211 protein-coding genes, 7 tRNA genes and 1 pseudogene (1 of these 219 cut by a window edge) are annotated in these 227,464 nt (G+C 60.8%); 123 read left to right on the forward strand and 96 right to left on the reverse strand.

What is annotated here, in order from left to right; translation table 11 throughout:
- Positions 1-771, reverse strand: a 771-nt coding sequence (locus tag ACERJA_RS00005; RefSeq protein ID WP_373606318.1) for a thiolase family protein, incomplete at its 3' end; no start/stop codon positions are given.
- 90 nt (positions 772-861) lie between these two features.
- Complete coding sequence (gene hflX, locus ACERJA_RS00010) at positions 862-2,163, reverse strand: GTPase HflX (RefSeq protein ID WP_373606319.1); 1,302 nt, start codon at positions 2,161-2,163, stop codon at positions 862-864.
- A gap of 290 nt (positions 2,164-2,453) precedes the next feature.
- Between hflX and ACERJA_RS00015 the strand changes: the two genes are divergently transcribed.
- Complete coding sequence (locus ACERJA_RS00015; protein ID WP_373606320.1) at positions 2,454-2,768, forward strand: FUN14 domain-containing protein; 315 nt, start codon at positions 2,454-2,456, stop codon at positions 2,766-2,768.
- A 29-nt stretch (positions 2,769-2,797) separates the two neighbouring features.
- On the opposite strand, the gene ACERJA_RS00020 is transcribed toward ACERJA_RS00015, so the two are convergent.
- The 8 genes from ACERJA_RS00020 to sucC all read right to left on the reverse strand — a co-directional run bounded on the left by ACERJA_RS00020 (position 2,798) and on the right by sucC (position 9,601).
- Positions 2,798-3,523: a ribosome assembly factor SBDS gene (locus ACERJA_RS00020; RefSeq protein WP_136350912.1), complete on the reverse strand. Its 726-nt coding sequence runs from the start codon at positions 3,521-3,523 to the stop codon at positions 2,798-2,800.
- A gap of 107 nt (positions 3,524-3,630) precedes the next feature.
- Positions 3,631-4,389, reverse strand: a complete 759-nt coding sequence (gene psmA, locus ACERJA_RS00025) for an archaeal proteasome endopeptidase complex subunit alpha (protein ID WP_373606321.1) — start codon at positions 4,387-4,389, stop codon at positions 3,631-3,633.
- A gap of 4 nt (positions 4,390-4,393) precedes the next feature.
- Complete coding sequence (locus tag ACERJA_RS00030; RefSeq protein WP_373606322.1) at positions 4,394-4,879, reverse strand: Rpp14/Pop5 family protein; 486 nt, start codon at positions 4,877-4,879, stop codon at positions 4,394-4,396.
- The gene (locus ACERJA_RS00035) at positions 4,876-5,559 is read right to left on the reverse strand and encodes a class I SAM-dependent methyltransferase (protein WP_373606323.1); all 684 of its coding nucleotides are present in this window, start codon (positions 5,557-5,559) and stop codon (positions 4,876-4,878) included. The genes ACERJA_RS00030 and ACERJA_RS00035 overlap by 4 nt, the downstream gene beginning before the upstream one ends.
- A complete protein-coding gene (locus tag ACERJA_RS00040) occupies positions 5,543-6,247 on the reverse strand; it encodes an RNase P subunit p30 family protein (protein WP_006067632.1) in 705 nt (234 codons plus the stop codon). Before ACERJA_RS00040 ends, ACERJA_RS00035 begins: the two co-directional genes overlap by 17 nt.
- Before the next feature lie 136 nt (positions 6,248-6,383).
- Positions 6,384-7,202, reverse strand: coding sequence for a transcriptional regulator TbsP (gene tbsP, locus ACERJA_RS00045; protein WP_373606324.1), 819 nt, complete (start codon positions 7,200-7,202; stop codon positions 6,384-6,386).
- 375 nt (positions 7,203-7,577) lie between these two features.
- Complete coding sequence (sucD, locus tag ACERJA_RS00050) at positions 7,578-8,450, reverse strand: succinate--CoA ligase subunit alpha (RefSeq protein WP_006067634.1); 873 nt, start codon at positions 8,448-8,450, stop codon at positions 7,578-7,580.
- Positions 8,450-9,601, reverse strand: a complete 1,152-nt coding sequence (gene sucC, locus ACERJA_RS00055) for an ADP-forming succinate--CoA ligase subunit beta (protein WP_373606325.1) — start codon at positions 9,599-9,601, stop codon at positions 8,450-8,452. Before sucC ends, sucD begins: the two co-directional genes overlap by 1 nt.
- Before the next feature lie 420 nt (positions 9,602-10,021).
- Here sucC and ACERJA_RS00060 point away from each other — a divergent pair, with 420 nt between their 5' ends.
- Positions 10,022-10,894: a UbiA family prenyltransferase gene (locus ACERJA_RS00060; protein ID WP_373606326.1), complete on the forward strand. Its 873-nt coding sequence runs from the start codon at positions 10,022-10,024 to the stop codon at positions 10,892-10,894.
- Between the two features lie 121 nt (positions 10,895-11,015).
- Here ACERJA_RS00060 and ACERJA_RS00065 read toward each other — a convergent pair whose 3' ends face one another.
- Complete coding sequence (locus ACERJA_RS00065; RefSeq protein WP_373606327.1) at positions 11,016-11,243, reverse strand: DUF5795 family protein; 228 nt, start codon at positions 11,241-11,243, stop codon at positions 11,016-11,018.
- A gap of 174 nt (positions 11,244-11,417) precedes the next feature.
- Between ACERJA_RS00065 and ACERJA_RS00070 the strand changes: the two genes are divergently transcribed.
- Both ACERJA_RS00070 and ACERJA_RS00075 read left to right on the forward strand, forming a co-directional pair.
- Positions 11,418-11,500, forward strand: a tRNA-Leu gene (locus ACERJA_RS00070).
- A gap of 156 nt (positions 11,501-11,656) precedes the next feature.
- Positions 11,657-11,944: an amphi-Trp domain-containing protein gene (locus tag ACERJA_RS00075; protein WP_373606328.1), complete on the forward strand. Its 288-nt coding sequence runs from the start codon at positions 11,657-11,659 to the stop codon at positions 11,942-11,944.
- Positions 11,945-12,234: 290 nt separating this feature from the next.
- Here the strand turns inward: ACERJA_RS00075 and ACERJA_RS00080 are convergent, their stop codons facing one another.
- Complete coding sequence (locus tag ACERJA_RS00080) at positions 12,235-12,672, reverse strand: hypothetical protein (RefSeq protein ID WP_152031257.1); 438 nt, start codon at positions 12,670-12,672, stop codon at positions 12,235-12,237.
- Between the two features lie 257 nt (positions 12,673-12,929).
- Between ACERJA_RS00080 and ACERJA_RS00085 the strand changes: the two genes are divergently transcribed.
- From ACERJA_RS00085 to ACERJA_RS00095, 3 genes are all read left to right on the forward strand, one after another.
- Positions 12,930-13,739, forward strand: coding sequence for an inositol monophosphatase (locus tag ACERJA_RS00085; protein ID WP_373606329.1), 810 nt, complete (start codon positions 12,930-12,932; stop codon positions 13,737-13,739).
- 72 nt (positions 13,740-13,811) lie between these two features.
- A complete protein-coding gene (locus tag ACERJA_RS00090) occupies positions 13,812-14,933 on the forward strand; it encodes a DUF63 family protein (protein WP_373606330.1) in 1,122 nt (373 codons plus the stop codon).
- Between the two features lie 566 nt (positions 14,934-15,499).
- Entirely contained in the window at positions 15,500-17,857 is a 2,358-nt protein-coding gene (locus ACERJA_RS00095; protein WP_373606331.1) for an amino acid permease, read from the forward strand.
- A gap of 107 nt (positions 17,858-17,964) precedes the next feature.
- Here ACERJA_RS00095 and ACERJA_RS00100 read toward each other — a convergent pair whose 3' ends face one another.
- Both ACERJA_RS00100 and trkA read right to left on the reverse strand, forming a co-directional pair.
- Entirely contained in the window at positions 17,965-18,708 is a 744-nt protein-coding gene (locus ACERJA_RS00100; RefSeq protein ID WP_373606332.1) for a winged helix-turn-helix transcriptional regulator, read from the reverse strand.
- 84 nt (positions 18,709-18,792) lie between these two features.
- Entirely contained in the window at positions 18,793-20,127 is a 1,335-nt protein-coding gene (gene trkA, locus ACERJA_RS00105; RefSeq protein WP_373606333.1) for a Trk system potassium transporter TrkA, read from the reverse strand.
- Positions 20,128-20,231: 104 nt separating this feature from the next.
- Here trkA and ACERJA_RS00110 point away from each other — a divergent pair, with 104 nt between their 5' ends.
- The 3 genes from ACERJA_RS00110 to ACERJA_RS00120 all read left to right on the forward strand — a co-directional run bounded on the left by ACERJA_RS00110 (position 20,232) and on the right by ACERJA_RS00120 (position 23,386).
- Positions 20,232-21,101 carry an NOP5/NOP56 family protein gene (locus ACERJA_RS00110; protein ID WP_373606334.1) on the forward strand — a complete coding sequence of 290 codons (870 nt, stop codon included), beginning with the start codon at positions 20,232-20,234 and terminating at the stop codon, positions 21,099-21,101.
- Positions 21,094-21,729, forward strand: a complete 636-nt coding sequence (locus tag ACERJA_RS00115; RefSeq protein ID WP_373606335.1) for a fibrillarin-like rRNA/tRNA 2'-O-methyltransferase — start codon at positions 21,094-21,096, stop codon at positions 21,727-21,729. The genes ACERJA_RS00110 and ACERJA_RS00115 overlap by 8 nt, the downstream gene beginning before the upstream one ends.
- Positions 21,730-21,802: 73 nt before the next feature.
- Positions 21,803-23,386 (forward strand): long-chain-fatty-acid--CoA ligase, encoded by a 1,584-nt coding sequence (locus ACERJA_RS00120; protein ID WP_373606336.1) that lies wholly within the window; start codon positions 21,803-21,805, stop codon positions 23,384-23,386.
- A gap of 90 nt (positions 23,387-23,476) precedes the next feature.
- On the opposite strand, the gene ACERJA_RS00125 is transcribed toward ACERJA_RS00120, so the two are convergent.
- Positions 23,477-24,001: a hypothetical protein gene (locus tag ACERJA_RS00125; protein WP_373606337.1), complete on the reverse strand. Its 525-nt coding sequence runs from the start codon at positions 23,999-24,001 to the stop codon at positions 23,477-23,479.
- Between the two features lie 124 nt (positions 24,002-24,125).
- Here ACERJA_RS00125 and ACERJA_RS00130 point away from each other — a divergent pair, with 124 nt between their 5' ends.
- Together ACERJA_RS00130 and ACERJA_RS00135 are read left to right on the forward strand one after the other, a co-directional pair.
- A complete protein-coding gene (locus tag ACERJA_RS00130; protein ID WP_373606338.1) occupies positions 24,126-25,208 on the forward strand; it encodes a glutamate--cysteine ligase in 1,083 nt (360 codons plus the stop codon).
- A gap of 98 nt (positions 25,209-25,306) precedes the next feature.
- A complete protein-coding gene (locus tag ACERJA_RS00135) occupies positions 25,307-25,900 on the forward strand; it encodes a helix-turn-helix domain-containing protein (RefSeq protein WP_373606339.1) in 594 nt (197 codons plus the stop codon).
- Positions 25,901-26,016: 116 nt separating this feature from the next.
- Here the strand turns inward: ACERJA_RS00135 and ACERJA_RS00140 are convergent, their stop codons facing one another.
- Positions 26,017-27,147 (reverse strand): M24 family metallopeptidase, encoded by a 1,131-nt coding sequence (locus tag ACERJA_RS00140; protein ID WP_373606340.1) that lies wholly within the window; start codon positions 27,145-27,147, stop codon positions 26,017-26,019.
- A gap of 163 nt (positions 27,148-27,310) precedes the next feature.
- Here ACERJA_RS00140 and ACERJA_RS00145 point away from each other — a divergent pair, with 163 nt between their 5' ends.
- Entirely contained in the window at positions 27,311-28,189 is an 879-nt protein-coding gene (locus ACERJA_RS00145; RefSeq protein ID WP_373606342.1) for a cytochrome oxidase assembly protein, read from the forward strand.
- 34 nt (positions 28,190-28,223) lie between these two features.
- On the opposite strand, the gene ACERJA_RS00150 is transcribed toward ACERJA_RS00145, so the two are convergent.
- Positions 28,224-28,715, reverse strand: a complete 492-nt coding sequence (locus ACERJA_RS00150) for a metal-dependent hydrolase (RefSeq protein ID WP_373606344.1) — start codon at positions 28,713-28,715, stop codon at positions 28,224-28,226.
- Between the two features lie 137 nt (positions 28,716-28,852).
- On the opposite strand from ACERJA_RS00150, the gene ACERJA_RS00155 reads away from it, so the two are divergent.
- Together ACERJA_RS00155 and ACERJA_RS00160 are read left to right on the forward strand one after the other, a co-directional pair.
- Positions 28,853-29,254, forward strand: coding sequence for a CopG family ribbon-helix-helix protein (locus tag ACERJA_RS00155; protein WP_373606346.1), 402 nt, complete (start codon positions 28,853-28,855; stop codon positions 29,252-29,254).
- A gap of 41 nt (positions 29,255-29,295) precedes the next feature.
- Entirely contained in the window at positions 29,296-29,436 is a 141-nt protein-coding gene (locus ACERJA_RS00160) for a hypothetical protein (protein WP_373606348.1), read from the forward strand.
- A 66-nt stretch (positions 29,437-29,502) separates the two neighbouring features.
- On the opposite strand, the gene ACERJA_RS00165 is transcribed toward ACERJA_RS00160, so the two are convergent.
- From ACERJA_RS00165 to dinB, 4 genes are all read right to left on the reverse strand, one after another.
- The gene (locus ACERJA_RS00165) at positions 29,503-29,814 is read right to left on the reverse strand and encodes a HalOD1 output domain-containing protein (RefSeq protein WP_373606350.1); all 312 of its coding nucleotides are present in this window, start codon (positions 29,812-29,814) and stop codon (positions 29,503-29,505) included.
- 60 nt (positions 29,815-29,874) lie between these two features.
- A complete protein-coding gene (locus tag ACERJA_RS00170) occupies positions 29,875-30,534 on the reverse strand; it encodes a helix-turn-helix domain-containing protein (protein WP_373606351.1) in 660 nt (219 codons plus the stop codon).
- Positions 30,535-30,585: 51 nt separating this feature from the next.
- Positions 30,586-31,926, reverse strand: coding sequence for a J domain-containing protein (locus ACERJA_RS00175; RefSeq protein WP_373606352.1), 1,341 nt, complete (start codon positions 31,924-31,926; stop codon positions 30,586-30,588).
- A 65-nt stretch (positions 31,927-31,991) separates the two neighbouring features.
- Positions 31,992-33,251, reverse strand: a complete 1,260-nt coding sequence (dinB, locus tag ACERJA_RS00180) for a DNA polymerase IV (protein WP_373606353.1) — start codon at positions 33,249-33,251, stop codon at positions 31,992-31,994.
- A gap of 283 nt (positions 33,252-33,534) precedes the next feature.
- Here dinB and ACERJA_RS00185 point away from each other — a divergent pair, with 283 nt between their 5' ends.
- Positions 33,535-34,818, forward strand: coding sequence for an ATP-grasp domain-containing protein (locus ACERJA_RS00185; RefSeq protein WP_373606354.1), 1,284 nt, complete (start codon positions 33,535-33,537; stop codon positions 34,816-34,818).
- A 114-nt stretch (positions 34,819-34,932) separates the two neighbouring features.
- On the opposite strand, the gene ACERJA_RS00190 is transcribed toward ACERJA_RS00185, so the two are convergent.
- Complete coding sequence (locus ACERJA_RS00190; RefSeq protein WP_373606355.1) at positions 34,933-35,352, reverse strand: high-potential iron-sulfur protein; 420 nt, start codon at positions 35,350-35,352, stop codon at positions 34,933-34,935.
- 234 nt (positions 35,353-35,586) lie between these two features.
- Between ACERJA_RS00190 and ACERJA_RS00195 the strand changes: the two genes are divergently transcribed.
- Positions 35,587-36,939 (forward strand): 4Fe-4S ferredoxin N-terminal domain-containing protein, encoded by a 1,353-nt coding sequence (locus tag ACERJA_RS00195; protein ID WP_373606356.1) that lies wholly within the window; start codon positions 35,587-35,589, stop codon positions 36,937-36,939.
- 48 nt (positions 36,940-36,987) lie between these two features.
- Here the strand turns inward: ACERJA_RS00195 and ACERJA_RS00200 are convergent, their stop codons facing one another.
- Both ACERJA_RS00200 and ACERJA_RS00205 read right to left on the reverse strand, forming a co-directional pair.
- Positions 36,988-37,317, reverse strand: a complete 330-nt coding sequence (locus tag ACERJA_RS00200; RefSeq protein WP_006067660.1) for a transcription factor S — start codon at positions 37,315-37,317, stop codon at positions 36,988-36,990.
- 80 nt (positions 37,318-37,397) lie between these two features.
- Complete coding sequence (locus ACERJA_RS00205; protein ID WP_373606357.1) at positions 37,398-38,375, reverse strand: beta-ribofuranosylaminobenzene 5'-phosphate synthase family protein; 978 nt, start codon at positions 38,373-38,375, stop codon at positions 37,398-37,400.
- A 129-nt stretch (positions 38,376-38,504) separates the two neighbouring features.
- On the opposite strand from ACERJA_RS00205, the gene yqeC reads away from it, so the two are divergent.
- The gene (gene yqeC / locus ACERJA_RS00210) at positions 38,505-39,263 is read left to right on the forward strand and encodes a selenium cofactor biosynthesis protein YqeC (RefSeq protein ID WP_373606358.1); all 759 of its coding nucleotides are present in this window, start codon (positions 38,505-38,507) and stop codon (positions 39,261-39,263) included.
- Positions 39,264-39,312: 49 nt separating this feature from the next.
- The gene (locus ACERJA_RS00215) at positions 39,313-39,945 is read left to right on the forward strand and encodes a molybdenum cofactor guanylyltransferase (RefSeq protein WP_373606359.1); all 633 of its coding nucleotides are present in this window, start codon (positions 39,313-39,315) and stop codon (positions 39,943-39,945) included.
- A 71-nt stretch (positions 39,946-40,016) separates the two neighbouring features.
- Here ACERJA_RS00215 and ilvD read toward each other — a convergent pair whose 3' ends face one another.
- Positions 40,017-41,753, reverse strand: a complete 1,737-nt coding sequence (ilvD, locus tag ACERJA_RS00220) for a dihydroxy-acid dehydratase (protein WP_373606360.1) — start codon at positions 41,751-41,753, stop codon at positions 40,017-40,019.
- Positions 41,754-41,919: 166 nt separating this feature from the next.
- Between ilvD and ACERJA_RS00225 the strand changes: the two genes are divergently transcribed.
- A complete protein-coding gene (locus ACERJA_RS00225; RefSeq protein WP_373606362.1) occupies positions 41,920-42,078 on the forward strand; it encodes a hypothetical protein in 159 nt (52 codons plus the stop codon).
- Here ACERJA_RS00225 and ACERJA_RS00230 read toward each other — a convergent pair.
- The 3 genes from ACERJA_RS00230 to ACERJA_RS00240 all read right to left on the reverse strand — a co-directional run bounded on the left by ACERJA_RS00230 (position 42,075) and on the right by ACERJA_RS00240 (position 44,814).
- Entirely contained in the window at positions 42,075-43,448 is a 1,374-nt protein-coding gene (locus tag ACERJA_RS00230; protein WP_373606363.1) for a YncE family protein, read from the reverse strand. The two genes, ACERJA_RS00225 and ACERJA_RS00230, sit on opposite strands and share 4 nt — an antisense overlap.
- Before the next feature lie 358 nt (positions 43,449-43,806).
- Positions 43,807-44,238, reverse strand: coding sequence for an adenylyltransferase/cytidyltransferase family protein (locus ACERJA_RS00235; protein ID WP_373606364.1), 432 nt, complete (start codon positions 44,236-44,238; stop codon positions 43,807-43,809).
- A 78-nt stretch (positions 44,239-44,316) separates the two neighbouring features.
- Positions 44,317-44,814: a Mov34/MPN/PAD-1 family protein gene (locus ACERJA_RS00240; protein ID WP_049889976.1), complete on the reverse strand. Its 498-nt coding sequence runs from the start codon at positions 44,812-44,814 to the stop codon at positions 44,317-44,319.
- 196 nt (positions 44,815-45,010) lie between these two features.
- Between ACERJA_RS00240 and ACERJA_RS00245 the strand changes: the two genes are divergently transcribed.
- Both ACERJA_RS00245 and ACERJA_RS00250 read left to right on the forward strand, forming a co-directional pair.
- On the forward strand, positions 45,011-47,263 hold the full coding sequence (locus ACERJA_RS00245; RefSeq protein WP_373606365.1) for an NADP-dependent malic enzyme: 2,253 nt from the start codon (positions 45,011-45,013) through the stop codon (positions 47,261-47,263).
- A 79-nt stretch (positions 47,264-47,342) separates the two neighbouring features.
- Positions 47,343-49,247 (forward strand): DHH family phosphoesterase, encoded by a 1,905-nt coding sequence (locus ACERJA_RS00250; RefSeq protein ID WP_373606366.1) that lies wholly within the window; start codon positions 47,343-47,345, stop codon positions 49,245-49,247.
- A gap of 360 nt (positions 49,248-49,607) precedes the next feature.
- On the opposite strand, the gene ACERJA_RS00255 is transcribed toward ACERJA_RS00250, so the two are convergent.
- A complete protein-coding gene (locus tag ACERJA_RS00255; RefSeq protein WP_373606367.1) occupies positions 49,608-49,931 on the reverse strand; it encodes a hypothetical protein in 324 nt (107 codons plus the stop codon).
- 117 nt (positions 49,932-50,048) lie between these two features.
- On the opposite strand from ACERJA_RS00255, the gene ACERJA_RS00260 reads away from it, so the two are divergent.
- Positions 50,049-50,984, forward strand: a complete 936-nt coding sequence (locus tag ACERJA_RS00260) for an A/G-specific adenine glycosylase (RefSeq protein WP_373606368.1) — start codon at positions 50,049-50,051, stop codon at positions 50,982-50,984.
- A 21-nt stretch (positions 50,985-51,005) separates the two neighbouring features.
- Here the strand turns inward: ACERJA_RS00260 and ACERJA_RS00265 are convergent, their stop codons facing one another.
- Positions 51,006-51,995, reverse strand: coding sequence for a nucleoside recognition protein (locus ACERJA_RS00265; protein WP_373607430.1), 990 nt, complete (start codon positions 51,993-51,995; stop codon positions 51,006-51,008).
- 207 nt (positions 51,996-52,202) lie between these two features.
- Here ACERJA_RS00265 and ACERJA_RS00270 point away from each other — a divergent pair, with 207 nt between their 5' ends.
- Complete coding sequence (locus ACERJA_RS00270; RefSeq protein ID WP_373606369.1) at positions 52,203-52,790, forward strand: NADPH-dependent FMN reductase; 588 nt, start codon at positions 52,203-52,205, stop codon at positions 52,788-52,790.
- A 60-nt stretch (positions 52,791-52,850) separates the two neighbouring features.
- Here the strand turns inward: ACERJA_RS00270 and ACERJA_RS00275 are convergent, their stop codons facing one another.
- Entirely contained in the window at positions 52,851-53,507 is a 657-nt protein-coding gene (locus tag ACERJA_RS00275) for a hypothetical protein (protein WP_373606370.1), read from the reverse strand.
- A gap of 458 nt (positions 53,508-53,965) precedes the next feature.
- Between ACERJA_RS00275 and ACERJA_RS00280 the strand changes: the two genes are divergently transcribed.
- Both ACERJA_RS00280 and ACERJA_RS00285 read left to right on the forward strand, forming a co-directional pair.
- On the forward strand, positions 53,966-54,595 hold the full coding sequence (locus ACERJA_RS00280; RefSeq protein ID WP_373606372.1) for a hypothetical protein: 630 nt from the start codon (positions 53,966-53,968) through the stop codon (positions 54,593-54,595).
- A gap of 141 nt (positions 54,596-54,736) precedes the next feature.
- Positions 54,737-55,801 (forward strand): DNA methyltransferase, encoded by a 1,065-nt coding sequence (locus ACERJA_RS00285; RefSeq protein ID WP_373606373.1) that lies wholly within the window; start codon positions 54,737-54,739, stop codon positions 55,799-55,801.
- 76 nt (positions 55,802-55,877) lie between these two features.
- Here ACERJA_RS00285 and ACERJA_RS00290 read toward each other — a convergent pair whose 3' ends face one another.
- A complete protein-coding gene (locus ACERJA_RS00290; protein ID WP_373606374.1) occupies positions 55,878-56,957 on the reverse strand; it encodes a 2,3-butanediol dehydrogenase in 1,080 nt (359 codons plus the stop codon).
- 127 nt (positions 56,958-57,084) lie between these two features.
- On the opposite strand from ACERJA_RS00290, the gene ACERJA_RS00295 reads away from it, so the two are divergent.
- From ACERJA_RS00295 to ACERJA_RS00305, 3 genes are all read left to right on the forward strand, one after another.
- Entirely contained in the window at positions 57,085-57,414 is a 330-nt protein-coding gene (locus ACERJA_RS00295; protein WP_373606375.1) for a cupin domain-containing protein, read from the forward strand.
- Positions 57,415-57,523: 109 nt separating this feature from the next.
- Positions 57,524-60,664, forward strand: coding sequence for a PAS domain S-box protein (locus ACERJA_RS00300; protein WP_373606376.1), 3,141 nt, complete (start codon positions 57,524-57,526; stop codon positions 60,662-60,664).
- Positions 60,665-60,778: 114 nt separating this feature from the next.
- Positions 60,779-61,078 (forward strand): HalOD1 output domain-containing protein, encoded by a 300-nt coding sequence (locus ACERJA_RS00305; protein WP_373606377.1) that lies wholly within the window; start codon positions 60,779-60,781, stop codon positions 61,076-61,078.
- Between the two features lie 458 nt (positions 61,079-61,536).
- On the opposite strand, the gene ACERJA_RS00310 is transcribed toward ACERJA_RS00305, so the two are convergent.
- Positions 61,537-61,690 (reverse strand) — tRNA-Met (locus ACERJA_RS00310).
- Between the two features lie 103 nt (positions 61,691-61,793).
- On the opposite strand from ACERJA_RS00310, the gene ACERJA_RS00315 reads away from it, so the two are divergent.
- A complete protein-coding gene (locus ACERJA_RS00315) occupies positions 61,794-63,095 on the forward strand; it encodes a hypothetical protein (RefSeq protein WP_373606378.1) in 1,302 nt (433 codons plus the stop codon).
- A gap of 41 nt (positions 63,096-63,136) precedes the next feature.
- Here the strand turns inward: ACERJA_RS00315 and ACERJA_RS00320 are convergent, their stop codons facing one another.
- The gene (locus ACERJA_RS00320; protein WP_373606379.1) at positions 63,137-63,535 is read right to left on the reverse strand and encodes a DUF5830 family protein; all 399 of its coding nucleotides are present in this window, start codon (positions 63,533-63,535) and stop codon (positions 63,137-63,139) included.
- 91 nt (positions 63,536-63,626) lie between these two features.
- Between ACERJA_RS00320 and ACERJA_RS00325 the strand changes: the two genes are divergently transcribed.
- The gene (locus tag ACERJA_RS00325) at positions 63,627-64,352 is read left to right on the forward strand and encodes a TVP38/TMEM64 family protein (protein ID WP_373606380.1); all 726 of its coding nucleotides are present in this window, start codon (positions 63,627-63,629) and stop codon (positions 64,350-64,352) included.
- 75 nt (positions 64,353-64,427) lie between these two features.
- On the opposite strand, the gene ACERJA_RS00330 is transcribed toward ACERJA_RS00325, so the two are convergent.
- Positions 64,428-64,565: an HVO_2523 family zinc finger protein gene (locus ACERJA_RS00330; RefSeq protein ID WP_373606381.1), complete on the reverse strand. Its 138-nt coding sequence runs from the start codon at positions 64,563-64,565 to the stop codon at positions 64,428-64,430.
- Positions 64,566-64,936: 371 nt separating this feature from the next.
- Here ACERJA_RS00330 and ACERJA_RS00335 point away from each other — a divergent pair, with 371 nt between their 5' ends.
- Positions 64,937-66,565 (forward strand): BCCT family transporter, encoded by a 1,629-nt coding sequence (locus tag ACERJA_RS00335; RefSeq protein ID WP_373607431.1) that lies wholly within the window; start codon positions 64,937-64,939, stop codon positions 66,563-66,565.
- A 125-nt stretch (positions 66,566-66,690) separates the two neighbouring features.
- Here the strand turns inward: ACERJA_RS00335 and ACERJA_RS00340 are convergent, their stop codons facing one another.
- A complete protein-coding gene (locus ACERJA_RS00340; protein WP_373606382.1) occupies positions 66,691-69,804 on the reverse strand; it encodes an adenosylcobalamin-dependent ribonucleoside-diphosphate reductase in 3,114 nt (1,037 codons plus the stop codon).
- A 440-nt stretch (positions 69,805-70,244) separates the two neighbouring features.
- On the opposite strand from ACERJA_RS00340, the gene ACERJA_RS00345 reads away from it, so the two are divergent.
- Entirely contained in the window at positions 70,245-70,427 is a 183-nt protein-coding gene (locus ACERJA_RS00345) for a hypothetical protein (protein ID WP_006067687.1), read from the forward strand.
- A gap of 43 nt (positions 70,428-70,470) precedes the next feature.
- Here the strand turns inward: ACERJA_RS00345 and trpG are convergent, their stop codons facing one another.
- From trpG to trpD, 4 genes are read right to left on the reverse strand one after another with little or no spacing between them, the layout of a single operon-like run.
- Positions 70,471-71,097, reverse strand: a complete 627-nt coding sequence (trpG, locus tag ACERJA_RS00350) for an anthranilate synthase component II (RefSeq protein ID WP_373606383.1) — start codon at positions 71,095-71,097, stop codon at positions 70,471-70,473.
- Positions 71,094-72,773, reverse strand: a complete 1,680-nt coding sequence (gene trpE / locus ACERJA_RS00355; protein ID WP_373606384.1) for an anthranilate synthase component I — start codon at positions 72,771-72,773, stop codon at positions 71,094-71,096. The genes trpG and trpE overlap by 4 nt, the downstream gene beginning before the upstream one ends.
- Positions 72,770-73,438 (reverse strand): phosphoribosylanthranilate isomerase, encoded by a 669-nt coding sequence (locus ACERJA_RS00360; protein ID WP_373606385.1) that lies wholly within the window; start codon positions 73,436-73,438, stop codon positions 72,770-72,772. Before ACERJA_RS00360 ends, trpE begins: the two co-directional genes overlap by 4 nt.
- A complete protein-coding gene (trpD, locus tag ACERJA_RS00365; protein WP_373606386.1) occupies positions 73,435-74,451 on the reverse strand; it encodes an anthranilate phosphoribosyltransferase in 1,017 nt (338 codons plus the stop codon). Before trpD ends, ACERJA_RS00360 begins: the two co-directional genes overlap by 4 nt.
- A gap of 183 nt (positions 74,452-74,634) precedes the next feature.
- Here trpD and ACERJA_RS00370 point away from each other — a divergent pair.
- Positions 74,635-74,709, forward strand: a tRNA-Val gene (locus ACERJA_RS00370).
- A 253-nt stretch (positions 74,710-74,962) separates the two neighbouring features.
- A complete protein-coding gene (locus ACERJA_RS00375; RefSeq protein WP_373606387.1) occupies positions 74,963-75,871 on the forward strand; it encodes an AEC family transporter in 909 nt (302 codons plus the stop codon).
- 53 nt (positions 75,872-75,924) lie between these two features.
- Here the strand turns inward: ACERJA_RS00375 and ACERJA_RS00380 are convergent, their stop codons facing one another.
- The 4 genes from ACERJA_RS00380 to ACERJA_RS00395 form a co-directional block, all read right to left on the reverse strand.
- Positions 75,925-76,734 (reverse strand): hypothetical protein, encoded by an 810-nt coding sequence (locus tag ACERJA_RS00380; RefSeq protein WP_373606388.1) that lies wholly within the window; start codon positions 76,732-76,734, stop codon positions 75,925-75,927.
- A gap of 105 nt (positions 76,735-76,839) precedes the next feature.
- Positions 76,840-77,631 carry a YihY/virulence factor BrkB family protein gene (locus ACERJA_RS00385; protein WP_373606389.1) on the reverse strand — a complete coding sequence of 264 codons (792 nt, stop codon included), beginning with the start codon at positions 77,629-77,631 and terminating at the stop codon, positions 76,840-76,842.
- 84 nt (positions 77,632-77,715) lie between these two features.
- The gene (locus ACERJA_RS00390) at positions 77,716-78,495 is read right to left on the reverse strand and encodes a CAP domain-containing protein (protein ID WP_373606390.1); all 780 of its coding nucleotides are present in this window, start codon (positions 78,493-78,495) and stop codon (positions 77,716-77,718) included.
- 84 nt (positions 78,496-78,579) lie between these two features.
- Positions 78,580-78,882 (reverse strand): lycopene cyclase domain-containing protein, encoded by a 303-nt coding sequence (locus tag ACERJA_RS00395; protein WP_373606391.1) that lies wholly within the window; start codon positions 78,880-78,882, stop codon positions 78,580-78,582.
- Between the two features lie 103 nt (positions 78,883-78,985).
- Here ACERJA_RS00395 and ACERJA_RS00400 point away from each other — a divergent pair, with 103 nt between their 5' ends.
- Complete coding sequence (locus ACERJA_RS00400; protein WP_373606392.1) at positions 78,986-80,143, forward strand: CBS domain-containing protein; 1,158 nt, start codon at positions 78,986-78,988, stop codon at positions 80,141-80,143.
- Between the two features lie 22 nt (positions 80,144-80,165).
- Here ACERJA_RS00400 and ACERJA_RS00405 read toward each other — a convergent pair whose 3' ends face one another.
- Complete coding sequence (locus tag ACERJA_RS00405) at positions 80,166-82,379, reverse strand: beta-glucosidase (protein ID WP_373606393.1); 2,214 nt, start codon at positions 82,377-82,379, stop codon at positions 80,166-80,168.
- Positions 82,380-82,436: 57 nt separating this feature from the next.
- Positions 82,437-83,144 (reverse strand): DNA repair and recombination protein RadB, encoded by a 708-nt coding sequence (gene radB, locus ACERJA_RS00410; protein ID WP_373606394.1) that lies wholly within the window; start codon positions 83,142-83,144, stop codon positions 82,437-82,439.
- A 120-nt stretch (positions 83,145-83,264) separates the two neighbouring features.
- Here radB and ACERJA_RS00415 point away from each other — a divergent pair, with 120 nt between their 5' ends.
- On the forward strand, positions 83,265-84,011 hold the full coding sequence (locus ACERJA_RS00415; protein WP_373606395.1) for a hypothetical protein: 747 nt from the start codon (positions 83,265-83,267) through the stop codon (positions 84,009-84,011).
- Between the two features lie 49 nt (positions 84,012-84,060).
- Here the strand turns inward: ACERJA_RS00415 and ACERJA_RS00420 are convergent, their stop codons facing one another.
- Positions 84,061-85,896 (reverse strand): PGF-CTERM sorting domain-containing protein, encoded by a 1,836-nt coding sequence (locus ACERJA_RS00420; RefSeq protein WP_373606396.1) that lies wholly within the window; start codon positions 85,894-85,896, stop codon positions 84,061-84,063.
- 524 nt (positions 85,897-86,420) lie between these two features.
- On the opposite strand from ACERJA_RS00420, the gene ACERJA_RS00425 reads away from it, so the two are divergent.
- Together ACERJA_RS00425 and ACERJA_RS00430 are read left to right on the forward strand one after the other, a co-directional pair.
- Complete coding sequence (locus tag ACERJA_RS00425) at positions 86,421-86,972, forward strand: toxin transporter (protein WP_373606397.1); 552 nt, start codon at positions 86,421-86,423, stop codon at positions 86,970-86,972.
- 1,201 nt (positions 86,973-88,173) lie between these two features.
- Entirely contained in the window at positions 88,174-88,626 is a 453-nt protein-coding gene (locus ACERJA_RS00430) for a toxin transporter (protein WP_373606398.1), read from the forward strand.
- A gap of 739 nt (positions 88,627-89,365) precedes the next feature.
- On the opposite strand, the gene ACERJA_RS00435 is transcribed toward ACERJA_RS00430, so the two are convergent.
- Both ACERJA_RS00435 and ACERJA_RS00440 read right to left on the reverse strand, forming a co-directional pair.
- Positions 89,366-90,538 (reverse strand): surface glycoprotein, encoded by a 1,173-nt coding sequence (locus ACERJA_RS00435; protein ID WP_373606399.1) that lies wholly within the window; start codon positions 90,536-90,538, stop codon positions 89,366-89,368.
- Between the two features lie 621 nt (positions 90,539-91,159).
- Positions 91,160-91,367: pseudogene (locus ACERJA_RS00440) on the reverse strand (glutamine--fructose-6-phosphate aminotransferase); the annotation flags it as partial.
- A 163-nt stretch (positions 91,368-91,530) separates the two neighbouring features.
- Between ACERJA_RS00440 and ACERJA_RS00445 the strand changes: the two are divergent.
- Positions 91,531-93,312, forward strand: coding sequence for a hypothetical protein (locus ACERJA_RS00445; RefSeq protein WP_373606400.1), 1,782 nt, complete (start codon positions 91,531-91,533; stop codon positions 93,310-93,312).
- A 293-nt stretch (positions 93,313-93,605) separates the two neighbouring features.
- Here ACERJA_RS00445 and glmS read toward each other — a convergent pair whose 3' ends face one another.
- From glmS to ACERJA_RS00465, 4 genes are all read right to left on the reverse strand, one after another.
- Complete coding sequence (gene glmS, locus ACERJA_RS00450) at positions 93,606-95,399, reverse strand: glutamine--fructose-6-phosphate transaminase (isomerizing) (RefSeq protein ID WP_373606401.1); 1,794 nt, start codon at positions 95,397-95,399, stop codon at positions 93,606-93,608.
- Positions 95,399-96,571 (reverse strand): sugar phosphate nucleotidyltransferase, encoded by a 1,173-nt coding sequence (locus ACERJA_RS00455; protein ID WP_373606402.1) that lies wholly within the window; start codon positions 96,569-96,571, stop codon positions 95,399-95,401. The genes glmS and ACERJA_RS00455 overlap by 1 nt, the downstream gene beginning before the upstream one ends.
- Positions 96,572-96,977: 406 nt before the next feature.
- Positions 96,978-97,664, reverse strand: coding sequence for a hypothetical protein (locus ACERJA_RS00460; protein WP_373606403.1), 687 nt, complete (start codon positions 97,662-97,664; stop codon positions 96,978-96,980).
- Between the two features lie 159 nt (positions 97,665-97,823).
- Entirely contained in the window at positions 97,824-98,855 is a 1,032-nt protein-coding gene (locus tag ACERJA_RS00465; protein WP_373606404.1) for a DUF1616 domain-containing protein, read from the reverse strand.
- Positions 98,856-99,230: 375 nt separating this feature from the next.
- Between ACERJA_RS00465 and ACERJA_RS00470 the strand changes: the two genes are divergently transcribed.
- Both ACERJA_RS00470 and ACERJA_RS00475 read left to right on the forward strand, forming a co-directional pair.
- A complete protein-coding gene (locus ACERJA_RS00470) occupies positions 99,231-100,133 on the forward strand; it encodes a cell division protein ZapB (RefSeq protein WP_373606405.1) in 903 nt (300 codons plus the stop codon).
- A gap of 252 nt (positions 100,134-100,385) precedes the next feature.
- On the forward strand, positions 100,386-101,306 hold the full coding sequence (locus ACERJA_RS00475; RefSeq protein ID WP_373606406.1) for an NAD-dependent epimerase/dehydratase family protein: 921 nt from the start codon (positions 100,386-100,388) through the stop codon (positions 101,304-101,306).
- A gap of 49 nt (positions 101,307-101,355) precedes the next feature.
- Here ACERJA_RS00475 and ACERJA_RS00480 read toward each other — a convergent pair whose 3' ends face one another.
- Positions 101,356-101,634 (reverse strand): hypothetical protein, encoded by a 279-nt coding sequence (locus tag ACERJA_RS00480; protein ID WP_373606407.1) that lies wholly within the window; start codon positions 101,632-101,634, stop codon positions 101,356-101,358.
- A gap of 495 nt (positions 101,635-102,129) precedes the next feature.
- Here ACERJA_RS00480 and ACERJA_RS00485 point away from each other — a divergent pair, with 495 nt between their 5' ends.
- From ACERJA_RS00485 to ACERJA_RS00500, 4 genes are read left to right on the forward strand one after another with little or no spacing between them, the layout of a single operon-like run.
- Positions 102,130-103,557, forward strand: a complete 1,428-nt coding sequence (locus tag ACERJA_RS00485) for a nucleotide sugar dehydrogenase (protein WP_373606408.1) — start codon at positions 102,130-102,132, stop codon at positions 103,555-103,557.
- Positions 103,550-104,506, forward strand: coding sequence for an NAD-dependent epimerase/dehydratase family protein (locus tag ACERJA_RS00490; protein WP_373606409.1), 957 nt, complete (start codon positions 103,550-103,552; stop codon positions 104,504-104,506). Before ACERJA_RS00485 ends, ACERJA_RS00490 begins: the two co-directional genes overlap by 8 nt.
- Complete coding sequence (locus tag ACERJA_RS00495; protein ID WP_373606410.1) at positions 104,503-105,225, forward strand: glycosyltransferase family 2 protein; 723 nt, start codon at positions 104,503-104,505, stop codon at positions 105,223-105,225. Before ACERJA_RS00490 ends, ACERJA_RS00495 begins: the two co-directional genes overlap by 4 nt.
- Positions 105,222-106,154, forward strand: coding sequence for an NAD-dependent epimerase/dehydratase family protein (locus ACERJA_RS00500; protein ID WP_373606411.1), 933 nt, complete (start codon positions 105,222-105,224; stop codon positions 106,152-106,154). The genes ACERJA_RS00495 and ACERJA_RS00500 overlap by 4 nt, the downstream gene beginning before the upstream one ends.
- A 93-nt stretch (positions 106,155-106,247) precedes the next feature.
- Here ACERJA_RS00500 and ACERJA_RS00505 read toward each other — a convergent pair whose 3' ends face one another.
- From ACERJA_RS00505 to wecB, 3 genes are read right to left on the reverse strand one after another with little or no spacing between them, the layout of a single operon-like run.
- A complete protein-coding gene (locus ACERJA_RS00505) occupies positions 106,248-107,507 on the reverse strand; it encodes a glycosyltransferase family 4 protein (protein WP_373606413.1) in 1,260 nt (419 codons plus the stop codon).
- A gap of 11 nt (positions 107,508-107,518) precedes the next feature.
- Positions 107,519-108,811: a nucleotide sugar dehydrogenase gene (locus ACERJA_RS00510; protein WP_373606414.1), complete on the reverse strand. Its 1,293-nt coding sequence runs from the start codon at positions 108,809-108,811 to the stop codon at positions 107,519-107,521.
- A complete protein-coding gene (gene wecB, locus ACERJA_RS00515; RefSeq protein ID WP_373606415.1) occupies positions 108,808-109,920 on the reverse strand; it encodes a non-hydrolyzing UDP-N-acetylglucosamine 2-epimerase in 1,113 nt (370 codons plus the stop codon). The genes ACERJA_RS00510 and wecB overlap by 4 nt, the downstream gene beginning before the upstream one ends.
- 572 nt (positions 109,921-110,492) lie before the next feature.
- Between wecB and ACERJA_RS00520 the strand changes: the two genes are divergently transcribed.
- The 5 genes from ACERJA_RS00520 (at position 110,493) to ACERJA_RS00540 (ending at position 117,486) form a co-directional block, all read left to right on the forward strand.
- Positions 110,493-111,545: a lipid II:glycine glycyltransferase FemX gene (locus ACERJA_RS00520; protein ID WP_373606416.1), complete on the forward strand. Its 1,053-nt coding sequence runs from the start codon at positions 110,493-110,495 to the stop codon at positions 111,543-111,545.
- Between the two features lie 94 nt (positions 111,546-111,639).
- Positions 111,640-112,785, forward strand: a complete 1,146-nt coding sequence (locus tag ACERJA_RS00525) for a glycosyltransferase (protein WP_373606417.1) — start codon at positions 111,640-111,642, stop codon at positions 112,783-112,785.
- 53 nt (positions 112,786-112,838) lie between these two features.
- Positions 112,839-114,329 carry a lipopolysaccharide biosynthesis protein gene (locus tag ACERJA_RS00530; protein ID WP_373606418.1) on the forward strand — a complete coding sequence of 497 codons (1,491 nt, stop codon included), beginning with the start codon at positions 112,839-112,841 and terminating at the stop codon, positions 114,327-114,329.
- Between the two features lie 137 nt (positions 114,330-114,466).
- Positions 114,467-116,257, forward strand: coding sequence for a hypothetical protein (locus ACERJA_RS00535; RefSeq protein WP_373606419.1), 1,791 nt, complete (start codon positions 114,467-114,469; stop codon positions 116,255-116,257).
- A gap of 155 nt (positions 116,258-116,412) precedes the next feature.
- Complete coding sequence (locus tag ACERJA_RS00540) at positions 116,413-117,486, forward strand: hypothetical protein (protein WP_373606420.1); 1,074 nt, start codon at positions 116,413-116,415, stop codon at positions 117,484-117,486.
- A gap of 12 nt (positions 117,487-117,498) precedes the next feature.
- Here the strand turns inward: ACERJA_RS00540 and ACERJA_RS00545 are convergent, their stop codons facing one another.
- Positions 117,499-118,527, reverse strand: a complete 1,029-nt coding sequence (locus tag ACERJA_RS00545; protein ID WP_373606421.1) for a lipid II:glycine glycyltransferase FemX — start codon at positions 118,525-118,527, stop codon at positions 117,499-117,501.
- 286 nt (positions 118,528-118,813) lie between these two features.
- On the opposite strand from ACERJA_RS00545, the gene ACERJA_RS00550 reads away from it, so the two are divergent.
- The 4 genes from ACERJA_RS00550 to ACERJA_RS00565 are packed head-to-tail and all read left to right on the forward strand — an operon-like array spanning position 118,814 to position 123,378.
- A complete protein-coding gene (locus ACERJA_RS00550) occupies positions 118,814-120,139 on the forward strand; it encodes a DegT/DnrJ/EryC1/StrS family aminotransferase (protein WP_373606422.1) in 1,326 nt (441 codons plus the stop codon).
- Positions 120,136-121,110 (forward strand): NAD-dependent epimerase/dehydratase family protein, encoded by a 975-nt coding sequence (locus ACERJA_RS00555; RefSeq protein ID WP_373606423.1) that lies wholly within the window; start codon positions 120,136-120,138, stop codon positions 121,108-121,110. Before ACERJA_RS00550 ends, ACERJA_RS00555 begins: the two co-directional genes overlap by 4 nt.
- The gene (locus tag ACERJA_RS00560; protein WP_373606424.1) at positions 121,098-121,997 is read left to right on the forward strand and encodes an NAD-dependent epimerase/dehydratase family protein; all 900 of its coding nucleotides are present in this window, start codon (positions 121,098-121,100) and stop codon (positions 121,995-121,997) included. The genes ACERJA_RS00555 and ACERJA_RS00560 overlap by 13 nt, the downstream gene beginning before the upstream one ends.
- Entirely contained in the window at positions 121,981-123,378 is a 1,398-nt protein-coding gene (locus ACERJA_RS00565; RefSeq protein ID WP_373606425.1) for a nucleotide sugar dehydrogenase, read from the forward strand. The genes ACERJA_RS00560 and ACERJA_RS00565 overlap by 17 nt, the downstream gene beginning before the upstream one ends.
- Positions 123,379-123,469: 91 nt before the next feature.
- On the opposite strand, the gene ACERJA_RS00570 is transcribed toward ACERJA_RS00565, so the two are convergent.
- Complete coding sequence (locus ACERJA_RS00570) at positions 123,470-124,627, reverse strand: glycosyltransferase (protein WP_373606426.1); 1,158 nt, start codon at positions 124,625-124,627, stop codon at positions 123,470-123,472.
- A 201-nt stretch (positions 124,628-124,828) separates the two neighbouring features.
- A complete protein-coding gene (locus ACERJA_RS00575; RefSeq protein WP_373606427.1) occupies positions 124,829-125,719 on the reverse strand; it encodes a polysaccharide lyase in 891 nt (296 codons plus the stop codon).
- A 261-nt stretch (positions 125,720-125,980) separates the two neighbouring features.
- Between ACERJA_RS00575 and ACERJA_RS00580 the strand changes: the two genes are divergently transcribed.
- Positions 125,981-127,045: a DegT/DnrJ/EryC1/StrS family aminotransferase gene (locus ACERJA_RS00580; RefSeq protein ID WP_373606428.1), complete on the forward strand. Its 1,065-nt coding sequence runs from the start codon at positions 125,981-125,983 to the stop codon at positions 127,043-127,045.
- Between the two features lie 89 nt (positions 127,046-127,134).
- Here ACERJA_RS00580 and ACERJA_RS00585 read toward each other — a convergent pair whose 3' ends face one another.
- Complete coding sequence (locus tag ACERJA_RS00585; protein ID WP_373606429.1) at positions 127,135-128,793, reverse strand: polysaccharide lyase; 1,659 nt, start codon at positions 128,791-128,793, stop codon at positions 127,135-127,137.
- A 562-nt stretch (positions 128,794-129,355) separates the two neighbouring features.
- Here ACERJA_RS00585 and ACERJA_RS00590 point away from each other — a divergent pair.
- From ACERJA_RS00590 to ACERJA_RS00600, 3 genes are all read left to right on the forward strand, one after another.
- A complete protein-coding gene (locus tag ACERJA_RS00590; protein WP_373606430.1) occupies positions 129,356-130,081 on the forward strand; it encodes a polysaccharide lyase in 726 nt (241 codons plus the stop codon).
- A gap of 695 nt (positions 130,082-130,776) precedes the next feature.
- Entirely contained in the window at positions 130,777-133,005 is a 2,229-nt protein-coding gene (locus tag ACERJA_RS00595) for a CDC48 family AAA ATPase (protein ID WP_373606431.1), read from the forward strand.
- A gap of 228 nt (positions 133,006-133,233) precedes the next feature.
- A complete protein-coding gene (locus tag ACERJA_RS00600) occupies positions 133,234-133,524 on the forward strand; it encodes a hypothetical protein (RefSeq protein WP_373606432.1) in 291 nt (96 codons plus the stop codon).
- Positions 133,525-133,552: 28 nt separating this feature from the next.
- Here the strand turns inward: ACERJA_RS00600 and ACERJA_RS00605 are convergent, their stop codons facing one another.
- The 7 genes from ACERJA_RS00605 to ACERJA_RS00635 all read right to left on the reverse strand — a co-directional run bounded on the left by ACERJA_RS00605 (position 133,553) and on the right by ACERJA_RS00635 (position 141,492).
- Positions 133,553-134,479 (reverse strand): DMT family transporter, encoded by a 927-nt coding sequence (locus ACERJA_RS00605; protein ID WP_373606433.1) that lies wholly within the window; start codon positions 134,477-134,479, stop codon positions 133,553-133,555.
- A gap of 138 nt (positions 134,480-134,617) precedes the next feature.
- Positions 134,618-134,983, reverse strand: coding sequence for a hypothetical protein (locus ACERJA_RS00610; RefSeq protein ID WP_373606434.1), 366 nt, complete (start codon positions 134,981-134,983; stop codon positions 134,618-134,620).
- Between the two features lie 246 nt (positions 134,984-135,229).
- Entirely contained in the window at positions 135,230-136,537 is a 1,308-nt protein-coding gene (locus ACERJA_RS00615; protein WP_373606435.1) for an ABC transporter ATP-binding protein, read from the reverse strand.
- Positions 136,534-137,811: an ABC transporter ATP-binding protein gene (locus tag ACERJA_RS00620; protein WP_373606436.1), complete on the reverse strand. Its 1,278-nt coding sequence runs from the start codon at positions 137,809-137,811 to the stop codon at positions 136,534-136,536. The genes ACERJA_RS00615 and ACERJA_RS00620 overlap by 4 nt, the downstream gene beginning before the upstream one ends.
- Position 137,812: 1 nt before the next feature.
- Complete coding sequence (locus tag ACERJA_RS00625; RefSeq protein ID WP_373606437.1) at positions 137,813-138,820, reverse strand: ABC transporter permease; 1,008 nt, start codon at positions 138,818-138,820, stop codon at positions 137,813-137,815.
- Positions 138,817-139,806 carry an ABC transporter permease gene (locus tag ACERJA_RS00630; protein ID WP_373606438.1) on the reverse strand — a complete coding sequence of 330 codons (990 nt, stop codon included), beginning with the start codon at positions 139,804-139,806 and terminating at the stop codon, positions 138,817-138,819. The genes ACERJA_RS00625 and ACERJA_RS00630 overlap by 4 nt, the downstream gene beginning before the upstream one ends.
- A gap of 81 nt (positions 139,807-139,887) precedes the next feature.
- The gene (locus tag ACERJA_RS00635) at positions 139,888-141,492 is read right to left on the reverse strand and encodes an ABC transporter substrate-binding protein (RefSeq protein WP_373606439.1); all 1,605 of its coding nucleotides are present in this window, start codon (positions 141,490-141,492) and stop codon (positions 139,888-139,890) included.
- A gap of 154 nt (positions 141,493-141,646) precedes the next feature.
- Between ACERJA_RS00635 and ACERJA_RS00640 the strand changes: the two genes are divergently transcribed.
- The 3 genes from ACERJA_RS00640 (at position 141,647) to ACERJA_RS00650 (ending at position 143,257) form a co-directional block, all read left to right on the forward strand.
- Complete coding sequence (locus tag ACERJA_RS00640) at positions 141,647-142,291, forward strand: ribonuclease H (RefSeq protein WP_373606440.1); 645 nt, start codon at positions 141,647-141,649, stop codon at positions 142,289-142,291.
- Positions 142,292-142,370: 79 nt separating this feature from the next.
- Entirely contained in the window at positions 142,371-142,838 is a 468-nt protein-coding gene (locus ACERJA_RS00645) for a DUF2240 family protein (RefSeq protein WP_006067732.1), read from the forward strand.
- 23 nt (positions 142,839-142,861) lie between these two features.
- Entirely contained in the window at positions 142,862-143,257 is a 396-nt protein-coding gene (locus ACERJA_RS00650; protein WP_373606441.1) for a hypothetical protein, read from the forward strand.
- A gap of 26 nt (positions 143,258-143,283) precedes the next feature.
- Here ACERJA_RS00650 and ACERJA_RS00655 read toward each other — a convergent pair whose 3' ends face one another.
- The 3 genes from ACERJA_RS00655 to ACERJA_RS00665 all read right to left on the reverse strand — a co-directional run bounded on the left by ACERJA_RS00655 (position 143,284) and on the right by ACERJA_RS00665 (position 145,849).
- Complete coding sequence (locus ACERJA_RS00655; protein WP_373606442.1) at positions 143,284-143,949, reverse strand: HAD family hydrolase; 666 nt, start codon at positions 143,947-143,949, stop codon at positions 143,284-143,286.
- 90 nt (positions 143,950-144,039) lie between these two features.
- Entirely contained in the window at positions 144,040-145,317 is a 1,278-nt protein-coding gene (locus ACERJA_RS00660) for a cation:proton antiporter (RefSeq protein ID WP_373606443.1), read from the reverse strand.
- A 34-nt stretch (positions 145,318-145,351) separates the two neighbouring features.
- Positions 145,352-145,849: a cation:proton antiporter regulatory subunit gene (locus ACERJA_RS00665; protein WP_373606444.1), complete on the reverse strand. Its 498-nt coding sequence runs from the start codon at positions 145,847-145,849 to the stop codon at positions 145,352-145,354.
- Positions 145,850-145,996: 147 nt separating this feature from the next.
- Here ACERJA_RS00665 and ACERJA_RS00670 point away from each other — a divergent pair, with 147 nt between their 5' ends.
- Both ACERJA_RS00670 and ACERJA_RS00675 read left to right on the forward strand, forming a co-directional pair.
- Positions 145,997-147,751, forward strand: coding sequence for a cation:proton antiporter (locus ACERJA_RS00670; RefSeq protein WP_373606445.1), 1,755 nt, complete (start codon positions 145,997-145,999; stop codon positions 147,749-147,751).
- The gene (locus ACERJA_RS00675) at positions 147,744-149,411 is read left to right on the forward strand and encodes a cation:proton antiporter (RefSeq protein ID WP_373606446.1); all 1,668 of its coding nucleotides are present in this window, start codon (positions 147,744-147,746) and stop codon (positions 149,409-149,411) included. Before ACERJA_RS00670 ends, ACERJA_RS00675 begins: the two co-directional genes overlap by 8 nt.
- Before the next feature lie 135 nt (positions 149,412-149,546).
- On the opposite strand, the gene ACERJA_RS00680 is transcribed toward ACERJA_RS00675, so the two are convergent.
- From ACERJA_RS00680 to ACERJA_RS00690, 3 genes are all read right to left on the reverse strand, one after another.
- Complete coding sequence (locus tag ACERJA_RS00680; protein ID WP_373606447.1) at positions 149,547-151,235, reverse strand: cation:proton antiporter; 1,689 nt, start codon at positions 151,233-151,235, stop codon at positions 149,547-149,549.
- On the reverse strand, positions 151,228-152,964 hold the full coding sequence (locus tag ACERJA_RS00685; RefSeq protein ID WP_373606448.1) for a cation:proton antiporter: 1,737 nt from the start codon (positions 152,962-152,964) through the stop codon (positions 151,228-151,230). The genes ACERJA_RS00680 and ACERJA_RS00685 overlap by 8 nt, the downstream gene beginning before the upstream one ends.
- A gap of 173 nt (positions 152,965-153,137) precedes the next feature.
- On the reverse strand, positions 153,138-153,506 hold the full coding sequence (locus ACERJA_RS00690; protein WP_373606449.1) for a methylglyoxal synthase: 369 nt from the start codon (positions 153,504-153,506) through the stop codon (positions 153,138-153,140).
- A gap of 112 nt (positions 153,507-153,618) precedes the next feature.
- On the opposite strand from ACERJA_RS00690, the gene ACERJA_RS00695 reads away from it, so the two are divergent.
- Positions 153,619-154,044: a VOC family protein gene (locus ACERJA_RS00695; protein ID WP_373606450.1), complete on the forward strand. Its 426-nt coding sequence runs from the start codon at positions 153,619-153,621 to the stop codon at positions 154,042-154,044.
- Positions 154,045-154,085: 41 nt separating this feature from the next.
- Here the strand turns inward: ACERJA_RS00695 and ACERJA_RS00700 are convergent, their stop codons facing one another.
- Complete coding sequence (locus tag ACERJA_RS00700; protein WP_373606451.1) at positions 154,086-154,349, reverse strand: hypothetical protein; 264 nt, start codon at positions 154,347-154,349, stop codon at positions 154,086-154,088.
- 275 nt (positions 154,350-154,624) lie between these two features.
- Between ACERJA_RS00700 and pyrF the strand changes: the two genes are divergently transcribed.
- Entirely contained in the window at positions 154,625-155,425 is an 801-nt protein-coding gene (pyrF, locus tag ACERJA_RS00705) for an orotidine-5'-phosphate decarboxylase (protein WP_373606452.1), read from the forward strand.
- Between the two features lie 130 nt (positions 155,426-155,555).
- Here the strand turns inward: pyrF and ACERJA_RS00710 are convergent, their stop codons facing one another.
- The gene (locus ACERJA_RS00710; protein WP_373606453.1) at positions 155,556-155,816 is read right to left on the reverse strand and encodes a hypothetical protein; all 261 of its coding nucleotides are present in this window, start codon (positions 155,814-155,816) and stop codon (positions 155,556-155,558) included.
- A 7-nt stretch (positions 155,817-155,823) separates the two neighbouring features.
- Positions 155,824-156,003 (reverse strand): hypothetical protein, encoded by a 180-nt coding sequence (locus ACERJA_RS00715; RefSeq protein WP_373606454.1) that lies wholly within the window; start codon positions 156,001-156,003, stop codon positions 155,824-155,826.
- 191 nt (positions 156,004-156,194) lie between these two features.
- Between ACERJA_RS00715 and ACERJA_RS00720 the strand changes: the two genes are divergently transcribed.
- The gene (locus tag ACERJA_RS00720; RefSeq protein WP_373606455.1) at positions 156,195-157,796 is read left to right on the forward strand and encodes a GTPBP1 family GTP-binding protein; all 1,602 of its coding nucleotides are present in this window, start codon (positions 156,195-156,197) and stop codon (positions 157,794-157,796) included.
- Positions 157,797-157,838: 42 nt separating this feature from the next.
- On the opposite strand, the gene mch is transcribed toward ACERJA_RS00720, so the two are convergent.
- The 6 genes from mch to ACERJA_RS00750 all read right to left on the reverse strand — a co-directional run bounded on the left by mch (position 157,839) and on the right by ACERJA_RS00750 (position 161,157).
- On the reverse strand, positions 157,839-158,771 hold the full coding sequence (gene mch, locus ACERJA_RS00725) for a methenyltetrahydromethanopterin cyclohydrolase (protein ID WP_373606456.1): 933 nt from the start codon (positions 158,769-158,771) through the stop codon (positions 157,839-157,841).
- A gap of 163 nt (positions 158,772-158,934) precedes the next feature.
- On the reverse strand, positions 158,935-159,144 hold the full coding sequence (locus tag ACERJA_RS00730) for a heavy-metal-associated domain-containing protein (RefSeq protein WP_373606457.1): 210 nt from the start codon (positions 159,142-159,144) through the stop codon (positions 158,935-158,937).
- Positions 159,145-159,247: 103 nt separating this feature from the next.
- Entirely contained in the window at positions 159,248-159,562 is a 315-nt protein-coding gene (locus ACERJA_RS00735; RefSeq protein WP_373606458.1) for an MTH1187 family thiamine-binding protein, read from the reverse strand.
- Between the two features lie 170 nt (positions 159,563-159,732).
- Positions 159,733-160,086: a HalOD1 output domain-containing protein gene (locus ACERJA_RS00740; protein ID WP_006067751.1), complete on the reverse strand. Its 354-nt coding sequence runs from the start codon at positions 160,084-160,086 to the stop codon at positions 159,733-159,735.
- Between the two features lie 518 nt (positions 160,087-160,604).
- Positions 160,605-160,675 (reverse strand) — tRNA-Gly (locus tag ACERJA_RS00745).
- 411 nt (positions 160,676-161,086) lie between these two features.
- Positions 161,087-161,157 (reverse strand) — tRNA-Gly (locus ACERJA_RS00750).
- A gap of 303 nt (positions 161,158-161,460) precedes the next feature.
- On the opposite strand from ACERJA_RS00750, the gene ACERJA_RS00755 reads away from it, so the two are divergent.
- Genes ACERJA_RS00755 through secY form a run of 25 tightly spaced genes read left to right on the forward strand, consistent with a single transcriptional unit; the run spans position 161,461 to position 175,893 of the window.
- Complete coding sequence (locus ACERJA_RS00755; protein WP_006067752.1) at positions 161,461-162,363, forward strand: putative RNA uridine N3 methyltransferase; 903 nt, start codon at positions 161,461-161,463, stop codon at positions 162,361-162,363.
- 4 nt (positions 162,364-162,367) lie between these two features.
- Positions 162,368-163,387, forward strand: coding sequence for a 50S ribosomal protein L3 (locus ACERJA_RS00760; RefSeq protein WP_006067753.1), 1,020 nt, complete (start codon positions 162,368-162,370; stop codon positions 163,385-163,387).
- 3 nt (positions 163,388-163,390) lie between these two features.
- A complete protein-coding gene (gene rpl4p / locus ACERJA_RS00765) occupies positions 163,391-164,143 on the forward strand; it encodes a 50S ribosomal protein L4 (RefSeq protein WP_006067754.1) in 753 nt (250 codons plus the stop codon).
- A complete protein-coding gene (locus ACERJA_RS00770; RefSeq protein WP_006067755.1) occupies positions 164,140-164,394 on the forward strand; it encodes a 50S ribosomal protein L23 in 255 nt (84 codons plus the stop codon). The genes rpl4p and ACERJA_RS00770 overlap by 4 nt, the downstream gene beginning before the upstream one ends.
- A gap of 2 nt (positions 164,395-164,396) precedes the next feature.
- On the forward strand, positions 164,397-165,119 hold the full coding sequence (locus tag ACERJA_RS00775) for a 50S ribosomal protein L2 (protein WP_006067756.1): 723 nt from the start codon (positions 164,397-164,399) through the stop codon (positions 165,117-165,119).
- Entirely contained in the window at positions 165,116-165,538 is a 423-nt protein-coding gene (locus ACERJA_RS00780; RefSeq protein WP_006067757.1) for a 30S ribosomal protein S19, read from the forward strand. The genes ACERJA_RS00775 and ACERJA_RS00780 overlap by 4 nt, the downstream gene beginning before the upstream one ends.
- 7 nt (positions 165,539-165,545) lie before the next feature.
- Positions 165,546-166,022 carry a 50S ribosomal protein L22 gene (locus tag ACERJA_RS00785; protein ID WP_006067758.1) on the forward strand — a complete coding sequence of 159 codons (477 nt, stop codon included), beginning with the start codon at positions 165,546-165,548 and terminating at the stop codon, positions 166,020-166,022.
- Positions 166,022-166,954, forward strand: a complete 933-nt coding sequence (locus ACERJA_RS00790; protein WP_373606459.1) for a 30S ribosomal protein S3 — start codon at positions 166,022-166,024, stop codon at positions 166,952-166,954. The genes ACERJA_RS00785 and ACERJA_RS00790 overlap by 1 nt, the downstream gene beginning before the upstream one ends.
- Entirely contained in the window at positions 166,954-167,166 is a 213-nt protein-coding gene (gene rpmC / locus ACERJA_RS00795; protein WP_006067760.1) for a 50S ribosomal protein L29, read from the forward strand. The genes ACERJA_RS00790 and rpmC overlap by 1 nt, the downstream gene beginning before the upstream one ends.
- 7 nt (positions 167,167-167,173) lie before the next feature.
- Positions 167,174-167,578, forward strand: a complete 405-nt coding sequence (locus tag ACERJA_RS00800; RefSeq protein ID WP_006067761.1) for a ribonuclease P protein component 1 — start codon at positions 167,174-167,176, stop codon at positions 167,576-167,578.
- Positions 167,569-168,003 carry a 30S ribosomal protein S17 gene (locus ACERJA_RS00805; protein ID WP_006067762.1) on the forward strand — a complete coding sequence of 145 codons (435 nt, stop codon included), beginning with the start codon at positions 167,569-167,571 and terminating at the stop codon, positions 168,001-168,003. Before ACERJA_RS00800 ends, ACERJA_RS00805 begins: the two co-directional genes overlap by 10 nt.
- A complete protein-coding gene (locus ACERJA_RS00810; protein WP_006067763.1) occupies positions 168,003-168,401 on the forward strand; it encodes a 50S ribosomal protein L14 in 399 nt (132 codons plus the stop codon). The genes ACERJA_RS00805 and ACERJA_RS00810 overlap by 1 nt, the downstream gene beginning before the upstream one ends.
- Before the next feature lie 3 nt (positions 168,402-168,404).
- A complete protein-coding gene (gene rplX / locus ACERJA_RS00815) occupies positions 168,405-168,761 on the forward strand; it encodes a 50S ribosomal protein L24 (protein WP_373606460.1) in 357 nt (118 codons plus the stop codon).
- A complete protein-coding gene (locus tag ACERJA_RS00820; RefSeq protein WP_006067765.1) occupies positions 168,758-169,459 on the forward strand; it encodes a 30S ribosomal protein S4e in 702 nt (233 codons plus the stop codon). Before rplX ends, ACERJA_RS00820 begins: the two co-directional genes overlap by 4 nt.
- Positions 169,456-169,992 carry a 50S ribosomal protein L5 gene (locus ACERJA_RS00825; protein WP_373606461.1) on the forward strand — a complete coding sequence of 179 codons (537 nt, stop codon included), beginning with the start codon at positions 169,456-169,458 and terminating at the stop codon, positions 169,990-169,992. The genes ACERJA_RS00820 and ACERJA_RS00825 overlap by 4 nt, the downstream gene beginning before the upstream one ends.
- Positions 169,985-170,173, forward strand: coding sequence for a 30S ribosomal protein S14 (locus ACERJA_RS00830; protein ID WP_006067767.1), 189 nt, complete (start codon positions 169,985-169,987; stop codon positions 170,171-170,173). Before ACERJA_RS00825 ends, ACERJA_RS00830 begins: the two co-directional genes overlap by 8 nt.
- A 1-nt stretch (position 170,174) precedes the next feature.
- Positions 170,175-170,567 carry a 30S ribosomal protein S8 gene (locus tag ACERJA_RS00835; RefSeq protein ID WP_006067768.1) on the forward strand — a complete coding sequence of 131 codons (393 nt, stop codon included), beginning with the start codon at positions 170,175-170,177 and terminating at the stop codon, positions 170,565-170,567.
- Between the two features lie 2 nt (positions 170,568-170,569).
- Positions 170,570-171,103 carry a 50S ribosomal protein L6 gene (locus tag ACERJA_RS00840; protein ID WP_006067769.1) on the forward strand — a complete coding sequence of 178 codons (534 nt, stop codon included), beginning with the start codon at positions 170,570-170,572 and terminating at the stop codon, positions 171,101-171,103.
- Positions 171,104-171,106: 3 nt separating this feature from the next.
- The gene (locus tag ACERJA_RS00845; RefSeq protein WP_006067770.1) at positions 171,107-171,832 is read left to right on the forward strand and encodes a 50S ribosomal protein L32e; all 726 of its coding nucleotides are present in this window, start codon (positions 171,107-171,109) and stop codon (positions 171,830-171,832) included.
- Positions 171,825-172,274 (forward strand): 50S ribosomal protein L19e, encoded by a 450-nt coding sequence (locus ACERJA_RS00850; RefSeq protein WP_006067771.1) that lies wholly within the window; start codon positions 171,825-171,827, stop codon positions 172,272-172,274. Before ACERJA_RS00845 ends, ACERJA_RS00850 begins: the two co-directional genes overlap by 8 nt.
- Positions 172,274-172,822, forward strand: coding sequence for a 50S ribosomal protein L18 (locus tag ACERJA_RS00855; RefSeq protein WP_006067772.1), 549 nt, complete (start codon positions 172,274-172,276; stop codon positions 172,820-172,822). The genes ACERJA_RS00850 and ACERJA_RS00855 overlap by 1 nt, the downstream gene beginning before the upstream one ends.
- A complete protein-coding gene (locus ACERJA_RS00860; protein WP_006067773.1) occupies positions 172,819-173,469 on the forward strand; it encodes a 30S ribosomal protein S5 in 651 nt (216 codons plus the stop codon). Before ACERJA_RS00855 ends, ACERJA_RS00860 begins: the two co-directional genes overlap by 4 nt.
- Positions 173,469-173,936: a 50S ribosomal protein L30 gene (locus ACERJA_RS00865; protein ID WP_006067774.1), complete on the forward strand. Its 468-nt coding sequence runs from the start codon at positions 173,469-173,471 to the stop codon at positions 173,934-173,936. The genes ACERJA_RS00860 and ACERJA_RS00865 overlap by 1 nt, the downstream gene beginning before the upstream one ends.
- A gap of 2 nt (positions 173,937-173,938) precedes the next feature.
- Positions 173,939-174,433, forward strand: a complete 495-nt coding sequence (locus tag ACERJA_RS00870) for an uL15m family ribosomal protein (RefSeq protein ID WP_006067775.1) — start codon at positions 173,939-173,941, stop codon at positions 174,431-174,433.
- Positions 174,434-174,435: 2 nt separating this feature from the next.
- Complete coding sequence (secY, locus tag ACERJA_RS00875; RefSeq protein ID WP_373606462.1) at positions 174,436-175,893, forward strand: preprotein translocase subunit SecY; 1,458 nt, start codon at positions 174,436-174,438, stop codon at positions 175,891-175,893.
- Positions 175,894-176,616: 723 nt separating this feature from the next.
- Here secY and ACERJA_RS00880 read toward each other — a convergent pair.
- Positions 176,617-176,877: a cytochrome C oxidase subunit IV family protein gene (locus ACERJA_RS00880; RefSeq protein ID WP_006067778.1), complete on the reverse strand. Its 261-nt coding sequence runs from the start codon at positions 176,875-176,877 to the stop codon at positions 176,617-176,619.
- A gap of 164 nt (positions 176,878-177,041) precedes the next feature.
- Here ACERJA_RS00880 and ACERJA_RS00885 point away from each other — a divergent pair, with 164 nt between their 5' ends.
- Both ACERJA_RS00885 and ACERJA_RS00890 read left to right on the forward strand, forming a co-directional pair.
- Positions 177,042-177,260 (forward strand): hypothetical protein, encoded by a 219-nt coding sequence (locus ACERJA_RS00885; RefSeq protein WP_373606463.1) that lies wholly within the window; start codon positions 177,042-177,044, stop codon positions 177,258-177,260.
- A gap of 448 nt (positions 177,261-177,708) precedes the next feature.
- A complete protein-coding gene (locus ACERJA_RS00890; protein ID WP_373606464.1) occupies positions 177,709-179,376 on the forward strand; it encodes a S8 family serine peptidase in 1,668 nt (555 codons plus the stop codon).
- A 211-nt stretch (positions 179,377-179,587) separates the two neighbouring features.
- On the opposite strand, the gene ACERJA_RS00895 is transcribed toward ACERJA_RS00890, so the two are convergent.
- Positions 179,588-182,068: a cbb3-type cytochrome c oxidase subunit I gene (locus tag ACERJA_RS00895; protein WP_373606465.1), complete on the reverse strand. Its 2,481-nt coding sequence runs from the start codon at positions 182,066-182,068 to the stop codon at positions 179,588-179,590.
- Positions 182,068-183,105: a cytochrome c oxidase subunit II gene (gene coxB / locus ACERJA_RS00900; RefSeq protein WP_006067781.1), complete on the reverse strand. Its 1,038-nt coding sequence runs from the start codon at positions 183,103-183,105 to the stop codon at positions 182,068-182,070. Before coxB ends, ACERJA_RS00895 begins: the two co-directional genes overlap by 1 nt.
- A 438-nt stretch (positions 183,106-183,543) precedes the next feature.
- Here coxB and ACERJA_RS00905 point away from each other — a divergent pair, with 438 nt between their 5' ends.
- Positions 183,544-183,834, forward strand: coding sequence for an amphi-Trp domain-containing protein (locus tag ACERJA_RS00905; RefSeq protein ID WP_006067782.1), 291 nt, complete (start codon positions 183,544-183,546; stop codon positions 183,832-183,834).
- Positions 183,835-183,954: 120 nt separating this feature from the next.
- Here ACERJA_RS00905 and ACERJA_RS00910 read toward each other — a convergent pair whose 3' ends face one another.
- Positions 183,955-184,371, reverse strand: a complete 417-nt coding sequence (locus ACERJA_RS00910) for a hypothetical protein (protein ID WP_373606466.1) — start codon at positions 184,369-184,371, stop codon at positions 183,955-183,957.
- A gap of 97 nt (positions 184,372-184,468) precedes the next feature.
- Between ACERJA_RS00910 and ACERJA_RS00915 the strand changes: the two genes are divergently transcribed.
- On the forward strand, positions 184,469-185,104 hold the full coding sequence (locus ACERJA_RS00915) for an adenylate kinase (RefSeq protein WP_373606467.1): 636 nt from the start codon (positions 184,469-184,471) through the stop codon (positions 185,102-185,104).
- A 129-nt stretch (positions 185,105-185,233) separates the two neighbouring features.
- On the opposite strand, the gene ACERJA_RS00920 is transcribed toward ACERJA_RS00915, so the two are convergent.
- The gene (locus tag ACERJA_RS00920) at positions 185,234-186,709 is read right to left on the reverse strand and encodes a hypothetical protein (RefSeq protein WP_373606468.1); all 1,476 of its coding nucleotides are present in this window, start codon (positions 186,707-186,709) and stop codon (positions 185,234-185,236) included.
- Positions 186,710-186,939: 230 nt separating this feature from the next.
- Between ACERJA_RS00920 and ACERJA_RS00925 the strand changes: the two genes are divergently transcribed.
- The 6 genes from ACERJA_RS00925 to ACERJA_RS00950 all read left to right on the forward strand — a co-directional run bounded on the left by ACERJA_RS00925 (position 186,940) and on the right by ACERJA_RS00950 (position 191,586).
- Positions 186,940-187,893, forward strand: a complete 954-nt coding sequence (locus ACERJA_RS00925; protein WP_373606469.1) for a DUF106 domain-containing protein — start codon at positions 186,940-186,942, stop codon at positions 187,891-187,893.
- Positions 187,894-188,046: 153 nt separating this feature from the next.
- The gene (gene cmk, locus ACERJA_RS00930) at positions 188,047-188,622 is read left to right on the forward strand and encodes a (d)CMP kinase (protein WP_373606470.1); all 576 of its coding nucleotides are present in this window, start codon (positions 188,047-188,049) and stop codon (positions 188,620-188,622) included.
- A gap of 5 nt (positions 188,623-188,627) precedes the next feature.
- Positions 188,628-189,548: an RNA-guided pseudouridylation complex pseudouridine synthase subunit Cbf5 gene (locus tag ACERJA_RS00935; protein ID WP_373606471.1), complete on the forward strand. Its 921-nt coding sequence runs from the start codon at positions 188,628-188,630 to the stop codon at positions 189,546-189,548.
- A gap of 171 nt (positions 189,549-189,719) precedes the next feature.
- Positions 189,720-189,790 (forward strand) — tRNA-Pro (locus ACERJA_RS00940).
- A 343-nt stretch (positions 189,791-190,133) separates the two neighbouring features.
- Positions 190,134-190,949 carry a hypothetical protein gene (locus ACERJA_RS00945; protein ID WP_373606472.1) on the forward strand — a complete coding sequence of 272 codons (816 nt, stop codon included), beginning with the start codon at positions 190,134-190,136 and terminating at the stop codon, positions 190,947-190,949.
- Between the two features lie 103 nt (positions 190,950-191,052).
- Positions 191,053-191,586 carry a DapH/DapD/GlmU-related protein gene (locus ACERJA_RS00950; RefSeq protein WP_373606473.1) on the forward strand — a complete coding sequence of 178 codons (534 nt, stop codon included), beginning with the start codon at positions 191,053-191,055 and terminating at the stop codon, positions 191,584-191,586.
- Between the two features lie 151 nt (positions 191,587-191,737).
- Here ACERJA_RS00950 and ACERJA_RS00955 read toward each other — a convergent pair whose 3' ends face one another.
- Entirely contained in the window at positions 191,738-192,892 is a 1,155-nt protein-coding gene (locus ACERJA_RS00955; RefSeq protein WP_373606474.1) for an NAD(P)/FAD-dependent oxidoreductase, read from the reverse strand.
- 116 nt (positions 192,893-193,008) lie between these two features.
- Positions 193,009-193,929 carry an arginase gene (rocF, locus tag ACERJA_RS00960; RefSeq protein ID WP_373606475.1) on the reverse strand — a complete coding sequence of 307 codons (921 nt, stop codon included), beginning with the start codon at positions 193,927-193,929 and terminating at the stop codon, positions 193,009-193,011.
- An 86-nt stretch (positions 193,930-194,015) separates the two neighbouring features.
- On the opposite strand from rocF, the gene ACERJA_RS00965 reads away from it, so the two are divergent.
- The 3 genes from ACERJA_RS00965 to ACERJA_RS00975 all read left to right on the forward strand — a co-directional run bounded on the left by ACERJA_RS00965 (position 194,016) and on the right by ACERJA_RS00975 (position 196,541).
- On the forward strand, positions 194,016-194,696 hold the full coding sequence (locus ACERJA_RS00965) for a metal-dependent transcriptional regulator (protein WP_373606476.1): 681 nt from the start codon (positions 194,016-194,018) through the stop codon (positions 194,694-194,696).
- A gap of 153 nt (positions 194,697-194,849) precedes the next feature.
- Positions 194,850-195,782 (forward strand): ZIP family metal transporter, encoded by a 933-nt coding sequence (locus tag ACERJA_RS00970; RefSeq protein ID WP_373606477.1) that lies wholly within the window; start codon positions 194,850-194,852, stop codon positions 195,780-195,782.
- 225 nt (positions 195,783-196,007) lie between these two features.
- Positions 196,008-196,541 (forward strand): Rrf2 family transcriptional regulator, encoded by a 534-nt coding sequence (locus ACERJA_RS00975; protein WP_373606478.1) that lies wholly within the window; start codon positions 196,008-196,010, stop codon positions 196,539-196,541.
- Positions 196,542-196,824: 283 nt separating this feature from the next.
- Here ACERJA_RS00975 and gyrA read toward each other — a convergent pair whose 3' ends face one another.
- Together gyrA and gyrB are read right to left on the reverse strand one after the other, a co-directional pair.
- Positions 196,825-199,299 (reverse strand): DNA gyrase subunit A, encoded by a 2,475-nt coding sequence (gene gyrA, locus ACERJA_RS00980; RefSeq protein ID WP_373606479.1) that lies wholly within the window; start codon positions 199,297-199,299, stop codon positions 196,825-196,827.
- A gap of 17 nt (positions 199,300-199,316) precedes the next feature.
- Positions 199,317-201,239: a DNA topoisomerase (ATP-hydrolyzing) subunit B gene (gene gyrB / locus ACERJA_RS00985; RefSeq protein ID WP_373606480.1), complete on the reverse strand. Its 1,923-nt coding sequence runs from the start codon at positions 201,237-201,239 to the stop codon at positions 199,317-199,319.
- Between the two features lie 287 nt (positions 201,240-201,526).
- On the opposite strand from gyrB, the gene ACERJA_RS00990 reads away from it, so the two are divergent.
- The 3 genes from ACERJA_RS00990 (at position 201,527) to ACERJA_RS01000 (ending at position 206,299) form a co-directional block, all read left to right on the forward strand.
- Complete coding sequence (locus ACERJA_RS00990) at positions 201,527-202,528, forward strand: potassium channel family protein (protein ID WP_373607432.1); 1,002 nt, start codon at positions 201,527-201,529, stop codon at positions 202,526-202,528.
- A gap of 167 nt (positions 202,529-202,695) precedes the next feature.
- Positions 202,696-205,158 (forward strand): DNA topoisomerase VI subunit B, encoded by a 2,463-nt coding sequence (locus tag ACERJA_RS00995; RefSeq protein WP_373606481.1) that lies wholly within the window; start codon positions 202,696-202,698, stop codon positions 205,156-205,158.
- A 49-nt stretch (positions 205,159-205,207) separates the two neighbouring features.
- Entirely contained in the window at positions 205,208-206,299 is a 1,092-nt protein-coding gene (locus ACERJA_RS01000; protein ID WP_373606482.1) for a DNA topoisomerase IV subunit A, read from the forward strand.
- A 261-nt stretch (positions 206,300-206,560) separates the two neighbouring features.
- Here the strand turns inward: ACERJA_RS01000 and ACERJA_RS01005 are convergent, their stop codons facing one another.
- The 3 genes from ACERJA_RS01005 to ACERJA_RS01015 all read right to left on the reverse strand — a co-directional run bounded on the left by ACERJA_RS01005 (position 206,561) and on the right by ACERJA_RS01015 (position 209,657).
- On the reverse strand, positions 206,561-207,931 hold the full coding sequence (locus ACERJA_RS01005) for an Nramp family divalent metal transporter (RefSeq protein WP_373606483.1): 1,371 nt from the start codon (positions 207,929-207,931) through the stop codon (positions 206,561-206,563).
- 225 nt (positions 207,932-208,156) lie between these two features.
- A complete protein-coding gene (locus ACERJA_RS01010; RefSeq protein ID WP_373606484.1) occupies positions 208,157-208,858 on the reverse strand; it encodes an MBL fold metallo-hydrolase in 702 nt (233 codons plus the stop codon).
- A 61-nt stretch (positions 208,859-208,919) separates the two neighbouring features.
- Positions 208,920-209,657: a fumarylacetoacetate hydrolase family protein gene (locus ACERJA_RS01015; RefSeq protein ID WP_373606485.1), complete on the reverse strand. Its 738-nt coding sequence runs from the start codon at positions 209,655-209,657 to the stop codon at positions 208,920-208,922.
- Between the two features lie 282 nt (positions 209,658-209,939).
- Here ACERJA_RS01015 and ACERJA_RS01020 point away from each other — a divergent pair.
- Positions 209,940-210,014: transfer RNA gene (locus ACERJA_RS01020), tRNA-Glu, on the forward strand.
- A 186-nt stretch (positions 210,015-210,200) separates the two neighbouring features.
- Here ACERJA_RS01020 and ACERJA_RS01025 read toward each other — a convergent pair.
- Positions 210,201-210,518: a hypothetical protein gene (locus tag ACERJA_RS01025; RefSeq protein WP_373606486.1), complete on the reverse strand. Its 318-nt coding sequence runs from the start codon at positions 210,516-210,518 to the stop codon at positions 210,201-210,203.
- Positions 210,519-210,768: 250 nt separating this feature from the next.
- Between ACERJA_RS01025 and ACERJA_RS01030 the strand changes: the two genes are divergently transcribed.
- From ACERJA_RS01030 to gcvPB, 14 genes are all read left to right on the forward strand, one after another.
- A complete protein-coding gene (locus ACERJA_RS01030; RefSeq protein ID WP_373606487.1) occupies positions 210,769-211,260 on the forward strand; it encodes a DUF309 domain-containing protein in 492 nt (163 codons plus the stop codon).
- Between the two features lie 141 nt (positions 211,261-211,401).
- Positions 211,402-212,199, forward strand: coding sequence for a succinylglutamate desuccinylase/aspartoacylase family protein (locus tag ACERJA_RS01035; protein WP_373606488.1), 798 nt, complete (start codon positions 211,402-211,404; stop codon positions 212,197-212,199).
- A gap of 93 nt (positions 212,200-212,292) precedes the next feature.
- Complete coding sequence (locus ACERJA_RS01040; protein ID WP_373606489.1) at positions 212,293-212,781, forward strand: YeeE/YedE family protein; 489 nt, start codon at positions 212,293-212,295, stop codon at positions 212,779-212,781.
- 1 nt (position 212,782) lies between these two features.
- Positions 212,783-213,250 (forward strand): DUF6691 family protein, encoded by a 468-nt coding sequence (locus ACERJA_RS01045; protein ID WP_373606490.1) that lies wholly within the window; start codon positions 212,783-212,785, stop codon positions 213,248-213,250.
- Between the two features lie 60 nt (positions 213,251-213,310).
- Positions 213,311-214,636, forward strand: coding sequence for a sorbosone dehydrogenase family protein (locus ACERJA_RS01050; protein WP_373606491.1), 1,326 nt, complete (start codon positions 213,311-213,313; stop codon positions 214,634-214,636).
- A gap of 164 nt (positions 214,637-214,800) precedes the next feature.
- On the forward strand, positions 214,801-215,145 hold the full coding sequence (locus tag ACERJA_RS01055; RefSeq protein ID WP_373606492.1) for a glutaredoxin family protein: 345 nt from the start codon (positions 214,801-214,803) through the stop codon (positions 215,143-215,145).
- Between the two features lie 117 nt (positions 215,146-215,262).
- Positions 215,263-215,844, forward strand: a complete 582-nt coding sequence (locus tag ACERJA_RS01060) for a hypothetical protein (protein ID WP_006067811.1) — start codon at positions 215,263-215,265, stop codon at positions 215,842-215,844.
- 368 nt (positions 215,845-216,212) lie between these two features.
- Complete coding sequence (locus ACERJA_RS01065) at positions 216,213-217,865, forward strand: BCCT family transporter (protein ID WP_373606493.1); 1,653 nt, start codon at positions 216,213-216,215, stop codon at positions 217,863-217,865.
- A 627-nt stretch (positions 217,866-218,492) separates the two neighbouring features.
- A complete protein-coding gene (gene hmgB / locus ACERJA_RS01070; protein WP_373606494.1) occupies positions 218,493-219,830 on the forward strand; it encodes a hydroxymethylglutaryl-CoA synthase in 1,338 nt (445 codons plus the stop codon).
- Positions 219,831-219,961: 131 nt separating this feature from the next.
- Positions 219,962-220,750 carry a sulfite exporter TauE/SafE family protein gene (locus ACERJA_RS01075; protein WP_373606495.1) on the forward strand — a complete coding sequence of 263 codons (789 nt, stop codon included), beginning with the start codon at positions 219,962-219,964 and terminating at the stop codon, positions 220,748-220,750.
- A gap of 24 nt (positions 220,751-220,774) precedes the next feature.
- Positions 220,775-223,219, forward strand: a complete 2,445-nt coding sequence (locus tag ACERJA_RS01080; RefSeq protein ID WP_373606496.1) for a heavy metal translocating P-type ATPase — start codon at positions 220,775-220,777, stop codon at positions 223,217-223,219.
- A gap of 167 nt (positions 223,220-223,386) precedes the next feature.
- Positions 223,387-224,649 (forward strand): AI-2E family transporter, encoded by a 1,263-nt coding sequence (locus tag ACERJA_RS01085; protein WP_373606497.1) that lies wholly within the window; start codon positions 223,387-223,389, stop codon positions 224,647-224,649.
- A gap of 156 nt (positions 224,650-224,805) precedes the next feature.
- Positions 224,806-226,143 carry an aminomethyl-transferring glycine dehydrogenase subunit GcvPA gene (gcvPA, locus tag ACERJA_RS01090; RefSeq protein ID WP_373606498.1) on the forward strand — a complete coding sequence of 446 codons (1,338 nt, stop codon included), beginning with the start codon at positions 224,806-224,808 and terminating at the stop codon, positions 226,141-226,143.
- A protein-coding gene (gene gcvPB, locus ACERJA_RS01095; protein WP_373606499.1) for an aminomethyl-transferring glycine dehydrogenase subunit GcvPB crosses the window boundary here: on the forward strand, positions 226,140-227,464 show its 5' portion. Its footprint extends 169 nt past the window's final position; only the first 1,325 of its 1,494 coding nucleotides appear in the window; the start codon lies at positions 226,140-226,142; the stop codon falls past the right edge of the window. Before gcvPA ends, gcvPB begins: the two co-directional genes overlap by 4 nt.

Consider the following 227,464-nt stretch of genomic DNA (forward strand, 5'->3'; position numbering starts at 1 on the left):
GCCGCCCATGATCGTCGGGTCCTCGCGTTCGTGGACGACGTGAGTGTCCGTTGCGCCGTCGATGCCCGCAATAACGACGTACTCGTCCGTGTACTCTTTCGCGACCGACTCGGGACAGAGCATGAGTGCGGCCGAACCGTCCGTGATCGGACAGAAGTCATACAGTCGCAGCGGATCAGCGACGACCGGTGACTCGAGGATCGTCTCTAAGTCCACTTCCTTCTGGAACTGCGCGTGAGGGTTGTCGACGCCGTTTTTGTGGTTCTTGACGGCGACTTTCCCGAGGCTCTCTCGCGGGGCATCGAACCGTTCCAGATAGTGTCGAGCCGTGAGTCCGGCAAACGACGGCAGTGTGACGCCCGTCTTGTACTCGACGGGATGGGTCAGTGATGCGATGACGTCGGTCGCTTCGCCGGTCGTCCGATGGGTCATCTTCTCGCCGCCGACAAGCAGCGTCATCTCGCTTGCGCCGCTTGCCACCGACTGCCAGGCTGCGTAGATTCCGGCCCCGCCGCTGGAACTCGTCTGGTCGACACGCTGGGTGTACGCTGGCATCGCATCGAGGTCGTGTGCCAGCGCGTTCGGCACACCCGTTTGGCCTTCGAACTCGCCGCTGGCCATGTTCGAAACGTACAGATGCTCGACGGCTTCGGCGTCGACACCCGCATCCTCGAGACACTCGATTCCAGCTTCCGAAAGGAGGTCCAGAATCCAGCTCTCGCGTTGCCCGAACTGGGTCATTGAGGCTCCGATTACTGCAACACGTTCCATAGCTTACCAAATAATAGTCAACAATTTATATGTAAGGGTAGACAGACGGTAGCACACTTCACACGATACGTCCCGATCGAGGGCGACGGCCTACGCGGACTCTGCCGCGGCCGTTCGCAACTCGGTTGCACGCGAGCGCGCCTGTGAAATAACTGCAGGGCGTGCTTCGAACTCGACGATGACGTCTTCGTCGCCGTAGGTAACGTCGTCGACGTTTGCGTTGTCGTGAATCCACGACACCACGCTCATCGTCTCGTCGGTCATCGGCAAGAGGAGTCGTTCTTCTTGCCACTCGGGAAGCTCTGCGTCGATTCGCTCGAGCAGCACGTCGATGTTCGTTCCCGATTTTGCACTGACCATAACCGGGTTCGGGGCGAGCGCCGACAGCGCCGCTCGTTTCTCCTCGAGATCCTCGTCATCGATTTTGTCGATTTTGTTCAACACAGTCACGATCGGCGCTTCGTTGCGCTCATAGAGGGTGTCGTGACAGGTGACGAGTTTTTCGTGGATCTCGTCGACGTCTTCGCTGACGTCGACGACGAGCAAGACCAGATCCGCCCGGTAGACCGAATCCAGCGTCGACTTGAACGATTCGACCAGCCAGTGGGGCAGGTCACTAATGAAGCCGACAGTGTCGGTCACCAGCACGTCTCGTGGCTCGATGTCTGCCCGACGGGTCGTCGTTCCCAGCGTCGTGAACAGCTTGTCCTGTGATTCGGCGGTCGGATCGAGGTCCGGATGGAGCCCCACGTTTTCTTCGACCGCTAAATCGTCGGCGAGTTGGCGCAACAGGGTCGATTTCCCGGCGTTCGTATAGCCCGCAAGTGCGACCAGATCGAACCCGGAGTCACGTCTGCGCTCTCGGCGCTGTTCTTCGGTCTGTTCGATCTGCTCGAGTTCGTCCCTGATCCGGCTGATCTGGTTTTTGATGTCCTGTTCGCGACTCTCGTCGTACTCGCCCAGGCCCATGAAGCCGGGGTGTTCCTCGCGTTTGGCCAGACTGGTCTTGGCCTCGGCACGGGGCAGTTCGTATCGGAGTTCGGCCAACTCGACCTGAAGCTGTGCTTTCCGTGTCTGAGCGCGCTGGCCGAAGATCTCGAGGATCAGGGTAAACCGATCGATGACCTCGACACCATCGGGCAGGAGTTGGCCAAGATTGTACGTCTGGTAGGGGCCAAGCCGGTTGTCAAAGATGACGGTCGTTGCGTCGGTCGCGACGACCTCCTCGGCGAGTGCTTCGGCTTTCCCCTCACCAAGCTGGAGGGCGGCATCGGCTCGCCGTGATTGGGTGATCTCGCCGACGACGGTGTACCCCGCCGCTTCGGCAAGCTCACGGATTTCGCTCGTATCGGGCGTTCCGGAATCGACGCGTTTTGCAATAATTGCTCTCATATGGGTTCCAAGCTGTCTGTGTCACTCGGGCGGGGGTGGTCGTGGCGACTCGAGGCGGAACGCTCATCGATCCGGCGAGCCAGCAGTTGCACGCGTTGCTCGCGCCGGGGCTGCAATCGGCGCGGTGGGTGCCCGATCACGCTACGGATGTCGATCACACACCTCTGTTGGACGGTCGTTAATCATGTCCAACTATACGCACCCGACCGTCTTGAATCCCGTGCCCGATGCCGCCTGCTCGTACGGGATATCAGAACAGTCATTGTCGCCGGCTCGAATACGCATCCGTGATGATAGACGTCGATCCAGCGACGCTCGCTCTCGAGTTCGTCGGCAGTGCGGTTCTCGGTGGGGTGTTGGGGTTCGCGACGAAACAAGTCGCAAAACTCGTTGCAGTTCTCATCGGTGTCCAGCTGATGGCGTTTCGGTATCTCGAATCACAGGAGATCGTCATCGTCGACTGGAACCGCCTCTCGGCGGGACTCATCGAGACACAGGCACAGACACAGACACAGGCCAACCATTGGTTCGAATCAGTGCTCTCGATGCTGTCAGTCGGTGCTGGATTCACCAGTGGTTTCCTGATCGGTTTTCATAGAGGATAGCGGCGTGAACCGACCGCTGATCGCGCGTCTTATCGGGTCGCCAGGTCGTCTTTGTCTTTGATGATCTCCGTCTCTGCCTCGCCGCTCGTGTGCTCGTTGACGACGTCGTAGAACTCGTTTTGCATCCCTGCAGGGAACGTCAACACACCCACCCAGGAGCCGTCGGGTTGCCACTCTTCACGCTCGAGTTCGCCAAAGCCACGGATCTGTGCCTGTGCGCTGCCGGCGTATTCGGCAGGGATCTGCACCGCGATCGTTACCTCTTCGAACCGAATCGGGATCACTGGTCGAAGTGCCTCGAGCGCCTCGTCGACCTGTGTCTCGACCGGCTCCATTGGATCGACGGTAAAGCCGGCTTCCTCGAGCGCGTTCTCGATACGCTCCGGTGGATGGGGGGCGTCGTCCATCTGGGGGTTGATCGCGTTACGCGTGATGGTGTCGATCAACTGTTTGCGCTTCTGTTCTTGCATCTCCCGGCGCTGGTCGGCCGTAATCTGGATCTCTCCGCGTTTGATTACCTCCGGGATGATCTCGAGTGGCTCCGTCGTCTCGAAGACCGTCTCCAGATCGTTCTCGGCTGGCCGGTCGCCACGCGAGGCGTCTTCGAAGACGTCCTCTGCGGCGATGACGTCCTCTAGCTCGCCGTCGAACTCGTCGCGTTTGATCGCCAGCGCCGCGTCTGGATCGACCAAGACTTCGAATCGTGCACCGTGTGACTCGAGTCGCGCCGTCACTGCCTCGTCGAGTGATATCATACCGAAGCATACCCCCGGCCCGTTAAAAGAGCTTTTCCTGCCGGTCGCTTTCACATGAAACGCATGGTGGGTTCGCAAAAACCCAAAACGAACGCGCGGTGTCTCGATTACTCGTCCGTCTCGTCGTCCTCACCAGTGTCGAGGAGATCGTTCTCCTCGAGGTGGGACTCGATCTTGTCGTGATCGAACTGCTCGAAGGACTCGCTCTCGACGTCGACCGTTGCGAGGCCGACTTCGCTCGGGAGGAGTGAGCCGTCGTTGACAGACGCGAGTGCGTCGAGTGCAAGCGCGATCCCGCCATCGAGGTCCGATTCCTCGTCGTAGTTCTCCTCTAAGTACTCCTGGAGTTCGCCGCGGTCGGCACCGACGGCGAGTGCCTTCCACTCGTAGGGCGTCCCCGAGGGGTCGGTCTCGAACAGCCGTGGTTCGCCGTTCTCGACGCCACCGACGATCAGCGCGACACCGAACGGGCGTGCGCCGCCGACTTGGGTGTACTGCTGAATGTGGTCGGTGACTTCCTTCGTCAGCGTCTCGACACCGATCGGTTCGCCGTATCGCAGCTGGTTGACCTGCGTCTGGCGACGGGCGAAGTCGATCAGCTGGCGAGCGTCAGCCACGTGGCCGGCGCTTGCGATGCCGATGTGGTTGTCGGCTTTGTGAATCTTTTCGACACTCGAGTCCTCGAGCAGCTCGGATGGGACTCGCTTGTCGACGGCCAGCACGACACCGTCTGCCGTTCGAACACCGATACTTGCTGTTCCTCGTTTGACCGCCTCGCGAGCGTACTCGACCTGGTAAAGTCGGCCGTCGGGCGAGAAGATCGTGATGCCTCGGTCGTACGCCTGCTGTTGGGCTTGTCCCTGCATAGTATCACGCTAAATCGCAATCGAGGTCTGTCGCACCCGTGAACGCCTCATCGAGTCGTACGTCTGCAACGCATTCCCGCAAGACGGCGACTCGCTCTTCGTTCCCGAACACGACGTTTCTCTCTTCGGAATCTTGCCCGCGGCGTCCTAAATAGTTTTCTTCAGCGGCACGTATCGTACCACTGATACCGCAGACGAAGATTCCGACGGGAGCGCCGGCTATCTCGTCGATACAGGACAGCGCTGCGCGGGCCGGCTCCGTCTCGCCACGACGGACTCGGACGATCGCGTCGCCGGTTTTGCCGGTAAACTGGAACCTGATAACGGTCATATCGACTCGGGCGCTTCCTGGGTCGCCCAGTAAGTTCTGGGCCGCATACCAACACTCGCGCTGGAAGTCCCGGCGGCTGATCGACGTCTCGGGCCAGCCCTCGAGTTCGACGGCGAGATACCGCCAGCGCGGTTGGAGGTGTTTCGGGAGGTGTTTCATCTGTCCGCAGGCTCACCTGTGTCCTCGAGTTCAGTCGGCGACCGCTCTGCGACCAGCACGCCGACCTGATCGTGGACGCGTTCGACGGCGGTCAGCGAAAACCCTGCGTCGGTAAGGGCGTCGGCGAGGGTGCCGACGGTCGCCGGATCGTCGACCTCCGGGGAGTAAAACGGCTCGTCGGGATCTGGCTCGCCGAAGAACATCACGTCCCCGAGGACGAATCGTCGTGGTTCGAGGGCGGCGATCACGTCGATCGCCTCGCGTTTTTCCTCGTCCGAGAGGTGATGCAGCGCGAAGTTCGAGGTCACCACGTCGACCGGGCCGTCGTAGTTGGGTTCGCGGAACGTCCCGTAGTCGAACTCGAGGTTCTCGAGTCCCTCCTCGTCGGCTTTCCGCTTGGCTTCCTCGAGCATTCCCTCGCTGATGTCGCGGCCGACGACGCGCGTTGTGTCGGGTGCGAGTGCGAGGGCGATCGCTCCCGTCCCCGTCGCGAGGTCGAGCACGACGTCCGTGCGAGCGGAGCGAGTGCGGGCTCGAGGCGACTCGGTGTCGTCGGCCTTGGGTGCGGCGTGTTCGACGACCAGACTCGCACAGGCGCGGTACTCGTCGGATTTGTCCTCGTCGTACTCGCCGGCGAGCTCGTCGAATCGGGCGGCGTGTTCGTCAAGACTCTTCTTCATATCTTCCTCGTTCGACGCCTGGCTCAATGAACGACTCGGACTGAACGTAGCGATTGCGCTCGGCGAGTCGTTTCCACTCGGTCATCCCTTCCGTGATAAACTCACTCGAGAAACCGAGTTGCTCGCCCAGCGCACACAGCTCTCGCGGCCCACGCAACTCGAGATGGGAGGTTGGATCCGCGCTGACGACGTATGAGGCGTCGTAGTAGTCGACGATCTCTTCGAGTTTGCGAAGCGACTGGATGACGCGCACTCGCTGGCCACCGCTCTTGCGAAGCACGCCCGAGAGATTAAACTCGAGCCGGACGCCGTTTGTGACGGCAGCTTTCACGAGCACGTGGTTGATGTCGCCGCTGTCGGTCATCGGATGTGCGAGCACGTCGATTTTCTCGTTTTCGACGGCAAAGCGGTTCAACGCGTTCGTCCCGCCGTGAATCGCTAGAATCGTCTGCGAGCCACGATAGTTCCCCACGGAGCCGCCGGCTTCCTGTGGATCGGCTGCTCTGATCTCGAGACCGGGGACGACGTCGATTCCGTACTCCTCGCTGATTCGCTCGGCATCGTACGTCGCTCGCGAATCTGTGTGGTTGCGCACGACCACGCCCTCGAAGCCGTAGTCGGCCGCCGTCTTTGCGTATCTGGCGACCGTGCTCTCTCCGTCGGGGTGGGCGTGGACCGCTTCGTACATACTCGAGCCGTCTCACGGCGGTAACTTGGGGTTTGCGCCATGCGATAGCCGAAGACGCCTATTCAGAATCAGATCGGAGAACGCGAGCCGAGACGCGATATCCCCACCGAGACAACGCGACTAGAGCGAGAGATCCTCAGTTGAGAATCGACTGGGCAACCGTCGCGAGTTGGCCGTTGTCGGCCTCGCGGAGTCGGTCGTCGCCGATCTTCAGTCGCAGGCGTGGCCGGCCAACGTCGATCGGTACCTTCTCGGTGTCGATCAGACCCATATCCTCGAGTTTGGTCTTCGTTCGACTGAACGTCGCCTTGGAGGCGATCCCGACGTCTTCGCCCCACTTGCTGATATCGTACAGCAGCGCCTCGTTTTTGGCGGCAACCAGCAGTGAAATCGTCACTTCGTCGAGGCCGTTGCCGTCGCCACGAGCGGTCTCGAGCGAGTTGAGAATCGCCGTGAAGTCGGCCTCGGCATCGGGGCTGATCTCTTCGGAGAGCGTCTCGCGGACGGCCGTGATTGGCGGCGTTCGGAGGTTGAACTGGGAGGCATCTGCCCAGCGAGCCGCGTAGGTGTCGTAGGTATCCTCGACGAAACTTTCGTCGTCGGTGATGAGCCCGCCAACGCGGTCGCCAGCGTGGACGATCGCGATAACGCGCTCGTCGGTGATGAGCAGCGAATTCTCGGGAGCCTCCTCGAGCGTTCGCAGTTCAAGTGCGTCCTCACTGATAAGATCTGCAGCGTTCGAGGCGACAATGAAGTCATCCATGACATCTTTGAGTGTCCGCTCGTCAGCAAGCATCTTTACCGACGGCCGTTCGCCGTCGAATGCGGCCGCAACGGACACGAACTCTTCGATGGCATCTGCCGATGGATTGACCATGTAGACGTCCCCGGACGCCTCCTCGAGAACGGACTCGAGGATATCGTCAATCTGATGGTTGAGTAAATTCGAGGTCATCTCTGTACAGAAGTAAACGATTGCGAACCACTTAATTTTGTTGGCCGTTTTCGCGCCACAAGTTGAACTCTGGCGATGTTACCGGTAGTTTTTGACAAGTCACCCATCGATTCTTCCATATCGGTTCAGAATCATTTGCTGTTTAGCAGACAATAGTATCGATAGCGATGACTGAATAAAACGTTCACAGTGGTGTGGGCTACAGGAGCCACTGGTTGTGTGTACACCTGAACGCACAGCTGTCGTGCGATCGGTGTGGGACCTGCTCCGGTTGTTGCTGTTGGAACGGTGTCGCTAAATCAGTATGTAAGAACGCAGAATCGAGGTGGCCTGTCGATTCAGTTCCCCTGCTCCGTTGGGCGATCGATCGCCGCGTTAGGCCAGGAACTCTTCGATGTGGTCGGCGACCTCCTCAGGCGTGTCGCCGACGGGGACGCCCGCGTCGTTCAGGGCGTTGATCTTGCTCTCTGCGGTCCCGGTTCCGGAGCCGGAGACGATCGCACCGGCGTGGCCCATTCGCTTGCCTGGCGGTGCGGTACGGCCGGCGATGAAGCCAGCGACCGGCGTGTCGACGTGCTCGTCGATGAACGCGGCGGCTTCCTCTTCGTCCTCGCCACCGATCTCACCGCACATGACGATCGCGTCGGTGTCGTCGTCGTTCTCGAACAGTTCGAGGGCGTCGACGAAGTCGGTGCCGATGATTGGGTCGCCACCGATACCGATGGCGGTGGTCTGGCCGATACCACGGTTGGTCAGGTTGTCGACGACCTGGTAGGTCAGCGTCCCCGAGCGGGAGACGAGACCGACGTTGCCTTCCGAGAAGATGTTCCCGGGGAGAATGCCGAGTTTGGCCTCGCCGGGCGTGATGAGGCCGGGACAGTTCGGACCGATGAGACGGGTGTCGGTCTCGGAGAGTCGCTTGTTGACTCGAGCCATGTCCTGGGTCGGAATGCCTTCCGTAATCGCGACTGCGAGGTCGAGATCCGAGTCGAGCGACTCGAAGACGGCGTCACCAGCGAACGCTGGCGGGACGAAGATTACGGACGTGTCGGCGTTTTCTTCCTCGACGGCCTGGTGGACCGTATCGTACACCGGCACACCGTTGACCTCTTGGCCGCCTTTCCCGGGGACCGCACCGGCAACGACGTTGGTGCCGTACTCCATCATCTGTTCGGCGTGGAACTTGCCTTCCCCGCCGGTGATGCCCTGTACCACGACGCGCGTGTCGTCGTCGACTAGAACGCTCATTATTCGTTCACCTCTCCAGCGTACTCGACGGCACGCTGTACCGCATCCTCGAGGGTCTGTTCGACCGTCACGAGGTCTTCGTTCAGAATCTCCATGCCTTCCTCCCAGTTGGTGCCAGCGAGACGGACGACGACTGGCTTGGGAATCTCGTCGAACTGCTCGAGTGCTTCGTTGATCCCCTTGGCGACCTCGTCACCGCGGGTGATGCCGCCGAAGATGTTGAAGACGACGCTGTCGACGTTGTCGTCCGAGAACACCATATCGAGTGCGTTCGCGATTCGGTCGGCTTTCGCACCGCCACCGACGTCGAGGAAGTTCGCTGGCTCGCCGCCGTAGTAGTCGACGAGGTCGAGTGTCGTCATCACGAGGCCGGCACCGTTGCCGATGATCCCCGTGTTGCCCTCGAGACGGACGTAGTCGAAGCCGTACTCGTCTGCCTTCTGCTCGAGTTCGTCGCCAGTGCTGGCGGCTTCGGCTTCCATCTCGGCGAGTTCGGGCTGTCGGAACAGCGCGTCTTCGTCGATGTTCATCACGGCGTCGGCCGCGATGACCTCGTCGTCTGCCGTGACCATCAGTGGGTTGATTTCGGCGTCAGCGCCGTCTCGGTCGTCCCAGAGCTGATAGAGCGTCGTGAGAACGCTCGAGACGTCACGTGCAACCGACTTGTCGACACCCGCGTCGTAGACGGCCTTGCGAGCCTGGTAGGGGTGCATTCCGAAGGAGGGGTCGATGTGCTCTTTCGCGATGGCGTCGGGGTCTTCCTCGGCGACCTCTTCGATGTTGACGCCACCTTTGGTCGAGACCATCGCGACGGGTTTGCCCTCGCCACGGTCCATCGTGATCCCGACGTAAAGTTCGTCGGTGAAGTCGACTGCGCCCTCGACGAGCACGCTGTCGACGTGGTAGCCTTTGAGATCCATTCCCAGAATCTCGTCGGCTGCCTCGCGCGCTTCGTCCTCGTCGTCGACGAGTTTGATCCCGCCGGCCTTGCCGCGGCCACCGACCTGTACCTGTGCTTTGATCGCGACTGGATACCCGATCTCATCGGCCGCGGCGACGACGCCGTCGACGTCAGAGGCGAGTTGAGAGGCCGGCGTTGGGATGCCGGCGTCGGCGAAGACTTGCTTCGCCTGATACTCGTGTAGTTTCATAACCATTCGAACGGCCGTTCCCGCGTTGCTTAAATCCTGTTAGTTTCACTCGCGGTGATGACTCTCTTGATAGCCGACTATCACACCCACGTCGGTGCTTGCTGCCGGTTTTTCACACTCGAGGTGTGAATGTTTAACTCATCTTCGGATGAATACGTAGCGTCCGTTCGGCCTCGAAAACTTCAGCATCGAACACGTTCGATCACGTGTCGGATCCGTTCAGTGTCGGCTGCAGTGTTGAATGGATCGTTCCTCCGTGGGTCGCCACAGATAGGGTGAGACCGCGTGGTGTGAACACTACGCTACCGCAACAGTTGACACCGCTCGGCCGTAATCGAACACCGAGGGCACGGTCACCGCAAGTGCCCGGCGCCAAACACATGTTCGTCACCGCCATCACTGGCAGGAGGCCAAACTGACGTGACCACCCCTGCTGCAACCCACAGCAAACGGCGGTGGATCTCGTCGCTGAAGCGCATACTCCGTCTGTTGGTTCACAGTAACCTGTTTATCTCGCTGGCGACGATGAGCGTCCTCGTCACCACGGTTCTCCTTGCTGACTTACCGCTCGAGCCCTTGCCGGTGTTTATCGTTTTCGCGGCCACGCTGTTCGTCTACACCATCAACCGGTTCACTGACCTCGAGGAAGACGAAACGAACGTGCCAGAACGGGCGGCGTTTACCAGACGGTACGGCTGGGTCCTGTTGGTGCTCGGTGTTGGGCTCTACATCGCTGCGATCGTCGTCGCGATCACGCTCGGCCTCGAGGGCGCGATCTACCTGTTGTTACCGCTCGTCGTTGCCCTGCTGTACTCTGTCGGCGGCGTCAAACAGCTCTTTCTCGTCAAAAATCTCGTCGTGGGGTTCGCCTGGGGAGCGATCCCACTGGGTGCCGGCTACTACTACAGCCAGCTCTGGACACTCGAAATCCTCGTGATCACGGCCTACGTGACCGCGATGATCACCATCGCGGCGGTGATCTTCGACATCAAGGACATCAAAGGCGACCGCGAAGAGGGGATCGCCACCGTGCCGAACAGACTCGGGCCGGCAGCAACGCGTTACTACTCACAGGTCGCTAACGTCGTTGTCGCCGTCGCCGTGGTTGCACTCGTCGTCGCCACACCGCTGTCGACGTCGTTTTACTCCCTGCTTGCGATGAACGCCTACGTCGCGTGTTATATCCCGTTTGCGACACCTGAGCGCGGGCCGCTGTACTACGGCTTCGTCGTTGACGGCGAACACGTGTTCCTCGCCGCGGTCATCGTCACTCTCGAGTGGCTGGTCTGGTGAGTGAAAACGGTCGCGACACCGGTCGCAGCCCGGGTGGTTCATACGAACCGTTGTCCGTCAGCGCCGGCGTGACCGCGTCCCATCCTGCGGTCGCGCCGGGACATCGGGACAGCACTCCGTATCAGTCCCGGTCCGTCTCGCTCCAGTCGCAGTCTTGGCACTTCCAGCCAGTGACGAACTCGGTGACGGAGGGCATGTACCCCACCTCGAGCACATTGCCCCCGCAGTCGGGACAGTCCCTGTCAGCGTCCTGGATCGCTTCGGTCTCCATGACCGAATCGTCCTCGATAAGCTCCGCGAGTGTTCTGCCCGTGACCATTCGGCCCTGCACAACGCGATTATCACTCATACCCGAGTCGTTGGCTCGGCGTTCCTAAGCGCTTCCGGTCACCGCAGTGGCCTGCCGGCTCGAGTCCATTGATTTCGGCCGTTCTCGTTCGCTCCGGATCGATCTCGAGGCGCTGAACGACGGAATCGAAAATCGGACGATTTAACCTCACGAGGGAGCAAACACGAAGTGCGTGCGAGGGTAGCCAAGCGGCCAACGGCGGCGGACTCAAGATCCGCTCGTGTAGACGTTCGTGGGTTCGATTCCCTCCCCTCGCACTGACCAACAGTGCGGCAAGAGCAATATCTTGCCCTCGCAAACTTCTCAGACGACCCATAACGCAGAGCGACAGGGTTGCTGGCCCGAGATCGTAACCGTCATGTTGCAACTGCGTATCGAACATTTACTCACTAGCCTGTCGAAGGACCACTCGCATGTCTCCCGAAGCAGATGACGATGCGGAGGAATCGGAACGCGAACTCGAGTACGAACACCATATTGCCCGTGAAGACGTGATCACGCACCTCGAGTCGTTGGTAGACGGCTTTCGTGATGGCGGAACCGTCACGATCGCGTTCGGTGATGAGACGGTCGAGTTCGAGCCCCCAGAGCACATGGCGTTCGAAATGGAGTACGAGGAACACGGCGATGAACGCGAACTCGAGTTCGAGCTCGAGTGGCGCGTCCAAGACGAGGACCTCGAGATCGAGACCGCCGAGTGAGCCGACCGACGGCAACGGCGGCGTGCTCATACTATCTGACAGCAGTTAGTAAGAACTCGATCGCGAATTTCCGAGGATGACAGCCGCAGTAGCGCGACCGACCTTCGACTAGTGCTGTCCGACTCTGTTGAAATCCTCAATGGCTGACAGAATCCGGGTGCTGAATATAGAGCGTGAGTGCAGCACGACGACCACATCTATTTCACGACGGAGCCAATGAATCAACTGTTCTGTAGAACGATAGACAGGGATAGTGAAAGCGAGTGGGTGTGGCTATGCATCACGGAGATTCAACAACCATCTGAACGATATATGCCAAACTGTGGTTCTCTATCATCATCTGGCTTGATATTGAGGCGATATTCACGGCAAGTGATGTCTGTATTATCAGCCCTAGCCCAAAACTCGCCTTCAATATCTTCAGGCCGCTGAGCAAGATTAAAATAAACGTCATAGACTCCGGGTTCGTCGGGTATGTCTTCTACCTCCCGAACCGATGGTGAATCACCCTCAGCAGGCGGAACTGCCGTGGTCTCACCGTACACCTGTTCCCCGTTATCTTCCACGATCACTAACACTACCTGATCGTACTCAGTATGATTCTGAAGTTCTATCTTGGTCAGCCTTGCTTCCTGTTCATCAGACCAAGACAAATCAATACACCCAGCTAAACTCGTGCTACAGATCGCACCACTGAGCTGGAGGACTCCACGCCGGGACAGGGACATTAAATTACCATGTCATATTGGGTGGGTATAAACCTTCTTTATTTAGTTTTGGTAACTGGATGGCCTATACTGACCGATCAATACCGTCGTAGATTGAGTCGAATCTTGTGCGACATTCGCGCTCTGTATTCAGCACCACTCCTAAAACCTATCACCGACTAAGGGTTTCAACAGAGCCTGCTGTCCGACAGTATCAACGCACTCTGAGCTGTGACGAAGTCCGATTCCTTTTGAGAACGGCTAGCCGAGGAAGACCAATGAGCGAACGCGAAGGCGAATCTCGGCGGGCGAGCGTCGCGCTCCGTGCGGCGACCGCGGGAGCCGACGTCGCGGCGGCGTCGTTTCGAACTGATCTCGAGGTCGAACGAAAAGACGCGAAGACGGACGTCGTCACGCAGGTCGACCGGAACGCCCAGACGCGGGTAATCGAAATCCTCGAGGACGCGTATCCGACAGAGCCAGTCGTCGGCGAGGAAGCCGACGCGTTGAAACGGGTTCCAGAGACGGGGCCGGCCTGGATCGTCGACCCGATCGACGGGACGAACAACTACGTCAGCGGGAATCGCGCATTTGGGACGGCCGTCGCCGCAGTCTGTGACGGCGAACCCGTGGGTGCGGCGACGGTCTGTCCCGCGCTGGGGGATACGTACCGTGTCGGCCCCGACGGCGCGGTTTGCAACGACAAGCCGCTCTCGGTCAGCGACTGCAGTGACCCCGAGGCCGCGACCGTCTGCCCGACGTTCTGGTGGGATTTCGACCATCGCGAGGAGTACGCCGCGGCGACGCGGGCGATCGTCGAACGCTTCGGCGACATGCGACGGTTCGGCTGTGCCCAACTCGAGTTGGCGATGGTCGCATCGGGCGCACTCGAGGGGACGATGACGAACCTGCGGACGAACCCGTGGGACACCGTCGCTGGCGTCCAGTTGGTGCGAGAGGCTGGTGGAACCGTGACCGATCTCGAGGGGAATCGCTGGCGACACGACAGCGAGGGGCTGGTGGCCTCGAACGGGGCGATCCACGACGAGCTGTGTGCTGCTACACGAGAGATTTCCCAGACACTGTAATCGCCGCCCGCTCGCTGTCACGACCTGCAGGAAACCGGAAACGGTAAGCGCCCACCCCAACGGATATCGGTCATGGACGAGTTTATCGAACGGTACGGCCCCGAACGGGTCTGGGCTGCGACCGTTGTCCTCCTCGTTGCCGGTGTCACACTCGCTGCTTGGGTGTTTCCACAGCGTGTGTACGTCGACATCATCTGGCAGTACTTCTGGGGGCCAGTGGTCGCCGACGCACATGGCTGGGGTTGTATCGCGTGGGCGGGCGGCGAACAGATACACTGCAATGAGGCGACTGGTGACTTCGGGCCAACCGCTGCGCCGGGGTACACCGCAATCTCCTATGCCGGCTACATCCCGACGCTCATCCTGATGGCGATCGGGATCCTGTTTGCGCTTCGCCGCCTCGAGATCGGTAGCTTCCGCGGGGGCTTTTTCGCGCTGTTCCCGTTCATGTTGTTCGGTGGCGCGCTCCGAACGGTCGAGGACGCGAACGTCGCTGCTTACCGCGAAACGGGCGAACTCGCCATTCAGCTACCGTGGTCTGGCTTCCTGATCAGTCCGTTGATCTACTTCACAGTGACGCTCATCGCGCTTGTCGCACTCGTTGGCGCAGTCTTCCTCGAGCGAAACGACTCCGTCTCGAGGTACGAGTATCCGCTCTTTGGCATCGGGGCCGTCGTGCTCGCCGCGACGCTCGGGTGGCTCGGCTATCTCGCCGTAACGACGGAGTACGCCTCGTTTTACCCGTCGATTCCGACGATCGTCCTGACGGCTGCGACCGTCTCGACAGCGATCGTCTGGATGGGCATTCAGCGGTTCGTACCCGAGCTGAACCGCGGCACCGGCTACATGGGGATCGTCGTCATCTGGGCCCATGCAGTCGATGGCTTTGCAAACCAGCTCATGCTGGATTGGTCGCAGGTCTGGGGGCTTAGCTACGCCCCGAAACATCCGGTCAACGACGCGATCGTCACCGTCACCGGTTCGGTGCTTCCAGCCAGCGTCACCGAGATCACCGGCGCTGCCTGGCCGTTTGCACTCCTGAAACTCGCTGCGCCCGTCTTCATCATCTGGATCTTCAACGAGGAGATATTCGACGAGAATCCGCGCTTTGCGATCTTGATGATGATCACGGTCGTCGCCGTCGGACTCGGGCCCGGAACCCGTGACATGCTCCGGGCGACGTTCGGTATCTGAGCCGGAACAGACACGCAGGAGATTCTTTTAATTACGTGTTCGTGACGTGCTTTTATTTCGGCTGCTCGAGTGTCGTTTCGACACTCGTTGTCGCAGACGCCACAGTTCGGTCGCCTCGAGACGATTATGGTCCCCGTGATCGCCGTCTGGGCCGTCGATCGAATACGTACCGTGTCCGTCCAGCGTGAGACACACAGTCCGAGTTGTGAAACGGTGACGGACTGTTCGTTCGTGTGCCACAGATAACAAACGAGCCGGGTAACAGAGCGCCAGATATCGGCAATTATGTATGAAAATCGCGTGACGGTGTTCGACCTGTCTGGTCGAGACTGGCGACATTGGACGAACTGATAATGTCGAATAATCATCGGACTTTTCAGGATCCGCTAACTAGCTGCTCAATCTATTTCGGATACACTACCCATTCCAAGATATAATCCGGGAAGCGAATATATTAAGAGCCAACGATCCATCGGCCACGATATCGAAAGAGCAGCGCACGCGCACCACTTAACTATGTCACTCGTACTGATATTCGGCAATTATTCGAGACGGAGGAACCGACAATGACCAGCGGAGACGAAGAACTCGCCAAGGACCTTGGACTCGTCTCCGCGCTTGCGATCGGTATCGGAACGATGGTCGGTGCGGGGATCTTCGTTCTGCCCGGCATCGCCGCACAGCAAGCCGGTCCGGCGGTCGTCATCTCGTTTATTATCGGTGGGATGATCGCCATGATAAACGCGGTCACGGTGAGCGAACTCGGCACCGCGATGCCGAAAGCCGGCGGCGCGTACTACTACATCAATCGCGCGCTCGGCCCACTGTTCGGCTCGATCTCGGGGATGGGCGACTGGATCGGCCTCGCCTTCGCGAGTGCGTTTTATGCCATCGGCTTCGGTGGGTATCTCGCCGACTTACTCGATGGCATCGTCGTTCCGATCCCCGGACTCGGGGAACTCGCGTTGCTCCCGACGATTGCGCTTGGCCCGATCGTTCTCACTGAAATTCAGATCGGAGCCATACTTGCTGGGCTCGTGTTCGTCGGCGTCAACTACATGGGTGCAAAAGAGACCGGTGGCATCCAGACCGCCATCGTCACGCTCTTGCTTGGCATCCTCACGATCTTCGCCATCGTCGGCTTCTTTTCGTTCGACTGGGGCACCGTCGCCGTCGACGGCAGCTACACACCCGAGGGAACGGCGGCGATCCTCCCCGGTGCAGCGCTCGTGTTCGTCTCCTATCTCGGCTACGCCAAGATCGCGACGATCGGCGAGGAACTCAAAAACCCCGGCCGAAACCTTCCCATTGCGATCATCGGCAGCGTCGGTATCGTGATGGTCATCTACACGATCCTTGTCGGCCTCCTGATGGGGCTGATTCCACACGAGGAGTTCTTCCTCGAGGACGTCGAGAACGCGCCAATGACCTACGCCGCCCAGATCGTCTTCGACTACCAGTTCGCGGTTGCTGGGCTGGAGCTTTCGATTCTTGGCGTTGGGGTAACCTCGATCACGCTTGCCGCACTGCTCGCGACCGCCTCGAGTGCAAACGCCTCGATTCTCGCGTCGGCCCGCATCAATTTCGCGATGGGCCGTGACAAAATCGTCACGCCGAAACTCAACGAGATTCATCCCAGGTTTGCGACACCGTACCGATCGATTGCCCTCACCGGGCTCATGATTATTGTCTTCATCATCGGCCTAGGGGAAACTGTTGCAATCCTCTCGAGTGCAGCGAGTGTGCTCCATCTCGTTGTCTACGCGCTGATCAACGTCTCGCTGATCGTCTTTCGCGAGACGAACCCGCCGGAGTACGACCCGGACTTCGAAGTTCCCCTCTACCCGTTCACGCCGATCGCCGGGTTCGTCCTCTCGCTCGCGTTGATCTACTACATGGACAATCTCGCGACCGCGATTGCCGGTGCGTTCGTCGTCTTCGCGATCGTCTGGTACTTCGCGTACGCACGAACGGAGACCGACCGTGAGGGGATCCTGAGCGACTACATCCTCTCGCGATCCGAGGAGATGCCTGACGCCGCCGTCTCGGCTGCAAACGTCGCCAAACCGACCGAGGAGAGTGAACACACCGTCGTCGTGCCGGTCTCGAACCCACGAACGGAGTCGCAACTGCTGTCGCTGGCGAGCGTGGTCGCAAAGGCCAACGGCGGCAGGGTCAAAGCTGTCCACATCGTCGAGGTTCCCGACCAGACGCCGCTGCGGGAAGGCTCCGAGCACATTCGGCGGATCGACGAAGAGTCGCAGACACTGATGAACCATGTCCGAGCGAGTACCGAAACGCTCGACGTTCCCGTCGACGTCCAAACCGTCGTCTCACATCGCTCGTTCGAAGAGGTGTTCAACGTGGCCCGCCGCGAAGACGCCGACACCGTCGTCATGGGTTGGGGGCCCGGCCGACCGTGGAGTGCGGGCCGTGCAGAACGCCCACTCGACGAGTTGACCCACGACCTGCCGTGTGACTTCCTCGTGCTCAACGACCGCGGCCTCGAGACCGACCGCGTGCTGGTCCCGACTGCTGGCGGTCCCGACTCTGATCTCAGTGCCGAGATGGCCCGCTACATGCGCGACCAACTCGGCTCCGAGATTACGCTCCAGCACATCGTCGACGAGGGTGAGGAGGACGAGGGCGAAGCCTTCCTGACCGAGTGGGCGGCAGATCACGGTCTCGAGGATGCCACAATCCGTGTCGATGCCTCCAGCGATGTCGAGGACGCGATCGCAACGGCGGCCCGCGACCACACGCTTCTCATCATCGGGGCGACTGAGCGCGGACTGCTCTCGCGTCTCATCCGTGGCTCGCTTGCCTACGACGTCGTCAACGAGGTCGAGTGTTCGGTCCTGCTGGCCGAACGACCGACGGAACGGTCGCTCTGGGATCGGCTGTTCGCGCGTCGGAACGACTGATACGGACTGCTGGCGTCACGTCCCGCCAATACCCGATCCCGTCTCTGGTGATCGGCGGCAACTCGTTACAGCAGCCCGTCTGAGACTCGCTCTCCACAACTTCGGCGCTAGCTCGTTTCGGTTTCGAAAATATCGAACAGTTCCGTCGTAAACCCGCCTCGAGAGAGGACCGTCAGGATGTCACCAGCCCGAATCTCGCTCTCTCCCCGCGGCGTGAGCACGGTGTCGTCACGCTCGATCGAGACGACGAGAAGGCCGTCCTCGAGGATTCCCTCGCGTCCGGCCGCTTCGAGGGTCATTCCGGCAATCGGTGCGTCGTCGTCGACGGTGAGTTCGGCGACCTCGTTGCCACCGGCGAGACTGATGTAGTCGGAGAACTGCTGGTGGGTTTCGGCCGGGCCGAACGGTCGATACGCCTGGAACTGTTCCGTTCGAACGACTTTCTCGTCCTCAATGGTGATATCGAGGGACGTCAGCTCTCGAGCGACATCGTTTACGGCTTCGATGTCCTCCCCGACAGCGAGTACGTGCAGGTTCTCCTGGCCCGCCACGAACTCCCTGACGTTGACGACGCCGGTGATCGTGCGGGCCTGATGGGCGAGTCGTGCACGCGCTTCGATCGGGGCCGTCCCGACGTAGAGCGTCGTCAACATGTCGTCAGCGGTATCGAAATCGACGTTAGCGTGATACCCCTTGATGACGCCGGCCTCCTCGAGTTGGGTGATTCGGTTCCGGATCGTTGCGGGTGACACCCCGACCTCCTCGGCAATCATCGGCGCAGACGTGTGTCGGGCGTCTCCCATCAACGCATGGATAATGCGCCTGTTTACTTCGTCGAGCCGAATACTCATGGGAACCCATACGGCGACCGGTGTCAAGGATGCTCCCTTTTCTTGCGATCGAAAACTGACCGCCATCGACGCGCCCGATCGCCGTCACAACACGTTCGAGACTTCGTCCAGCACAGTCGCATCGACGAAGAGCACGACGTGATCGCCGGACTCGGGCACTGTCGTTCCGCGTGGCGTAATGAGTTCGCCGTTTCGGGAGATTGCACCGATGACGACACAGTCTGGAAGACCGGCCATCGAATCCGCGATCTGTTGGCCCACCAGGGCGCTCTCAGGCCCTAATTCAACTTCGATGACCTCGGCACGGTCGTGTTCTAGCATCGCGATCTTCTCGGTCTGGTCCGTCCGGGTGAACCGAACGATCTCTTCGGCCGTCTCCTCACGTGGGTTGATCGCGACGTCGATGCCGACGGTCTCGAAGAGGTCGGTGTACTCCGTGTTTTCGATGACTGCGACTGTTCGGCCGACGCCCACCCGACGAGCGAGCAGGGAGACGAGCAGGTTCTTCTCATCGCTGTCGAGGGCGGCAACGACGATGTCAGCCTCATCGATGTGCTCGCGGGAGAGAAAATCCGTATCGGTCGCGTCGCTTTCCATGACGAACGTCTTTGGGAGCGCTTCGGCGATTTCGCGGGCGCGGTCGTGGTCGCGTTCGATCAGTCGCGGCTCGAAGCCGTGGGCTTCGAACTCGCGTGCGGTCTGAAAACCGATCTCGCTGCCGCCGACGATCACCACGTCCTTGGTACTCGAGGTCGTGTCGGTCACAGTCGCCATCGCGAACTCCTTGACCGAGCTTGGGCTGCCGATGACGACGATTCGGTCGCCGGCCTGAAAGACGGTTTCGCCTTTGGCGACGATCATCTCCTCGCCCCGAAAGACACCGGCAAACGTCATCGAATCGTACTCGTCGGCATCCATGACACGCTGGTCCACCAGCGGACTCTCCGATCCGATCTCGAACTCGGCCATTCTGACGAGGCCACCGGCGAACATCTCGACGTCTTGTGCCTGCGGGAAGCCGGAGATCCGGAAGATCGTCTGAGCGACCAGCAGATCGGTACAGACCATAAAGTCCACGCCGAAGGCGCTCTGGGCTCTCTCCCACGTGTTCAACAGTGTTCGACGGCGAACGCGAGCGATCGTGAACGCGTCACTCGCGGTTTTTGCCGTGCCACAGATGACGATGTTCGTATCGTCGCTGTCAGTACACGCAATGACCAGATCCGCTTTTTCGAGGCCCGCTTCGTGAAGCGTCTCCAACTCGGTCCCGTCGCCCTGTAGCGAGAGCACGTCAAACGAGTAAGTAATCTCATCGGCAAGCGCAGGATCACGCTCGACGACCACCACGTCGTGTGACCCCTCGAGGTTCGCCGCGATTGACCGTCCGACCTCGCCTGCACCGACGACTAGTACATACATTGTTGCTCCGTCCTCCGCAGGGACATTCTTTCATGAACGTTTTCGAGGCAGGACGAAAGGCGTTTCGAGAACGCATATACGACCCCGACCACGAAGAGATACGTATGACAGACAACACTGCCGCGGACAACGGCTGGTTCGCGGCTGTCGACGCCGACGATCTCGAGTCGGCCACGGCGGCTGTCCGTGACGGATCGGCCGACGAGCCACACGATTGGCCTGCGCTTGCACTCGAAACAGGGTTCACCGACGACGAAGACGAGTACTACGACGCCCTTCGAGCGGCGACGACGGCTGCAACCCGACGGGATGTCACCGAACGGGAGGCGGCCGACGACCGCCAGCTCGTCCACGCAGTGCGAGCGATGGACGACTGTACGCGGACGGCAAACGAACTCGCCGAACGACTCGCCGAGTGGGCCGGGACCGTCGATCCCGACGCTGGAACGGGCATCGACTACGCCCGCGAGCTGGCGAGTCGGGACGAGATCGAGCCCGGCCACGAACCGCTCGTCTCGCTGGCTGAGCGCGTGGTGGCGCTTGCGGACGAAGCCGACGACCTGCGGGAGTACGTCGACCGACAGACGCCGACCGTCGCGCCGAATCTCGCGGCGCTTGCCGATCCTGTCCTCGCGGCGCGACTGATCTCGCTCGCTGGCGGCCTCGAGTCGCTGGCGAAGAAACCAAGCGGAACGGTCCAGGTGCTTGGAGCCGAGGACGCCCTGTTTGCACATCTGCGCGGTCACGCACCCTCGCCCAAACACGGGATCATCTACATCCACGACGCGGTTCGGGGCACCCATCCTGACGAACGGGGCTCGGCCGCACGCGCGGTAGCCGGCAAACTCGCCATCGCTGCGCGCGTCGATCACTACTCGGGCGAGCTAAAACCCGAACTCGAGGCGGAACTCGAGGATCGAATCGAGACGATCCAGGCTCGAACCGACGATGACGGAGGTGCCGACGATGAGTAACAAGCTTCCAGACGGCGTCGAGCGACGCCAGTTCGATGGCATCGATCGACTCGCGACCCGTGGCGAGCCGGTGTACGGCGAGCCGACCGATGGGGAGTGGCGCGCCTGGGACCCGACTCGATCCAAGCTGGGCGCGATGCTCGACCTCGAGATGGATACCGGCCTCGAGGGCGGCGAAACCGTGCTCTATCTGGGTGCCGCAAGCGGGACGACGGTGAGCCACGTCGCCGATTTCGCCGGCCCAACGTACGCCGTCGAGTTCGCTGCCCGCCCGGCTCGAGACTTGCTCGAGGCTGCCGACTCTCGGCCGCGGCTGTTCCCGCTGCTCAAAGACGCCCGGAAGCCAGAGACGTACGCCCACGTCGTCGAATCGAACGTCGACGTGCTCGTCCAGGACGTGGCCACGCGGGGACAGGCCCGTGTCGCCCTCGAGAACGCACGCTTTCTCGCCGATGACGGACGGCTGTTGCTGGCTGTCAAGGCCAGAAGTGAGGACGTCACGCGCGACCCGGATGCTGTCTTCGAAGACGTGCAGGCAGCACTCGAGGATGGGTATGAGATCCTCGAGACACAGCGACTCGAGGCGTACCATACGGACCATCTCGGGATCGTCGCCCGACCGCGCTGACGACCCGGCAAGCGCTGTTCGCTCGTTGTGTCGGCGAACAGTTATATGAGAATTCGTTGTACCACGTGCTGGTATGTCAGCACACACCACAATTGGGGAGACACTCGAGCAGACGGTTGACCGACACTCCGACCGTGATGCAGTCATCTATCCACGCAAGGACCAGCGATGGACCTATGCCGAGTTCAACGACCGGGTCAATCGACTGGCCAACGCGTTGCTCGATGCTGGAATCGAGCCCGGCGACCGAGTCGCAACCGTCCTGCACAACGGCTCGGAGATGGCACTCACAGTGTACGCCTGTGCGAAAATCGGGGCTGTATTCATCCCGCTGAACTTCCGGCTTCCGTCGGGTGAGATCGAGTACATCGTCACCGACGCCGCGGCCGACCTGCTCCTGTTCGAAGCCGCGACACAGGAGGCAGTGGCGGACGCTCGTCCCGCCCTCGAAACCGTCGACGAGTACGTCTCCATCGATGGCGACGTTCCTGCGTTCGCGAGCGATTTCTACGCGCTACTCGAGTCGGGAGCCACAGACCGGCCCGACGTTCGCGTCACCGAAGACGACGTGTATGCCTTCATCTACACCTCTGGGACGACGGGCCGGCCGAAAGGCGTCGTCCACGAACATCGAAGTATGGTCGAACACAGTCTCCTGTGTATCGCGGAGTTGAACCTGACCCGCGACGACGTCGGGCTGTCGATGATGCCGCTGTATCACTGTGCAGAACTCCACTGCAATCTGTTTCCGCGGGTCCATCGCGGTGCAGTGAACGTCATCCACCACGAGTTCGAGCCACAGGCCGCTCTCGAGGCGATTGAAGACCACGACGTGACACAGCTGTTTGCCGCTCCGACGGCCTGGAACGCGCTATCGCTTGCTGCCGCCGAGCAGCCTGTCGACGTCTCATCGCTCCGCATCGGGTTGTACGGCGCAGCACCGATGCCCGAACAAGTACTCGAAAACTGCCGAGAACAGCTCTGTGAGGACTACGTTCAGGCGTACGGCATGACCGAGATCGGACCAGCTGGCGTCTTCCAGTCGCCGGACGACCAGGTCTCGAAACAGGGGTCTGCCGGACTCCCTGCGCTCAATCACCAACTGCGCGTGGTCGAACCCGATGCGGATCCAGACCAGGAGGTATCACGGGGAGATATCGGCGAGATCCTGCTCTCGAGTCCGTGCGTGATGCGAGAGTACTGGAACCGTCCAGCGGCGACCGAGCAGTCGTTGCGTGCGGCTGACGGGACGACGTGGTACTACACCGGCGACCTCGGCTACCGTGATGACGACGGCTACCTCTATGTCGTCGACCGAAAGGACGACCTGATCGTCTCCGGCGGCGAGAACATCTATCCAGCCGAGGTCGAAGACGTCCTCTTTGGCCACGAGGCCGTAACGGAGGCTGCTGTCGTCGGCGAACCGAACGACGAGTGGGGTGAACAGGTCGTCGCGTACGTCGTTGGTGAGGATGTCTCTGCCGACGAACTGGATGCGTTTCTCCGAGCAAGCGACCACCTTGCCGACTTCAAGCGCCCGCGAAAATACACGTTCGTCGACGACCTCCCAAAAAACCCCAGCGGCAAGGTTCAGAAGTTCAAGCTCCGAACCGATGAGACGGACAGCGAACCCGAGGACGACCCCGTCGAACCCTGATCAGTACCAGCGACCTGTCCTTTCAAGTTCACTCCCTCGAGGGCGGACGTGGCTCCGGCGACGGACTGACTGCTCGATACAGACCGTTCACTATCGCTCTCGGAAAGCGCCGTAGACTGACTCTGCAAACCGCGGAAACGCCATCGTCGAGCCGATCGCAACGGTGAATGCGACGACGAGCGAAAGCGGCGGATAACCGACTGCGTCCGCGAGCGCTACGCCACCGAATACGGCGACGGCAAGCACGAGATTGTAGTAGACGAACCGCAGCGCGATCAGTACTGGCGCAAGCGACACCCATCCGAGTGTGTCGGTTGCAAACGGCCTGATCCAGCCGCCGCGGATCGCGGTTCCGATCGCAACCATCGTCATCCAGGCGAGAAATCCGGCCGCAGTCGCGTCGTAGACGCCAGTGCCAGGGGCAGCCATGATCACGAATAATATCGGAAGCGCCGGAATCGAGATATCACCGAAGACGTAGCTACAGTCGTGGAGAAATCGACCGAAGCCGCTCTTTTCGGCGTGTGTGAGCTTTCCGTACCCGTACCAGGTGCGGCGCGTAGAGCTGTAGGCCGGACGGGTCTGGCGTCCGGGTTCGTCTCGTCGCTGGCCCATGTGAACACCCAGTACGAGACAGGTGTTAAATCTTCGAGCGTTCTACTCGAGGGCCGCCGCTGCTCATCGACCGATCCATCCAAGTCCGAACTGTCTTTACCACCGCAGACAGAAACGAGAGACGATGGAACGCGGGTCCCGGGAATCGTTTACGCGCATGGGTACGCTGGGGATCGAAGAAGAGTGTTTCGTCGTCGACGACGACGGTCGACCGACGAGTGGCACTGATGACCTCGTCTACGAACACGACCCACCAGAACTCCTCGAGGGTCGGCTCGATCACGAACTGTTCAAGTTCGTCATCGAGACCCAGACACCGTTGATCGAGGACCCGGCCGACGCCCGGGAGTCGCTGCTCGAGATCCGCCAGGCACTGGTCGGCCATGCCACCGAACACGGCTATCAGATCGCCGCCGCCGGCTTACATCCGCTGGCGAAGTGGCGCGAACTCGAGCACGCCGAAAAGCCCCGCTATCGCTCTCAACTCGATCGCATTCAGTATCCACAACACCGGAACACAACGGCAGGTGTCCACATCCACGTCGGCGTTGATGATGCCGACAAGGCGGTCTGGATCGCCAACGAACTGCGCTGGTACGTCCCAGTCATGCTTGCGCTCTCGGCGAACTCACCGTACTGGAACGGGTACGACACTGGACTGCAGTCCGCTCGCGCGAAGATTTTCGAGGGGCTGCCGAACACGGGCATGCCGACCTATTTCGAGGACTACGAGGCGTTCGACCGGTTTGAGCGCCGGATGCTCGAGACCGACTCGATCAACGATCGCGGCGAACTCTGGTACGACGTTCGCCCGCATACGGCCCACGGGACGGTTGAGCTGCGTACGCCGGACGGACAAGCGGACCCAAACGTCGTTCTCGCGTTCGTCGAGTATGCCCATGCACTGGTCGAGGCACTCGCCGAAGCGTACGAAGACGGCACGAGTGGCTCCCAACACCGTCGTGAACTGTTAGACGAGAACAAGTGGCGGGCGATCCGGCACGGACACGCGGCGTCGTTTATCGCCCGTGATCTCGAGGGCACGGTTGACCTCGGCGAACTCGTCGACCGTGAGTGTGAACGGCTGGGGATCGATGGGATCAAACGCATCTACGAGCGCGACAGTGGAGCAACCCGACAACGTCGGCTGCTCGAGGAGCGGGGTCCCGACGCCCTCTGTGAGTCGCTGTTGCTTGGCACTAGCTAACGACTGTCTCGGACCGTGGGTTTCCCGCTCGAGAGGCCGCGAAATGGCCTGCAAAGCTTTACTTCCGTGCGAACCCTTGTCCTTGACGAGAGGACACTATGGCTACAGACGACACTGACGAGCATCAGGCGGACGACGATCGCAGCGATCGGTACCGAGACGAGACCAGCGAAGCGTTCGAAGAAGAGAGTGACCGTCTCGATAGTGATGCGGAGCTGCGTCGAACGACCGCCGTCGAGGAGGTCGACCAGCGCATCGTCGATCTGCTCTCGTGGATCCTCGATACGGAGACTCGAGCAAAGATCTACGTTCACCTCCTCGCACACCCCGGCAGCACCTCCGAAGAGGTCGCCACGGGAACCGGTCTCTACCCGAGCACCGTCCGAGAAGCGCTCGCGGAACTCCACGACGAAGACCGCGTGACGCGGGAGAAACGCGCAAGCGAGGGAGCCGGAAACAACCCCTACGAGTATACCGCTATCCAGCCGAGCGAACTCGTCGGCGGCGTCGTCGATCAGGTCCAGCGGGAGCTGAACACGATCTTCACACTCGATCGCCACGCCGAGTCGGAGCCGACCCTCGAGGACGGCACCGAGCCCGTCACGATTACGGTCAACGACACCGCCCCGTCAGATCCCACTGACGCTAGTGATACCGACGCTGAGGAGTCAGCGTCGACCGACGATCAGTAGCTCCCGTGCCATCGCTGTCCACCCTGCTCGTCTTGTCGGACAGACCGAGTCACCACGCTACTGGCGCTCGAGCGTGATGGCTGTTCGACTAGTATGTCTTGACGACGTGCCGTTGGTCAGTCCTCGAGATCGAGCACTGCCGGTCGCTCGAGTTCGAGATCGCTGTCGACGGCCTGCACAGTCGTCGTCGGCCAGTTGCCCGTCGTCGTAAGTGGTTCGACCGACGTGTCTGCAGCGCCGCGTTGTCCGTCGCTGGCGGTAACCAACACGGTGTCTTCGCTTTTTGCGCCCTCGACAGTTGGGTTCCACGCGTAGGCCATCGGGGCCGTGATCGGTGCCTCGTGATCGGGCGTTGCGATCCACTCTCGACCCGCAAAGCCAGCAGCGCCGCCCTGGTGGTGGCGCTCCCACTCGCCGTCCCAGCCGACCGCGTCGTAGGCGTCCTGAATCGCCGCGAAGACGTCACCGGCCGTCCCGCTATCGCTCGCTGCAGCCTGCGTCGCTGCGAGTGCTGTCGTCTCGACGCGCGCGGCAGCCTCGTGGCGCTTCTCGAGCCACGATGGTGGATCGAAGGCGACGGTCCGGGTACAACTCGCGTGCAAGCCAGCCCGCTGGGTCGTCACGGAGACGAGTGCGTAGTCGCCGAGTTCGGCATCTGTGGGCGTGTAATGGCGGTACTGCTGGGCGCGTTCTGCCCCGCCGACGAGGACAACGGGTGCTTCGATGTCGCGTGCCGAGAGGGCAACTCGAAGTGCCGATGCAACCTCGTGTTCGCTATCGTTGGCCCGAAGCTCTCGACAGACCGACTCGACCGCAGCGGCCGTTTCCTGGCCCAGCGTTCGATACTGTTCGCGGTCACGCTCAGTCAGTGGCTGTCGAAGTGCCGTCGGATCGACGCGCTCGAGCCCCGGGATTTCGATGTCGGCAGCGGCTTCTTCATCGTCGTCGAGTTGGGCTGTGATCGCGTCACCGAGTGAGTGTGCGTGCCACGGGAACGTCTCGACCGAGACTCCATCGCGCTCAAGCTCCGGTAGCTCTTCGGCGGCGATACGCTCCGCTTCGATGTTGTTCGCGATGAGCCGGAGTGTCGTCCCGTCGTAACCGATGGCGGCGACGCCGGCGTCCGTCTCACGGTCGACGACGTTGTTGCCTCCCGTCAGCCAGGCGAAGGCGTTCGGCCGTGCGAACCAGACCGAATCGAGTTCGTGTGACTCGAGATACGACTCGAGTCGTTCGCGCTTGTCCATGTCGGGTGCTGGCACGGCCGACTCTTGAATGCGACGATGGGGGTGTGTCGGGGTGTGGAGTGGTGTTCAGGGGCGATGACGCACTCAGTCACCCGATTCCAGCGGAGTAAGAACGACTCGGGAAACATAAGTATGGGTGGTCCTAACCCCCGCTTGAACGCCTGTGTCGACCGATAGTTACACTTCCCGTCCGGTACTCCGTCCGCTGATCGAACGGTTCGGCTTTCCGCACCTGATCGCGATGACGCTGGTGGTGGTCGCGGCGACCATCCTGCTTGGCGTCGCAGCGAAAGCGACCGGGTCGGGGTTGGCCTGTGAAGCAAACTGGCCCCAGTGTGATGCTGGGCCCTTCAACCTGCTTCCGGCAAACATCCCGAGTTTCTACGAGTGGTTCCACCGCTTCGTCGCGATGTTCGCCGGCTTCGCCATCATCGGCTCCGCCATTGCAGCCATGCGCCTCCCGAACATTGACAAACGTGTGGCCGCACTCGTCGTCGCCGGCATGATTCTGACGCCGATTCAGGTCGTCCTCGGCCGCGAAACCGTCACACAGTACACGATGGACATTCTGGCCCTCCACTTCTGGACGGCCGTGCTCATCTTCGTGTTGTTTACGGTCGCGACCGTCCTCGTCTGGGCCCCGCGGTTGACGTCAAAACATGTTTCCGCCGCGCTCACACTCGGTGCCGTTTCGGTCCCGTTCCACGTCGCCCTCAGCCCGCTGGTGATCGGTGACATCACGTCGTACCGACCATCGGTCCAGATGGCCCAGTACGGTGTCACCCTCGCACTGCTAGCTGCTGTCATCGTCGCGACGATGGTCGGCCGTCGCCACTTCGAGTCGAACCGGTTGACTGCCCTGCTGAGCGGCACGTCGGTGCTCGCCCTCCTTACGATCTTTTTCGGTCGCCGGGCCGTGATGACGTTCAATCCAGCACTCGATTACATCTACGTTGCCGTCGCTGCACTGCTGTTGGTCGTGTTCATCGTCGGCATTCGACTGGTTCGTCGGACCGCGAGTCGCTCGAGCGGCGCGCTTTAAACGCGACCAATCATTTTTCAATCGCGGCTGTCGATCAGCCAGCTGTGGCGACGATTATCATGCCGACGAGAACGGCACTGATGCCAGCGCCGAACAGCGCGTAGTTGGCGAGTGGGTTTGCCGCTCTCGTGATCTCGAGTGTGTAGTGACGAGCCGAGAACGGCCAGAACGGACGGATCCCCATGGGAGTTAGGACATCCGCGAGCAGGTGTGAGCTGATCGAGAGTGTGCCGACGATGAACGCGAACGCTGCAACGCCAGTTTCGGCGGCGGGTGAGGAGACGTCGATAAAGAGTGCGCTGATCGACGCGAGCCCGACACCGACGAGCAGCGCGAAGACCACCGAATGCGTCGGCCCACGGTGCTCGATCGCCGGCAGCTGCTGGTCGCAGTCGGGAAGCGTCGAGAGGGCGAGACAGGCGACTGCGCCGACGGCCGCTGCCGTCTCGTGGCCACCGAGCGCAACGATGGTTCCGAGTGGTGCGTATGCAAGCAGCGCCGCCCCGTAGTGGCCCAGCTGATACACTTGTCCAACGACACTCGACAGTGGAATATAAATACACCGTCCTCAATACGGACGCACAGTCACCGACGGGCAGATCCTCGCTGCCAGCGAGGCGCTGTGACCGCTGCACCTTTTCGTCTCCACGCGAATACCACGATATGCGAACCAGTCTCAACATTCCCGAGGAGATGCTGGCCGAGTTTGACCGAACCTGGCAGGCTGAAGGGCTCGATTCTCGCTCACGCGCACTCCGAGAAGCGATCCAAGAGTACGTCGAATCACACCATCGTCTGGAACAGGCTCGTGGAACGGTCGCGGCGACAGTCGTCTTCGACTACGTCCACGAAGAAATCATCGAAGACCTCCACGAGATCCAACACGAGTTTCAGGCCGAGATCGACACCACCTGTCACGTCCATCACGGTGAATGGTGTCTCGAGGCCGTCTTCTGTCACGGCCCGGCCGAGGAGATACGGGATCTCGTCTATCGGCTGAAAGACTTCGACGCCGTCGGGCGCGTCAGGGTAACGTTGCTCCGAGCAGAGCAGCAATCGCACTGACGTGTCTGGCGAGATAGTGCTCTATAGTAACGACTGAATCGATGTACACATCCATCGCACTGGCCGCGGTTCTCGCTCGAGTCCTCGCTCACGGGACGTTCCTCCCCGTTCGCTTTCCGCGGTTCGGAACGAACGAAGTGAGCGAGAACCGCGCTCTCGCCATGCGAGCAGGTGTGCAGTGAGGTTCAGTGGCGACTATCGTTTCGAGACTGCAGGAAGACGCGCGCAAGTCGAGTTCGCTGTCCGTGTTACTCACTCGAGACGACGACGCGTCCGTCGCTCGTGGCGGTTACCTCGTAGCCGTCGTGTGTGAACGTGATAGTTCCGGTTCTCGATGCGCCGCTGTAGGTCGAGCTGAAAAGGGCGTTCAGGGCGTCAGGATCGATCGTCTTGAACAGCGGCGTAAGCATGCCGACATCCTGTTCTGGCGAGGTCGAACAGCCCGCTGCTGTTCGCAAGGCTGCAATCACTGCATCACTCAGCGTTTCGTCGCTACCAGCCGTATACGTTATTTCCCCCTCTCGTACGGCCCCCGCTGCATGATCTTGCTTTGTGGCCATCGGTATACGAGTACGGACGAACCGTTGATAGGAGTTCGACCGGGTTTATCGATCAATGTTTTAAGTTCGATTGTCCTCGGCGATCGTGTTGCGCAACAGCGCTTCGTGTCCGCGCCGAAGCAGTGCAGAGAACGCCTGACTCGAGATGTCGAACTCCTCGGCCAGTTCAGCTGTCGAAACCTCGCGTGGAACGTCGAAATAGCCTCGCTCCAATGCACAACACAACGCATCTCGCTGGCGGGCAGTGAGCCCATACTTTGCCGTCGTTTCCGCATCACTTCGATAGAGCCGTCGCAGCTCGAACGAGAGATCGCGTTCCTGACACCGTTCGCGGTAATCGATCAGTGCGCTCCGACTCGGGACCTGCGCACGGTAGTTCATTTTGTCTGCCCCCGCTTCGATGTCGAGAAACGTGATGCCATACGTGATCGCATCGACGTACGTCAGCCCTCGCTCGCCCGCTGGAGACAGCGACATCCGGAAAAGACGTCGCTCGGGAAGCGTCGAAAGGACCTCGAATGAGGTGATCGATGGATCATCTGGGAGTTCCTGAAAGAATTGGTCGAGATCGGCTTCCGTCCCCTTCGCCCAGACGATCAGTCGTGGGTGGGTGCCGGGGGCTGGCTGTTCGTCCTCGACTTCGAGTGTGACCCCTGAAACCGACCGTCGCGTTTCCTGTAGGATTGGGTTCGATAATGTATACTCAGCGATAACACTCATTATCGTTCGGTATCGGCCTATCGGTAAGGTGCTTTCGCCGCTGTCAGTTCGCTACCGACCGAACCGTTTCCTGATCGTCGCCCGCAGCGGTAGCCCCAGTGCGCCGACAATCGGGAGCACCACGAACGCGAGGAGATCGATCGCAAGCGTCGCCGCTCCGGCAGCCGCGATTGCAAAGCCGACGGCCGGTGCCAACACCGGGAGTACGTACAGATACGACGGCTTCCAGCCCGGTCCACGCCGCGTATGACGAACGATTACGCCGAACAGAACGGGCATGAGGACCGCACCGGCCAGCAACGGCCCGCCGACGAGAGTGGTCGACACGGCCACTGCAAGTGCGACGACGATCGTTTCGTCGATCGACACCGGCCCCCACGTCTCTCGGTCCCGGACGAGACGAGCACCGAGCAAGACGAGAAGCGTCACGCCGACGCCACCAGCTAACGCGGCGTACCACTGCAGTGGTTCGAGCGGCGGCGCGACGAGTTCGACGGCCACCAGAAACTCAGTCGTTGTCTCGATGCCGTGACGGCTGCTCGAGAGCGTCTCCCAGAGGCCGTTGGGATCGGCACCGATCGCCTGTAGCTCGGTCGAAAGCGTCTCGAGGCCGGCCTCGTTTTCGAACGCGAAGTGGGCGAGTCCGACGACGTAGAGACAGACTGACAGCCAGATCAGTGGTAACGAGAAGTTCTGTCGTCGCCACCACCGAGAGACCGGGTTATCGGCAAGGCCGCCAGATCCGGTCTGTGCGTCGGACTCGGACGTGGTCTGTGTTTCGCTGCGTGTGGCACTGCCGGCCGAACTGCCGCTGTGGGTGGTGTTCGACGTGGCGGCCCCAGTCGCTGTTCTAGATGACCCGCTACCGCCAGTCGTTGTGGTACTCGAGGTGTCCGTGGCCGTCTTGGATGTTCCACTGCTGCCAGTCGTTGTGGTACTCGAGGTGCCTGCGGTCGTCTTGGACGTTCCACCTGTTTTCGCCCCGGTTGCTGATGCTCGCTTCGATGTCGTCGATTCGCCGGCACTCGACGAACTGGACGATGAGTAGGTAAACGTCTTCCCGGAACTCGTCTCGTCTGCCTGTGAGTCGCCTGACGTGGTTGTCTCCGACGACTGTGAGCTGTCGGTGCTCTGCCAGACGTCCGGTGAGGGGATTCCGCTGGTTCGCTTGGCGACGTAATCTTTGTGGCCCATCCGGTCGTAGGCCTTCCGTTCGACGGGATCGCCGAGAATATCGTACGCCTTCTTAACGGCCGTAAACTGGGCTCGAGCCCGGTCGTCGTCGTTATGATCGGGGTGATATACGCGGACCTGTTCACGGTAGGCATCTTTGATCTCGTCTTGGGATGCATCGGACGAGATCTCCAGGAGATCGTAGAAATCCTCGGTCATGTAACCCTCTGTGATCGTCTCGTTTGCTGCATTGTACTCGAGGGGGGGTTATAATAACAGTGCTCTCACGAGAAGTCAGTGAGCGACGACTGACCGTCCGTATGGTGACTATGGGTCGTCTCCCCGTCGCTCGGTGTGCCGTCAGTTCGGTGGTCGACCTCACGGTGGCCCCAACTGTCGAGACTCGCCTGATCGGTCGCGGCGAACTCGAGGTTTGCGACGCGAACGCCGAGTTTGCGGACGGGGTCGGTTTCGAACTCCGTGAACAGGTCGCGAGCGATCCGCTCGACGAGGTCGGGGTCGTCGACTGGCCCTGGCAGCGATCGCTCGCGGGTGTTGACGTCGTACGGCGGTGTGACGGCTTTGACCCCGATCGTCCGGTACAGCGCACCCTCGCGTTGTGCACGGTTGGCGACGGCCGTCGCGAGCGCCTCGATCTGTTCGTACTTGGGGGCCGACGCCGTGATCGGTTCGGCGAACGCGGACTCCCGCGAGAAGCTTTTGGGCTCCCCTTTCGGTTCGACCCGACGATCGTCATCGCCACGGGCGCGGTCATAGAGCTCCCGGCCCCGTTCGCCAAAGCGGTCGACCAGCGGCTCGGGATCGGTTGCGGCGACGTCGCCGGCTGTCTCGAGTCCCATCTCGCGGAGCTCACGGGCTGTCACGGGACCGACGCCGTGAAGCAGGTCGACCTCGAGCGGGGCCAGAAACTCCCGCACCTCGCCGGGTCGAACGACGGTCAGCCCGTCGGGTTTCTCGAAGTCGCTGGCGATTTTGGCCGCGCTCATCGTCGGTGCGACGCCGACGCTGACGACGACGCCAACGTCTCGGCGGATGCGGTCTTTGATGTGTCGAGCGAAGCCGTCGGCAACCTCCCAGGCGGTTCGGTCGGTGACGTCGAGATAGGCCTCGTCGATGCTCACCTCCCGCACGACGTCGGCACAGTCGTGGAGGATCGTCCGGACGTCTTCGGCCACCGACTCGTAGTAGTCCAGATCAACCGGGCGATAGAAGCCGGTTTGCTCGCGGTCTCGCGGTGGCTCACTCGAGCCATCTGGGGCACGTCTCGGCAAGCGCTCGAGTGCACTCGAGATCGCTTGTGCGCTTTCGACGCCGAACTCGCGGGCTTCGTAGCTGGCGGTGGCGACAGCGCCGACGGTCTCGCCGGGTTCATAACCCATGCCGACGACGACGGGCTCACCGCGGAGTTGGGGCTCGCGGAGGCGTTCACAGGCGGCATAGAAGCAATCCGCATCGACGTGACAGACGATTCGCTCGTCGTCGTCCGTCACCTCGACGCCCGGCAGCCGCGGCCCGTCAGTCATTCATTTGAGGGTTCGTGCGAACCGTTGTGAACGTTGTGTCCGCGTCGTCCTCGAGCGACGTCGCGGTCGGACTGCGATGGGGGATAGAAGCGGACTCCTGTGATCGTCGTCTTCGAAGTTCGATATGCATGCACACACGCTCTCATCGGAAGTGAAAGCCGTTTCCGGAGACGTGCTGTCGCCACAGAAAATCGCGTCTCGTTTTCAATCAGCAATTACCGAGTTAACCGCTGTCTGATATGCGCGTGGGCGATTTATGCACACCTATGTGGAGACCACTCGTATGGCGGACAAAGAGATCAGAGGGCAAACGGTCGCTGACCGCGCCACAAACGAGTTGGCTGTCGTCCCAACCGTAGGGGAGAGTACCATTACCTGTGTCCGCTCGCTTGGACGAAGAGAGATCCCATCGATCGTCGTCTCGCCCAGTCCGAACGTCCCTCCGTCTAACTCCCGATACTGTCGTGAATCGGTTGTTGTACCGTCTCCGGAGGAGAGTCTGCTCGAGTACAAAGAAGCCCTGTTGTCACTCGCGAGCAGGCCCGATGTACGGACGATCATCCCGATGCAGGAGGCGGACGTCTACGTTCTCTCGAGGTTTCGGTCCGAGTTCGAGGATCACGTGACGACGCCTTGCCCACCTCACGAGTCGCTCCGAATTTCACAGGACCGCGTGCGTCTCGTTCGGGAGGCGCAGGCGGCTGGAGTTCAGACCCCCGAGACGGAACTGCTCACCGACGTGGATGACTGGAACCGCGAACTGATCGTCAAGCCGAGACACTCGATACTGACGTCCGAATCCCTCGAATCGACCTCACCGGAGTACTTCGTTGAACCGCCGTCAACGGAGTACATAGTTCCCGGCGACGAACCGGACCAGGAGGCGATCCGCGCCAACATGGATCACATCCCGATCGTACAAGAGTACGTTTCGGGCACCGAGTACTCGTTCTGGGCGCTGTACGACCGTGGGACGGCGGTCGCGACGTGTCACAAGCATCAGCTGCGGGGCGACTCGTATGCCGGCGGCGTCAGTAGTTATCGGGAGACGACGTACGATCCGGAACTTGAGTCAGTGGGACGGGCGCTGCTCGACCACCTCGACTGGCACGGGTTGGCCGCCGTACAGTTCCTCAAAGACGATGAGTCAGACGAGTACACACTCCTGGAGATCAACCCTCGCGTCTGGGTGTCGATGTCGTGTGCCGTCGAGGCGGGCGCTGATTTCCCGTTTTATTACTGGCGTCTCGCCGGCGACGAACCGATTCCGGCCGACTCGCAATACAAGTTAGGCGTTGGCACGCACGATGTCAACGGTGAGATCGAGTATCTTCGCAGCATTGTCACAGGAGCGTTTCCCGACTACGTTGAGCGGCCATCGCTCGCGACGGCAAGTTGGGAGGTCGCGCGGGCGCTCTACGCACAGCCAAACTTCGCGTACGTCGCCCTCGACGACCCGTCGCCCGCCGTACTCGGTGTCGCGAACAACGTGGTGAACATCGCCCGGAACGTCGGCGAATCAGTCTCCGATCGATTGCCGCGGCCGTCCGCGAGACAGGCACGTTGACCTGCTCGGACGTCTTCAGCCACCGACTCGTAGTAGTCTAGAATAGAAGTCGGTTTGCTCGCGGAGGCGTTCACAGGCGGCATAGAAGCGATCCGCATCGACGTGACAGACGATTCATTCCTCGTCTATCTTCTCTCTCGGTGCCCAGAGCGCACACCAGTCTGTCGATCGAATCTCGCCTTCGACTTCGGTACACGCGCCGATTGCATCGCCGTCACGATCGTCGATGTAGTACGTACAGGTGCCACAGACGTTGCCCTCCACGGGGCCACACTGATACGCGGCTTCCTCTCTCGAGAGGAGTTCGTCTTCGTCCTTTCGTTCGATCCCGTCGATACTCACCGCATCTGCTTCGATCTCGGGGACGGTCTCACTCAGTTCGTCGAAACACCAGTCTTCCGGTCGATCCACTGCCGATTCACCAGCCGCATAGCTGATATCTTCGCCGAGACAACCGGCGAGCACGATTGCTGACCCACACCCAGTGGCCCGCAGGAACCGACGCCGCGACTCGCGTGGGTTCCGGTCTCCCATGCTAGCTGCTATGTGTTACCGTTTCAAAAACCCCTGTTCAGCGAGACAGATATGTCGTCACAACGAAAATCACGCAGACGAATTCTCGAGTAAAATCCCATGGCCGACAGCAACGCTCGACGGAGTCGCGGTGTCCCGGCAGCCGCAGGCTGACTCACTTTGTGAACGCTCCCCATCAGTGCTAGTGTGGCTAGCCAACACTGCTCATAGCCTCCAACGGGGTGAGCGAACACGATGGGTGACAACGAGGACACGACCACGGACGAACCGTTCCATCCGCTCGGGGACGAGTGGCAAACGGAACTCGAGGCGATACTCGAGGACACCGACCACGACACAGAACTCGGCCTCGCAATGGCTGGGGATGCCATGCGTGTCACGGCGGGCGACCTCTCGGAGTCGGCGTTCTACGAACGGTACCACGAGGCTGTCGTCGAAGAGTTCGGTGAGGACGAACGGCCGGTCGAACGGCCAGCAGACGATGGCCAACTCGAGGGAACGCTCTCTCGGTTCGGTGTCGACGACGAATCGCGGCGGGAGGTGATGCAGAAGATCGGCGTCGGAGCGGGGGCGGTCGGACTCGGCACGTGGGGGACGGTGTCGGACGACGAGCCGAGATTTGGGGCGAGCGAGGCGGATGAAACAGCGACGGAGCAAGACGATGAGGAGGGCGTCCAGTGGGGCATGGTGCTCGACCTCGAACGGTGTGATGGCTGTCTCTCCTGTGTCGTCGCCTGTGCTGAAGAGCACAACTGGGAGCAGGGAGCAAACTGGATGTACGTTCTGGATTACGAAGACAGTACGCCGGGTGGACGGAATCGCCTGATTCGTCCCTGTCAGCACTGTACGGATGCCCCGTGTGAGAAGGTGTGTCCGACGACGGCACGCCATACCCGGCAAAGCGACGGCCTCGTGTTGACTGACTACGACGTCTGCATCGGCTGTCGCTACTGCCAGGTCGCCTGTCCGTACGGTGTCAACTACTTCCAGTGGGGAGAGCCGGAGGTGTCGGCCGAAGAACTCGAGGAGGATCACATCTACGACGAGCGCGGCCGCTGGGTTGGCAGTCGGAGTCCGAAAGGCGTCATGGAGAAGTGTACGTTCTGTGCGACCCGTCAGGATGGCTCCAAAGGCGAGGAACTCGTCGGTCGAACTGCCTGCGAGGATGCCTGTCCGCCCGAGGCAATCCAGTTTGGCGACATGAACGACTCTGAGAGCGACCCACAGCAGTATCTCGACGATCCCGCGCTGGCTCGAGTACAGGCACAGAGCCCACCCGAAGCGGAGTTGCAGGAGGCGATTGCCGTTCTCACAGGGGAGACGGAGCCGGCGGAAGACGAAGACGATGACGGGCTGACTGAACGCGAGGCGCGGTCGCTCGTCCAGGCGGAAGGCGGCACCGGCGACTCGACGTTTAAACTGTTAGAAGAAATCGGTACCGAACCGAATATCGTCTATATCGGGAACGAACCGGGACCAAACGCCCAGCAGGTCGACGGTCCAGTTGACTACGAGGACGTTGGCCACACGGACAACCGAAAAGACATCGTCGACCAGGGGACTGTCGGCATCGATCCGTTCAACTGACTCGAGTCGCGGGTTGATCGACACTCCGCTCGAGGTGTGCAGCCCCCGTCAGTTGTAGCCACGCCAGCGTTTCCCGCATTCGGTACACTTGAAAAAGCGCGTCGGGGGTTCGTCCGCCGATGCGGTCTGTTTGAGCGTGTACCAGGCTTCCTGATTCCCACACTCGTCACAGATCACGTCCGTCGCCTTTGGCTTGCCTTCGAAGTTCGCGTTCTCGTCCGACTCGATCACCTCAGCGTCGGTCTGTGACTCCGTCGTGACGAACGCGTCTTCTTGCTCACGATCTCGCTCGAGCGACGCACCACAGTCATCGTTTGTACAGACCATGCGGTCGCCCTCGGCTTTCATCATCGAACCGCAGTCGTCGCAAAACTGCATACTCATGCGTAGACGGTCGAGTCGCAAAAACACTCCTTTCGCGTTCGCAAGCGACTGATAGATACGATAGCAGCCGGCGCTCAGCGCTCGGTGTGAATAGACGCGCCGCTCGAGGCAGGAGCCGAAAGCACGACGTCGCCCTCGAGGTCGTTGTCCGTGAGCGCGTCCCGGGCGGCAGCCGTGGCTTCGTCGGCGTGTGTTCGATCCGTGAGGGCGTAGACGACGGGTCCCCACGACGACTGGCCGACGCCTGTACAGACCGGACAGGCCTCGAGCGTTTCGACGAGGGTGCCTGCGGGCGGGCGAAAGACGCCACCCTGTGCGTCGGCGTACCACGCGCCGTTCTTGCGACCGATTTCGGCGGTCGCCTCGCCGAAGGCCTCGAGTCGACCCTCGGCTGCGGCCGGCAACAGCTTCCGGGTGATGACGCCGGCGATCTCGTCGGCGACGGCGGGATCTGCGCGCTCGACGACCGTTCGCATACTCGCGTCCTCGTCATCGCCGCTGCGGCCGGGGTCGCTATCGGGGATGACGACGAGAAATCGCCAGTCGTCGGGCAACGCGTGGCGAGCGACGACGGGTGGGACCGTCCAGTCACCCTCCGTCGGTGGCTCGGTCGTAAACCGGTTCGTCGGATGGCCGGCATCGACGACGAATCCGCCGTCTTCGAACGTTGCGACGCCGATACCACTTCGCCCGCCACGGCCCATTTCGGGTGCCTGCTCCCGAACTTCCGGCTCGAGCCCGTAGGCGTGCGCCGTCGCCGCGAGCACGGACAGCGCAAGCTGGGTGCCGCTCCCGAGACCGATATGGCGTGGGAGCCGTTCCTCAACCGTGACCGCGACGCCGGGAACGTCGAGTGCGTCGGCGGCGCGAGCCGCATACGTCCGGACTAGTTGATCGTCGCTCTCCACGTCGGAGGCGGGGGTGGCGGTGACCGTGACGCGTGGCTCCTCGAGACCGACACCAATGCCGCCGTAGAGCCGCCGCCGAGCCAGCGAAAGGTTCTGGAACCCGATATGGAGCCGGGCACCTGCGCTGACGGTCGCGATTGTCATAGACGGCGGTAGGCAAGCCCCCGGCAAGGGGGTTTCGACGGTGGCAACGACTGTCGACGGGACGCCTGCTCAAACGCCACCTCTCGTGTCATCGATAGTTCTTTTCGGCCGGTCGTATCACCAGTATGCATGGAATTCACACGCGCACTCGAGGTCGATGCCTCCCTCACCTGCGTCGTCGGCGCTGGTGGCAAGAAGTCGACACTGTACGAACTCGCCGGCCGACTCGAGCGAACGGTCGTCACGGCAACCGTTCGAATCCCGATCTTCGACCGCGAGGTCGCCGACGTGTGGGTAACTGACGACCCGATCGCCGCCCTCGAGCGGGCAAGCGCCGATGATCGTGACCTCGAGTGGCCGCTGGGGCTGGTTCCCGAACAGGAACGAGACGACCGATACCGGGGATACGATCCCGAAACGGTCGACCGAATCGCTGGGGCTTCGGCTGTCGACCACGTGCTGGTCAAAGCTGATGGTGCCCGAACACGGCTGTTGAAGGCTCCAAACGAGCGCGAACCACAGCTGCCGAGCGGTGTCGAGACGGTGCTTGCCATCGCCAGCGTCGACGCGGTCGGTCGCCCACTCGAGGAGTCGGTCGTCCACCGTCCGGAGCGCGTCGCGGCGGCAACCGGGCGAGCGGTTGGTGAGCCGATCGAACCGGCCGACGTCGCGACGATCCTGACCAGTCCCGACGGCGGGCTGAAAGACGTTCCCGAGGAGGCGACGTACATTCCGGTGCTCAACATGGTCGACGACGACGATGCCCTCGAGACGGCACGCGAAATTGCGGCGCACGTCCTCGAGAAACCCGCCGCCACGAATCGTGTCTCTCGCGTCGTCCTGACGAGCATGCTCGCCGACGAGCCGCTCATCGAGGTTCGTCGATGAACGACCCCGCAGGAACGCGTGCTGACCGCTTATATGAGCGGCTCCCGTCATGTCACCCGTGACGACTACCGGTTCACTCGAGGGCGTTGTCCTCGCGGGCGGCTACTCGACGCGCTTTGGCGACACGGACAAGGCCGTCGCCGACCTCGCCGGAGTGCCGATGATCCGACGCGTCGTCGATCGTCTCGCGACACTCACCGATGCCGTCGTCGTCAACTGCCGCGACGAGCAACGCGAGGCGATTCAGACGGCGCTGTCGGACCACGATGTCGAGGTGCGCTACGCGATCGACCCGGTCCCGGACCGGGGTCCGTTGGCCGGTATCCAGGTCGGTCTCGAGGCAGTCGACTGCGAGTATGCGGCCGTCGTCGCCTGTGATATGCCGTTTGCCGAGCCGGCGCTGTTCGAACAGCTGTACGCGCACGCCCGTGGCCACGACGGGGCCGTCGTCCGACTCGAGGACGGCTGGTATCAGCCAACGCAGGCGGTCTACCGTGCTGAGTCGATGGCCCGTGCCTGCAAGGAGACGCTCGGCTCCGACGACACTCGGATTCTCGCTGCGTTCGACACGCTCGACGTGGTCACCGTCGCGGAAGCCGACCTCGAGGGCATCTCCGAGATGACGTTCGAGAGCATCGATACGCCGGCAGCGCTACAGCGAGCGACACGACGGCTCGAGTAGACGCGATTCCTGACAAAAAACGTCGTCTGCGTCGTTCGTATTCGAAACAGCGTTTTTCCGTTCGAACCCCGTTACTCCTGTTTCGCGCCGGGGTTGGTCACGGCACCGTTGGCCGCGGAGTCGAACAGCTGTCCGTACTTCGCCAGCACACCGGTCGTGTAGTTGGGTTCGGGGAGGCCGTGTTCCTCGAGTCGCTGCTCGATCTCCTCGTCGGAGAGATCGACGGAGAGCTCGAGGTCGTCGATGTCGATCGTGATGGTGTCGCCGTCCTCGAGGGCGGCGATGGGGCCGCCGACGGCGGCTTCCGGCGCGACGTGGCCGATGGAGAAGCCTCGAGTGGCACCGGAGAACCGGCCGTCGGTGAACAGTGCCACGTCCTCGGCGTGGCCCTGGCCAGCGACCGCGCTCGTGACGCCGAGCATCTCCCGCATACCGGGGCCGCCGCGGGGCCCTTCGTTGCGGATGCCGATGACGTCACCTGTCTCAACGTGCCCTTCCTGGACGTACGCCATCGCGTCCTCTTCTTCTTCGAAGATACGGACGGGGCCCTCGTGATGGAGGTGGTCCTCGCCGGTGATCTTGATGACGGCACCCTCTGGTGCGAGGTTTCCGGTGAGGATACGGATGGCACCGCGTTCGTTGATTGGGTCGTCGACGGTGTAGAGGAACTCAGCGTCGAGATCGCTGATTCGTGGCGGATCGATGCGTTCGATGGCCTCGGCCATCGTCTCGCCGGTGACCGTCAGCGCATCGCCGTGGAGCAGGTCTGCCTCGAGGAGTTCTCGGAGCACGACGGGGACGCCGCCGACCTCGTGGAGGTCGTTCATCACATGTGCGCCGCTGGGCTGGAGCTTGGCGATCTTCGGCGTGCGGGCGCTGATCTCGTTGAAGTCTTCGATATCGAGGTCGATACCGGCCTCGGCAGCCATCGCCAGCAGGTGGAGCACAGCGTTGGTCGAGCCACCGATAGCCACCTGCAGCGCAACCGCGTTTTCGAAGGACGCTCGCGAGAGGAAATCCGACGGCTTGCGCTGCTCGCGGACGACCTCGACGGCGAGTTCGCCGCTCTCGCGGGCGACCTCGTAGCGGTCGTCGTCCTCGGCGGGTGGCGAGGACGAGCCAAGCGGCGCGAAACCGATCGTCTCGGAGATCGACGCCATCGTGTTGGCAGTGAACATCCCACCACAGGAGCCCGCGCCGGGACAGGCGTGGCGCTCCATCTCGTCGAGTTCATCTTCGGACATCTCGCCGTCGGCGACGGCACCGACGCCCTCGAAGACGTTCTGGATCGTGACCTCACGGCCCTCGTGTTCGCCGGGCATGATCGAACCGCCATAGAGGAAGACGCTCGGCAGATCCGTCCGGATCGCGGCCATCATCATCCCTGGCATGTTCTTGTCACAGCCACCGATGGTGACGAGGCCGTCCATACGCTCGCCGAAGGCGACGAGTTCGACGGAGTCGGCGATCACTTCACGGGAGATCAGCGAGGCCTTCATCCCCTCGGTCCCCATCGAGATCGCGTCGGAGATGGTGATCGTGCCGAACTCGATCGGCATCCCGTCGGCCTCGTCGACGGCGTCGTAGGCCGACTGGGCCACATCGTCCAGATGGACGTTACAGGGCGTGATGTCTGCGGCCGGGTTCGCAACGCCGATCATCGGCGAGGACAGGTCCGCATCGTCGTATCCCATCGCGCGGAACATCGCACGGTGTGGGGCGCGTTCGACTCCCTCCGTGACCTCTTTGCTCGGCAACTCCTCGGGTTTGCCCTCGACGGGCGATCCCTGTTCGGACTGTTGGCTCATACCGTGAGATTGCCACCTCGGCGCTTAAAGGGCTTGGATACCGATATCGGCCTTATCAAACCCCACTCGAACACATTCGGCGGTCACCACACCGCCGCTGCTCACGCCTTCGATTTCCTGCACGGGCCTTTCCCGCTCCTGTCACGGAGCGACCGATAGAGTATCAATGTACACATACTGCCTCGAGTGTGAGTGGCAGGCCACCACTGCTGCGTCCGAGACGGACGCCGTGGCGTCAGAAAGCGCGATCAAACACTTCGTCGAAACCGGTCACACGGTGGAGTCGGTTCGACTCCCTCCACCGGCGGTGATTCTCGAGAACTAGTTCGTGTTAAACGGCGGGGACGTCCCGATCCCAGTCTCGAACGCCTCGAGCGGTCGGACACCGACGCCGTGGAAGTCGGGGACACGTGGCCCGTCTTCGGCTTCGTCCTGAGCGAGTGCGATGTGGTCGTCGTCGAAGTCGTCGATCGGGTGGGGCTCGATAACCTCGACGATCTCGCGGCTCTCGATGTCGAGCACGGAGATGCCCGGCGTGACACCCGTCGCGGCGTGTGGGTCACCCGACAGCGGGGCTGGACCGCGCAGGGTGACGAACATGTACTCGCCGTCGGGCGAGGCCCACATGATGTCGGGCGAATCACGCTCGTCCGGATCCTCGGACTGGTCGGGGCCGTAGGCATCGATCGTCTCGATGACCTCGTCAGTTTCGGGATCGACGACGACGCCGTCGTTGGTCTCGCGGTTCAGCACCCACAGCTCTTCGCCGTCGGGAGTGAACCAGAAGCCGTGTGCGTCGTTGCCCTGGGTGCTCTCGCCGTCGACGAGGACCTCGTCTTCGGCGGTGTCGTAGACGTAGTAGTCACCAACGCCCTCACCGTCGCTCGAGGGGAGCCCCGCAGTGAGATAGAACTTCTCCTCGGTCGGGTGGGGCATGGTCCCACAGTTGGTCGGCAGTTCGTCGCCGGAGTACGCCTTGTCGACGGTGAACTCCTCGTGGTCGACGATGACGAGCGCGCCGTCGTGATAGCTCGGACCGAGCGTGTGCAGCGTGCGCCCGTCGTGGGCGTACTGATGACAGATCGGTGCGCCGCTCTCGATGCCGGCGGCCTGGACGGTGTCGTCCTCGAGCACGTCGATCTCATCGACGACCTCGAACGACTCGCTCTCGAGGTCGGCCTCGACGCGAACGATGGCACCCTCGCCGATAGCGTCGACGTGAATGTGCTCGTCGTCCGGCGAGAACGCGGCCATGTGCGAGCCAGCGCCGGTGTCGATGTCGGCGACCAGTTCGTGGTCTTCGGTGCGGAAGACGAGCGTGCGCGCGCCAGCCGTACAGGCGACGGCGGCGTACTCGTAGGTCGAGTTGTAGTCGATCATGTGCGGGACGACGTCCTCTTCGGGGACGCCCTCGAGGGCGTTGACGTCGATGAAGTTCGTGACCGCGAATCCGTCGCCGTCAGCCGCTGGTTCGTAGATGAAGATGTTGTCCCGACCCTGGTCGAGCGCCCAGAGTTCGTAGGAGCCATCTCCTTCCTCGAGTTCGGGATCGATCTGGTAGTCGAACGCCGTCTCCGTCCCGTTCCCCGAACTGTCGTCGTCATCCTCGCTGTCCCCAGCACAGCCAGCCAGCGCGACTGCGCCAGCGGCTGCACTCCCGACCAAAAACCGTCTGCGAGTTGCGTCCATCTGCATACGAGTATGATCCGAACTGCTACCTCAAAAGTTTGCGGGTTTCAGGCCTTCTCCGTGGCGAATTCGGCATTTGAGACATAGAAAGAGGCAAGAATTGAGCCCGATTCAGCCGTCAGTGTTCTACACTGCAAGCTGTGGCCGGCTGCCGGCCACTCGAGGGCGGGTTCCGGCGACTGTTGCGGACCTTGTTGCCGGTATCTGTGTCGTCACTCGCCACCATCGAAAATCACCACGCCAGCGATCGCAGTATCGGCCTGCTGTCTCCGTACTTTCAGCTCCACAGTGGTTAAAACACTGGTTCAATTGTCGAATTACATCTCGAGTCTGCGCTGTACGCAACCGGTCCGGGACCGACGGCTCACCCGCGGCGCTCGAGGATGCGGTCGATGATGAGTCGCGTCGAGAGGATCTCCTCGTCGTCGTCTGGCTCGCGCCCGCTTGCACGCTCGACGACGCAGTCGATGCCACGGCGCTCGAGTTCGGTCTCGATGGCGTCGGCGTTGTGGTGTTGGTCGTGGCCGAGCGCGATCACGTCGGGATCGATCTCCTCGATCGGGACGAAGATGTCCTCCTCGTTGCCGAGTCGTGCCTCGTCGACGGCCTCGAGTGCGCCGACGACGTCCCGGCGCTGTGTTGCCGGACAGATCGGCGCTTTCTTGTGATCGACGTTTGCCTTGCGGGCGACGATGACGTACAGTTCGTCGCCCATCGCGGCTGCCTCCTCGAGGTAGTGGACGTGGCCGGGGTGGATGATGTCGAACGTGCCCTGTGCGATGACCGTTTTCGTCATGATATCCTCCGACCGCGGCGTGCGTTGCTCGTCGTCCGTTCACAATCCTGGCCAGTAGTCGTCTCGAGCATACTCATACTATCGTCGGAGTTCGTCGTCGATATCCGCCTGCGTGAAGTCGAAAAAGTCCTCAGTTTCGGGGAGGTCGACGTCGATCACGTTCAACTGCGTCGGTTTCCCCTGTGAGTCAAAGGCTTTCCAGTCCGTTCGGCGGTAGGGCGCACCGATGATAACGTGGACGCTGCCCCGACCGAACGTCTCCAGATCTGCGCTGCTCGGCCGGATCACGCCGTTGGGATGGGAGTGAATGCTGCCGAGTGCTTTCACGTCGTTTGGAATCTGGCTCGTCTTGACCGTCGCGCTGACGCTGTTTGCTTCGGTGCCGGGGACGACCAGAATGTCCGTGATAACGAGCCCATCCTGATCGACACCGAGCTTGTCTGCCTCGGTCCCCCGGAGAAACCCCATATACTCGTTGGGATGGGTCGCCTCGGAGGACTCGATGGCGAACTCGAGTGTCTCCTCGGCGATGCCGAGTATCTCACTCGAGCGAAACAGCGCGTCGAACAGCCCCATAGCACAGTATGCGGGCTTGCGGTTGCTAAACGTTCCGATAAGATAGTCTCGGGATCGACCACAGGTCTCCATCGGGGCTACGGTGTCGACCGGATCCGCACCGCCGATGATGGTACTCAATGGTCACCTAGGAATACATACACCCCCGCTGTGTATTAGCGCGTGTCTTTTTGAACTCCCCTGGCTATCCGGATGTATGTCACTAGATGAGGACTCACTCGCCTACCATAGCGAGGACCCACCGGGCAAAATCGAGATCCGAACGACAAAATCGACGAGTACACAGCGAGACCTCTCGCTTGCGTACTCACCCGGCGTCGCTGCGCCGTGTCGAGAAATCGACGATCGAGAAAACGACGCCTACCAGTACACCGCGAAAGGGAATCTCATCGGCGTCGTCTCGAACGGCTCTGCCGTACTCGGCCTCGGCGATATCGGTGCCCAGGCGTCGAAACCGGTCATGGAAGGGAAAGGCGTCCTGTTCAAACGGTTTGCAGATATCGACGTTTTCGACATCGAACTCGACCTCGACGATCCCGACGCGTTCGTCGAGTCTGTTGCGGCGATGGAGCCGACCTTTGGCGGGATCAACTTGGAAGACATTGCCGCACCCGAGTGTTTCCGAATCGAAGAGCGCCTGCGCGAGCGAATGGATATCCCGGTTTTCCACGACGACCAACACGGCACGGCGATCATCACCGGCGCAGCGCTGTTAAACGCCGTCGAACTCGCCGACAAAGATCTCGAGTCGATCTCGGTCACGTTCGCCGGAGCGGGTGCCGCAGCGCTTGCGACGGCCCAATTTTTCGTCTCGCTGGGCGTCAAACGAGAACACATCACGATGGTCGACATCGACGGCATCCTGACGACGGAACGAGCCGAAGCCGGCGAGCTCGATCCGTACAGTCGCGAGTTCGCCCGAGACGTTCCCGAAGGTGAACTTGCCGACGCGATGGTTGATGCGGACGTCTTCGTCGGCCTCTCGGTTGGCGGCATCGTCTCGCCGGAGATGATCCAGTCGATGGCCGCGGACCCGATCGTCTTCGCGATGGCAAACCCCGAACCCGAGATCGACTACGAGACGGCGAAAACCGCTCGTTCGGACGACGTCATCATGGCAACTGGCCGGTCGGACTACCCGAACCAGGTCAACAACGTCCTCGGATTCCCCTTTATTTTCCGCGGCGCACTCGACGTGCGTGCGGCCGAGATCAACGAGGAGATGAAAGTCGCTGCTGCGGAAGCCATCGCAGACCTCACAAAACAGGACGTGCCCGACGCCGTCCGGAAAGCCTACGGCGATCAGCCGCTCCAGTTCGGCCCCGAGTACATCATTCCGAAACCGCTCGATCCGCGGGTGTTGTTCCAGGTCGCTCCTGCAGTCGCCCGTGCCGCGATCGACAGCGATGCGGCTCGGATCGAGATGGATATCGAGACCTACGTCGAACGTCTCGAGGCCCGCCTCGGCAAATCCCGCGAGATGATGCGGACGGTGTTCAACAAGGCCAAAACCGAGCCCAAACGACTCGCGCTGGCCGAAGGGGGCAACGAGAAGATCATCCGAGCAGCGGCCCAGATCGAAGAACGAGCGGTCGCCCAGCCAGTGCTGATCGGGGACGAAGACGAGATCGCAACGACGATCGCGGAACTCGGCCTCGAGTTCGACCCCGAAGTGGTCGATCCCGGTGCTGGTGCGTACGACCACTACACGGAGTCACTCTACGAGCGTCGCCAGCGCAAGGGCGTGACACGAACCGAAGCCGACGAGTTGATTCGAGACAGCAACTACTTTGCCTCGGTGATGGTCGATCAAGGCGACGCCGACGCGATGCTCACCGGGCTGACGAACCACTACCCGTCTGCGCTTCGGCCGCCGTTGCAGGTCATCGGCACCGCACCGGACACCGACTACGCTGCGGGCGTCTACATGCTCACGTTCAAAAATCGTGTCATCTTCCTCGCGGACGCGACGGTCAATCAGGACCCTAACGAGGACGTCCTCGCCGAAATTACGCGTCACACGGCTGCCCTCGCCAGGCAGTTCAACGTCGAGCCACGAGCCGCACTGCTCTCGTACTCCGACTTCGGGAGCGTGGACAACGACGGCACTCGAAAACCCCGCCGAGCGGCCCAACAGCTTCGTGGCGATCCGAGTGTTGACTTCCCCGTCGACGGCGAAATGCAGGCCGACACTGCCGTCGTTGAGGAGTTACTCGAGGGAAGCTACGAGTTCGCCGAGTTAGACGAGCCAGCCAACGTGCTCGTCTTCCCGAACCTCGAGGCAGGGAACATCTGTTACAAACTCCTCCAGCGACTCGGTGGAGCCGAAGCGATCGGGCCGATGCTGGTCGGTATGGACCGCCCGGTTCACGTTCTCCAGCGTGATGACGACGTCGCTGACATCGTTAATCTGGCAGCTGTCGCAACCGTCGACGCCCAGGAAGAGTAGCCGCTCTACGGCGCGCTCACGTGCGCGGCATTCCTTCTTGACAAGGGTTATACGCGACCATCGCAAATGACGACCCAAGATGACACGTGAGTCCGCCGGGGAACCCGGCGCAGACGACGGGGATTCCGTCGTCTACGATCTCGCTTCCGATTGTACTGCAGCGGACGTCGAACAGGACCAGCCGTATCTCGCCGAAATCAACGGTATCGTCGACTACGGCGTTTTCGTTGATCTTTCCGAATCGGTCTCTGGACTCGTCCACGAATCCGTCCTCAGCGGCACCTACGCCGTCGGTGACGATCTCGTCGTCAAACTCGAGACCGTCCGAGAAAACGGCGACATGGCGTTCGAGCCGGTCGACATCGACGACTACACCGTCGAACCCGTCGATCACGACTACGCGCTGACCGGAACCGACCGCCTCGAGTCGAACATCGGCGAACAGATCCACCTCGAGGGCGAGGTCGTCCAGGTCAAACAGACCGGCGGCCCAACGATCTTCCACATCACCGACGAGGACGGCGTCGTCCCGTGTGCTGCGTTCGAGGAGGCAGGCGTCCGTGCCTACCCATCGGTCGAAGTCGGCGATATCGTCCGCGTCACCGGTGCGCCGGAACACCGCGAGGGTGACGTCCAGATCGAAGTCGACGGACTCTCGAAACTCGAGGGCGAGGTCGCAGATGATGCCCGACAACGGCTCGAGACCGCCCTCGAAGCCCGTGCACAGCCCCACGACGTCGAACCACTGATCGACTGGCCCGCGTTCGAGAAGCTCCGACCCGACCTGCAGAACGTCGCGAAGCTGCTCCGCCGAACCGTCCTCGAGGGTCGTCCCATCCGGGTTCGACACCACGCCGACGGCGACGGCATGTGTGCTGCCGTTCCCGTCCAGATCGCCCTCGAGCGGTTCATCGCAGAGGTTCACGAGGACGCCGACGCCCCGCGACACCTCATCAAACGCCTCCCTGCAAAGGCGCCCTTCTACGAGATGGAAGACGCCACGCGGGATCTGAACTTCGCCCTCGAGGATCAGGAGAAACACGGCCAGCAACTCCCACTCCTGCTCATGCTCGACAACGGCTCGACGGCCGAGGACGTGCCTGCCTACGAGACGCTGGCCCACTACGACATTCCGATCGCCGTCGTCGACCACCACCACCCCGACCCCGACGCGGTGGAGGACTTACTCGACGCCCACGTCAACCCGTATCTCCACGGCGAGGACTACCGGATCACGACGGGGATGCTCTGTGTCGAGCTCGCACGGATGATCTACCCGGAGATCACCGACGAACTCCGCCACGTTCCCGCCGTCGCCGGCATCTCGGATCGCTCGAAAGCCGACGCGATGACCGACTATCTCGAACTCGCCGCCGAGGAAGGGTTCGACGAGAGCCGACTGCAGGATCTCAGCGAAGCGCTGGATTATGCGGCCTTCTGGCTGCGGTATAACTCTGGCGACCAGCTGATTCAGGACCTGCTCCACATCGATAACGGCGACGAGGAGCGCCACCGCGAACTCGTGTCCTTCTTCGCCGACCGCGCTCGCGAGGAGGTCGACGAACAGCTCGACGCCGCAATGGCTCACCTCGAGCACGAAGACCTCGACAACGGGGCTCACCTCTACCGGATCGACGTCGAGAACTACGCCCACCGCTTTACCTACCCTGCCCCGGGGAAGACGACTGGTGAGATCCACGACCGCAAGATCGAAGAGACGGGCGACCCCGTTATCACGGTCGGCTACGGCCCTGATTTCGCCGTCCTGCGCAGTGACGGTGTGCGACTCGATATCCCGAACATGGTCACCGAACTCGAGGAAGAGATCTCCGGTGGCGGCGTCTCCGGCGGCGGTCACCTCGTCGTCGGCTCGATCAAGTTCGTCAAAGGCAAACGCGAGGAAGTGATCGACGCCTTAGTCGACAAGATGGAAGAAGCCGAGATCGACGAGGCGCTCTCGAGTGCGGCCCCGATCGACGACTGAGCGCTGACTCAACGATCTGAGTAACGGACGGTGAAAACCGCCGTTCGAGCGTTTTACGCTATTTCGAGTGATCCAGTGGCGACGTCAGTCTGCGCCGTGACGTGGCGTGTAGCCACAGTCGTCACAGACGAGTGAGTCGTACCGGGTCGACAGCGATCCAGAGCATTCTGGACAATGGAATTCGGATTCGAGTGAACGTTGCCTGATTGCCATAGACGACTCGAGGAATCGAGCGCCCATAAGCGCACCTATTATGTCGATAAGATTATTCATCTGCCCTAGAACACATATTGATATCGTACGCGAGGTCCTAGCCAGATGCGGCGTTCTGCTTGTGGGTCGCCGGCGATCGCAGCGCCGTTAGAACTGATAGCGGCGCTCGTCGTCCATCGAGGGGTACTGATCGGCGCCAGTCATCTCTTCGAACGTCATTCCCGAGAGATACTCGTCGTAGGTGACGTCGTAGGCCGACCGGAGCTGGAAGTCGAGTTTGCCGGTGTCGACGGTGGTCTGAAAGAGCATGTGGATCGCCCGACGGACGAGTTCGTCGGTGTCTTCGGGCTCGAGTGCAGCCTCGAGTAAGGCGAGTTCGTTTCGCGCTTCTCGATCGAGCGAGACGGTGAGTTCGTCGTCTAACTGGCCGTAGGAATCCTGTACGTCGTCGGTGAGATCGTCGAGACTCATAGGTTAGGGGACTCGAGCCGGCGGGATAGGGCTTTCGTGGTCGACCGAGCGCGATCGGCGATCGACTCGAACGATCGAACCGCCACCAGTAAGACGGCCCACTCGCTAGGACGACCGATGAGTGAGAGCGACGGTGACGGCGACGGGGCGTGGACGCTGCCCGACGACCGCGAGGCCGTCCGTGAGGCCCTGATCGCGTGGTACGAAGCCGACCACCGCGACTACCCCTGGCGGCAGACCGACGACCCCTACGAGATCCTCGTCAGCGAGGTGATGAGCCAGCAGACCCAACTCGATCGGGTCGTCCAGGCATGGGAGGACTTTCTCGAGCGCTGGCCGACGGCGGCCGATCTCGCTGCCGCGGATCGAGCGGATGTCGTGGGCTTTTGGACGGGCCACAGCCTGGGGTACAACAACCGAGCGAAGTATCTCCACGAGGCGGCCCAGCAGGTAGAGGAGGGGTACGCTGGCGAGTTTCCGTCCACTCCCAGCGAACTCCAGGAGCTGATGGGTGTCGGCCCCTACACTGCAAACGCCGTTGCGAGTTTCGCGTTCAACAACGGCGATGCTGTCGTCGACACGAACGTCAAGCGGGTCTGCTACCGCGCGTTCGGCGTGCCCGACGATGATGCGGCCTTCGAGGACGCTGCGAACGACCTCATGCCCGAGGGCCGGTCGCGAGTCTGGAACAACGCGATCATGGAACTCGGCGGCGTCGCCTGTACGCAGACGCCGCGCTGTGACGAGGTCGGCTGTCCGTGGCGCGAGTGGTGTGGCGCCTACGCCAGCGGCGACTTTACCGCCCCCGACGTCCCCACCCAGCCGAGTTTCGAGGGGAGTCGCCGGCAGTTCCGCGGTCGCGTCATCGGCACGCTCCGAGAGTACGACGACCTCGAGATCGATACGCTTGGCCATCGTATCCGCGTCGATTACGTGCCCGACGGTGAGTACGGCCGCGAGTGGCTCGAGGGACTGCTCGATGATCTCGAGTCGGACGGGCTGGTCGACCTCGATGGCAGTGGCAGCGACCTCGTCGCACGGCTCCAGCGTTGAGGAGGCCACGAACGCACTCGATTAGACGACGAGGAAGACGAGAATCGCGGCGATGATGAAGACGGCTTTCAGCCCCGTGTTGACGATGATGACTTTGGTCCCGAACGCCGAGCCCCAGATGCCGTACTGAAACGGGATCGATCGTTTGACTGTGCCAACTGTCAGCGAAAACAGGCTCCCGACGAGCAACGCAAGCACCGCTTGGGCGGGAGTGAGCACGTCACCGATCATGGGGGCGACGGTGATCGCACCCATCGTCGGATCGACGAGCGAGACGACGATCACCGGCACCGCTGCGGCCGGGAGTCCGACGAGGCTCGCCACCGGGTCGACGATGGCAGCCGGCTCTTCGATGCCGACGGCGGCGAAGGCGGCGAGTAGCTGGTCGGTGTACTCGAGGGCGAGGAAGACAAGCGAGTAGACGATCGCCAGTCGCGGCACGATCGATCGCAGTTGAGCCGCCGTTTTTCCACCGGCATGACGGAGTGTCTCTCGGTGTGTTCGTTTCTCGTCGTCGGGCGTCTCCGGCTCGATAGCGCTGCTGTCGTACTCGTAGCCACGCAACAGGACGGCACCGGCGAGCAGGCCGACGACCGAAATGGCAAGCGAGATCCCAGCCCGAGCACCGACGTATAGCAACCCGGCGTGAAGCCCCAGAATTGGGACGAGGACGGGGCCGTAGTAGGTGAGACTGTGCTTGAGAAAGCCGAAAAACGTGTTGATGACGATGGCGATCAACGTTGCGCGGTCGTCGAGGAGCCCGGACTCGCGGAACTCGGCGAGCATCCCGTAGCCGGCGGTGACCGAGAGCGTGTTCGTCAACACGGCAGCGCCGACTTCGTCGGGCAGATTGGCGGGCTCGGTCAGATAGCGACCGACGCGGGCGATGACGTCAACGAGACCGTACCCGACGGCGAGATTCGCCAACCCGACACCGAACCCGATCAACAGCGTGATCGTCAGGACTCGGGGGAGCACCTCGGTCAGCAGGACGGAGAGCAGCGACTGCACACCGACCGCTTCGAATTCCGACACGAAAGAGCCGTCGGTCACGGCACACGTCGGGGTCGTGAAACGCGCTCGAGCGTCGTGTTGTCCGCCAGTCTATAGTAACAACTGAAACGATGTACACACGTCTCGCACAGCCATCGTGCGATGCGGTGTGCAGTGATTTTTCAGTGGCTACTATATTTGGGGCTTGCAGCCCTCTGTGTTGTCATGACCGACGTTCACATCGCCGCAGTCTGTGGCAGCCTCCGTGATGCAAGCACGACTCGTCTCGCCCTCGAGGTCGCTCTCGAGGCCGCCGAACGGGCTGGAGCCAGCACCGAACTGCTCGACTTGCGGGCGTTCGAACTCCCGATCTTTGACGCAGATCGCGACCGGGAAGACGCAGGCGATGCAGCGGAGTTGACGGCTCGAATCCGAGACGCTGACGCGATTATCCTCGGCTCGCCGGTGTATCACGGCTCGTATGCGTCGCCGCTCAAGACCGCACTCGACTACTGTGGGTTCGATGAATTCGAGGAGACGACTGTCGGCTTGCTCGCGGTCTCAGGTGGGGCGTTCCCAGTGACGGCCCTCGAGCATATGCGGTCGGTCTGTCGGGCGTTGAACGCGTGGGTGATCCCACACGAGGCAGCGATCGCGAACTCCCACTCGGCGCTCGAGGACGGCGCGTTCGTCGATCCAAAACTCGAGGACCGTGTCGTCACGCTCGGCAGACGAGCAGTCCAGTACGCGACGATCGAACCGGATCCGGCGTCGTTCGAGAGCGACCAGAACGTCGGTGCCGAAGAAAAGTAGCGGCCCCAGTCGCGATGACTGCCGCTGCGTTCGATTCGTCCGACGGCAGTGCGATCCGGCTCAGGTGCCACGATAGGGACCGAGATACTGTTCGAAACGCTGCTGGTGAGCGAGGAACGCAAACAGTCCAAACGAGAGATAGCCCAGATGCTGGACGTCGATCCACAGGACCACCGTTGTGATCTCGAGTGACAGCGGCGGCGTGATAAATCTGAGGTCAGTGAACCACGCCGATGCGAGCAGCGTCGCTGCGCCGACGGCCAACAGGAGTGCGGGGATGAGTGCTGTTCGTACCCTCGCCGAGTGCATCTGGGTGGAGAAGACGGATCGCTCGAGAATGAACTGCCCGGTGAGAATGCCGGTAAACACGACGGTTGCGACGAGCAGACCGGTAACGTCGCCGATCAGTTCAGCCACGAGCAGCCAGACGACCCAGCCGCCAGTCAACGCGAGCGCAGCCGCGAGTCGGTGTGGTTGGCAGAGATCTCGCACGTCGCTGACTGTTGCACCGAAGACGCCAGCCCGAAGGAGCGAGCCACAGAAGAGAATCCCAAGCCCGGCCAGTGCCGTCGATGTCGTTCGAGAGCCGACGACGAGGCCAAACCAGAGTCCGACAGTGACTGCTTCGACGGTGGCTATCGAGAGCGCCGCGGTCAGCCCGACGATTCGCTGTCGAGTCGTTCGCCCGAGGATGCCGGGCTGTCGGATGACGCTCATATGGACACATCTCCGGCACACCCCTTCGTTATGGTAGCCGTTAACTCACAGTAACAGGAAATCCTCCGGACGAGTTCGCCGCTGCTGGATTTATACGTGGGTAATATTCTGTTTCTCGAACCGGCGACCTGTACAGCACTTCCCGGTAACCCCACTGTGTGTCATACAGCCACTGACGCGATTGCCGGGTCCAGATCGAGATCCCTCTGTCGCTGACAGCAACCCCGGCTCGACGTTCGTTACGGCAGGCGTGTTCGTCGTGTTCTGCCCTCTCGACTGCCGTGAGCGAGTCCGACACCGCCTGCCAAACCGTTGTTATTTTCGAGCTTTTCGAGCGAGTAGGTGTCTGTTACCGACCATGCTCGCCGTGAGTAGGACGTGGATACTCGTCGGGCGCGTACTCGGTCAGATCGAAACGTTGGACAGAACTATTTACGGGGATGTGGTCGGATGCGATTATGCCCGAAACGGAACAACAGGACAAGACGCTGTCCGAGATTGTGGTCAAAGAAGCAGTCGAGAAGGGAATGGACTCACCACTACGAGAGTCGATCCTCGAAGCCGTCGAAGAGGCGGACGGATCGACACCGGGAGGATCACCGACACTGCCGCTTGCGGGGGCCCTGTTCGGCACGGGTGCTGCGCTTGGCTTTCTCGCGGGACGGCAGTCGTCTGAAATCGAAGAGTCGTCGATTCAGGACATGCAAGAGCCCGAAATCATCGACAGCGTCGTCGAGAGTGTCTCCGAAAGCGACGAGGAGATGAGCGCGAGCGCAGCGTCCGAGTCCGAGTCCGAATCTGAATCTGAATCTGAATCTGAATCTGAATCCGAACCGGAGACCGAAGCCGAAGCGGACGAGGGCTCGAGCCGTCTTGCTCGAGTGTTGCTTGCTGTGGGCGTGCTTGGTGCAATCGCGATCCTCCGCCGTCGTCTCTCATCAGGCGAGCAAGACGAGTGGGAACCGATCGAGGAGTTCGAACCGGCGACGAGTGCTGATATGGACGATGAAACGGCGGTCGACACGACAGAAACCGGACCTGGAGTTGACGAAACCGAGGCTGACGTCGACGAAACCGACGAGGAGTAACGGCTAGCGTTCACCGCCGACTCGAACGGTAGACAGCCGTGCGGTCGTGTCCCGGATTGGGTCGACCCACGGATCGACGCGTCGACAGCGCTCTCGTCTTGACGAAGGAGCTAAGGGGGCGACGCCGACAGTGTGTATCCAATGGAGACGACCCACCGCGTCTTCGTCGGTGACTCACGAGACCTGGCCGAGATCGACGACGACGCAGTCGAACTCGTCGTCACGTCCCCGCCGTATCCCATGATCGAGATGTGGGACGACCTCTTTACCGCGCTCGACCCGGCGATTGGCGACGCACTCGAGTCCGGCGACGGCCGCGCGGCGTTCGACGCGATGCACGCCCAGCTCGATCGCGTCTGGGACGAACTCGAGCGCGTGCTGGTCGACGGCGGTATCGCGTGTATCAACGTTGGCGACGCGACGCGCTCGCTCGATGATAGTTTTCGGGTCTACGCAAACCACGCCCGCGTCCTCGAGGCGTTCGAGTCTCGTGGATTCGACCCGTTGCCCGATATCCTCTGGCGCAAGCCGGCAAACAGCGCGGCGAAGTTCATGGGGAGCGGGATGATCCCACCCAACGCCTACGTCACGCTCGAACACGAGTACGTGCTGCTCTTCCGGAAAGGCGACGAGAGCCGTTCGTTCGAGCCGGGCGCTGACCGTCGCTACCAGGCCGCCTACTTCTGGGAGGAGCGCAACCGCTGGTTTACCGACGTCTGGACCGAGGTGCAAGGCGAGCTACAGACCCTCGAGTTCGCCGACGACGACCTCCGCGATCGGTCAGCCGCGTACCCACTCGAGATCCCCTATCGGCTGATCTGTATGTACTCGGCCTACGGCGATACCGTCCTCGATCCCTTCTGGGGCACCGGGACGACCACGCTCGCAGCGATGTGTGCCGGCCGCCACTCGGTGGGTTCGGAACTCGAGGACGCGTTTCTCGAGGTGTTCGACGACCGGATCGCCGATGTGCCGTCGCTGTCGCGCTCGGTCAGCCGGGCACGTCTCGAGCGCCATCGCGAGTTCGTCACGCGCCGTCGCGAGGACGGAAACGAGTTCGAGTACGAGGCAACCCATTACGAGACGCCAGTCGTGACGAAGATGGAACGAGACATCCAGCTCCGGGAGGTGGCGGCCGTCGAGACGCTCACGGACGACGCCGAGTACGGCTATCGAGCGATCCACGAGCCGCTGGCTCTCGAGTGAGCGCAGCTATAGTAACAACTGAAACGATTTACACACACATCGCACAGCAGTCGTTCGATGTGGTGTGCAGTGATTTTCAGTGGCTACTATAGGGTTCGACGATAATCTTGATCTCGTCGTGCTCGCCGCCGAGCAGCGTCTCGAAGCCGTCGACGATCTCCTCGAGCCCGATTCGGCTAGTGATAAGCGGCTCGGGATCGAGTGTCCCGTCGGCAAACATGTCGATGACGGCACCGAACTCCACGTCACTGTTGGGGCCGCCTTCGTACGCCAACGTTCCGGAAACGGTGCGTTCGCCGAGGACGATTTCGTTTGGCTCGATTTCGATGCGCTCTTCGAAGATGCTGACGATGGTGACCGATCCGTCGTTTTTCACCGATCGGATCGCGTCACGAACCGTCTGTTCGATCCCGGCGACTTCGAACGTCGCGTCGACGCCACCATCGGACTGCTCGATGATCGCTTCGGGAGCGTCCGTGTCGATCGGATTGAACGTCATATCCGCACCGACCTCGGCAGCTAGCTCTCGCCGTGCATCCTGGGGCTCGACGGCATACACCGGATTCGCACCGGCGGCTTTCGCCGCCTGGATGACGGTCAGTCCGATCGGGCCAGTGCCGTAGACGGCGACCGAATCGCCGGCGGAAAACGCCGCGTTTCTTACGGCATGCAGGCCGACGCTGAACGGTTCGACCAGCGCGGCGTACTCGGCCGGCACGTCGTCGGGAACCGGAATCGCCTGCTCGCTCGAGACGGCGATCTGTTCAGAGAAACCGCCACCGCCGCCGGAGAGGCCGATGAAGCCGCCAGACTCACAGAGGTGGTACGAACCGTCCTCGCAGTACCGACACTCGCCACAGTACAGAATCGGGTTGACGGTGACGGTGTCGCCGACGGCGATATCCTCGACGTCGTCACCGATCTCGATGACTTCGCCGCCGAACTCGTGGCCCATCGAGACGGGGGCTGTTTCTCCAGTTACTGGATGTGGGGCATCGCCAGGAATGAAAATCGGGCCGGCAGCGTACTCGTGTAGGTCCGACCCACAGATCCCTGCCGCGGTGACATCGATCAGGACACTGTCGCGCTCGACGACCGGCTCGGCGATCTCATCAACCTGGATGTTCTCTCGTCCATGGAATACGGCAGAACGCATACTGCTCTCTTCTCGCCGAGAGGAGATAACTACTGTGTGCAACGGTGGCAACAAACATGATCGTAGCACCGTCAACAAAGACGTCGCTTCAGTACAACATTTATGTCGGCCCGACGAACAGCCGGATATGTCCCTCGACGAATACGACGCTGCACGCACGGCGCTCGAGCCAGCTGATGGCGAGATCGAAACCGCTGAACTGGTCGTCACCGACGACGTGCTAGTCAAGGCGTTCGCACTCGGACCGGGCGCGGAACTCCCGGCCCACGAACACGCCGACAGTACGAACGTGTTTCACATCCTCGAGGGGACGGTGACGGTCCTACAGGGCGACGACAGCGAGGAGATTACCGCGCCCGGCGTCGTCCGTCACGACCGCGGTGTCGTCCACGGCGCACGAAACGAAACCGAGGAGACGGTCGTCTTCACGGCGAGTCTCTGCCCGCTCCCTTCGTAGAGCGTCTGAACGCGGCCGCGATCGAGAACGAAGCTGCGCTGGTTATTTGAAAATACCACAGTCTTGAATTTAACAAGAGGTTTTTATTCGTGCCGTTCCCATCGAACATATGACCCGCGGTCTCGGTGCACCTGAAACGGCTCACCTTCGGCTCCTTGTCGTCGGCTCGTCGACATGGCTCCAGACGACGGCAGCGCGCCTCGAGGATGGGGACGTTACGGTTTCCGGGCCGCTCGAGCCGGACGCCGATCTCGAACTCGATGCAATCGACTGTGTGCTGACCGACGAGCAGACTGTTCTGACGGCTCTCGACACAGCGTGTGCGGTCGTTTGTGCTGTCGAGTCGGCGGACGGGGAGACGCTCGAGCGACTTCGCAGTGCGGGCGCAACCGACATCGTTCGCAGATCGACGGCCGAGAATCCGGCGTTGCTCGAACACCGGCTTCGGCAGGCCACGCAGTTCGTCACGACCCGTCGGACAGTCACACAACAGGAGACGTGGTATCAGACGCTGCTCGAACAGTCGTCGGATCTGTTGGTCGTGACCGACGCCGACGGGATGATCACCGCCGTCGGCCCGTCGGTCGAACGAATACGCGGCGCAGACACAGACACGTTGCTCGAGGCCTCGTTTACCGACCACGTCCACCCGGAGGATACGGCAGCAGTCCAGACCGCCTTCGAGGACCTCCGTGAACGGGCAACCGGTGAGACGACGACCGTCGAGTACAGATCGCAGTACGCAACCGACGGCTGGTTTGTCCACGAAGCCGTTCTCACGAACTGGCTCGAAGAGGAGAGCGCCATCGTCGTCTCGATCAGGGATGTCACGGATCGCCACCAGGTCGAACAGGAACTCGACAACTCGTTTGAACGGGTGACAGACGCGTTCTGTGCACTCGACTCCGAGTGGCGGCTTACCTACATTAACGACCAAGCGACGTCCCTCCTCGATGTCGATCAGGCGGCGGTTCTCGGACAAGATTTCCTCGAGGAGTTTCCAAAACTGGAGGGAACGGATTTCCACAACGCGGCGACCGAAGCAATGCGGAGACAAGAACACACGTCGATCGAAGGCTACTACGAGCCCACAGATCGCTGGTACGATGTCGAGCTATACCCCTCGCCGTCAGGGCTCTCGGTTTACTTTCGAGATGTCACCGATCGCATCGATCGCGAACGGGAACTCGAGGCGCGGACGGAGCGACTGGAAACGCTCGTCGAAAACGCCCCCGTTGCCCTCTCCGTCGTCGATGCTGATGGGACGATTACGCTCGCCGAGGGCCGTGCACTCGATCGTATCGACGGCTGCGAATCGCCACTCGTTGGCGAGTCGGTGGACGACGTATTTGAATCTCACTCGAGCATCCTCGACGATGCGAACACAGCACTGGACGGCCAGCCCGCCCACTCCATGATACTCCTCGAAGATCGCGTTTTCGAATCGTGGTGGCAGCCGATCACCGCGGATGACGACGTCGAACGCGTTATCGGAACCGCTGTCGACGTCACTGAGCGCGCGCAGTATCAAGAGACACTCAACGCCTTACACGAGGCCACGAGACATCTGCTCACCGTCGAATCGAAGCAGGCTGCCTGTGAGTACATGGTCGACGTCGCCGCTGACGTCCTCGACATCGAGAGCATTGTCTACCGCTTCGACGAGCAGCAAAACGAACTCTTGCCGGCAGCCTACGCACCGGGAATCGAGTCGACGATCGGGACACCACCCCGTCTCGAGCCGACTGAGAGTATCTCCTGGCAGACGTTCGCCAGCGAGACTCCATCCCGGTTCGACGACGTCAGGGAGTCGGCATTCGTGTACGATTCGACGACGACCGCTCGCAGTGGGCTCTACGTCCCGATCGGTGAACACGGCGTACTCGTCGCCCTCGATCCCGAGCCGGACCAGTACGACGATGAAACGTTCGAACTCGCCCAGCTGTTTGCCGCGACGGCCGAAGCGGCACTCGATCGAATCGGTCGTACCCATCGGCTCCACCGCCGCGAACGGGAACTCAAGCAGCAAAATACCTCGCTCGAACGATTAAACGATGCAAACGAGGTTCGTCAGGATATCGAGCAGTTGCTTTTGATGGCCGACTCCCGGACCGAGATCGAACAGGGCATCTGTGAGCGCCTGACCGACCTCGAGGCCTGCTCGTTCGCCTGGATCGGCGAACCCGATCCAAGCGGGACACAGCTTCATCAACGGGCACAGGACGGCCTCGAGCGTGGCTATCTCGAAGCCGTCACGGTGACGACCGTCGATGACTCCGCGGCCGAGCCGACGGGGCGCACGGCACGCACGCAGGACTCGGTATATATCGAAAACGTCGCTGAATCGGTTCGTGACGGGACCTGGCGTGTCGAAGCTCTTTCACGGAACATCCAGTCTGTGTACACTGTGCCGCTCGTGTACGATGGCTTTCTGTACGGGGTCCTGTCTCTGTATGGTGACGACCGGGATGCGTTCGACATGCCACTTCGATCGATACTTGCAGACCTCGGCGGGACCATCGGCTATGCGATCGACGCGGTCAAACGGAAGGCTGCACTGCGTACCGACGGCGTTGCCGCGGTCGAGATCGAACTCGAACTCGAGGACGAATCGCCGCTGTGTCGACTCGCCGAGCAGCTGGCTGCACGAATCGAGTACGAAGGGGAGACGATTCGGGCTGATGGCTCACCGACGGTGTTCGTCGTGGCCGATGTGTCGCTCTCTCCGGACGATACTGCCGCGCTCGCGGATCTCGAAGGGGTTCACGCTGTCTCGATTATCGCAGATTTCGAGTCGGAAACACTGTTGCAACTCCAGTGTTCGGATCCGTTCCTCGGCGCTGTCGTCGACGCACAGGGTGGCACGCTTCGGTCGTTCGTGACCGACAGCGACGAGAGCCGGGCGATCATCGACGTGCCGGAAACGATCGAAGTCAGAGACCTCCTGTCGAGACTCGGCCGACGTGGCTTCCCTGCGTCGATGGTCGCCCGGCGTGAGCAGTCGACAGACGATCTGTCGACAATCGATATCTCCGCGCGCAACTCACTCCTTGAACAACTGACTGACAGACAACAGGAGGTCGTCCAGACGGCCTACTACGGCGGCTTCTTCGAGTGGCCTCGCCAGACCACCGGTGAGAACCTCGCGGACTCACTCGAGATCTCACCACCTGCCTTCCACAAGCACGTCAGAGCCGCCGAACAGAAGCTCTTTACTGCGTTGTTCGACAGTTCGTCGAACCAGGGTTAACTGTGTAACCATCTGCTGCAGGATCGGTTACACAGTTAATAATCAAGCTCTTTACTGTTACTCGTGAACGTGAACTCGTCTTCCCGCAGATCGCACGGGGGGTTTGTAGAATCAATGACTGAAATGACTTCACGTTCACCATCTGCTTCAATGACGGACCACTACGTTGTACAGCACGACCGACTCGATGACCAACCACTAAGCGTCGCTATCGTCGACGCCGTCGCGACGTTTTGCGACGAGGAAATAACAGCACTCGAGCCACTTCATTATACGATCGACACCGATGCGCTCGAGCGACTGTTCGAGCCGCGTGCGGAGGGCGTCCGGTCGGACGGCTCAGTCGTCTTCGAATACAACGGCTGTCTGGTAACCGTCGATGCCGGCGGTGAAATTCGGGTCGAAGAAGCCTAATCTGACCACCACTGCGACGACTCGACTCAGGGGTGGGTTGCCTCGTCGTTTTGCATGTCGACTGTTTCAGCTGTGTCGAGTCTCCCGCCAGACTCGCCAGTCATCATCGATTTTCGTCACGACGACCGGGTTACAGCGTCGGCACTCGCTGTCGCTCACGTACGGCCACTATAGTAGCCACTGAACGTCACTGCACACCTGATTGCACGGGGGCTGTGCGATCAGTGTGTGAATCGGTTCAGTTGGTACTATAGGTTCTCCCTGACACCCAGTCGAGTCATAAAACTCACTCCGACCGTACTTTCGTCAGAAAAGTGCCCGGGGAGGGTTCCGAACAACCGGGAGAGCAGCTCGCTCGAGCCGTCACCTCGCTTCGCTCGGTGAAGATCACCGGGTTCTCCGTCTCCCGGGAATTTTCGGCGTTACTACTCCTCTTCGAGTCGTGAAGTCTTTGAAAATGCCCGGGGAGGGCTCCGAACCCTCGATCTCCGCATGTCCCAGGTCCGAGGCTCGGCAGAGTCCTCGAGGGGACACGGAGGCTTCCAAGGCGAAACCGCACCGAATCTCTGAACCCTATGAGTGCGGCGCTATGTCCAGCTAAGCCACCCGGGCTCGTTTGCTGATAGTGCCGTCTATTTCTTTAAGCTTCTCATTCCGTCCGGGCGTGTAACGCCGACCCACGGATTTATCACATGGCCTTCCCAACTACCCGCGCATGAGCGTTCCCGGAATCGTCCACTCTACTCTTGATGGCGAAGAAATCGCGGCGCGAGTCTCTCTCGGCGGTGAAGACTGCCTTTTCATCACGCCCTCGAGCACCCTCGTCTACAACTCCGAAGGGCTCTTGAGCGACGAATCGGTCGACGAGTACCCCCACGACGCCGACCGACTGACGCTCTCGGAAGGGCGGCGCAAAACCACGTTTGCACTCGAGTACCCACTCGAGGGGACCAAGAAGTTCACTGTCCCCGCAAGCAAGACCGACGCCGTTCTCCATCCAGTGCTCGCCGGCGTCTTGAACGGCAATGGGATCACCGAGCCGGGCGAGACGGTCGTTCAGACGTATCGCTTTAGCGAACTGACGTTGATCATCACGAGCGACCGACTGGTCAAACACATCGGCGCGGCGGTCTGGGACGGCGACTACGAGGAGTACGAGTTCGCGGATGTGACTGGACTCTCCTTCGAAGACGGCAGTGTCGCCACACAGATCGTTCTCGAAGTCGGTGGACGCCCACAGCGGATCAAAGCCCCCAACGAGGAGGCAAACGATCTCCGCGAACGGCTCAAGCGCGCGCTGTTCGAGTACCACGGCGTCGGCTCGCTTGCAGAACTCAACGAGGCGGTCGGTGACGACGACGAAACTGGTCAGGACCGTGACCGCGCAACGGTCGACTTCGGCGACGGCGTCGATCCGCTCGATGCAAACCCACCCGAACTGGACGACGACGGCAGCGACTCCGCTGTCGACGACACGAGTGCGCCGGCCGCCACATCGACCGATCCCCTCGCGGAGGAGACGACGACCGCCCGCGAAGCCGAACCCGAACCCGAACCCGAACCCGAGCCACAAACACACGTCCCCGACACACCTGAGAGGACAGCACACGGCCAGCAGGACACGTTACAAGACACACACCCCACCGACGAGCCTGCGCAGTCAGAGACCTCGACAGAGCCAGACACCGAACCGGCAGACACCACGTTCGAAATGACGACCGACGAGTCGACTGTCCCGGCGACCGACCACGCCGACGCCCCGGCCACGACAGAACCGGACACCGCTCGAGCCGACCACGACGCTGTACTCGAGTCGGGCTCGTTGCTCGGTGGCGAGATCGACGACACTGTAGCGGAGACCACAGACGCGACCACGGACGCCGAGCAGGTCTCCAATAGCGAACTCCTCGAACGCCTCGAGTCACTCGAGTCGACCGTCGAACAGCAGACGGAGACGATCGAGCGCCAACAGCAGACGATCGAACAGCTGATCGCGGAACTCAGAGCGCGCCGATAACGGCTTTGTGTCCTCAGAACACGGCCCTGGAGCCTCGTCTATCAGTCCTCACGCCCCGTCACTTTCCGGATACACGAAGACCCATAGGGGCCTAACTCGCCAGCATCGAGGTTGATGAAATAGCCTGTCGACAGCCCCATCCCACAGCGTTGGCAGGTAAACTCGCCCTCTTTCGTAATGATGTCCTGCTCGAAGCGTACGTACTGGCGGCTCTTCGGCCGGATGATCCCGTCCTCGCGGTCGATGATCCCACGAAGCTCGGCCTCATCGAGGATCGTTCGCGTCACCGTCGGATCGGTCGTCACCGTCTCGATTCGGTCGATGACCTCGGGAAGGGGGAGTGACTCGTGCTCGAGTCGCTCGAGTAGCGCCAGTCCGAGTGCGACCCGGTCGTCATCGTCGTCGACGGGCGTGTCGGTTTCAGGCTCGTCGCGGTCCATCGATGTGTGGTGTTGCCCCGATATGAATAAACGTTGTGTCGCGGCCCGCAGAGACACAAACGTTTCAACACTCGAGGAAAAACTGTGATCGATGTCGGTGTCGCCGGGACAGCTCCGTCTGCTCGCCGGGATGATCGTGATCGGTGCGATTGTCGCGACTGGCGTGCTCGTCTCTCCAGCAGGGGTGTTTGGTGCCGCTGAGTCGGTTTCTTCGGACCCCTATCTGTTCGGCCTCGTCGTGGTTGGCCTCTATCTCGTGCGGCCGCTGCTTGCGCTTCCGACGACGCCGCTTGCACTCGTCGTCGGGTACGGATACGGCGTCGTCCTCGGGGTCCCGATCGCACTGGCGGGCGTCATCATGACCGTTATTCCCGTCTTCCTCGCTGCACGCTGGCTCGGCGACGCCGAAACACGCACCTGGCCGTGGTCGATCGGTGGCTGGATCGGAACGCTGCTCGAGCGAACCGGAACAACGGTCTCACGGTATTACAACACCGCGGGACCGGTTCGTGGCGTCATCGTCTCGCGGCTGGCACCGATCCCATCGGATGTCTCGACGTGTGCAGCCGCGGTCAGCGGCGTGCGCCTTCGCGAACTCGTGATTGGCACGGCGATCGGCGAACTCCCCTGGACGGTCGCTGCGGTCATCGTTGGCTCCTCGGCGGCGACCGTGACAGCCGGCGGGCTCGGCGACCTCGGCGTCACGCTCACCGTCGCCTGTCTGCTCGCCGCGATGGCGCTGCTTGCAGGGCCCATCTATCGAGCGGTTCAGTCGCGTCCACAACGACGCAGCGTCGACCGCCAGATGGATCGCTAGGCCGATCCCTCAGTCGACCGCCAAGCTTCGTACGCCACGCAGGGTTCGATCCCACCGAGCAGGTGTGGTGTGCGCTTAGAGAAACGGATCGCTGCAGTCGATGATGACGCCATGTTGTGGACAGACGTACTTACAGTGGCGCTTGTACATCGGCGTCTCACAGAACGGACAGGGATGGCCATCTGTCCGATGAGTTTCGGTGGGATCAGTCACCGCGTATCAGCTCCCGAGCGGTTCGACGACCGGTTTCTGCGCTGCCTGATAGGGTCGGTTGGCTGCGAGACATCGAGTCATTCGTACTGACGGTTGGGACCAGTATGAACGCGACGGACTCGAGTCACCGTCCGTGACGGGAAATTATCCATACGCCTCTTTCTCGGAGAAATGAGTATGCATAGTGTTAAGCGAGGGATCGTGGTGCGTGCGTATGGTGTTACCAAAGGCCATGACCTGTGCAGAAACGAGGGACCGTTCGAACGTGGGTGACTGTGGCGTGGTTCAGCACGCTGACTCGAGTACAGCGCGACGGCGAGGTGTTGAGACGGAACGACCGAGACGGGTTCGTCCCGAAGGGGGTGGGGCCGATGGCTGATTCGGACGACCTCAGTGCTGTCGGTCGCTTCCGTGAGGAACTCGACCCGATCGTCTTCCTGTTTGGAGCCGGCCTCTCGGTTGGGATCATCGCACTCTACTTCATCAGCCCGACGACCGTCGAAAACGCCATTGGGGTGGCAAACGAGTCGATGCTCGAGTATCTGAACTGGGCGCTGCTGTTGATCGTCTTCTTGATCGTCTTGTTCTTGCTGTTCCTGATTATCGGGCCGTGGGGGAAGATCAGGTTGGGCGACGAGAAGCCGGAGTACAGCTTCCTCTCGTTTTTCGCAATGTTGTACTCGGCTGGCTTCGCCGCCGGGGTCGTCTTCTGGGGGCCGACTGAGGCGCTGTTTTATTACGACAACCCCTCGCCGCTGTTCGACGTTTCCGGTGGCTCGGCGGAGGCGATGACGGTCGCCGTCCAGCAGACGCTGTTCCACTGGGCGCTCCCGCAGTTGGCTGTCTTCACGATTATGGGGATCGCGATCGGCTACTTCGCGTACAACTACGATTCCGTCCCACTGCGGGTTTCCTCGGCGCTGACCCCACTGCTCGGGAAGGATAACCTCGATGGGAACGCCGCGAAGTTCATCGATATCATCGCTGTCTTCGCGACGATCGGCGGCGTCGCGACCTCGCTTGGCTTTATTGGCAGCCAGTTCGTCACCGGACTGGACTACCAGTGGGGGATCGATCTGGGGAGCACCGGGATCTTGCTCGTGGTGACGACGATGACGCTTTTGTTTACGATCTCGATGGTGCTTGGCGTCGACCGCGGCATTCGCCGGCTCTCGAATTTCAATATGATTCTCTTCGTCGTCCTCATGGTGGCGACGTTCATCGTCGGCCCGACGGTGTTTCTTGTCTTGCTCGGAACACAGGCCTTCGGCGGCATGGTGACGAACTTCGTCTCGATGAGTCTGTTCACCGGCGCGGGTGTCGAGGGCGGCACCCAGTGGGCAAACGACTGGACCGTCTTCTACTGGGCGTGGGCACTCTCGTGGTCCCCGTTCGCCGGTCTGTTCATCGCTCGGATCTCCAAAGGACGCACCGTCCGCGAGGTCGCGTTTACGGGCATCGCTGCGACCTCTGGGGCGACGATTCCGTGGTTTACCTTCGTTGGCGGCTCTGCCGTCTGGGCCCAGCACAACGGCGTCACGGATATCCTCGGCCCCGTCGGCGAACACGGCGCGCCGGTCGCTGGCTTCGCCCTCTTCGAGGCGTTCCCGCTTGGCTCCGTGTTCATGATCGCCTTTATGATCCTCGTCACCACGTTCTTCATCACGTCGGCGGACTCCTCGACGCTCGCCGTCTCGATGATGACCACCGGCGGCAAGGCCAGTCCCTCGAGTATCAACCGGATCTTCTGGGGAGTCGTCCTCGGCATGACCGCTGCGATCCTGATGATCCTCGGCGGCGTCGACGCCTTGCAGTCGGCCGCGATCATCACGGGCGGCCCGTTCGCGTTCGTCTGTCTGTTCGCATTGCTCGGACTCGTCCGCGAGTTCAGCGCGAAGTTCGGCCGTGTGCTCTTACAGGATGACGCCTGGATCGTCGGCTCGCGGCCGGAACGGCCCTCGAGCGGCGATTCGGACGCAGTCCCCGGCGACGACGACTGACAGCGATCGGTGCCGCTCGAGTCGTCTTCGGACGACCGGTGTGGACGCACCGCTGTCAGTGCTGTTCGATGCGGCTCGATCAAAAAAACGAATTCGCGGTTTCGGTCGGTCAGTTCAGTCGCTGCTCAGCACTCGCTCCAGCCACAGGACTCGCAGGTCTTGCAGCCTTCGGAGTAGTACAGCGACAGCGAGCCACAGTCAGGACACTCCGGCGACTCGCCGGCGTCGATCAGGTCCTGAATCGCGTCGTCATCGTCGTTGCTCGCCGCAGCGGCTCCGCCGTCGGTCTGTGGGCCGTCAACCTCGGCGTCCGCGCCCGCATCAGCCGCATCCTCGAGCGTCTGCTGGGTCGGGTACGGCTTGTCGATCTCGCCCTCGAGGTAGCGACGCATCGCGGTGCCGATGGCGTCCGGGATGGACTGGATCTGCTCGCCTTTGTCCCAGGCGACTTTCGGACTGCGGGTGCCACAGAGTTCGTCGACGATCTCGTCGGGGTCGACACCCGAGCGCAGCGAGGTCGAGATGACCTTCGCCAGCGCCTCGGTAAAGGAGTTCGTGAAGCCACCGGAGTGGCCGATGTTCGCAAACAGCTCGAACGGCTGGCCGGTCTCGGGGTCCTCGTTGATCGTCACGTAGACCTTGCCGTAGCCGGTGTCGATACGCTGGCTGACGCCCTGGAGTGCATCTGGCCGCTCGCGCTTCTCGGTGAAGTCGACCTCGACCGGCTGGCGCCCCTCGTCGACCAGCGAGTCGACGTCTTCCTCGAGCACGTCTCGGACTTCCTCGCTGTCGAGGAACTCGGCCAGGCCGCCGAAGATCTCGTCGATCTGCTCGACCAGTGCCTGTGCGGCTTCCGTCTCGTCGGCGAAGTCAGCGTTGTCGGCCCGCGTCGTCAGCACCTGCTTGGAGCGGGTGCCGTCGCGGTAGTAGGTGACACCTTTGCCGCCGTTCTCATACACCCACTCGAAGACCTCTTTGGCGTCCTCGAGCGAGGAATCGTTCGGTGCGTTGACCGTCTTCGAGATGGCGGAGTCGACGCCTTTCTGTGCGGCACACTGGACGGCCGCGTGCTGTTTCGCCGAGAGGTCCGAGGTGATGACGAACAGTTCGCCGATGGCGTCTGGCACCGTCGACAGCCCTTCGACGCCGTCGAACTGGTTTGTGGCCATCTGCTCTTGGGCCTCTTCCTTGACGGCATCGACGTCGATGTCGTTGGCCTCTAAGGTGCGCAGGAAGTAGTCGTCGAACTCGACGAGCATCTCGTCGCCCTGCACGTCGTCGGTGACGTTCTTGTAGTAGGCGACGTTATAAATCGGCTCACAGCCACCCGTCGTGTTGCCGACCATCGAGGTCGTCCCGGTGGGGGCGATGGTCGTCACGTTGTGGTTGCGGATCGGGAAGCCATCGGCCCAGTCGTCGGCGTCCTCGCCGGTCTGTTTCTCGAACCACTCGCTGTACTCGGTCGGGTCGGCGTACTTCGAGTCGTCCCAGTCGTTAAAGGAGCCACGCTCGGTCGCGAGGTCGTGACTCGTCGCCTTCGCGCCGTGATTGATGTGGGTCAGCAGCTGGCTGGCGACCTCGTTGCCCTCCTCGCTGCCGTACTTGATGCCGAGCTGGATATACAGCTGAGCAAGCCCCATGATCCCGAGGCCGATCTTGCGCATGTCACGAACCTTCTCCTCGATCTCTTCGACCGGGAAGTCGGACATCGTGACGACGTTCTCGAGGAAGCGCGTCCCGTACTCGATGCGCTCGTCGAACTCCTCGAAGTCGATCGCCTCCTCTAAGAAGGCCGCGACGGCCGCCTCGTGGGAGTCGTACTCGTCGGCGTGTTCCTCGCTCCAGACACGCCAGTCGGGTGCGTTCTGGTCGGCGACCGTCGAGAGGTTGATGTGACCGAGGTTGCAGGCCTCGTACTCCTCGAGTGGCTGTTCGCCACAGGGGTTTGTCGCGAGGATGCGGTGGTCTTCCTGCTCCTCGATGTCGAAAGAGTGCTCCTTGTTCACTCGCTCGAGGTAGATGACGCCCGGTTCGCCGTTCTCGTGGGCACCTTCGACGATGCGCTCGAAGATGAGTTCGGCGGGGATCGACAGCGGCTCGCCGACCTTGACGTGCTCGCCGAGATCGTAGCGGCTGTACATCTCTTTGGTCTCCTCGGTGGCGATGTGTGGCTCTTCCGTACGCGGATTGGTGAACGTGAACTCCTCGCCGTTTTTGACCGCGTCCATGAAGCCGTCGGTGATGCCGACGGAGATATTAAAGTTAGAGAGGTGGCCCTCGACGGCGTTGCGCAGGTGTTTCGGAACGCGACCTTCCTCATCGATCAGCTCGCGGGCTTCCTCGAGCGCTTCCGAGAAGGTCGTGTAGGTGTAGTCGTCGGGGTCGTTGAGTCGCAGCGTGTGTGCCAGCGAGACGTCCTTGTTTTTGGCGTGGATGAACTCGATGACGTCCGGGTGGGAGACCCGCATGATCCCCATCTGAGCACCGCGTCGGGTGCCACCCTGGGCGATCGTCTCACAGAGCTGGTCGTACGTGCGCATGAACGTGATCGGGCCGGAGGCGATACCGCCGGTCGAGCCGACCGAGTCGCCGTAGGGACGCAGCTGCCAGAAGCCGTAGCCGACGCCGCCACCGGACTGGAAGACCTCCGCGGCCTTCTTTGCGGTCTCGTGGATGTCCGAGAGGTCGTCGTCGGGGCTCATGACGAAACACGCCGAGAGCTGCTGGAGTTCGTCGCCAGCGTTCATCAGGGTTGGCGAGTTCGGCATAAAGGAAAGGCGCTCCATCCCTTCGATGAACGTCTCGGCGACGTCCTCGACGTGCTCGCGGGCCTCCTCGGGAAGTTCTGGGACGACCGTCTCGTAGGCGAACTTGTTGACGTTGTGCTCGGTCAGTTCGGTTTCGACGTCGTCATCAACGGTTGTCCCCTCACCGAAGACCTCCTCGGCGAGTTCGTCCCGGCGCGGGTGGTCGGGCTTGAGCTGGTCGGGTGTAACGGTTACCTCGAGGTCGAGCTTGTCGGCCTCGTAAACGGCCTCGGCAAGAGCGACGTTCTTGCCGACGCGGTCGAAGAGGTCCTCCTGGGATTCGATGAGCTCGCCGTTGGCGTCCTTACGCAGATAGCGTGCGGGGAGGATGTTGTGATAGGCGTTGGCGGTCAGTCGCTCCTCGAGCGTGTCACCGTCGGTGCGTTTGATCGGGAGGGTGAGGTCAGCCGCGGAGAGCTCCGAGTTGCTCATGCGCAGGTCACCTCGTCAGTATCCCGTTTCCGGGTGGCGATTCTGGCGTATGGGGAAGTCCTGAATTCCATCATTCGTAACGAAGGTTCGATAGTCAGCCATGCATCTTAAAACTGGGTATTTCGTCCTATATTTCTTGTACTAGGACAACTCCAGTTGTACAGATGGCTCTGTGTTGTCTCGTTTGTCGAGTCGATCACGATCCTCGAACAGACCGTAATCGGTGCTATCAGCAACTACAACGCCGACGGTCTTAACGATTTTCAGAGCGAACTGAAAGTAGCGTCAACGACAATGAATCGCCGCCTAGTCGGCCGATTTTTAGTTTCAGTCGGCAGATCGATCGCCTGCATGAACACATTATTTTTCGTGAAAGTAACGAATAGCACTCTTTCATTACATCCAGAAAGATTACGTCCCTGTAGGACCGTGGGGTCAGTATGTTCGAACCGCTAACGTCCTCGACCATCTTGCTCATACTGGCGGGATTGGCCGCCTTTGCGGTCGCCGTCGTTGCGATCCGTATCGCGATCAAACTGGCCGTCCGAGTCGGGCTCGTCGCCGCGGTCGTGCTCGCAGCCCTGTGGGCAACTGGGACGCTCGAGTTGCTCCCCGGCGTCTGAAGTCGACAGCTCCGTAACCGATTTTCTATTGAACGATTCCCGCCTACAGGGTCGAGAGGAAGTTCTCGATGACGTCGTGGCCAACGGCCGTCAGGACGCTTTCTGGATGGAACTGCACGCACTCGAGTGGATACTCCTGGTGGCGTACACCCATCACGAGCGTCTCGTCCCCGTGTTCGGCCGTCGCCGACACCGCGAAACAGTCGGGCACCTCAGTGGCGACCAGTGAGTGATAGCGGCCAGCCCGAAAGCCCTGCTCGAGTCCCTCGAAGACGCCCTCGCCGTCGTGGTCGACCGCAGAGGCCTTGCCGTGAATCGGATCGGGGGCCCGGCCGACGGTGCCGCCATAGGCGTACACTGCGGCCTCGAGGCCGAGACAGACGCCGAGCGTCGGAATCTCGCTGAGTTCCTCGAGTACGTCCATCGTAACGCCGACGTCGCGGTCGTTTTTCGGATGCCCCGGCCCCGGACTGATGACGATCGCGTCGGGGTCGACGGCGCGGACGTCCTCGAGCGAGGCGGTGTTTTTCAAAATCTCGGTCTCGGTGCCCGGCAGTTGGCTGACGTACTCGACGAGGTTGTACGTAAACGAGTCGTAGTTGTCGATGAACAGTACTGTCAGCGCCTCCGAATCCGCGTCGGCAGCCGACTGCTCGCCCGTCGCGTTCATCGGCTCACCTCCGGTGTCGTCTCGACGGCTCCGCTTGAGTCGTCCTCGCTGCCGTCGGCAGCTGTCTCGATCGCCTCGAGGGCTGCGAGCACGCCGCCCATCTTCTTCTCCGTTTCCTCGTACTCGGCCTCGGGGTCGCTGTCGGCGACCAATCCAGCACCGGCCTGGACCGTAATCCGGTCTCGATCTGCCTCGTTTTCAACCGTTGCCGTCCGGATCACGATCGCGAAATCGGCGTCGCCAGTCCAAGAGTAGTAGCCAACGCCGCCGCCGTAGAGCCCGCGTGGCTCGGCCTCGAGGCCGTCGATGATCTCCATCGCGCGGATCTTCGGCGCGCCCGAAAGGGTTCCGGCGGGGAACGACGCACGGGTCGCATCAAAGGCATCGGAGTCCGCTGCCAACGCTCCAGTCACGGTCGATTCGATATGCTGGACGTGGCTGTATTTGAGGACGTTCATGAACTCGTCGACCCGGACCGAACCTGCCTCGGAGACCCGACGCACGTCGTTTCGGGCCAGATCGACCAGCATCGTGTGCTCGGCGCGCTCTTTCTCGTCGGCCAGCATCTCGCCGGCCAGCCGTCGGTCCTCGACAGGACTCGAGCCCCGGTCGCAGGTCCCGGCGATGGGGTTGGACATCACTTCGCGCCCGCGCACGGAAACCAGCGTTTCGGGACTTGCGCCCACGACAGTCAGATCGCCGTGGTCGAGCAGATACATGTACGGCGAGGGGTTGACGTCGCGCATCGCCTCGTAGAAGCCAAGCGGGTCGACGTCGCCGTAGAGCTCTCGTGTTCGGGAGATGACGCCCTGATAGATGTCGCCATCGAGGACGTGTTCTTTCGCCCGACGGACGCTCTCCTCGTACGCTGCTTTGGGGCCGGCGATCTCTTCGTCGCGGACGAACCCACCCGTTTCCGGTGGTTCGGCCGTCTGCAACGTCTCTGCGACCGCGCGTGCCTCGGCTCGAATCTCGTCGTAGACCGCGTCAGGATCGGCGTCGGCCTCGAGGATCGGCGTACAGACCAGCGAGACGGTTCCCTCGTGTTCGTCGAACGCGAGCGTCTTCGTCGTCAGAACGAACTGGGCATCCGGGAACCGCGAGTCGGGTCGCTCGAGGCCGACTTCCTCGAGCCAGAGGTCGTAGACGGCGTCGTAGGCGAGAAAACCGACCAGCCCACCGGTCAGATGCTGTCGGTCGTGGTCGGGTGCGTTCGGGAAGTCGACATCGGGCATCGCCGCCCGGAGCGCGTCGACGGTGTCGCCTTCGACATCCGTCTCGAGGAGATCAAGCGGCGCGTCGTCGGTCAGCGCCTCGACGGTCGTCCCCTCGGGTTCGACCGTGACGACGGCGTCAGGATCGTAGCCGACGTAGGAGTAGCGCGCGTGGCGGTCCGCTCGCGTCGAACTCGGGCGGAACGCGCCGTCCGGATCGCTCGAGGCGGTTTTCTCCGCGCTCTCGAGTAAGAAGGCGTACGACGATCGCTCCCGGTCGCTCGAGGGCGAGCGGCCGGTGAGGGCGGCGTAGGCCGCAAGCGGCGTCGTCTCGACGTCGAGGGTGGCGACGGTTCGGACGACTGCTGGCCGATCCTCGCGGTCGCCTGCATACTCGCAGAAGGTCTCGCGGTCGATATCTAGCGTCGGCGTCGGGTTCGATGGGGGGGCTGAGTCAGTCATGGGTGATGGGACGAGTCCGGCTCTACTGCTCGAAGGGCGGTCGTTGCTCGGTCGACGAACGATTGCACTGCGGTCGGGTCCTTGCTGCCGTTGTCGGCTTCGACCCCACTTGCGGCGTCGACGGCGAACGGCTCGACTGCTCGGACCGCGCCCGCGACGTTGTCTGGGGTGAGTCCACCGGCGAGGATCAACGGCGACTCGAGATCGGCAGCAGCCTGTCGAGTTCGTTCCCAGTCGTGGGTCTTGCCGGTGCCGCCACCGCCGTCCTCGCCTGGCGTATCGACGAGGAGGGCGTCGACGACGTCGTCGTAGGCGGCCGCGTTCGTCGCGTCGTCGGCATCGACCGCGTACAGTAGCCGTGCATCGATGGTCGATCGCAAGCGATCGAGGGCGTCCGGCTCGAGGCCGCCGTGGATCTGGAGGACATCCGGTCCGACCGCATCGACCAGCTCGCGTGCGTGGTCGGGGTCGGACGGCATCGTCACGAGCACCGTCGTCACGAACGGCGGCGTGGCCGCGACGAGGGCTCGAGCCTGATCGACTGAGACCTCTCGTGGCGTGTCGACGGGAACGTCACAGATGAGTCCAACCGCGTCGACACCGGCGTCGACGACCGTCTCGAGGTCGGCTTCGGTCGTCAGTCCACAGACCTTGACGCGTGTCATTGGTGGGTCTGTTCCGAGACGCCCGTGCAGAGCCGTTCGAACTTCGTCGCTGCGTCGCCGGACTCGATCGCCTCACGTGCGATATCGGCACCGTCCTCGAGCGAGTCGGCCTCGCCCGCAACGTAGATCGCTGCGCCCGCGTTCGCGAGGATGACGTCGCGCTTTGCGCCCGTCACGTCGCCCTCGACGATACCGCGCATGTCGTCGGCGTTTGCCTCGGGCGAGCCACCTGCGATGTCCGTGATGTCGTGTGCCTCGAGGCCGAGATCGGTTGGCTCGAGCGAATACTGCTCGACGTCGGAGCCCGTCACTTCCGCGACGGTGGTCTCGCCGTGAATAGCGATCTCGTCGGTGCCCGCGCCGTGGACGACCAGCGCGCGGTCGACGTCCATTCGGGCAAGTGCCGCCGCCAGCGTCGGGACGAGATCGGGGTCGTAGACACCGACGACCTGTGCGTCCGCGCCCGCGGGGTTCGTCAGCGGTCCGAGAATGTTAAAGACCGTTCGCATGCCGAGTTCCTTGCGCGGGCCGATGACCGCTTTCATTGCAGGGTGGAACACCGGCGCGAGCATGAACCCGATCCCATTGCGTTCGATCGCGTTCTCGACGGCCGGTGGCTCGGCCTCGACGTCGACGCCAGCGACCTCGAGAACGTCTGCGCTGCCAGACGACGAGGAGACGGAGTAGTTGCCGTGTTTAGCGATCGGGACGCCAGCGCCGGCGGCGACGATCGCGCTCGTCGTCGAGACGTTGATCGTATCGTAGTCGTCCCCGCCCGTCCCGCAGGTGTCAACCAGCGGCTCCCGGTCAGGTGCGATCGTTCGGGCTGCCTCGCGCATCCCTTCCGCGAAGCCGGCGATCTCCGCTTCCGTCTCGCCTTTTGCACGCAGTGCCGCAAGCAGTGCGCCGATCTGTGCTTCCGTTGCGCCCTCGAACACCGCTGTCGAGGCCGCTCGAGCCTCCGTTTGTGTAAGGTCCTGGCCGTCAGTCACCCGTTCGACGTATTCCTGCATAGTGAACACCAATGTACGTAGTTGTCTTGTAATGCCCAAATCAGTACATCGACTTAAACGTATCGCCGGGATGTGTGGGGCTCACTCTCGAAGGGCATTCGATTCGAAACCTTCAATTACCGTGGCGGGCAACGATTGAATGCAGACAAGGTGGCGACGGACGCCACGAAAACGAAACCAGGCGGGTTGGTGGTCTAGTCTGGTTATGACACCTCCTTGACATGGAGGAGGCCGGCAGTTCAAATCTGCCCCAACCCACTGTTTCTGACGGAACTACAACCGACAAGCGATGCGAGTCGTTGGTTTGAGACTATTCTGCAGTTCGAATCAGACGAGTCGCACACAGCGACCAACCGCGAGCACGTCTCGAGAGGGGTCAAATCTGTGCGATTTGATTCCGGCTTCGAAGACGGTTCCGCTGTAGTACGTCGCTTCTTTCGAGTCCTGTCACATACACCCATACTCTGTCGCAACCGAACGGTAGAAACGTGCGAGTCGACTCGAGCCGTGTATGGAGGTGCTCGGCCGGCTGGTGGCGTTGCTCGTCGTCTTACTGCTTGGGACTGGACTGCGAGCCTCCGGTGTCCTCACTGCCGGCCGGACGGCACGACTGAACGCTGTTGCCTACTATATCGCGCTGCCGGCGCTGCTGTTCGTTTCCACGTACGATCAGGCGATTGGCCAACTCCTCTCGCCGGCGCTGTTTCTGGGGCTTCTCTTCGTGTTGTTTACGACAGTGGGGATTGCGTGGCTCGTTCATCGCAACCGGGACTCGAAGGGCCGCCAGAGCGTGGCCGTGATCCAGTCGTATCACTCGAACATCGGCTATCTCGGCGTGCCGCTGATCGCGGCGACGTTCGACCCGGCAGTAACGGCGATCGCAAGCGTGATCCTCGGGGTCGTGACGCTGGCCCAACTACCGCTGTCGGTGCTGATTCTATCGACGCTCAACGGTGCTGATGCGGCGCTTGGTCCCAAACTTCGGGGGTTGGCGAAAAATCCCGTGTTGCTCTCGTTGCTCGTCGGCCTCACGGTTGGGTCGGTCGGCCTCTCGGTTCCCGGCCCTGCCGCAACCGGACTCGACGCCGTCGGCTCGCTGGCGCTGCCGCTGGCACTGCTCTGTGTCGGGGCCTCACTCGAGATCGATCTGCCAGCGATCGATTACGGGGCGACCGGCTCCGTCGTCGCGCTGAAAATCGTCTGCATGCCAGCGCTCGCGTGGATCGTCTTCTCCGCGTTGGCTGTCGATACGGCGACGTTTACTGCGGCTGTCGTGATGTTCGCCACGCCGACTGCGGTTTCGACGTTCGTCTTCGCCGCCGAACTCGGCGGTGACACGGAGTTTGCGTCGCTGAACGTCTTCGTCACGACGCTCGTCTCGATGGGGTCGTTGTTTCTGTTGATTTCGCTGGTCGGGTGACGAAACGCGAAGCAATCGGATCGATCACGGCGATAAGAGCTGCTGAGGTCGGCCTATCCACCGAAGAACCGCTTAATTCGACCAACGAAGCCGACTGCTTCGTCCTGCGTGTCGTCCTCGTCGCTCGAGTCGCCCTCGTCGCGGTCGATCGAACCGGCGAGCGGTCCGGCGTCATCGCCGAGTTCGGCCGTTGCCGACTCGCTCCCGCTGTTCGGGGATGTCGACTGTGCCTGCGTCGCCTCGAGGTCATCCATCGAGAGCTCAATTTCGTCGACGTCTGGTGTCGCCTCACGTCCCGTCCCCGCTTCGGCGGCCCGAACGTCCGCACCGGTGACAGTGCCGTCTTCGATTCGGGCCGCGAGTTCCTCGAGTGAGGCGTCGTCGTCCAGCTCCGTGTCGTCGGGGATCGCCGTTGCCGCCGCATCGATGGCTGCCGCGGAGTCGGCATCCGTGGTCCCGGTGTCGTCGGGAGCTGGTTCGGTCGGTGTTGGTGCCGTCTCCGTCGAGTCGCTGGGCGTCGACTCGGCGCGGTCACCGTGTTCTGCCGTGGCGGCCGACTGACTGCTGTCCTCGCTGGCGCCGTCGCTGTCGACTGTGTCGGCCGCTGGAATGTCGGTTTCGTCGAACTCGGTCGTCACGGACTCGGCCGTATCAGTCGTCGTCTCGTCGGCTGCGTTGCTCGAGTCGCCGGCCGCCGATTTCGTCTCGTCGAGCGAGGCGAGGATATCATCGACGCTTTGCTCGGAGACGACGCGTTGTGGGCCGCCGCCGGGCTCGAGCGTCTCGCTCGAGTCGCTGTCAGCGTCGGTTGACTCACTCGAGTCGGCTCCAGACTCGTCAGAGGAGGGCTGCTCGTCGCTCATTGTGCACGTCTGTCCCTGCCGAGACTATAACTGTTCCCCAGTGGGATTGTCTCGGCGCCCGACCGAAACCGGAAACGAAGGTGGCTTTGAGAGCAGGCTGCCGGTTCAGGCTGGCGCTTCGGCCAGCGTTGGTTTCGAAAGCACGACGTTGAGCACGGCACCGAAGAGGATCAACATGCCGGCGAAGTAGAGCCAGGTCACAAAGAGCAACACGGCGCCGACTGCACCGTACGCCTGATAGCGGCCGGCGTTGGCGGCATAGAGCTGGAAACCGACTTGAAGGATCGTCCAGCCGACGGCGGCGAAGACAGCACCTGGAAGGATATCGGTGACTGTGACCGAAATCGGTGGCAACACGTAGTAGATCGGCACGAAGACGAGGATGAGCCCAACCAGCAGCGTGATCCAGCTCAACAGACCGGCAAACGGCACGAGGTCGGCGGCGAGTCCGAGGACTGTTCCGATCACGATCATCAACACGATCGCACCCGCGCCCGCGACGATTACGGTGAGGCCGTCTTTGATCTGATCGATCAGGGAATCTTCGGCGACCTCGTCATAGACCTTATCGAACGCAAGGCTGAGACCGCGAAAGACCTTGAGCCCACCCCACGTGGCGACGGCTAGTGCGACGACGGTCGCCTCTGCGCGTCCGGATTCGGTCGTCAACGCGCTGGTGACGAGTTCCTCGCCCGCTTCGGGAAGGAAGTCGCCGGCGACGAGAATGAGCCGTTCGGCCGCGTCCTCACCGCCGAGCAACGAGCCGACGACGAGCGCAAGCAAGACGAGTGGAATCAACGAGACGAACGCGTAGTAGGCGAAGCCGGCCGCAAGGAAAGAGATGTCGCGGTCGTTTGCCGTCCGATAAACCGAACTGAGCGTCTCAGGCACGTCCATACGGGATCGAAGACGGCCACCACCAAAGGTCTGTCAGTCGACCACAGTTTCTGTCTTCCAATGCAGTCTCGACACCAGCCGGGCTCACCACTCGACACAGAAGTTGTGTGATGCGTAGACTGCCCCGTCGTCGTTAATGTAGACGCCGACGCCGCCTCGGTCCCAGGTCGGCGAGTCGCCTTCCTCGAGAATGGCTTGCCGGTGTGGAGTGGAGTTCATCCACTGATCGACGAGCCCGGTTGCAAGCGCCTCTGCGGACTGATAGTGGGCGGTGTCGTCGCCCCCGGGGGCTCCAACGGGGCGGTCGACCCACGTCTGGGCGATGTTCTCACCGTAGCCCCGACAGTAGTCGTCGACATCAGTAAAGCGCTCCATCGGCTCCTCACCGTCGGGGTTGACGTGATCGAAGTACTCCCGATCGGCCATATCGTAGCTGTGGGCGCGGGCGACGGAGGCAACCGTGCCATCCCACTCGAGGGCCTCGAGGCCGTGGTCGGCCCGACGGTCGTTGACTTCGGCGTGGACGAAGTCCTCGACAGTTTCTGACTCGACCGTCTCGACGTCGGTTTCGTAGGTTGACTGGTTCGGGTCGGCCGGATCAGTAACTGCAGGATTGCGCTCACCCGTCGGTGGTGGCTCCGAACTCGGATCAGGGAGCGACTCAGTGTCGGTGCTGTTGGGGACGGTAAACTCGTCACCGTCGATGCCGAGGTCTTCGAGGACAGTCGGTGCGAACATCGCGGTTCCGAAAGCGAGTGCCCCGATCAGGGCGACGAAGACGAAAAATCGCAACAGTGTCCGGATGACACCACGGTCAGCACTGTCGCTTTCGCTCGCGTCATCTCCGGGGCGGCGTCTTCCCATCGGCTAGTGGAACGGGCGGGCGAGATAAGACGCTCGTGGTTGGTTGCAGCCACTGATAGGCGACCCATGCAGCGACGACGGTGGTTAGTCGCCGCCGAAGATCGTCTCGTGGAAGCCGATTACGAGCCCGGGAACGACCGCCATAAACAGATGCTCCTCGAGTGGAATCCCTGCGATATCGATCCCGGTTCGCAGTTTGATATCGAAGACGCCGACGGCGAGCGTGTAGCGATCCCAGACGTAGGCGATAGGATACAGTGCGAGGATCGTGATGGCGGCTTTTCGGAGCGCGTCTGCACGCTGAAGCAACAGGACGGCGACAATTCCCCAGAACAGCTCCGTTATGAGATAGGTGTATCGCCCGAAGACGCTGATATCTGGTGCCATATGCGAAGTACAACGTCACAGACAAAAACACTCGGCCTGAACCCACCCAGCTAGAACGTGCGGTATGTTCAAAACCCCGGCGTGAGTATACCGGGGTAGGACAATGAATATCGCTGATATCGCTACCACGGAATATATTGAAGTCGACGTTGGCACGCGTATGGGGAAGGTCCGTTCGACCTTTGACAACGGCAACCCCAAGGGAATTATCGTTACCGATGACGGGGAGTACGAGGGCGTCATCAGCGAACGAGAGGTTCTCCAGTCACACGTCGAGGACGATGCCAAAGTCTCGGCACTGATCAAACCCAGCCGCAACTCGCCGGCACCCAAAGTCGACCGGAACGAAGACGTTCGGGAGACCGCACGCGTCCTGATCGAGAGCAACTCGAAGGTCGCGCCGGTGTTCGAAAACGGCGAACTCTGGGGTGTCATCAGCGGCGACGCAATCCTCGAGGCCGTCCTCGAGAACCTCGACACGCTCACCGTCGCGGACGTCTACTCGGACGATCCGGTTACGCTCGCGGAAGACGACGGGATCGGCAAGGCGATCAACCACCTCCGAGAGCACGGAATCTCCCGTCTGCCCGTCGTCAACGAGAACGGCTACCTCTCCGGCGTCGTCACGACCCACGACATCGCTGACTTCGCCATCCGGAAGAACCACACGACGACGACGGGCGACCGCGTCGGCGACTCCCAGCGACTGCTCGATGTCCCCATCTACGACATCATGACCAGCCCCGTCGCGACGACGACACTCGACACGACGGCCAAAGACGCAGTCGAGCAGATGCTCGAGCAGGATTACGCCGGGCTGATGGTCACGCCCGAAGACGACGACCGCGTTGTCATCGGCGTCCTCACCAAGACGGACGTGCTGCGTGCGCTGACGTTCACCGAAGAAGAGCACATGGACGTCCAGATCACCAACATCTCGATGCTCGATACGATCACTCGAGAGTCGATCGTCCAGAGCATCGAGCAGGTCTCCGATAAGTACGCCGACATGCAGGTGATGCACGCTCACGTGCGCTTCCACGAGCACAACGAGACGCTCCGTGGCACCCCACTCGTCCAGTGTCAGGTTCGCCTGCGGACGAACAAAGGCCAGGTCGCCGGCACCGGCGAAGGCTACGGCGCGGAGAACGCCTTCCGCGTTGCCATCGACAAACTCGAGCGCAACGTCTTGGAGATCAAAGGCATCACGAGCGACGAGGAGTACCGCGGTCAGCTCCTTCGCAAGCTGAACGAGCTGTAACGGGACTGGCTGCGACTGATTCTCAGTCTCCTCGCTCGACCTCGAGACTGACCGTTTTGTGCACGTCTCGAGCTGAGCGTGCCACCTCCACGGTGTACGTGCCGGGATCGACCGTCCATCCTCGCTCGAGGTCGTAGCGACCGAGCGCGCGTGACTCGAGGTCGAGGTCGACGGTCCGCGTCTCGCCGGCCTCGAGTGCGACCGATTCGAAGCCTGCGAGTTCACGTGTTGGACGCTCGACCGGCGACGATTCCGGCGGCCGGACGTACGCCTGTACGACCTCGCGACCGGGTCGGTCGGCGACGTTTTCGACGGTCACACGAACTGTCCGCTCGTCGACGACCGTCGCGTCTCGATACGAGAACTCCGCATAGGAGTGGCCGTGTCCGAACGGATACGTCGGCTCCGCATCGACGCCGTCGGCGTCGAAGTGGCGATAGCCAATGAACACGCCTTCCTCGTACTGTGCCTCGCCGTCCACGCCGGGATACCGTCGCTGCTCGCTTGCGGGATCGGTCCCCGCTGGTGCGAACGTCACAGGTAGCCGCCCCGATGGATCGCAGTCGCCGTACAGTACCGAGGCGATCGCCGCGCCATCCGCCTGTCCCGGATACCACGCCTCGAGGATCGCATCGACATCGTCACGCCACGGGAGTTCGACAGGACCGCTCGAGGCGACGACCACCACTGTCTCGTCCGCCGCGGCGGCGACCGCCTCGACCAGTTCGTCTTGCTCGCCGGGCAGTCGCAGCGAGTCGCGGTCTTTGGCCTCCGTCGTCCTGTCGCGGACGAAGACGACGGCGACGGCGGCGTCTCGAGCCGCCTCGACAGCGGCGTCGATGCGCGGTTCGGCTGCGTCGATACCGACCGGTTCCGCGGCGGACTGCTCGTCCTCGGCAGCCGACTCGTCCTCGCCGTCACCGACGAACGGTAACACGTCGAACAGCGAGAGGGCCGGAATTGTGTCGACGCCACGGGCGACCGTGACTCCACCATTGGCTCGCGCGCGGATCCCCTCGGCCGGGCTCGTCGATTGGAACGGCGACGTCTCCGACGAGCCGCCCCCACCGAGTGTCGCCTCGTGGATGTTCGGCCCGATGACGGCGACGTCCGTCTCGTCTGCGAGCGGGAGCACCCCGTCGTTCTCGAGCAAGACGGTTCCGCGGGCAGCGAGTCGCTCGGCGAGACGGCGGTGGGCTGGCGTGTCGAGTGCACCCTCACGCTCGAGTGAGCCAGCGCCGGAATCGGTGTTTTCGTCGGTAGCGGTCCCTTCGAGGTGGCCAACTCGCTCGAGTTGCCCGAGGAGTCGCCGAACCATGTCCTCGAGTCGGTCGGGCGAGACCTCGCCGGCGTCGATGGCGGCCGCGAGCGGGTCGCTGAACAGTCCCGCGCGGGTTCCGTCGGGGAGCCCGCCCATGATCTCGGCGGCCTCGCCCTCGAACTCATCCGGCGAGGGCCACTGGTCGTCCGACTCGTCGCCGGCTGCGACGCCCGGCATCTCGAGATCCAGTCCGGCGGTCGCTGCGCCGACAGTACTTTCGGTGCCGTACCAGTCCGAGACGACGTAGCCGTCGAACCCCCACTCGTCTTTGAGCACGTCGCCGACGAGGCGGCTGTGATCGCTCATGTGCATGCCGTTGACCCGATTATAGGCCGTCATTACGGAGCCAACACCGGCTTCGACGGCGGCCCGAAACGGTCGCAGGTACAGTTCGCGAAGCGTTCGCTCGTCGACCTCGCTGCTAACGGTCACACGGTCGGTTTCCTGATTGTTCGCGACGTAGTGTTTGACCGTCGCGACGACATCCTCGTCGTGGATTCCAGTGACGGCACCGGCGGCGAGTCTCGAGGCCACCACCGGATCCTCGGAGTAGTATTCGAAGTTTCGGCCACAGTGTGGCACCCGAATGAGGTTCGCCCCGGGTGCGAGCAGCGCGTCCTGGCCGAGCGCTCGTGCCTCTCGAGCCATCGCTGCCCCCTTCTCTCGCGCGAGGTCGGGATCGAACGTCGCTGCGACAGCAATCGGAGCCGGAAACGCCGTCGCTCGCTTTCCTTCGGCACGAACACCGAGCGGGCCGTCAACTAGCCGATACTCGGGAATCCCGAGCCGGTCGACACCCGGGAGATACCCCGTCGCCGTCCCCTCGGGATCGTCTCGCCCACGAACCAGCCGCAGCTTCTCCTCGCGAGTCAACTCCGTCAGTAACTGCTCGACGCGGGCAGATGAATCGTGCATGCTACCGTGTCCAGACCGACGCCGGGTAACTGTTCGGGAGGTGGCTACCGAGAGCAGTCAGCGCCGTGGCGATTCGGCACCGCCCTCGAGGCCGCGATCCGTAATGCGGAACTGGACCGACTCGCCGGCCGGCTTCGACCGGTGTTTCTCGAGGGTCGCCCGCCGCTTCCCGCCGCGGAATCGCTCGAGTCGGAGAACGACGCCGGTCCAGTGCTCGAGTGTATTTCCACCGAGCGCGCGCGTGCGATCGGCGTCGGGGTCCGAAAAGACCTGGTTCGTGAGCACGACCGCCAGATCGTGTTTGCGTGCCAGTGAGAGGAGATGGGTCACCTGCCGGGCGACGCTGCGCAGCGCCTCGCCTTCGTCACCGTCTGCGGTTCGCTCGAGGCGATAAAAGCCGGTCGCGCTGTCGAGGACGATCAGATCAGCTTGCTGGGCGAACCCCTCGGCGTCGCGGACGGCCTCGGACTGCTCGTCGAAATCGAGCGCGTCCTCGATGACGATGCGGGAGGCGACGGCTTCGACGTCTTCGTCGTCGACGTGGGCCGACAGCAGTTGCTGAAAGCGGTCAACCGAGACACCTTCGGTATCGATGTAGACGGCAGTGCCACCGGCGACGGCCGTTTCGACGGCTGCGGACAGCGCGAGGTTCGTCTTGCCCGCGGCTGGCGGGCCGTATAGCTGCGTGACGGTCCCACGTTCGAACCCCCCGCCGAGCAACTCGTCGACCGGGCTACAGCCAGTTGAAATCGCCTCGTCGTTCACAGGTTGAGTTGGCAGGTTGCGTGCAAAAAGGCCCCGAAACCGGCTGGTCGAGTCGTACTCGAGGAACGTCGCCGACCGAATTCGTGTACGTTTATTCACGCTCGCATCGAAGACAGCGGTGTGATCGTCGTCGCTACGTCAGATTTCGAAGTGTACCACGGCGTCGTCACCGAACTCCGCGAGCGCGGGACCGAGTTCACGACTGTCGAACCCGACACGAGGGTACCGGACCACACCACGGTCGTTATCACTGGCCCCGAGCACGCCGACGCGTTCGAATCCGTGACGACGATCGTCGCGGAGCCGGATGCACCCAGACGCGCCGTCGATCAGGCGCTCGCTGCGGCTCGAGGGAACGGTGGCCGCACAGTCATTGGTGTCGACCCGGGCCGTAACCCCGGGATCGCCGTCCTTGCAGGCGAGATGGTCGTCGCTGCCTTTCAGGTGCCACTGGCCAACGCGGTCGACGTGATTCAACGCGAAGCCGCCGACGCCACCTCACCGATCGTCCGCATCGGTGATGGCTCGCGTCTCCAGGGGTCGAAACTGGTCAACGACCTCGAGGACGTCCCGGTCGAACTCGTCGACGAGACGGGAACGACACCCTATCTCGGGACGGGCGCGCGAGGGATGGGTGATGTGCTCGCAGCCGTCAATATCGCTCGCCTCGAGGGCGAACCCGTCGAGACACGCGAGATCGAGCCGACGGCGGGTGAGCTTCAAGCGATCAAGGACCGCTCGCGAGAACAGAGCGAGACAAACCGGGCGATCGATGAACCGCTTGCCCGGCGGGTCGCCACAGGAGAGTTGACGATCGACGAAGCGCTCGCAGAACACCGCAGAGAGGATACTGACGGCGCAAGTTGAGTGTCCGCTCGACACGTTCTGTCTCACTGGTGAGTGGCCGTCCCCGATATCAGTGTTCGTTGCGCGAGGCGACCAGAGCCGCCACGAGTATTGCCACGAGGGCGACGCCGACACCGAGCCCGGGCATCGAATCATCTGCTTCGTCGTCTGCGGTCACTGTCGAATCCGGATCATCAGTGGATGTAGTGCCATCGCCCGTCCCGTCGACAGTATCGTTGGGAGCTGGTTTGTCGTCGCTGTCAGCAACCTTGTCTTTGCCCGCGTCTTTCGCTGGTTTTCCGTCCGCTGGCTTTGTTTTGTCGTCGTTGTCCATCTCGCCCTCTGCTGGCGTCTCACCGCCTATCTCGTCAGATGTGTCGCTTTCACCCTCTGTGCTGCCGTTATCAGGGGTTGCGATCATTTGCTCAGCGTCAGCGAACTGAACGTTTCTGTTCTCTTGCATCGTGATCTGTGACGCGTCAGCACTGCCATTGTCTTCAGCGATCGCGAGAGCGGTCTGTTGCTGGTTGCTGTTTTTCTGATTCACGAACTGGGTGTGGTCGAGTTCGGCGATCCAGTACTGATCGCCTTCAGTCAGCTGTTCGCTCTCACCGTCGTAATCGAGTGCCAACAGCGAGGTTCCGTTGCCATCGTTCTCACCGACTGTCACCGTCGTTTCGTTGGTAATCACGGCTCCGGCTTCGGGATCGAACGCGTCACCGACGTTTTCTACGCTGGCAACACCAACCTGTTCGTTGTAGTTCCGTTGTTCAGCCAACTGAATGGCCGTTGCATCGCTTTGATTAAGTGCAATCGCCACAGCCGCGCTCTGCAAATTGACATTCACTTGCTCTGCGTTCTGGTACTGGGTCACACTGACTTCTGGCTCTCCGCTGTCGTGGGCGACCCCACCGTCACCGTCTGTCGTCACGACGTTGTTGTCCTCCACCGCTGCGGTGGCAACATTCATCCCCGACATCGCCTCAAGGATCGAAATCGTCTCGGTTGATGCGAGCTGTTCGTTAAAGTTAGTCTGATCAGTGATCTGGATCGCTGTCGCAACGGAACCCTCACCGACTGCGATGGCGACCGCCATCCCCTGTTGATTCTGGTTCGCCTGAGAGACCCTCTGTGACTGGTTGACAGTCGCCTCTGTTGACTGCCCATCGGAGCCCGCATCACCAGTCTCGTGGAGTGTCGTCGTTCCCTGCTGTCGGTTCTGGTTAGTCTGTGTGGATCGCTGATATGCCACCGCTTCGCTTGCGCCTTCGGAGATTGCGACGGCGATGCTCTGGTCGTTATAATTGACTTGGTCGACGTCTTGGTCTTGTGTGGTTGACGCCTCGGTCGGCTGTGAGACATCCTGCACGGCGTCGTCGTCCGCCTGGTCAGCGACACTCCACCCATCGAACTCCTGTCTGTCACCATTGCCAAAGACGATATGCACGTCACCGACGTTTTCGAAGACGAGATCCTCCGATGCAGCCAGCGTGTTTTCGGCGGTTGCCTCACCGACCTGACTGTTCGCGCTCTGTTGGTTCGCCTCCTGGATTGCCGTCGCCTCTCCTCCATCGATTGCGATGGAGATCGCGCCACCTTGCTGGTTAAAATCCACCTGCTCGACGTCCTGATACTGGACGATATCGGCGATCTCTTCCTGATCGGTAACCGGTCCCGGTGCGTCTGCCATCTGCGCCTCAATGAACTCATCAACCGACTGATTTTCGAGTTCTGCACCGAACACGAAGTAGAGGTCCTCGCCGTGCTCGAGCGTCTGAACGGCGTCGTCTGTTGCATTCGTCTCAGGATTTACGCTAGTTTCGCCTGCGGGTGCCGCTGCCCCAACCATCGCGAAAGCAACCATCGCGGCGACGAGCAAGACCGAAAGTTGTGATATGCTAACCATCGGTATCAGTGCTCGTTCCTGAAATTCATCGTCAGTGAGTGTATTTTTCCACTGAATGTCATCTTCACAAACCAGTATCTGACGAATACTGTCTTTGTTATCTGGATGTTACGGGCAAGAAGAGGTTGGCTACCCGGAACGTCATTCCCCCGGAAAGAGACCTGAGGGATGGACAGGAGATCGACTCGAGTGTCGCAACGCTGCTCATACGGCCAAATTCACGAGACACAACGGGGGTGAAACGACTCGTATTTGCATATTGAAGTTCCCAGTTTCAACTTTCGAGACTGGTCGATATGGACGACGTTCGTGACTCAAATAATGTCGAAGATTGGGATGGTAAAGTCGGTGACAGCAGCGGGCTATCTGTTATGGCTACTGAATAGTGAGTGAGAACTGACTGTTCAATATCGAACTCATACAGAGGACTGTCTCAGATCTTGTACTGTTGTTTCGTCGGCCTTAGATCTGCTAACGGAAGATTTGGTCCGAAACTGTTCCCGGGGTTCATATTGGTCTCCGAAATGTCACCATCTGGGCAGCGTGGCACCGAAGAGAAGGTCGGCAGCGTCGACGAGGCGATGTCCGATCGACGAACATGTCTCACACGTGTGCCCGACACGCGGTACGATTCACAAATCATGAAACGCGCACTCTCACTCGCACTGACGGTCGCACTGATCGGCAGCCTCGCATTTATGGGGTTTGCCGGAACAGCTGCTGCAGACGCCACGATCGAAAACAACGCTGACGTCGACCAGGAGACGACTGCGGAGACTGACCAGGCACAAGACAACAAGCAGTACGCTGACCAGGACGCTAAGAACTACCAGAACCAGGACGCTGATCAGCAGAACAACGCCTGGTTAGGTGACAACATCGCACTGTCCGTCCACGGTGACGCTGATGCGGAGAACACCGCTGATCAGAGCAACGACCTCGAGCAGGACCAGGACGCTGACATCGATCAAGACATCGACCAGGACAGCGACCAGGATCAGGATGCAGACACTGAAGCCGAAAGCGAGTTCGATCAAACGTTCGAGCTGCAGGACTTCATCAACTTCGGCTTCTAACACTGCGACCGCTGTCGAACTCACACCCGAGTTACGTTCACATATTTTTTGCGGTCACTGGTCTCGAGTTGGAAGCTGAGCGAGCCACTGTTCTGGTGTCGCCAACACTACTCGGATCGATCAGCGTTGACCGTCCTCCGTTACGTTCGTCGAGTCGCTCGTGGTGACGTACTGTTGCTCGAATCATTTGGACACCGGTCGTGTGGCCGAATAGACGTTCTACGACGTGTCGCACGATCCGAATGAAGCAGTGGCCAGGAGAGGTCGTGACTGATTCGTGAGTACAAACGGGATTCAACAGCCGCCCGGCGGGTGCCACTGCAATACGGCATCACGGCCGAAGCTTGGCCGAAAACACAGCGGTTTCAGACGAATCCGTATGTTGGTTCGACCGAACGACACGTCGACAACTACGTCCACGCATCCAGTGGTACCGGAGAGCATACAGCCCCGCTCGGAGTTGTTCTCGAGACAGTCCCTAAGGTAGCACGATCGATGGAACCGTCTATACGCGTCTCACGTGGGAGAATCACGACCGGCTGGATTTGGCATCGTCTCGACAAGGAGCACACGAATCCGCACGCCGTCGCCGTGAACCGGTGTTCTCCGCGTGAGGGTTCTCTATCGCTTATTACGAAAAGAACGCCGTCGGTCGCTCGAGTAACATTGGCGTAGGACTCATTGTAGTCGTCGTGATCGATCCATTTCACGTTCGAACTGTCTGGTCGCCCATTAGATGCGAGGCCTCCTGCTTCAGTTCTTGATCGAGGTCTTCCGGCTGTCGCCCGCTCAAATCGATTCGACGGGAGTGCGCTGTGATCTCGAGCTGTCGGAGTTCGCGATTGAATCTTAAAACAAGCCAGCGTTCTGTAGCCGAAACCGGTAGAAGCAATCACACTCGAAGCGAACGTGGATCCCCGGACTGCGTGCAGAGGTAGTTTATTCGTCTACTATTGGATTCGTGCCTGCTTACTGGACACACTGCTTGTCTTGGTTCAGGAAAGGTGTGCAGTGATATGCAACGGTTGCTGTATCGGTTGCTTCTTTCGACCTCAGATTAGCTAACATGAGATTTGGATTGAAACCGTTCCTCGGGTTCATATTGGTGTCCGGAATGGCTCTCATCTGGGCAGCGTGGTACCGAAGAGAAGGTCGGCAGCGTCGACGAGGTGATGGTCGATCGGCGAAATCTCTTACACGTATGCCCGATACACAAACCATGAAACGCGCACTCTCACTCGCACTGACGGTCGCACTGATCGGCAGCCTCGCATTTATGGGGTTTGCCGGAACAGCTGCTGCAGACGCCACGATCGAAAACAACGCTGACGTCGACCAGGAGACGACTGCGGAGACTGACCAGGCACAAGACAACAAGCAGTACGCTGACCAGGACGCCAAGAACTACCAGAACCAGGACGCTGATCAGCAGAACAATGCCGTGTTAGGCGATAACCTCGCAGCGTCGGTCGGCGGTGACGCAGATGCGCAGAACTCCGTTGATCAGAGCAACGACCTCGAGCAGGACCAGAACGCTGAAATTGACCAAGAAATCGAGCAAGACAACGAGCAGGATCAGGATGCAGACACTGAAGCCGAAAGCGAGTTCGACCAAACGTTCGAGCTGCAGGACTTCATCAACTTCGGCTTCTAACACTGCGACCGCTGCCGAAACCGTACCCGAAACCCGTTGACGCAATTTTTTACTGTCACCGACGACGAGGTCAACGTTGCGCAGTTCACTGTACTGACCCCAGTCGGATCGCCCGTACTGATCACCGTCACCCGAGCGCTGTCCGCGAGTCGTTGCATTGGGAACGAGCTATTCTGGCAGTGGTCAGACGACTGCCCAGCGCGACATAAAAGGACACGACTGTCGTAGCCACCAGCGTTGTATCCGTGCAGACGCCGGGGACAGCATGTGACACCCAGATGCGGTGGTGATCACTCGCCTCGAACATGTGTGGCTCTCGCTTGTGGTCACCGACCACGGTCCACTCATCTCTCGACGCGGTCACGCATCGTTCGGTCCGATCGACAACCGGCGAGAGCGTGCGCCCACAGGTTCTCGAACCGCCGCCGAGTGGAGACCGACTTGAGATCAGTCCTCGTCGGGGAACGCTACCCGGGACCGTCCTCGTCCAATTCCGAGGTCTCTCCGGCTGTGATCTCACAGAACGCAGAGGTTCGCTGATGACGCAGTCTACGCGAGTGGACACGGGGTGCAGGCTGTAGATATCACTCAGTGGTCTCGATTGCGGCGAAAAATGAAGTCGGAACGTCCGGGATCGTTCGTTGATACGGGCTACTGTACGTCAGTTCCGGTACAACCGCGAACATCCTGCGGTTAACCGGGAAATCGTTACAGCAGACCGCGAGAGTCGTTCGTCCGCTTAGCTCTGACGGCGGAGTGCCATCATCGCAGCTGCGAGCAGTGCGATCAGGGCAACTCCGATGCCGAATCCTGGCAGGCCGTCTTCACTGGAGGAGTTCTCCTGTGAGGACTCTTGTTCCTGCTCGTTCTCAGCGTCCTGTTCGGCATCCTGCTCACTGTCCTGTTCCTGGTCGGTCTCCGACTCCGTCTCTTGGTCGCCGTCCGCGTCCTGGTCAACGCCCGTCTCGTCGTCTTCTTTGTCGTCCTCTTTGTCGTCGTGCTTGTCGTCTTCTTTGTCGTCCTCTTTGTCGTCGTAGTCCTTGTCGCCTTTCTTCACGTAGTCCTTCTCGTCTTCTTTGTCGTCGTGCTTGTCGTCGTAGTCCTTGTCGCCTTTCTTCACGTAGTCCTTCTCGTCTTTCTCCTCATCGTCGTGCTTGTCGTCGCCGTTCTTGTCGTCAGCGTCTTCGTCATCGCCGTCGTCCATACCGGGCGTCACGGTGGCCGAATCAGCGATCGTAACGAAGCTCCCGGCCTCATCAGAGTAGGCCTGAATCGCTTCGCCATCGAGATAGATCGTTGCTGTGACGACGGTCTCAGTTTCGATCGCCGACGTATCGATGGTGACATCCTCGTTCACACCGGTCAGTCCGGTTGCGGTGCCGAGTTCGTTATCATCCTCGTCGGTGAGGACAACATCGAACTCGGTGTCGTCATCGTGCCCATCGAGCAGTGCAGCGAGGTCAACGCTGACCTGCTCAATCGTGTCTTCCGCTGTCTGGTCGCTCATCTGGATGCCGGCACCGTACACCATCGCGGAGTCGGATGCTTTGGTGTCCGTTTTGCTGTCATCCGCGTAGACCGTTGCCGTGTACTGTCCCGGCTTGTCGCTTGGCACGAAGATGGCGGCGTTAGTGAGATCCTCCTCGAGCTCAGTTTCGAACACGATCTCACCGCTGGTTTCGTGTTCGACCTCAAGGTACTGTCCCTCGTGGGCGTCGACCGACTCGACGACGAAGGCAGTTTCACCGTCGTTCATCCCGAGAGCTTGGTCAGTAAACGTTACGTCTTCGTCACCGTTGTTTGCCGCCGCCGCGCCCGCAAACGCTGCGGACATGGCAATGACGGATAGCACCATCAGTCCGGCTAGCAGTACTGCACGTCCTTTCTGAAGCGTCGTTGTTTCGCTTGTCATGTGTTGTATCGTTTTTGTGTTTCGCTCGGTTTGGTCTCGAGCCGAGGGTTACTGTCGTGAGGTTGCTGGCCCCAGTCTCGACGGAACCCGTCGCTGACTGGCAGTGTTTCATCGTTGGAAGGCGCGAACGTACCCGCGCTTGTTCTCGTGACGCTCACGAGAGCAGCACTTTCTGTACGCCACAACCGTTCGATTTCTTGTACCATCTGTCTCACTCACCCTTTCGGGGTGAAACAGGCTATTTCGATTGGTAACTTTAATATACACAGCAATGACTCGAGAACAGAGTGGTTATCGTTTAGAATTAATCGCCTACCGAGATGTGCGGGACTGACATACTGTCCCCTTTCGTGTCGGTGTCGACACTTGGCGGAATCCAACCTCGAGCTCGAATCGAGGCCACAGCTATCGGGACGTAGTATGCACACCCATCCGTGCAATTCCCATCTCCTGCGGCCCGAAACGAGCGATCTGAACTAGTCAGTAACACGGACCTTCTCTCACTGCGGTCGATCGTTGCGAGCTGAACAACATCGACAACAGGAAGAACGATCCCACTAACGGCAGTTCAACAGCTTCGTTGACTTTCACTCGAGAACGAGTACCATCGAATCAGTACTGTTACTCGATGGTGACGCTCTTGGCCAAGTGCCGTGGCTTGTTGATCGAGCGGCCGAGTTGGTTTGCGACCCAGTATGAAACGAGTTGTAACTGGATGTTTGCCAGGGTTGGGGCGAACAGCCTGTGTGTTCAGGATCTCCAGTACGTGGTCAGCGTGGCGACCTGTGATGGGGTCCGTAACTGCGCCGATCAGTTCGCCACGATATTCCGCTCGTGCGAGACGGACAAACTCACAGTAGTTACCGAACCGGTTCACGTGTGTGACAGTATGCTGGTGATTTATTTCGATATATTCTGGTAGAACACTAATGCGTTTATGAACGAGCATTCAGCGAATCAATAACAATACCCGCATCGGCTGTGGTCGGCGTATGGTCGATTCGACCAACAGACGACGGTTCCTGGCTGCGAGTGGTATCACAGTCGTCGGTCTCAGTGGCTGTCTCGGCAGCGACGACGACCCGGAGGAAGAAGACGAACAGACACAAGCCGACTCGAGTGACGACGAACCGAACGAAAACAACCCTAACCAGCGGACGATCCAATGGGGTGGACAAGGAAGCGAAAACGCGACCCAAGACTGTGCGGAAAACGAGGTCGGCTTCTGGAAGTGGGTGCTCACGCCTGGTGGACCCGAGGCCATCGAAGAGGCGACGCTCTTCGTTACTATCCAGCCGACTGATCCGAACGCAGAGCCGGTGACCCTGGAAGTCGAGGGCTTTACGCCGGGCGGTCCACGAGGGGTGTTTCAGTTCAATGTCTTCCTAGAAGGCGGTGGGACCGTCCAGAGCGCGTTCGTCGAGTTCACTGGAGGCGGAGCCAACCCTCGACTGACGATCAGCGAAGGCGAGTGCCGGGAAGACGACGACCCAGTCGACGTGACGGTTATCACCGACCCCGAAACCGACGTCAACGACTCCACCGCGACGCTCAACGCAGAACTCCTTCCCTTCGAGGAGGAGTTCGATGCAGTCGACGTCTTCTTCGAGTATCGAGTCGCTGGCTCGACAGAGTGGATCCGGGTGCCAGGAGATCCCGACTCGCTCTCAGACGAAGGTGGCGAGTTCAGCGCGGAAATTCCCGTCGAGCCAAACACCGACTACGAGTTCCGGGCGGTCGCAGTCGCACCCGACGGGACGGAATTTACTGGGGATATCCGGACGTTCACGAAGGAAGACGAACCCGACGTGACGAAGCCGACGGTCGTCACCGGCCCGGCGACCGACGTCAACGAGTCGACGGCAACCCTCAATGGCGAGCTGACCGATCTCGGTAGCTTCGGCGTGGCCGACATCGAGGTGTTCTTCGAGTATCGACCCGTCGGCACTGAAGAGTGGCTCGCGACGGAGCCAGAAACGCTCGAGGAACTTGGTCCGTTCAGCGCGGAGATCGATGTCGAACAGGGCGTCGAGTATGAGTACCGTGCGGTCGCCGTCGCGAACGACACGCGGGCGACCGGCGAGATACAGACGTTCCGAAAGGAGGTACCGGATAAGGAGCTTCCCGAAGTCGTCACCAAACCGGCGACCGAGGTGAACAAGAAGACGGCGACACTCAACGGGCAGCTGCTCACGCGCGGTGACTTCGACGAGGTGCACGTCTTCTTCCAGTACCGGATCGTCGGCGCGGCGGAGTGGCTGATGACCCCCGCACAGACGCTCACCGAGCCAGGGCCGTTCAGCGTCGAGATTTCGGAACTCCTCACGGGTGTCGAGTACGAGTTCCGAGCGATTGCCACGGCAAACGACGTGGTCGTCGCCGGGCCGATCCAGCGGTTCACAAAGGAGCCGGACGAGAAAGAGCGCCGGAAGAAGAAGAAACTTGAGAAGAAGAAACACGCCTACGAGCGCAAGAAACGCGAGTACAAGAAGTACAAGAAGAAATACGAGAAAGACCAGATCGACAAGACGACCCTCGAGAAGAAAAAGCGCGCCTACGAGGACGCCAAGCACAAGTACGAGAAATACCGGAGAAAATACACGAAATACGAGCGGAAGAAAATCGCCTACAAACACGAGAAAGGCGAGTACGAGAAGTACGAGAAGAAATACGAGAAAAACCGCATAGACAAAAAGACATACGAAAAGAAGAAAGGCGCCTACAACGACAAGAAACGCGCCTACAAAGAGACAGAAAAGAAACTCGAGTGTTAAGAGGGACCAACTGATACGGATTGCCGTAACGATGTATCGGCGCAACTGCGACCTGAGTTGCGGTTGCGCCGGTAATGGCTCACAGCAGTCCGTACGAGCACCCACGTCCGTGTAATTCCCATCTTCTGTGGCCCGAAATGAGCGATCCGAACTGGTCAGTACCCAGGTCTTCTCTCACTGCGGTCGGTCGTTGCGGGCTGAGCAACATCGACAACAGAAACAACGACCCCACTGACGACTGTTCAACAGTTTCGTTGACTCTTACTCGAGGGCGAGTGACATCGAAAGTACCGTTACTCGACGGTGACGCTCTTGGCTAAGTTCCGTGGCTTGTCGATCGATCGGCCGAGTTGGTTTGCGACCCAGTATGAAACGAGTTGTAACTGGATGTTTGCCAAGATTGGAGCGAACAGCCTGTGTGTGTTCGGGATCTCCAGTACGTGGTCAGCGTGGGTGGCGACCTGCGCTGGGACGTCCGTAACTGCGACGATCGGTGCGCCACGGGATTCGACCTCCCGGACGTTTCCGAGCATCTTCTCGGCGTTCGAGTCCCCGGTAAGCATCGAGAAGACCGGGGTTCGTTCGGTCACCAGTGCCAGTGGCCCGTGTTTCAACTCACCGGCAGGGAACCCCTCGGCGTGTTTGTACGTAATCTCCTTCATTTTGAGCGCCCCCTCGAGCGCGACCGGTGCGTTGTAGCCACGGCCGATGAAAAAGTAGGCGTCTGCGTCCACGTACTCGTCAGCGACCGTCGCCGCTTGCGATGTATCGAGAATCGACTGGACCTGATCCGGGAGCGCCCGCAACGCCTTGATGAACGCACTCGAGCACGCTCCTGTCAGCGCTCGCGAGAGCATCGCCAGCGCGACCTGCTGTGAGGCGAACGTTTTCGTCGCAGCGACGCCGATCTCGGGACCGGCGCGGATGTACATCACGTAGTCCGTCTCGCGTGCTGCCGAACATCCAACCACGTTCGTCACCGAGAGCGTCTCGGCGCCGATGCGGTTTGCGGCTCGAAGCGCACCCAGGGTGTCTGCCGTCTCCCCGCTCTGTGTGACGCCGACGACGAGCGTCTCCTCGTCGACTGGGATCGCATCGACGTCGTACTCACTCGCCAGAAAGGTGTTTGTCTGTATCCCCTGTTCGCGAAATAGTCTGGCTCCATACAGCGCGGCGTGATATGATGTCCCACAGGCGACGAAGTGGACCCGTTCCGGTCGCTCGAGTCCCTCGAGTTCGTCGATTTCGATCGACGCGTCCAGCTCGCGTGGCCGCCCGCGAAGACACTCGCGGAGGGCGTGTGGCTGTTCGTTGATCTCTTTGAGCATGTAGTGGTCGTATCCGCTTTTGCCTGCGTCTTCGATATCCCACTCGACGGTCTCGACCGGCATGTCGACGAGGCTGCCCTGTCCGTTAGTAATCTCGACACCCGAGGGAGTGATCGACACGAACTGCCCGTCTTCGAGATAGACGACGTTGTCTGTGTATTCGAGAAACGCCGGGACGTCACTCGCCAGAAAATAGCTGTCGTCGCCGATTCCGAGAACGAGTGGTGACTGGTGACGCGTAGCGTAGACGGCTTCGTCTCCGGAGACAACCGCTGCCACCGCATAGCTCCCCTCCAGTCGCGAAATCGCCCGCCTGAACGCCGTTTCCGGCTTGTCGCCCCGCTCGAGCGCCGCTTCGATCAGATGTGGGATCACTTCGGTGTCGGTGTCGCTTTCGAACTCGTGGCCGTCGGCCTCGAGTGCGTCGCGCAGCTCCTGATAGTTCTCGACGATCCCGTTGTGCACGACGGCAACGCGGCCGTTACAGCTCGTGTGGGGATGGGCGTTCGTATCGGAGGGTGGGCCATGCGTACTCCATCGTGTGTGCCCGATCCCCGCAATACCCTCGAGTGTGGTCGGGAGCGTCTGTTCGAGTTCCGACAGTTCGCCCTCGCTTTTGTACACCGAGACGGTGGCGTTGGCGATCGCCATGCCGGCCGAATCATACCCCCTGTACTCGAGACTCGAGAGGCCGTTCATCAGGACTTCGGACAGCTCCTCACCCATCTGCGTTCCAGTGTAGCCGATGATTCCACACATCAGGATCGCACCTCCGTTTCCGCCTCGAGCGTTCCACGAACCGTCGTCCCGGCTTGGATCTCCGTGCGTGGCCCGACCAGTGTGCCGGGGACGTACGTGACACTCCCGCGATCGTGGACGCGGTCGGCTAACAACGCACCCAGTGTTTCGTTTTCGAAGACACGATCCGCGACGCGAACGTCGCCGGGACCGCCGGGAACCGTCGATCCCCGTCCAATTCTCACTCCTGTTCCGGTCACACACTCGATCACCGTTGCGTTGGCTCCAATACGCGTGTCGGTGTCGATGACGCTCCGTTCCACGACGGCGTTCGAGCCGACAGTGGTGTTCTCACCGAGACAGACGTACGGGCCGACGACGGCACCCGGTTCGACCACACAGTCCCGGGAGACGACGACCGGATCACGGATCACCGCTGAGTCGTGGACCGTCGCCGATTCGTGAACGGTCCCTGATTCGGGAACGAGTTCAGTCCCAAACAGCTCGAACGAGACGTCGAGAAGGTCCCACGGATACGTCGCGTCGACCCAGAGGCCCTCGGAAATAGTCCCCCGAACGGCGTCACCCCGCTTGATTAGTTTCGAGAGCCCATCGACCAACAGCCGTTCGCCAGCTCGCGGTTCCGCCGCTCGGATGGCGTCGAACGCTGCCGGCTCGAGTACGTAGATACCCGCGTTGAGGAGGTACTCACGGTCATCGGGCGGGTCTTCCACGATCGTCGTCACTCGGCCCTCGTCGACCAGAACGCCTCCGTAGCCAGCGACGCTCGAGCGCTGCAACAACGCGACTGTTGCGGCGGCGTCGTGTGCATCAAGTGTGTCGCGGATGATCCGACTTGCAGCGATCTGATCGCCGTTGACCACGAGACACGTCCCGTCGACGGCTGCTTCGGCGGCGAGGACGGCATTGCCGGTGCCAAGTTGCTTGTCCTGAGTAACGTACGTGAGCGGCACGTCCTGGTGTGAGGGGCCGAAATGCGATTGGATCCGCTCCCGTTTGTATCCAACCACCACGACGATCTCGGTGATTCCTGCGTCGACGAGTTGATCGAACACGTGCTCGAGGATCGGTTTTGCAGCCGCGGGGAGCATCGGTTTCGGCCTGTTCTTTGTCAGCGGGTGCAACCGGTTCCCCTCTCCAGCCGCCAAGACGATCGCAGTGGTGCCGTTCATATGAGCATCGTTCGGCGCCGAAGCGTCTTTTGATCCGCCGACCGTATTATCACCTAAATAATAGATAGATCGAGCATATTCTCCACACTGCTACTGTGATCTGCTTTTTAAAATACTGAGTAACTCTCACCCGTTCCGAGACAGCAGTTAAGCAACAGCAGGGCTCACGCAGTCGGGTCCACTGTCCCCGTTCCCAATTGTTTCAACTGAGTTATACCCTTGTTATCGTGTCCTGATTCTGATGGATCCGACTTCCGGTCGCTTCCGAACGGACCCGTCATCGACCCTGAGACGTCAGATTGCCACGAGAGCCAGAACGGGAGAGGGTGATGCTTGCCCACGGAAAACGTGTTTTGACGCGTCTTTTATGTCGAATTATTGCGTCAGCAACGGACGTAATCGACTGTCACTCGAGTTCGATCGCCCACTCCGCCTGTTCGTTGTCGACTGTGACGTCGATGTAGCCGATCCCGTCGACGTGCACCGACGTTGCGCCGCGGAACTCGCCGAGGGCGTGAAACACGAGCTCGCCGCCGTCCCACACGTAGTCGCTCGCGTCCGCATCCTGTGGGATCACACGCACGCGAAAACTCCCGTCACCGTCGTGTGCTCCGCCAACCAGTGTTGTGTCGTCGAACAGAATCGGTCCTAGCCATCCTGGGCCGGAGTTCGTAACCGAAATCGGCGGCGTCTCCGCTTCGTCGTCGTCGACGTCCGGCTGGGACAGCTGTAACTCCCACTCCCCGTCGGCGTCGACGTAGATCGCATACGTTCCCTCCTCGAGGAACGTGCCAGTAGTGCCATCGAACGGGCCGAACTGCGTGAGCAGCGACTGTGTTTGTCCACCGTCGCGGGAGACGGCTTGAACAAAAAACTCGCCCTCGCCGTCGTGTGTCACCTCGAGAACCGCTGGCCCGCTCTCGACCTCGAATTCGTCGGTCACTGTAACGCCGTCGCCAGCGAATTCGAGCGACGCTGACGCCGTCGGGTCGTCGTCAGCTTCCGTCTGGGCCTCGGCGAGGGCCCGCCGAGAGGAACCACCCATCCCCGCGAGTACAGGCCCGCTGGCCACGAGCATAGTGCGTCGATACATGCCGCCTCCTGTGAGGATCACGTATATAATTTATCGGGATCGAAACACGATGGTAATCACGTGTAACGCCGGATCGCCCGCTGGACACCATCCGCGACCCACAGTTGACCGACCGTCCCGAAAGCCACCGTGGGTCATATCTCGTGGCGTACTCGGTGATTAGGGAGTCCCGTCGGCTTCGTCGCCGTCGACCCACACATGGACATGATACGCCGCGTTCTCGGTCGATGGTTCGTCCGGCACGGCCCCGTCGAGATAGACCAGCCACACGATTCGAACAGGCGCGTCGACAACCGATGGCTCAATCGTCTGTTCCTGTCGCCACGTTTCGCCGTGATTGAGTTGTGGTTCGAACCGGTCAATCTCCTGTTGATCGATAACCCGCAGCTCTCCGTCAGTCGACTCGAGCGCCTGTTCGGCGACAACAACTGTATAGTTCGTCTGTTTGTGCTCGTTGTTGTCGATTCCGACCATCAACTCCCCACTCTCGCCCGCTTCGAGCGCAGTTGCATACCCGTCCGCGATCGGCTCGCCGTCTGCGTCCTCGTTCAGCAGATACACTGCGGAAAACTCCTCCCCGTCGGCGGGCGTGGTCACCGAATAGCCAACACCGCCAGCGGCGAGCACGAGTGCCACAACGAGTAACACGGTGAGTGCGACTTCCGCCCTGTCAGCCGAATCGAAGAGTTCGGTTCGGACCGCTGTCAGCAATCCGGGTCCGGTAGGTTGGTATCGTTCCGCCTCGGGCAAACGAAGCCGTCGGACGAGCGCTGTCCCCGTCAGAAACACCGTGAACGCCACCGCGGTGAGCAGCACCGATTCTGTCCGGACCCCCCACGAGGTATAGTTCAACAACAGGGCAAGCCCAGGGACGATCGCGACGCTCGACCCGAACGAAAGCACGACACGCTCGAGTGCATCGATCCGCTTTCGGGATGGGGACGATGGTGTGTCCGGGTCGTCGCTGGCCGTGACGACTGATCGGCCAGCTTCGGGAAACAGTGTAGCGATGAACACGTAGCCGGGGACGAAAAACACGAAGAGGAAACCGAACGGAACACGAAGCGAGGATAGGTAGTCGGTCGGTTCGACGACAGCGACGGTAACAAGTCCCGTCACTGTAAGGACGACGGCGAGGTCGAGAGGAACATCATGGAGGCGAGCGAACCGAGACGAGCGTTCTGCGAACATCAGGTTTCGTCACGCGTTCGATCGGTAAAGTTGGCAGGCCATCATTCACCGCTGTTGTCGTGTCCACGCCATGCACTTGGGCGTCCTCGAGCAATCGGTGGTCATATTGGTCTGTCGCCTGTCGACTACAGCGCCGAGCAATCAACTATTGACCGACAGTGGGCTGGTAAAGCACCTTGCACCAAGTCAAATAATCTGATACTGTGTGCTGTTACGACCACGGGGTTCAAACGACCCTTCAGCCTACCGCAATGGTATGGACGAGCATAGTTTGTGGGATAGGGGTTTCGTCGCCGGCGAACGGCACTACAGAGACCATCACACGGCGACTGCGCGACCAATGTGTGAATCGCTGCAGTTGTTCCCTTACCACCGATGAATACGAACAATCTCAGTGGAGACGGTCGCTTCCAGGAGACGGATGACACGGCAGTCGAAATCGACGATATGGATCGTGCCGAACTCTCGGCTCGCGCCGAACGGTTGGCTGAAGAAAACAGGCAACTTCGCGACGCGAACGAGCGACTTCGTGCGACGCATACGCACCGAACCTGGCACCGCCAGTCGGGATGGAGCCTGCTGTTTCTCGGCACACTCTCGGGACTGGGGGGGATCGTCTTTCCCGAGACACGAACTCTCCTGTTTGCCATCGCCGCAACCGGACTGTTCGGTGGCGTGCTGACGTACTCCCTCACACGCGACCGATTTCTCCCAGCAACGGTTTGTGACCGGATATATACCGCCGTTGCGGACACCAGGACCACGCTCGCTGCCGAACAGGACCTCAGTGGTGTTCCCGTCTACGTCCCGGACGATGACGGCGGTGTGTCTCTTTTTATTCCTGCAGATTCCGAATACGAGGATCCTGACGGAGACGACGATTCGCCTGTTCCGACCAGTCTCGAACACGGTGTCACGCTCATCCCGACTGGGGCGGAACTCGCTCAAGAATTCGAGCGGACAGCTCCGACCGCGCTCTCGGACGCGCCGTCGACCCTCGCGACACGACTCGCAGACGCTGTTGTCGAACAGTTCGAACTCGCACGGCGTGTCGAGTTAGCCACGACAGTTAGCGATGGACGTGGTCGTATCGCCGTCGAGATTTCGGACAGTGCACTCGGTGATGTCGACCGATTCGATCACCCGATCACCTCGTTTCTCGCCGTCGGTCTCGCTGTCGGGCTCGAGCGCCCAGTCTCACTCGAGGTCACCCCACACGCCGACAATGCGGACTGGCTTGCGGTCTATCGGTGGGTGCGTGCGGACGACACGCCGTAGTGCTCCAGTGATCGCTCGGTAACGACTGATGCGGTCTGCTGGACCGATGTTCTAGAACACTCGCAAGGTGGTCTGACGAACAGCAGTCCGTATGAAACGAGCGTCACTGCGATGTGGAGCCGTCCGATGGCCATGGCGTTCGTCGCCGGTGACTGTTTCGTGAGGAAACATCCCATAGATGACGGGCAGTAGCCTGTTTCCCGGTTCAACAGAAATAGCCGTTTTTCGGACACAGGGGTGTGGGGGGTGAGTATGCACGACCAACGCGTCCTCGTGACGGGTGGGGCTGGTTTTATTGGATCGAACCTCGCGAACGAACTCGCCACCGATAACGACGTCATCGCCCTCGACGACTGCTATTTGGGAACGCCCAAGCACCTTTCACCTGCTGTTGAGTTCGTTGAGGCGAGCGTTCTCGAGTCGGATCTCCCGACGGACGTGGACGTCGTGTTTCACCTCGCAGCGCTGTCGTCGTATGCGATGCACGAAGAGGCAGTCTGTCGCGGTGTCCGGGTCAACGTCGAGGGATTTACCAACGTCGTCGAACAGGCCCGTGCGAACGGGTGTGAGACGGTCGTCTACGCGTCGACGTCATCGATATACGGGAGTCGAACGGAACCGTCGCCTGAAGAGCTATCACCGACGGCCAGCACCGGGTACGAAGCGTCGAAACTCGCTCGAGAACGCTATGGGGAGTACTTTTCGACGCATTACGGGATGCAGGTCGCGGGAATGCGGTTTTTTTCGGTGTACCAGGGGTACGGTGGCGCAGAAGATCATAAAGGGAAGTACGCGAACATCGTCGCACAGTTCGCCGATGATATTGCCCATGGACGGTCGCCGAAACTGTACGGCGATGGAACCCAGTCCCGCGATTTCACGCACGTCGACGACATCATTCGTGGCCTCGAGTTCGCAGCGGACGCTCGTATCGACGGCGTCTACAACCTCGGGACCGGTGAGCAGTACGAGTTCAACACGGTCGTCAAGCTGCTCAACGACGAACTCGGCACCGACGTCGAACCGACGTACGTCGAGAATCCGATCCCGGACGACGTCTACGTCCACGACACTGTCGCTGATCCGTCGAAAATGGAGGCTGAAACGGGGTGGGTGCCCGAAATCGACTTTCGCGACGGTATCGAACGAGTGTGTGCACAGTACACCGACTGACGTTCCAACACCGGCTCTCGTGAACACGAGTGGGGTGAACCACCAGTCGTTAAATTACGACGTCGACGGGTGCCGTGAGCAGAATCCGCCGTGTGATGATGACTGCGAAGCCGATCAGTCCGAACAGAAGTGCCCACCAGAGTCGCCGTCGCCACTCCGGACGTGCGTATGCGGGGGCTGTCAGCTCCATACACAGAAGGAATCCGACGAGCGACGCCGTCACGAACACGTCGATGGAGAGAGCCTCGAGTGCCGAGAGTACAAAGGTTATCGCAAGCATCCAGAGGACCTGCCCATAGACGAGTTGCAGCCGACGTTCAGTAGCCATCGATCAACCCTCATTCCGAGCAGGACCGTAAAACCGTAGTACCGCTGCAGCGGCGAGCCGAAACCGCCGTTGTTGGATACGCCGGCAGTAGCTGGTTTCCGAAACACCACTTTGGTTCTGCACCATTGTTGCTACGCGTGTCGATGATCCACTCGATCGAAACCATCGTTTACTGAGTAAAACAGTGTGGGCAGCCCGACCTGATGCAAATATCACTAATACTATATGTTATAGTTCAGAGGAAACGGTGTAACAGTATTAGCCCTTTTTGAGCGAGACGCCGGTACAACCGGTTGAAATGGCGGGAAAATATACACGAGCAACACTCAAACAGAATAAATTTTCGAGTGGCTGGAACAGGTGTTCCGAACCAGCCGCCTGCGTGTGTCCGGCAGAAGCTCCCGCGCGTTCCGTACCGAGCACAACTACAAAACGCCCGTCCGTAGGGTACGCGAGCGTGGTCACGACCGCTCTGCGACGGCGAGGGCAGTCAGAATGAAACGCACGGATTCGATCGATGCCGACCGAACCACGCGCTCCGGAGCGTCGATGCAGATTGCTTGCGTCGGGCTTGGGTTCGTCGGCTACAACTCTGCCGTAGCGTTCAGCCAATCGTCGTACCCCGTAACCGGCGTTGACACCAATACAGAACTAATCGAGTCCATTCGAAACGGAGATGCACCGTTCGAAACGACGGCGTTGGACACATACATCGACGAAGGGACCTGTGAAGTAACGACAGCGATATCGGACGCTTCCAACGCCGACACATACATTATCAGTGTTGCCACACCGCTTTTGGACGACGACACACCCGATCTCTCGTACGTTCGAGCGGCCTCCCGTGACGTCTCGCGTGTCCTCGAGAAAGACAATCTGGTCGTGATTCAGAGTACCATCTACCCGGGATGTACCCAACACGATGTGATCCCCGAACTCGAGCGCTCGGGACTCGAGGCAGGCACCGACTTCGGGGTGTCGCACGTTCCGGAGCGGTACAGTCCCGGAAACGACCGATCCGAGCGAGCGACGCGGGTCGTCGGGTCGATCACCGACCTGTGGCGCGATGTCACCGTGGCGTTGTACGAGGACGTTGCCGACGACACGAAGCCGGTCTCGTCGCTCGAGGTTGCCGAGACGACAAAACTCATCGAAAACATCCAACGCGACGTCAACATCGCACTGGTCAACGAACTCGCCACCGCGATGGAAACGATCGGTATCGACGTGTCGGAGGTCCTCGATGCAGCAGCGACGAAGTGGAACTTCGATCAGTACGAGCCGGGGCTTGGCGTGGGAGGACACTGTCTCCCAGTCGACCCACACTACTTTTTGTCGGCTGTCGAGGAACAGGGCGAAAGGCTGGAGTTGGTGCCGGTTGCGCGTGAGGTCAACGATTCGATGCCGGCTCGATATCTCGAGACAATCCGTCAGTCGCTCACCGCTGTCGGCAAACGCCCTTCCTCCGCGGTCGTCTCGGTGCTCGGCGTGACGTACAAACCGAACGTCAGCGATCTTCGGAACAGTGCCGCTGTCGAACTCGTGTCGCGCCTACAGGCGCAAAACACCACCGTTGAGGTGTACGATAGCCAGTACCCCGCTGACAAGGAAATCGAGGACAGTGGCATCACGAACGGATCCACACCGATAACGGCGGTGCGTAACGCGGACGTTCTCGTTGTTGGAACGCCACACGATTCGTTCCGGGAGTTCAATCCGGACGCGTTGGCCGCAGCGATGGCACCCAACCCGATCCTGATCGACCCACAACGGCTGTTCGATCCGGCAGCCGTCGCCGACAGTGACCTGCACCGACCGATCGAGCTCGATGCTGGCTTGACCGGACGACAACGGCTTGGCGAGCCCACGGGCGAGACGCCAGCTGATGGGGTCGTCACCGACCGGGGGGAAAATCATGAGTGACGACAAACGGATACTGATTACCGGGGGGGCCGGCTTCATCGGCAGCCACGTCGCCCAACAGCTCGCCACGGAACACGACGTCACCGTTCTCGATGACTTCTCCGTGGGCAGCAAACGGCACCTCTCTTTCCTGCCATCTGACCGCCTCATCGATGCCGACGTGTGTGACGCCGCTGCGGTTCGGGCTGCGGTCGACGGCCAGGACGTCGTTGTTCACATGGCGGCTATGATGGGCGTCCAGCGAACCCTCCAGAACCCGCTTGGGGTGTTACAGGTGAATATCGACGGCACTCGGAACGTTCTCGAGGCAGCCGCTCACGCGGACGTCGACCGAGTGCTGTTCGCCTCGACCTCCGAAGTGTACGGCGATGCCCCGGACGTTCCATACCACGAGGACGACCTGCTTGCTCCGGAGACGAACTACGCCGTCGCCAAACTGACCAGTGAACGGTTCGTTCGCGCGTACGCCTCGAGCCACGATCTCGACTACACAATCGTTCGGTACTTCAACGTGTACGGGCCGAGACAGGACAGTTCGCCGTACGGGTACGTCGTTCCGATTTTCATCGATCGGGCGCTCTCCGGCGAGCGAATCGAAGTGCACGGCCACGGACATCAGACGCGGGACTTCACGTTCATCGACGACGCCGTCGCATGTACCGTTGCCGCGCTAGGTCCCGACGGACGAGACGAGACGTTCAACATCGGGACCGGACGCGAGACCAAGATTCGATCGCTCGCGATGGCGGTTGCCGACGCGGTCGACGGGGCTGAAGTCGTCCACGTCGAACATCCCCGCCCGTACGTCATCGAGCAGCGCTGTGCCGATGTTTCTCGGGCAGAGTCAAAATTAGGCTACGAACCGGAAACCTCGATTAGAGAAGGCATCGAGCGAACGATCGACTACTTCGACCGGCAGACCCAGGAGTCTTCGAGGGCATCTCAATGACGGAGACTGCAGCTGTTATCCCCGCGTACAACGAGCAAGCCCACATCCAGGACGTCCTCGAGCGGGTCGAAGCGACTGGACTCGTCGATCACACGATTGTCGTCGATGACTGCTCGACTGACCACACCGCCGCTCGCGTCGAAGCCACCGACGCGACACTGCTCTCGAACGAGCGAAACCGTGACTACGGCGGCGCAATAAAACGGGGGTACGAACGCGCACTCGAGCTCGACGTCGACCTGATATTCCGCCTCGACGCCGACGGCCAACACGATCCGGCGGAACTTCGCCGGTTTCATCGCGCCTTGCAGGCGCCCGACTGTCAGTACGTACTTGGCAATCGGTTCGCGGACCCGTCGTTTCGGGAGACGATGCCGTTCGACCGACGGTTTGGCAATCGGGTCGTCGCCCTCACGACGAGCGCCCGACTCGGCCACCGCGTCACGGACCCCCCGTGTGGGTACCGGGCGATGGACGCAGCCATGCTCGCGCAAACGCCGTACCGGTCGTTCTCCGATGACTTCCGGATCGGTGTCGAAGAGATTCTGGCGTTCGACGCCCTCGGCGCTGGATTCGATGAAGTCCCCGTCTCGTGTATCTACGCGAACGAGGAGTCGAACCTGGGGTACTACGACGGGCTCAAATTCCTGTACCCCAGCGTGACCTGGCGGGACCGATCCGGAGAGACCTCTGCGTTGAAACAGTTCGTCCGACGATGATGGGGGCAGACACACCAGCACACTCCTTGACGGGACGAACGATCGCCATTACGGGCGGGGCGGGGTTCATCGGGAGTCGACTCGCTGCGACCCTCGCTCCGGATAACGATGTCCGTGTCTTAGACGACCTGTCGACAGGAACGGCTCGAAATGTTCCGGACGAGGCAACGCTCATTGAAGGTGACGTTCGAACGTCGACACCGGTCGCCAAGGCGCTCGACAGCGCGGATATCGTCTTCCACGAGGCCGCGAATCCGAGCGTCAGCCGTTCCATCGATGCCCCACTCGAGAGCCACTCGAGAAACGTCGATGGAACGCTCTCCGTGCTCGAGGCCGCGCGAGCGGAAGATGCTCGGGTCGTCACGGCCTCGAGCACCGCAATCTACGGCACACCGGAGACGGTGCCGGTCGCCGAAGACGCAGCCTTGAACCCGTCGTCGCCGTACGGCCTCGAGAAACTGACCGCCGACCGGTATACGCAACTGTACAACGACCTCTACGACCTCCCGACTGTTTCGCTACGGTATTTCAACGTTTACGGGCCGGGGCAGACCGGTGGCGACTACAGCGGCGTCATCACGATTTTCCTTGAACAGGCCACTGCCGACGAGCCGATCACGGTCGACGGCGATGGACAACAGACGCGCGATTTTGTCCACGTCGACGACGTGGTCCGGGCCAACATCGCGGCGGCGACGACCGAGGCAACTGGCGAAGCGTTCAACGTCGGCACGGGAACCAGCGTGACGATCACCGAACTCGCCGAGACGATCCGAGAGCTGACCGACGCCGACTCCGAGATCGAGTACGTCGATAGCCGCCCGGGCGACGTTCGACACAGCCGAGCGGATCTCTCCAAAGCGTCCCGCCTGCTCGATTACTCCCCCGAGATCGGTCTCGAGGAGGGGTTACGAACCCTCCTCGAGTAGTCACGGACCTCCCGTCGAACAGGCTCGGTGTTCGCCCCATCTTTTAAAAACTGCACTGGAACGACAGCAAAACAGCACAACACTCGAGCGCCGCTACTCGGCGTCGGCCGGCACCGCTCGAGAGGACCGCGACGACGTGTCGAACTCCCCCTCGGCAGCGGTCTCGAGGACCGCCCCGAGTTTGCGAGCGATGACGGCGCGATCGTAGTGCTCGACGATGTGTTGCCGGCCGTTCGTGCCGAGTCGGTCCCGTTCGGTTGGATCGTCGAGAAGGCGCTCCATCGCCGCCGCGATTGCGTCCGGATCGGTGTCAACGACCGTGCCGGCGTTGGATGCCCCGATCAGCGACTCGATTTCACCGATACCCGTCGCGATGACGGGAACCCCACTTGCCATATACTCGAACGATTTCGTCGGGACAGCGTACGCCAACGCCTCGTCGGCTTTGATCGGTGCGAGACCGATCTCGGCGTCTTCGATGAAGCCAGGGACGGACTCTCGTGGAACTAACCCGACGAACTCGACAACGTCTTGTAACCCCTCCGCTTCGACGAGTCGCTCGAGCGCCGGCATTCGATCGCCGTCGCCGACGATTCGGAGAACGACGTCATCTCGCTCGAGGCGGGCCATTGCTCGAATGCACGACTCGAGGTCCTGTGCGTGACCGACGTTTCCGGTGTAGACGATGGTTTTTGGGTCCGCAGTCTCGGCAGCGGTCGGCGTGTACCGATGGGCATCGACGCCGTTCGGGATGTGGTGAACCGTTGTGTCGTCGATTCCGTAGCGGGCGACCAGCCGCGAGCCGAGCATGGCTGTCGTGACGGTGATTCGGTCAGCTGCCTCGAGGAGATAGCGTTCATAAATTCTGCTGAGGCGTTCGAAGGCGCCGCCGGCCTCGATGAAGTCGAGTTCGATGGCGCTATCGATCCACAGGTCACGGACGTCGACCACGAGTGGTTTTCGGTCGAGCAGCGCAAACGGGAGCCCGGCAAGACCGACGAACACCGGTGGTGAGGAGAGCCAGACCACGTCGAACGATCGGTAGTTGAGGGTCAGCCACAGCAAGGCATGCAACGGAAAGATGACGTAGTACAGCAGCCGACTGATGAGTCCCGGATCCTCCGTCGTTGGCTGCCACGTCCAGAGTCGATGGACGGTCATCCCGTCTCGCTCGTCGGTCCACGAGCGACGCCACGTTCGGTCGAACGACCCGAACGGAAACGTCGGCGGCGGAGCGAGGACTGTCACCTCCCAGTCGTCGTCTGCGAGGTGTTTCGTGTTGTCGTGTATCCGTGAAGCGTTTCCTAAGCTGTCCGGTGGGAAGTTCTGTGAGATGACTGCGACTCGTTTCATAAACTCTCAGATCACACTCTGATGGGGGCGAGGTCGGCCGCCTCCCAATCGGCTTCGTCGAGCACTGCTCTGGTGTCGACGACGACGTTCCCAGACATCTTCTGTGCGATACTCGACGGATCGAGCGACTCGTACTCCGAGTGGTCGGTCGTCACGACGATCGCATCGGCATCCAGCACCGCTTCCTCGAGCGTCTCGAGTGCGAGCGTTTGATCCGTTACCTGTGGATCATGCAACGAAACCTGAACCGGGCTGTCACCGTCTGTTCGTGCTTCGACCGCCGGCTCGTTCAGCGCTCGATCCTGGAGTTCCTCGGCGAGGTGCAGTCCCGGGCTCATCCGTGTATCGCTGACACCGCCTTTGTATGCGACACCCAGAATCGCGATCTTCTGCTCGGTAACCGACCCCAACGCTCCCTCGAGGAGATCGACGATGTATCCCGCCATGCCGTCGTTGACTTCTCGCGCGTGCGCGATCAGATCAACCTTGTTCGAGTCGTGACCGAGAAACCACGGATCGATCGGCAGACAGTGTCCCCCAACGCCCGGTCCCGGTTGGTGGATGTCGACCCGTGGATGTGTGTTCGCCAGCTGAATCGCCTCGCGGGAATCGACACCGTAGTCGGCTGCCAGCTTGGCAATCTCATTTGCCAGCGCGATGTTCGCGTCCCTGTAGGTGTTCTGAATCAGCTTGACGAACTCGGCCGTCGTCGCATCGACCATCGTTCTGATCTCGCTTTCGACGAACGACTCGTAGAGGCGAACGGCCGCCGCCGTCGAGACACCGTTGACGCCCCCGATGATCCGTTCGTTCTCCGTGAGTTCTGTGATAATGTTGCCCGGCATAACCGTCTCGGGACAGTGAACGAGGGCGACGTCTTCGCCAGCACTGTGCCCTGAGCGCTCGAGGATTGGCTTGACCGTAGAGACCGTCGTCCCGGGTGGAACCGTCGACTCGAGAATTACGGTATCGCCGGTTCTGAGCGTCGGTGCGATGCCAGCCGCAGCCTCCTCGACGGCCGAGAGGTTCACCCGTTTGGTCTCGTCATCGAGTGGCGTCGGGACGCAGATGATGTGGTATTCCGCCGACGGAATCTCGTCGTCGACCGTCAGCTGGCTGGAATCAAGCGCCTGATTGACGAACGCTCTGAGGCCGGGTTCATCGATCCGGATTTCGCCGCTGTTGAGTTCCGAGACCAGTTGATCGTTGACGTCGAACCCGACGACGTCGTGGCCGTAATTGGCGAACATCGCAGCCGTCGGGAGCCCGATGTAGCCGAGCCCGTGGACGCAAATGCTACTCATCCTGCTACCCTCGCGGGCGTCTCCGGCTGACGGATGACATCGATGATCCGCGCCGCTGCGTCGCCATCGCCGAACGGGTTTTCCCAGTTCGGCGAGCGATCCAGCATCTCTCGAGCGCCGTCACAGATCGACTGTGGATCCGTTCCAACGAGTACGTTCGCGCCGACGGTGAGTGTCTCCGGTCGCTCCGTATTCTCACGCAGGGTCACACAGGGGATGCCCAGAATACACGCTTCTTCCTGCACACCGCCCGAATCCGTCAGGATCAGCGCCGCCCCACTCTCGAGTGCAAGGAAGTCGATGTAGTCGAGCGGATCGACCGTTCGGACACGGTCTGGTATCTCGAATCCGAACTCCGCGACTGCGTTTGCAGCCCGTGGATGGATCGGATAGAGCACGTCCTGGTCGAGTCGCTCAGCGACGCGACCGACGCCCTCGAGAAGCGAGGCAAACCGATCCTCGTCGTCGACTGTCTCGGCCCGGTGGGCCGTGAGTAGACAGTACTCACCGCGAGTGAGATCGTAGTCGTCGAACACCGACGTCTCCGCCATCGCCACGCGTTTGTGCTGTCTGACTGCGTCGACGACCGTGTTGCCGGTGACGTGTATTCGATCGTCGTCGATCCCTTCCTCACGCAACGAACGCTTCGATTGTGCCGTGGGTGCAAACAGATACTCCGAGGCGTGATCGGCAAGCACGCGGTTTCGCTCTTCGGGCATCGACCGATCGCGGCTTCGCAGACCGGCTTCGACGTGGCCCAGCTCGATCGAGAGCTTACAGCACGCGATCGCACCCGCGAGAACGGAGTTTGTGTCTCCCTGAACGAGCACGACATCGGGCTCTTCCTCGAGTAACACCGCCTCGATATCGATAATCATCTGCCCCGTCTGTTGGCCGTGCGTGCCGGAGCCGACTGCAAGTTCGTACTCCGGTTTCGGGAGCGATAGCTCCTCGAAAAAGACGCTCGTCAACGAGTCGGAGTAGTGTTGACCGGTGTGGATGACTGTGTACGGAATCGACTGTGCCTCACACTCGCGGATGATCGGTGCCAGTTTGATGATCTCGGGCCGTGTCCCGAGGACAATCGCAATCTCCTGTTCGTTACTCATTTGTCTCACTCCCCGCTCGTGGATCGGAACGTGTGTTGGCCATAATTGATCGTATTGGCGCGATCCGGAGCCCCCCGCCGTCGTGAACCCCAGTGGTTCAGGATCAATCGGATCAACGCCGTAGAGTACTGTGATATTCCGCACCGACCGCTTAAAGTCCCATTTTGGTTGTTCTGTACAGTTCCGATCCGAGAACAAATCACCGTGTCAGACAGTCTCCGCATGGAACTATTGAACTGTGAATCGATCCGGAAGCCCCACTATATCCGACACATCACCAGCGTGCCTGCTTTGGACAGCATCGTCAGCCAGCAGCCGTTTGTAGCCGGTTCAGCCGATGTTGCACGGAGCCAACAGTGGATTTATTCGTGGAACTCGAGCCGATCCGCCGGCGTCGACGAGTCGTCACGGACGATGGTTGTGGGCAGTAACTCTCGAGTCGGCCGGCCTCGAGCACCACGGCACTCACCGAGATCGAATCGGACTCATCGAGCGGAAGTGTCGTGTTAGGGCGCTGTTCAGGGCGAGTATCTAATACCGTCCTTATCGACCCCTCGGTACGCGAGCGAACAATGGGACACGGTACTCAGGAGCTGTTAGACCTCAGTGCAGCGCATATCGAGACGATCGACAGCGTCAATCGGAATCAGTGGAACCACGTCGTCAAGCAGGCACCCCATGGCAGCGTCTTCCACCGCTACGAGTGGCTCGAGGCCATCGAGGTGGGGACGACACACACACCGAAACACGCCGTCGTCTACAAAAAGGACAACCTCGTCGGCATCTTTCCGAACGTGGTCTCGCCGATCGGGAACACGCCGTTTCGACGCCTCACCTCGATCGAGCCGGGGTTCGGCGGGCCGCTGGTTACCACCGACGAAGAGGCGTCGCTCACGCTGTTGTTCGATCAAATCCAGGCAATCTGTGACCGGGAGGTGATCACCCATCTCTTTCAGCCAGTCGATCCCGAAGCGGTTCGCTATCAGTCGACGTTCGACACACTGGGCTACCGTCCGACCGTTGCAAGCTGTCGGTTCGAAGTCGACCTTCGGAAAGGCTGGGAGACGATCCTCGAAGACATGGAAAGCTCCCGTCGCCGAGCGATTCAGAACGCGGACACCGAGACGGCGGACGTCATCGATGAGGAACTGACGCGGGAAACGATGGAACGGTTCTACACCCGGTATCGATCGGTCATGGATCGACTCGAGGAGACACCATACCCACGGTCGTTCTTTCTGGCACTGCTCGAGATGCGCGACCGGCTCAAACTGTTCTCACTCTCGGTCGACGGCGAAACCCGGGGGATGCTCCTGTATCTACTCGACGACGAGCAATCAGCCGTGCACTATTTTTTCTCTGGTGTGACTGAATCGGACTTCGAGTACGACGCCTCGGAGTTACTTCACGAGCGTGCAATCAACTGGGGAATCGAAAACGGCTATGAAACGTACGATTTCGGCGCAACGCGGGCGGATTACAGTCACGGACTGTTCAAATTCAAAGCAAAGTTCGGCGGTGAGGTCGTGCCGATCGTCTCATGGGAAAAGGGCTACTCACGCGCGTTGTGGCCGCTGTTTCGTACGGGGAGGCAACTCTATCAGCGGTACACAACAACCGACTGAGATGACTCTCGTGTCCAACCTCCACGAATCGTGTGGAACCATGGTGTAGACTTTTGTGTCCGGCTGTGTCAGAACGGCCAAGCCGTGATCGCAGATGTCGAAACCTAATCTAACGATCGTCAACGCCGATCTCGAGATCGATGGCGTTAGTCGAGCGTTCGTAAATCTCGCCACCGAGTTCGACGCCCGCGGATACGGGGTCGAACTCGTGTTGACGCGGGCGACTGGAGACCTGCTCACTGCCGTTCCCGACAGCGTCCGGGTCGTCGAACTTCAGCCGGCTAGCGTGCCGGGTCCGGAAATGCTCTCGTATGCACCCTCGCTGACACGGCACCTGCGAACGGTCCGGCCTGATGCCGTGCTTGCGGCACAGGCGCACACAAACCCGCTCACAGCGGTTGCCACCCGCGTCGCCGGCATCGATGCACGGACGGTCGTCTGCATCCAGACGATGACTTCACACCAACTCTCTCAGCGCGACCGACACCATCGAACGTGGACTCGACTCACGAGACATTGCTATCGACTGGCAGACACTGTTATCGCCGTCTCCGAGGAGGTAAAACGCGACGCTGTAGCGTCACTCGGCATTCCGAGTGATTCGATCACCACCGTCCACCAGCCGACGGTCACGCCGTCGCTGCTCGAGCAATCACGGGAGCCGATCGATCACCCGTGGTTCGGCGATGGGTCACCGCCCGTCGTTCTCGGTGTCGGGCGACTGGACCCACAGAAGAACTTCACGTCGCTGATAACCGCATTCAAACGGGTTCGAGAGACCGAAGACGCCCGACTACTAGTGCTCGGCGATGGGGAGATGCGACCGACGCTCGAGCGACACGTCGACCGACTCGGCCTCGAGGATGTCGTGTCGATGCCCGGGACGATACCGAACCCATACCCGTACATGCGACAGGCGTCGGTGTTTGCGCTCCCGTCTCGGACAGAGGCGGTCCCGCTCGCGCTGATCGAAGCGCTCGCCTGTGGGTGTCCCGTCGTCTCGACGAGATGCTCGAGTGGCCCGATCGAAGTCCTCGAGAACGGAACGTACGGTGAACTCGTTCCGGTGGACGATCCGTCGGAGCTGGCGAAAGCGATCGTATCGACGCTGCAAGCGCCGCCATCGAAGTCGCTGCTTCGCGAGCGCTCCCGTGATTTTTCGGTGACGACAATCGCTGACGAGTACGAGCGTGTGCTGTTCCCGGGGCAAAGACACAAACAGGCGGCTGAAACGGCATAGTAGTGGATGAGCCAGCCGTGAGTCTATATCATTTCGTGGCGACCGTCGAATAGATGGCTCGGAATCTCATCCGTGCAGTTCTCTCTATCGCGGGGGCGAACGTCGTCGTGATGCTTCTTGCGTTTCCGCTAACGCCGGTGTTGGTTCGGACCCTCGGAAGCGCCCAGTACGGCGAGTACGCGTTTATGCTCTCGTTTCTCGGCATCGCATGGGTGTTCGTCAACGGTGGTGTTTTCGACGGCGTACGAAAGTATATCGCCGAGGATCGAGCGGGCGAACACTGGCAGAACTACGTGTTCGGGTTCTACTTTCGCGTCGCGATCCTGTTCGTTGTCCCGAGTTCGATCGTCGTCGCGCTCGCGGCGTATTCGGGTCTCGTTTCGTCCATACTTGGGTCGCAGTTCACGACGCTTTTCTATCTCGTTGGGCTGTTGCTCATCGCGAGACAGTTCCGGGCCGTGGGGCGGAGCGTGTTGATGGGGCTTGGCAACGAGCATCTCTCCGAACCGTTGATGATCGCAGAGAAGTTCGTCTTCTGGCCGGTCGCGATTGGGCTCGCCGCCGCCGGCGTCGGCGTTGCCGGGGTGTTGATCGGGCACATCGCCGCAGCGTTTCTCACTGCGGTTGCCGCGTTTATGCTGCTCTCTCGATCGCTTTCGCTCTCGTCGGTCTTCCACCGGACGCCGTCTGATTTTCCGCGGCGAACGCTCCTCGGTTTCAACAACCAGACGATCGTCTTGATGTTTCTGTTGAATTCGCTTCTGTATACGGATATCCTACTGCTCCAGCCGATCGCGGGAAGCGACCAAGCCGGCTACTACCAGGCTGCGCTGGTGGTCGCCGAATTCCTCTGGGTCGTCCCCATCGCCGCCCAGACTGCACTGCTCCACACCTCGTCTGAGCTGTGGTCGAGTGATCGACAGGAACGAATCACGAGGATGTCCGCTACTGTGACACGGTATGTGTTCCTCGTCACGATGCTGTTGAGCGTCGGCATCGCGGTGCTTGCGGACTCGTTCGTCCCACTCTACTACGGCCCCGATTTCGAGGCATCGATCACACCGCTTCGACTGCTCCTGGTCGGTGTCGTCGGCTACTCGGTCGCGCGTCCAATTCTAGCGATCGGACAGGGGAAAGGGGCGCTTCGAGCACTCATCTACGCAACAGGTGGTGCGGTCACCCTCAATCTCCTACTCAACGTCATCCTCATCCCGCTGTATGGGATGCGCGGTGCAGCGGTCGCCACGAGCATCGGATACGGCTCGATGCTCGTGTTTCACGTCTGGTGTGCTCGCCGGATCGGCTTCGAACCGCTGTCCGATCTGCGGGTTTGGCGTATCCTCGCGGCGGCACTCGTTACCACAATCGTCATCTACCCGCTCGATGCTGTCATCGTCTCGAATCTCTTCTCTTTGCTTGTCGTGCCGCCCACCGGATTCGTCGTCTACGTCGGGACCGCGCTTGCAGTCGGTGCGCTCGATCACGACGACATCGACGACCTGCGCGAGCGCACCCCTGACCGCGTCGTGAAGATATTTTCGTGATCGGTACTGAGAGCAGCGGACGCCTGTCAGCAACCGTCTGTCAGGCACTGGAAAGCCGTGATTTCTCCCGTTCGAACGTCACTAACTAGCGTTACTATGCCAACCGTCATTACGGATGCTCCGGTAGCACGGGCCGAATGAGCGTACATCGCAATCTCTCTCTGAAGTTACTGCTGGCCGTCGCGATCGGCTTGCTTTCGTATGCGTCGGTCGTCGTCGCGATAACCCCACCAGCTTCGGGCTACGAGATTTCGATCTATACTGCCTACCCCGTCGCATTTTGGGTTTCGATCATCGTGACGATCGTTGCCGGACAGCTACTCGTTCTCGAGGATGTGCTCCGGTCGGAGCCCGCTGGCTACTGGAAGCGGGGGTACGCGCTTATCGTCGCTGCCAGCGGGCTGCTCTTGTTTTTGCCGACGATGCGCTACCAGTACGTTATGGGACGGGCGGATACGCTCACGTTCGCCGGTTCCATCGATTACATCACGGTCAATCACGCTCTCCAGCCGGACAACTACTATCCGATGTTGCACCTGCTTGCGGCGACGCTCTCGTTTCTCACGGGTATCGAACCGATCAAGATCATGCAAACGATTCCACCGCTGTTTTCACTGGCGTTTCTGCTGGGGACCTACTGTCTGATCCGATATCTGTTCCCGGCGCGGCGTGAGTGGATCGTTATTCTTCCGTTCGTCTCACTCCTGTTTGTCGGATTCGAACACCTGCACTTTACGCCGTATAATATGAGTTTTCTGTTGGTGCCGATCGTCCTTCTCTACTGTCTGAAAGCGCAGGAACGAGCTGCAGTCTGGTCGAAAGTCGTGATGGTCGTCTTGGTGGCTGCGCTCGTGTTCTATCACCCACTGACCGGGCTCCTCATCGTCGCTCTGTTCGCCATCGCACAGGTTCTCTCTGGGCTGCCGCGGTCGCTTCGGTTCGTCTCGGAGCGCAAAGCCGTGCCATCGGTGACAGTCAGTCTCCTCGTGCTTGTTCTGTTGTTCGCGTGGTATTCACGGTTCGAAACGATCGTTCTCAGCGCGAGTTCGATCGTTCTCGGCCGCGGCCCCTCCCAGTTCGAACACGCAACGGACGTTGCAGATCGGGTCTCGCCGACAGTCGTCGATCTGCTCCGAGCCGGATTCACCACGTACGGTATGGAAGCGCTCATCGGCGCAGCGACGGTCGCATTTCTTGGCATCCTCGGCTACAGTCATTACAGACGACGAGCACCCATCGATACCTACGTCGCGTGGTTTGCCGGGATTTTCACCGTCACCTTCGCTCTCGGTGCCGTCGCGTTTTTGATCGACGTCATTTTCGACCCGCTTCGATTCACCCGATACGGCATGCTGGCAGGCGGTGCCATCATCGGCGTCGGATTCCTGTTGCTGTATCAATCGCGTGCCAGCACACGCTCGAGACAAGCGCTCCGGCTCTCGATGTATACGTTCCTCCTGGTTCTCGTCTCCATCTCAGTGATCCTGCTTTTTCCATCACCGGTTGCTGACACCGCAAATCTCCAGGTGACCGAGCGAGAGGTCGAGGGGATGGACTGGATCGTCACCAATGAGAACGACACGATGCCGACACAGGACCACGGCGTCTTGCAACACCGCCACATCGACTACCTCTCGGACGGGACGGCATCGACGTGGGGGCTCAGAGAGCGGGACACGGCACCGCCGGACCACTTCGGCTACGACGAACACACGAGAGCCGGTTCCCACCACGCCTACGACGAGGACACGTACCTCCTCGTCACAGAACTCGCTCGAGTCGAAAATCCGACTCTGTATCCGAACTATCCCGACCATTGGCGTCATACGCCCGCGGAGTTCCAGCGACTCGAGTCCGATCCGACGGTTGATCACGTGTATACGAACGGCGAGTTCGACACCTACATCGTCCGACCAACAACCGAGTAGAGGTGTGTGCTGTGTTCTCACTTGTGTTTTATTATGTTCGCCCTCGTTCTCACATGTATGTCGAAAGATTTACACTATAACCCGACGCAGCAGCCGTGGTTGTCCGGTATCGTTGTTCACCACTGTACGCCAGCAGGCCGCTTGCAGTTGTCCATATGAGAGCGATTCAGTCGCTTCTGGCTCCTGAGTCGCCGATTCAGGACCTGCGGTGGAAAGCCGGAGAGGCGATCACTCGTGGACCCTTGCCACCCAGACAGCGCACCCCCACAGGGAACGGACACGATGCGATCATCGACGGGACGTGCGGAGAAACAGTTCCACCGTTCGCGCACTCGTTCTCGACGCACGAGCCGCTGTCACCGCGTCCCGCAGTCGACGTCGAGAATCCGGTACTGACCGCCGACGCCGTCTCCGGACACGGTGATGCGGATTTCGTTGCCGATCCGTTTCTGTTCGTCGAGGATGGTGTCTGGCATCTGTTCTTCGAAATTTCGAACAGACACCGCGATCCCCCCGCCGTGATCGGCCACGCGACGAGTACGGATGCCGGCGGTACGTGGTCGTTCACCGACGTCGTCCTCCGGACGGACACACACCTCGCCTTCCCGTACGTCTTCGAGTGGGACGGGACGCAGTACATGATTCCGGATCGGTGGGACCACCTCCACGGGGAGCCACGAGACATCAAACTGTACCGCGCGACGTCGTTTCCCGACTCGTGGGCCGAAATAGCGACGCTCGTCTCGCCGACACACCGCCTGAACGATTTCGTTGCGTTTCGGTTCGACGACCGCTGGTGGGGGATCGGCGGCGACGGCCGCGAGCTGTATGCCTACTACAGCGACGCGCTAACCGCTACCGACTGGACACCACATCGTGAGAACCCGGTCGTCTCGAACCGTCCACGCGGGGCTCGTCCGGGTGGGCGGCCGATCGTCGGCGACGATCGGGTACTGCTCTTTTTACAGGATTGCGTTGCCCGGTACGGCTCGAAGCTCAGGGCGTTCGAGGTCACGACGCTCACTCCCACCGAGTACGACGACGACGAACACCCGTACTCGCCCGTCCTCGAGCCAGATGACGCCCCACTCGGCTGGAACGCCGGCAAGATGCACCACATCGATCCGGTGTACGTCGACGGCAGATGGCGATGTGCGGTCGACGGCAATATCGGTCTCCAACGCGCGTTCGGGAACCACCACTGGTCGATCGGGATCTTCGATGCGTGACCCGTCCGACCGCTATCGAACGATCGATTGAATCGACTCGGGCATCTGTTCGATCAGTCCGGCTGCTGCCTTCGCACCGGCGGATTTCCGAGTCACCTCGAACAAGGGAGTCACGACGGGATCGAACTTGGATTTGTACTCGGTCACGCCCTGCTCCATCGCACCGTGGAGATCGTAGCGGCTGAGCCCTTCTTCGATCCCGTCCTGCATGATCTGCCAGTCGACCGCTTCGTTGATCGGGAGATCAGTCGTCGGTGTTGCCCCACCCACCCATCCGTACAGTGTCTCGCCTTCTTTAAGAACGAGCGTGCCGCCGACGACGTCCCCGTCGTGCAGACAGACGTACGGCCGGACGCGCTCGCTCCCGAGTTCGTCGTAAATCGACGTGAGGAGATCCGCAGAGAGGTCGTACCGTACCCCTTTCTCCTCGAGTCGCGATCGAATCAGGTCGTTGAGCGGCTCGATAACCGACGGGCCGCCGACCTCAATGTCGATATCCAATTCTTCGGAGCGGCGAATACTCCGTCTGGCGTCCGACGAGAACGACGCGAGCAACGCGTCGGACTCTCGCTCGAGGTCGACGATGTACGTGTACGACGGTGTCACGTCGAACCCGTTCCAGAGAAACGGACGAACGTCGGTGAAACCGTCGACGCACCGAATCTGGACGAGTTCCGGATCGATTTCGGTGTCGATCCAGTCGATGACGCCGTCGATGAACCGCCGCTGTTCTTTCTCTATCTTTCGCTGTTTCCGCCCATTGTCGGCGATCCGTATCGGTCCGAGATACGCCACCCCCGTGTTCGATGGGGGTGACGCGACGGTCGTAAACGGTCCTTCTTTCGTTTCGAAAAGCGGGAGCAATCCCAACGGTTCCTCGCCTTTGTATCCGACCAGCGGATGCCACGTCAGGTCGTAGTGGTTGGCGAGCGAGTCAAGCAGCGGACGGCGGTGGAACGGCGACGCGTGGACGGATCGATCGACGTACGAATCCCACCGCTCGAGTTCGTCGCCCGCTGCTCGCACGATCCGAATACTCATGAAGTGTGCGAAGATGATCGCCGACATAATGGTGTAGGTCCGGTACACGGGAAAGACGTCGTTGCTGTAACGCAGCGCCGTTCGTTCCGACCTGAACGCAACCACACTCGAACAACCGATGAGTGTCTGGTGAGTTCGTGAGGAAGACGTTTCGGTACAGTCCGCTGTCGGTTGATGAAACTGGATTCAGTGATCACCCCGAATCGATGTTGTCCGCACAAATCGTTCGTTACGGGTCAAGAACATCCTCCACAGCTAAATAGCGACTCCTGTTGCAACTGCTACAATGTCGGGACAGAGTGATGTTACCGAGGCGGGCGATGCCACCAGCGTGGACGACGTTTTGGCTGCCGTCTCGGATGATATTGATGCGTACATGGGAGATCCGCTCACTGATGATCGATCGTTCGATCCGGAGGCGGAGACGATTTCGTTGAACGCCCCGAGTTACGGCGCTCCAGAAGTTCTGGAAGCGCTCGAGTCACTGCTCTCGACCTGGGTGACGATGGGTGAAAAAGTCGCGCAGTTCGAGGACGGATTCGCCGAGTACCTCGATGCAGCCGGGGCGATGATGGTCAACTCGGGCTCGTCAGCGAACCTCGTCGCCCTGCGAGCACTGCAAAGCGACCGACACGAAGCTGAACTCGCTCCTGGCGACGAAGTCATTGTCCCGGCCTGTACGTGGTCGACCAGCGTGGCCCCGATTATCGATGTCGGTGCCACGCCAGTGCTCGTCGACTCCAACCCGGATACGTTCGCCCTCGATATCGATGCAGTCTCGGAGGCGATCACCGACGATACGGCCGCGATCATGGCCGTCCATCTGCTCGGAAATCCGGCCCGCATGGACGCGTTGACCGAACTCTGTGCGGATCATGATCTCGTCCTGATCGAGGACTGTTGTGAAGCCCACGGGGCAGCGTTCGACGGGCAGCGCGTCGGAACGTTCGGCGCATACGGGACGTACAGCTTCTTTTTCTCTCACCATATCAGCACGATGGAGGGTGGCATGGTCGTCTCGAACGACAACGAGCGAATCGAGGCGGCGAAGCCGATCAGGGCCCACGGCTGGGTTCGGGAACTCGAGGACCGTGAGGAACTCGCTGACGATCATCAAGACATCGACGAGCGGTTTCTGTTCGTCGACTCCGGCATGAACGTTCGGCCGACGGACATCCAGGGGGCGTTTGGCATCCACCAACTCGAACGGCTCGAGCCGTTTATTGAAATCCGTCGTGACAACGCCGAGCGCCTGTCTACGGAACTGGCAGCCTACGATGATGTCCTCGAATTCCAACGCGAACAACCCAATGGTCGCCACACCTGGTATGGGTATCCGCTCGTGGTCGCGGCCGACGCGCCGTTTTCCCGCACAGAGCTGACCGCCCATTTCGAAGCCAACAACATCGAGACGCGGCCGATTATGGGTGGCAACCTCGCCGAACAGCCGGCGTTCGAGCACCTCCGTGAGCGGGCCGGACCGCTGCCGGTCGCCGCGGGCTTGCACGACCACGGGTTCTTTTTTGGCAACCACCACCGGATGGGAGACGAGCATATCGACCACATCGTCGACGTCGTCGACGAATTCGTCGCCGAACGTACGAGCCGATGAAGGTCCACATCACAGGTGGGGCCGGGTTCGTCGGCTCCCATCTGGCCGACCGACTCGTCGACGCCGGCCACGACGTCGCTGTCTTCGACAACGTTAGTCGCGGCGGGCGGGATCGACTCGAGGGCATCCTCGACGAGATCCGGTTCGTTGAGGGCGACGTTCGTGACCGCGATGCGTTCGCCGACGCCGTCGACGATCCCGACGTCCTGTTCCATCTGGCCGCGATCAACGGGACGAAACACTTCTATGATCGTCCGCGGGCAGTCCTCGACGTAAATCTCGAGGGAGTCAAACACGCGACACAGATCGCCGCCGAGCAGGACATCGACCGACTCGTGTTCGCGTCGTCCTCGGAAGTGTACGGGTTTCCGGAGACGTTCCCGACGCCGGAAACGCATCCGCTCCAGTTAATGGACCCAACGAACCCCCGTTACAGCTACGCCGGCACGAAGATCCTCGGCGAACAGTACGTCATCCAGACGGCAGCGGCACACGAGTTCGCGTACACCATCGTTCGACCGCACAACTTCTACGGCGAGGCGATGGGGTACGACCACGTCATTCCGGAGTTCATCGAGCGACTGGTGACGGGGTCTGAATTCAGCATCTACGGCGACGGCACACAGACCCGGAGCTTCTGTTACATCGACGATGGGGTTGACGCCATCGAACGAGCCGGGTTTGCCGACGCCGCTCGAGACGAAATCTTCAACGTTGGCACGCAAGACGAGATTACGATCAACGAACTCGCATCAGCACTGTTCGACGTGATAGGACGACGACCCGAGGTGACACACATCGAGTCGAAAGAGTTGTCAGGGTCGCCGGATCGCCGTCAGCCGGACCTCTCGAAAGCGCGCGACCTGTTGGGCTACGAACCAACGACGTCGCTCGAGACGGGGCTTCGCCGGACCTTTGAGTACTACTATCGAGATCTCACCGGGAATGAGCTGGAACAATGGGAGTCCTGATCACTGGCGCGACCGGACTGGTCGGCTCACAGCTGGTCGATCGACTCGCAGCCGACCGAACGGTGTTCGCCGGCGTCCGTCGGCCCGCCGAGACCGAATTCGAACGCGCCACGCCGGTCGAACTGCAGTTGGGCCGACACGGCCTCGAGACGACGCTGGATTGGACACGTGTCGACACCGTTGTCCACACTGCAGCGTACACGGATGCACACGGGAGCGTCGACGAGCCCTTGCACTGTTTCGGCGTCAACGCAACCGGAACAGCAGCCATCCTCGAAGCGGCTCGGTCAGCATCAGTCGACCACGTCGTCGCGCTCTCTTCATACCACGTCTACGACGGGAGTCAAACCGGTCGGCTCTCAGAGTCGGCTGCGACGGACGCCGGCACGCCGTATGCGGCGAGTAAGCTGGCTGCCGACGCCCAATGTTGCGCATACGATCGGCAGTACGACATGACCGTCAGCATCGTCCGGCCGTTCAACGTGTACGGCCCCGGCGGACGGCCCCACCAGGTCGTCCCGTCGTTTATTTCACAGGCACTCTCTGACGGCGTTATCGAGCCCTATCCCGGGAATCCGGTCCGGGATTTCCTCTACGTCGACGATCTGTGCGATGCGATCGTCGCCGTGCTCGAGCGAGAGGTGTCGGGGCCGCTCAACGTGGGACAAGGGACGGGAACGTCGATCCACGAGCTCGCACAGACGGTCGCGTCGGTCGCTGAAGCACACACCGACCGACCGGTTCGTGTCATCCATGCGGGCGACCTCGAGCCGACCGATCCGACGATTGCGGACCCGTCGAGAATCGAACGCGAACTGAACTGGACCGCGGAGACCACGCTTTCGGACGGACTCAATCAAACGATAACGCATGAACGAACGAGATAACGAGACACTCGAGAAACGAAACGTCTGCGTCCTCGGACAGGGATATGTCGGACTCACATTGTCCGCCGTGCTCGCTCAGTCCGGGTTCGACGTCGTCGGTCTCGAGAAAGACGACGAACGCTACGAACAGTTGACACGGGGCGTCCCACACTTCGACGAGCCGGAGCTCGCGAAAACGATCTCGACCCAGCGCGAACTCGGCACGCTCCGGTTCGGGCGGTCGACCGACCATCCCGACGCGGGACACGCCTCGGCGTACATTATCGCCGTCGGCTCGCCGCTCGATGAGAACAAGACGCCGAATACGTCGATCGTTGAATCAGCAGTCGACTCGGTCACGGGAGTTCTCGAGTCGGGCGACCTGGTTGTCCTTCGATCGACGATTCCGGTCGGGACGTCTGAACGCATCGTTGACCAGATCGAAACCGAAACTGGTCTCGAGGTGGGCAAGACACTCTCGCTCGTTCACGCCCCCGAACGAACGCTGCAAGGGGCTGCGCTGCGAGAACTACGCCATCTCCCACAGGTAATCGGCGCTGACGACAGGGGCTCGGTCATCGAAGCCGAGCGCCTCTTCAGACACGTCACCGATACGATACTGCGGGTCGAGTCACTGCGAGCCGCGGAGTTGGTCAAACTGATGGACAACACGTACCGCGACGTGACGATTGCACTCGGGAACGCGTTCGGCGAAATCGCACGATCACACGGGTTAGATGGGACGCGACTGATCCAAGCCGCAAACAAGGGGTACGATCGAAATCAGATCAAATCGCCGGGGCTCGGCGTCGGTGGTGGCTGTCTCCCCAAAGACCCCTATCTCGTCCTCGAGAGTCTACCCGACGACACCGAGCCCGGCCTGTCGGCTGCGACGTCTCTCATTCGGGATGCGAGACAGCTCAACGAGTCGATGCCACACATCGCAACTGACCAACTCGAGGCGGCGCTCTCCGATCTGGACAAAGGGTCAGCAGAGCTGCGATCGCTCGTATTCGGGATCGCGTTCAAGGGTGAGCCGGCGACGAACGACATCCGACACACTCCTGCTAAGCCGGTGATCGACTTCCTCACCGAGCGCGGCCCTGTCGACGGCTACGATCCGAACGTCGAACCTGAAAAAATCGCGTCGCTCGGTGCACGACCAGTGACGGACGACGACGCAACCGTCACGGACGTCGCGACACGTGACGCGTACGACGTGATCGTGCTCGCGAACAATAATCCGGCGTTCAAAGAACTCGAGTTGGCGTCAGTCGCAGATGCAGCGCCGCCGGACGCGGTGCTTCTCGACGGCTGGAATCTCCTCGACGAGCGGACGGTCGAACAGATGGGGCTGTCTTACGTCGCCGTCGGTGGTAACATGACGTCTCATCGGTTCTGACCGTCACTACCGAAGTCACTGGAAATCAATGCACACTGGCACGACAGCCGTGCGATGCATGTGTACCCCATTTCAGTTGTTACGATCGTTCTCACTCGTATTTCGGATCAGTCGGTTCCGCAACCGACCGTCGTGTCGGTGACCGTTCGCTGAACGGAACGTTCTCAACCAGTAGCTTGCCGATCTGGTCAACGGAAAACACTGTTTCGTGGAGCGTCCGTCCGCCGCGAGCGATCCGCTCTCGAAGCGTCGGGTCGTCGCGAAGCGTTCGGATGGCCGCCGCCAGTGCAGCGGGATCTTCCGGCGGCACCAGATAGATGTCTTCAGTGTGTGTAAACCAGCGTCGAACTGGAGGCGAGTCCATCGTTACTACCGCCGATCCGGATGCGATCCCCTCCGACACTTTGTTGGTGATACTTGCCTGGGCACGCAGGTCGTCGGAAAAAATACCCATCGTTACATCGGCTCCAGCCGCAGCACGCCCCAGCGTCTCCCACGGTGCTCGACCCCAAAATTCGACGTTCTCGAGCCCGTGTTCAGCCACTCGCCGTTCGATCCGGTCTTTTCGGACACCTTCGCCGATAAGGACGAACTGGATGTCCTCGGCCGCTAGCTCGGCTGCGGCATCGACGATCGTCTCGACGCCGTGATGTGGCAAGAACGCACCCCAGTACACCACGGTAAAGCGATCGAACGCCGTTCCACCGTCTTCGCGGGGATGGAACCACGTGTCATCTGCCCCGATTGGAATCCCGACGATTCGGGAGCGTGGCAACGAGTACAGCGTCGCGTACAGTTGTGCGTACTCGGCAGTTTCCGTGAGATGGTAGTCCGGCAGCCGAAACGTTAGCCACTCGAGCCAGTAGATGAGCGTCACTTGCCACCGCGGGTAGTCCTGCATGTCGGCAGTCCGATACAGTGAGACGAACAGATCGTAGACGAGTGGTGCGTCTAATCGACGTGCGAACAGCGCCGCGATCGGAAGGACTGAGATGTTGAATTTCGTGACGAGAATCGCATCGATAGCGGGCTCCTCGCGGGCGAGACGGCGCATCTGCCTCCAGATGCGGACGTAAAACAACGGGAGCAACAGGAACTTTGTGAGGCCGACCGACAACGGCTCGTCCCGAAACCGGCATTCACGGACCGTTATTCCCTGTGATCGGAGCCCATCACGGAGCGACAGTTCGCGGTAGTAATCGTAATCATAGTCTCCGAGGAGCACCACTGTTTCAGTATCGGAACGCATAGTTCGGTACAACCGGCCACGTGAATCGTGAATAAGCGCCGGTATCGTCCACCGGTCGCAATCTCTCGTTGTGGTCGGCACGGTCTGGTACCCGCGACGACAGTCGTGGGCTTTTGCTCCGAATCGTCTTGAGAATGGACGAGTCAGGGTTCGTGTCCGTCACCCATCAGAACGCGGCTACCGACAGCATCGGGACATCTCTCAGCTTTCGTCGCCGTTGGTCCGGACGACGAGGTCGTCGAACAGAATCCAGTTGTCTCTGGGGGAGTCGTACATCCCGCCCCAGTACACATTGAACCAGTAGTCTTCGATCCGCAACTCGGGTGTGGTCCGGAACCGAATCGAGCGATCATCGTACGCCGGCTCCCCATCGACCCACCCCATGAGCACGCCGTTGGCCTGCTCGGGATCGTTCAACAGAATGTACTGATCGATCCGATACCATTGCCCTCTCCAGAGAGACTGATCCCAGATGAAGAACTCACCATACTCGTCGTCCATTCCGGCGTGATAGACGTAGTATTGCAGTCCGATCTCGTCGGAGTTGATCTCTCTAAAGCCCATCCGGGCGGACCAGCCGTCCCTGCCGTCGGACTGTCGTCCACCCCAGCCGCCGGCTCCGTACGTTCCGGCCGGGCCGGGGAGTTTGCCCACTTGATCGGTAACTTCGAACGATTCTGGGAAGTAGAGATAGTAACTGGCCCAGAGTTCTTCGGGCTCCGACGATTCTTCGGCAAACCAGTAGTGAAGTGAGGCACCGTCGCTTTCTCCTTCCGGGATGTCAACACGAAGCGAGCGGTCGTCGTATGCTTCATCCGTCACCAGCTCGAGGTGGTCGGTGATATCGGATTCCGTGAACTCGTCAATCCACGACCAGTCGTGAAAATCGATCGACAACTCGGTTACCGTCTGTTCCTCAGTAACTGTCGAGTCGTCAGCGATGGGGTCATCGGCGGTCGTGTTCGGTTGCGTGGATTCTTCGGAACCGTCCGGATCAGTTCCTGGCGACAGCGCGGGCGACCCGGTTAGTCCCGATACTCCCCCTGTGGCTAACCCTGAGAGGATAAGCAACTCTCGCCGTGTGTGATTCATAATCGGTCGCTCTCCGCTATGGCATTGGTGGATAAATCGATTGTCCCAGCACAACTAGTCAGTCTCTCGGTCCAACTACTTTGGTGCGTTCGAAACTGAATCCGGTGACACGTCTCGAGCCGTCAGTCGCGTACGAACGGCGTTACAGTCAGCCTGATCAGTCATCAATACTGAACGTCTGTTTACATAAATTCTAGTAGTGTGAAAATATACATATACTAACTGTGGATCTTATATTTAGACACCATTGGTATTTACTAGATGGTTGATCCGTTCCCACAGTCTTCATCACCTTCCTACACTGTTTCGGGAAGTGCCGCACTCGAGCAAGTCATTCAACACGAATCACTCCGTGGATCGAGGCTCCTCGTGCCCGCGTTCATCTGCGAACGGTTCTTGCAACCGATCGTCGACCAGTACGAGATCGAGCCCGTATTCGTCGATGTCGACACAGAAACATATCATCTCGAGTTTGACCAGGCGCGACCGCAGTTGCTGGACGTCGACGCCGCGTTGTTCGTCCACGCCTTCGGCTTGCCAGCACCGATCGAGCGCTGGGTCGACCACTGCCGGGAGCACGACGTCGTGGTAATCGAAGATTGTGCGAGGGCGCTGTCCGCACGACGTGACGGGCAACTGGTCGGTGGCTTCGGCGATTATGCTATTTTTTCGCTGTCGAAGGTTGCACCCGTGTTCACGGGCGGTGCGCTTTTGACCCATCCCGAACGGTCACGAGTCGACCTCGCGCCTGCCACGATTTCAGTTGATCTGTTCGTCAAGTTCCTGTACACCGCACTGCCGTGGGAGCTTCCGTATAAAAACCGGCTCAGTGTGTTGTACGAACGACTCATCGGAAACAGACGGTACGTAACCCAAGACCCCGAATGGGGGTACCAAAATGCGGACGAGACACCGTCCGTGCGAGAACTCGACCCGATCAATCGCTGGCTCTTCAAGCGGTACCTTCGTCGAACGTTTCCACACGTCCTCGGGAGACACCGATCGATCGCTGACTCGATCCGGACGGTGCTCGAAACGTACGGGTTCGACGTACAACCCGACGCGCCCGGCCGGACCAACTACGTCCTTCCGGCAACTGTCCCCGGAGACCGCGACACCCTCGTCGACTATCTCCGTGCTCGAGACACGCCGGTACAGGTCATCTGGAACGAGCCGTTTGGGTTGTCTGCAGACCAGTCACGCGCCGATCGGTATCCCGGAACGCAGTTTCTGGCAGAGAACATAATCACGATTCCGATCGCAGCGCTGACTCAGACCGAGGCAGCACGACTTATCCGGAATCTCCACGCATACTACCAGGGTTGAGACGGTCCGAAACGGTCTATGATCCTGATCTCCCAGTGGCCTCACAGGGCAGTCGCGGGTGTGCCAGGACTAACGACCAGAAGTCCGGATCAGAGCATCTCGCCCTGTTCAGCCCAACACTGGTACTCGTCGGTATAGATGTAGTACGTGTTGCTGGCCGTTCCGTTTCCGCCGTGATAGAAGTCGTGCCAGAACGCGTGGACTGGCAGATCACTCGTGTCTCGCCATCGCCAGTTCGAACGCGAGTAGACTTCTTCGCCGTCGACCCATCCTTTCAGCACACCGTCGTTCTCGCCCGGCGTGTTCAGCTCGATGTACTGGTCGATCTGGTACCAGCGGCCCCGCTGGAGGGTCACATCCCAGCGGTCGTACGTTCCCCACCAGTTCGGCTGGTCAACGTGATAGACGTAGTATCCGGGTTCGACGCCGCCGGACGTGGCGTGGTACGAGCCGCGCGCCGACCACCCGTTGTACCCGTTCGGCTCGGTTGTACCGGAGAGATTTCGGTTCGGGTCGCCGCTGAACCCGGGTGCCTTGCAGTCGTCAGTTGGGTCCGCATTTTCGCCGAAGTACACCCAGTACCGTTGGTGGAGTTCGTCGGGGCGATAGCCGATCACTCGGTCCATCTCGATGTATCCGTGGCCGCCGACGTGGTCTCCCCCATGGACCGTCGTCCGCAGAGCCGTCCCGCTCGAGTCGGGAGATGTAGGAGCGGACACGGCCGTCATCGTATCCATCCGCCAGCCGCTGTGGAACGCACCCGTGCCCGAATCGAACGATTCCGTGAAGTCGGGCGTCGGTTCGCTCGCAGAGACTGGATCGTCAGTCCACTCGCTCGGCTCCAGCGGTTCGTCGGTGAGCAGGTCATCGCCGATCTCGGCTCCGCCCCGCTCGACCCACATCTGATCGCGGTCTTCCACCCAGACGGCGACGACCTCGCCGGTCACGTCGAACGCATCACCGAAGCCCTCGCCAGTGGCTCCGCCCGCGTGGATCACGTCGTCGCTCACCTGATCGATGAAGTCCTCCGCTGGCCATGTGCCGCCTTCGATTGCCTGGCCAGTCGGCGAGTCGTAGCCCGCGTCGGTGAACGCAACGTCGAGTTCGCCGTCACTGGGTTTGACGATCATCTCGTGTGAGATGGTCTGGGCACTTTCGTCGGTAATAAACGACCATATCGAGTTCACTGGCTCACTCGCCTGCCCAGTTTCATCGTCGGCTGTCGACTCCTGTGGCCACTCCTCCGGAGTCGGTGGCTCGTCGACGAACAGATCGCTGTCGATGACAGTCGATTCGTCTCGTTCGGCCCACATCTCATTGTCGTCCTCGAGCCAGATGGCGACGACCTCGCCGGTCACGTCGAACGCGTCACCGAATCCTTCGCCGGTGGTCCCGCCCGCGTGGATCACGTCGTCGTTGACTTCCGTTATGAAGTCCTCCGCTGGCCACGTCCCGCCCTCGATTCCCTGACCAGTCGGTGAGTCGTAGCCGGCGTTTGCAAACTCCACTGCAAGTCCATCGGCACTGCGTTGGACGACAAACTCGTACGAGATCGTCTGCGCGCTTGCTTCAGTAATAAACGCCCAGGTCGTGTCCTGAGAACTACCGGTGTCAGCAGCCGCGACCGAGGCAGTGGCGAGCGAAAGCGACCCTGCACCGAGCAGTTTCAAGAGCGATCGACGCCTGAAGTCGCTTCGCTCCGCGACTGTCCGCAACGTATCAGGACCTGTTTCTCTCTTTTTCGACATACTCTCTTCTTTTGGTGAACAACAAAAGAGCTTGAGAGTCATATGTTAAGTCTTTTTAAGCAGATATATTTTCCAAGACAAAAGTGTACAATCTCCAATCACGACGGTCGCTACAACCGAATCGGTGTCATTTCGTACACACTCGTACGACTTGGACAAAACGGCAGTTCACACGGCTCGAAGGGACGGCTGCGGCGTTGTCGTGTGATCGCTCCTGGTCAACGTTTTTGCGCACACACAGCATCGGGGAACAGCATTCCGTAGTTCGCACATGCCACTCGAGGTCACGATGGCCGTGACGATCGAAGACGTCGACTGGAATCAGTGGAACTGCGTCGTGGATCACGCCGTCGGCGGCGTACCCCACAGACACGGATGACTTCGAGGCCATCGAAGGGCCACAACAACGAGTTCGACGTCATCGATGGCCTGGGAACGTGGCTGTTTGATGCCGCTGTGGCCCGTGTACCGTATCGGCCGCTATCTGTCTCAGTGATCGTGACAGTCACTCGCTGTGTGGGGCAGAAGATTGACGACAGGGTGGCGGATACGGAGCCACAGTATGGAAGCCAATCTCTCGTTCAACACCCCCACCGCACTCGAGTCGTTTACCGAGCGCTTTCACGACGAGCACGTATCGATCAGCGACGGCTCCACCACTGACTCTGGCCCTGATCGGACGTCGTGTGAAGTGTTCTTCCCCGAGGGATCACACTACGGTGCGGATCTCAGCTACCAGTTCCGGGACGAAATCGAGACGGAACCGGATTCGATGTACGCCTCGTACTGGCTCTATCTCGACGAGACGTTTCAGCCGGCGACCGACGGCAAACTCCCTGGGTTTGCCGGTCGGTACGCTGGCACGGCCCGCGAGGGCGGGTGGGGAAGTCGAATCACCGATGGCACGAACGGCTGGTCGGCTCGCGGCGTCTTTGACACACCTGATGCGGACGGCAACATCCGTGTCGGAAACTATGTCTACCACGTCGGGATGGACACGTATGGCACGTTCGCGTGGTGGGACGCCACGCTCGAACGAGGCCGCTGGTACCAGATCGACCAGTACATCGAGCTGAACACGCCGGGCGAGAACGACGGCGTATTAGAAGGATGGGTCAACCAGGAGCAGGTCTATACCAGCGATGACTGGCACTGGCGAGATGAAGCCGACATCGGGATTCAGGAGTTTTGGTGTAACTTCTATCACGGAAACGTCGACCCAGCACCACAGGCAATGACGCTGTATATGGACAACCTCTACTTCGAAACACGCTCCGAAGGAGCCTGACTGTCGATGCAGACGACTTGACGCGCTGACTCATGTCTCGACCGATGGCGTGTGTACTCCCGAACACCGTCGCAAATGAGTCCAACGGCAAGGACGGTAACTCGATCTCGACCGATATCAACTGACCTGAGCCGAGATACACGTCACACCGAACAGTGGGGATTTAGCTACCGTAACCGATCGAAATCTCTTCTTTTTCCATTGTCGTCTTCGAAATGCAGACCGCTTCTCCCGAGGCGTTCGGTCCGGACGCCACTGACTCCCTACCGCCCGTAGTCGTGTAACGGGCTTCGGCAGGGGGTCGCCGACGTTGGTTTCGGGGCTCACTGCTGACACGTTGTGCAGTCGCTACTGAGTCGGTTGTAGGCCATACTGCATCCGATCACTTTTCACCGAGTACGTAACGAAGATTCACGTTACGCTTGGATATCCGTATGGGAAGCGACAAAGAGAACGAGTAGAGTGGTCAAGCGAACAACGTATCTACAGGGCATCGCCGCAGTCGGCGGCGTCGCTGGTCTAGGAGAGGTCACGAGCGGCTGTCGGTACCATCAAAACCAACCGATGCCGGTACATCTATGTACGCGCCAGTCATACCTCGATGTGATAGCATCTAGCACGGTAACAATCTGCGCTAGCAAAAAAACTATCCGCTCAGGAAGCGGAGTCATTGACATCGCCGTCCATCCCGAATCATGAATGAAGTTCAACTGGAGGTTGCGAAGGCATACCCGAACGACTCGGGTCGTGGTATCGCCCGACTCGATCCGGACACGCTGTTGCATCTAAAGCTGAGTCCGGGCGACATCATCGAAATTGAAGGCGCGAACACCACCGCCGCGAAGGTGTGGCGCGCAGACCGGCAGGACTGGAACACGGATACGGTCCGCATCGACGGCTTCACTCGGCAAAACGCCGATGTGGGTATCGGCGAGCGAGTCACGATCCGCAAGGCTGAAGCCACGAAAGCGGACAAACTCACGCTCGCGCCGCCGGAGGAGGCGTCAGTCCAGTTCGGCTCCGACGCGGCTGGCATGGTCAAACGCCAGATCTTAAAACGGCCGGTCGTCGGCCGCGACATCGTTCCCGTGATGAGTTCGACGAACCACCCGTTCATGCGCTCGCCGGGGCAGGCGATTCCGCTCATCGCCGTCGAAACCGAACCCGAGGGCGTCGTCCTCATCACCGAGGACACCGACGTCGAACTCCGCGAGGAGCCGATCAGCGGCTTCGAGAAGACCGGTGGCGGGATCACCTACGAGGACATCGGCGGCCTCCAAGGCGAAATTCAACGCGTGCGGGAGATGGTCGAACTCCCGATGAAACACCCACAGATCTTCAAGAAGTTGGGGATCGAGCCGCCACAGGGTGTCTTGCTTCACGGCCCACCTGGCACGGGGAAGACGCTGCTCGCCAAAGCCGTCGCTAACGAGACGTCCGCGAGTTTCTTCTCCATTGCAGGCCCGGAGATCATCTCGAAATACTACGGCGAGTCCGAACAACAGCTCCGGGAGATCTTCGAGGATGCAAGCGAGGAGTCGCCATCGATCATCTTCATCGACGAACTCGACTCGATCGCACCGAAACGTGAAGATGTCACCGGCGAGGTCGAACGCCGTGTCGTCGCTCAGCTGCTGACGATGATGGACGGCCTCGAGGCACGGGGTCAGGTCATCGTCATCGCAGCGACCAACCGCGTCGATTCGGTCGACCCCGCGCTGCGTCGACCCGGCCGGTTCGACCGTGAGATCGAAATCGGTGTGCCCGACGAGGTGGGTCGCGAGGAGATCCTCCAGATCCACACGCGCGGGATGCCGCTGTCGGATGACGTCAACCTCGGCCATCTGGCCGACGAGACCCACGGCTTCGTCGGGGCGGACATCGAGTCGCTGACGAAAGAGGCCGCGATGAAGGCGCTGCGCCGATACCTTCCGGAGATCGATCTCGACGAGGAGGATATCCCGCCGAGCCTGATCGACCGGATGATCGTCAAGCGCCAGGACTTCCGTGGCGCACTCAACGAGGTCGAACCCTCGGCGATGCGGGAGGTGCTCGTCGAACTCCCGAAGATCTCCTGGGACGACGTCGGCGGTCTCCACGACGCCAAAGAGCAGGTCCAGGAGTCCGTCGAGTGGCCGCTGAACAACCCCGAGCGGTTCACCCGGCTGGGCGTCGATCCGCCGTCCGGCGTCTTGCTGTACGGCCCGCCCGGCACCGGGAAGACGCTCATGGCGAAAGCCGTCGCCAACGAGACCAACGCGAACTTCATCTCGGTGCGTGGCCCACAGCTGCTCAGCAAGTGGGTCGGCGAATCGGAGAAGGCCATCCGACAGACCTTCCGCAAGGCGCGGCAGGTCTCGCCGACGGTGATCTTCTTCGACGAACTCGACGCGCTCGCGCCGGGCCGAGGCGGCGAAGTCGGCTCGAACGTCTCCGAACGCGTCGTCAACCAGCTGCTGACCGAACTCGACGGGTTAGAGGAGATGGAGAACGTGATGGTCATCGGGGCGACGAACCGTCCGGACATGATCGATCCCGCGCTCTTGCGTTCGGGTCGGTTCGACCGGCTCGTCATGATCGGCGAGCCCGACATCGACGGTCGTGAACGCATCCTCAACATTCACACGGAGGAAACACCGCTGGCAGCCGATGTCACGCTCCGTGAGATTGCCGAGATCACCGACGGCTACGTCGGTAGCGACCTCGAGTCGATCGCCCGCGAGGCGGCGATCGAAGCGCTGCGCGAGGACCACGAGGCCGACATCGTCGAGATGCGTCACTTCCGAAAAGCCATGGAGAACGTCCGACCGACGATCACCGACGACATCCTCGAGTACTACGAGCAGATCGAAGAGGAGTTCAAAGGTGGCTCGAGCGGGCCGGACCCGACGGGGCGACGCGGCAGTCGGATCGGCTTCCAGTAACCCACGAGTCGGCTTTGGGTGCGGTTTCGGTTTTTTGACGGCTGTAGCAATTGCATACTGAACGGTGCCCGCTGGTGCCATCAGTCTGGGAATCGACCCATTCGAGTGAAGAGGGTAGGATTCAGATTCAGGCCGACCTTACACACGGTAAACCTCTCACAACACGGTGAAACGCTCGTGCTGGTCTATCTGCTGAAATCCACTCAGTTGAAAGAACTGAGTAGTTCGATGTCGAACCAACCCTCCGGTCACGATCAGGACACCGTGGTGTCTCGAGAACGAGATGGCGAGGAGCAAGACGTTGATGGCACACTCGAGAAGATCGTCCCATCGCTTGCTGGGCCGATTCGCACCACGGGGTTCTGGGGTGCGATTGTCCTGCCGATTCTGTACCTCCCGGTGCTGATCAGTGGCCTGTCGACGTCCTTCGAAGCGAGTCTCTTTCTCGGGTTGATTATCCTGCATCTCCTCGCACTGTACGTCGGGCATGCACACCGTCGCCGAGAGTCTGCCCAGTAATGAGTCGTGTTCGCGACTGCACCCTCGCTCACTCACTCGACGTGTGTCGGCGGAGCTGTCCAACCGCGCGGCGTAGCACCTGCCGCTTGACGAGAACGAAGCCGGTGGCGATGAGCCCGAAGCCGACGACGGTCGTCGCATCGATGACTTCGCCCAGATAGAGCCAGCCGACCAGCGCGGCGAAGATCGGCGCAACGTACGAAACCATGTTGATCTCGACGGCGCCGAGGCGCTCGAGCAGGTCGAAATACAGCAGAAACCCCAGCGCGCTCGCGACGAGTGCGAGATAGCCGAGCGCACCGATCGCCTCGGGATGTGTCCACGTCGATGGCTCGAGTGGCTCGCGCAGCGCCAGACTCACAGCGTGCATCAGGAGTGCACCGCCGAGCATCGACCACGCCTCCATCGTCTCGATCGGCAACGTGGTCTCGAGACGGCGAGTGAGGACACTCCCGAGTGCGAACGCAGCGGCGGCACAGAACACCAGCAGCGTTGCAACGACATCTGTCGTCAGCAGATTCGAGGGATCTGGCTGGGCGATCACGCCAACACCAACCAGCCCGACGAGCAAGCCGGCGGTACCAAGCGGCGACAGCGCGTCGGATGGGACGAGCACTCGAGCGAAACCGGTCGTCAAAACCGGTGAGAGACTCACCACGATTGCGGCTGCAGCTGCGGTCGTGTTCTGCTGGCCGACGAACAAGAAGACGTGATAGGCCGCGATCAGCAGCGTCGCTCCGACGACGACCACTGCCCACTCGTCGCGCCCGCTCGGATACCAGTCGTCAACGGCGTAGGCCGCGTAGGCAAGCATGACCACGCCTGCGATATCGTATCGCAGTGCTGCGAACAGCACTGGTGGAAAGTGCTCGAGGCCTGCACTGATCGCGACAAACGCGGTCCCCCAGATTCCTGCAAGGGCCACAAAAAGCCCAAGCGTTCGAGCGCGACTCACATTGAACGTCTCGTCAGGAGCCCCCTCTCTGTTTCGATTCGAGAACAGCGCTGACACCGTTCAGCAGGGAACAGACAGACGGTCGGCGGCCACGATACCAGCTCGGAGTGTCAGGATGACAACGAGAATTCGGTCAGTTCACAGCGATGAGAGTCGACGGAGTGTCGGGTCGTCTTCGGTCTGTTTGAACTGGGTTAACAGCGGCTTGATGTCGTCGAAGCCGTCGTCGAGGACGATGTCACCGCTTCGAAGGTCGTACTCGATGATCCCGTAATCTGCGAGGCGAGGCAGATGGTTGTGGACCAGCGAAACGTAGACACGCTGTCTGGTTTCGTCGTCGACCTGTGTCTGATCGTCGTCGTGTTCCCACGCGGCAATCTGACCGACGACGTCATCGAGGTTCGCGCCGCTGTGGGTTGCCAGTTCGTAGAGCAGATATCGGCGTTCTGACTCCGCAAGGAGTGAACACGCTGCTTCCATCCGAGTGGCAGTTGCGTCGTTCATACCTCTTCGAGGAACTACGCCATATTACACCTGCTGCCAACACAGATTGGGTCACCGGCTGTGCGACCGACAACTCGAGTACGGAAACCCGGTCTGTTGAGGCCGTCAGAGTGGGTTGTATCGACACTCAGGAGGAGAGACGGTTGTTGGTTTCACCTCGATGCTGCAACACTCGAGAGCGAGTATTCCGGCTCACCGCCGGATAGACAGCGACACGACCAGGGAGTGATGTACGAACGACCGAGTTCAGTCGCCCGACCCGCCGGTTCGTGTTCCCGTCTCGTGGAGGTGACAGGCGACTGGATGGGGCCCGTCACCGAGTGTGGGACGATCCCGTTCGCAAACACTCTCGTAGCTCGCCCGTAACCGCTCGGCGGCATCCGTCCAGTTTTCGTCGGCCAGCTCGGCGAGTGCGTCTTCGACGATCGCGTCGTGGCGTGAGGGCAACTCGGTCTCGAGCAACCGCGCTTTGAGCGCTGCGACGAAGGCAGGGACGTCTGCGTCCGGAACGCCACCATCTGCAGGGTCGAACTGGCCGTCGTCGCCGACAGTGGCAAGCGAGATATCGCGGTCCTCGACTCGCTCGCGGACGTCCATCAGGGCGCGATAGGTTTCCTGTTCAATCTCGAGATCCTCGGGCGGGATCACCTTTGGACAGCGGGTTCGAAACCGACAGCCGCTCGGCGGATCGCGCGGCGAGGGTACGTCGCCGGAGATCGTCTCACGCTCGCGCTCACGCTCCTCGGTCGAGGCGCGTGGAACGCTCTCGAGCAGGGCTTGCGTGTAGGGGTGTTTGGGATCGTCGAAGAGCGCTCCAACGGGCCCCACCTCGATAATTTCGCCGAGATACATTACCGCGACGCGGTCACAGACGTGACGTATCACGGAGAGATCGTGGCTGATCAGCAGGTAGGTCAGATCGAACTCGTCTTGCAGGTCGTCGAGCAGGTTCAACACCTGCGCCTGCACCGAGACGTCGAGCGCCGAGGTCGGCTCGTCAAGCACCAGGAAGTCGGGCTCGAGTGCCAGCGCGCGGGCGATGCCGATCCGCTGGCGCTGGCCGCCGGAGAACTCGTGGGGGTAGCGGTCGAGTTGGTCCGCCGAGAGCCCGACGCGCTCTACGAGGTCCTGGACGCGCTCGCGTCGCTCGGCGTTCGTCCCGACGTCGTGGATGTCGAGTGGCTGTCTGACGATTTCCCCGATCGTCATCCGGGGGTCGAGACTCGAGAACGGGTCCTGAAAGACGACCTGGGCTTCGCGTCGGAACTCTCCGAGCGCAGTGTCGTCCATCTCGTAGATGTTCGCACCTTCAAACTCGACGCGTCCATCCGTCGGCTCCTGCAGTCGGAGCAGCGTCTCGCCGGCCGTCGATTTCCCGCAGCCGGACTCCCCGACCAGCCCTAGCGTCTCCCCGCGATAGATGTCGAGGCTCACGCCGTCGACGGCTCGAACGGGCACCGGCTCGTCGCCCAGTAGTTGATCGAGAAGCGAGTCGTTCTCCCAAAAGTACTTTTCGAGGTTCTTGACGCGGACGAGCGGCTCGTCGGTACTCACTGGTGTTCACCCCCGGTGGTTTCGGCCGGCGGATGTTGCCGTTCTTCGCCATGATCCTCGTCGCGGTCATCGGGTCCGACGTGTTTGTCCCCGGCCGGCCGGTCCGTCCCGTCGAAGTAGTCGCCGGGCAGCGCTCTCTTGTCGTCATACCCCGTTTCGGCGAGCACACACCGCACCGTATGGTCGTCGCTGCCGCTCGCCGGATACTCGGCCGGATGGTCCAAGCAGTCCTCCATGGCTTTCGGACATCGGTCGGCGAAATGACATCGGTTCTCCATCTCGTGATCGAGGAGACTCGGAACGTTCCCGGGAATCGGCTGGAGACGGCCGGCCGCTCCCTCGAGGTCGGGAACCGAACCGAGTAGTCCTGCCGTGTAGGGGTGGATGTGGTCGTCGAAAACATCCTCGAGCGTGCCGCGTTCGACGATTTCGCCGGCGTACATCACGCCCACGCGGTCACACATACGGGCGACGACGCCGAGGTTGTGTGTAATCAGAAGAATCGTCATTCCCAGTTCCTCCTGGAGGTCGTCGAGCAGATCCAGAATCTGGGCCTGAATGGTCACGTCCAGTGCCGTCGTCGGCTCGTCGGCGATCAGCACGTCGGGCTCGCCGGCCAGCGCTTGGGCAATCATCGCCCGCTGAAGCATCCCGCCGGAGTACTCGTGAGGGTACTCGTCTGCTCGCTCGATGGGGTCGGGGATGCCGACCAGCTCGAGCAGTTCGATCGCCTGCTCGTGGCTCTCTGACGAGACGTACCGTCTCGAGGAGAACATCGATCCGAGGATCATCGAGGTCAGCGTGTACTCCTCCGATCGTGCGCGGGTTGACCGAGGGTTGGCGCTCGCGCGCCGCTGGACCTCCACCGCCTCGGCGATCTGCTCGCCGACGGTGATGGTCGGGTTGAAGCTGCTTTGGGGATCCTGAAAGATCATGCTGAAGTTCGACCCGCGCAGCGAGCGGCGAACCGACGGCGGGATTCGAAGCAGGTCGATCCGATCGCCGTCGATCGCGTCCGGGTAGTCGTCGGCGATCGCGTCGGCGAGGTCGGGATCGCGGTACCAGATCTCGCCGTTGGTGATCTCGCCCGGCGGTTCGATCAGGTCAATAATCGAACGGGCCGTGACGCTCTTGCCGCTGCCGCTCTCGCCGACGATGCCGTACGTGTCGCCGCGGTCGATCGAGAGGTCGATCCCGTCTACTGCGTTCACCTGACCTTCGTCGGTGAAGAACCTGGTCTTCAGTCCATCGACTCGAAGAATTTCGTCGGTCATACTAGCCGGCACCTCCGGCACCTTCGCCCTCGATGTTCGGGTCGAGGGCGTCCCGTAGCCAATCGCCGAGCAGGTTGACACCGATCACGGAGAGGACGATTCCGATCCCCGGGATGGTGGCGACCCACCACTGGTTGCGCATCACGTCGTGTCCCCGCTGGATCTCGTAGCCCCACGACAGGGTCGTCCCCGAGAACCCCAGGTAGGAAAGCGAGCTCTCGAGGAGGATGATCGCCGCGACCTGGATCGTCGCGAGCACGATGATCGGTGTCAGGCTGTTGGGCAGGACGTGCTTGCGCATGATCGTGGCGTGGTTCGCGCCGAGCGAGCGCGCTGCCTTGACGTACTCCTCGTTGCGTATCGCCATCGCTTCTCCGCGGGCAACGCGTGCGAACCAGACCCAGGTGACGAGCGCGACCACCACCGTGACCATTCCGGGAAACGTGATCGTCTCGGGCATTCCGTCCGCAAAGCCAGCCACGACGATCAGATCGGGGATACCGATCGTTCCCCTGCCGAACGCGCCCATCAGCGCTAGCGCGAGGACGAGCGACGGGAACGCCAGCATGACGTCCGCCATCCGCATGAGCCCGTCGTCAACCCGGCCGCCAAAGTAGCCCGCCACCAGTCCGACGGGGACGCCGATCGCGGTCGCGAGCAGCGTTCCGGAAAGTCCGACGAGCAGCGAGGTCCGGGCGCCGTAGAGGAACCGTGAATAGATGTCCTGTCCGACGTTGTTCGTTCCGAGAATGTGTTCGCTGGTCCCTTCAACGGTGTGGGTCACTCGTTCGCCGTCTTGGGCGATCGTGATTTCGTCGGTCAGACCGAGCGGCGGATACGATGCGCCGACATCGTCGCTGTGGCCCTGCTCGTGGGGATTGTGCGTCGCCAACACCGGAGCGAACAGCCCCATGAGGAGGATCGAAACGAAAATAACGATCCCAAGTTTCGCCAACAAGCTCCGACGCAGTTCCTTCGTCAGATTTGATTTGATTCGATTCGAAATCATCTGTCGGTCACCTGCGGGTTCAGCCGCGCGTAGAGCGCGTCAACCAGGATGTTGATCAGCACGAACGCGACTGCGATGAACAGCACGATCCCTTGGACGACCGGCCAGTCACCGTTTCGAAGCGACGTGATGAACATCTGTCCCAGTCCGGGCCAGTTGAACACCTCCTCCGTAATCACCGCGCCGCCCATCAGCGTCCCGAGCTGGAGCCCGAGGACCGTGATGATCGGGATCAGTGTGTTCCGGAGGACGTGTTTGTACCGGACCAGCGTCCGTGGAAGCCCCTTGGCTTCCGTCGCGGTCACGTACGGCTTCCCGAGTTCGTCGATCATGCCGCTTCTGGTCAGCCGCGTGATCAGCGCCGTGAAGTACGTTCCCAGCGTAATTGCCGGGAGAATGATATAGCTGAGCCACGAGAGCAGATCGGCGACGTAGCCGTACCGGAACAGGTTGTACATCGCCTCGTGGAATGCGATGCCCCGGCCGGACGTAGGAAACACGCCGACCTGCATGGCGACGATCAGGATCAGCATGATCCCAAGCCAGAAGTTCGGCGTACTGATCCCGACGAGGGAGCCAAGCGTCGCGGCGTAGTCGGCGGGCTGGTCGCGCCGCGTCGCACTGACGACGCCGAGGGGGATCGCGATGACGATCGCAACGACTGTCGCCGCCACGGCGAGTTCGACTGTCGCCGCGAAGTGCTGTGCGATAATATCGTTGACCGCGCGACGCTGATTGTATGAGTACCCCAGGTTCCCAGTTAGCAGATTGCCAAGGTAATCAAAATACTGTACGTACATCGGCTGATCGAGGCCGAGATCCTGTCGGATCTGGTCCCGCGTCGACTGATCGGGGACCTGACCCGCAATCAAGTTCACGGGATCGCCTGGCGAAAGCGCTCGTAGGGCGAACGTGATCGTCACGACACCCCAGATGACGAACACCCCCTGCAGGAGCCGTCGTATCAGAAATTTTCCAAAGGCCATTCAGTTCACGTCCTGCGGTTAGCTGTTTTGAATAAGGCGTTTTCGTTCTCAATCGTTGCGGAGCCGGGGCCAGCCCGGCGGTTAGCTCATCTCCCAGACGAAGACGCTCTCGTCTTCGCGGGCGTCCCACTCGATGTCGGCGTCAAGCCCGTAGATGCTCTGTTGCTGGTGGAGGAAGACCCACGGCGCCTTTTCCCGGGCCATCTCGTTGATGTCCTGGAGAAGGGCCTCTCGTTCCTCGGGGTCGTCCTCGACTTGTGACTCCTCGAGGGCCGTCTGCAGTTCCTCGTCGCGGAAGCTCTGGACGCCGCCGTCGTCGTGGAAGAACCCGAACATGCCGTAGTCGGCATCGCCCGTGATGACTCCCCAGCCGATCAGGAAGAACGGAATCTCCTCGTGGTCGACGCCGGCAGAGTTCGCATCCGAAACCACGTCGAACGGGACGGTCTCGAAGTCACAATCGACGTTCGGAAGCTGGTCGATCTGGTCGGCCGCGCGTTCGCCGACCTCGGCGTCGTTTAAGTACCGGCCCTCGGGGACGGTGAGCGTGATGTCGGCTGGGTCATCCTCCGTGTGTCCTGCCTCTTCGACGAGTTCCTCGGCCTGCTCTAAGTCGTGTTCGTAGGGATCGAGGTCCGGATTGTATCCGTTGACTTCCGGCGGCGTCGGCTGGGACATCGGGGCACCGAAGCCGTTCAGGATGTCGCTGATGATCTCCTCGTTGTCGACGGCGTAGTTCATCGCCTGCCGGAACTCTTCGCTGTCGAACGGCTCGACCTCGTTTTTCATCGGCAGGAAGATGTTGCGGAACGAGGTCACTTCCTCGATTCGTGCGTCGTCGTCGTCTTCGACGTTTCCGACTTCGCCGGGCTGGACGTTGTCGACGAAGTTGGTCTCGTCGGCCAGCAGCGAGCTCACGCGACCTGAGTCGGAGGTCTCGCCCTCGAAGACCAGTTCGCCGACGTTTGGCTCGTCGCCCCAGTACTCATCGAACGGCTCCATGACGATTCGATTCTGGCCCGGGTTGTACTCGGTAACTTGGTACGGACCGGTGCCGTTGAATGCCTCGGCGTCGTCACCGGAAATGACGCCGTCGTCGGTCGTCGGTGCGTCGTTCTCGTACCACTCCTGACTGACGGCTCGGAGGTAGTTACCGAACTCGAACTCCGCGAGTTGGGCCGCCCCGCTGTAGGACAGTTCGAGGGTCGTGTCGTCAAGCGCCTCCGCACCCTCGATCGAGCCGAGCCCGGCGACCTGATCTGAGGCCGGCGGAACGTCAGGATCGATCTGTCGCTCAAGAGTAAACGCGATATCTTCCGCGGTCAGCTCTTGTCCCTGATGGAAGACGACGTCGTCACGAATCGTGAGTTCGACCGTGCCGTCGTCACCGTGTTCCCAGTCTTCGACGATGCGGCCTTCGGGCTCTTCACCCGGCGTAACGTCGAACAGCGGCTCGTAGACGTGATCGTATACGTTAAAGTATGGTCCCGTGATGTGGTCGTTCGGATCTTCGACGTCGGGGAACTCTCCCTGCGTAATCGTGAGCGAGTCTATATCGAGATCCCCTTCCCCGTTGGGATCGCCCAAACAGCCAGCAAGGGCACCGAGGCCGGTCGTCGCCCCAGCGACTCCCGTGAGCTTCAGTAACGTTCGCCGATCGACACTCTGATTGGTAGCACCCTTCATATATCATAGGAATACAACCAGACGTTTATAAATATTGGTAGCGCCGGTGGAAATATATAGTTCCCTTTTCCACATGGAAAAAACTGCTGGAATCCTCTCTCGTGCCACGTGATTCACCCACAAACTTAAATCCGTCTCATCACATACTACAGATATGGCCGCTCACGGCCGGTCCGCACTGCGTGACCTGTTCGACGAGTCGCCCACACCCCACATCGCCCACCCCCCGCGGACCCACCATCGTGACTTCTACGTCGCTACTGATGGGTCGTTCCGGGAGTCGGGCGGTGGATTGGGCGCTGTCATCGAAACGCGCGACGGCACCCGTGTTGCCCGCGTCGCAACCACGGATATGCCGCCCGACAACAACGTCGCCGAGTATCGAGCACTCCATCTCGGCCTCGACGTACTGGCAGCTCGTGCCCCTCGAGACGCCCGTGTCGGCGTCCTCATCGACCACGACGACCTCGCCAGCAACGTCAACAGCACGATCCTCGCGACGAACCATCCCGACGGGAAACCACCACGGCCCGTCTCCATCCCTGCCGCGACACGCTATCACTGGCGGGGTATTCTGGCTCGACTCCACGGCTTCGGCGAGGTTCGGGCCGCGCGTATCGATAGCGACCAAAATCCTGCCCACCCGCTCGCGAACACACCCGACCGCTACCAGCACGTCAATCAGGAGCTAAACCGCTGTGTCCTCCCCGAAATGCCAGAGCCGTCGGCAGCACAGGCCCAGTTCCCGCCGCCGTCCCGTGCCGACCGCAACACCGGCGGCGGACGCGCTTCGGACTGACTCACACGCTGGTCCAGCCTCGAGCTGACGTCGACCGGAACCGCCACCGTTATTTCGTCGTTCGGAAGATGCATACTCGATGAGCCTTCGCGTCGCCGTTGCTGCGCCGTTTATCCAGAACGGCACTCAGCGCCTGCAGGAAAACGAGTTCGTCGTCGCGCTCTCGCTCGACCGGGACTGGTTTTCGCCCGACCAGTCAAAACGCCTGATCGATATCGCGACACAGGAGGGGCTCCTCGAGCGAGTCGATGGGGCCCTCGAGACGACGTTCGAGACGGCCGACGTGACGGTCCCCGAGGAGTTCGTTCCCGACGAGGACCTCCTGCAGGAACGCTCCGCGTTCGAACGCGTCCTCGAGAGCCTCGTCGCCGAAGGCGTCGAGAAACACGAGGCCGTCGGCGCGATCAACACACTCCAGCAGGAGCTCGGCTTGACGATCGAAGTCGCCGCCGTCGTCTACGCTCGCCGGGAAGGGATCGACGTCTCCGACCTGCTCCCCGTCGCTCGCTCGACGCTCTGTGATGACGGGCAAGCCGAAGGGCGTTAGTTGCCGGCCGACCGACCACGCGTATGGTCGAGGAACGGATCACCGATGGCCGCCGGATCGCCGAACTACTTGCGTCTGAACTCGACGGCCGGGAAGATGGACCACTCGGGTCGGTTCAGGTCACGAACGCCGATCGCGATGTCGAGCCGACGGTCGACGGCGCGCGTGCGTATGACGTAACGCTCGCTGGCGAGCGAATTGCACGCGTGTTCGTCCACGACGACCGGGCCCGCCTCGAGTTCGAGGCTGGACAGGACGTCGCCGCTGAGACAGCCAAGGAGTTGGAACTTCGCGTGCGACCGAAAGCGACCGAGCCGCCTCGAACGCTCGTCTTCGTCGAACACGGCGCGGCGGTCAAACGTGGTTCGGACGTGGTACAGGCGGTTTGTCGATCGCTGCAGACGGACTCGAGCGAGTAACGCGCCCAAAATAGCCCGTTTCGTTCTTATCGTGTCTCGAGCGCCCCAACGACGTCAGGAACCTGCTCGCCGACAGTCGACTGTTCGACGTGGGCGGTGGCCCGTGGGTCAGGGTCGGGGCCGTCCTCGAGCAGCACCTGCACGGCCTCGAGGCCGGCGTTCGTCGCGCCGTAGATGTCGGCTTCGACTTCGTCGCCGATGTAGACGGCCTCGTCGGGAGCGACGTCGAGTTCGCCGACGATCGCGTCGAACGCACGGCGGTCCGGTTTGCCGGCCTCGAGTTCGCCGGTCACGAGCGCGGCGTCGAAGGCTCGTTCCCAGCCGAGTGTCGACAGTTTGTCTCGCTGGGCGCGAACGGGGCCGTTGGTGAGCAGTCCGACGCGGTACTCTCCCTTGAGATCCTCGAGCATCGATTCGACGCCGGGCAACGGCTCGAGCGTCTCGGCGATCGTCTGCCGGTAGGCGTCGGCGACGGCAGCCGGGTCGGCGTCGGTCTCCCGTCCCTCGAGTAAGTCGGCGAAAATAGGCTCCCGCGTCTCGCGGGTGAGGTTGCGCCGATGGGCCTCGAGGTAGGCCTCACGTGTCAGTGGTGGCGCACCGGCGGTGGCGGCTGCCTCCTGCAGAATCGTGGTTCGGTCTTGTGTGGGCACGGCGAGTGTGTAATCGAGGTCGAAGACGACCGCCCGTGGCATAGCAGTCACAGGGGGCTCGAGACGGTTGAAGCTATCCCTTTTCGATGGCGTCGAAACCTGCTCGAGAACGTCTGGCCGACGGCTCCCCCGTCAGTCGTCGCTTGGGTGGGTCGACAGCTCGCTGTCGCCTTCGAGCATCGGAACGATGGTAGCTTCGATCCTGTCCGAGTACTGCATGAGCGTGGTTCCGAGGATACTCATAAACAGGACGTAGCCGACGGCAAACGCGTAGATATCGTCTGCGATGCCCTCAGAAAGCCCGATGCCGGCACCGGCGAGTGCGATACTTGCAATGATGAGCGAGAACTCGCCACGGGTGGTCATCCCGAGCCCGACTCGGAGCGACCGGCGTTCGTCGAGGTCGTAGATTCGACCACCAAGGTAACCACTGACCAGTTTCGTCGGGGTGGTCAGCAGGACGGCCGCCGCGATGATCCACAGCACGTCGAGAAACAGCGTCGGATCGGTGATCAGCCCGATCCAGAAGAAAAACACGGCGGCGAAGGTGTCACGGAGTGGTTCGAGCAAGTTTTCGAGCTCGTGGACGTGTCCCGTCGAGGAGAAGGCCATCCCGACAAAGAACGCGGCCACGGCTTCACTGACCCCAAGCGAGAGTGCTGCCCCCGAAATGAGGACTGTAATGCCGAGCGCTCGCAGGACGGTGAACTCGTTGGAGTTAATTTCCAGACTGCGCTGGAACCACGCCGTCCCCAGATAGACCAACAGCAGCAACACGATGATGAAGCCGACGGCGATTCCGATCTGACCGAATGCCTCGCCGATGTCACCGCCGCCGAGAACGAGTGCCGACGCGACCGCCAGATAGACCGCGATAAACAGGTCTTCGTAAACCAGCGTTCCGAGCATCGGGTTCGACTCGTCGTTTGCGATCCAGCCCAGATCGATCAGCGACTTTGTGATGATCGCACTTGAGGAGATGTAGACGACTCCCGCAGTGAGAAAGGCCGGGAGAAACGAGCCGAAGAGGACGTAGCCAAGGACCAGCCCGGCACCGAAATTGATTACGAGGTCGACGGTCCCAGCCTTCCCGATCTGCTCTTTAGCGGCGATAAGCCGATCGAGATTGAACTCGAGGCCGAGGAAGAACAACAGGAGGACGATTCCCAACTCGGCGCCGAGGTGGATGAAGTCGGTCTCGAGCAGGGCGAGTTCGGCACCGTGTGGAACGAGATCCGTCCCGAGCAGCGCTGGGAAGTCGATCCGTCCGAGGACGTACTCCCCGAGAACCATGCCGATGACGATGTAAAGCGGAATCACCGACTGGTTGATCCGGTTTGCCACCAATCCAGCAAGGGCAACAGCAGCAAAGAGCACACCGGCGTCGAGTAGTGCGGTTTCACCAGCCACTGTCGGCCACCTCCGCTGTCATTCCAGACATGAATCAGTCCGATTCGTCGTCGCCGCTGAGAAGCGTTTCGAACTGTTCGAGATCCTCGTTCGTCCCGACAGCGATAATCGTGTCTCCCTCGTCGAGACGTTTTTTGGGTTTCGACGCCGGAATCACGTCCTCACCGCGCTGGACGGCAACGATAGCGACATCGATTCGGCTGTCAGCAAGCACCTCCGCGAGTGACCGTCCCTCGAGCGGGGAGTTCGCCGGCACGTCGAACCATTCGATGTTGGTTCCGTTCCCCAGCGTCGTCGCTTTGTCATCGGTCTTGATCGGCTGGAAGTACGCCCCCTCGAGGATGGTTCCGACCGTCCGAGCGAGCTGGTCTGACAGTTCGAACAGCCGCTCTGAGTCGGCATCGTCGTCCGCTTTGAGGAACACGTCACGCCTGCCCGTGTTATGGATGACGATGACGAGCGTCTCGCCGTCCTCGAGGTCGATTTCGAACTTCTTCCCGACGCCGGGAAGATCGGTTTCGGTAATCGGCATACGTCAGTGGCTCTCGCAGTCCCTATTAAAACAATGCCTGGTCGCCCGCTCGAGACCCGTCGCTTGGCGTCGCTTTCGTGTCGCAGGGGAGAGACGCGGTCCGGCTTTCGATACTGTTAATCCACTCCAACAGAACGACCCCAACGAATGGTTTCCGAGGTAGTCCTCACTGTCGATCTCGCGATTATTCTGCTCGCGGCGACACTTGTCGGATTTATTGCAAAACAGACGGGCCAGCCGACGGTCATCGCCTACATCATTACGGGAGTGATCCTGGGACCGGCAGCCCTCGGCATCGTTGAAGTCACCGAGATGACGGAACTGCTCTCCGAGTTGGGGCTTGCGTTCTTGCTGTTTTTGCTCGGGATCAAGATGCGACTCGACGAGATTCGTCACGTCCTCGTCCCAATCGTCAAAATATCGATCCCACAGATGGCGGCGGTTGCCATCGTTAGCATGGGTGTCTCGATGGCACTCGGCTTTAGCCTCCTCGAGGCGTTTATTATCGGGCTCGCGCTGATGTACAGCTCGACGGCAGTCGTCATCAAGATGTTGACTGACAAGGACGACGCGACCTCCTTGCACGGCAAAATCGACGTCGGGGTGTTGCTCGTCCAGGACGTCGTCGTCGTTATTCTACTGGCTGTGCTGGCAGCCGGTCGACCCGACGATGTGGCCGAAATCGCGACGACGCTGGCCGTCGTGCTCACACTGGTTGCGATCATTACCGTCGCAGCGATCGGGGCCTCTCGCTATCTGTTGCCGGTCGTCTTCCGCCGTATCGCCGACAACAAGGAGGTCTTTTTCTTGATCGCCATCTCGTGGGCGTTCATCTTCGTGTTCGTCTCCGACAACATCAACCTCTTTCTCGCACCGCTTGGCATCGAGGCCTACATGTCCATCGAGATGGGGGCGTTCTTGGCCGGGCTGGCGATCGCCCAACTCCCCTACAGCAAGGAGCTCAAAGACCGTGTCAACCCGCTGACTGACCTGTTCGTCATGGTGTTTTTCGTCACGGTCGCACTGGATCTCGAGCCCAGTCAGTTGCTTGCCTACTCACAGGAAGCCGTCATCGCCGCGCTGGTGTTGATGCCCGCCAAATTCATCATCTTCTTCCTGCTGATCGACTGGCAACAGTTCAGCCTCGAGACGACGTTTCTGGGCAGCATCAACATGATGCAGATCAGTGAGTTCGGGATCATCGTCACCGCCGTCGCCGTCGAAGGGGGCTTCGTCGACGCGGAGGTGCTCGGCTTCGTCACCTTGCTCGCGCTGTTTACGATGAGTGCGTCGGTGTATTTCATCGAGTACAACCGCCAGCTGTTCGCCCGCCTCAGACCAGCACTCTCGCGGTGGGACACCGATGACGAGTTCGAGGGAGGCGGCCGGGAATACCGCGACCACGCCGTCGTTATCGGCTACGACGAGGTCACTCGTCGCGCCCTGCCGATCCTCGCAGACCACTACGACGACGTCGTCGTCGTCGATCGGACGGTCGAACACATCGAAACACTCGACGATGAGGGGTATGACACGATTTACGGTGATTTCCGGAATTCAACGATCCGGAAGGACGCGGCCCTGAAAAAGGCCGACTTCGTCCTCTCGTCGTCGGTCGAACCTGCAGTGAGCAAAGCACTGCTCAGAGAAGCTGACGAGGACGCGATCGTCTTCGTCGAAGCCGAGGAAGTCGACGACGCACACGACCTCTACGATCACGGTGCCCACTGTGTGATTATGAGCGACCATCTCGCTGCCGAACGACTCGCGGAATCGCTCGAGACGTATCTCGAAGACGAGGAGACGCTGATGGCAGCCATCGAGGAAGAACTCGAGCTGTTGCACCGCTCGGTGACGTTCCCGAGGGCGATCGACCGCGCTGGAGGTGAGACCGATGACTGACCTGCTCACCGCAGTCTCGATCATCTTCATCATCGCTGGCCCGTTCTTGCTGGTGGCAAACCGGTTCAAACTGCCGACGGTCCCGCTGTTGATTCTCGCGGGGATCATCGCGGGCCTGTTCATCGACGAAGGGGCCACGCTGGAACTTGCCCAGTACGGGATCGCGTTGCTCGTGTTCTCCTTTGGCCTCAGTATCCAGTTCTCCGCCGTTCGGACGGTGCTTGCAGACAGCGAAATCGCTGCGGTCGGACAGGTGTTCGTGGTTGGCTCACTCGGGGTTGGCTCTGGGCTCGTCCTTGGGGTTCCGCTCGCGGAATCGATCTACCTCGGAATCGCTGCGGCACTTTCCTCGACGATCGTTGGAACCGCACTGCTCGGGACGGTGATTCGACAGAACCTCGTCCACGGCCGGCTCGCTAAATCGATCCACTTCATTCAGGATCTGCTCGCGATCGTCTTCCTGCTCGTGTTGGGTGCCGGCACACTCGCTGCGGACCCGATCGCGACCCAGCTCGGCTACGGGCTCGCATTGCTCGCCGCTGCTGTGCTCGTCAACCGATATCTGTTCGATCTGATCGGGCGATTTGCCGGCGGCTCGGACGAGCTGATGATCATCAGTGTCATCTCACTGCTCGTGGTGTTTATCGGTGCAGCCGAAAGCGCCGGCATCTCGATCGTCATCGGCGCGTTCGCTGCCGGCCTCGCAGTCCGTCACGAGCCCACGGAGTATCTCGGCCTGTTCAACGGTCTCGAGTCAATCAAGGACTTCTTCATCGCGATCTTCTTCCTCACGGTCGGCGCGCTCGTGGCGTTCCCGACCCTCGAGAAGCTCCTTATCGCTGCTGTTCTCGTTGTTCTGACGGCAGTTGTGAAACCGGCGGTTGCGACAGCGATTCTGATGTACAAGGGGTACGAGGCGCGGTCGGCGACGCTAACCAGTTTGAGCACTGACCAAGTCAGCGAGTTCGCACTCATCATCGCGATCGAAGCGCTGCTGTTGGGCCTGCTCTCTCAGTCGGTGTTCGATGCGATCATCTTCGCCGCGGCCGTGACGATGATTACCTCGAGTGTGAGTCAACGCCATGACGAACGAATCCATCGGGCGCTGGCAAACCGTGGCCTGCTTAATGGCACCTACGGGAAAATCGACGAGTGGAGCGAGGTCCCCGAGACGATCTCTGACCACGTCATCATCGCTGGCTACGGTCGGCAAGGACGATTCCTGGCCGAGACCTGTGAACGGGTCGGACAGCCGTACGTCGTGATCGAGAACGATCCGAGCCGCCAGCGTACAGTCGCCTCCGAGTGTGCGGCGTTCGTCTTCGGCGATGCAATGGAGTCGTACAGCTGGGAGAAAGCGAACGCCGAGGATGCCAAACTCATCGTCTCGACGATCGATTCCGAGCCCGTTTCCAGGCGTCTCCTCTCGCTTGAGTTTTCGGCAGACGTTATCCTGCGGGAAAGCGATCGAGCGACGGCGCTAGAACTGTTCGAGGCAGGTGCACTGTACGTCAGTGTCTCGGAACTCCTCGCCGGGCAGCGGCTGGTCCAACAGCTTCAAGCCGTGTTAGACGGCGAGCTGACACCCGAGGAACTTCGCGACGAACAGCTGACTGACCTCGAGCCACGCACCAACCCGGTCTCCCAACGCCAGCGCTGACGGGACTGCGTTCGTCACGCTCGCAGACGAGGGAGCATCGATGGCTGGTCGTGCAACGCGACGAACTGGGGGCTGGTCAGTGGCTGATACCAGCACAACGAGGAGACAGCCGAAGCCGTCTCTCGTCAGACCGTCTCAATCCGTTTTGCCCCACCGGCCGCGACTCGCGAAGCCATGTCGCTCGAGGGCGTCGAAGTAGTCGAGGTGTTCGTCCTTGAGCGTCTCCGTGTCGGTCTTGTCGGTTCCGACAGCGTAGACGAGTTCTGTGAGATGATCTCCGGCAAGCACGTTCGGGACGCTCACGTAGGTCGCACCCTGCTCGAGTAACGCCTGCGCTTCCGCAGCGGTCTCCGATCGCAGTATCACGTCCGCGTCGGTCTCGACCTCGAGGACGGCCTCGGAGACGGGACGGTGGTCGACAGTCGAGACGACCAGTGACGCCTCACTGACGCGAGCTTTCGTCCACGGATAGGTGGACAGGGCATCGCCGAACACGTAGTTGTGACACTCCGCGCGCATGTCGTCCCAGAGCACGGGATCGTTGTCCATGACGACGTACTCGCGGCCGAGGCGTTCACAGGTTTCGACGACGCGACGTCCCTGCCGGCCGTAGCCGACGATGACGATGTGGTCCTCGAGATCGTCGTCGACCGCACTCCGGTCGTCGATCTTGCGCGTCTGTCGTCCGGAAACGAGCCGCTCGATGAGGGACCGATAGACCGGTTCCTCGTATCGTCTGGCAACCGACGTCAGGATCATCGTCGCAGCAGCCGCGAGGATGATCGCATCGAAAAGGGTCTCGGAGATGCTCCCGAGCAACAGCGCCTGAATCGCGATCACGAGCGAAAGTTCGCTGATCTGGTTGAGACTCGTACTCGAGAGGAACGCAGTTCGGGCGTCGTAGCCTTCGTAGACGAACGCGAACATGAGCACGAGTGGGTTGGCAACCAACACGAGAACGGTGAGCGCGAGCGCCACCACGAGCACGCTGGCACTGGGTATCGATACAAGTGCGCCGAGCGTGACGAAGAAGATCGCGACGAAGAAATCACGAATGGATGCGATCCCGTTTTGAACACCGAGCGCGGAGACGTCGTCGCCTCGAATCGCGATCCCAGCCGCGAACGCGCCGACGACGATCGAAACGCCGGCGAGTTCGGCCCCTGCAATGAACGCGATAAGGATCGAGATACTCCCCATCATCACGAGTTCGTCTGAGTCACCGGCAAGTCGGACGAGCAGCGGGAATCCGTGTCGGTAGACCAACAGCGCTATGAGCAGGAAAATCACGCCGTAGCCGATCTTCGAGGTCAGAAGCGTCGCGGTGTACTGTTCGGCCGAGAGAACCACGATCAGACCGATCGCGAGCAGATCGTCGAAGAAATGAACTGAGGAGGCGAGCCGGCCGTGAACGAGATTGCTTCGAATCTCCTGCTCGAGTTCGCGTGCGCCGACGATCGTCGAACTCAATGTCGCAGCGATCGCGAAGTAGACGGCGTTCTCGAGGCCGAAGCCGAACACGAGATGGGCCACGCCGAACGCGACCGGGCCGACAACGAGCAGCTGTGTGACGGCCGCCGTCTCGGCGTCTCTGAGCACTGACTCGACGGAACTGAAGTCCGTCCGGAAGCCGAACGTGAACACCAGAAACGCGATCCCCCACTGAGCGAGTTCGATAAGTTCGGGTTCCGCGACGATCGTGCCGGTGACCAGCCCCGCCAGCAGATAAAATGGGATCGGCGAGAGCGAGAACTGATTGGCGATCAGCAAGAACACGCCGGCCGTCACGAAGACGACCGCGAGTGCAGTGATCAGGTCAGTCATCGCTATCACCTTCCGACTCGACCCACTGCCACTGGCGATCGGTCGGATCACTGCGTGCCCGCCTGGTGATCCGTTCGATATCACGTTCGACTGCCTCGTCGAACGATGCCGGGTCGGAGACGTACCATTCGAGGTACTCGCTCAGCTTTTCGGCGGTCAGGTAGGTACTCATGATCACGTATGCTGCACCGCGGTCGTAGAGCTCGCGTGCGTCGTCGATCCGCTCGGCCTCGACGAAGACGGTCGCGTCGTCGCTCACCTCATTGAGCAGCGCCTTGTTCACGTCCAACTGGACGGTCGAACTCAGGACGAACGAGGCGTTTTTCAGATTTGCCTCCTTGCGAATCTCGCCATGACGGAAGTCGCCGTAGATGGCGTCGTATCGCCCTTCCTCCTCGAGTTCCTCGATATGGTCCGTCCGGCGGTCGATGATGACGACGTCCTCGTATTTGTCCTCGAGCAACGGCAACACCTGCTGGGTGACCTCGTCGTAGCCGATGGCGATAGCGTGATCGTCGTACGATTTCAGCTCAACATCGCTTTTGGATTTGGACTCGAAGCGGCTGAACCACGGCTTCGCCCGTGCGTAAATCGTGTGGTTGTAGTTGATGATGTACGTCGAGACGCTCATCGTCATGAGCGCCATCAGGCTCAGATAGCCGAGGACGTCCGTGCCGATATAGCCCTGCTGGACTGCAAGCGCACCGACGACCAGCGAGAACTCACTGACCTGCACCATGTTGATCGCCCCGAGGAAGGAGGTTTCGACGCTGAAATCCTCTCGGTCGATCAGATAGAACATGATCCAGAAGTTGCCGACCATCAACACCACCGAGGCGATGATCGCCTCGAGCCAGTAGGCAAGCAGGTCGTCTGCTGCGAGTCGAAGCCCGATGCTGGCGAAGAAGACGAGGATAAAGAAGTCCGTGATCGGCGTAATTCGGTCCTCAAGTTCCTTGCTGTAGGGCAACTGGGCGAGACTGATACCGGCGAGGAATGCTCCGACCTCGAGGGAGAGATCGAACTGCTCGGAGACGGCAATAAAGAGAAACGCCCACGCAATGGAGACGACGAGGAAAACGTCCTTGTTGTCCGCGATTCGGCGGAACAGTTTCGGTAGGAGATATCGGGAAGACGCGATCGAGAAGAGACCGATAAAGGTCATCATGACGGCGATAACGCCGAGTGTGGTTGCGATTTCGCTTGCGCTGCCAAGTTCGTCGGCACCGAGCAAGGCAAGGATGATAACGAGATAGATGTCCTGAACGATGAGGACGCCGACGTCGATCTTCCCCGGCAGCGCGGTGATCTCGTCTTTGTCGGTCAAGATCTTGACAATGATTGGCGTCGCGCCGAAGACGGTCGCCAACGCGATGATGACGACTTCAGTCGGGTCGAACCCGAGCGCCCACGCGACTGCGAGTGCGAGTGCTGTCTGGAGGATCGTCTGCCAGACAGCGATGTTGATGATCGGGCGTAAAATCTCCCGAATGTCGTCGAATCGCATCTTCATCCCGAGCAAAAAGAGCAAGAATCCGAGCCCGAGTTCGGCCATGCTCTCGACGAGCCCCTCCTCGGTGACGATGTCGAACATCACCGGGCCGAGGATCAGCCCCGTCAGAATGTAGGCGATGATCGTCGGCTGGCCCGTCTGGCGGGCGATCAGGCCAACGATCGTCGCAACGACGATAATAATCGCAAAGTCAGCCGCGAGGGCAATTTCACTCATTAATGAGTAGTTCACTCGCGCATAGGTTCACTGCTGTTATTATACGTTGTCTTCTCCGTCGGAAAGCGGTCGTATACGACCGTGTATTTCTCATACGATCTGCGGCCTCGATCTCTCCGGTGGCCTCGCAGGGCGGTCGCGGGTCCACCGACACTGACTGACAGCCGTCCGTCTCAGTTGGCCAACCCTTCGATCAGAAACGTCGCGGACGCGAGATTCGTCGCCAGCGCCGTATCGTGAACGTCACAGATCCGCAGCAGGGCCGAGATGTCAGGCTCGTGAGGCTGGGCGCGAAGCGGATCTCGGAGGAAGACGATCCCATCGAGTTTGTTTTCGGCGACCTCCGAACCGATCATCAGGTCCCCACCAAGTGGCCCCGACTCCTTGCGCTCGACCTCGAGGTCGGTTGCCTCCATCAGCCGTTTGCCGGTCGTCCCGGTTGCGATCAGCTCGTAGTCACGCAACTGGGCTTCGTGGGTCTGTGCAAACTCGAGGAGATCCGGCTTCTTTTCGTCGTGGGCGATAAGTGCGACGCGAGTCATATCGGATCGTTGATCCCCGGGATGATAACTATGTGTGGCGTGACCAGTCCCTGTTCGTCCGCCCTCGAGCGGAGCCGAACGTTTTTCGTGGCTGCTCGCCCGACCACTCGCCATGACAGATTCCGAGCCGAGCGCCCATCACGTTGGTATCACCGTCAGCGATCTCGAGGAGATCCTCCCGTTCTATCGGGACGTCCTCGGACTCGACGTTATCACCCGATTCAGCGTCGGTGGCGAGGCCTTTTCCGAGGGTGTCGGCGTCGAGAACGCACGCGGCGAGTTCGCCCATCTCGACGCGGACGGCTGTCGAATCGAACTCATCGAGTACGAGCCGCAAGCGCGGGACTCGCCAGCCGCTGGTCTCAACCAGCCCGGGGCAACCCACGTCGGGCTCTCAGTGGACGACCTCGAGGCCTTTCATGACGCCTTACCCGAAGACGTTTCGACGATCAGTGAGCCCCAGACCACCGAAAGCGGAACGTCGATCCTGTTTCTGCGCGATCCAGAGTCGAATCTGATCGAAATACTCGAGAGCTAAGCGAGCCCCGAACTCGTTTCGAAAACTCAGCCGGTTCCTGCTCACGCGAGCGTCGATCGGACTTCCTCGACGGGGACGTCACAGTTCGAACAGACGTGCTTTTCGGCGGCGATGTAGACGGTTCCACACGTCGAGCAGTGAAAGAGATTGCCGGGTGCGTCCGGGTTCGTGGCCGACTGATCGTCCGTCGCCTCGTCGGCGGTGTCGTCTGCCGGCGTGTCGTCGGCAGCGAACAGTGTCGAGCGGATCCGATCTCGGATTCGGCCGATTGGAGAGGAAGAACGTCTGTTGGTTCGAATAGTCATGCGGTAGGTTTCGATTATATTCGCGAAGTAGTTGCTGTCTAAAGTATTTGGGAGTGGACCTGCCGAGACGCACAACTGCTCGAGTCGAGAGCGTCGAATACGGGTCGCTTCGGTGGCGTATCCGTCGGATCTGTCTTTGCGGGTCACGTGTGGTTACTGTGTACGTATACCGAGACGTCTCGAGAGCGGCCGAGCTCTCGAACGCGTCCGAGTGCTCTTTGACTCCGGCCGAGAGTATAGCAACCTTTTCGACCGTCGGGGGACCACTCGCTCGCATGAACTTCTTCGACCGCTTGCACGACCGTATTCGGACGGTCAACAGCGTCGTCAGCGTCGGACTTGATCCCGACCCGTCACGTATTCCTGACCATCTCCAGGAGCACGACCTCCCGCGGTGGGCGTTCAACCGCCGGATCATCGACGCCACCCACGAACACGCGGCCGTCTACAAGCCGAACGCCGCCTTTTATGAAGACCCTGACGGCTGGCGTGCACTCGAGGAAACGATCGCCTACGCCCACGGCAAGGACGTCCCCGTCTTGCTCGACGCGAAACGAGCCGACATCGGGAACACGACCCGCCAGTACGCCGAGATGCTCGAGACCGTCGACGCGATCACGGTCAACCCGTATATGGGCCGAGACTCGCTGCAGCCGTTTCTCGCAGACGAGGAATCAGGCGTCTTCATCCTCTGTCGAACCTCGAACCCCGGCGGTGCGGACATTCAGGATCTCGAACTCGAAACCGGCGAACCCGTCTACGAGCGCGTAGCCGCGCTGGCCGATCTCTGGAACGACAACGACAACGTCGGCCTCGTCGTCGGTGCGACAAAACCCGAAGAACTCGAGGAGTTGCGCGAGCAGGTGCCGGAGCTGCCGTTTCTCGTGCCCGGTGTTGGCGCACAGGGTGGCGATGCCGAAGCCGCAGTTGAGTACGGCCTCGCAGACGGCGTCGGGCTGGTCAACTCCTCGCGTGGGATCATCTTCGCGGGCGAAGAGCAGGGCGAGGAGTTCGCCCACGCCAGCGGCCAGGCCGCAAAACGGCTGAAAAAGCGGCTGAACCAGTACCGACCGTAACGAAATCTTGTGTCTCAGACGAACGAGCTGAATCGAATGCTCACGATGACTGTGAGGAGTGCCGCGCCAAGCAGCATTCCAAGGACGACTTTTGTTTCTACTCTCATATGAATGGACAGGCGTGTCCGTGTCAGTCGGTTTGCTCGTGGCCCGGCGCAACCACGCGGCCTGCGATTCGGCCGTCGACGACGCGACCGAGGAGTTCGACCTCGACTGGCTCCGTCGGCGGTCGGTCATCGAGTTCCTCGAGTCCCTCGACGACCGCGATATCCATCGGACTCGAGGCGTGTGGATGGTCAGCGACGAGTCGGCCGTCGCGTTCCTCGAGGAGAAGTTCAAACCGGTCACCGATCGCGAGCGATTCGTCGAGTAGATCACGAATAGATGTCATAGCGGCCTCACAGGCGGTGGATATCCACGTCGTCGGACTGGTGGCTGGGGTCTGCCTGTGTGACACAGTCGACACAGAGCCCATGCGCTTCCTTGTAGTGGACTGAACAGGCGAGCGTGCCACAGTTTTGACACTGCTCTTCGGCGGGTCGTGACTCACAGATCTGGCAGAGACCGCTGACGCTCATGATCGAGGTAGGGCCTCGAGTCTCTTGAAACCGGGGCTGGAACTGCGCCGTCGCGGTCGACGAACCCGACGGCTGTGCGACACTTCGTTTCAGCCTCTGTGATAGAACGATGCCCGCTGAAACGATACTACTATGTTCTATGTTCACAATGTACGGGAAGGCTTTTGCCATGTGGGACACTACCGGGGCACATGAGCCGTGACCGGGCTCTTCTCAAGCGAGCCCTGGACCGTGGCGAACAGGACGGTGGCAACGTCGAATTCAAAGAGCGACTCTCACGAGACGTCCACCTCGAGGGTGGACGACGAGAGAGTTTGGCCGCACAACTGCGCCACCGACTGCTCTCCGGCGATGGCGAGGCGACCTACGTCGTTGGTGTAACGGACGACGGTGGTCTCGCTGGGATCGATCCGGACACGTTCGCCGAGACGATGGACGTTCTCTCGCTGCTCGCCGAGGAAGCCGACGCACACATCGACGACGTCCAGACGTGGGGCGTCGATGACGGCCTCGTCGGCATCGCGATCATCCAGGAAGGTGGCGTCCTCGAGACGGACGATGAACACGTCGTCGTCGGCACTGCGGGTCACGTCGACCACGGCAAGAGTACACTCGTTGGATCGCTCATCACTGGCACGCCGGATGACGGCGACGGTGCCACACGCAGCTTCCTCGACGTCCAGCCCCACGAGGTCGAACGTGGCCTCTCGGCTGACCTCTCCTATGCCGTCTACGGCTTCGATGGGGACGGCCCGGTCCGGGTCCGAAATCCGAATCGCAAGACAGACCGAGCAGCAGTCGTCGAAGAAGCAGACCGACTCGTCTCCTTTGTCGACACCGTCGGCCACGAGCCGTGGCTGCGGACGACCATTCGCGGCCTCGTCGGCCAGAAACTCGATTACGGCCTGCTCGTCGTCGCCGCCGACGACGGCCCGACCCGAACCACGCGCGAACATCTCGGCGTCTTGCTCGCCACCGATCTCCCGACGATCGTCGCGATCACGAAAACTGACGCCGTCACCGACGAGCGCGTCGAAGAGGTCGAACGCGAGGTCGAACGCCTCCTGCGCGAGGTTGATAAATCGCCGTTGCGGGTCACCCGTCACGGCGTCGACGCTGCCATCGACGAGATCGGTGAGCGCGTCGTCCCGATCGTCGAAACCAGCGCGATTACGATGGACGGCCTCGAGACGCTTGACGAACTGTTCGACCGCCTGCCAAAGACGTCCCAGGACACCGGCGAGTTCAAGATGTACGTCGACCGGAGCTACTCGGTAACCGGCGTCGGCGCGGTCGCCTCGGGGACGGTGATGTCCGGCGAGGTCGAAGCCGGCGACGAACTCTTACTCGGCCCGATGCCCGACGGCCGCTTCCGGGAGGTCGAAGTCCGCTCGATCGAGATGCACTACCACCGTGTCGACAAGGCTCAGGCGGGTCGGATCGTCGGCATTGCACTCAAAGGCGTCAAAGAGAGCGCCATCGACCGCGGCATGGTCCTGTTGCCACGCGACGCCGATCCCAGCCCGGTTCGGGAGTTCGAGGCCGAAGTGATGGTACTCAACCATCCCACCCGGATCGGCGAGGGGTACGAACCAGTCGTCCACCTCGAGACGATCGGTGAGGCCGCCGTGTTCTCCCCCGAAAACGGTCGCCTCTTGCCGGGTGACACCGGCGAAACCATGGTCCGGTTCAAGTTCCGCCCGTATCTCATTGAAGAAGGTCAGAAGTTCGTCTTCCGCGAAGGTCGCAGCAAGGGCGTCGGGACAGTGACCGATGTCCATCCGATCGATTGACGCTGCCGCTTTTTTGCGCCCTGTCCGTCTGAATCGCCCCGGCTACAGGTCGAACGACTCGACGAGCAACTCCTCGTCCGTCTCGCCATGGACGTACGTCGGGCCGCCGATGACGTCGATCGTCACCTTTGCGGGCGCGAAGAGATCCGATGGCACTTCTGTGAAATCCCACTCGAGATCGTCAAAGATCTCTCCGAACGGCCGGCCGTGGCCCTCGGCGGCCGTCGACGGCACCGAGTCGAAGATATCGGCGTCCTCACGGACCGTCAGGTGTGCCGTGCCGCCGTAGGCGATCGCGTCGTTCGTGCGTGCGATGGCAGTCCGCTCGTCGCCAGCGACGGGCGCGACCGGTGCCCGTCCCGTCGCCGAGACGATGTCCATCGGATCGTAGCCCAGTTCCGAGAGGCGGAACGTCGCGAGTTCGGCTGTGCGAGCGGCGTTCGTGATCGATCCGACGTGACTTGCGGTCGGGTACGCAAGCAGGAAGACACCGCTGGTCTCGACTTCGGCGAGGTCAGCGACCTGTTCAGCGGCGGCTTCAGTCGGGTCCTGATCCGTTTCGACAGCCAGCGCCGTCAGATCGAATGCGTCCGTGTAGCCGACGCGGCGGAACTCAGACTCCTCAGCCACGAGCGCACGTGCCGGACCGCTGCCAAGCCCCTCGAAATCCTCGGTTGTTAGCTCCCAGCCCGCCTTCTGCGAGCAGAGCAGCGACAGCGCCGGCTGATCCGTCGAGAGTTCGACGAACGGAATCGGCGCGCCACCGAGTTCGCCGAGGTCGTGACTCGGCGTTGCCATCCCTGCTGTCTGAATCTCCGTCAGCAACAGCCCTGCCTCGATCCCGCCGGCGAACTCGAGTCCGAAGTCGAGTACTGTCGCCTCGTTTTCGAGATCGTAGCCACCGATGTTCAGCTCCTCGGCGTACTCGAGGGCCTCGTCGACCAGCTCGATCGCCATCCGATTGAGACTTTCCATAGCGGAGGATTCGCCCTCCGACCTAAAACAGTTTGTCAGTTCGTGTCCGCAGCCGTCGTCGCTGCTCATCGACTGCACCGCCATACTGTCTGCGGTAATGTATTTCCAACACGACCGCGAGCAGTCCTGCGGTCGTGCCGGGACATCGGCACAGCAAACCGTATCAGGTCGCCACGTCGTAGCCCGCGTCTTCGATCGTTCCGCTAACCGTGATCTCGTCAACCGTCGCCTCATCGTGTTCGACGTACACCTCGCCCGCCTCGTGGTCTGCCGTCGCTGACGCGACCCCCTCGAGCGCTTCGAGCGCGTCGGTCACGTTTGCCTCACAGCCATCACACGCCATGCCGGTCACCTCGAGTGTTGTCTGTTTCATACACAGCCGTCACCACTCGAGTAGATTGAGTCTTCTGCTCGCGGTCGATTACGTACGAAATCCTCAACTCGTGATACAACGAGGCGTCTCCGCGCTCGAGGCGCTAGGACTTCTCGGATGTCGCCGGCCGGCCGAGATGGTCCTCGACAGCCTCGACTTTCGCTGACGCGGTTGTCTCCTGTGTACGCTTGTCGTCGATCTTCAATACCGTGCTCACGCGGTCGCCGTCGACCGCCTCGTGGGCCGCCTGCGCGGCCGCGAACAGCTCCCCGATCTCGTCGGCCTCGATCACCGTCCCCATCGGGTTCGTCTCGTAGGCCACGTCGTACGCCTCGAGTGCATCGACGGCCTTTGCGACCTCGCCGGACATACTCCCCTCGGTCACTGGTGCCACACTCAGTAGTGCAACGACTGTCATCGCTCGTACTGAGGATCGGAACGCCCCTAAATCCGACCCCTCGTTTCCACAACGGGAACTCGACGGAGGAACTCAACACAGCGGTACAGAACGAGCAGCGACGCTCGTGGCGTCGTGGCTGCTGGGAAGCACACGAGACGATTACTCGACCTGGGGGCGCGGACAGTTAATCAGTTCGTCTTCGATGAACGACTCGAGTCCGTCGGCGGGTAGATGATGACGTCTCCGTTGGCGTAGACGTACACCTCGTACTCGAGGGCGGTGAAGGCGACGTGACCGCCCGTGCGCTCGGTGCCGTCTGCCTTTTTTCTGAAGAGTCGGTCGAGTGCGTCGGGATCGACGCTATCGTACAGTGAGAACTCGCCCTGTGAGACGTCGGTGTCCGCAATCGACGCAAGTGCATGGACGATCGTCGTCGTAATCGTCGCAGTGCCGTCGATATCGTGGTGGAAGACGTAGCGATCGTTCGTCTGATCGTACTGAATGTCGTCCGTGTCGTCGGTGGATGTGAGTTCAGTTTCCATAGGAGGTCTGCGAGTTCGGGCGTCTATCATTTCTTAGCCCTTCATGGTATAAAAGCCAATCGTAGACAACATTCGTAACTGTCTCTGACTGAAATGCTGCCTAATAGTTCAAAAATAGCCATTCTCTGTTGTCAATGACCGTCGTATTTACTGACTGGCTAGTGACATCAACGAATACGTCCTGTGTGCTCGTCTCTGCTATCGTGGTCGCTCGTGGGATTGAAGGCAAAACACTACGCTGGCTGACGTTGACTCACGTGAAACAGCTCGCTCGCTTCGATCGACGCTGTGACAGACTTGCTTCGAATCCAGGTTCGCATTCCAGAATTCGACGCGTACTCACGACACGCTTCGCGGTCGCTTGTGGGATTATATTTAGAGAAGTGCGCTGGCTGGAGTCTGACCCCCTCCTGAGAACCTGCTTGCTACGTTCGCAGGACCGAAGTCTGCTTCAAATTCGAGAACGATTTGCACTGAACAGATGACTCGCTACGCTCGTCGTTACAGTTCAATGAAAATGCGCTGGCTGGGATTTGAACCCAGGTTGTGACCATGGCAAGGTCACGTGATACCACTACACTACCAGCGCGTACTCACTCGGTCTCGAGTGCATTCGGATGGAGTTGCTACGTCTATTTATAAATGTCGAAACGAAAACCGCCCGCTCTGTGCCACGTTGCAATCAGTCTCTCGGTTAGAACTCGAGCCACCACAACCTCCGTTTCGACCTGTTCGTACAACTGCCGGTACAGCTCGTCGGCATCGTCTGCTCTCGAATCGCGCTGGCTATCGTAGCCACTGCACGTCACAGAACATCGAGGAGAAAGCCCACGACTTCAGTCGTGTGGAGGATGTCAATCTAGGATTTGGGCCGATCCTGAGAATCGACTCGTGTTCCTCACAGAACCGAAGGCTGCTTCAAACCCAGATTCGCATTCCAGAATTCATCGCCTACTCACGACACGGTTCGCAGTCGCTCGTGGAATTGAGTTCAGAGAAATGCGCTGGCTGGGATTTGAACCCAGGTTGTGACCATGGCAAGGTCACGTGATACCACTACACTACCAGCGCCCTGTTGCGTACTTACACCTACACCGGCTGGGATGTATAAGGGTTGCGAACCGGGAGCAGTATGGGTGTTCACGACGTACCATGTGGCGTCGACACAGCGTTTCACCGACTCGTGTGCACACGCGTAGAAGAGATATATTCGGGTTTCCAGTCACACCATCGGCTCGTCATTTGAGACTCCCTGTATGTCCTGATTTCCCACGTGTGAGGCGTTCACAGCCGCAATCGAATCCGCTATCCTTTTACGATGGTATCGGCAACACATCGCTACAGTCTAGTGACGCGGCGCCGAAGCGTCTCGGCATGACCGTCAGCATACTCGTCCCGTCGTCGCTCACCCGTGAAGCCGAGGACAAACGCGAGGCAACTCGCAAACTCGGATACGTCGCCCGCGCGGCGACGATCTTTCGGGCTGATCGCCTGGTCGTCTACCCGGATCGGGAAGGCGAAACAGGCAGATTCGACGGCGGGTTCGTAAGCACCGTCTTGCGGTACGCCGCAACACCACCATACCTCCGAAACGAGGCGTGGGGGATGCGGGACGAACTGGAGTATGCGGGCATCTTGCCGCCGCTCCGCGCCATGTCACAGACCGGCTCCGAATCTACCGGTTCGGGGTCGTCAAGACAAGGAATCGTGACCGAGGTCGGACCTGAAGGGCGCGTCCGGGTCAATTGCGGCTTGCAACACCCGATCTCCCTCAACGTTCCTCCGAAAATGGAGGTCGACGAGGGGGAGCGCGTGACCGTCAGGATCTCTTCGCGACGACCGGTCCGAGCGAAACTCGAGGACAAACCCCTCCCGGGGCTGTCAGTCGAGCGGACGGACCTTTCCGCAGCACTCGGCCGTGAGGACGCTGGCGTCTGCATCGCCGCTTCCCGATTCGGTGAAGAGCTCACCGTCGGGCGGCTTGGGACGCTGGCCGGACGCATCGATCGTGACGGGCTGACTGTCGCGTTCGGTGCGCCCGAGAGAGGGCTGCCGGATATCCTCGGAATCGAGGCATCAGCTGTCAACGCGTCGTCGGGACAAGGCGACGCGGCCGAATCGTCCACTGGGGACGACACAGCCGATGACGGAGTCGAACCCACAGCCGATCCAGGGTTCGACCTCTGGCTAAATACGGTTCCGAATCAGGGCAGCGAGGTTGTGCGAACGGAAGAAGCTCTGTTCGCCACCCTCGCTCCCCTCTCACTGCAAGAGTGATAGAATGCCACAACCAAACGCACCACGCAAAGGCTCACTCGGGTTCGGCCCACGACAGCGGGCGACCAGCGAGGTCCCACGCTTTAACTCGTGGCCGGACGACGACGGACAGCCGACGCTCCAGGGTTTCGCGGGCTACAAGGCCGGTATGACCCACGTCGTTATGGTCGACGACAAAGCGAACTCGCCGACCGAGGGAATGGAAGAGACCGTTCCCGTGACGATCGTGGAGACGCCGCCAATGCGCGCCGTTGCTCTGCGAGTGTACGAAGACACACCGTATGGTATGAAGCCACTGACTGAGGTCTGGACCGACGAGTTCGTACCCGAACTCGATCGCGTGCTGGACCTTCCCGGTGACGATTACGATGTCGATGCCGCCACGGACGAACTCCGTGGCTACCTCGAAGAGGGACGCATCGACGACGTTCGCGTCATCACCCACACGGTACCGGGGGAGGTTCCCTCGATGCCGAAGAAGAAACCGGACGTGATGGAAACGCGCGTCGGCGGCGGCTCTATCGAAGAGCGCGTCGACTTCGCCCTCGAGACCGTCGAGGACGGTGGCGAACACGTCATGAACGACATGTTCCGTGCCGGCGAGTACGTCGACGCAAGCGGCGTCACGAAAGGGAAAGGGACGCAGGGCCCCGTCAAGCGATGGGGCGTCCAGAAACGCAAGGGCAAACACGCCCGGCAGGGCTGGCGTCGCCGCATCGGCAACCTCGGCCCCTGGAACCCATCCCGCGTCCGCTCGACGGTCCCACAGCAGGGACAGACGGGCTACCACCAGCGGACGGAACTGAACAAGCGCCTCGTCGACATCGGCGACGGCGCAGACGCGACGGTCGACGGTGGCTTCGTCAACTACGGCGAAGTCGATGGACCGCACGCGCTGATCAAGGGCTCGCTCCCCGGGCCAAACAAGCGTCTCGTACGCTTCCGCCCGGCGATCCGACCCGGAGACCAGCCGCGCCTCGATCCCGAGGTGCGCTACGTCTCCACCGCATCCAACCAGGGATAACACATGGAAGCAACAGTACGCGACCTGAACGGCGACGAAACGGGCTCTGTCGAGCTCCCGGCGGTCTTCGAGACCACATACCGCCCGGACCTGATCGCCCGCGCCGTTCGTGTCGCCCAGGCAAACCGGAAGCAGGACTACGGTGCCGACGAGTTCGCTGGCAAGCGCACGCCGGCTGAATCGTTCGGTAGCGGCCGCGGTATGGCCCACGTCCCACGCCAGGATGGACGCGCACGACGCGTTCCTCAGGCTATCAAAGGACGAAAGGCCCACCCACCAAAGGCCGAAAAAGACCAGTCCGAATCGATCAACACGAAAGAAAAGAAGTTGGCCGTCCGCAGCGCCATCGCGGCAACGACGGACGCCGAAATCGTCGCCGACCGTGGTCACGAGTTCGACGAGGACGCCGAGATCCCGGTCGTCGTCGACGACGAGTTCGAGGACCTTCAGAAGACGAAGGAAGTCGTCTCGTTCCTCGAGGCCGCTGGTCTCGAGGCCGACATCGAACGTGCCGACGAAGGTCGAAGCGTCCGATCCGGACAGGGGAAAGCCCGTGGCCGGAAGTACAAGACGCCGACGTCGATCCTCTTTGTCACCTCGAGTGAGTCCGGCCCATCCCGTGCGGCCCGGAACCTCGCTGGTGCCGATGTCACGACGGCTGCAGAGGTCAACGCAGAGGCACTCGCACCCGGCGCACAGCCGGGTCGACTGACTGTCTGGACCGAAAGCGCACTCGAAGAGGTGGCAGACCGATGAGTTCGATCATCGAACACCCACTGGTCACGGAGAAGGCGATGAACGACATGGACTACGAGAACAAGCTCCAGTTCGTCGTCAACCCCGACGCCACCAAACCCGAGATTCGCGACGAAGTCGAAGCTCGCTTCGACATCTCGGTCGCTGACGTCAACACCCAGGTAACGATGAAAGGCAAGAAGAAAGCGACAATCAAACTGTCCGAGGACGACGACGCTCAGGAAGTCGCCTCCCGGATCGGGGTGTTCTAAGAATGGGACGACGCATTCAAGGACAACGACGCGGACGCGGGACATCGACGTTCCGTGCCCCATCCCATCGCTACAAGGCGAAACTCGACCACAAAAAGGAAGAAGACGACGACGTCATTCGCGGGACGGTCGTCGACATCGAACACGACCCGGCTCGGTCCGCACCGATCGCCGCTGTCGAGTTCGAAGACGGCGATCAGCGACTCATCCTCGTTCCTGAGGGTGTCGCCGTCGGCGAGGAGATCCAGGTCGGTGTTTCCGCTGAGATCAAACCCGGGAACACGCTCCCGCTCGCGGAGATCCCCGAAGGGGTTCCGGTCTGTAACGTCGAGGCAAACCAGGGCGACGGCGGTCGATTCGCTCGCGCCTCCGGTGTCAACGCAGACCTGATTACCCACGACCGCAACGCAGCGGTCATCCAGCTCCCAAGTGGCGAGGTCAAGCGCCTCGATCCGCAGTGCCGTGCAACCATCGGCGTCGTCGCTGGTGGTGGCCGAACGGAGAAGCCGTTCGTCAAGGCAGGGAACAAGTATCACAAGATGAAATCGCGCGGGACGAAGTATCCACGCGTCCGTGGTGTCGCGATGAACGCCGTCGACCACCCATTCGGTGGCGGTGGCCGCCAGCACCCCGGCAAACCAAAGTCCGTCTCGCGGGACGCCCCGCCAGGACGGAAGGTCGGTGACATCTCGTCCCGACGCACCGGTCGAGGTGGCAACAAATGAGTCAGGAGTACCGAACCGGCCGTGAAGGTGAGTTCACCTACCGCGGCTACACGCTCGACGAGCTGCAGGAGATGGAGCTCGAAGAAGTTGCAGAACAGCTACCCGCTCGCAAGCGGCGAAGTATCAAACGCGGTCTCTCTGTCGAGAAGCAGAAGCTCCTCGAGAAGGCCCGCGAAAAAGACGAGGAAGAGACAGCGAACGCGCCGATTCGAACCCACCTTCGGGATATGCCGATCCTGCCGGAGTTCGTCGGCCTGACCTTCGAGGTCTACAACGGCCAGTCGTTCGAGCGCGTCCGTGTCGAACCCGAGATGATCGGACACTATCTCGGCGAGTTCCGACTGACCCGGACGTCCGTCGAGCACGGACAGGCCGGTATCGGTGCGACTCGATCCTCGAAGTTCGTCCCACTGAAGTGATCACCGTATGGGAATCAACTACTCAGTCGACGCAGACCCGGACACAACCGCGAAAGCGATGCTCCGAGAGCGTCACATGAGCCACAAGCACAGCAAAGAGGTCGCCCGCGAACTCAAGGGCCGTACCGTCGAGAACGCCCAGGCGTACCTCCAGGATGTCATCGACCAGAAGCAGTCGGTCCCATTCAAGTCCCACAACACCGGCGCGGGTCACCGCTCCGATATTGAGGGCTGGGACGCCGGCAAATACCCCGAGAAGGCCTCTGAAGCGTTCCTCGACTTGCTCGAGAACGTTGAGTCCAACGCGGACCACCAGGGCTTCGACGGCGCATCGATGGAGATCGCCCACGTCGCCGCCCACAAAGTCGGCGAATCAGTCGGCCGCAAGCCCCGCGCAATGGGACGTGCGTCCGCCTGGAACACGCCGCAAGTGGACGTCGAAATCGTGGTCGAAGAAACTGAGGACGACGAGGAAGATAACTAATGGCTGACGAACACCAGTTCATCGAAAACGGCCTCCAGCGGTCACAGATCGACGAGTTCTTCCAGGAAGAGCTCGGCCGCGCAGGCTACGGTGGCATGGACGTCGCCAAGACGCCGATGGGTACGCAGATCGTCCTCAAGGCCGAAAAGCCCGGGATGGTCATCGGCAAAGGTGGCGAGAACATCCGGAAGGTCACGACGGCTCTCGAGGAGAAATTCAACCTCGAGGACCCACAGATCGACGTGCAGGAGGTCGAAGAACCCGACCTGAACGCACGGATCGTCGCTGATCGACTGGCCAACGCACTCGAGCGTGGCTGGTACTTCCGGAAAGCCGGTCACACGACGATCGACCGCATCATGGAAGCCGGCGCACTTGGCGCCGAGATCGTCCTCTCCGGAAAGGTCACGGGCGCACGATCGCGCGTCGAGAAGTTCAACCGTGGCTACATCAAGCACAACGGCGAACCCGCCGAAGAGGTCGTCGACCACGGCCAGGGCGTCGCAGTGATGAAACTCGGTACCATCGGGGTCAACGTCAAGATCATCCCACCAGGTGCCAAGCTTCCCGACGACTTCGCCGTCTACGAAGACATGGACCCCGAGGAAGTCGTCCCTGACGCCGTCGAGGCCAACGAGGCAGAGGGTGTCGAGGAACTCCTCGAGGGCGAACCCGAAGCGGCCGAGGCAGCCGACGCCGGCGCCGAAGCTGCGGCCGACGAGGCCGTCGAGACGGACGCCGAGGATGACCTCGATGAAGACGTCGTCGAGGAAGTCATCGAAGCCGAAGTCGACGACGAAGAGGAAGTCGACGTCCCAGACGAGTCCCCAATCGAGGAAGACCTCGATGAACTCGAGGAAGACGTCGAAGCGGAAGCCGAAGAACTCGTCGCGGAGATGGAAGACGAGGACGACGAGGGAGGTGACGCCTGATGGCGATTCTCCACGTCGAAGAGATCCGCGACATGACGCCTGCAGAACGAGCAGAGGAGCTCGAAGAACTCGAGACGGAGCTGCTGAACCAGAAGTCCGTTCTCGCAGCCGGTGGTGCACCGGAGAATCCGGGCCGCATCGGCGAACTAGGTACCACCATCGCGCGGATCAAGACGATCCAGCGTGAGGAAGGCGACCTCGACGAAGAGTAATCGAACAATGGCACTGACACCTGAGACCCTGCCGCGACACGAACTCAATGGGCTCCCCGTGCGAGTCGTCGAGAGTGACGACGATTCGCGAGTGGGCCTCGAGGGCCGCGTCGTCATCGAGACGACCAACACCCTTTCCATCGAGATTCGGAACGGTGGCGAGTCTCGGGTCGTGATGGTGCCGAAGTCGGGCTCGACGTTCGAGTTCGCGATCACAGATGACGCCGCCGACTTCCCAAAGGAGTCGGGGACCATGTCCAAACTGGCCGACACTCAACCTGCGGGCACCGAGCAATCGGACGCCGCAGACAGCGCCGGCGAGGATGTGGCCTACGTTACGGTCGATGGCTCGCGACTGCTCTCACGCCCTGCCCGACGCACGGAAACTAGTGGTGATTCACCATGGCAATAGGACTAGACGTTGAAACCCCTCCGGAACCCGAAAACCCGGAGGAATACGACTACAAGACGTGTCCGTTCTACGGCGAGCTTCCCGTTCGAGGACAGATCCTCGAAGGGCAGGTCGTCTCGACGGACATGGACAAGACCGTAGTCGTCGAGCGAGAGTACGATGTGGCGGTTCCAAAATACGACCGCCTCATGAAACGACGCTCGCGCATCCCGGCACACGTACCGGGCGTGCTCGAGCCGCTCTCGGTCGGTGACTCGGTCAAGATCGCAGAGACCCGACCACTGTCGAAGACGAAATCGCACGTGGTCGTCGAAATAACTGAAGAAGCAACTGCAGCCGACGTCGCCGAGCTGACCGGCGAAAGCGAGCCGGACCCACAGCTTTCGGCCGACGACCTCGGCGGCAGCAACGAGGGTGATGAGTGATGGAGGCAATGAAAGCCGACGTCACCCAGGGACTCAAGAAAGGGTCGCTGGTCACGTGTGCCGACAACACTGGCGCACGCGAACTCAAAGTCCTCAGCGTCGCGGGCTACCACGGCACCAAGAACCGCCAGCCAAAAGCGGGACTCGGTGACAAAGTGACCGTTTCGGTCACCAAGGGTACGCCCGAGATGCGCCGACAGGTCCTCGAGGCCGTCATCGTCCGCCAGCGGAAGTCGATCCGCCGGCCAGACGGGACGCGACTGAAGTTCGAGGACAACGCGGCCGTCATCATCGACGAGAACGAAGAGCCCCGCGGAACGGAAATCAAGGGCCCGATCGCCCGCGAAGTCGCAGAACGCTTCGGAGCAATCGCAAGTACCGCAACGATGATCGTATAGACAATGAGCAAGCAACCACACAAACAGCGAAACCAGACGGAGCATGCGCCGCTGCACGAGCGAGGGAAGCAGCTCCACGCGACGCTGTCCGACGACCTCCGCGAGGAGTACGAGACCCGACGCACCCGTGTTAACGCGGGCGACACCGTCGAGGTCATGCGCGGAGACCACGCTGGAACGGAAGGCGAGGTCCTTCGTGCGATCCTCGAGGACGGGACAATCCACGTCGAGGACGTGACGGTCGAGACGGCAGACGGCGAAGAAGTGCCACGACCGCTTGCCCCCTCGAACGTCCGTATCACGGAACTCGACCTGGAAGACGAGCGTCGCGAGGCGCGTCTCGAAGGTGATACCGAATGAGCAACCACCAGAAACGACTGTCAGTACCGAAGTCCTGGCCGGTCGAGCGGAAGACTAACGTCTTCACGGTCAAGGCCGGTGCCGGCCCACACGGCAAAGAGGGCGTTCCGCTCGTCGTCTTGCTGCGGGACGTACTCGGCTACGTGGACTCGAAGAAAGAAGCACGATACGCCCTCTCCGAGGATGCAATCCTCGTCAACGGCGAGCCGATCAATGACGAACAGCGCCCAATCGGCATGTTCGACATTATCGCGTTCCCCGGCCGAGAGGAGTACTACCGCGTCTTCCCCGACGAAGGCGGCCGACTTGCGCTGACTGAGATCGACGAGGATGCTGCAGAAAGCCGCCTCGGCAAGATCGCAGGCAAACAGCAGGTCACCGGTGGGGACACGCAGCTGACGCTGCACGATGGCACGAACGTCATCGTCGACGACGGCAGCGAGTACAACACGAGCGACTCCGTCGTTGTCGACAACGACGACAAGTCGATCGTGGCTCACTTCCCATTCGAAGAGGGCGCACTCGTCACAGCCATCCGTGGCAACCACGGTGGCAAGATCGGCGAGATCGACGCGATCGACATCACGCCAGGAAGCGGTCCGAACACCGTCGGTGTCTCTACCGACGACGACGGATTCGAGACCATCCAGGAGTACGTCGTCGTGATCGACGAGAACTTCACGGGTGATGACGAATGAGCGAAGCTGACGTCGGCGAGTTCCACGAGATGCGCGAACCCCGCGTCGAGAAAGTCGTCGTCCACATGGGCGTCGGCCGCGGTGGCCGCGAACTCGGCAAAGCCGAGGACATTCTCGAGGAAGTCACGCAGCAAGAAAGCGTCCGTACCCAGGCGAAAAAGACCGAACCCGATTTCGGCATTCGTCAGGGCGACCCGATCGGCGCGAAGGTCACCCTTCGTGGCGACGAGGCTGCTGAGTTCCTCGAGACGGCACTGCCGCTTGCGGAACTCTCCGCGAAGCAGTTCGACGATACTGGCAACTTCAGCTTCGGTGTTGCAGAGCACACCGAGTTCCCCAGCCAGGAATACGACCCGAACGTCGGGATCTACGGCATGGACGTCACCGTCAACCTGGTCCGTCCAGGCTACCGCGTCGCAAAACGCGACAAGGCCAACCGTTCGATCCCTTCGAGCCACCGACTCACCCCCGAGGACGCAATTGCGTACCTCGAGGCGAACTTCGACGTGAGCGTGGAGGCAGACGATGAGTGAAACTGAAACAGACGTAGAAAGCGAGCGCACGGGCGAGCACGCCGCAAAGCGCACGGGGCAGGAAGCGGCCTGCCAGCGCTGTGGCCGCAAACAGGGGCTTGTCGGCAAGTACGACATCAACCTCTGTCGGCAGTGCTTCCGCGAGATTGCTCGTGACATGGGATTCAGGAAGTATCGATAATATGACTGGAAACGATCCACTCAGCAACGCGCTCTCGGGACTCGACAACGCCGAGAGTGTGGGGCATCTGACCCACGAGGTAACACCCGCCTCCAACGAGATCGGCAGCGTACTCGAGGTCTTCTACGACCGCGGGTACATCGACGGCTTCGAGTACGTCGACGACGGTAAAGCCGGTCAGTTTGAGGTCGAACTGAAAGGAGCGATCAACCAGTGTGGCCCCGTCAAGCCCCGCTACGCCGTTGGCGCAGAAGACTTCGAGAAATGGGAGAAGCGCTATCTTCCCGCTCGAGGCTTCGGTGCACTCGTCGTCACGACGAGCAACGGTATCATGAGCCATTACGAGGCGCGTGAGGAGGGCATCGGTGGTCAGGTTATCGCATACGTCTACTAACCATGCGAGTCGAACTGGAAATCCCTGACAACGTAACCGTCGAGACCGACCATCTCGATGTGACCGTCGACGGTCCGGAAGGCAGCGTTTCGCGCCGTCTCTGGTACCCTGACGTGTCCGTCGAGACAGAAGACGACACTGTGGTCATCGAAAGCGACGCCGAGGACGCGAAAACGAACGCGACCGTCGGCACCTTCGAGAGCCACATCACGAACGCCTTCCACGGCGTGACCGAGGGCTGGGAGTACAAGATGGAAGTCTTCTACTCTCACTTCCCAATGCAGGTCCGCGTGGACGGCGACGAGGTCGTCATCGAGAACTTCCTCGGCGAGAAGGCACCGCGACGCACGACTATCCACGGTGAGACGGACGTCTCCGTCGACAACGAACGCCTCGTCCTCTCCGGTCCGAACAAAGAGGACGTCGGCCAGACGGCGGCAGACATCGAGCAGCTGACCCGAGTCAGCGGCAAAGACACCCGTGTCTTCCAGGACGGGGTCTACATCACCGAGAAACCCGCGAAAGGAGGTGCCTGATAGATGGCAGACGAAGACCAAGCAAACGACGAGCCACAGGAGCTCGAGGACATCAGCGGCGTCGGCGAGAGCAAGGCAGATGCCCTGCGCGAAGCCGGCTTCGAGTCCATCGAGGACGTCAAAGAGGCCGACCAGGACGAACTGGCCGAAGCCGATGGCGTCGGGAACGCACTTGCGGCCCGAATCAAAGCCGACGTCGGCGATCTCGAGGTCACCGAAGAGACCGAAGCCGAGATCGAAGATGAAGGCGAAGCAGAAGAAGAGCCAGCCGAGGACGTCGAGACGGAACTCCAGCCCCGCGGGCTGACCGAGAAGACGCCCGAGCTTTCCGAGGAGGAAGAACGACTGCTCCAGCGCCGCCGTAGCGTCAGCAGTCCACAGTTCAACCGACAGGACTACCACAAGAAAAAGCGGACCCCAGAATCCTGGCGCCGCCCACGCGGTCAGCTGTCGAAACAGCGCCGTGGCGTCAAAGGGAAGGGGCCGAAAGTGTCGGCCGGCTACCGAACGCCCGAAGCCGTTCGAGGGAAACACCCAAGCGGCTTCGACGAGGTCTACGTCGAGAACACCGACGACCTCGACGGTGTCGACGGCGACCATCAGGCCGTTCGAATCGCATCCGCTGTTGGCGCACGCAAGCGCGAGCGGATCGAAGAACAGGCCGAGGAACAGGGCGTTCGCGTCCTGAACCCAACCTACGAAGAAGTCGAGGTGGAATCCAATGACTGATCTTTCCGCACAGAAGCGACTCGCTGCCGACGTCTTAGACGTCGGGCAGAACCGCATCTGGCTCGACCCCGAGGCCCAGGCGGACATCGCCGAAGCGATTACCCGCGACGAGATCCGTGAGCTCGTCGACGAGGGACGCATTCAGGCCGAAGACGCCAAGGGCAACTCCCGTGGCCGTGCCCGTGAGCGCAACGCAAAACGCGCTTACGGCCACCAGAACGGCCCCGGCAAGCGCCGCGGCAAGAAAGGCGCTCGCCAGAACAAGAAAGAAGAATGGCAGAACAAGATTCGCGCACAGCGACGGAAGCTGCGTGAACTCCGCGACAAGGGCGAGCTGACGCCCACGCAGTACCGCGAGCTTTACAAGAAGGCTGGCGGTGGGGAGTTCCGTAGTGTCCGGTATCTGTTGAATTACATTGACGAAACCTACGGTGACCAATAATGGCGACAGGACCACGATATAAGGTACCGATGCGGCGTCGCCGTGAGGTCCGGACGGACTACCACCAGAGGTTGCGCCTGCTGAAATCGGGCAAGCCCCGCCTGGTTGCTCGCAAGAGCAACAAGCATACTACGGCGCAGCTGATTACTCCCGGACCTCAGGGAGACGAGACGCTCGCAAGCGCACACTCGAGCGATCTAGAAGCGTACGGCTGGGAAGCACCCACAGGAAACATCTCTGCGGCCTACCTGACCGGCCTGCTGGCCGGCAAACGAGCCGTCGAGGCAGGTCTCGAGGAAGCAGTCCTCGACATCGGCCTCAACACGGCAACCCCCGGGAACAAGGTGTTCGCGGTGCAGGAAGGCGCAATCGACGCAGGCCTTGAGATCCCGCACAACGACAGCGTGCTTGCAGACTGGTCGCGTACCCGCGGCGAACACATCGCCGAGTACGCCGAACAGCTCGACGAGCCACTGTACAGCGGTGAGTTCGACGCAGCAGATCTGCCAGAACACTTTGACGACGTACGAGAGGCGATTCTCGAATGAGCAACTACAACGACAGTGGATGGGAACCCGTCACCCGTCTCGGTCGGATGGTCCAAGAGGGCGAGATCGACGATATGGAGACCGCCCTCAACTCGGGACTCCCGCTGAAGGAACCCGAGATCGTCGACCAGCTCCTGCCGGGGCTTGACGACGAAGTGCTGGACATCAACATGGTCCAGCGTATGACGGACTCCGGACGACGCGTGAAGTTCCGATGTGTTGTCGCGGTCGGTAACCGTGACGGCTACGTCGGCTACGCGGAAGGTCGAGACGACCAGGTCGGGTCTGCCATCCAGAAGGCGATCGGTATCGCGAAGCTGAACATCATCCAGGTGCCACGCGGCTCCGGCTCGTGGGAAGACCGCTCGGACCGGCCCCACTCGCTGACCCGTCGGACCACCGGCAAAGCCGGCTCCGTCGAGGTCGAAGTCATCCCTGCCCCCGAAGGGCTCGGACTGGCTGCAAGCGACACCGTTCGTGCCGTCCTCGAGCTGGCCGGCATCGAAAACGTCTGGACGAAGAGCCACGGAAACACTCGAACGACGGTCAATCTCGCGAAAGCGACGTTCAACGCACTCGAGAACGCCTCGCAGTCGCGCCATCCACAGCGTCGTCCCGACCGAGAAGAAGCCGAGGTGAGTGAGTGATGAAAGCGATCGTTCAGGTTCGTGGTGAAGTGAACCGCAAGCAAGACGTGCAGGACACGCTGAAGATGCTCAACATCCACAGCGTCAACCACTGCGCACTTGTCCCCGAGACCGACACGTACCAGGGGATGATCACGAAGGTCAACGACTACGTCGCCGTTGGCGAACCCGATGCTGACGTCCTTGAGACGGTGCTCGCAAAGCGTGCCGAGCCCCTCGAAGGCAAACAGTCGGACGTCGACGAGGAGTGGCTCGCCGAGAACACCGAGTACGACGACTTCGGTGCACTCGCCGAGGCACTGCTTGCCGAGGAGACGACGCTTCGTGAGGAAGGACTGTCGCCGACGCTTCGACTGCACCCACCACGCGGTGGCCACGACGGCATCAAGAAGCCGACTGTCGAAGGCGGCCAACTCGGAAAGCATACAACGGGAGAGATTAACGACCTCCTAGACTCGATGCGATAATCATGACGAGCAAAAAACGACGCCAGCGCGGATCGCGCACACACAGCGGCGGCACCCACAAGAATCGACGTGGTGCGGGCCATCGCGGTGGTCGCGGCCGTGCCGGGCGGAGCAAACACGAGTTCCACAACTACGAACCGAAAGGGAAACACGGCTTCAAACGGCCACAGGGCATCCGTAAAGATGTCGCAGAGATCGACGTCCAGAAACTCGACGAGGACGCAATTCTCTACGCCGCTGACGGCCAGGCCGAAGAAACCGACGACGGCTACAAACTCGACGCACGTGATATCGTCGAAGACGGCCACGAGGTCGACATCGTCAAGGTCCTTGGCTCCGGCCAGGTCCGCAACACACTCGAGGTGACGGCTGACGCCTTCTCCGCAGCTGCTGTGGAGAAACTCGAGAGTGCCGGCGGAGCGGCAGTTGTCTCGGAACGCGGCCAAGAGGCCGAGTCCGACGACGCTGAAGCCGAATCCGAACAGAACGAGGAATAACTATGGGATGGAAGGAAGCCGCTGAACCGGTCTTGACGCGGATGCCCGCGGTGCGCCGTCCAGAGGGGCACGTCCCCTTCAAGCGGAAGCTGGCGTGGACTGCCGGCATCCTCGTGTTGTACTTCTTCCTGACGAACATCTCGCTGCTCGGAAGTGCGGAAGGTGCAACCGACATCTTCGGCGAGTTCCGTTCGATCCTCGCCGGTGAGCAGGGATCGCTGATGCAGGTCGGTATCGGACCGATCGTCACCGCGAGCATCGTCTTGCAACTGCTCGGCGGTGCGAACCTGCTCGGTCTCGACACGGACGACCCACGAGACCAGGTGCTCTACCAAGGGCTGCAGAAGCTGCTTGTCGTCATCATGACGGCGCTGACTGCGCTCCCGATGGTGTTCGCCGGCGGCTTCCTGCCAGCTCAGCAGTCACTGACGCTTGGTGGCCTCGAGTTCGGCCACACACAGGTCCAGACGCTGATGTTCGCCCAGATCTTCGTTGGCGGAATCCTCATCCTGTATATGGACGAGGTCGTCAGCAAGTGGGGGATCGGCAGCGGGATTGGCCTGTTCATCATCGCCAGCGTGAGCCAGCGACTCGTCACTGGGTTCATCCAGCCCGATGCCGGCGGGTTCTTCTATGACTGGTACCGGATCATCACCGGGCAGGTCGAGATCGGCTCGATTGTTGCTGGTGACGGGCTGTACACGCTGTTGCTTCAGGACGGGCATATCATCGCCTTACTGACGACGCTGCTGATCTTCGGGATCGTCGTCTACGCGGAGTCGGTCCGCGTCGAGATCCCGCTCAGCCACGCCCGCGTCAAGGGTGCTCGAGGACGCTTCCCGGTGAAGCTCATCTACGCGAGCGTCCTGCCGATGATCCTCGTCCGTGCGCTGCAAGCGAACATCCAGTTCATGGGCCAGATTCTGAACAGCCAGTGGGCCGGGATGCCTGCAGCGCTCGGAACCTACACTGACGGCCAGCCAACTGGTGGGTTCTTCTACTACTTTGCGCCCATCTACTCACCTGACGACTGGATGTGGTGGACGGGTGCAGTCACCCAGGAAGCCTGGCAGGTGCTGATCCGCATCTCGATCGACCTGACGTTCATGGTCATCGGTGGTGCGATCTTCGCCATCTTCTGGGTCGAAACCACCAACATGGGTCCCAAGGCCACCGCCCGACAGATCCAGAACTCCGGGATGCAGATCCCCGGCTTCCGGCAGAACGTCGGTGTCATCGAGAAGGTCATGGAGCGGTACATCCCGCAAGTGACTGTCATCGGTGGCGCGCTGGTCGGCTTGCTCGCCGTCTGGGCGAACATGCTCGGCACGATCGGTGGCGTTACCGGAACCGGCCTGCTGCTGGCAGTCTCCATCACGTACAAGCTGTACGAGGAGATCGCCGAGGAGCAGATGATGGAAATGCATCCGATGATGCGCGAGATGTTCGGCCGCGAGTAACGGCTCGAACCGCTCTGCGCGTTGTTTCTGTATTTTGCACCGACAGCGCTGCCTCTCCAACCGCAACTGGCGGGTATCGTAGCGCGTGCACTACTTGCTCCTTACTCGCACGCACGTTGATTTGACGGAGACCAAGAGACAATGTGTTGTTGTTGGCAACCTGGTCGAAGCCGTGGCTCTAGTCGCTGCGTGCCGAGACGAGTGTCTAGAGTAGATCGCCGCGCACGGACTTCGCTGAACGAACCAGTTCGACGTGCGGATGTAGACACTCTTCTGGCGAGCCGTTCAGTCGACACACTCGTGCGCACTCGATCGCACGACAGCTGTGCGATCGGTGTGCAAACAGTTTCAGTTGTTACGATAGCTTGTCCATCGTCGCGACCCAAACCGCGACCGTGTTCGCTGCTGTCGACAACTCCTTGCTGTGACTCCCAATCTCCATTTTCACTCCTACACTGTTGGCAACGACTTGTTTGCTCGTTCACCGCTCTTTGAACGGCCTCGAGTCGACGCTGCACGGGAGTGGTCAGTGGTTACGATAACGTTTGTCTGATCGGCATAGACGTGCTGGACGGGTTATTCTGCCACACAGTGAACTGGCGCGTGACAGCGAATACGCACTGACGAGCGTAGTGAATCACGACAAACTGCCTCGAGTGCGGAAATCAGCTAGCGATCTTCTAATCGGATCTGCTGCAAAACTGAAGCATTCGTCGGTCGACGTTACTGGATAGAGTAACCAGCTGCGACGGTCAGCAGGAACACCATGAACACGGCAACGATCATCATGTAGCTGATCGCCCGTGGCTCCTCCCGCAGGTGCTGGTAGTAGCCAGCAATCAGGAGCGACTTGATGACTGCGAGGACGACAGTCCCGCCGATCGCTAGCTGTTCTGAAATTCCTATTTCGAAAAAGACGAACTTGGCGGTCCCTAACACCAGCAGCACGACGTATATGAGGGTGTATGTGCGAACGTCAGCCATTGGTCCACTATTCGAAAGTTGGCCACTTATACCTTCCTCATACGATCGATGGTGCCGGGCGATACGTGTCCTGGACAAACCAATTCGTAAATGCAAACGGAGGCCAACGTGATAGCAATGAGTAGACGGTCGATGTTCGTTCGCCGGACAGGTACTGCGTAGGTATGCTCTTCTCACTCACTGTCGCAGTTGGTGTTGTCACTGCGAGCAACGCCGCGGTTGGTCTCTCAGAACACGGTAGTGAGGTGTCGATTCCGACGCGGCTGTCTCTCATGCTGGGGGATTGGAGTGGTGGGGATGTCGTACTCCTGTCGATGTTTGTGACCGATCGCGCGCTCGTCGACCGCTTTCACGGCGAACTGGTCGGGTTTCTAATGGGGTGACTCAAGGCCGTTGCCTCGCTGGGAGGCGGCGTGGTAGGCCCTGAACCTACCTCAGAATCCGGCCCAGTACGCCCTGATGTCGTGGTTTGGCTACGTGAAGCTGTGGACATGCTGCCAGGATCGCCCCTCGCCGTCTGGGCCACACACGTCATCTCGGTTCACTCTCTTCGAAGCGCTCACACGCGATCCGAATCCAGCATCCGTTCGTCGCTGTCGTAGTTCTGGTTACGGTACTGTGTCTGTGCCCCTTTGTGACTCCCTCGATGGAGCCCGTCTACGTCCCTACCTGACACCGTTCCCGTTCGCGCCCGGCAGCTCGGAGCCAGACACCCGACAGATCACCGTCTGATTGAGTCTAGCGGCGTTACTGTCCGCTCGCTGATCCGCTCTGACAGACGTTCATAGTTCTCGGAATGTCTTTATCGACTGACGACTCAGTAGACGTACTGTGGCGACTCGCTCTCCGTTCTCGAACGACGTCTGCAATCACCTTCTCACGCTCTTTTTCAGCTGTCTGTTGCTCATCACGATTCTTTCGACACCAGCCCTCGCCGCGGGACCCGAGAGCACTGCGGTGTCCAGTACGCATTTCCAGACCGACAGCCCGCTCGACATCGAAGAGCTGAACAGTTCGGCGTCAGAAACGGTTGAAATCGTCGTCCGACTCGAGGAGGTGACGATTCCAGAAGCTGCGAGTGATGCTGACGCCGAGCAGCTGTTGACTGATCATGCCAACGAGACACAGGAGCCGGTACTCGAGTACGCGGCTACAACGCCTGGTGTCAGTGTCGAAACGGAGTTCTGGCTAACGAACGCCGTGTTGCTCAAGGTTGATCCCGACCGGATAGAACTCGAGGCGCTCGAGTCAGTCACAGCAGTCGAAACAGTGCACAGAAATTTCGAACTGACCATCCCAGAGCCTCAGACAACGATACAGACGGGTGAAACGTCGTCGACTGCGATCGGCACCGAGCCTCATCAGTCGACAGCTGGCATCGAACTTCTGAACGCCCCCGCCGTCTGGGATGCGTACGAAACACGTGGCGACGGCGTTCGAGTCGCAGTTCTCGACACCGGGATCGACGCTGCCCATCCAGATATCGATCTCTACACTGCCGATTCATCGGATCCAACCTATCCAGGCGGGTGGGCAGCGTTCGATGAGACGGGTGACAGAGTCGATGGCTCAACACCGTACGACTCGGGGGTCCACGGCACGCACGTTAGCGGGACTGTCGCTGGTGGTGGGGCAAGCGGTACCCAGATCGGTGTCGCACCGGACGTGGAGTTGCTCCACGGCCTCGTGTTGAACGAAACGAGCGGATCGTTCGCCCAACTCATCGCTGGTATGGAATGGGCACTTGAGGAGGACGCCGACGTCATCAATCTAAGTCTCGGGATGACCGGCACGTACAGCCAGCTCATTGATCCAGTCACACACGCCATCGAAAGTGGTGCCGTCGTCGTCGCAGCAGTTGGCAACGAGGGTGTAGACAGTTCCAGCTCGCCTGCCAACGTGTACGATGTGATCAGCGTCGGTGCCGTCCACGAAGACGGGACCGTCGCCTCATTCTCCGGCGGCGAACATCTCAACCGGTCCGAGTGGCACACGGCCCCGGAAACGTGGCCCACATCGTACGTCGTCCCGACCGCTGTGGCCCACGGTGTCGGAGTTACCAGCACCGTTCCGGGTGGTGGCTACCAAGCACTGCCGGGAACATCGATGGCGACACCGCACGTCTCTGGAACGGTCGCGCTGTTGCTGTCGGTCGAACCCGACGCCACTCCCGACGCCGTCTCGACAGCGCTATCCGAAACAGCCTGGAAACCAGCTGGGGCCATCACCCCACAGCGTTCCACGACGATGGATACTCGCTACGGGTATGGAATCGTCGACGCGAAAGCCACAACAGATGCGATCGTTGCAGTCCACAGCGACACCGACACGTCAGTCACCGATGAGACGGCCGAGACGGATGCGACGGAGACGACGGCGACTCGAGAGACACCACCGTTTAGCAGGCTGGTCGCCGGGACAGTCGCACTGGTCGTGACGACGATCAGCGTCGCAACACTGCTTCTCGCGCGGTCGCTTGCCCGCGAGACAAAGTGGTAGCACGGAACGAAGTCTTGTCGCAACCAGCGTTTCGTTCGCTCCGACGTCGACTCGAGAAACGGTCGTGGTCGTGCTGGACACTCTATGTTCGAACAGCATGTGTGACTGTTCAAACACAGCATGCTACCCAGCGACCCGAGCGTTTCCAGCGGCTCTCCGTCGCCAGTCTCCTAAAAAAGTCGAAAACCGAATCCTGCGTAGCGGGGGGCCGCTACATCAGGTAGAACAGTGGGAACAGGAAGACCCACACGATGTCGACGAAGTGCCAGTAGAGGCCGAAGAACTCGACTGGCCGGTGGTCCTCGAGGTAGGCATCGATGCTGATGATCCGGTAGATCATGAACACGGCGATGAGCAGTCCGAGGATCACGTGGAGTGCGTGCAAGCCGGTCGTGACGAAGTAGATGGAGTGCTCGAGACTGGTCCACCAGTACTCGCCAATCGAGAACTTGTAGGTGTACTCGTAGGCCTTGACGCTCATGAACACCAGTCCGAGTAGGAGCGTCGCACCCATCGCACCGAGCAGTCCTCGCTTGTTCTGTCGCTCAGCGAAGACGAGTGCAAGGATGACCGTGAAACTCGAGGTCAACAGCACGTAGGTGTTGAGCAGGCCGGGCCAGGAGGCGAACGGAATCGTCTCCCAGTTACCCCAGCCCATGTGGAGGCGCATGAAGACGAACGCGCCGATCGCGGCGCCGAAGACGACGACGTCAGATGCCAGGAACACCCAGACACCGAACTTCGTGTTGCCGACGCCACCGAACGGCCATCGTTCGGCGATCGGCATCTCGGGGGCGTTGAACTCCTCGACACCGAACTTGAACAGCGTGTACCCGAGGATCGCGACGCCGAGTGCCGTAACGAGTGGGTAGATGATGTTCGTTTCGGCGCTGGTGCCAACGAGTGCATCTGGCGCCGTTCCGGTTCCTTCCGCAAACTCGATCATGTACGGTGTCAGTCCCGAGAGACCGAGGAAGAACACGAACATTCCCAGGCCGATACCGAGTGGCCAGATGCTGGCGTGGTCGGCGTGTTCTTCTTCGTGGGCGGTCGTGGCTGTGGCTTCACCGTGAGCGGTTGCCACACCACCGTCAGTGGCTGCTTTCGAGTCGTCAACGAACTCGAGTCGGCCGCTTGCGTAGCTTGGCCGGTCAGACCAGTTCTCCAGCGGTGGAGGCGACGGAATCGCCCACTCGGCTGTGCGGGAGAACTCCCATGGGTTGTCGGGTGCTTCAGGACCAGACACCCAGCTCTTTGCGAACGTGTAGAACATGATCAGGAACGACGCACCGAGGATGAATGCCCCAACGGTCGCGATCTGATGGTAGAGCTGCGCTCCCTCAGTGTAGTGGAAGACACGGCGTGGCGTCTCCCAGGCGAGGAACATCGGGAAGTACAGCATGTTGAACCCGATGAAGTAGACTGCGAAGTTGAGCTTTCCGAGGCGCTCGGAGTACATCTTGCCGCTGATCTTTGGCCACCAGTAGTAGAGGCCGGCGATCAGTGCAGTCACACCCGAGACCATCACGTAGTGGAAGTGAGCGACGACCCAGTAGGTGCCACGGAACTCGTAGTCAAGCACGACGGCACCGAGGAAGACCCCGGTAATACCGCCGAGGATGAACAAGACGAGTGCGCCAAGGCTGAACAGGAACGGGGTCGTGAATCGAACGCGTCCCTTGACCATCGTGTAGATCAGCGCGAAGACCATCAGGTCAAAGGGCAGCGAGATCCCGATCGTTGTCGCCATGAACAGCGTCTTGATCTCGAGGTTGATCGTCGTCAGGAACATGTGGTGCATCCAGACGAGGAACGACTGGACGGCCACCAACACCATAGAGATGATGACCCACTTGCGGCCAACGAGTCGTCGACCAGTGAACGTCTGGAACGTCTCGAACATGATCCCCAGTGCGGGGAAGAAGACGATGTACACCTCGGGGTGTCCGAAGAACCAGAACAGGTGGCCCCAGAGCAGCCCCGATCCCTGATCAGTCGCGAAGTACTGTGTCAGGAAGAGGCGATCGATCGACAACAACAGCAACGCAGCCAGCAGTGCTGCGAAGGCAAACAGCATCATCCAGACCGTCAACAGCCACGACCACGTGAACATCGGCATGTTCCAGAGGCCAAGGCCTTCCGCACGAGATCGGTGGATGGTGACAAGGAAGTTCACCGTCCCGATCGTAATCGACATGACGAACAGTGTCAACGCGAGCACGGTCGAGTTACTTCCTGTCGTCGCCTCGAGTGCGGGCGTGTACGTTGGCACGTTCAGCGGGGCATACATCGTCCAGCCACCGGAGAGCGAGCCACCCTGGAAGAACGAGAGGGCGATCAGGAGTCCCGAGAACAGGTAGAACCAGTAACTCAGGGCGTTCAATCGTGGGAAAGCAAGGTCATCTGCCCCGATCTGAAGCGGGACGAAGTAGTTTGCAAAGCCGGCTGCAAACGGTGAGAGGAACCAGAAGACCATCAACAGCCCGTGGGCCGAGACGGCCTGGTTGAACTCGTTACCCGTCAACAGACCGGTTCCACCGGCTTCCCACAGGTGGGCACGGAACACGAGCGCGAGAATCCCACCGAACAGGAGGAAGAACAATGCTGTCGCCAGATAGAGGATCCCGACGTCTTTGTGGTTTGTCGTGACAAGCCATCGCTTGACAGACGTCATTGGCGGAAGATCACTCATTAGTTCTCACCTCCGTCGTCGTCTTCATCGTCCGTTTCGTCGTCGTCAGCTTCGTTCTCGGTACCGTTTGCATCGTCATCGGTATCTTCGTCGGCATCACCAACCGTGTAGGTCTCGCTTGCTGGGTCAGTGATTCCGACGGTGTCTTCGATCGTTTCGAAGTCGTCGTCTTCGAACGTGATCGTCAGGTCGTATTCGCCGCCCTGTTCGATCTCGTCGATCGTGACCGAGCCGTCCTCGAAGTCGCTTGCATCACGAGTGTACTCGAGGTCAGCATCGTACTCGTCGTTGTCCTGGTGGACGATTTCGAGCTGGAAGTCCTCGTCGGTGACGTTCGTGATTGCTTCACCGTCTTCGGTCTCGATCGTGACGTCGAGTGTCAGCTGATCGTCGAGCCAGGTCTCGAACTCATCTTGCTCCATGACGTTGACGGTCCCAGTCATCTGGGTGTGGAAGTCACCGCAGAGTTCGAAACACTCGATTTCGTGTTGTGCACCGGCTTCCTCAGCCATGAACCACGTATCGTCGTACTCACCCGGGATCGCGTCCGCTTTCACGCGTAAATCAGAGATCCCGAAGGTGTGCCAGACGTCGCCTGACGTCACCTCGATTGCAACCGGCTGATCTGCAGGAACGTTCATCGTTCCAGTCGCTTCAGCACCATTTGCGTATTCGAAGTGCCAGGCGAACCCGTCGCCTTCGACATCGATTTCGACTGGATCTTGATCGAACTCGTCGTCCGGGTCCTCGACGTACAGGAGCATCCCGTAGGTCCAGACAACCAGCGAAATGACGATAATAGCGCTGATTCCGAACGATAAGAATAGTTTCTTGCCGCCCTTTCCACCTGTCGGTAACTCCCCGAGTGTTGGCAGTGACTCGTCGTCTTTCCGTTCGTCGGTATCGCGGTATTTGTACGCGTTGTACAATGTGTATGCGACAACGACAACGCCGACGAGCGTACCGAGTGCGAGAAACACCATGAAGATGCCCTCGAATACGTCGACACGCGTGCCACGCTCACCCAACACCTGCATCGGGGTCGTAAGTGCGTTGTAGATTGTATTCACCTCTTTTGAAGACCGCTTATATGACGGTGGATGGTTGCTGGGTGCACTTATCTATTTGGAAACGATTCAGCCGACTGTCTCGCAGTCTGCCTATACCGTGACGTCTCGTTTCCACGCAGTGCCAGCCAACCATTGTTCACAGTCGTTCATCATTCACTTCGGCCCAGAGCCCTTTTTTCTATCGCTGTCTGTCGGAGATCGTACCAAAGATAATATATATCTCGCCTCGAAAAACGGCCGAAAGCGAACGTGTTCGTATCAGAAATGGATCCCTGACGCTCCCGAGTATCGGATTGCCGCGCTACACTCCTCCGCTCCGCTCGCGCGCGATACACAATTCTCTGTCTTCTCCCATTATATATGATTCAGCAGAAGCTTCTATACGACTCACACTAATTACTAAGTATGCCAGAAGAGGTCCTTTTCAAGTTCGAACGGCAGATGGAACGCAACGAGATCGCTGACTACCTCCGGACTGTCGCTGACAGCCTCGAAAGCGGCGGACCGATCTCTCTCGAAGCTGGTGGCGACTCAGTAACGATGACCCCACCAGCACGTCCAACGTTTGAGATCAAAGCCGAGCGAGAAACCTCGAGTTCGGCTCCGGATAAGCCGGGCGAACTCGGCCTCGAGTTCGAACTCGAGTGGAAGGAGGGCGATCACGAATCCGACACCGGCGAGCTCTCGATCGAGTAGTCGTTAGAACGGAGTGGGCAGTCGCTGGTTACCGTTGAGTGCCAGCGGATCTCCTTTCATCCCGTTCGGCACCGGTTGCGAGCCAATCGTGCGATCAGCAACTGTTCGACTCAGTGACACCTACAGTTCGACGACCCAGATTCGAACATCGGCCGGGAGATCGTAGACTTGCTGAACGATCGCATCGAGACACTGGGCGATCCGATTTGGATCTGCTTTCGCACTGATCTGGACGTTGACGCCCTCGGCCTCGTCGGGACGATGGATCTCGTCGATTTTGAACGCTGGAAACTCACCCAGAACGGTTTTGAGTGTCTCGAGTTCGTCGTCAGTGCAGTCGAGGTTGATCGTCCCATCGCCGAACTGTAGCCACGGCACGCCGAGTGCTGGGTCGGGGCCGTCGGAGTCGCTGTCATCGAGCGCCGTTGCATCGACCTCGAGCGTCAAAAACCCGCTTCCGCGGTTGCGGTGGGCCGTGATGGCGTCGACGTACAGTTTTTGTCGCTCGGCAGGGTCAGCTGCGTCGAAACGCGTCATACGAAACTGGATGGACTCACTCGGTTAAGGTTTTATGTGACAGCGATGACGTACACATTTCTTTAAGCCTTTATGGGAGGGTGGTGAACGGTGGGATATGGCACAGCCACGAATTCTGATCCTGGGTGCACCCGGGGCAGGAAAGGGGACCCAGAGCGCAAACATCACCGAGGAGTTCGACGTCGACCACATCACCACCGGTGACGCACTCCGTTCGAACAAGGACATGGACATCTCCGACATGGACACGGAGTACGACACGCCACGCGAATACATGGATCAGGGCGAACTCGTCCCCGACGAAGTCGTCAACGCCATCGTCGACGAAGCGCTGAACCAAGCCGACGGCTTCGTGCTCGACGGCTACCCACGAAATCTCGAGCAGGCAGAAGAGCTGCAGGACATGACCGATCTCGACGTCGCACTCTACCTCGACGTCAGTGAGGAAGAACTCATCCACCGCCTGACCGGCCGTCGGATGGACCCCGAGACGGGCGACATCTACCACGTCGAGTACAACCCGCCAGAGGACCCCGAGGTCGAAGCACGCCTCGAGCAGCGCGACGACGACACCGAGGAAACGGTGAAAGAACGACTGCGCGTGTTCCGCGAGAACACCGAGCCCGTGATCGAGTATTACGAGGATGAGGGCAGTCTCGAGCGTGTCGATGGTGAACAGGCTCCGGACGAAGTCTGGGAAGCCGTGAAGGCGACGATCGAAGACGCGGCGTAACGTCGACTTCGTTTTTGCTGTGTATTTTGTGCTGATCGCGAGCTATTTTCGAATATCTCGACAGAGAAGTAACAGAATGGATTTGCGTGTCGAAAGAGGTATAAACGCCTCCTCAGTGACAGCGAAGCATCAGCTATCTATTTCGAGTATGTGTTTGACCACGTTGAGATACGTGATGTCTGGCGGAAGAGTGCCACCATTTTGTGTTTCTGGTTCGAACCCATCAAGGCTGTTGTCATGCCAAATTTCGGAATTTCCACTACTACCAAGGTCTACATCTCCAGCAACGACTGATCCGTAAATATTCGTATCTCCACTGCCGCCCGCGGTATAAATCTCCCCTTTTGGAGCGTAAACAAGGCCCTCGAAGAAATCACCGCCACTACCCAGTATCATTTCGAAACTGGAATTTCCATACACTTGCAGGTGCTGAGAATTGACATCTTCCTGATCTGGAGCGTTCATTCCATGTGCATGTGGTGACTCATCTACGAATAGTTCACCGTTCACGTTCATGTTGTTATTAGTGTATATTTGGACCTCATTTTTATCTTCTTCCCAACCCTCGACTGATGTTTGATCATTCACATTGATGGAATCGTTAACAACAATAATTATATCCCCATCAGCTACATCGATTTTATCATAATCTGTAGTGTTAAAACCGTCTTCCACATAATACTCTCCTGCTGTTATTTCGTCTACAGAGTTATTTAGAGGGGTGTACTCTGTTTTCGCCGTATCAATCAGTGACTCTATTTTGTCATCAATGGGATCAATATGGACACCTTCGTGTTGAACATTTCCGTGGATCTCGCCAGCACTTGACCGGGTTGGTTCCTGTTCAACAGTGACTGCATTTTCGAACACAGCTTCAATATCAACAGTCCCAAACTCAACATTAACATATCCATGAGTTTCATTTAATTCGCCATATTCTTGGATCGGGTCGCCGTCGTTACCAGCCTGTTCCTCGAAGTACTGCTTCCAACCCAAATAATACTGACTTGTTACATTAATTGTGATTACATCGTTTTCAATTGTGCTTGGACTACTGACTGGTTTAGTATCCGTCTTTGTTAAGGTCACATCACCAGAGCCGAGATTGCCTTGATCATCAATCTCTACAACGGGAAATGATAGCGTTTCATCCTCGTAATGGACGGGTGGCGCAGATTTGACCTGTGTCTGATTCATTGTCTCACGAAACACACCACCTGCCTGATAAGCGATTTTGGTACCATCTTCCCCCTCGTATTCAATCGCACCGATCGAAATATTGTCATCAACTTCGCCGCCATGGATGTGGATATTTCCCGTGTTGGTCATCACGACTGCACCGCTTTCTCCTGTGTCGAGATCCATTGATCGAGAAACGTCGTCATTTGTGGCTACTGCAGCCATCTGCTGGCTCAACTCAACAAATCCCTGTTCAACACGGTCGTGTTCGGACTCCTGCTCGACGTCAGTCAACATATCACTAGCAACGAGAAAGATTCCGAGACTCCCAATCGCAACCATGCCGAGCAGAAGCACGATCCCGATCAGCGTCGATTGTGCCCTCCCTGACATTATTGTCGATTCGGCCCCGCGTGATACGCCCATGTATTTCTTTATGACAGTCACTGTAATAATACAATCGGTCAATCCAACACGTTACGAATAGTCAGATCCGGTGGTTTCGTGTTCCTCTCCCGTTTCGAGAGATCGTTTTCCCTCGAGTCAGCCAGAATGGTTTTCAGACTGTCATGTAGCTACGAGGTCGAGACAGAAGGCTATCGGCTGACAACCGAAGATAAACACTTGTATACCGAACGTACCCTAGTCCCAGGCAGATGACTCGTACAGCGGAGAAGATCAACGACCTCGTTCGTGAGGATTCCTCGATGGGCGACGCCCTCGAGGCGATCCGCGAGGAAGCCGACAGGAACGGGGGCGAGGTCCAGTGGGCCGACGTCAACGACGACCTGTCGAGTGGGCAATGGGGTCGACTGATCGAAAAGGGCGTACTGGTCGACGGCGACGAGGGATTCGAGATCGCCGATCGTGAGGCCTACGACGAGGCCCTCGACGGTGACGGCGACAGTGGGGGCTTCGACACCGATGTCGATATCGATGCCGAGGAGTCCCAGTGGTCACAGTGGGATAAACTGGCAGGCGTGGGTGCACTCCTGTTGATGTTTGGCTACTGGATCGAGTCCGTCCGGGATACCGTGGGCGGTGCGCTCGATATGTTTCTGGGGCCACTCGATGCCGCGCTGCCGTTCTATGCGGTAATCCTCTCTGTGGCGTTGCTGACTGGACTGTACTCGACGCTGCTGCAGGCGAACCTGATGAACCCCGAAATCATGGGCAAGTATCAGGAGCGGATGAAATCGATGCAGGACAAGCAAAAAGACGTCCGCGAGCGCAAGGAGGAAGCCGAGGAACGCGGCGCCAGCGACGCTGAACTCGAGCGCCTCGACGAAGAACTCGAGGAGGTTCGCGAAGAGCAGATGGAAGCCATGGCGGAGAACCTCGGGATGTTCAAAGAGCAGTTCCGACCGATGGTCTGGATCATGCTGTTTACCATCCCACTGTTCCTCTGGATGTACTGGAAGATCCACGGCGTGGGGATCGGAAGTGCCGAAGCGACGATCATCATGCCGATCGTCGGCGAGACGAGCTGGAGTTCAGGACTGCTCGGACCGATGCCGGCCTGGATCCTCTGGTACTTCCTCTGTTCGATGGGCTTTACGCAACTGCTGCGCAAGGCACTGAACATCGATATGACGCCGTCGACGGCCTGAGATCGGAGCCGACCATCCGACTGACAGGGCATTCGTTTTCCGTTCCAAATCGCTGTCGATAGAGATGGTTTGAGCGCAAGCCGAGCTATCAAGGCGGTGTTCGTCCGTCGACCGATTCAAAACCCATTTTACCGGCCGCCGCGCAGTTCGAATATGTTACTCACCGTCTCCGGCCCGCCGGGCAGCGGGAAGAGCACCACTGCGGAGTTGCTCGCCGACGCGTTTGATCTCGATCACATCAGCGGCGGTGACATTTTCCGAGAACTGGCCGACGAACGGGGCTATACGCCGCTCGAGTTCAACAAACTGGCTGAGGAGAACGATGAGATCGATCGCGATCTCGATCGGCGCCTTCGACGGATCGCCGTCGAGCAAGACGATCTCGTCCTCGAGTCCCGACTGGCCGGCTGGCTGGCCGGCGAACAGGCGGATTTCCGCTTCTGGCTCGACTCCCCACCACGGGTTCGTGGTGAGCGGATCGCCGAGCGCGAAGGGAAAGACCCCAAGCGAGCGACCGAGGAGACACAGGCTCGCGAAGCCAGCGAGGCGAAACGCTATCAGGAGTACTACGGAATCGATATTCAGGATCTGACGATCTATGATCTCTCGGTGAATACAGCTCGTTGGGAACCCGATGCCGTCCTCGATATGCTCGTGACCGCCGTTGGAGAGTATGGCGCAGATGGTGACGAAGGACAGACCAACGTTCCGATCACATACGAGTTCTGACTCCGATGGTTAACCACTCTCGTCTCCGTGGACCACCCGACGAACGGACGCCCGCCGAACTGCTTACCTTCGGTGTCGTCAACCTCGATAAGCCACCTGGCCCATCCTCGCATCAGGTTAGTGGCTGGCTGCGAGATGCCGTTGTCGACACGCTCTCTGAGCGCGGCGCTGACGTCTCGATCGATCAGGCAGCCCACGCAGGCACGCTTGATCCGAAGGTCACCGGCTGTCTCCCCGTGATGCTCGGCGAGGCGACCCGGCTCGCACAGGTCTTTCTCGAGGGTCCCAAAGAGTACGTGGCGGTCCTCGAGTGTCACGCACCGGTTCCGGTCGATGCCGAGTCCGTCATCGCCGAGTTCGAAGGGCCGATTTATCAGAAGCCGCCGCGAAAAAGTGCAGTCTCGCGTCGCCTACGCGTGCGTGAGATGTACGACCTCGAGGTTCTCGAGACCGACGACCGACAGATCCTGCTGCGGATTCGGTGTGAGAGTGGCACCTACGTCCGCAAACTCTGCCACGACCTGGGGCTCGCACTCGGCACCGGCGGCCATATGGGACATCTCCGACGGACGGCGACAACGCCGTTCGACGACACTGATCTCCACAGTGCCTCCGAGTTCCTCGATGCGCTCGCGTTCTGGCTCGAGGACGACGACCCCGAGCCACTCTACGAGGTCGTCGATCCGGCCGAACGGATCCTCGAGGACATCCCACGCGTTACGATCGCCGAGAACGCCGCCCGCGAGGTCGCAAACGGAGCCCCAGTGTACGCGCCGGGCGTCCTCGAGATCGACGACGGCGTCGCCACTGGCGACCTGCTCGCCTGTTATACGCCGAACGGGGCCGCGGTCTGTCTCGGAACGCTGGTCGGTGATCCGGAGGCCGACCAGGGGACTGTGGTCTCACTCGAGCGCGTTCTGGTCTGAGACGGTCTGCTGTGCCGATGTCCCGCGTACCCGCAGGACGCTGGAACACCCGCATCGACGGATTAGAGTCCATATGACTCGAGCAACGGGAGCGCATTTGATACGCGATATCGTCACGCACTCACTGTGAAACGACACGCTTAAACAGCAAACAGCCCTCCGGTAAGATACGGGACCGTGGGGTAGTGGTATCCTCTGCGGATGGGGTCCGTAGGACCCGAGTTCAATTCTCGGCGGTCCCATATTTTGTGTCGCAAAGTTGGGAGCACGAGGTGCCGAAAAGCGGTACCTCGGCAGTCCCACTCGAAATTATCTAGATGTTCAACTCCTGGAGTCTCAATCCCCTGAGACTGCCGAAAATCCAATTCTCGGTTCCGGTATAATTTAATCTGTTAAATGGGTTTTGCAGGGGTGGTCTGCGTGACGACCTTACCTCTTGAAGCCATGCAGTCTTGCGGTTTGTCGACTGCTCAACGGTTCAACATTCATCTGAAGTCTCACATCTGAAACCCAGTGTGGACTGGGACACCCCAGATCCAGACGCGACCGTCGGCTTTAGGTTCCAGTCACTCCGACCACCGAGCAATGACGGTCGTTCTCGCTGGTGTCGGTGCCGACAGCACGAACCTCGGGGCACTTGCCCCACTGTACGATGATGGACGCTTCGAGTACGTGCCGATCCCTGAGAAGGCACACGCGACAGACGAAACCGCAACCCTCGGCTCGTGGGACCTGCGTGCAAGCGAGGGTACCGCAGCGTCGCTCACAAACCGAATCACACCCCAGCCGATCGGCGATGCCGACAGAACTGTCGCTGGTGACGAACTCGAGTCCTGGCCATTCCACCACGACCCGAACTTCGAGGCTCTGACTTACGGCGAACACCGCACCAGCGGCTACGTTTCGAGGCTCCGAGCGCTCGAGCCGGGCGATATCGTCGGCTTCTATGCTGGCCTGCGCCGTCCCGATGGCGACCGCGCCCATCGCTATCTGATCGGTTACATGACCGTCGATCGCGTCGACGTCGTCACACCCGAGATGCCCCAAGCCGAACGCGAGGCGATCCTCAAAGCCCACCCCGAAAACGCTCACACGAAACGTGCCAGCGATGGCGAGTGCTATCTGGGCAAACCGGTCGTGCTCATCGACGGCCGCGAGCCCGGCGGGCTGTTCGATCGGCATCCGATCCAGCTCTCTGAATACTACGTCAAGTCGGGCAACGAACGCGCACAGTACTATCTGCGCGAGGCAATTGCAGACGCGTGGGACGTTCGTGCCGGCGGTGAGAACATGATGTACAAACCGGCCTATCGCTGCGCAGTCTCGAGCGATGTCTTTCGACAGCAGGTCGGACGCTGTCGAGAGCGGACGGCAGATGACGCAGTGATCGAGTCGGCATAGACTGGCTATCAGAGAGTCGTGTGTGAAGATGTCTGCCCTCGACTCGTGCTCTCGCGCGTTGACATGGTCGGTTTCATGTAGTGATAGGTCGTATTCCTCGACAGTGACTGACGAGAACACATCCCGTCACGACCGCATTCGCCGGCATCCGACACCAGGGCCGGGCAACTCGCTGTCCGGGTGGCCGACAGCTCGTAGTCCCGCTCGAGTCGCGATTTCGTATCTCGTCATCTGGCTTGTCCGGATATCGCCGAGTCTCCGGCTCAAGCGCTGGCTGTTGCGCCGGCTGGGCGTCACTGTTGGGCCTGGGGTTTCGTGGGGACTCGAGGCCACGCCGGACGTCTTCTGGCCGGAACTGATCACGATCGAAGCGGAGGCGCTGGTCGGCTACGACGCAACGATTCTCTGTCACGAGTTTCTGCAAGACGAGTATCGGACGGGCGAGGTCCGGATCGGCGAGCGGGCGATGATCGGTGCCGGGGCGATCGTTCTGCCGGGCGTCGAAATCGGTGCAGATGCACGCGTCGCGGCGAACTCACTCGTGACACGTGACGTCCCGCCGAATACGACTGTTGCGGGTGTCCCAGCCGAGCCGATGGGGACAGACGACACTGACGAGGAGCCGCAATCGGAGTGATAAGCGCACGACGAGCGCCAGCCCGGAGAAAGCGAGCGCTCGGCGTGAGCAGGTAGCGAACGAAAAGCGAGATAGCAGCGACGCTTCTCGAGAAGACGCATCGAAAACGCGTTCTGCTCGAGCAATCGGAGCTAGTGGAGACGTCGCGAAACTACAGCGACGGCCAGGACTTGCGGGCTTCGTTCCAGGACGTGATGTCCGCGATCCAGCGGGCGGCGATCGCCTTTTTGAGGTTCTTTGCGGCGAAGCCACCGAAGGTATCGACGGGCAACATATCGACGTCGTGGGCGATCGCCTTGTCACCGACGGAGACGACGGTCCCTTTGTCGTCGTGTTCCCAGGTCTTGAGCGGGCGGTTTTCGATGGCTCGAGAGATGTTCTCGCCAGCGACTTCCGCGGCCTGCCAGGCGGCCTGTGCGGTCGGCGGCGCAGGCTGGTCGCCCTGGTCGATGATTGCCGAGTCGCCGATCGCGAAGACGCGTTCGTTGGAGGTCTGGAAGTTGGCCTTCGTGTTGACGCGGTTGTGTTCGTTCTCGAGATCGACATCGTCGAACGCATCACGACCCGTGATTCCGCCGGTCCAGACAAGCACGTCGTGTTCGAGCGGTTCGCCCTCGTCGAACTCGATGACGTCCTCGGTGGCTTCGGTGATCGGATCGTCCGTATGGATCCGGACGCCAGCGTCCTCGAGCAGATCACGCAGGGCCTGCTGGCACTCTGGGTCGTTCCCGGGGAAGATCTCGTCAAGTGCCTCGACGAGGTGGATTTCGATTGGTGCACGGTGGTTGTCACGGAACTCCGCGATCTCACCGGCGGTCTGGATACCCGAGAGCCCAGCGCCGCCGATAACGACCTGCGCGGGCTCGCCGCGGGTGGCGTCCTGGCTGGCCTGCTTGACGGCGTCGTGAATCTCGAGGGCGTCGTCGAGACTTTTGAGCGTCAGCGAGTGCTCCTCGAGGCCGGGGATACCGTAGTAGGCGGTCTGGCTGCCGAGGCCGACGAGGACGTAATCGTACTCGACGTCATCGGAGTCGGCCAGTTCGACGACCTGTTCGTCGACGTCGAGACCGGTAACCTCGTCCAGAATAAAGCGAGTCGATGGGTCCGCGATCTGATTGATCGGGAACGTGATATCAGAGCGGACGCTTGGGTCACGGATCACGCGGTGTGATTCGTGAAGCACCAGGTGATAATCGACGTCCGCAATCCATGTGAGTCGTACGCTGCCTCCAAGCTCCGACTGGAGTTTATTGATCGCACCGGCACCAGCATAGCCAGCTCCGAGCACGACGACGTTCTCAGTCATACCTAGCAAATAGATACACTACGATACAAAGGTGTTGGAACACGAACCAATGAGTGGTATGTTCACAGTTAACATACTTCTAGCGGGTCTGTTCCGTGACGAGCAAGTGAGTCGGGTTACAGAATCCGCTTGCCGAACGTGCTTGCCGCGAGTTCGGCCGCGAGCGTCGCTGTCTCGTTACCCTCATCGAGGATCGGGTTCACTTCGACGACATCCATCGATCGGAGAATATCGCCACTCTCATGTCGCCGAGAGACAGTCTCGAGGGCGGCGTGAGCTTCCCGGTAGGTGACACCGCCGCGAACCGGCGTCCCAACACCGGGTGCTGTTTTGGGGTCGAGCCAGTCGAGGTCGAGACTTACGTGAACGCCGTCGGTGTCGGTGGTCGCAACATCTAACGCAGTCTCGACGACCGACGTCATCCCCTGCTTGTCGATATCGGCCATTGTGAAGGCTGTCATCTCACTGTCCCGGAGGAGTTTGCGTTCACGATCGTCGATACTCCGAAGGCCGACGTATGCGATTGATCCTTCCCGGACATTCGGTGCAGTGGCCCACGCTTGGTCCCCGAACGTGCCACGGCCGAGCGTCGCCGCAAGCGGCATGCCGTGGACGTTTCCGCTAGGTGAGGTTTCTGGCGTGTTGAGATCCGCATGTGCATCGAACCAGATCGCGCCGAGATCGGCGTCTCTGGACGAGCCCTGCATTGAACCGATTGCAACCGAGTGGTCACCACCCAGAACGAGCGGAAACTCGCCGTCTGCGAGCGTCTGTTCGACGTGATCGGCCAGTCGTGTACAGACGTCTTCGACCTCCCGGAGGAATTTCGCGTTCCCCCGGCTCGGCTGCTTAGCATCCGGGTCGCGCTCCTCTGCCCGTGGGATCGAAAGATCACCCGCGTCGATCGGATCGACACCTGCACGCGACAGGCCATCGGCAAGCCCTGCATAGCGGATTGCCGACGGCCCCATATCGACGCCTCGACGATCAGCGCCGTAGTCCATCGGTGCACCAATAATTCTGATACGCTGTCCCATACGTGTGCTATGATTCGACATGGTTTGATCGTGGCGATTGAGTGAGCGACAGATTTAGGGTTAGATAGGGCTAAAAATCCGATACGATGATGCTGAGCGACGTGATGGAAGATTATCTCAAGGCGATCTACCAACTCCAGCGCGAGACCGACGAGCGGGTCAAGACGTCGGCCATCGCAGAAGAGCTAGATGTCACGTCGCCGACTGTCACCAGTATGCTCGATAAGCTCGAGGAGCGGGGACTCGTCGACCGCGAAAAGTATCGCGGCGTCACGTTGACCGACGAGGGCGAAACGGTCGCCCTCGAGGTAATCCGACATCACCGACTGCTCGAGGCCTATCTGACGGAACATCTCGACTACGACTGGGCGGAAGTCCACGAGGAAGCGGACCGACTCGAACACCACATCAGCGAGAACTTCGAGGCCCGCGTGGCGGACGCGCTCGACCAGCCGACGGTCGACCCCCACGGCTCGCCGATCCCCAGCGCCGACCTCGAGCCACCGGAACGGCCAGACGGAGCCTCCGTCACCGAGTTTGCAGAGGGAGATATCGTGGTCGTCGAGGAAGTCGCTGATCACGATGCCGAGGTACTCTCGTATCTCGCAGAGCACGGCGTCGAGCCGGGGGTCGAACTCGAGATCGTGGAGGTCGCTCCCTTCGGGATGGTTACCGCCCGCTCGAGCGGCCACGACGACACCGTTTCGTTGCCCGAATCCGTCGCACATCATGTTCGTGTGGCTGCGCCGGCAGAAGTCGAACAATAACGGTAGTTCGGACAGATCTGTTCAGGAAATCCACGAGCTGCTGCGTTTAGAGTCAGTCTAACTGCCGACCATTGGAAAAGCTATAAGTTTAGATGGCTCTAATCATTTGTCAATGATGACTCGATATTTCGGTACTGGTACGGAGGAGCCCTCATGACAGCACGATCGATTAACGATCTCCCGCGATGGGTGCTGGCTGTTGGCCCAGTGGTAGTTCTCGCAGTCGTGTTCGGACTCCTGTATTTCACGTCGCCGTTCAGCGGCCTCGGTTCAGCTGACGAGGCGAGCACCGCCGAAATTGTCTGGATGGTGACGGTCATCGGTGCGATTGCAGGCATCATTCCAGTTGCGATCGGGATGCTCTGGTTTCCCTTTATCCGGAATCTCGAGCCGAAGTATCTCCATGCGTTTATGGCGCTTGCGGCCGGTGTCCTTGCGTTTATTGCCGTCGAGATGACCGAAGAGATCATTGAGTACGGCGCCGAGGTCGACGGCGCGCTCACTGCAGGAACAGTCGCTGTCGTCGGTGTCGGGGGGACGTTTGCTGTGATGTATGCCGCCAGCAAGTGGCGACAGCACAAAATGTCGAGCCAGGACAAAAGTGGGCTCCACATTGCCTACCTCGTCGCGCTCGCCTTGGGACTGCATAGCATTGGTGAGGGGCTCGGGATCGGTGTCGCCTACGTCCAAGGGGATGCGACGCTCGTGATGTTGCTCGTGTTGGCGTTCGTCATGCACAACGTGATGGAAGGGCCGACTGTCGTCGCGGCAGTTGCCCGCGATAGGGACCAGCCACCACTTCGACATTTCGCTGCGATGGGCATTATCGCTGGCGGACCCGTTATCCTCGGCGGCTGGATCGGCAGCTTTGCAAACTCGCCACTACTTGCCGTTCTCTTCTATGCGATCGCTGTCGGTGCGATTATCCAGGTGCTCATCGAGGTCGCCGACCTCATCCGCTTTGATGCCGAAGCCGTCTTGAGTCGGACAAACACGGCGACGTTCGTCGGCGGCTTCGTTCTCATGTTCTTCCTCGAGGACGTCCTCACCGACCTCGTCCTCGAGGGCTGGCTCGTTCCAGTCTGAGACCGTCGTCGAGACGGAGACGGCAGTCCTCATACGTCTATCGATCACCCTGTGGTAACAGACGGTATCAGCAAACAGTCTCCTAGAGCGACGCAAACAGACACCAACTCACAGACCGCTTCCGAAGCAAAACGCCTTACTATAGGCGGCTCAAAGATCAAAATCCTAGCGAAACAACCTGACTCACCCGTCGGGTTTAAGGAAATCAACTACGAATATCCCAGTATGTCATCCATCGAACTCACCCCCAGCCAGAAGAAAATCCTCCGGGCACTAACGAATCTTCACAAGGAATCAGAATCCGCGATCAAAGGTGAGGATATCGCCGAACAGGTCGACCGGAACCCCGGCACGATCCGAAACCAGATGCAGAGTCTCAAAGCCCTGCAGCTGGTCGAAGGCGTACCAGGCCCGAAAGGAGGATATAAACCAACCGCAGCAGCGTACGAGGCGCTCGAAATCCAGCAGATGGATGATCCAGCCTCCGTCCCACTCGAGCACGAAGGCGAGCCTGTAGACGACGTCATCGTCGAGGAAATCGACCTCTCGAGTGTTCACCACCCCGAACTCTGCCGTGCTGAGATCCACATCCAGGGGGCGATGGGTGAGATCCACGAGGATGACTCGGTCATCGTCGGACCGACACCACTCTCGAAACTCGTTATCGAAGGACGTGTCGACGGGAAAGACGACACTAACAACATTCTGATCCTTCGGATCGAGGACATGGTCGCGCCTGCCGAAGAACCAGCACACTGAACGCGCGTTCGGCGCTGGCAGTTCGTCTCGTCTCCGTTCTTACCGACAGCTGCTCCTACCGGACAGACTGGCGTGGAGTCGGTCACGCACTCGAGGTCATCGTCCGGACACATTCGCAGCCAACGTCGTACTGACTGTGAGTCACATCCGCCAGCGGTCTGGCGACACCGTTCACCCCACCAACACATCTGGTATCGACTCTCGAGTCAGTTCGAGCTCGCGCACGATCCGACCCGTCTGCTGGTGTCGACTGCGACGGCAAAAAAGGAACGCGGCGCCGTGGTCAGTTCTCGTCGGTGTCGACCGTCGTGACAGCCGGAATCTCGTCGACGCTTGCGACCGCGTCGCCTGCCTCGACATCCATGACGATTACGCCCATCGTATTTCGTCCGACCGTCGAGATGTCGTCGACGCGCGTGCGGACGATCTGGCCGCGCTCGCTCATCATCACGAGTTCGTCGTCGTCGGCGACAGCTTTGACAGCCGTCACCGGCCCGTTTCGGTCGCCCGTTTTGATGTCGATCAGGCCCTTGCCGTAGCGTGATTGGGTGCGATACGCCGAGAGGCGAGTGCGTTTGCCGTAGCCGTTTCGAGTGACGGTCAACAGCGCCCGCTCGTCGTCTTCGTCGGTCGCAACCAGTCCGGCGACCGCGTCGCCGTCCTCGAGTTTGATCCCGTTGACACCCCGGGCGTTGCGCCCCATCGAGCGAACTTCACTCTCGTCGAAGCGGATCGTCATCCCGCCTTCGGTTGCGATAACCAGATCCTGCGAGCCGTCGGTAACTTCGACGTCGATGAGTTCGTCGCCGTCCTCGAGGTCGGCCGCGATGATCCCGGTCGAACGGATGTTGTCGAACTCCGAACCGGCGGTTCGTTTGACGTAGCCGTTCCGGGTTGCCATCGTCACGAACTCGCCGTCGCCGAAGGCGTCGGTGTCGACGATGGCCGTGATATCCTCGTCGGCGTCGAGGTCGAGGATATTGACTGCCGATTTCCCGCGTGCCGTCCGGCCCATCTCGGGAATCTCGTAGGTCTTGAGCTGGTAGACTTTGCCCTGATTGGTAAAGCACAGCAGGTAGTCATGGGTGTTCGCGCGGAACACCGTCGTGACGCGGTCGCTGTCTTTGACGTCCGCGCCGATGATTCCCTTGCCGCCCCGACCCTGCGGGCTGAACTGGTCGATCGGCATCCGCTTGACGTAGTCGTCTTCGGTCATGACGACGAACACCTCTTCTTCCGGAATGAGGTCCTCGTGAGTGACCGTCCCCTGGTCCTCGATGATCGAGGTCCGGCGGTCGTCGCCGTACTCGGCTTTGATCTCACGGAGTTCGTCTTTGATGACCGCGAGCAGCTCCTGCTCGCTCTCGAGAATCGATGTCAGGCGCTCGATCTCGGCCTGGACGTCCTCGTACTCGTCTTCGATCTCGGCCGTCTCCATCGACGTGAGACTGCCCAGTTGCATCCGGACGATGTGCTCTGCCTGGGCTTGGGAGAACGAATACGCCTCCCGCAGGGCCGTTTTCGCGGCCGATCGATCCTCGCTGTTGCGGATCAGTTCGACGACGTCGTCGGCGTTCTCGACGGCCGTCAGTCGACCCTCGAGGATGTGGGCTCTGTCTTCTGCTTCCTCGAGGTCGTACTCACTGCGTCGGCGGACGACTTCGCGTCGGTGGGCGACGTACTCCTCTAAGGTTTCCCGCAGCGAGAGCACCTGCGGCTGGCCGTCGACCAGCGCGAGGTTGATCACGCCGAACGTCTTCTCGAGATGGTTCTCGAGCAGTTTGTTCTTGACGACCTCGACGTTCGCACCACGTTTGCACTCGACGACGATGCGGACGCCGTCGCGGTCGGACTCGTCGCGCAGGTCCGAAATTCCCTCGATCTCGCCGTCGTTGACGTTTTCGGCGATCCGCTCGACCATCCGGGCCTTGTTGGCCTGGTAGGGGAGTTCGGTGATGACGATTCGCTCGCGGCCGTTTTTCCACTCCTCGACTTCGAACTCGGCACGCACGCGGATGCGCCCGCGACCGGTCTTGTACGCCGAGTAGATGGCGTCGCGACCGACGATGTTCGCGCCCGTCGGGAAGTCGGGGCCTTTGACGTGCTCCATCAGGTCCTCGACCGTCGCGTCAGGGTTGTCGATGAGTTCGATCGTCGCGTCGATCACCTCACAGAGGTTGTGCGGCGGGATGTTCGTGCTCATCCCGACGGCGATTCCCGAGGAGCCGTTCACGAGGAGATTCGGAAACGCCGCCGGCAGGACGTCGGGTTCCTGCAGGCGGTCGTCGTAGTTCGCCGAGAAGTCGACCGTGTCCTTGTCGATGTCCTCGAGCAGTTCCTCGGAGACGGCGGCCATCCGTGCCTCAGTGTATCGGGGCGCGGCGGCCGGGTCGCCGTCCATGGAACCGAAGTTCCCCTGCCCGTCGACGAGCGGATAGCGCATCGAGAAATCCTGGGCCATCCGGACGAGCGTGTCATAGATTGCGCTGTCGCCGTGCGGGTGGTAGTCACCCATCGTCTCCCCGACGATCGAGGAGGACTTGCGGTGGCTGCTACCGGAAGAGACGCCCATCTCGTGCATCGCATACAGGATGCGCCGGTGGACGGGTTTGAGGCCGTCCCGGACGTCCGGAAGGGCACGCCCCGCGATGACGGACATCGCGTAGTCGATATACGACTGCTCCATCTCATCTTCGATGCGGACGTTTTCGATCGCCCGTGCCTCTACGTCAGTCGGTTCGGGTACGTCTGAACTCATATCTTACCTCACCACAGTTAGATGTCGATCCACTCGGCTTCGGGCGCGTGTTCTTTGATGAACTGCTTGCGTGGCTCGACGGCGTCGCCCATCAGCACGGAGAACATCTTGTCCGCCGCGGCGGCGTCCTCGATCGTGATCTGTTTGAGAATACGGTTTTCCGGGTTCATCGTCGTCTCCCAGAGCTGTTCGGGGTTCATCTCCCCGAGTCCCTTGAAGCGCTGGACCTGCGTCGGATTGCCGTCGCATTTCTCTTCGACGATCTCGTCGCGTTCGGCGTCGGTCATCGCATCGTACGTCTCGCCCCGGTAGCGGATACGGTACAGCGGCGGCTGGGTCGCATACACGTAGCCACCTTCCAGCAGCGGGCGCATATGCCGGTAGAAGAACGTCAGCATGAGCGTCCGAATGTGTGCGCCGTCGACGTCGGCGTCCGTCGCCATGATGATCTTCTTATACCGGACGTCGTCGACATCGAACTCGTCGCCGATTCCCGCACCGATCGCGGTGATCATGTTCCGGATCTCGTCGTTCTCGAGAATGCGATCGAGTCGGTGTTTCTCGACGTTCAAGATCTTCCCTTTGATCGGAAGCACGGCCTGGAACTCGGGGTTTCGGGCCTGTTTTGCGCTGCCGCCTGCGGAGTCGCCCTCCGCGATGAACAGTTCGGCCTTCTCGGGGTCTTTGGTCTGACAGTCCGCGAGTTTGCCGGGCAACGAGGTCGAATCGAGAGCGGATTTACGGCGGGTTAGCTCTTCGGCTTTCTGGGCGGCCTTGCGCGCTTTGGCAGCCTCGACAGCCTTCGTGATGATCGCTTCTGCGGTGTCGGGATGCTCTTCGAAGTAGGTGCCGAGTCCTTCGTGCATCGCGCTTTCGACGATCCCTCGAACCTCGGAGTTGCCGAGTTTCGTCTTCGTCTGCCCTTCGAACTGCGGGTCAGGGTGTTTGATCGAGATGACTGCAGTGAGTCCCTCGCGGATGTCTTCGCCTTTGAGGTTCTCGTCGAGATCGTTCAGTAGATCGTTCTCGCCGGCATAATCGTTGACACAGCGTGTGAGCGCGGTTTTGAAGCCGGTGAGGTGGGTGCCACCCTCGCGCGTGTTGATGTTGTTTGCGAAGGCGTGAATCGATCCCTGTAGCTCTTCGGTAGCCTGCATCGCCACCTCGACTTCGATGTTCTGGTCGTCGTCCTCGAAGTAGATGATGTCCTCGTGCATCGCCGAGCGCGTCTCGTTGAGATACTCGACGAACTCGCGGATGCCGCCCTGGTACTCGTAGGTTTCCTCAGTCGGGCCGTCCTCGTCGCGTTCATCACGCAACGTGATGCGAACGCCCGAGTTGAGGAAGGCAAGTTCGCGAAGCCGATTCGAGAGCGTCGAGAAGGCGAAGTTGTCGCCCTCGAAGATGTCGGTGTCGGGCCAGAACCGAATCGCCGTGCCTGCCCCCTCGTCTGGGTCCATATCGCGGACCCGTTCCATATCGCCGACGGGTTCGCCCGCCTCGAACGCGTGTTTGAAGACGCCGCCGTCGCGTTTGACCTCGACCTCGAGTCGACTCGAGAGGGCGTTAACGACCGAGACGCCGACGCCGTGGAGGCCACCGGAGACCTGGTAAGACTTGTTGTCGAACTTCCCGCCAGCGTGGAGAACAGTGAGAATCACCTCGAGGGCCGGCCGATCGTACTCGTCGTGTGTATCGACGGGGATACCACGGCCGTCGTCTGCGACGCTCACAGAGCCGTCATCGTGGATGGAGACGGTAATGTCGTCACAGTGACCTGCCAGTGCCTCGTCAATCGAGTTGTCCACCACTTCATAGACGAGATGGTGGAGCCCTCGAGAATCGGTAGAGCCGATGTACATTGCCGGTCGCTTTCGCACAGCCTCCAGGCCTTCTAAGACCTGAATCTGTCCGGCGCCGTACTCGCTTTCCTGGGACATGTAAAACCTGCTTTCGGGTAGTGCTCCCCTCCTAATAAAAGTCACGTGTACGCGCTCGCGCGCGAAGCCACCGTAGCCGTTGCTCGGCTGACTCTCAGGATTTGATACCTGGTTGTGAAGAGGTGTTCAAGCTCCTCATACCCCAGGTGTTTCTGGTGGTTACGTGGTTTCACGGGGCTTGATCGCCTCGAGTCACACACCGTGCTGGAGTCCCGTGATCGCCCTCAAAAAGCCGTGTCAGTGCCCGGGGTGTCGTTGACGGTCTTCGATCCTGTATGGGAGATGAAATGCAACCGCTGTATCTGGCCGTCGGGATCGGTGTGCTCGTCGCCGTTGTCGTCGACATTCTTTGGACGACACTCTGGGTCGACGGCGGGGCTGGTCCGCTTTCCGGACGGCTGACGACCTGGATCTGGCGTAGCCTGCGGACGGCAAGCAACGACCACCCGCGCGCGCTGAGTCTCGCCGGGCCGCTGATCCTCGCGTTCACGCTTGCGATGTGGATCGCACTGTTGTGGCTCGGCTGGACGATGGTTTTCGCTGGCGACGAGACAGCCCTTGTCAGCGCCCATACCGGCGCGCAGGCCGACTGGTCCGGACGATTCTACTACGTCGCCTACACGATGTTCACGAACGGAAACGGCGATTACACGCCGACGACGAGTGGCTGGGAGATTGCCAGTTCGTTCACGACCGCAACTGGAATGGCCTTCGTCACGCTGGGCGTCTCCTACGTCCTCACCGTCCTCGGCGCAGTGTCGGAAAAGCGCTCATTTGCCAGCGACGTCACTGGTCTGGGCGAACGCAGTGAAGCATTCGTCCGTGCGGGCTGGACCGCTGAAGACGAGTTTCGCGGCCTCGAGCGCCCACTCGAGTCACTCGCGACACAACTGTCCGTGCTCGCAGACCAGCACAAGGCCTACCCGATTCTTCACTACTACCACAGCGAACGGGCCACTCGAGCGTCGGCGATGGCTGTTCCCGTCTTCGACGAGGCACTGACGGTCGTTCGCCACGGCGTCTCGGACGATGCACAGCTCAATCCAACACTGGTCGAAGATGCCCGTTCGAGTGTCGACAGCTATCTCGACACGCTCGGGACGGCGTTTATCGACCCTGCCGACGACGTCCCACCTCGGCCGGAACTCGATCGACTCCAAGACGATGAGATTCCGACCGTCCAGAACGACGCGTTCACTGACGACGTCACGGCACTGTCCGGTCGTCGCCGGAAGCTACTGGGTATCGCACGTGCCGATGCGAGGGAGTGGCCGCCGCTCGAGGAGTGAGAACGTCGGTTTGAGTCTGTTCCAGTGCGACCACGATGGCCGGTCAGGTTACCGGCACACCGTTGTAACCGGCAGTGTGACGCTCGTTTACAGCCGCCTCAAACCGTCGGTTCACTTTCACTCCGGTAACACACACCTTTTAGCCCCGCCGCTAGTATGGGGGGACAATGACGTCGTTTCAGTCGACACTCGAGGACGAGGTGGGGATCGCCGAGGAGCTGGCCGAGAGCCAGCAGGCGATTTCGATCGCCGAGTTCTTCGAGAAGAACAAGCATATGCTCGGCTTCGACAGCGGCGCTCGAGGTCTCGTCACGGCTGTCAAAGAAGCCGTCGACAACGCCCTAGACGCCGCCGAAGAAGCAGGCATTGCCCCAGATATCTACGTCGAGATCGAGGAAGCCGGCGACTACTACCGGCTGATCGTCGAGGACAATGGCCCGGGTCTGACGAAAGACTCCCTCCCCAAAGTCTTCGGGAAACTGCTCTACGGTTCGCGGTTCCACGCGCGCGAACAGTCTCGTGGCCAGCAGGGGATCGGGATCTCCGCTGCTGTTCTGTATGCCCAGCTAACGAGCGGGAAACCCGCGAAGATCACCAGTCGAACCCAGGGTGCAAGCGAAGCCCAGTACTTCGAACTCATCGTCGACACTGACGCGAACGAACCCGAGATCAGCGTCGAGGAGACGACTTCGTGGGACCGCCCCCACGGCACGCGCATCGAACTCGAGATGGAGGCAAACATGCGCGCCCGCGGGCAGCTTCACGACTACATCAAACACACCGCGGTCGTCAACCCCCACGCCCGCCTCGAGTTGCGCGAACCGAAGAACCACTTCAAGTTCGAACGGGCGACGGACCAACTCCCCGAAGAGACCGAAGAGATCCGCCCACATCCTCACGGCGTCGAACTCGGCACTGTGATGAAGATGCTGTCGGCGACGGATTCACAGACGGTTTCTGGATTCCTCCAGGAGGAGTTTACTCGCGTTGGCAAGAAAACCGCCGAGTCGATCATCGACGAGTTCCGCGACCGCCATTACGGACGCGAGATGCGCTGGCGACCACCCGCGACGGGCGAGGACATCGACGTCGGTGCCGCAGTGTCGGCAGCGACCGCGAACAAGGGTGCTGATGCGACGGCTGCCTTCGCCGAGACCATCGCCGACGCGGTCGCCGACCACGACCGAATCGCCCACCACGAGGTCGTTGCCGCTGTCGACGCGGCCGCCGACGATGTCGAAGCCGACCACGGAACGACGTTCGGCGACACCGTCCGCGAAAACGCCGTCGAGGCCGTCTGGATCGAGATCATCGATGCTGCGGACGGCGCGGAAACAGACAGCGAGTCAGATGGGACGGCAGCGTCACGACTCGTCGCCGATCTGTACGACCTCGCCGACGAGGCGACGAGCACCCGCAAGGACGACGAGATCATCCACGCCTTCGCCGAGCGCCTCGCAGCCACGTTCGACGACGAATCCGAGGCCGACAACGTCCGCCATCGACTCACCCGGACGCAACTCCGCGAGTTCGTCGATCGGGCCGCAGCGCTAACTGAGGAGTACGACGACGTCTCCTTTGGAGAGACAGCACGCGAGAACGTCACTGACGCCGTCTGGGACGTTATGGCGACGGTTCCCGACGACCCTCCGCTGGTCCGCGAACTCGACAACGACCGGGATGTCGCCAGCAACCTCGTCGACGGCATGCGTGCGGCCGACATCATGGCCCCGCCGACGCGATGTCTCTCGCCGATCACGGAGGAGTTGATCACGGCTGGCCTGAAAAAGGAGTTCGACGCCGATTTCTACGCTTCTGCGACTCGAGACGCCGACGTTCACGGCGGCGATCCGTTCATCGTCGAGGCCGGCATCGCCTACGGCGGCGAGATTCGAGCAGAGGGTAGTGCCGACGTCATGCGGTTTGCAAATCGGGTGCCGCTGGTCTACCAGCGCGGCGCGTGTGCGACGACCGACGTGGTCAAATCGATCGGCTGGCGCAACTACGGGCTCGACCAGCCTGGCGGGTCCGGCCTCCCGAACGGTCCGGCCGTGATCATGATCCACGTCGCCTCCACGAACGTTCCGTTCACAAGCGAGTCCAAAGACGCCGTCGCAAACGTGCCGGCGATCGAAGACGAGATCGAACTTGCGATCCGTGAGGCCGCCCGCGAACTCAAAAGCTATCTCAACAAGCGCCGCTCGATGCAACAGCGCCGGAAGAAACAGAACGTCCTTGGGAGGATCCTCCCCGAGATGGCGGCCAAAGTCGCCGAGGTGACCGACCGCGAGGAGCCCGATATCAACGACGCCGTCGCACGCATCATGAACAACGTGCTCGTCGAACGCAGCGTCAAAGAAAACGGCGACGGCCAGGCAGTCTCAGTCACCGTCGAGAACAACTCGGGGACGGCCGAATCGCTCGAGATCACCGACATCGTCACCGCCGAACCGACGAACCTCTCCGAGGAGGCCACCGTCGTCGAGATGGACGGCGAGTGGTTCGTCAAGTGGGACGTCGACGTCTCGAGCGACGACGAGGCCGCCCTCGAGTACGTGGTGCCCAACGATGCGGCGTTCGATCTGGACGTCAAAGGTGTCGAAAGCGAGAAACTCACGGTGTCAGCATGAGCGTGCGACCGAGTGCTCGAGCAGAACGAAGTGAACTTACGGTGAAACAATGAGCGCAGACAACGACCAGCAGGCACGAGAACAGTTAATCGACCTCGCGGCACAGTTTTACGACCAGTTCGAACTGGGCGAGATCCCCCACATGTCCGTGCCGACGCGGACGAAAAACAACATCGAGTACGACGAAGACAAAGACGTCTGGGTGTACGGCGACCGAGAGTCGACACGCTCTGCGAACTCCGTCCGCGGTGCGCGAAAGCTGCTGAAGGCCGTCTACACGATCGAGTTCCTCGCGAACCAACTCGAGGAAGACCGCTCCTCGACCCTGCGTGAGTTGTACTACCTTTCGGAAAGCTGGGATAACAACGAGGCACAGTTTTCGGATCAGGACGAGTCCAACGGCCTGATCGAGGATCTGGAGATCGTTTCGGGTGTGACCCGCGAGGACTTCCACATGCGCCCGGAGGAGTCGGGTGCAACCATCATGGGGCCGCTGCACCTGCGCGAACAGACCCGTCGCGGCGAACGCGATATCCACTGTCAGGAAGACGTCGGCGAAGGTGGCTACCAGATTCCGAACAACCCCGACACGATCGAGTTTCTCGACTGCGATTCCGACTTCATCCTCGCCGTCGAGACCGGTGGGATGCGGGACCGACTCGTCGAGAACGGCTTCGACGACGAGTACAACGCCTTGATCGTCCACCTCAAGGGCCAGCCCGCACGGGCGACTCGACGGATCATCAAGCGACTCCACGACGAACTCGACCTCCCGGTGACGGTCTTCGCCGACGGTGACCCGTGGTCGTACCGGATCTATGGCTCGGTCGCTTACGGCTCGATCAAGTCGGCCCACCTCTCAGAGTATCTCGCGACGCCGGCCGCCCAGTATATCGGCATCCAGCCGGCCGACATCGTCGAGTACGATCTGCCGACCGACCCGCTCAGCGACTCGGACATCAACGCCTTAGAGAGCGAACTCGAGGACCCGCGCTTCCAGACCGACTACTGGGAAGAACAGATCGAACTCCAACTCGAGATCGGCAAGAAGTCCGAACAGCAGTCGCTTGCAGCTCGTGGATTGGATTTCGTGACGGAGACGTATCTCCCCGAGCGTCTCAGCGAGATGGGCGTCATCTAGACGCACATCGAGCCGAGGGTCGGGGAGAGTGATCGAGCGTCTCAGCGAGATGGGTGTCATCTAGACGCAGATCGAGCCGAGGGTCGGGGAGAGTAATCGAGCGTCTCAGCGAGATGGGCGTTATCTGAACGCTCCTCGAGTCGCCGACCCGGGCCGGGCAGCAGAACTCGTTACAGACCGTTTTCAGCGCTCGACGATCGTAGAGGAGCCACGGCTGTATGCAGACGAGAGACGACAGAAATCGGATCGCTCGAGGTCGTGTTACCCGATGAATCCGAGTCGAAGCGCAGCCCCCATCGCGCCGAAGATGAGGACGAACACGAGGCTGACGACGTAGTAGGCGTGCCAGGCTCGAGACGGGCGGAACGGCTCGGGCAGGTGTTTCTCGACGACGTACCAGTTGGCCGGGTAGAAGAAAATCTCCGTGACCGCGAGGATGGCGGCGACGTAGAGCAACAGCGTCACGGGGACGTTCCCGAGTGCGAGCACCATCGCGCTGCTGACGACGACGACGCCGGCGACGACGAGCTTTCGGATGCGCTCGCTGTCGATACTTTCGTCCTCGAGCGCCATCGGGAGAATGTCACCGGTTGCACGGGCAGCCCCGTCGAGAAGCGTGATAACGGTCGAGTAGAGGGCTGCGAACGCGCCGATCAGCATGGCGTAGTACGACCATTCGCCGAAGGAGTCGCTCAGGATGTTGCCGATCGCGAAGGCGAGGTTGGCGTCCGTCGGCGGGTCCGGATAGAGGACGTTCGTCGCGAGAATAACCATCGCGGCGATCAGGACGAAACTGAACACGTAGCCGACGTTGAAGTCACGGCGGCCGGTTTTGATCCACGCACGGATGTAGTCGTGGTGGGCCGGGTTGCTCGGATCGAGCCCCTTCTGTCGCAGTTCACCAGCCCCTTCGCCTTTGGCCATACTCCAGCTGCCGATCAGAATACTCGTACTGAACCCGGTCGGCGCGAACCCGGCGGCCGCGGCAAACAGCGCGACGAACGCAGGGCCGGTGAGGTCGGGGATCGCGAACGTCGTTTCGGCGATCCGTTCGGGCGATGGCGGCCCAACGAGGGCGCCGAGCATGACGAGCACACCGACAGCGACGGTGAAGCCGATCAACGCCTTCTCGAGGACGGAGTAGCGCGACGTGATCACGAGCACGCCGGCAGCGCCGACGAAGAGGACGTACGCCCACGCTGCGGTGAGCCAGCCGGGAGTCAACGCGGCGATGAACGCGGCCGTGCTCATGCCGACGCTAGCCGTAATAAACGTGTACATGACGGTGAAGACGAGGATCGTCACCCAGAGCGCCCAGTTTTTCGGCCCGGGAAGATCACTGTAGGCTTCGATCGGGTTTGCCCCGACGCCGTAGTTATACCGAATGCCCAACTCCCAGGCACCGTACTTGGCGACGTAGATGAGACCGAACATCCAGATTGCGACGAGTCCGAACGTCCCACCGAGCGTCGGTGCGAGAACGATATGACTTCCACCGATGCTGATCAGCGCCCAGAGCATCGACGGTCCGAAGTGGTTCTTGAAGAACCCCTTCCAGCCGGCCGACGGATAGGTAAGCTCGGGCTGGGACGTCTCGAGCCCGTCTTCGGTCTTACTCGCCACGGTGCTCACCGGTGTACGGAGCCATGACGATGGGTTTCAGGCAGGGATCCACTCGAGCCCACCCAGAACGTGTGTGCGTGCCAACAGTATACATAGGAAGTATGAGTGACTAGGCGATCCGTGACTTATGTCCACGGATTCTACGGTCTGCTGTAACGAGTTACCGCCGATCACCAGCGGCGGGGTCGGTGATTGGTGGTAACTGACTACAGCAGTCCGTATCATAACCGGGCGCTACTGCTCGTCGAGCACGACTGGAACCGCGCGGTTCGCGACGTCGACGACGAACGCATCAGCGTCGGTCTCGAGCGCCTCGAACGTGTCGTAGTGGATCGGCAACACGAGCTCGGGGCGAATTCGTTCCGCGAGCGCGGCAGCCTCGTGGCGATCCATCGTGAACGCGCCGCCGATTGGCGGGAGAAGCAGGTCGGTATCCAGTTCGTCGTGGAGCGGGAGGACATCGGTGTCGCCGGGCCAGAACGCCGAGACGCCGTCGACTGTGACGGCAAAGCCACAGCCCTCGCCCTCGGGATGATACGGGTCGCCGTGCTCGTCGACGTGTGGGCCCGCTGGGTCGTTGTACGCGGGCGTGGTGAACAGGTCCAGCGGGCCGAGGACAAACGACTCATCCGCACGGACACGCTCGACCTCGTAGGGCAGGTCTTCGGGCTGTTCGTCGACCCGGTCGATCTCGCTGGCGTCGATCGATTCGTGAACGACGACGATCGCGTCCTCGTGAGCCACCCGGCGAATGCCGTCAGGATCGTAGTGGTGGGCGTGGGAAACCAGAACGAGATCGCCATCGCGCGCATCGTACCCATCGAGCACCCCGTACCGACCGGGATCCATGTAGATGACAGCCCCCGTCTCGCCCTCGAGGCGAACGGTCGCGTAGCCGAGCCAGTCGACGGTCACTGCACCGAAACGAACGGTCATACTCGCCCGTACGCTCGAGCAGGTCGAAAAAGGTTCGCCTCGCAGTTACTTCGACTCCGGTCTACGGCCGTCGGATCGAGTGTGTGAGTGTGCCGACGCCCTCGATTTCGATTTCGATCTCGTCGCCATCGGACAGTTGACCGACGCCTTCCGGCGTTCCGGTCGCGATCACGTCACCCGGCTCTAAGGTCATGTAGGCCGTGATCTCGGCGATCAGTTCCGGAATCGGGAAGATGAGCTGTTCGCGCGAGCCGTCCTGTTTCGGTTCGCCGTTGACGCGGGACTGAACCGATGCGTCGGCCGGCACCTCATCAGGCGTTGCGAGCAGTGGCCCAAGGGGTGCAGCGCCGTCGAACGCCTTCCCGCGGATCCAGTTCTGTTCTTTCTCCTGGTCGTCGCGGTTCGAGATGTCGTTGACACACGTAAAGCCCTCGACGACGTCCATCGCGTCGGAGACGGGGACGTGACGGCACTGCTCGCCGATAACGACGCCCAGTTCGGCCTCGTAGTCGATGCGCTCTTTCCCGGCCGGTGCGGTGACGGTGTCGCCGTGGCTTGCAATCGTGTTCGGCGGCTTCAGGAAGATCAACGGGCGGTCCGGAACGTCAGAGCCCATCTCGTCTGCGTGGTCGGCGTAGTTACGGCCGATACAGACGATTTTCGACGGCTCACACGGTGGGAGGACGTCGATCTCGTCGGACTCGAGTGCGTAGCTCTCGTTCCCGAAGTGGACGTGGCCGTTCTCGAACTCGCCGCGGCGGACAGCACCGGCAGGATCGCGGAATCGGACGTATTTCATGCGAGATGGGTTGTGGTGTGCGTTCAAAAGCGTTGAGATGCCGGCGGCACTCGCCCACCCAAGCGCGTCTCCGACCGCTCGAGTAGTGACGAACCGACAGCACCTGGCTGTACCTCGACGTCGATCGGGGCTGAAATGACAGTGACGTAACTACGTCAGTAGCTGCCACTACGGACGCAGAACGGAACGCTTTTTACTAGGCCCCCGCAATCGACTAATGCGTTCGAGGCACGCTGGGTTGGATCGCCAACCGAGGCGAGACAGTGTGTGAACGCAATGATCGCTCCGTTGGTGTAGTCCGGCCAATCATTTCGGCCTTTCGAGCCGATGACCAGGGTTCAAATCCCTGACGGAGCATTCTTCTGCAAAACAACGTACCGAAGACAGAGCGTGTTCGCTGGCGTTTGACGCATTCTCCCGACGAGTACGTTTCCAAATCGTATATCTGAGCCGCAGATAGGCACCGACTCGAAATTACGTGCCAGTCGCTAGTGGCCCCAAGCGGGGCGACTCGTGTGCCGGTTTGAGCGAACTCGAGAGCCGTCAGTGATCGATCCCGGGGCGCTGGAACGTGGTCTCAGCCGCTGTCGACTCCGCGAGTGCTGACTCGAGTTCCGGTGCCGAAAGAACGTCGTTGCGATCGGGCTCGTCCGGCCGTCTGAAATAGTACGTGTCGGCACAGCCGGCGACCATCTCGGTCAGCGACTGGTCTTCGTCGTGGACGACCGAGACGAGATCTCCCGTAACTGCGATCAACACTGTATCGGCTGGTTTCCGCAAGGCCGTTCGAAGCTCGTCGGCGGTACAGTCGTTGGGCAACTCGAGGTATACGCCGTCGACAGTCGCCCATCGTGTCTCCATACACCTCCGTTGGGGACGTCCACCCTATACAGTTGGGCTCGCAGCTTCAGGCCGCGTTCTGCTCGAGGGTGGTGGCAGCGTACTGTTGCTTGCAGTTTAGCCACCCGTCTGTGTGCGCATCAGATCGCTTTCTGCAGTGTTGACATCGCCAGCCGCATCGAATGGCGATCCGAAACCGGACCGCTCGGATCTCCCCACTGCTGTCAGCTGGTGCCGATGGAATTACCCGCTGGCTCGCCTAACACTGTCTATGGACGATCACACGCGTGATCCCACCGTCTCGCCACCAGCTGGATCCGAGACGCCGACGGGCTGGCTCGTTGCCGACGACCGCTGGGAACACGGGACGCTTCGGCGGGCGGTGGTTCACGGCGTTCGTCTCTACAACTCCGGCGCGTTCCACGAATCGCATGACTGCTTCGAGTTAGAATGGTACAACTACGGGCGTGGAACCACCGAAAGCGCGTTCGCCCACGGAATGGTCCAAGTCGCAGCGGGCGCGTACAAGCGCGTTGATTTCGAGAACGACGACGGAATGCGGAGCCTCTTCGAGACGGCACTCCAGTATCTTCACGGCGTTCCGCGGGATTACTACGGCGTTGATGTGCTCGAGGTCCGAACCACGCTGACGAACGCCATCGATGATCCAGGCCTGATCGACGACTGGCAGATCCCTCTCGATGGCGAGCGACCGACTGCTCGAGCAGTCGATTTCGAGTATGTTGAGACACTCGAGGAGTGACCGTTCGGCCTCGGTCGACGTGCTGGCGAGCGGGACAGTGTCAGACGCGATCGTGGTCTGTGCTATCATGGCTATTTTCCGGACCATCTGTATTCGTGAGAGACCGAATCGCCTTTGGAGTCAGAGCCCATCTATCCGGTGATGAGAGTTGCACAGCTCGGGTCGGGAACGCCGGAACTCGCAGTCGTTGCAGGCATCCATGGCGATGAACCCTGTGGCGTCCGGGCCGTCGAGCGATTGCTCGACGAACGCCCGACCGTCGAACGGCCCGTCAAGCTCATTGTCGCCAACGAGGCGGCCCTCGAGCGACGCGTGCGGTTCGTCGACGAGGACCTGAATCGAACGTTCCCCGGCCATCCGAACGCGAAAACGCATGAAGCCCAGCTCGCCCATCGACTCGTCGAAGAACTCGAGGGCTGTCTCACGTTCTCGATGCATTCGACACAGAGTCATGCAGACCCCTTCGCGATCGTCAACGGCGTGAGCGAGACCGCAAAAGAGCTGGTACCACAGCTGCCGGTGGCAGCGATGGTCGAAACCAGTCAGTTCGCAGAGGGACGGCTCTTCTCGAAGATCAACACGATCGAAGTCGAGTGTGGGCTGCAAGGGTCGGAGACAGCCGCCCAGAACGCTGACCGGCTGACGCGAACGTTCCTGACGGCCGTTGGAGCGTTGCCCGGCGACACGGTCTGTCGCGAGCTGCCCGTCTACCAGCTGACCGATGTTATCAACAAACAGCGGGCAGACACCTACGAGGTCTTCGTCGATAACTTCACTCGAGTCGACGCTGGTGACCCGTTTGCAGCCGCCGACGGCGACACACAGGTCGCCAATGAACCGTTCTATCCGGTTCTCATGTCCCCCAACGGCTACCGCGACGTCTTCGGTTATGCGGCTGACAAACTCGATATCTTGACGACGCCGCCAGCCGCGGACTGAGACTGGCAGCCAAGGGGTGTTCGGCCGTCATAGATGGACACAATTTTCCCCGCGTGGGGAGCTTTGATACGCTGCCGTCCCCTTCCGCTGCGTATGACTGCAACGCTTCTTGTCGCTATGCTGTCAGAACTGTTCCCAAACGGGATCAGTCACTACGCCATCGGCGGCCTGTTCGTCGGTCTCGGGGTTGCCGTAATCTATCTCGGGACCGGCATCAGCGCCGGCGCGAGCACGTTTCTCGAGTCGACACTCTCGTACGGTTCGAGTCTCTCGCGATTCCAGCAGTATCGTCCCTCGCGTGACTGGCGTGTCGTGTTCACACTGGGAATCGTCGCCGGTGCGGCCGTCTACGCGCTCGCCTTTCAGGACGGGATTTGGACGACTGACGTCCAGTGGTGGCGGCTCCTGATCGGCGGCATCCTCGTCGGAATCGGAACCCGTGTCGGGAAAGGCTGTACCTCGGGTCACGGCGTCTGTGGCGTCGGCTCGGTCTCGGGGACGTCGTTCATCGGCGTCGCGACGTTCCTGTTCGTCGCGATCGGTGTGGCACAGCTGGTACAGGCACTGGGGGTGAGCCCGTAGTATGACCGCCGACCACGAGCAACACCCGTTGTTCATGCCACTGATCTTCGTCGGCGGCCTGCTCTTTGGCTTCGGCCTCGGCTTTAGCCACATGGCCCAGCCCGAGGTCGTGCTGAGCTTCCTGCAGTTCGAGGACTTCGGGCTGCTGTTCGTGATGTTCGGAGCTGCGATCGTGACCGGAATCACCTTTTTCGGCATCAAGCAGCTACGCACGACGGCTCCACTGACGGGAGATATCTACACCCGACGGCTGAAGAGCCTCGACAAGAACGTCGTCATCGGCGGCGGCATCTTCGGCGTTGGCTGGGGGCTCTCCGGGATCTGTCCCGGCGCCGCCTACGCCAGCCTCGGCATCGGCAACTACGCCATCCTCTGGGGAATCCTCGGGATGTTCATCGGCGCGTACGTCCAGGGCTTCTGGCGTTCGACACGCGCCGAACAGCGATCTCCCGCTGCAACTGCGGACTGACCGTCGAACGGCCTCGAGCGCGCCGAAGCACACTCCTGTCGTCGTCCCGTTCAATCAGCTATGGGCTCTCCGACACGGCGACGCATCCTCGCGGCGGCCGGCAGTTCGATCGCCCTCGCTGGCTGTTTGACAGGCTCCGGCGCAGACGTCCAGGAGCTTACAACACCCGAGGCGATCCCCGACGACGACTGGACTGAACCCGAGTGGCGACCAGCTGACGGCACACCATCCGAAGATGACGTGACCGCGACGACAGTAGTCGCCGGCCTCGAGATCCCCTGGGATCTCGTCTTCGCCGCGGACGACGCGTTCCTCACCGAGCGCACTGGTGGCGTCCGTCGATTCGATGCGACCGCACTGGCGACGGACGCCGACCTGTCTCCCGACGACGGCGAACTGCTCATCGAGGCTGACGCCTTGCCGGATCGGGCGGCCCCTGGCGAGGGTGGCACGCTTGGTGTTGCGATCCATCCGGAGTACCCCGACCGGGCCGAACTGTTCGTCTACTACACGGTCGATGACGGCGCGGTCGGGAACCGGGTCGTCAACTACGACCTCGAGTCAGAGACACTCGAGACAGTCCTCGATGGAATCTCAGGAGCGACGACACACAACGGTGGTCGGATCACGTTCGGCCCCGAGGGATATCTCTGGGTGCTGACCGGCGACGCCGAGGAGCCCGCGCTCACGCAGGATCCCGGCGCTCGTGCGGGTGCAGTGCTCCGTCTCACGCCGGATGGTGAGCCAGCCCCTGAGAATCCAGACTGGGGTACAGACGGCGACCAACGAACCTACACGCTGGGCCATCGCAACCCACAGGGGATCGCCTTCACGCCACAGGGAACGCCCGTGGTGGCCGAACACGGTCCAGCGGCTCGAGACGAGGTGTCGATCCTCCGGCCAGGCGGCAACTACGGCTGGGATCTCGTCCGCGGCGGGCCGGACGACCCGGAGTACGGTAGCTACGACGAGTACGACGATGCCACGCCACCAGTCGTCAACACCGGCCCCGAGATGACGTGGGCACCCTCCGGGATCGCCTTCTATGACGATGATTCGATCACACCGTGGGAAAATCGCATGTTCGTCTGCGGGCTCGCGTCAAACGCGCTGTATGCCGTGTCACTCCGCCCCGAAAACGGGGGGCTCGAGGATGGGGCAGAGTCGGAAGACGAGACTGGCGTTCGACACGACACAACGTGGCTCGACGATCGATTCACCGCAACGGCTCACACGCTGTTCGAGGGCGAATACGGCCGCCTCCGGCATATCGAGCCCGGTCCCGACGGCTCGCTGTATCTGCTCACGTCGAACCGAGACGGTCGGGCAAGCGGCGCGTTTCCAGCGGCAGACGACGACCGAATCGTGAGACTCGATCCCGCGTAGTTCTGTGCCACGAATCGACGCGGGGCCTCAATCTCTGAACGGGCAGGATCTGGCAGTGGCGGTGACGCTACAGAGCGGTTCTAGACGGCGTCGTCACCGGAAGAGCGCCACATCAGAAACTGAACGACGTAAGGCCTATCCCCCTTCGACGACATATGATGGATATGGACTTCCCACCGAACCAGGGTCTTGATCAGGACGAAGTCAACGAACAGGTCGAGGAACTACTCGAGGAAAACGAGATCGTCCTCTTCATGAAGGGGACCGAACTGATGCCCCAGTGTGGGTACTCTCGCAAGGCGATCGGACTCATCAGCCAGTATCGTGACGACTATGAGTGTGTCGACGTCCTCGACTCACTCGGCGAGTACCGCAACGCACTCGAGTCCCACAGCGGCTGGGAGACGATTCCACAGACGTTCGTCAACGGCGAGTTTGTCGGTGGCTCGGACATCCTCGAGGAGCTAGACGAACGCGGCGAGCTGGCCGAGACGCTCAACGCTGAGTAAGCCGCCCGCTCGAGGAGATATTCATCCGATTGAATCCCCCTCGTATTCAATAGCAGGTCATATAAGTCACGCGCTCGTACTAGGAACTCAGCGACTGTCGCCGCACACCTTCCCACTATGTCAACAGAGGAATCCAGACACGTATATCGGCTGCACTCAACCCTTGAACTGCCCCTCGAAGACCTTCGCACGCATATCGACGAGGCGACGTTTCCGGATGGCGTCACCGACGTAGAGATAACGCGGCGAAACAACACACTCATCCTCAAAGCCGTTGCCGAGGACGAGACGGTCAGCAAGTACACACCGACGGCCCAACTCAAAGCCAGCATCACCGAAAACCGAGTCTACGAGGAAGACCCCGACGAACGACGGAGTTCGTTCCGCTGGGACGAAGACGAAGAAGACGAGATTGAATCCGAACTCGTCGAGTTCGCGGCGTTTAAAGGCGACCGCGAAACCGTCCTCCAGAACTCGTTGCTCCAGTACCAGATGTTCCTCGTGCTCTGTGGCATCGCCGAAGCCGCCGAAAAAGGAACGCTGACCGCAATCTCGGAACGCGACGGCGACCTTGAGGCAACCCGGATCGTCGAAGGCGAGCCGCGACCGGCTGATATCGAAGTCGTCGAAGGGCCTCGAGACCGCAATTCCGGCCAAGGTGGCGTTAACTGGCGGGACAACAAGTTCATTAGCGACTGACGGAACCACCGATTTTCACACCGAGTTGCCACACGGAGAGTGGCAACTCATACGATCTCTCCGATCGGCGTCGTAGATCACTCGTCACCGACAGTGGGCTCGTGACGGCCGGTATTCTGCAGTTTTACTCGCCTGAGGAGCACGGAACGAGAACGGCGCGTCGCTCGCCGAACGTGACAGTGCTATCGGTGGGTGCAACGACAGCTGGCTGCGTGTTGCATTACTTGCAAGCCCAGCACACTTAGCTGTCGTTGCCCTACCACCAGGGACTCGGTCCCGACAATCACTCTGTTCAGACAGCGTACAGTGATGATCAGTCAGAGACATCCGCGGGTAGCCGTGATCAGTTGCGTTCAACAGCGTATCCAATGACTCAATCAGATCGCAAGGGTAGCGACGACGGCTTCTTCGAGGAACTCGACACTGTCGTCTTCGGTGTCGGGTTCGCAATCGCCGTCGCCGCGGTGGTTGCATTCGTCGTTACACCAGAAGCGGCGACAGCGTATATGGATCGCGTGAACAGCGTTATTTGGACCGGGTTCGGCTGGTGGTACCTGCTCGTGATGTTCTTTCTCGTCGCGTTCGTTATCTTCTTGATCTTCGGACCCTGGGGCAATATCAAACTCGGCGAGGAGGATGAGGAACCGGAGTTCGCCTTCCCCTCGTACTTTGCGATGTTGTATTCAGCGGGAATCGCCGCTGGAATCGTCTTCTGGGGACCGGCAGAAGCCGTTTCACACTACGACGATGTCTCACCCTTCGTCGGTGCACAGTCACAGTCCTCGGAGGCAGCCGTCAGTGCGATCCAGTACACGTTCTTTCATTGGGGAGTTTCTGCGTGGACAGCGTACGTCGTCGTCGCCCTTCCGATTGCCTACTGTGCGTATCGCTACGATGCGCCGATGCGTATCTCGACGGTGCTCGCACCGTGGATCGGTATCGACAATCTCGACAGCCCGATCGCCAAAGCTGTCGACATTCTGGCGGTGTTCGCGACGATTGGCGGGGTTGCGACGACACTGGGGTTAGTCGGCAGTCAGTTTCTGGTTGGTCTCGAGTGGACGATGGGCATCTCGGTCGGTGACCTGGGGACGGTCCTCATTATTACCGGCATGACTGTCGCGTTCACAGCATCGGTCGCACTCGGAGTCGAGAAAGGCATACGCCGGATTTCCTACGTCAATCTGTCCCTGTTTGCAACGTTGACACTCGTCACCTTCCTGCTCGGGCCAACGAATTATATTACGGCGATCGGAACCGAAGCACTCGGAACCTACATCAGCCAGTTCATCCCGATGAGTTTCTACACTGGCACTGCTGAGACCGGAAGTGGCGGCGTCTCGGATTGGGTTGGCGACTGGACGATCTTTTATTGGGCCTGGTGGTTCTCTTGGACGCCGTTTGTTGGACTGTTCATCGCGCGAATTTCACGCGGCCGCACTGTCCGTCAGGTGGCTGTGACTGGTGTTCTGGCATCGACCGGGATTACGATTCCGTGGTTCGCAACAATGGGAGGAACAGCAATCTACCTGCAAGATGACGGGCAAGCTGATGTTCTCTCCGCAATCCAGACGTACAACGAAGCAGGTGCGGGGTATCCGCTTTTCGAGGCACTGCCACTCGGTGGACTGTTGACGGCGCTGTTTCTCCTGCTCGTCCTCCTTTTTCTCATCACGTCTGCGGATTCGTCGACGCTCGCACTGGGAATGCTCACGACAGGCGGGACACAGCGCCCGTCGACGACCAACCGAGTTATCTGGGGCTTTCTCATCGGTGCACTTGCCTCGTTGTTGATCGTTACGGGCGGTGTCGACGCACTGCAGGCGGCAGCGATCATTACTGGCGGCCCCTTTTCGCTCATCACGTTGGTCGCTGTCGCTTCAATGGCGCTCGCCTTTGGCACGCAACGATCGCTGTTCTTGCGAGATGAAGACGACGTCGAAGTGCCAAGTTCCAGTGCGGTCGCCTCGAGTGGCTCCGAGTCAGGTCCAGAAACCGACGACGACTATAGTAACAACTGAAACGATTCACACACTGATCGCATCGCTCACGGGTCGTTCCTCCCCGTTCGCTGTCCTGCGGTTCTCACTCACGTCGTTCGCTCACGGATCGTCCCTCCCCGTTCGCTGTCCCGCGGTTCTCACTCTCTTCGTTCGTTCCGAACCGCGCTCCCGTCATGCGAGCAGGTGTGCAGTGACGTGCAGTGGCTACTATAACTCTCGTCGCGGTCGGCACTGAACAGGAGACGGCGTCCGATGCCGTACAGAAGGGGGTGGGGGACGTCCCAGCGAGGCCGGGCCCGATGGCACGAGTGTCGACACAGACCGCCAACGCGAGGGGGGCAACTCGAGAGAGCGGGCGTGTCGGCCGGAAATCGCGGGGAGTACCGATCGAAGGGTGGTCAGCGACTGTGTTTCCACCCGACTGTTGGTACAGCCACGAAGTTAATAAAACATTTGGTCCAACTATTAAATCGGTTGAACTGCGACTGAAGGCGTGGTTCAACAGCCCTCGTCACCGACCCATATTGGCAGTTGAAGGACGACTCTCTCCGCAAACCGCCGTCCGAACGCGTCTCCCATACAGTTACGACGACTGTCGAACTATCGAACGACAATATCATATACCCTCGGCAATATTCAGTAGCTATGACAGCAGTCGGTATCGACGCCATCGAGATCTGGACCGGGAACCTCAAACTGGACTTGCCGGGAACGTTCGCGCCCGAGAAGGGCGAGGACCCCGAAAAGTACACGAAGGGGCTCGGTCTCAACGCGAGTTCGTTCCCCGACAGCTACGAAGACATCGTCACGATGGGCGCAAATGCTGCCCACCGGCTGATGGAGCGCAAGGGTCTCGAGCCCGACGATATCGGCCGTATCGACGTCGCGACCGAGAGCGCCTTTGACAACTCGAAGCCGGTTTCGACGTACGTCGCTGGCTGCTTAGAGCAGGTGTACGACGGCGACTTCCACCACGCGAACAAAGGCGAGCGGAAGTTCGCCTGTATCGCGGGCACACAGAGCCTCGACGACGCCTACAACTGGATCCGTGCGGGCCGGAATCGTGGCCGCGGCGCGCTCGTGATCGCAACCGACACGGCGCTGTACGCCCGCGGTGACGCCGGCGAGGCGACCCAGGGTGCCGGTGCCGTCGCGATGTATATCTCCGAAGATCCAGATCTCGTCGAACTTTCGACCAATCAGGGCTATGGGTCGGCTGACGAGACTGACTTCCTCAAACCAAACCAGCAGTTCCCCTCCGTCGACGGCAAACGCTCGGTACAGGTGTATCTCGCTCGCATGCGCGAAGCGCTTGAGGACTACGAGAGCGTCGCCGGCGACACCCATCCCGACCAGTTCGCCTACATCCCGTTCCACACGCCGTTCCCAGGCATGGTCCGCAAGGCAGGCCTGCTGGTCTACCGGCACATGATTCGTGACACCCAGATCGAAGACGATCTCGCCGACGAGATCGGCCGCCAGCCACGAGCCGAGGCGTTCGACGACGACGAAGCGTTCCGTGACGCGCTCCGAGAGTATACGGACCAGCTCAAGCGCACCGAGACGTATCAGGAGTGGTACGGCAAGACGATCGATCCGACACTGACGATCTCCCGTGAGGTCGGCAACTGGTACACCGGCTCCGTCCACGTCGCTCGCGTGAGCGCGTTGAAACACGGTCTCGAGAACGGTCTCGACCTCGCTGGCAGCCAGTTGCTGGTCGGCTCCTACGGCTCCGGCGCACAGGCGGAAGGCCACGCAGAGACGGTCCAAGAGGGCTGGAAGGAAGAGATCGCGGCTCTGAACTTAGAGGAACAGCTCGAGGCTCGATACGATCTCAGCTGGGCTGATTACGAAGAGATCCACGACGTCCACAACCACGACATGGACGTCGACGTCGAGGAGTTCACGACGCCCGAGGAAGAGTTCGTCTTCGACGGCTGGGGTCGAATGGGCGAACGGAAGTACCGGTACGTCGAATAACGACGGCGACACACACGGATTCGAGATCCGGCTCTTTTTGACGCGGATGCTGCTATCGTGCCGAGGCGAAACCGATTACCTCCTCGAGTTACTAGTTTGAACAACGACACGCGTTCGATACACGACTACGTATGGATCCACTCACACTCCTCGGCGTCGATGTGCTGTTGTTTCTCGTAATCGGTCTGTTGGCCGGTGCCCACTGTATCGGGATGTGTGGGCCACTCGTGACTGTCTATGCAGGACAGATGGACAGCGGTAACAGCAGCCAGCGGGGCCATCTCACGACCTACGAAGTGCGCCAGCATGCGCTGTTCAATATCGGTCGGACAGCGAGTTACACGCTGTTGGGTGCGGCGTTTGGCACCCTCGGAAGCCTGTTGCTCATCACGACGGCTGAACTCTCGCCGATCGTCGACGTCGCCCGAGGCGGTGTTGGGCTCGTTATCGGCGGCTTCGTTATCGCCACTGGCGTCTACTACTTGCTCGGACGAACGACTGGTGGTGTCAACGTTCCCGGCCTCGAGCGGGTCGTCGGCTGGCTGACGGCACGGGTTCACCGGCTGGCGAACGGTCCCGGAATCGTTGGGCTGGGCGCGTTACACGGCCTCTTGCCCTGTCCAATCCTCTATCCGGCGTTTCTGTACGCGTTTGCGACCGGCTCGCCGACGGGTGGTGCACTCGCACTGGCTGCACTCGGAATCGGGACGATTCCGGCCGTCTTCGCGTACGGGACGTTCATCGACTCCGTCGATATCGTCCACCGACGGCGCGTTCACCGGCTGCTCGGCGTCGCGTTCGTCGTGCTTGGCTACATCCTGTTTGCCCATGGACTGATGAGCCTCGGGTTCCACGTCCCACATCCGGAGCTCCCGTTCTACGAAGGACTCGACACGCCGGGCGCACACGACCATCACTGACGCGGCACACACTCCCAAATAACGATGACGAACGACCACCCAAACGAGACTGGCTGCACGCTGTGTGATCTCCCTGTCGAGGGCAGCGGCGTGACAGACGACGGGAACGACTTCTGCTGTGTGGGCTGTCGAGATGTCTATCAGACACTCGGCGACCTCGAGGTCGACGTCGACGCCGACGATGTTCGTCGTGCTCGAGCGACTGCCGAGGACCAGCGCCACACACGAGAGGTGCCTGCTGACCACGAGGCGACGTTTCTCGAGGTTGACGGGATGCACTGTGCGACCTGTGAGGCGTTTATCGAGTCGGTGTCGCGCGATACAGACGGTGTCAGCGACGCGAGTGCGAGTTACGTCACCGACACAGTGCGAATCGACCACGATCCGGAGACGGTCTCACAGGAAGCGCTACAGGACGCGATCAGCGGCCTCGGATACAGCGCCTACGACCGCGAAGACGCGTTCAGCCGCCGAAAAGCGGACAACTGGGCGATGGGGCGGGTCGTCGTCGGTGCGCTCATGGGCATGATGGTGATGTTGCAGTATATCGTGCTTATCTACCCGATCTACTTCGGCGGGCTGTTCTACGACGATCGGACGACGGAGTTCCTCGAGGCGACGCTTGCGAGCTCGCTTGCGACGCCGTTCTATCTCGTTATCGCCGCCCTCACGACGATCGTGTTGGCCGTCACAGGAAAGCCGATCTTGCAGGGAGCGTACGTCAGTGCCCGGACCAGATCGCCGAACATGGATCTGCTCGTTGCGATCGCGGCCGTCAGCGCGTATCTCTACAGTACGCTCTCGGTCATCGTCAGCGGCCCCCACATCTACTACGATGTCACCGTCGCCATCATCGTCATCGTCTCCGTCGGGAACTATTACGAGACGACGATCAAACAGCAAGCGACCGAGCGTCTCTCGGATCTTACCTCGATTCAGGTCGACGAAGCCCGCCAGGTGCGCGACGACGGGAGCCACGACGATGTCGCTGTTGCCGACCTCGAGGCGGACGATCGCGTGCTGGTTCGGGCCGGTGAGCGGATCCCTGTCGACGGCGACGTCGTCGATGGCGAGGCCGCGGTCGACGAGGCAGTTATTACGGGCGAGTCACTGCCGGTCGGGAAGACCCCCGGTGACGCCGTCGTCGGTGGCTCAATGGTCGCCGACGGTGCAGTCACCGTCCGCGTCGGGGAGAACGCAACCAGCAGTCTCGATCGCATCACCGAACTCGTCTGGGACCTTCAGAGTGGCACCCACGGCATCCAGAAACTCGCGGACAAGCTGGCGACGATTTTCGTCCCGCTTGTGCTCGTGCTGTCGATCGTTGTCACAACGCTGTATCTTGCCGTTGGCTACGGGGTGGCCGCTGCGTTGCTCATCGGTCTGACGGTGTTGATCGTCTCCTGTCCGTGTGCACTCGGGCTGGCGACGCCGCTTGCGGTCGCAGCTGGCGTTCGAGATGCCTTGGAGCGCTCGATCGTCGTCTTCGACGACAGCGTCTTCGAGCGCATCCGCACCGCGGACACCGTCGTCTTCGACAAGACGGGGACGCTGACGACCGGCGAGATGACCGTCGTCGAGACCGACTGTGAGGACGACCTCAAGGCGCAGGCGGCGCTGCTCGAGGCCCAGTCCGCCCATCCAGTCGGGCAGGCGATCGCCGCCGATCGACCGGTCACCGACGGGGGCTCGCTCGAGGAGACAGCGACGGAGTCGGCCACAGAGAACGACCGTGTGACGGCGTTTGAGTCCCACCGAAACGGCGTCAGCGGTGTTGTCGACGGCGAAGAACTCATCGTCGGCCATCCGGACCTCTTCACCGACCGTGGCTGGACAGTGCCCGACGAGATTGCCACACGGATCGACGACGGTCGACAGACGGGGCAGGTCCCGGTCGCCGTGGGCCGGAACGGGACTGCCGAGGGCGTCATCGTCGTCGGTGACGAACTCCGCGGAGAGTGGGCCGAGACGCTGACAGCGATTTCGGAGACCGACACCGACGTCGTCATCCTCACTGGTGACGACGCGAAAGCTGCGAGTCGCTTCCGTGAGCACCCATCCGTCGATCAGGTGTTTGCGGGTGTGCCACCGGAGGGGAAAGCCGAGACTGTCGAGCGACTCAAAGAACGCGGCCAGACAGTCATGATCGGCGACGGGACCAACGACGCGCCAGCGCTCGCGGCCGCCGACCTGGGAATCGCACTCGGCGGTGGCACCGCGATGGCCGCCGACGCAGCCGACGTCGCCCTCGTTGACGACAACCTGGGCTCGGTCGACACCGTTTTCGAACTCGCTCGAGCCACTGATCGACGCGTCAAAGGCAACATCGGCTGGGCGTTCTGTTACAACGCGATTGCGATCCCACTCGCCGTGACGGGACTGCTCAATCCGTTGTTCGCGGCCCTCGCGATGGGGGCGAGCAGCCTACTGGTCGTCACGAACTCCTCGCGGCCGTTGCTCGACGACTGAGAGATCTGCTGTCCCGCTATCCCGGTCCAATCGCGAACCACCGGCACTGACTGCCAGCATCCGTATGACGTGGAGCATCCACCTCATGGGCAACACAGCCTTCAGCCGGGTTGATGAACTGCAACCAGTCAGTGGACTAATGCGTTAGCACAGCCATAGTGTCGGATATGTCCGACCGGTCCGATGCGTCGGGGTGGCTTTCCGAGGGGCGGGCGTTGACCGTCCTTGCGCTGGTCAGCGTCGCACTCGCCGCCGTCATCATCTTGCCCTATCTCCAGTACGTCCTCCTCGGAGTCGTCCTCGCGTACATTCTGGAACCGGCACAGCGGCGCCTCGAGCGCGTCGTCAGACCGATGACTGCTGCGCTCACACTCGTCGTCGTCGCCATCCTTACGATCCTCCTACCGGTTGCGTACGTGCTCGCAATCGCGCTCCGGCAGGCCCTCGAACTCGTCGGCGCGGTCCAGGATGGGAGATTAGATATCGACGACATCGAGGCGCAACTCGAGGAAACGGGTGTCGACGTCGATCTGGTAGAGATGTATGGCGTCTATCAGGAGCCGATCGCAGCCGGGTTACAGGGGCTTGCGACCAGTGGAATCGAGTTCGTCAGTGGGCTTCCGGGCATTCTTATCGGGATTACGGTGACGCTGTTCGTGCTCTTTGCGCTGTTGCGAGACGGCAACCGGCTCGTCGCATGGATCCAGACGGTCGTCCCGATCGACGACGAGATCCAACGAGAGCTGCTCGCGGAACTGGACCAGCTTATGTGGGCCTCCGTGATCGGCAACGTCGGTGTCGCAGCCATTCAGGCGGTGTTGCTTGGCGTCGGGCTGGCTGTGCTTGGCGTCCCCGCCGTTGTCTTGCTCACCGTTGGGACGTTCGTCTTCGCGTTGCTCCCACTGATCGGTGCGTTCGGAATCTGGCTCCCGGTTACGGTCTACCTGCTCGCCGTCGGTGAGTTCATCCCCGCGGCGGCGCTCGTCGTCTACGGCTCGTTGGTCAGTGCCTCCGACACCTATCTGCGGCCCGCGCTGATCGGCCGAACCAGTGCGTTCAACTCCGCAATCATCGTTGTCGGAATCTTCGGTGGTCTCATCGTCTTCGGCGCAGTCGGGCTGTTCATCGGCCCCGTCGTCCTCGGCGGCGCGAAAGTCACCCTCGACGTGGTCGCTCGAGAACAAGCAAAAAAAGACTCTGTCTTAGCGGCGGACAGTTCGGCCGACGACGCTGCTGTCGACACTGACACAGAAACCGGTGTTCAAGAAGCACCAGATCGAGAGACAGACACAGCGGCTGACGACGGGCAAGCGCCATCCCCCGACACGACCGAGGAGGAGACAGCTGAAAAAGCGGTGTCCGAGCCGAACGCGGAGACAGATGCTGAGACCGAACCCGATTCCGATTCCGACACCGACACTCGGTCGTAGCCACTGTGTGTCGGTCAACGGCTCGATACGACCGCCGCCGAAGGGGTGCGTTCATTACCCTATGACCACTACGCACACGTATCATGCCTCGACTCGACTCGAGCAGGCGGCACAGACGTCTCTCGTCTGGTTCGGTCGGTCGGGGCCAGTACTACTATGCACGGATCTGACGCCACCGGGAGTCCATACGCTCCCCACACTACCGAGGAACGCTCACGGATGCTCGAGGCCATCGGCGTCGAGACGGTCGACGACCTCTTCGACATTCCGACAGCCGTCGAGTTCGACGATGCGTTCGGTATCGATTCCCGATCAGAACAGGAGACGAGACGACTGGTACGCTCGGTTCTGGGTCGCAACGACACGCTGACGGAGCTGTTGGGTCGTGGCCACTACGGCTACTACATTCCGTCGCTGGTCAACCACCTCGCGGACCGCTCGGAGTTTCTGACCTCCTACACGCAGTATCAGCCCGAAGTCTCGCAGGGCTTTCTGCAGGTTCTCTTCGAGTACCAGTCGCTGCTAGTCGAGTTGACCGGTCTCGAGATTGCCAACTGCTCGATGTATGACGCGGCGACGGCACTCGGGGAAGCCGCAACCCTTGCCGAGCGCGTTCGGGAAACAAGCGGCCACCGCGTGCTCGTTCCCGACCGCCTGCTCGAGGGCCGGCGCTCGACGCTCGAGAACTACGTCGCCGGGACGGATCTCGTCGTCGAAGAGTACCCCCTCGATGACGGTGTCGTCGACCTCGAAGCTCTCGAAGAGCTGGTCGACGAGGACGTCGTCATGCTCTACGCGGAGAACCCGACGGTTCGCGGAACGATCGAAGAGGGACTCGAGTCGATCGGCGAACTCGCGACGGCCCACGACGCGCTGTACGTCCTCGGCTCGGACCCGATCGCACTCTCGTTGCTCCAGCGACCGGCAGATGTCGGTGCCGATGTCGTCGTTGGCGACGCGAGTGTGCTCGGGCTGCCGACCAGCTACGGAATGGGGCTCGGCCTGTTCGCGACGCGCGAGGATTTCCTCCGGCAGGTCCCCGGCCGACTGGTCGGGGCCAGCGAGGACGCGACCGACCGACGTGCGTACACGCTCACCTTACAGACTCGCGAACAGCACATTCGCCGAGAACGTGCAACGAGTAACATCTGTACGAATCAGGCGTGGGTTGCGCTCCGAACCGCGATTCACGCCGCGTCGCTTGGGCCACACGGGATGGTCGACCTCGCAAAACGTGGCGTGACCCGTGCCGAGGATCTTGCGGAGCGACTCGACGAGGAGACCGGTGTCACGGCCCCAGTCCACGACCGGCGTCACTTCCGCGAGTTCGTCGCCCACGTCGACCAGCCCGCAGCCCCGATCGCCGACGACCTCGAGCACCGTGGCTTTGCGGTCCACGTCGTCGGCGATCACCAGATACAGATCTGTGTCGCCGGCGTCTCGGACGCGAAGATCGATCAGTTCGTCGCCGCGTTCAGAGAGGTGGTACAATGACCGACAACCCAGACGCGAAGACCGGCGAGACCGCACAGGTCCGCTACGATCAGGCTCGCTACGTCGAGAACGGCCAGTACGAGCCGCTGCTCGCCGAGAAAGATCTCACCCGCGTCGAGGTCGGCGGCGACGATGACGACTCGCCGCTGCCAGACGACCTCACGCGTGACAGCCTCGAGTTACCCGAACTCTCCGAGCCCGAACTGGCGCGCCACTACACGCGCCTCTCCCAGATGATTTACGGGATCGACAGCGGCCCGTACCCGCTTGGCTCGTGTACGATGAAGTACAACCCCAAGTTCACCGAGGACGTGGCGGCGCTGCCGAGTGCGGCCGTCCATCCGGACCGCTCGGAGCGCTCGACACAGGGGAGCCTCGAGCTTATGTACCACCTTCAGGACTATCTGGGCCGAATCGGCGGGATGGACGCCGTCACGCTCCAGCCACCTGCGGGTGCAGCCGGCGAGTTCGTCGGCATCCGCGTCGCCGCGGCCTACCACGAGCACAACGGCGAGGGCCACCGCGACGAGGTCATCATCCCTGACAGCGCCCACGGGACGAACTTCGCGACCGCCGCGCTGGGCGGCTACGACGTCGTCTCCTTGCCGAGTGACGACGAGGGACGGGTCGACCTCGAGGCGCTCGAGGCTGCCCTCTCGGAGAAGACGGCCGCATTGATGCTGACGAATCCGAACACGCTCGGCCTGTTCGAACGCGACATCACCGAAATCGCAGAGATGGTCCACGACGTCGGCGGGTTGCTCTACTACGACGGCGCGAATCTGAATGCCCTCCTCGGCCGCGCTCGACCGGGCGATATGGGCTTCGACGTGATGCACTACAACGTCCACAAGACGTTCGCGACGCCTCACGGTGGCGGCGGCCCCGGCGCCGGCCCAGTCGGTGTCGTCTCCGAACTCGCCCCGTTCCTGCCGTCACCCCGCGTTCGTGTACTCGAGGACGACTCGAGTGCAAGCGAGCCAACCTACGAACTGTTCGAGCCCGACCACACCATCGGTAAGGTGCACGGTTTCCAGGGCAACTGGCTCGTCCTCGTCAAGACCTTCGCCTACATCGCGCGACTGGGCGACGACGGACTCACTGACGCCAGCGCGAAAGCCGTCCTGAACGCGAACTATCTCGCGAGTCAACTCGAGTACGACGTTCCCTACGAGCCGTTCCACCACGAGTTCGTCGCCAGCGCCGGCGAGCAAGACGCCGCCGACGTTGCCAAACGCATGCTCGATTACGGCGTCCACCCACCGACGACCAAGTGGCCCGAAATCGTCCCCGAGGCGCTGATGACCGAGCCGACGGAAGT

It is taken from the genome of Natronorubrum sp. A-ect3 (assembly GCF_041821125.1).
Classification (GTDB): Archaea; Halobacteriota; Halobacteria; order Halobacteriales; family Natrialbaceae; genus Natronorubrum; species Natronorubrum bangense.

What these genes read in the sequence shown, in the direction of transcription:
- hflX (WP_373606319.1), bottom strand. Translation starts at nt 2,163, where the DNA reads ATGAGAGCAATTATTGCAAAACGCGTCGATTCCGGAACGCCCGATACG.
- ACERJA_RS00015 (WP_373606320.1), top strand. Translation starts at nt 2,454, where the DNA reads ATGATAGACGTCGATCCAGCGACGCTCGCTCTCGAGTTCGTCGGCAGT.
- ACERJA_RS00020 (WP_136350912.1), bottom strand. Translation starts at nt 3,523, where the DNA reads ATGATATCACTCGACGAGGCAGTGACGGCGCGACTCGAGTCACACGGT.
- psmA (WP_373606321.1), bottom strand. Translation starts at nt 4,389, where the DNA reads ATGCAGGGACAAGCCCAACAGCAGGCGTACGACCGAGGCATCACGATC.
- ACERJA_RS00030 (WP_373606322.1), bottom strand. Translation starts at nt 4,879, where the DNA reads ATGAAACACCTCCCGAAACACCTCCAACCGCGCTGGCGGTATCTCGCC.
- ACERJA_RS00035 (WP_373606323.1), bottom strand. Translation starts at nt 5,559, where the DNA reads ATGAAGAAGAGTCTTGACGAACACGCCGCCCGATTCGACGAGCTCGCC.
- ACERJA_RS00040 (WP_006067632.1), bottom strand. Translation starts at nt 6,247, where the DNA reads ATGTACGAAGCGGTCCACGCCCACCCCGACGGAGAGAGCACGGTCGCC.
- tbsP (WP_373606324.1), bottom strand. Translation starts at nt 7,202, where the DNA reads ATGACCTCGAATTTACTCAACCATCAGATTGACGATATCCTCGAGTCC.
- sucD (WP_006067634.1), bottom strand. Translation starts at nt 8,450, where the DNA reads ATGAGCGTTCTAGTCGACGACGACACGCGCGTCGTGGTACAGGGCATC.
- sucC (WP_373606325.1), bottom strand. Translation starts at nt 9,601, where the DNA reads ATGAAACTACACGAGTATCAGGCGAAGCAAGTCTTCGCCGACGCCGGC.
- ACERJA_RS00065 (WP_373606327.1), bottom strand. Translation starts at nt 11,243, where the DNA reads ATGAGTGATAATCGCGTTGTGCAGGGCCGAATGGTCACGGGCAGAACA.
- ACERJA_RS00075 (WP_373606328.1), top strand. Translation starts at nt 11,657, where the DNA reads ATGTCTCCCGAAGCAGATGACGATGCGGAGGAATCGGAACGCGAACTC.
- ACERJA_RS00080 (WP_152031257.1), bottom strand. Translation starts at nt 12,672, where the DNA reads ATGTCCCTGTCCCGGCGTGGAGTCCTCCAGCTCAGTGGTGCGATCTGT.
- ACERJA_RS00085 (WP_373606329.1), top strand. Translation starts at nt 12,930, where the DNA reads ATGAGCGAACGCGAAGGCGAATCTCGGCGGGCGAGCGTCGCGCTCCGT.
- ACERJA_RS00090 (WP_373606330.1), top strand. Translation starts at nt 13,812, where the DNA reads ATGGACGAGTTTATCGAACGGTACGGCCCCGAACGGGTCTGGGCTGCG.
- ACERJA_RS00095 (WP_373606331.1), top strand. Translation starts at nt 15,500, where the DNA reads ATGACCAGCGGAGACGAAGAACTCGCCAAGGACCTTGGACTCGTCTCC.
- ACERJA_RS00100 (WP_373606332.1), bottom strand. Translation starts at nt 18,708, where the DNA reads ATGAGTATTCGGCTCGACGAAGTAAACAGGCGCATTATCCATGCGTTG.
- trkA (WP_373606333.1), bottom strand. Translation starts at nt 20,127, where the DNA reads ATGTATGTACTAGTCGTCGGTGCAGGCGAGGTCGGACGGTCAATCGCG.
- ACERJA_RS00110 (WP_373606334.1), top strand. Translation starts at nt 20,232, where the DNA reads ATGACAGACAACACTGCCGCGGACAACGGCTGGTTCGCGGCTGTCGAC.
- ACERJA_RS00115 (WP_373606335.1), top strand. Translation starts at nt 21,094, where the DNA reads ATGAGTAACAAGCTTCCAGACGGCGTCGAGCGACGCCAGTTCGATGGC.
- ACERJA_RS00120 (WP_373606336.1), top strand. Translation starts at nt 21,803, where the DNA reads ATGTCAGCACACACCACAATTGGGGAGACACTCGAGCAGACGGTTGAC.
- ACERJA_RS00125 (WP_373606337.1), bottom strand. Translation starts at nt 24,001, where the DNA reads ATGGGCCAGCGACGAGACGAACCCGGACGCCAGACCCGTCCGGCCTAC.
- ACERJA_RS00130 (WP_373606338.1), top strand. Translation starts at nt 24,126, where the DNA reads ATGGAACGCGGGTCCCGGGAATCGTTTACGCGCATGGGTACGCTGGGG.
- ACERJA_RS00135 (WP_373606339.1), top strand. Translation starts at nt 25,307, where the DNA reads ATGGCTACAGACGACACTGACGAGCATCAGGCGGACGACGATCGCAGC.
- ACERJA_RS00140 (WP_373606340.1), bottom strand. Translation starts at nt 27,147, where the DNA reads ATGGACAAGCGCGAACGACTCGAGTCGTATCTCGAGTCACACGAACTC.
- ACERJA_RS00155 (WP_373606346.1), top strand. Translation starts at nt 28,853, where the DNA reads ATGCGAACCAGTCTCAACATTCCCGAGGAGATGCTGGCCGAGTTTGAC.
- ACERJA_RS00160 (WP_373606348.1), top strand. Translation starts at nt 29,296, where the DNA reads ATGTACACATCCATCGCACTGGCCGCGGTTCTCGCTCGAGTCCTCGCT.
- ACERJA_RS00165 (WP_373606350.1), bottom strand. Translation starts at nt 29,814, where the DNA reads ATGGCCACAAAGCAAGATCATGCAGCGGGGGCCGTACGAGAGGGGGAA.
- ACERJA_RS00170 (WP_373606351.1), bottom strand. Translation starts at nt 30,534, where the DNA reads ATGAGTGTTATCGCTGAGTATACATTATCGAACCCAATCCTACAGGAA.
- ACERJA_RS00175 (WP_373606352.1), bottom strand. Translation starts at nt 31,926, where the DNA reads ATGACCGAGGATTTCTACGATCTCCTGGAGATCTCGTCCGATGCATCC.
- dinB (WP_373606353.1), bottom strand. Translation starts at nt 33,251, where the DNA reads ATGACTGACGGGCCGCGGCTGCCGGGCGTCGAGGTGACGGACGACGAC.
- ACERJA_RS00185 (WP_373606354.1), top strand. Translation starts at nt 33,535, where the DNA reads ATGGCGGACAAAGAGATCAGAGGGCAAACGGTCGCTGACCGCGCCACA.
- ACERJA_RS00190 (WP_373606355.1), bottom strand. Translation starts at nt 35,352, where the DNA reads ATGGGAGACCGGAACCCACGCGAGTCGCGGCGTCGGTTCCTGCGGGCC.
- ACERJA_RS00195 (WP_373606356.1), top strand. Translation starts at nt 35,587, where the DNA reads ATGGGTGACAACGAGGACACGACCACGGACGAACCGTTCCATCCGCTC.
- ACERJA_RS00200 (WP_006067660.1), bottom strand. Translation starts at nt 37,317, where the DNA reads ATGCAGTTTTGCGACGACTGCGGTTCGATGATGAAAGCCGAGGGCGAC.
- ACERJA_RS00205 (WP_373606357.1), bottom strand. Translation starts at nt 38,375, where the DNA reads ATGACAATCGCGACCGTCAGCGCAGGTGCCCGGCTCCATATCGGGTTC.
- yqeC (WP_373606358.1), top strand. Translation starts at nt 38,505, where the DNA reads ATGGAATTCACACGCGCACTCGAGGTCGATGCCTCCCTCACCTGCGTC.
- ACERJA_RS00215 (WP_373606359.1), top strand. Translation starts at nt 39,313, where the DNA reads ATGTCACCCGTGACGACTACCGGTTCACTCGAGGGCGTTGTCCTCGCG.
- ilvD (WP_373606360.1), bottom strand. Translation starts at nt 41,753, where the DNA reads ATGAGCCAACAGTCCGAACAGGGATCGCCCGTCGAGGGCAAACCCGAG.
- ACERJA_RS00225 (WP_373606362.1), top strand. Translation starts at nt 41,920, where the DNA reads ATGTACACATACTGCCTCGAGTGTGAGTGGCAGGCCACCACTGCTGCG.
- ACERJA_RS00230 (WP_373606363.1), bottom strand. Translation starts at nt 43,448, where the DNA reads ATGCAGATGGACGCAACTCGCAGACGGTTTTTGGTCGGGAGTGCAGCC.
- ACERJA_RS00235 (WP_373606364.1), bottom strand. Translation starts at nt 44,238, where the DNA reads ATGACGAAAACGGTCATCGCACAGGGCACGTTCGACATCATCCACCCC.
- ACERJA_RS00240 (WP_049889976.1), bottom strand. Translation starts at nt 44,814, where the DNA reads ATGGGGCTGTTCGACGCGCTGTTTCGCTCGAGTGAGATACTCGGCATC.
- ACERJA_RS00245 (WP_373606365.1), top strand. Translation starts at nt 45,011, where the DNA reads ATGTCACTAGATGAGGACTCACTCGCCTACCATAGCGAGGACCCACCG.
- ACERJA_RS00250 (WP_373606366.1), top strand. Translation starts at nt 47,343, where the DNA reads ATGACACGTGAGTCCGCCGGGGAACCCGGCGCAGACGACGGGGATTCC.
- ACERJA_RS00255 (WP_373606367.1), bottom strand. Translation starts at nt 49,931, where the DNA reads ATGAGTCTCGACGATCTCACCGACGACGTACAGGATTCCTACGGCCAG.
- ACERJA_RS00260 (WP_373606368.1), top strand. Translation starts at nt 50,049, where the DNA reads ATGAGTGAGAGCGACGGTGACGGCGACGGGGCGTGGACGCTGCCCGAC.
- ACERJA_RS00270 (WP_373606369.1), top strand. Translation starts at nt 52,203, where the DNA reads ATGACCGACGTTCACATCGCCGCAGTCTGTGGCAGCCTCCGTGATGCA.
- ACERJA_RS00275 (WP_373606370.1), bottom strand. Translation starts at nt 53,507, where the DNA reads ATGAGCGTCATCCGACAGCCCGGCATCCTCGGGCGAACGACTCGACAG.
- ACERJA_RS00280 (WP_373606372.1), top strand. Translation starts at nt 53,966, where the DNA reads ATGCCCGAAACGGAACAACAGGACAAGACGCTGTCCGAGATTGTGGTC.
- ACERJA_RS00285 (WP_373606373.1), top strand. Translation starts at nt 54,737, where the DNA reads ATGGAGACGACCCACCGCGTCTTCGTCGGTGACTCACGAGACCTGGCC.
- ACERJA_RS00290 (WP_373606374.1), bottom strand. Translation starts at nt 56,957, where the DNA reads ATGCGTTCTGCCGTATTCCATGGACGAGAGAACATCCAGGTTGATGAG.
- ACERJA_RS00295 (WP_373606375.1), top strand. Translation starts at nt 57,085, where the DNA reads ATGTCCCTCGACGAATACGACGCTGCACGCACGGCGCTCGAGCCAGCT.
- ACERJA_RS00300 (WP_373606376.1), top strand. Translation starts at nt 57,524, where the DNA reads ATGACCCGCGGTCTCGGTGCACCTGAAACGGCTCACCTTCGGCTCCTT.
- ACERJA_RS00305 (WP_373606377.1), top strand. Translation starts at nt 60,779, where the DNA reads ATGACTGAAATGACTTCACGTTCACCATCTGCTTCAATGACGGACCAC.
- ACERJA_RS00315 (WP_373606378.1), top strand. Translation starts at nt 61,794, where the DNA reads ATGAGCGTTCCCGGAATCGTCCACTCTACTCTTGATGGCGAAGAAATC.
- ACERJA_RS00320 (WP_373606379.1), bottom strand. Translation starts at nt 63,535, where the DNA reads ATGGACCGCGACGAGCCTGAAACCGACACGCCCGTCGACGACGATGAC.
- ACERJA_RS00325 (WP_373606380.1), top strand. Translation starts at nt 63,627, where the DNA reads ATGTCGGTGTCGCCGGGACAGCTCCGTCTGCTCGCCGGGATGATCGTG.
- ACERJA_RS00335 (WP_373607431.1), top strand. Translation starts at nt 64,937, where the DNA reads ATGGCTGATTCGGACGACCTCAGTGCTGTCGGTCGCTTCCGTGAGGAA.
- ACERJA_RS00340 (WP_373606382.1), bottom strand. Translation starts at nt 69,804, where the DNA reads ATGAGCAACTCGGAGCTCTCCGCGGCTGACCTCACCCTCCCGATCAAA.
- ACERJA_RS00345 (WP_006067687.1), top strand. Translation starts at nt 70,245, where the DNA reads ATGTTCGAACCGCTAACGTCCTCGACCATCTTGCTCATACTGGCGGGA.
- trpG (WP_373606383.1), bottom strand. Translation starts at nt 71,097, where the DNA reads ATGAACGCGACGGGCGAGCAGTCGGCTGCCGACGCGGATTCGGAGGCG.
- trpE (WP_373606384.1), bottom strand. Translation starts at nt 72,773, where the DNA reads ATGACTGACTCAGCCCCCCCATCGAACCCGACGCCGACGCTAGATATC.
- ACERJA_RS00360 (WP_373606385.1), bottom strand. Translation starts at nt 73,438, where the DNA reads ATGACACGCGTCAAGGTCTGTGGACTGACGACCGAAGCCGACCTCGAG.
- trpD (WP_373606386.1), bottom strand. Translation starts at nt 74,451, where the DNA reads ATGCAGGAATACGTCGAACGGGTGACTGACGGCCAGGACCTTACACAA.
- ACERJA_RS00375 (WP_373606387.1), top strand. Translation starts at nt 74,963, where the DNA reads ATGGAGGTGCTCGGCCGGCTGGTGGCGTTGCTCGTCGTCTTACTGCTT.
- ACERJA_RS00380 (WP_373606388.1), bottom strand. Translation starts at nt 76,734, where the DNA reads ATGAGCGACGAGCAGCCCTCCTCTGACGAGTCTGGAGCCGACTCGAGT.
- ACERJA_RS00385 (WP_373606389.1), bottom strand. Translation starts at nt 77,631, where the DNA reads ATGGACGTGCCTGAGACGCTCAGTTCGGTTTATCGGACGGCAAACGAC.
- ACERJA_RS00390 (WP_373606390.1), bottom strand. Translation starts at nt 78,495, where the DNA reads ATGGGAAGACGCCGCCCCGGAGATGACGCGAGCGAAAGCGACAGTGCT.
- ACERJA_RS00395 (WP_373606391.1), bottom strand. Translation starts at nt 78,882, where the DNA reads ATGGCACCAGATATCAGCGTCTTCGGGCGATACACCTATCTCATAACG.
- ACERJA_RS00400 (WP_373606392.1), top strand. Translation starts at nt 78,986, where the DNA reads ATGAATATCGCTGATATCGCTACCACGGAATATATTGAAGTCGACGTT.
- ACERJA_RS00405 (WP_373606393.1), bottom strand. Translation starts at nt 82,379, where the DNA reads ATGCACGATTCATCTGCCCGCGTCGAGCAGTTACTGACGGAGTTGACT.
- ACERJA_RS00420 (WP_373606396.1), bottom strand. Translation starts at nt 85,896, where the DNA reads ATGGTTAGCATATCACAACTTTCGGTCTTGCTCGTCGCCGCGATGGTT.
- ACERJA_RS00425 (WP_373606397.1), top strand. Translation starts at nt 86,421, where the DNA reads ATGTCACCATCTGGGCAGCGTGGCACCGAAGAGAAGGTCGGCAGCGTC.
- ACERJA_RS00430 (WP_373606398.1), top strand. Translation starts at nt 88,174, where the DNA reads ATGCCCGATACACAAACCATGAAACGCGCACTCTCACTCGCACTGACG.
- ACERJA_RS00435 (WP_373606399.1), bottom strand. Translation starts at nt 90,538, where the DNA reads ATGACAAGCGAAACAACGACGCTTCAGAAAGGACGTGCAGTACTGCTA.
- ACERJA_RS00445 (WP_373606400.1), top strand. Translation starts at nt 91,531, where the DNA reads ATGGTCGATTCGACCAACAGACGACGGTTCCTGGCTGCGAGTGGTATC.
- glmS (WP_373606401.1), bottom strand. Translation starts at nt 95,399, where the DNA reads ATGTGTGGAATCATCGGCTACACTGGAACGCAGATGGGTGAGGAGCTG.
- ACERJA_RS00455 (WP_373606402.1), bottom strand. Translation starts at nt 96,571, where the DNA reads ATGAACGGCACCACTGCGATCGTCTTGGCGGCTGGAGAGGGGAACCGG.
- ACERJA_RS00460 (WP_373606403.1), bottom strand. Translation starts at nt 97,664, where the DNA reads ATGTATCGACGCACTATGCTCGTGGCCAGCGGGCCTGTACTCGCGGGG.
- ACERJA_RS00465 (WP_373606404.1), bottom strand. Translation starts at nt 98,855, where the DNA reads ATGTTCGCAGAACGCTCGTCTCGGTTCGCTCGCCTCCATGATGTTCCT.
- ACERJA_RS00470 (WP_373606405.1), top strand. Translation starts at nt 99,231, where the DNA reads ATGAATACGAACAATCTCAGTGGAGACGGTCGCTTCCAGGAGACGGAT.
- ACERJA_RS00475 (WP_373606406.1), top strand. Translation starts at nt 100,386, where the DNA reads ATGCACGACCAACGCGTCCTCGTGACGGGTGGGGCTGGTTTTATTGGA.
- ACERJA_RS00480 (WP_373606407.1), bottom strand. Translation starts at nt 101,634, where the DNA reads ATGGCTACTGAACGTCGGCTGCAACTCGTCTATGGGCAGGTCCTCTGG.
- ACERJA_RS00485 (WP_373606408.1), top strand. Translation starts at nt 102,130, where the DNA reads ATGAAACGCACGGATTCGATCGATGCCGACCGAACCACGCGCTCCGGA.
- ACERJA_RS00490 (WP_373606409.1), top strand. Translation starts at nt 103,550, where the DNA reads ATGAGTGACGACAAACGGATACTGATTACCGGGGGGGCCGGCTTCATC.
- ACERJA_RS00495 (WP_373606410.1), top strand. Translation starts at nt 104,503, where the DNA reads ATGACGGAGACTGCAGCTGTTATCCCCGCGTACAACGAGCAAGCCCAC.
- ACERJA_RS00500 (WP_373606411.1), top strand. Translation starts at nt 105,222, where the DNA reads ATGATGGGGGCAGACACACCAGCACACTCCTTGACGGGACGAACGATC.
- ACERJA_RS00505 (WP_373606413.1), bottom strand. Translation starts at nt 107,507, where the DNA reads ATGAAACGAGTCGCAGTCATCTCACAGAACTTCCCACCGGACAGCTTA.
- ACERJA_RS00510 (WP_373606414.1), bottom strand. Translation starts at nt 108,811, where the DNA reads ATGAGTAGCATTTGCGTCCACGGGCTCGGCTACATCGGGCTCCCGACG.
- wecB (WP_373606415.1), bottom strand. Translation starts at nt 109,920, where the DNA reads ATGAGTAACGAACAGGAGATTGCGATTGTCCTCGGGACACGGCCCGAG.
- ACERJA_RS00520 (WP_373606416.1), top strand. Translation starts at nt 110,493, where the DNA reads ATGGGACACGGTACTCAGGAGCTGTTAGACCTCAGTGCAGCGCATATC.
- ACERJA_RS00525 (WP_373606417.1), top strand. Translation starts at nt 111,640, where the DNA reads ATGTCGAAACCTAATCTAACGATCGTCAACGCCGATCTCGAGATCGAT.
- ACERJA_RS00530 (WP_373606418.1), top strand. Translation starts at nt 112,839, where the DNA reads ATGGCTCGGAATCTCATCCGTGCAGTTCTCTCTATCGCGGGGGCGAAC.
- ACERJA_RS00535 (WP_373606419.1), top strand. Translation starts at nt 114,467, where the DNA reads ATGAGCGTACATCGCAATCTCTCTCTGAAGTTACTGCTGGCCGTCGCG.
- ACERJA_RS00540 (WP_373606420.1), top strand. Translation starts at nt 116,413, where the DNA reads ATGAGAGCGATTCAGTCGCTTCTGGCTCCTGAGTCGCCGATTCAGGAC.
- ACERJA_RS00545 (WP_373606421.1), bottom strand. Translation starts at nt 118,527, where the DNA reads ATGAGTATTCGGATCGTGCGAGCAGCGGGCGACGAACTCGAGCGGTGG.
- ACERJA_RS00550 (WP_373606422.1), top strand. Translation starts at nt 118,814, where the DNA reads ATGTCGGGACAGAGTGATGTTACCGAGGCGGGCGATGCCACCAGCGTG.
- ACERJA_RS00555 (WP_373606423.1), top strand. Translation starts at nt 120,136, where the DNA reads ATGAAGGTCCACATCACAGGTGGGGCCGGGTTCGTCGGCTCCCATCTG.
- ACERJA_RS00560 (WP_373606424.1), top strand. Translation starts at nt 121,098, where the DNA reads ATGGGAGTCCTGATCACTGGCGCGACCGGACTGGTCGGCTCACAGCTG.
- ACERJA_RS00565 (WP_373606425.1), top strand. Translation starts at nt 121,981, where the DNA reads ATGAACGAACGAGATAACGAGACACTCGAGAAACGAAACGTCTGCGTC.
- ACERJA_RS00570 (WP_373606426.1), bottom strand. Translation starts at nt 124,627, where the DNA reads ATGCGTTCCGATACTGAAACAGTGGTGCTCCTCGGAGACTATGATTAC.
- ACERJA_RS00575 (WP_373606427.1), bottom strand. Translation starts at nt 125,719, where the DNA reads ATGAATCACACACGGCGAGAGTTGCTTATCCTCTCAGGGTTAGCCACA.
- ACERJA_RS00580 (WP_373606428.1), top strand. Translation starts at nt 125,981, where the DNA reads ATGGTTGATCCGTTCCCACAGTCTTCATCACCTTCCTACACTGTTTCG.
- ACERJA_RS00585 (WP_373606429.1), bottom strand. Translation starts at nt 128,793, where the DNA reads ATGTCGAAAAAGAGAGAAACAGGTCCTGATACGTTGCGGACAGTCGCG.
- ACERJA_RS00590 (WP_373606430.1), top strand. Translation starts at nt 129,356, where the DNA reads ATGGAAGCCAATCTCTCGTTCAACACCCCCACCGCACTCGAGTCGTTT.
- ACERJA_RS00595 (WP_373606431.1), top strand. Translation starts at nt 130,777, where the DNA reads ATGAATGAAGTTCAACTGGAGGTTGCGAAGGCATACCCGAACGACTCG.
- ACERJA_RS00600 (WP_373606432.1), top strand. Translation starts at nt 133,234, where the DNA reads ATGTCGAACCAACCCTCCGGTCACGATCAGGACACCGTGGTGTCTCGA.
- ACERJA_RS00610 (WP_373606434.1), bottom strand. Translation starts at nt 134,983, where the DNA reads ATGAACGACGCAACTGCCACTCGGATGGAAGCAGCGTGTTCACTCCTT.
- ACERJA_RS00620 (WP_373606436.1), bottom strand. Translation starts at nt 137,811, where the DNA reads ATGACCGACGAAATTCTTCGAGTCGATGGACTGAAGACCAGGTTCTTC.
- ACERJA_RS00625 (WP_373606437.1), bottom strand. Translation starts at nt 138,820, where the DNA reads ATGATTTCGAATCGAATCAAATCAAATCTGACGAAGGAACTGCGTCGG.
- ACERJA_RS00630 (WP_373606438.1), bottom strand. Translation starts at nt 139,806, where the DNA reads ATGGCCTTTGGAAAATTTCTGATACGACGGCTCCTGCAGGGGGTGTTC.
- ACERJA_RS00635 (WP_373606439.1), bottom strand. Translation starts at nt 141,492, where the DNA reads ATGAAGGGTGCTACCAATCAGAGTGTCGATCGGCGAACGTTACTGAAG.
- ACERJA_RS00640 (WP_373606440.1), top strand. Translation starts at nt 141,647, where the DNA reads ATGGCCGCTCACGGCCGGTCCGCACTGCGTGACCTGTTCGACGAGTCG.
- ACERJA_RS00645 (WP_006067732.1), top strand. Translation starts at nt 142,371, where the DNA reads ATGAGCCTTCGCGTCGCCGTTGCTGCGCCGTTTATCCAGAACGGCACT.
- ACERJA_RS00650 (WP_373606441.1), top strand. Translation starts at nt 142,862, where the DNA reads ATGGTCGAGGAACGGATCACCGATGGCCGCCGGATCGCCGAACTACTT.
- ACERJA_RS00655 (WP_373606442.1), bottom strand. Translation starts at nt 143,949, where the DNA reads ATGCCACGGGCGGTCGTCTTCGACCTCGATTACACACTCGCCGTGCCC.
- ACERJA_RS00665 (WP_373606444.1), bottom strand. Translation starts at nt 145,849, where the DNA reads ATGCCGATTACCGAAACCGATCTTCCCGGCGTCGGGAAGAAGTTCGAA.
- ACERJA_RS00670 (WP_373606445.1), top strand. Translation starts at nt 145,997, where the DNA reads ATGGTTTCCGAGGTAGTCCTCACTGTCGATCTCGCGATTATTCTGCTC.
- ACERJA_RS00675 (WP_373606446.1), top strand. Translation starts at nt 147,744, where the DNA reads ATGACTGACCTGCTCACCGCAGTCTCGATCATCTTCATCATCGCTGGC.
- ACERJA_RS00680 (WP_373606447.1), bottom strand. Translation starts at nt 151,235, where the DNA reads ATGACTGACCTGATCACTGCACTCGCGGTCGTCTTCGTGACGGCCGGC.
- ACERJA_RS00685 (WP_373606448.1), bottom strand. Translation starts at nt 152,964, where the DNA reads ATGAGTGAAATTGCCCTCGCGGCTGACTTTGCGATTATTATCGTCGTT.
- ACERJA_RS00690 (WP_373606449.1), bottom strand. Translation starts at nt 153,506, where the DNA reads ATGACTCGCGTCGCACTTATCGCCCACGACGAAAAGAAGCCGGATCTC.
- ACERJA_RS00695 (WP_373606450.1), top strand. Translation starts at nt 153,619, where the DNA reads ATGACAGATTCCGAGCCGAGCGCCCATCACGTTGGTATCACCGTCAGC.
- ACERJA_RS00700 (WP_373606451.1), bottom strand. Translation starts at nt 154,349, where the DNA reads ATGACTATTCGAACCAACAGACGTTCTTCCTCTCCAATCGGCCGAATC.
- pyrF (WP_373606452.1), top strand. Translation starts at nt 154,625, where the DNA reads ATGAACTTCTTCGACCGCTTGCACGACCGTATTCGGACGGTCAACAGC.
- ACERJA_RS00710 (WP_373606453.1), bottom strand. Translation starts at nt 155,816, where the DNA reads ATGACATCTATTCGTGATCTACTCGACGAATCGCTCGCGATCGGTGAC.
- ACERJA_RS00715 (WP_373606454.1), bottom strand. Translation starts at nt 156,003, where the DNA reads ATGAGCGTCAGCGGTCTCTGCCAGATCTGTGAGTCACGACCCGCCGAA.
- ACERJA_RS00720 (WP_373606455.1), top strand. Translation starts at nt 156,195, where the DNA reads ATGAGCCGTGACCGGGCTCTTCTCAAGCGAGCCCTGGACCGTGGCGAA.
- mch (WP_373606456.1), bottom strand. Translation starts at nt 158,771, where the DNA reads ATGGAAAGTCTCAATCGGATGGCGATCGAGCTGGTCGACGAGGCCCTC.
- ACERJA_RS00730 (WP_373606457.1), bottom strand. Translation starts at nt 159,144, where the DNA reads ATGAAACAGACAACACTCGAGGTGACCGGCATGGCGTGTGATGGCTGT.
- ACERJA_RS00735 (WP_373606458.1), bottom strand. Translation starts at nt 159,562, where the DNA reads ATGACAGTCGTTGCACTACTGAGTGTGGCACCAGTGACCGAGGGGAGT.
- ACERJA_RS00740 (WP_006067751.1), bottom strand. Translation starts at nt 160,086, where the DNA reads ATGGAAACTGAACTCACATCCACCGACGACACGGACGACATTCAGTAC.
- ACERJA_RS00755 (WP_006067752.1), top strand. Translation starts at nt 161,461, where the DNA reads ATGACCGTCAGCATACTCGTCCCGTCGTCGCTCACCCGTGAAGCCGAG.
- ACERJA_RS00760 (WP_006067753.1), top strand. Translation starts at nt 162,368, where the DNA reads ATGCCACAACCAAACGCACCACGCAAAGGCTCACTCGGGTTCGGCCCA.
- rpl4p (WP_006067754.1), top strand. Translation starts at nt 163,391, where the DNA reads ATGGAAGCAACAGTACGCGACCTGAACGGCGACGAAACGGGCTCTGTC.
- ACERJA_RS00770 (WP_006067755.1), top strand. Translation starts at nt 164,140, where the DNA reads ATGAGTTCGATCATCGAACACCCACTGGTCACGGAGAAGGCGATGAAC.
- ACERJA_RS00775 (WP_006067756.1), top strand. Translation starts at nt 164,397, where the DNA reads ATGGGACGACGCATTCAAGGACAACGACGCGGACGCGGGACATCGACG.
- ACERJA_RS00780 (WP_006067757.1), top strand. Translation starts at nt 165,116, where the DNA reads ATGAGTCAGGAGTACCGAACCGGCCGTGAAGGTGAGTTCACCTACCGC.
- ACERJA_RS00785 (WP_006067758.1), top strand. Translation starts at nt 165,546, where the DNA reads ATGGGAATCAACTACTCAGTCGACGCAGACCCGGACACAACCGCGAAA.
- ACERJA_RS00790 (WP_373606459.1), top strand. Translation starts at nt 166,022, where the DNA reads ATGGCTGACGAACACCAGTTCATCGAAAACGGCCTCCAGCGGTCACAG.
- rpmC (WP_006067760.1), top strand. Translation starts at nt 166,954, where the DNA reads ATGGCGATTCTCCACGTCGAAGAGATCCGCGACATGACGCCTGCAGAA.
- ACERJA_RS00800 (WP_006067761.1), top strand. Translation starts at nt 167,174, where the DNA reads ATGGCACTGACACCTGAGACCCTGCCGCGACACGAACTCAATGGGCTC.
- ACERJA_RS00805 (WP_006067762.1), top strand. Translation starts at nt 167,569, where the DNA reads ATGGCAATAGGACTAGACGTTGAAACCCCTCCGGAACCCGAAAACCCG.
- ACERJA_RS00810 (WP_006067763.1), top strand. Translation starts at nt 168,003, where the DNA reads ATGGAGGCAATGAAAGCCGACGTCACCCAGGGACTCAAGAAAGGGTCG.
- rplX (WP_373606460.1), top strand. Translation starts at nt 168,405, where the DNA reads ATGAGCAAGCAACCACACAAACAGCGAAACCAGACGGAGCATGCGCCG.
- ACERJA_RS00820 (WP_006067765.1), top strand. Translation starts at nt 168,758, where the DNA reads ATGAGCAACCACCAGAAACGACTGTCAGTACCGAAGTCCTGGCCGGTC.
- ACERJA_RS00825 (WP_373606461.1), top strand. Translation starts at nt 169,456, where the DNA reads ATGAGCGAAGCTGACGTCGGCGAGTTCCACGAGATGCGCGAACCCCGC.
- ACERJA_RS00830 (WP_006067767.1), top strand. Translation starts at nt 169,985, where the DNA reads ATGAGTGAAACTGAAACAGACGTAGAAAGCGAGCGCACGGGCGAGCAC.
- ACERJA_RS00835 (WP_006067768.1), top strand. Translation starts at nt 170,175, where the DNA reads ATGACTGGAAACGATCCACTCAGCAACGCGCTCTCGGGACTCGACAAC.
- ACERJA_RS00840 (WP_006067769.1), top strand. Translation starts at nt 170,570, where the DNA reads ATGCGAGTCGAACTGGAAATCCCTGACAACGTAACCGTCGAGACCGAC.
- ACERJA_RS00845 (WP_006067770.1), top strand. Translation starts at nt 171,107, where the DNA reads ATGGCAGACGAAGACCAAGCAAACGACGAGCCACAGGAGCTCGAGGAC.
- ACERJA_RS00850 (WP_006067771.1), top strand. Translation starts at nt 171,825, where the DNA reads ATGACTGATCTTTCCGCACAGAAGCGACTCGCTGCCGACGTCTTAGAC.
- ACERJA_RS00855 (WP_006067772.1), top strand. Translation starts at nt 172,274, where the DNA reads ATGGCGACAGGACCACGATATAAGGTACCGATGCGGCGTCGCCGTGAG.
- ACERJA_RS00860 (WP_006067773.1), top strand. Translation starts at nt 172,819, where the DNA reads ATGAGCAACTACAACGACAGTGGATGGGAACCCGTCACCCGTCTCGGT.
- ACERJA_RS00865 (WP_006067774.1), top strand. Translation starts at nt 173,469, where the DNA reads ATGAAAGCGATCGTTCAGGTTCGTGGTGAAGTGAACCGCAAGCAAGAC.
- ACERJA_RS00870 (WP_006067775.1), top strand. Translation starts at nt 173,939, where the DNA reads ATGACGAGCAAAAAACGACGCCAGCGCGGATCGCGCACACACAGCGGC.
- secY (WP_373606462.1), top strand. Translation starts at nt 174,436, where the DNA reads ATGGGATGGAAGGAAGCCGCTGAACCGGTCTTGACGCGGATGCCCGCG.
- ACERJA_RS00880 (WP_006067778.1), bottom strand. Translation starts at nt 176,877, where the DNA reads ATGGCTGACGTTCGCACATACACCCTCATATACGTCGTGCTGCTGGTG.
- ACERJA_RS00885 (WP_373606463.1), top strand. Translation starts at nt 177,042, where the DNA reads ATGCTCTTCTCACTCACTGTCGCAGTTGGTGTTGTCACTGCGAGCAAC.
- ACERJA_RS00895 (WP_373606465.1), bottom strand. Translation starts at nt 182,068, where the DNA reads ATGAGTGATCTTCCGCCAATGACGTCTGTCAAGCGATGGCTTGTCACG.
- coxB (WP_006067781.1), bottom strand. Translation starts at nt 183,105, where the DNA reads ATGCAGGTGTTGGGTGAGCGTGGCACGCGTGTCGACGTATTCGAGGGC.
- ACERJA_RS00905 (WP_006067782.1), top strand. Translation starts at nt 183,544, where the DNA reads ATGCCAGAAGAGGTCCTTTTCAAGTTCGAACGGCAGATGGAACGCAAC.
- ACERJA_RS00910 (WP_373606466.1), bottom strand. Translation starts at nt 184,371, where the DNA reads ATGACGCGTTTCGACGCAGCTGACCCTGCCGAGCGACAAAAACTGTAC.
- ACERJA_RS00915 (WP_373606467.1), top strand. Translation starts at nt 184,469, where the DNA reads ATGGCACAGCCACGAATTCTGATCCTGGGTGCACCCGGGGCAGGAAAG.
- ACERJA_RS00920 (WP_373606468.1), bottom strand. Translation starts at nt 186,709, where the DNA reads ATGGGCGTATCACGCGGGGCCGAATCGACAATAATGTCAGGGAGGGCA.
- ACERJA_RS00925 (WP_373606469.1), top strand. Translation starts at nt 186,940, where the DNA reads ATGACTCGTACAGCGGAGAAGATCAACGACCTCGTTCGTGAGGATTCC.
- cmk (WP_373606470.1), top strand. Translation starts at nt 188,047, where the DNA reads ATGTTACTCACCGTCTCCGGCCCGCCGGGCAGCGGGAAGAGCACCACT.
- ACERJA_RS00935 (WP_373606471.1), top strand. Translation starts at nt 188,628, where the DNA reads ATGGTTAACCACTCTCGTCTCCGTGGACCACCCGACGAACGGACGCCC.
- ACERJA_RS00945 (WP_373606472.1), top strand. Translation starts at nt 190,134, where the DNA reads ATGACGGTCGTTCTCGCTGGTGTCGGTGCCGACAGCACGAACCTCGGG.
- ACERJA_RS00955 (WP_373606474.1), bottom strand. Translation starts at nt 192,892, where the DNA reads ATGACTGAGAACGTCGTCGTGCTCGGAGCTGGCTATGCTGGTGCCGGT.
- rocF (WP_373606475.1), bottom strand. Translation starts at nt 193,929, where the DNA reads ATGGGACAGCGTATCAGAATTATTGGTGCACCGATGGACTACGGCGCT.
- ACERJA_RS00965 (WP_373606476.1), top strand. Translation starts at nt 194,016, where the DNA reads ATGATGCTGAGCGACGTGATGGAAGATTATCTCAAGGCGATCTACCAA.
- ACERJA_RS00970 (WP_373606477.1), top strand. Translation starts at nt 194,850, where the DNA reads ATGACAGCACGATCGATTAACGATCTCCCGCGATGGGTGCTGGCTGTT.
- ACERJA_RS00975 (WP_373606478.1), top strand. Translation starts at nt 196,008, where the DNA reads ATGTCATCCATCGAACTCACCCCCAGCCAGAAGAAAATCCTCCGGGCA.
- gyrA (WP_373606479.1), bottom strand. Translation starts at nt 199,299, where the DNA reads ATGAGTTCAGACGTACCCGAACCGACTGACGTAGAGGCACGGGCGATC.
- gyrB (WP_373606480.1), bottom strand. Translation starts at nt 201,239, where the DNA reads ATGTCCCAGGAAAGCGAGTACGGCGCCGGACAGATTCAGGTCTTAGAA.
- ACERJA_RS00990 (WP_373607432.1), top strand. Translation starts at nt 201,527, where the DNA reads ATGCAACCGCTGTATCTGGCCGTCGGGATCGGTGTGCTCGTCGCCGTT.
- ACERJA_RS00995 (WP_373606481.1), top strand. Translation starts at nt 202,696, where the DNA reads ATGACGTCGTTTCAGTCGACACTCGAGGACGAGGTGGGGATCGCCGAG.
- ACERJA_RS01000 (WP_373606482.1), top strand. Translation starts at nt 205,208, where the DNA reads ATGAGCGCAGACAACGACCAGCAGGCACGAGAACAGTTAATCGACCTC.
- ACERJA_RS01010 (WP_373606484.1), bottom strand. Translation starts at nt 208,858, where the DNA reads ATGACCGTTCGTTTCGGTGCAGTGACCGTCGACTGGCTCGGCTACGCG.
- ACERJA_RS01015 (WP_373606485.1), bottom strand. Translation starts at nt 209,657, where the DNA reads ATGAAATACGTCCGATTCCGCGATCCTGCCGGTGCTGTCCGCCGCGGC.
- ACERJA_RS01025 (WP_373606486.1), bottom strand. Translation starts at nt 210,518, where the DNA reads ATGGAGACACGATGGGCGACTGTCGACGGCGTATACCTCGAGTTGCCC.
- ACERJA_RS01030 (WP_373606487.1), top strand. Translation starts at nt 210,769, where the DNA reads ATGGACGATCACACGCGTGATCCCACCGTCTCGCCACCAGCTGGATCC.
- ACERJA_RS01035 (WP_373606488.1), top strand. Translation starts at nt 211,402, where the DNA reads ATGAGAGTTGCACAGCTCGGGTCGGGAACGCCGGAACTCGCAGTCGTT.
- ACERJA_RS01040 (WP_373606489.1), top strand. Translation starts at nt 212,293, where the DNA reads ATGACTGCAACGCTTCTTGTCGCTATGCTGTCAGAACTGTTCCCAAAC.
- ACERJA_RS01045 (WP_373606490.1), top strand. Translation starts at nt 212,783, where the DNA reads ATGACCGCCGACCACGAGCAACACCCGTTGTTCATGCCACTGATCTTC.
- ACERJA_RS01050 (WP_373606491.1), top strand. Translation starts at nt 213,311, where the DNA reads ATGGGCTCTCCGACACGGCGACGCATCCTCGCGGCGGCCGGCAGTTCG.
- ACERJA_RS01055 (WP_373606492.1), top strand. Translation starts at nt 214,801, where the DNA reads ATGGACTTCCCACCGAACCAGGGTCTTGATCAGGACGAAGTCAACGAA.
- ACERJA_RS01060 (WP_006067811.1), top strand. Translation starts at nt 215,263, where the DNA reads ATGTCAACAGAGGAATCCAGACACGTATATCGGCTGCACTCAACCCTT.
- ACERJA_RS01065 (WP_373606493.1), top strand. Translation starts at nt 216,213, where the DNA reads ATGACTCAATCAGATCGCAAGGGTAGCGACGACGGCTTCTTCGAGGAA.
- hmgB (WP_373606494.1), top strand. Translation starts at nt 218,493, where the DNA reads ATGACAGCAGTCGGTATCGACGCCATCGAGATCTGGACCGGGAACCTC.
- ACERJA_RS01075 (WP_373606495.1), top strand. Translation starts at nt 219,962, where the DNA reads ATGGATCCACTCACACTCCTCGGCGTCGATGTGCTGTTGTTTCTCGTA.
- ACERJA_RS01080 (WP_373606496.1), top strand. Translation starts at nt 220,775, where the DNA reads ATGACGAACGACCACCCAAACGAGACTGGCTGCACGCTGTGTGATCTC.
- ACERJA_RS01085 (WP_373606497.1), top strand. Translation starts at nt 223,387, where the DNA reads ATGTCCGACCGGTCCGATGCGTCGGGGTGGCTTTCCGAGGGGCGGGCG.
- gcvPA (WP_373606498.1), top strand. Translation starts at nt 224,806, where the DNA reads ATGCACGGATCTGACGCCACCGGGAGTCCATACGCTCCCCACACTACC.